This is a genomic window from Pseudomonas sp. Au-Pse12, assembly GCF_021341665.1.
Lineage (GTDB): Bacteria > Pseudomonadota > Gammaproteobacteria > Pseudomonadales > Pseudomonadaceae > Aquipseudomonas.
This window is the reverse complement of sequence record NZ_JAJTTH010000003.1, coordinates 57,013-282,735: the sequence shown is the minus strand read 5'-3', so window position 1 is coordinate 282,735 and position 225,723 is coordinate 57,013. Positions and strand designations below refer to the sequence as shown.

The following is a 225,723-nucleotide window of genomic DNA, read 5'->3' as shown; positions in this document are numbered from 1 at the left end:
GGGGCTGGTGGCCGGTCTTACACTCTGGGGCTTCGGCCTGTGGTGGATGCTGATGGCCGTGCTGGTCACTCGTCGTTATCTGCGCGAAGGCATTCCCTTCAACCTCGGCTGGTGGGGTTTCACCTTCCCGCTGGGGGTGTACTCGCTGGCTACCCTGAAACTGGGCAGTACCTTGCACCTGGGGTTCTTCAGTGTGTTTGGCGCCGTGCTGGTGGCGGCGTTGGCGGTGATGTGGCTGATCGTGGCCAAGCGCACGGTGCAGGGCGCCTATAAAGGAGAGTTGTTTGTCTCGCCGTGCATTGCGGGCTTACGGAAATAATCGGCAAAGATAGGTAAGGTTGTGGCCTGGATCGATATTCGACATTCCAATAACAGTATCCACGCCACTCAGGGACATGGACGATGAGTCACCCTTCGCAGTTCACCTTGCTTCGCAAGCGGCGGTTCCTGCCGTTTTTCATCACGCAATCCCTTGGTGCCTTCAACGACAACATTTTCAAGCAGTCGCTGATCCTGGCCATTCTCTACAAGTTGAGCATCGAGGGTGACCGGTCGATCTGGGTCAACCTCTGCGCCCTGTTGTTCATCCTGCCGTTCTTCCTGTTTTCTGCCCTGGCCGGGCAGTTTGGCGAGAAGTTCGCCAAGGATTCGCTGATCCGCCTGATCAAGCTCGGGGAGATCGGGATCATGGTGCTGGGGGCGGTGGGCTTTGCCTTCGATCACCTCTCGCTGATGCTGGTGGCACTGTTTGCCATGGGCACCCACTCGGCGCTGTTCGGCCCGGTGAAGTATTCGATCCTGCCCCAGGCCTTGCGTGAAGAGGAGCTGGTGGGCGGCAACGGCCTGGTGGAAATGGGCACGTTCCTTGCGATCCTGGCAGGCACCATTGGTGCCGGGATCATGATGTCTTCGGCGCATTACGCGCCGATCGTCTCCAGCGCCATGATCGGCGTGGCGGTGCTGGGCTATCTGGCCAGCCGGGCCATTCCGCGAGCGGCCGCTGCGACCCCGGAGATGCGCCTGAATTGGAATATCTTCAGTCAGTCCTGGGCCACCTTGCGCCTGGGCCTGGGGCAGACCCCGGCGGTGTCGCGCTCGATTGTCGGCAACTCCTGGTTCTGGTTCGTCGGCGCCATCTACCTGACGCAGATTCCGGCTTACGCCAAGGAATGGATGCACGGTGACGAGACCGTGGTAACCCTGATCCTCACCGTGTTCTCGGTGGGGATTGCGCTGGGCTCGATGCTCTGCGAGAAGCTTTCGGGGCGCAAAGTGGAGATCGGCCTGGTGCCGTTCGGCTCTTTTGGCCTGACGGTGTTCGGTCTGCTGCTGTGGTGGCATTCCGGCAGTATCCCGGAAAGTGCCACGGGGCATGGCTGGCTTGAGGTGCTGGGCTTTGCCCATGCCTGGTGGGTGCTGTTCGACGTTCTGGGCCTGGGGGTCTTTGGCGGCTTCTATATAGTGCCGCTGTATGCCCTGATCCAGTCCCGTACCCCGGAGAACGAGCGGGCCCGGGTAATTGCCGCCAACAACATCCTCAATGCGCTGTTCATGGTGGTGTCGGCGATTGTCTCCATCGTGATGCTGAGCATGGTGCAACTGACCATTCCCCATCTGTTCCTGGTGGTGTCGCTGCTCAACATCGCGGTCAACGTGTACATCTTCAAGGTGGTGCCCGAGTTCAGCATGCGTTTCATGATCTGGCTGCTCAGCCACTCCATGTACCGTGTCGAGCACCGCAACCTGGAGCAGATCCCCGATGAAGGGGCCGCTCTGCTGGTGTGCAACCACGTGTCCTTTGTCGATGCATTGCTGATTGGTGGCGCGGTGCGTCGGCCGATTCGCTTCGTCATGTACTACAAGATCTACAACCTGCCGGTGTTGAACTTCATCTTCCGTACCGCCGGGACCATTCCCATTGCCGGCCGGCATGAAGACCTGCAGATCTATGAAAAAGCTTTCCAGCGCATTGCCCAGTACCTGCGCGACGGAGAACTGGTGTGCATTTTTCCCGAGGGCAAGTTGACGGCTGATGGCGAGATCAATGAGTTCAAGAGCGGGCTGACACGGATTCTTGAGGAGACCCCGGTGCCGGTGATTCCCATGGCCCTGCAAGGCTTGTGGGGCAGTTTCTTCAGTCGCGATCCGAGCAAGGGTTTCTTTCATCGCATCTGGTCGCGAGTGACCCTGGTGGCCGGGCCTGCAGTGGCGGTGGAGGCGGCGGAGCCGGCGTACTTGCAGGCCCGGGTGGCGCAGCTGCGTGGCCCGCGGCGCTAGCATCTGCCAGATGCAAAAACGCCCGCACTGCTGCGGGCGTTTGCATTTCTGCGTGGGGCGGTCAGCTGGCGCTGACTTTCAAACCCACCAGTCCGGCAATGATCAGCGCCACGCTGACCAGGCGCACCAGCGCCATGGATTCGCCAAACAGGATGATGCCGGCAATCACCGTGCCGACGGCACCGACCCCGGTCCAGATGGCGTAGGCCGTGCCCAGGGGCAGTTCCTTCATCGCCAGCCCAAGCAAGCCAAGGCTGATGGCCATGGCGATGATGGTCAGGGCCGTGGGGAGTGGGCGGCTGAAGCCATCGGTGTATTTCAGGCCGACGGCCCAGCCCACTTCGAACAAGCCAGCAAAAAACAGAATGATCCAGGACATGCCTACCTCATCGGTTGATGGGGTCGTCCCCAGAATTGATCGCTCGAATGAGTCGCGAGGTCGTCCTCGCGATGCGCAGTATACTGCCCACTTTGCCGTGGGCGAGTATTTTTTGGCTCAGTCCTGTGCCTGCTGTGTTTCCAGTTTTTGCTCGGCGGGTTCGTCCATTCGCCGGAAGTAGGTCGAGAGCAGGGCTCCGGAAATGTTGTGCCAAACGCTGAACAAGGCGCTAGGCACCGCCGCCAGTGGTGAGAAATGGGCGCTGGCCAGGGCCGCTCCCAGGCCTGAGTTCTGCATGCCGACTTCCAGGGCCAAGGATTTACGTTGCGCCAGCGGCAGTTTGAACAGGCGTCCGGTGAAATAGCCCAAGAGGTAGCCGAAGCTGTTGTGCAGCATGACCACCGCCATGATCAGCAGGCCCGACTCGGCGATTTTCGCCTGGCTGGCGGCTACCACGGCAGTGACGATGATCACGATGCTCACCACTGAAACCAGCGGCAGTACTTCCACCGCATGCTGTACCCGACGTCCCAGCAGGCGCTGGGCAACCACTCCCAGGACGATCGGCAGCAGCACCACTTGCAGGATCGACCAGAACAGTTCCATGAAAGACACCGGCAGCCACGCCGAGGCCAGCAACCAGATCAACGCCGGGGTCAGCAGCGGGGCGAGCAGGGTGGTCACCGCGGCAATCGCTACTGACAGCGCCAGGTCGCCGCGGGCCAGCCAGGTCATGACGTTGGACGAGGTGCCGCTTGGGCAGCAGCCAACGAGAATCACCCCGACGGCGATTTCCGGCGGCAGGTGAAACACCTGGCAGAGTACCCAGGCGACTCCCGGCATGATCACGAAATGCGCCACGACCCCCAGGGCCACGCGCCAGGGGTGACGTGCCACTTCGGCGAAGTCTTCGAGTTTCAGGGTCAGGCCCATGCCGAACATCACCAGCCCCAGCAGCGGCACGATGGCGCCTTTGAGGCCGATGAACCAGCCGGGCTGGAAGAATGCCAGGACGGCGAAGATCAGTACCCAGTAAGCGAAGGTGTTGCCGACAAAGCGGCTGAGTGCAGCCAGTGCGCGCATGACCTGTTCCTTATTATGTGAAAACGCCACCGAAGGCGGTGGCGTCTAGTGCGGAGCGGCTAACCGGGCAAGGCGTCAGATGCCTTGCGGAATTTCCTCGCCGCCCAGGGCTTCGAACAGTGCCGGCAGGAAGTCACCGAAGGTCAGCATCATCAGGGTGAAGCTGGCGTCCTGTTGGCCGAGGGCTTCATCACCGCCGTCCTGTTCCGCCTGGTCCTGCAGCAGGTCTTCGAACTTCAGACGCTTGACCACCATCTTGTCGTCGAGCATGAAGGACAGCTTGTCCTGCCAGGCCAGGGACAGTTGAGTGACCACCTTGCCGGTGCTCAGGTGCAGCTGGATTTCCTCGCCGGTCAGGTCCTGGCGCTTGCAGCGCACAATGCCGCCATCTTCGTGGGTGTCGCGCAGCTCGCATTCGTCGAGCACGAAGAAGTCGTCGGCAGCTTTCTGTGTCTTGACCCAGTCGGTCATGATTGCGCTCGGGGCGATCTTCACGGTCAGCGGACGTACTGGCAGGGTGCCGAGGACTTCGCGCAGGGTGGAGAGCAGGTCTTCGGCGCGCTTCGGGCTGGCCGAGTTGACCAGGATCAGGCCTTGTTTCGGGGCGATAGCGGCGAAAGTTGAAGAGCGACGGATAAAGGCGCGGGGCAGGAAGGCCTGGATGATTTCATCCTTGATCTGGTCGCGTTCCTTCTTATAGACCTTGCGCATCTGTTCGGCTTCGATCTCTTCGACCTTTTCCTTCACGGCGTCGCGCACCACGCTGCCAGGCAGGATGCGTTCTTCCTTGCGCGCGGCCACCAGCATGAAGTCCTGGCTGACGTGAACCAGCGGGGCGTCTTCACCTTTGCCGAAAGGGGCGACGAAACCGTAAGTGGTCAACTCCTGGCTTGCACAGGGGCGCGCCAGTTTGGTCGCCAGTGCAGTTTCCAGCGCCTCAGCATCAAAAGGCAGATCTTGGGTCAGGCGATAGATCAGCAGGTTTTTGAACCACATGGGGTGAATCTCTCCTTTATACAAAGGAGGGCATTATTCTCTTCGCTGCTGCTCAGGCCAACCCTTCGCTAAGCCTTTGGAAGGCCTGAAAAAATTATTATAAAAAGTGCTTGCCAGAGTGCGGGGTGCTCCGTAGAATGCGCGCCACACCGAACGTGAAGGGTGATTAGCTCAGCTGGGAGAGCGTCTGCCTTACAAGCAGAATGTCGGCGGTTCGATCCCGTCATCACCCACCATTCGCATTCAGTGTTACGCGCAGCGGTAGTTCAGTCGGTTAGAATACCGGCCTGTCACGCCGGGGGTCGCGGGTTCGAGTCCCGTCCGCTGCGCCATATTCGGTAACCTGGAACACTGAACGCCAGGTCACCACGGAAAGCCCGCTAACGCGGGCTTTTTGCTGTAAAGAGTTAGCGGGCAGTGCGGCAAATCATGGGAATTCAGATTTTTTTGATAAATTTATCAATTAAATCAACACTTTAAGAATTTCTGTGGCATAATGCGCCCCGCAACGAAGGTAAAGGGTGATTAGCTCAGCTGGGAGAGCGTCTGCCTTACAAGCAGAATGTCGGCGGTTCGATCCCGTCATCACCCACCACTTACTTTCAACGCTACGCGCAGCGGTAGTTCAGTCGGTTAGAATACCGGCCTGTCACGCCGGGGGTCGCGGGTTCGAGTCCCGTCCGCTGCGCCATATTCGGCAACCTGGAACACTGAACGCCAGGTCGCCACGAAAAGCCCGCTCAATGCGGGCTTTTTGCTGTCCAGGGTTTGGCTTTGCTCAACGCCTGTGCATAAAAAAGCGGCCCTTGGGCCGCTTTTTGCGTTTCTGGCTTACTGCTCGGCGTTGCGGCTGTGCCTGTAGTCGCTGACGGCTTCATACACCGCCTTGCGCAAACGGTTGATGCCGCCGATGGGGCGATGGGCTTCCAGGCCGAACCAGGGGTTGAAGGACTGGTTGTCACAGGCCAGATTCTGCGCCGGGGTGTCGAAATCCTGGGCGGGGATGGTCAGGCGAGCCACGGTTTCAAACGGTGCGTCGCTTTCTTTCCATTCGATGCTGGTGTCTTCGATCGGCATGAACCGGCTCGGGTCCTGACGCTGTATCTGCAATACGAAGCACGCCGCGACCCGATCGGTGGAAAGCTGCTGAGTCAAAGCGCTGCGCAGGAAGTTCGGCAGCGCCTGGTTCTGCGCCGGCAGGCTGTAGGCCGGGCAACTGTCGGGGTCCGGCATGACTCGGAACTTGGCGTTGGCATTGCCGAACTTGTAGGGCGAGACCGAAAAATAGGTGGTCTGGGTCGGGCTGGCCGGTGCCGGAGACAAGGTCGCCAGGGCGATGAACAGATGCCGTACCTGCCATGAACGCGGATCCCAGCCCGGGAAGAACGCGGCGACTTTCTTGCCGTCGGCCTGGGCTGCGATGTTCTGTTGATATTCGGCCACGTCGCTGACGAAGAAGTTCGGATGATTGAACATCACGAAATCCTGCTCACGCCGTTGTGCTTCGGAGGGCAGCAGTTGCTGCCCGGGAACCTCCAGCAGCTTGATCGCCATGCCGCGTGCGTCGCGAATACTGTCGAACTGCGGGTAGGCGTTGCCGTTGGACAGGCGCACGATCGCCTGCCAGGTCTGGCCGGGGCTGGCAAACACGCCCTGGCGCAATTCCGTGCTCAAGTCGTTGAGGACCTGGACTTGCGCTTTCACGCAGCCGTGGGCCTTGGCGTGGGCATCGCGCAGGTAGCGGGTGCCCTCGCGGTGCTGGTCGACGATGCGCACTGCGGTCTGGATGATGTCCTGGGTGCGCGCGGCCTCATCGGCGGGCACCTGCTCCTGTACCGCCACGGGGCCCCGATGCTGCCAGGTGAACCAGGCGCTGGACAGCGCCCAGGCCAGCAGCCCGATGACCGCTAGCAGCAACAGCGTCTTGCCCAGCAATGAGCCAAGGCGCAGCCACAGCCTGGCCAGCAGCGACGGTCGTTTTCTTGCGAGATCAAGTTTCATGGCAATTGTGACTCCAGCGGTCCGCCCAGCACTTTCAGGTATTCCAGCAATGCCCAGCGCTCCTCAGGCTGCAGCAACGGGCCGATAACCCCGTTGCCTCGCTGGCCGGCGCGAAATTCGTGACCGCTGTTGTGGTTGCCGCTGATGCGGGTATCGAATTCGAAACCGTTCTTGAAGGCTTCCGGGCGATAGCCCAGGTGCTTGGGGTCGTATTCGAAGGTGCCGCGATAGAAGGTCGTCGAGCGCTCCGATTGCGGAGACAGCAGTTGATACAGATTGGGCACCGAGCCGTTGTGCAGGTAAGGCGGTGTGGCCCAGACCCCAGCCAGCGGCCGGGCCTTGTAGGCGCGCAACTCGCGTACGCCGATCGGCAGGCCGTAGCCGTCCAGTCGTGGGCGCTCCTCGGGGCTGACCTTGGCGTCACGGTAGGCGCGCTCTTCGACAAAGGCGGTGATGTAGGCCAGGCCCTTGGCGGCCGAGAGTTGACGCAGGTCCAGTGGTTCGGTGGGCGTCGGGTGCAGTTCGACATTGGACTTGGCCAGCTCGGCGGTATTCCACTGCAAGGCACTGAGGTCATAGCGCAGGTCGGCGATATTGCCGGCGGAGTTCGGGTCGGTACCGATCACCGCCACCGGAAGCATTTTCAACTGTTGTACGGGACGACCGTTGCTTTCGCTGACCGTGGGCACATGGCAGCCCGCGCAGTGGTTGGCAAACAACTCGCGCCCCTTGGCGGCCAGCGGCTTGTCGACAGTGCCCAGCAGTGCTTCCGGCCAAGTGGGCGGCTTGAGGCGTTGCAGGGTCTCTTCTATATGGTTGAGATCGCGAACGCGCACGCTGGAGGGGTAGCGGGCGTCGCCACTGAGGGGCTGGCCGGCTGCATCGAACAGGTTCAGGGTAGCACCGACCCCCAGGGCTTCGCCGATATTGCGCGCCATGGGCTGCTGCGCCGAGCCGTTCCACTGGACCCAGTCGAAGGTCCAGATATCCCACAGTTGCGGGTAATCCACCGGGGCGTTGGCGATCCTGTAGTTATCCGGGGAGATGGCATCGCCGAAACTGGCGTTGGCGATGCGGCCAAAGGCGTCGGTACGGCCCGGGCCTTCTTCTGTGGGATAGAGGCCGCGATGGGTATCGTTCCAGGCCACCCGCAGGAAGTTGTCCAGCGAGACCTTGAAGTCCTTGCGCAGTTGTTCATGTTTCGCGTCGTAATCCGCGCCCAGCACCTTGCGTGCAAAACGTTCGAATTTCCACGGGTTGTAATAGGTGGAGGCCAGGCTGGCGACCAGGGCCTGGCCGAAACTGCCGCCGCGCAGGGTCGGTACGCTGGATGGCAGGACATGCTGGGCCGAGCCGCCGTCAATACGCAGGGCTTGATGGTTGAAGCGTAGCTCGCCGGTGTGGCAGGCGGCGCAAGTGATGTCCAGGTATTGCTCCGAACTGCCCGGATTCTGATGGCGGGCGAACCCTACAGGCAGATTGCCAGGGTTTTGCGCCGTGGCTTTCTGTCCTGGCTCCACCAGGAAGCCGAAGCGGGCCAAGTACTCGGGGGCGGCAAAAGACTGTTCGGAGAACGGCAGCTCCAGCGCGCTGAACCATTCGTAGCGCAGGCCTTTGACCTGAGTGCCCTGGGGCGTGAAGTAGTAGGTCTGGCGGTCGCTGGCATCCCATTGATCCAGGTAATGCACCTGTTCAACGGGTACATAGTCGGGAAGTTTCGGGTTGGCGATGTAGTACAGGACCACAGCCAGGACAATGCCGATCAACACGGCAATCAATAGCAAAACACGGTAGATGAGGCGCAAGATGTACTTCCTTGTCGAATTTCGTTTCCTTATGCCTGAGCTCATCTGACGCGGCAAGTAGCCATTACTTGCGCTATGGTTATTTGCGCCCGTTCAAGCGCCTTGGCAAGCAGCCTGGGCAGGGCGTACCCCAGTGCATAAAAACGCGTTTAAAGACGTGAACTTATCGGACATTTACTACTCTTACGCCGGTAGCCATTGGTCGTGGTCGCCTGATAAGCTCGCGGCTTTATTCGATTGCCCTTTAGGCGCATGAACAAGGAAATAGCATGAAACAGCATCGGTTGGCGGCGGCGGTGGCCCTGGTTAGCCTGGTACTTGCGGGTTGTGATTCGCAGACCAGCGTAGAGCTGAAAACCCCGGCGCAAAAAGCTTCCTACGGCATCGGCCTGAACATGGGCAAGAGTCTTGCTCAGGAAGGCATGGATGACCTGGATTCCAAAGCGGTAGCCCAGGGCATCGAAGATGCCGTTGGCAAGAAAGAACAGAAGCTGAAGGATGACGAACTGGTTGAGGCCTTTGCCGCGCTGCAAAAGCGTGCCGAAGAGCGCATGGCCAAGATGAGCGAAGAGTCGGCTGCAGCCGGCAAGAAATTCCTCGAAGAGAACGGCAAGAAAGCCGGCGTGACCACCACCGCCTCCGGCCTGCAGTACGAAGTACTGAAAAAGGCTGATGGCCCTCAGCCCAAGCCGACTGATGTGGTGACTGTTCACTACACCGGTACTCTGACCAACGGCACTGTGTTCGACAGCTCGGTCGAGCGCGGCAGCCCGATTGATCTGCCGGTCAGCGGTGTGATTCCGGGTTGGGTCGAAGGCCTGCAATTGATGCACGTAGGTGAGAAGTACAAGCTGTACATCCCTAGCGACCTGGCTTACGGCGCTCAAAGCCCGAGCCCGGCGATTCCAGCCAATTCGGTGCTGGTATTCGAGCTGGAGCTGCTGGGTATCAAGGATCCAGCCAAGCAGGACGCCGCCAAGTAACCTGCCTCTGCGCCTGAAGCCAACGCCCCGTTCTTACGGGGCGTTGTCGTTTCTGTGGGATGGCGCTGGCAAATTATCCGAACCGACGGCAGTGTGGGCGGTCTGAACAGGGTGTCAGCGGTAGGTAGTCGTTGGAGGCTGCCAAGTCAATGAAATTATGGGTTTTTTTATGTGAGTAAAAAACGCCCGATCTGAGCTCAGCCCTTATGAAACGGGGCTTTCAGCCGTGAAAAATGGCTCTGTTCACAAGGTTATCCACAATTTGTGTGGATAACATTTCAGTGGGAGTGATGATGAAAGCACCCTGGAATTTTGCCCGTTTCCTGCCATTGGCGGGGCGCTTGCTGAGCCGTGGTCGTTTACCCACGCTGCTGTTCGCCGTGGCCAGCAAAGGCGCTAGCCAGGGCAGTCGCCTGGGTAAGGTCAAAGAGGACCTGCGGCTGCTGCAGGCACTGTGCCTGGCCTATTGGCGCGGCGAGTACCGGGGTATCAGCCCCAAGGCGCTGCTGTCGGTGGTGGCGGGCCTGATGTACTTCCTCAGCCCGGTGGACGCGATTCCTGATTTCATCCCGGTGTTCGGCATGCTTGACGATATCGCCGTGCTGGCCTGGCTGATGAAGACCCTGGATGACGAGCTCAACGCCTTCCGAGCCTGGCGCAAGCGACAAATGCCGGAAAAACTTGCGGTGGTCGAACGGTTGCCGGACACCCCTGAGCAATTGTTGCTGGAGGGACCACGGAAAAACTGAGGACATTCACCGGCTCCCACAACAATCATGCTCCCCGCGACCGTTGCCGCTGTTAGGATTACACTTCAAGGGAAAAGTCCGACTCGCTAAGTGTCGTTGTCCTACGGGGTAGTAATGGATATTCAGATTATTGAACGCGATGGCGAGCCCGAGTATGCGGTTCTGCCGTGGGCTCAGTATCAAGCTTTATTGTCAGCCGCAGGTCTTACTGAACAACCGCCGCACGCTGCCGCAACGTCTCAGGCAGCAACACCAGCCCAGAGTCTTCCGGGCCTGGATCAATTACGCAATCTGCGCGAAGGGAAGGGCATCGCCATTGAGGCGTTGGCCCGCAAAGTGGGTATCAGTCCGTCTTACCTGGCCCTGATTGAAAGCGGCGAGCGTCAACCCGACGCTGCGATTCGCCGCAGCCTGGCCTGGGAGTTGACGGTGCCGGGGTGGAGGGAGCAATCGTGAGTGTAAGGATCAGTCGTCAGCACTGGGATGGGCTGTTGGGTGAGCTGGATCAGGCCCGTCGTCAGCGGCATCTTTTAACCTATCGAGCATTGTTGGAGCGCTTGCAACTGCCCAGCCCGGCCATGCAGACCCTGACGGCAGCGCTGGAGCATCTGGCGGCCCTGGATGCACGAGCCGAACAGCCGTTGCGCAGTTCCCTGGTGATCAGCCAGGGGGCCAGTCGCTTGCCACGTACCGGGTTCTTTGAATGCGTGGAGCGTCTGGGACGCTTTTCCGGGCCTTCCGATGGCGTTGCCGCGGCTTCATGGCATGCCTCGGAAGTGGTGCGAGTCTTTGAATACGAATACCCCGAATCAGCGGAGGCTTGAATGTTCCTGCGACTCAAGGCGCGACTTGGTTATTGGTTGGCGCGCCGCTTGTTTCATTGGCCGTGGTTTGTCCGTCAGCCGCGTATCTGGCGCTGGATGGAAGGGCAGTTTGCACGCATGGCCAATCTGGGCAACGTCGGTGCGCTGAGTTTCTATGGGCACATTCTGACCTTTCGCGGGCAGGGGCTTGGCGCCCGTGAGGAAGGTCAGCGCCTGTTGCGTCTGGCTGCTTTGGCGGGTGACGGCAAGGCGGCCTATCAGCTTGGCGTGATCAGCCTGGCCGGTTCGCCCAGCAGGGCTCCCGATGCCGTCGAGGCAGCTCGGTGGTGGAGGCTCTCGGCGCAGGCCGGTCATCCTCTTGCGGAGCTCAAACTGACGCAGCTCGATCAGTCGGCTGATCCCGCAGCGGCTCATTGAGGGGATGCGCTCCCAGGCTGGCAGCGGCTTCCAGGCTGTCAATCACGTGGATGCTGTAGCCCTGGACGTTCTTGGCGTGATGCTTGGCCTGGGAGGCCAGCTCCGCCAGTTGGCTGGAGTCCAGTTGTCCACAAGCCTCGGCATACAGGTGCACCACGCCGATCGACAGCGATAACAGGGGAAACTCCTGGCGGATACCCTGCCGGTTGGGGGCAACAAAGCAGCCGGCCTCCAGGTGTTCGCTGCGGTAGAAACGGCGGCATTGGCTGTGAAAGTCATCCAGCAACTGGTTCAGGCGTCGGCGCCAGTCTTCAGGTCCCAGCACCAGCAGGAAATCATCGCCGCCGATGTGCCCGACGAAGTCGCGGCTCGGGTCGACCCGGTCATTCAGGCATTGGGCCAGGCACAGCAGCACTTCATCGCCACGGCCATAACCGTAGATATCGTTGAAGGGTTTGAAGCTGTCGATGTCCACGTAGCAGATCACTGATTCTCGAGCTTGCTGCAGCAGGCGGCTAAGGCACTGCTGGATTGGCACATTGCCAGGCAGCAGGGTCAGTGGGTTGGCGTACCGCGCTTGCTGGATCTTCAGCTCGGTAATCAGTTTGAGCACATCGATCACCCGTCCCAGCCCCAGGTAATGCCCGTTCAAGGTGATGATGAAGTCTTCTTCGATGCGCTGGCGCGCGCGGCTGGTGATCAGGCGGCTGACCTGCTGCAGCGACTGGCTGAGTTCGACGGCGAGGAAGTCGTCGTTCATCAGTCGGCTGATGGGCTTGCGGGCGAACAGATCGGTGGCAAACGGCTTGAGCAAGGCGTCGGAGAGGGAGTGCCGGTGGACGATTCCGCACGGCTGGCCCCGTTCGTCGAGCACTGCCAGGGAGTTCAGATTGGCTTGTCGGCGAAAGGCTTCCAGGACATCTGCGGTGGGGGTGTTGCGTGCCACTGCCGGCTGCTCGTTGAGCAGTGCGCTGAGGTCACTGCCTTCATCGTTTAGGGCCACGCTGGTGTTGTCATGTTTGGGCATCATTGCCCGAGCGTCCCGTGGCGGCTGTTCCTGGGGGCGACACAGCAGGTAGCCCTGGACCAGATCGACACCCATTTCCGTCAGCACCGCCAGCTCTTCGGTCAATTCGATCCCTTCGGCGATCACCTGGGCCCGGGAGGCTTTGGCGATTTGCAGGATCGAGCCGACAAACTCGCGCTTGAGCGCATCCTGATGGATGCCGTCGATAAAGTGCCGGTCGATTTTTACGTAGTCCGGGCGCAACTCCGACCACAGGCGCAAGCTGGAGTAGCCGGCCCCAAGGTCGTCCAGGGCAATCGAGAAGCCCATGTCGCGGTAATGGTGCAGGGCATTTTGCAGCAACTGGAAATCATCGATTGGCGTCTGCTCGGTGAGTTCGATCACCACCTGGCTGGGAGGAATTCCAAAGTCCTCAAGCAGTTGCAGCGTGCGCCCGGGTTGGTGAGCGGCTTCCAGCAGGGATTCCGGCGAGACGTTGAGGAACAGTTTCCCCGGCAAGTGCTGTTCACTGAAGCGTTTGCAGGCGCTGTGCCGGCAGGCAATCTCCAGCTCGCTGAGGCGTCCGGCCTGACGCGCCACCGCAAACAGGGCGACCGGGGAGTGCAGGGGACTGTTGGAGGGGCCGCGACTCAGGGCCTCGTACCCCAGGATGCGCCGTTCGGACAGGCTGATGATCGGTTGGAACAGGCTGTGCAAACCGCTTTGAGCCAGGATAGAACTCAATGCACTCAGCTGTTCGGTCGTGGTCATGGTGATCTCTGTCGATAAAAAAAGGACCGGGCGCGGCTCTGGTTGGAGAGCGGCGCCCGGTCCTTTATTTCACGACAGAATGATGACTGTTTAATGACGATCCGGGGAGCGATCGAATTAAATTGCCATCATCTTCAGTGCTTGGCCACCGAGGTGTTGAGCTTCAGATAGTCCAACAAAATGCGCCCGGTTTCACTCAGGTAGGCGTCATCTTCCGGCTTGGTCTTGTCCGGCTCGGCGGCAGCCAGCGCGTCCTCGTCTTCTTTCTTCAGCTCTTTCAGTGGCTCTTCGCCCTTGGCTTTGCGTCGGGCGTTTTCCAGGGCCAGTTGCTTGGCTTCGATATCAGCATGTTGTGCGCGACGGTCGCCTTCATTGAGGCTGACGGTTTTTTCCGCCATCAGCTTCTGTGCCAGGGCCAGCTTGTCGCGGATGAACACGAACTCCGGGTCTTTCGCCGAGCGGCTTTCATGCTCGGCCTTGAGCTGGGCCAGGAACGGCTTGAACGGATCCACGGCGGGCTTGATGGCCGGGCGGATGGTGTCCCATGGCATGGCTTCAGGCAGGGCGCTTTCGCCGATTTCCTTGGTGTCGATGATCGACGGGTAGCCGATGTCCGGCAGCACGCCCTGATGCTGGGTGCTCTGTCCGGAAACCCGGTAGAACTTGGCCAGGGTCAGTTTCAGTTCGCCGTGGTTCAGCGGCTGAATGGTCTGCACCGTGCCTTTACCGAAAGTCTGGCCACCAATGATCAGTGCGCGGTGGTAGTCCTGCATGGCACCGGCGAAAATTTCCGACGCCGAAGCCGAGAGGCGGTTGACCAGCAGCGCCATCGGGCCTTTGTAGAAGGCGCCGGGGTTTTCGTCTTCCAGCACATCCACACGGCCGTCGGCGTTGCGTACCAGGACGGTCGGGCCTTTGTCGATGAACAGGCTGGTCAGTTCGGTGGCTTCCTGGAGAGAGCCGCCGCCGTTGTTGCGCAGGTCGATGACGACACCGTCGACCTTGTCTTTCTGCAACTCGGTCAGCAGTTTCTTCACGTCACGGGTGGTGCTCTTGTAGTCCGGATCGCCAGCTCGGAACGCCTTGAAGTCCAGGTAGAAGGCCGGGATCTCGATGACCCCGAGCTTGTAGTCCTTGCCATCCTGCTTGAGGTTGAGGATCGACTTCTTCACCGCCTGGTCTTCGAGCTTCACCGCTTCACGGGTGATAGGCACGATCTTGCTGGTCTGGTCGTTTGGCGCGTTGCTCGCCGGAATCACTTCCAGGCGGACCAAGGTGCCTTTCGGACCACGGATCAACTTGACGACTTCGTCCAGGCGCCAGCCCACCACGTCGACCATTTCCTTGTCACCCTGGGCAACACCGATGATCTTGTCCGCGGGGGCTACTTGCTTGGTCTTGTCCGCCGGGCCAGCCGGCACCAGGCGCACGACCTTGACCTGGTCGTTGTCGCTCTGCAACACGGCGCCGATGCCTTCCAGCGACAGGCTCATGTTGATGTCGAAGTTTTCCGCGTTATCTGGCGACAGATAGTTGGTGTGCGGGTCGTAGGACATGGCGAAGGTGTTGATGTAGGCCTGGAAGATATCTTCGGCCCGGGTCTGATCCAGGCGCGCCAGTTGGTTCTTGTAGCGCTTGGTCAGGGTTTCCTGGATCTGCTTGGGATCCTTGCCGGCGATTCTCATCCGCAGCACTTCGTCCTTGACGCGTTTGCGCCACAGGTCGTCGAGTTCGGCAGTGGTCTTGAGCCAAGGGGCGTCCTTGCGATCGATCAGCAAGGTTTCCTTGGTGGTGAAATCCATCTTGTCGACGCCCTTGGCGAGCTCGGCCAGGGCGAAGTCCAGGCGGGATTTGACCCGGTCCAGATAACGTTTGTAGATGGTGAACCCGGCGTTCAGGTCGCCGCTCTTGAGGAAGTCGTCAAACTGGGTTTTCCATTTGTCGAATTCCGCAATGTCGCTGGCCATGAAGTAGCTGCGCGAGGGGTCCAGCAGTTTCAAGTAGCTGTCGTAGATGATTACCGAGCGCGCATCATCCAGCGGCGGTTTGCTGTAATGGTGGCGTTTGAGCAGTTCAACAACATTGAGGCTGGCAATTACCTCATCGCGATCGGGCTGAAGATTGTCCCAGCTATTGGCTGCGAACGTATTGGTCGACATCGGCAGCAGGCCGAAACCAATGAAAAGAGCGAGGGCGGTGCTGGGGAACAAATGCTTCATGCTGATTCGACGCGGGGGCAATTGATAACGCATATTAGGCCGTCTTTGAAGTCGCCGGTTCCATAAGGACCGGTCGCATAATGCAAAAAGCCCGGTGCTACCGCTCCGGGCTCAGTCCAGACTCACTATGGAGGCACTGTGAAAGCATTGCAAGGCGTTGAAGGTCATGTGGAGTGGGTTGAAGAGCCAAGTCCTGTCTGTGATGTAGGGCAAGTTCGCATTCAGGTGGCGGCAGCGGGCCTCAATCGAGCTGACTTGTTGCAACGTGCCGGGCTCTATCCGCCACCTCCCGGGGCCAGCAAGGCTCTGGGCCTGGAGTGCTCCGGGGTGATCAGTGAAGTGGGCCCGGGTTCGTCCTGGCAGGTGGGCGATCGGGTTTGTGCGCTGCTGGCAGGCGGCGGCATGGCCGAAGAAGTGGTGGTGGATGCCCGGCATGTGCTGCCAGTGCCCGAGGGCTTGTCCCTGGCCGAGGCCGCTGCGCTGCCTGAGGTCTACAGCACGGCCTGGCTGAATCTGTTCCAGCTGGCAGCGCTCAAGCCCGGCGAGAAGGTGCTGTTGCACGCTGGCGCCAGTGGCGTCGGCTCGGCGGCCATTCAGCTGTGCAAGGCGTTTGGCAACCCGTGCTGGGTCAGTGTCGGCTCTGCCGATCGCCTGGCTTACTGCGAAAGCCTGGGTGCCCAGGGCGGAGTGGTGCGCACCGATGGCCTGGAGGCACTGCGGGATTTTGGCCCGTTCAATGTCGTCCTTGATCCGGTGGGGGCCAATTACGCGGCCAACAACCTCAAGTTGCTGGCCGTGGACGGGCGTTGGGTGTTGATTGGCTTGATGGGGGGGCGCGAAGCGCAACTGGACCTGGCCCAGGTTCTGGCCAAGCGCATCCAGTTGCTGGGTTCGACGTTGCGCAGCCGTGACGAGCAGTTCAAGGCCGACCTGTTGAGCGACCTTGGGCAGAATGTCTGGCCGCTGTTCAGCGAAGGCCGCCTGAGCCCGCAGTTGGCCAGGACTTTCCCGATCCAGGACGCTGAAGCCGCCTTTGCCGAACTGGCGACCAATCAGGTCTCGGGCAAGCTGGTGCTGGTGATCGACCCCAGCCTGACCTGAGCCCCTGCACACGCCAGCTCCGATGGGAGCTGGCTCTCAGGGCGCCTCGGTGGATGACTACTTCCAGTGGTGGATCAGCCAGCCGGCTTTCTCTGCGTGCTCACGCAATACCGGGTCCGGGTTCACCACTTGCGGGTGATCCACTCGCAGCAGCAACGGCAGGTCGTTGCGCGAGTCGGAGTAAAAGGTCGCGCCTTCCAGGTTCTCTTCCTCGGCATCCAGCCATTCCAGCAGGCGGGTGATCTTGCCTTCGCGGTAAGTCAGGGTGCCCACGGTGCGGCCGCTGTAGGTGCCATGCTGCACCTCCAGTTCGATGCCCAGCACTTCATCGATGCCCAGGCGGGCCGCGATCGGTTTCACCAGGTGGGTGCCCGAGGCCGAGATCACCAGGATCCGGTCGCCGGCCTGGCGATGGGCGGCGATCGCCTTGCAGGCATCACTGAAGATGATCGGTTCGATCACCTCTTCGACCCAGGGCTCGACCAAGTGCGCGACTTCTTCCGGAGTGCGCCCGGTGATGGGCTCCAGGCTGAAATCCATGAACTCCTCCATGGCCAGCTTGCCGTGGCTGTAGGCGTCCATCAGTTCATGGTTGCGGCGCATGAAGGACTCGCGGTCGACCCAGCCCAGGCGGCCCATCTGCTCGCTCCAGAGGGTGGCGCAGTCGCCGTGAATCAGGGTTTCGTCCAGATCAAAAATTGCCAAGGCCATCAGTGCCGTTCTCTCTTCAGGATCAATTGCGTGAATGCCATCAGGCTACCTCACACAGGGCTGCCGGATCGATGGTCAATGCCAGACGCTGGCCGTCTGCATGAAGGTCATCGGCCGAACGATTGAGTACATCCACCACCAGTTCAACGCCGTGGGCTTCCACCCGATAGCGGATCACGTTGCCCAGCAGGCTGTGGCTGCGCACCAGGGCATCCAGTTGGCCTTCCTTGCGCAGTTCGATGGCTTCCGGGCGAATGGCGATGCGCCCGTTGACCGGCCGCTGCAGCAACTTGCTGGCGCTTTCGGCGTCCAGCAGGTTGTAGTTGCCGATAAAACCTGCGGCGAAGGCATCCACCGGCGCGGTGTAGAGGGTTTCGGCGTCGCCGCTCTGGACGATCCTGCCCTGGTTCATCAGGAAGATTCGGTCGGACATGGTCAGGGCTTCTTCCTGGTCGTGGGTGACGAAGATGGTTGTCAGGCCCAGTTCCCGCTGGATGTTGCGGATCTGTTCGCGCAGGTGCTTGCGGATCCGTGCATCCAGGGCCGACAGCGGCTCATCCAGCAACAGCAGGCGCGGGCGGGTCACCAGGGAGCGGGCCAGGGCCACGCGCTGGCACTGGCCGCCGGACAGTTGATGCGGGTAGCGGCTGGCGTAGTCGTTGAGCTCCACCAGTTGCAGGGCCTCCTGCACGCGCTTGTGGCTGTCGTCGGCATTGACCTTCTGCATGCGCAGGCCAAAGGCCACGTTCTGTTCCACCGTCATGTTGGGGAACAGCGCGTAGCTCTGGAACACCATGCCGATCCCGCGTTTCTGCGGGCTCAGGGGCACGATGTCCTGGCCGTCGAGGAGGATCTTGCCGCCGTCCACCGGGGTCAGCCCGGCGATGCAGCGCAGCAGGGTCGACTTGCCGCAGCCGGAAGGGCCGAGCAGGGTGACGAACTCGCCCTTGCGGATTTCGCAATTGATGTCGCTGAACACCGTGGTGCCGGCGTAGTTCTTTTGCAGGTGTTGGACGCTGACGAAGCTCATTGGCTTTTGTCCTTGTTCAAGATGTTGGCGGCCCAGGTCAGAACCAGCACAAAGAAGAAGTAGGAAATCACCAGGGCGCTGGTGAAGTGGCCGCTGCTGTTGCGCATGTTGTTCAGGTAGACCTGCAGGGTTTCATAGCGGGTGCCCACCAGGATGTTGGCGAACACGAATTCGCCGAACAGGAACGAGAACGACAGCAGCAGCGCCACCATCAAGCCCTTGCGCAGGTTCGGCAGGACCACCAGGAAGGCCGCCTGCCAGGTGCTGGCACCGAGCAGTTGGGCGGCGTCCATCAGGTCCCGCAGGTTGATCGCTTGCAGATTGTTGGTGATGGCCCGGTACATGAACGGCAGCGCCACGGTGAAGTAGCAGCCGATCAGGATCCAGGGCGTGCCGACCATGGCGAAGGGCCCCGAACCATAGAGCTGCAGCAGGCCCACCGAGGACACCACCGGCGGTACCGCGAAGGGCAGCAGGATCAGGATGTTCATCAGCGCATCAAGCTTGGGGAAGTGGTAATGCACCACGAACAGCAGCGGCAGGATCAGCACCACCGACAGCACCAGCGCACCGACGCAGACCAGCAGCGACTGGCCGAAGGCATTGAGAAAGCGTGGGTCGCTCCACAGCTGCAGGTACCACTTGAAGGTGAAACCGCTGGGCAGGATGGTCGCCGACCAACTACTGGCGATGGAGTAGACAAAGGTCCCCAGCAGCGGCAGCAGCAGGATGGCGAACAGCAAGTAGACCACTACGCGGTGGTAGAGCGCGGCGGAGCCGGGTTCAGCGCGAGACATGGTAGCTCCTCTTCAACAGCAGCTGATGGACGATGGTCACTAGGGTCATCAGTGCCACCAGCACGACGGCCAGGGCGCTGGCCATGTTCGGATCCAGGGAGATGTCCCCGGAAACCATGGCGGCGATACGGATCGGCAGCACGTTGAAGTTGCCGGTGGTCAGGGCGTAGACCGTGGCGTAGGCGCCCAGGGCGTTGGCCAGCAAGATGACGAAGGTGCCGAGCAGCGCCGGGGTCAGCACCGGCAGGCCGATATGCCGCCAGAACTGCCAGCCGCTGGCGCCCAGCAGCGCGGCGGATTCGCGCCAGTCTTCAAGCAGGGCGTCGAAGGCCGGGTAGAGCAGCAGCACCCCCAGGGGAATCTGGAAGTAGGTGTAGAGAATGATCAGCCCGGTCTTGGAGTACAGGTTGAAGTCCTGAATGATCCCCGACTGCTTGAGCATGATGGTGATGGTGCCGTTGAAACCCAGGAGGATGATGAAGGCAAAGGCCAGGGGCACGCCGGCGAAGTTGCTGGTCATGTTGGCGAAGGCGTTGACGAAGTTGCGCAGCTTGGAGTCCACCCGCCGCAGCGAGTAGCTGCCCAGCACGGCGATGATGATGCCGAACACGCTGGACCAGAAACTGATCTCCAGGCTGTACTGGATGGCCTGCAGGTAGAACTTCGAACTGAAGATCTTGTTGAAGTTGGCCAGGCCCCAGCCGAATTCTTCCGACTGCAGGCTGTTGATCAGCACCCACACCAGCGGGGCGATCTGGAACACGATGAAGAACAGGGCAAAGGGCACCAGGCACAGGGCCGCCAGCCATTTGCCACGGGTGACTGAATTCACTGCAACAGCTCCCGGCAGAAAGGTTTGTCATGGGCCACGCCCAGCAGTTGGCAGACAGTGCCGCAGAGCTCGGTCTGTTTCGGCGCGGCCCCTGGGTCGAGACTGAAGGCGTCGCCGAGCACGAACAGCGGGACTTCCCGTTCCTCGGCCAGCAGGCCGTTGTGCGAACGGTCGTTGTTCATGCCGTGGTCGGCCGTCACCAGCACCTGGTAACCGGCGTCGAGCCAGCCTTGCAGGTAGTCGGCGAGGATGATGTCCACCGAGCGGGCGCTGTTGCGGTACTGCGCGCTGTCCAGGCCGTGCTTGTGCCCGGCATCGTCGATGTTCATCGGGTGCACCAGGAGCAGGTTTGGTTGATGGCGCAGGCGCAGGTTCTCCGCATCGGCGAACAGGTGGGAATCGGGGTAGTGGTCGTTCCAGTAGAAGTGGCCGTACTGGATCGGCAGTTCCGGGTTGGCGGTATGGCGGTCGCGCGGGGCGTTGAACGGTGAGCGGTTGTACAGCTCGCTTATCCAGTGATAGGCCGCGGCGGCGGTGATCAGGCCGGCATCGCGGGCGTAGTGGAACAGGCTGCGCTGGGTGGACAGGCGCGAGACCTGGTTGTGCACGATGCCGCTGTCGATCGGTGCCACGCCCGTGAGGATGCATTCATACAGCGGACGAGACAGGGCAGGTAGTTCGCAGTGCAGCTTGTACAGGGCGGCGCGTCCGGCGCCGGCATAGGCCTGCAAGTGTCCCAGGGCGTGCTGGGCCACCGTGTAGTTGAGGCCGTCGAGCACCACAAGGATGACGTTGTGCTTCATGAGCGGGAGGACTCCGGGATCGGGCATGGCGTGGAACCTGTGGCAGCCGGCCGGGTGGCGTTACGTTTGCCGGCGAACGTCTCGGCGCGCCTTGTTGTGCGGCGCCGTACAGCCATTCGCCGGCAAGCCGGCTCCCACAGGGGGGGCAGCCTTACTGCATGTTGATGATCACTTCTTCCTGCCACTTCTGCGGCAGGGCCTTGGAGGTTTTCTCCCAGGCATCGGCGTCCTTGATCGGCGTTACGTGCTTGTACTGCTCGTTGGGCAGCAGGTTGGCCTGCACGTCCGCTGGCAGGGTCAGGTGCTCGGCACGGATCGGCCGGGCATTGCCGCGAGCCAGGTTGATCTGGCCAGCATCGCTGAAGATGTATTCGCGGGTCAGCTTGGCGGCGTTGGGGTGCTTGGCGTACTTGTTGATGATGGTGGTGTAGCCGGAGATCACCGAGCCGTCGGACGGGATCAGCACTTCGTAGTCATCCTTGTTGACCATCTTGTTGCGATAGCTCAGGCCGTTGAAGTCCCAGACCACGCCGACTTCCACTTCACCCTTTTCCATGGTGGCGATGGTCGGGTTGGCCAGGGACAGCCGACCCTGCTTGGCGATTTCGGCGAACATCAGCAGCGCCGGCTGGATGTTCTTCTCGTTACCGCCCTTGGCAATGGCGGCGGCCAACACGCCGTTGGCGGCCTGGGCGGCGGTGCTCACGTCCCCGATGGAAACCTTGTACTTGCCCTTTTCCAGGTCGGCCCAGCTCTTGGGGGCGTCAGAGCCGTGCAGCAGCTTCTTGTTGATGATGAAGGCGATGGTGCCGGTGTAGGCCAGCGCCCAGTTGCCGTCCTTGTCCTTGGCCCAATCCGGGACCTGGGCCCAGGTGCTTGGCTTGTAAGGCTGGGCCACGCCCTGTTTGACCGCGATCGGGCCGAAGGCGGCACCAACGTCGCCGATATCAGCGCTGGCGTTGTCTTTCTCGGCGGCGAACTTGGCGATCTCCTGGGCCGAGCTCATGTCGGTGTCGATGTGCTTGAGGCCGTAGGTTTTCGCCAGGTCCTCCCAGGTACCTTTCCAGTTGGCCCAGTCATCGGGCATGCCGACGCTGTTGACCGCGCCTTCTGCTTTCGCAGCGGCTTCCAGGGTTTTCAAATCGTTATCAGCAGCCATGGCGGCGGTGCACAGGGCAATGGTCGAGCCTAACAGTGATGCCAGGAAAAGCTGTTTCATCCGAAGCTCCTTTGGGCGTGTTCAACGCTGCGTTTTTATCGACGGTCTTGCGGTGGGTTGGTCTAGGTCAGCAATACCTGAGCCAATTTAGGCGTGTTGGATGACACTTTGATGTCGGTGCCAACGGTCGACGCATGGATTCGGGCGCAGGTCTGGCGCTGCGAAATAAGCGTAGACCATGCCAAAACACCCGTTCTGCAAGGTTCTGGCGGGTAATTTGCAGGTTCGCCAGGGGCCCGCTCAGCGGCTTTGTCATCTCTCAGTCATATGCATTGCCTAGGCTTTGGGCACCGATGCAGAGCGCTGCGCCGGCCACCGCGCTGCCCTGAAACAGTGCTGGTCTAGTCCAGATAGGTAACGTTGATGCGTATTGATGCAACCAAAGCGGTGACAGCCATCGGCCAGGTCCTGCAGGAGCAGATCGCCCACGGTCTGTTGGCGCCGGGCAGCAAGCTGCCGGCCGAGCGCAAGCTCAGCGAACTGTTCGCCACCACCCGCATCACCGTGCGCGAGGCCTTGCTGCAACTGGAGGCCCAGGGGCAGATCTACCGTGAGGAGCGCCGTGGCTGGTTTGTGTCGCCGCCGCGCCTGGCCTACAACCTGATGCAGCGCAGCCACTTCCACGCCATGGTCAGTGCCCAGGGGCGAGTGCCTTCCACCGAGGTGATCTCGGCGCGCCTGCAACCGGCTTCGGCGGCGGTCTGCGCCTGGCTGCAACTACCGGCGCTGTCCAGCGTGATCCAGATCTGCCGGGCGCGGCGCATCGACGACCGGTTGGTGCTGTACGTCGAGCACTACCTGAACCCCAAGTACTTTCCGAAGATTCTCGAGCTGGACCTGAACCAGTCGATCACCGAGCTCTATGCCCGGCATTACGACCTGCATTACGGGCGGGTGCGCTTCGAGATCGTGCCCACTTCATTACAGCCGGAAGCGGCGGCGGTCTTGAAGGTCTCGGTGGGCAGCCCTGGACTGCGCATCGCCCGGGTCAACTATGACCAGCACGAGCGGCTGATCGATTGTGATCTGGAGTTCTGGCGGCATGACGCGATTCATGTCGGCGTTGACGTGCTTTAGAGGCCGGTGCCGTTCGCCGGCAGCCGGCTCCTACAGGGTCATTGTTTTTCCGGGGTACTTCCGGGGGTGATCACCTGAATGCTCATGCGCGGGGTGGCCAGGTCCAGCCCGGCTTCGTCGAGGTGACGCTTGAGGGACAGGTTGAAGGCCCGGGACACCTCCCATTGCTTGATCGGCGCAGTCTTGAAACGGGCTCGGAGGATGGCGCTGCCGGACTCGAAGCTTTCCACGCCCTGAATCTCCAGCGGTGACCAGATATTGCGCCGCTGCAACGGGTCGGTGCGCATCTTCTGGCCGACATCGCGCATCAGCTTGATCGCGTCGTCGATCTCCATGTTGTAGGGAATCGCCACGCGGAAGATCGCGTAGCCGAACTCCCGGGAGTAGTTCTTGATGCTCTTGATCTCGCTGAACGGGATGGTGTGCACGATGCCGTCGATGTCCCGCAGGCGCACGGTACGGATGGTCAGGCCCTCGACGGTGCCGAGGTGGCCGCCGACATCCACGTAGTCGTCGATGGCCAGGGAGTCCTCGATGATGATGAACAGGCCGGTGATCAGGTCCGCCACCAGGGACTGGGCGCCGAAACCGATGGCCAGGCCGATGACACCGGCACCGGCCAGCAGTGGCGTGACGTTCATGCCCATGTTGGCCAGGGCGACGATGGTGGCGATGATGAAGATCGCCACGAACAGCACGTTGCGGATCAGCGGCATCATGGTTTGCGCGCGGGCATTGGCCAGGCCTTTGCGCGAGCGGGTCAGAGCGTGATGCACCGCGGTGTCGCTGAGAATCCAGATCAGCCAGGCGAAGATCAGGGTGCCGCCGAGGCTGAACAGCTTGACGCTGACTTCATGGCCGTCGCCTTCGGTGAAGCGGATCAGCGACATGCCCCAGACCCGCAGGCCCAGTTCGATGAACGCCAGCCACACCGCCAGGTGGGCCAGGGTATAGAAGAAGCTTTTCAGCCTTTCGGAGTACAGCGCGTGGCGTTTGTGCCCACGCTGGGGCTTGAGCGCGTGGCGCCGCACCAGGCCGTTGATCACCATGCACAGCACCAGCAGCACGGTACACAGCAGGGACTGGCGCAGGGCGGTGCTGGTGTCGCCGGCGGAAACGAAGGTGGCGAACAGCGAAATGCCCACCAGCACCAGCGCCGGCAGGTACCAGAAGGTGCCGATGATTTCGATGGTGTCGCTCAGGGCCCGGCGGGTCAGGCGCCGGGACAGCGGCTGGTTGCGGATCAGGTGGGCGATTGGCCGGCGGAAACGCAGGATGAACACCCCGGTGGACAGCGCCGCCATCACATTGGCGAAGGTCGCCGCGGTGTGGGCCAAGTGCTGGCCGAGGCTGGCGACCATGCGCGGGTCGCTCAGGGCTTCGCCAAAGGCGGCGAAACTGCCGATCCACCACAGCGGGCGGAAGGCCTGGCGGCGCAGGATGTACAGCGCGCGATGGCGGTGCGGGCCATCGAGCACGGAGAACGCCACCACGCAGATCGCCGAGAAGCAGGTGCCGACCACCAGCGCATAGGCCAGGACCATGGCCAGGTCCTTGCCCAGGGAAGAGGGCAGGGAATAGGTCATGTAGACGGTGATCAGCAGGGCGATCAGCCAGGGGCCGAGCTTGCGCAGGGCAAAGCGCAGCAGGTCCCAGGTCTTGGGGTGCTGGGGCAGGTCTTCGGTCAGGCCGAAGCGCAGGCGCACCCGATGGCTGAGCCAGATCAGCGCGGCGGCCAGCAGGCTCCAGACCATGAGGATCAGGGCAAAGGCAAAGATGATCGGCAGCCACTGGCTGGCGGGCAGCATCAGCGCCGAGAGTTCGTCCTTGGCCTGATCGAACTCGTCGGACCAGCGGGTAACCGGGCTGTCGGCGCCGGAGAATTGTTTTTCCAGGTTCGACAGGGTGCCGCCAATCAGGCCGAGCACGCCTTCTTCGGGAGTGGGCTGGGCTTTTTTCGTGGCGTCTCGCAGCTTCTTCAGGTCCGCCAGCAGCTTGGCGCGTTGCTGGTCGTTTTCCAGGGACTTGATCACCTCATCCAGGGATTGCCCCAGGGGTTCCTCGGCCTGGGGCTGCGCCTTGGTCTGGTTGCCCAGCAGGCCGGGCAGGCCCACTGCCTGAGCGCTGCCCAGCGGTAGCAGGGTCAGCAGGCAGACAAGTACATAGCAGGGCAGGGCGAAAAGACGAGCGAACACTGGGCGGTCAACCTCGGGGAAAAACGGATCGACCGAGTGTACGAGGCCACCAAAATCAATGCGAGGGTAGGTGCTGCATTTATTCCGCGAGCTTGGCCAGGATCTTGTAGACCACGGTGCCGAGAATCAGCAGCATGCCGACCCACATGCTGAACACACCGAGGTTCTTGTCCCGGAAGTTGAAACCGATGGCCAACAGGATCATGCCCGTGAGAATCGGGATGAGCATGGAGTGAAATGAAGACATCGAGATCATGACGACGGCCTTGTCAGGAGGAGTACGTATAAGTCTAGGTCGCTTTGGCGCGACCCGGGTTGATGTGCATCAGAAACCGGCGGGCGCCCGAACAGGCGCCCGCCATCTGCCTCAAGGCAGTTCGCGGCTGGCGTAGAAGGCGCTCAGCACTTTCACCAGGTGGGCCAGGTCATGGCTGCCGCAAAGCTCGCGGATCGAGTGCATGGCGAAGGTCGGCAGGCCGATATCCACCGTGCGTACCCCCAGGTGGCTGGCGGTGATCGGGCCGATGGTCGAGCCGCAGCCCATGTCGCTGCGCACCACGAAGCTTTGGACCGGAACCTCTTCGGCCATGCACAGGTGGCGGAAGAACCCGGCGGTTTCGCTGTTGGTGGCGTAGCGCTGGTTACTGTTGACCTTGATCACCGGGCCGGCGTTGAGTTTCGGACCGTGGTTGGCGTCGTGCTTGTCGGCGTAGTTGGGGTGCACGCCGTGGGCGTTGTCCGCAGAGATCAGCAGCGACTTCTGGATGGTGCGGACGAACTCATCACCCTCCGGCAGCAGGCGGCGCAGGGTCTGTTCGAGCATCGGGCCGTCGGCGCCGCAGGCCGAGCAAGAGCCGACTTCTTCATGGTCGTTGCACACCAGCACGCAGGTTTCGTCGCTGTCGGCCGTCAACAGGGCTTGCAACCCGGCGTAGCAGGACAGCAGGTTGTCCAGGCGCGCACCGGCAATGAAGTCACCGTGCAGGCCGATCACCGCAGCGCTCTGGGTGTCGTAGAAGCTCAACTCGTAGTCCAGCACCACGTCGGCGTTCAAACCATGCTCGCGGGCCAGTTGATCCGTCAGCACGGCACGGAAATCCACCCGTTCGTCGCCGGCGAACTGCGCCAGGATCGGCGGCAGCTCGTTCTGTGCATTGATCGCCCAGCCCTGGTTGGCTTCACGGTTGAGGTGAATGGCCAGGTTGGGAATGATCGCGATCGGTGCCTTGAAATCGATCAGTTGGCTTTCCACCTTGCCATCGCGGCGGAAGGTCACGCGGCCGGCCAGGGACAGGTCACGGTCGAACCAGGGCGCCAGCAGTGCGCCACCGTAGACTTCCACGCCCAGTTGCCAGAAGCCCTGGCGCTGCAGTTCCGGCTGCGGCTTGACCCGCAGGCACGGGCTGTCGGTGTGCGCGCCCACCAGGCGAATACCGCCTTGCAAAGGCGAGTGACGGCCCAGCTTGAAGGCGACGATGGAGGAGTCGTTACGGGTGACGTAGTAGCGACCGTTGGCCTCGGTGGTCCACGGCTCGCGCTCGTCGAGGCGCTGGTAACCCGCCGCTTCCAGGCGTTGAACAAGGCTGGCAGTGGCATGGAAAGGGGTAGGGGAGGCCTTGAGGAAGTCGATCAGGCCTTGGTTCAACTCTTCGCGCATAAGTAGCTCCAGACAGCAGTGGCGCGAGTTTAACGTATAGGCGTGCCTTGTAGGAGCCGGCTTGCCGGCGAGAAGGGCGCCGGAGCCCTGTCGCGGGCGAGCCGGCTCCTGCGGCAAGCGGTATCAGAACGGCGCAGGACAGTCGAAGCGCAGGCGTTCGCCGGTCTGGGGGTGGGTGAAGCTGAGCATGCTGGCGTGCAGGCACAGGCGTGGCCAGGCAGCCAGGGCTTGTGGGTGGGCATAGAGGCCGTCGCCCAGCAGCGGATGGCCGATGGACAACATGTGCACTCGCAGTTGATGAGAGCGTCCGGTGATCGGCGTCAGTTCGACCCGGCACCAGTCGCCGCAGCGTTCCAGTACGCGCCAGAAGGTCAGGGCGTTTTTGCCGAATTCGTGATCCACCACGTGCCGCGGCTTGGTCGGTGGGTCATACCGCAGGGGCAGGTCGATGCTGCCGCTGTCCAGTTCCGGCTGGCCCCAGCACAGGGCGGTGTAGGCTTTTTCGGTTTCACGGTCATGAAACTGCCGGGACAGTTCGCGATGAGTGTCCGGGTCCCGAGCCAGGAGAATGATGCCCGAGGTTTCCCAATCCAGCCGGTGGACGATCCGGGCTTCGGGGTAACCGTTTTCCTGCAGGCGGGTGATCAGGCAGTCCTTGTTGTCGTCGGCGCGACCGGGGACTGAAAGCAGCAGGGTGGGTTTGTTCACCACCAGGACGGCGGCGTCCTGATGCAGGATATGGATATTCGACAACGGCATTAAAACAGCCTCGTAACAAACGCCAACGGCGGCTCGCCGACCTCGATGCAGTGCATCAGGCCAGCGAGCCGCCGTGGCTCCCGTCGGATCAATCAGCGATCAGGCAGGGTGATATTGAGTTCCAGGATCGAGCAGCTGCCCTGGTTTTCCAGTGCGACGTGCACGTCGTCGGACCCGATATTGACGTACTTGCGGATCACTTCCACCAGTTCCTTCTGCAAGGCGGGCAAGTAATCAGGGGTGCTGCGCTGGCCGCGTTCATGCGCCACGATGATCTGTAGACGCTCTTTCGCTACCGACGCGGTGCTGACCTTTTTGCTGGCACGAAAGAAGTCAAAAAGATTCATTATCTACCTCCAAACAGGCGCTCGAAGAATCCCTTCTTCTCGACATCAAGGAACCGGTGTTCCACGGTTTTGCCCAGCAGGCGATCAACCGCGTCGCTGTAGGCCTGGCCCGCATCGCTCTGGTCGTCGAGAATCACCGGCACGCCCTGGTTGGAAGCCTTGAGCACTGCCTGGGATTCCGGAATGACGCCCAGCAGGGTTACTGCGAGAATTTCTTTGACGTCTTCAACGCCGAGCATTTCGCCGTTGCTGACGCGCTCCGGGTTGTAACGGGTCAGCAGCAGGTGCTCCTTGATCGCGTCTTCGCCCTTTTCGGCACGGCGGGACTTGCTGGCCAGCAGGCCGAGCATACGGTCGGAGTCACGGACCGAAGACACTTCAGGGTTGGTCACGACAATCGCTTCGTCGGCGAAGTACATCGCCAGGTGCGCGCCTTTCTCGATACCGGCAGGGGAGTCGCAGACCACGAACTCGAAGGTTTCCTTGAGTTCCATCAGGACTTTTTCCACGCCTTCCAGGGTCAGCGCGTCTTTGTCGCGGGTCTGGCTGGCGGCCAGTACGTAGAGGTTTTCCAGGCGCTTGTCTTTGATCAGGGCTTGCTGCAGGTTGGCTTCGCCATTGACCACATTGACGAAGTCATACACCACGCGACGCTCGCAGCCCATGATCAGGTCGAGGTTACGCAGGCCGACGTCGAAGTCGACGATCACTGTTTTGTGGCCGCGCAGAGCGAGGCCGGTACCGATAGCGGCGCTGGTGGTGGTTTTACCCACACCACCCTTGCCGGATGTAACCACGAGAATCTTGGCCAAGGTGTTTCACCCCTAAGGAAAAAGGACTTTTAGCCCCTGAAAAACATCTCTTGAAAACTACTGCAGTCGGACAGCCTTGGCTGGAGCTCGGTCAGCGGCAGGATTTATCGTCGATAAACACTGCTGATTGCCAATTTCCTACTTCGTTTGAGCCGTTTTCGCTACGTTTTAGAGATGCTTGGAAAATGCGGCAGTATCCGTTAAAGACGTGTGATGTTCAACACGTCACCCGACAGGCTGACCTGGACTCCAGAGCCCCACAACGGGTCGCGTCGCAGGTCCTCGGAAACCTTGTACTGGCCAGCGATGGAGATCAGTTCAGCGCTCAATTGCTGACAGAAAATCCGCGCCTTGGTGTCGCCCTTGACGCCAGCCAGGGCCCGGCCGCGCATCGGGCCGTATACATGGATATTGCCATCGGCGAGAAGTTCCGCGCCGGGACTGACCGAGGACACCACCACCAGATCGCCACCCTGGGCATAGATCTGCTGTCCGCCGCGTACTGGCGAAGTGATGATGCGGGTCGGCTTGACGGTCGGTTCAGGCGGTTTTTCCGGCACTTTCTTGACTTCGTTTTCCGGCGGGTCAAGCGGGCGCTCCCGGGCGCCGGAAGGCGGCAGCACGGGCAGATCGACGGCAATTGCCGCGGCAATGTCTTCAATGCGGCTGGCGCGGATTGCCAGGGTGCGCAGGCCGTGCTGCCGGCAGACGCGCATCAGCCCGGGCAAATCCACCGAGCCCTCGGCGGCAGGCAGCTTGTCCAGCGCCAGCACCAACGGGGCATTGCTGAAGAAATTCGGTGCCTGGGCGACCTTCGCGGCCAGCTGGCGATCAAGGCCCTCAAGGTCGTTGCGGGCCAGCTCCAGCACCGTGATGGCGAGCATGCTGCCCTTTAACTGGAACACAGGATCTTGGTCTAGCGATTCGGTTTGGCTCATGGTCTGCAGAAGGCGGCTTGTCACTAAAAGTGCCGAGACTTATAACGAGATCGCCCGCGCCCCGCAAGCCAGGTCGAACCGATGTAGAATGCGCGGCCTTGTTGTCTGTCCCGGAATCTGTAATGGATCGCCCGCGTTTTCGAGCTGCATTCTTGTTTCCACGTTTCTGGCCGCTGTGGCTGGGGCTTGGTGTGTTATGGCTGATCGTCCAGCTGCCCTATCCCGTGCTCCTGAAAATCGGTCGCGCCCTGGGGGCGTTGATGTACCGGGTGGCCGGCGACCGACGGGCGATCGCCCAACGCAACCTGGAATTGTGCTTCCCGGAAAAAACCGCCGCAGAGCGCAAGCACCTGCTCAAGGAGAACTTCGCCTCCACCGGGATCGCTTTCTTTGAAATGGCCATGAGCTGGTGGTGGTCCAAGCCGCGCCTGGCGCGCCTGGCCCATGTCGAAGGGCTGGAATACCTCAAGCAGGCCCAGCGCGACGGTCATGGGGTGATTCTCATGGCCCTGCACTTCACGACGCTGGAAATTGGCGCGGCGCTGCTGGGCCAGCAGCACACCATCGACGGCATGTACCGCGAGCACAAGAATCCGCTGTTCGACTTTATCCAGCGCCGCGGGCGTGAGCGGCACAACCTCGATTCCCTGGCGGTGGAACGCGATGACGTGCGCGGCATGCTCAAGCTGCTGCGTTCCGGACGGGCGATCTGGTATGCGCCGGACCAGGACTATGGCGTCAAGCAGAGTATTTTTGTGCCCTTGTTCGGCATCCAGGCGGCGACGGTCACCGCCACCAGCAAGTTTGCCCGCCTGGGCAAGGCGCTGGTGGTGCCGTTCACCCAGGAGCGGCTGGCCGATGGCAGTGGCTACCGCCTGGTGATCCATGCCCCCCTGACGGATTTCCCAGGCGCTACCGAAGAGGCGGATTGCCTGCGGATCAATCAATGGGTGGAAACGGCGCTGCGTGCCTGCCCCGAGCAATACCTCTGGGCCCACCGCCGCTTCAAGAGCCGCCCGCCGGGTGAGCCAAGGCTCTACAAGAAGCGCGGCTGATTCCCTGGCATTGACGAGCGGCCCTTGGGCGCCATGGATGGAGTGATGCAATGAGTGCGGGACCGGTTACAGGTTTGATTCTTTCCGGCGGTGGCGCCCGGGCGGCCTATCAGGTCGGCGTGCTGGCAGCGATTGCCGAGCTGCTGGGCCCGGGGGGGCGCAATCCGTTTCCGGTGATCGTTGGCACTTCCGCAGGGGCGATCAATGCCGTCAGCCTGGCCAGTGGCGCTGCGGATTTTTCCGCTGCGATCCAGCGTCTCACGGAATTCTGGCGCAACTTTCGCAGTGGCCAGGTGATGCGCAGCGACTGGCCCGGGGTGATTCGTCAGGCCAGCCGCTTTGTCGGTCACAGCCTGTTGGGCCTGGGGGGGCAGGTGCCGGTGGCGTTGATCAACAACTCACCGCTGCGGGAACTGCTCAACCAGCACATGCATCTGTCGGGTATCAACGAAGCCATTTCCCAGGGGCAACTGCACGCCGTGGCGTTGACCGCGTTCGGCTATGAATCCGGCCAGGCGGTGACGTTCTACCAAGGGGGCGGAGTCATCGAGCCCTGGCTGCGGCACCGGCGGATCGGCATTCCCACTCACCTGACGGTGGACCACCTGCTGGCCAGCGCGGCAATCCCCCTGCTGTTCGCTCCGGTCAAGCTGGGTCAGGAGTATTTCGGCGACGGTGCAGTGCGTCAGTCGGCGCCCATCAGTCCGGCGTTGCACCTGGGCGCCAATCGGGTGCTGGTGGTGGGGGTCAGCGGCAATCCGCGAGGCAATGACCCGGACGCTTCCCTGCAGCGGTCTTACACCGGGCAGCAGCCGACCCTGGCGCAGATCGGTGGCCACCTGCTCAACAGCACCTTCATTGACAGCCTGGAAAGCGACATCGAGCTGTTGGAACGGCTCAATCATTTCAGCCGGCTGTTACCCGGCAGTGCCGCCGATCAACGCCTGGGTATCGCCCCGGTGGAAGTGCTGGTGATTGCGCCGAGCCAGCCCATCGACGAGATCGCCGCGCGTCATCGGCATGAGTTGCCGGCAGCGCTGCGGGTCTTCCTGCGTGGGCCGGGGGCGACCCGCACCAGTGGTGCCGGGGTCCTGAGCTACCTGCTGTTCGAGGCAGCCTACTGCAATGAACTGATCGAACTGGGGCGCAGCGATGCCCTGGCGAAGCGCGAAGAGCTGTCGCGCTTTCTTGGGCTGCCGGCAATACCACTGGCCTGAAGCAACTCAGGGCCGTGCCCGCCTGGCCCTCCCTTCATATCCATAGGTGCGTGCGCCTCTATAGACGCATGCGCCATGCGCGGGGCGCCCTTGCTCCTTCTGCCACCGCTTGCCGATAACCGGGGCGGGGCTTTTTGAGAGCAATCTCATTACAAAGGTTTCGCACCGCTTGGATGATGCCGCTGATCAATGTCGATCAGCGTCGCGATTTTCCCAGCGTCCCGCGGTCATCCTTTGCCCATTGCGGACGGTCTTGAGGGAACGGCGACGGCAATGTGGCAGGGAGTCTCATGCAACGCTTGGTTCGCCCGACGCTGTCGGGTTTGTTAACGATGTATTTCATGGCCGTGTCGATCCGAGGGTGGGCCGCTGATTACGGGCAGATCGATCTTTCCGATCCGCTGGGCGGCGAATCGATCAGCCTGCGGCCGGGCGACTCGGTGATCTACGACGGCCCTGGCGCGGCAGTCAACGTCGCGGCCCAGGGCAACAGCCTGAGCGCGCAAGGGGTCGACATCCAGGCCGGTACAGCGACGGGCAGTTTCACCGTCGGGGTCAGCGCCAGCGGCGGCGGGCGTGTGACCCTGGCCGATAGCCAGGTCTTGAGCCACCGTGCTTATGCATTGCAGGCCAGTGGCGCTGGCAGTGAGATCATTGCTACCGGCACCTCGCTGACTGCCCGGGAGTCATTTGGCGCCTACGCGCAAGACGGCGGCCGAGTCGTGCTCGAGGGCGGCAGCATTACCACCAGCGGCACGCATGGCTATGGGGTTGTTGCCTTGGGCGCGGGAACCACCCTGGACGCGCGCGACCTGACGATCTCTACCAGCAATAGCCATGGCCATGGCGCCGAGGTCACCCAGCGTGCTGGCATGACGCTGGACGCGGTCACGATCAACACGACAGGGGCGCAGGCTACGGTTTTGCTCGTGCGCGGGGCCGGTTCGACGCTGGCCTTTGTCAACAGCCATGGCAGCTCTGCCAGCTATTCTGGCGCGAGGGTTTACGGCGGCACGTTCTCGATGCTGGGCGGCAGCCTCAGCAGCCACGAGGATGCGGTGTTTCTGGGGTATGACAACGACGATGTCGGCTCGTCGGCCGATATTCGCGATGCGACGCTGAGCTCCAGCACCGGCTATGGGCTCAACCTCAATGCCGACCGGGCCAACGCGAGCTTGAACAATGTCGGCATCACCACCTTCGGCACGCAAGCCGGCGGCATATGGATGTTCATGCCCGAGACAAGGCTGAGCGCCGATCGCTTCTCTGTCGAAACCCATGGCGCCGAGTATGCCTACGGGCTGGATAACCGTGCCGGCCAGGCGACGCTGAGCAATGGCAGCATCACCACTCATGGCGTGAATTCGCATGGCGTGTACCTGTACAACCAGTTCGACAGCGATGCCAGCGTGCAGGCGAGCCATCTCCGGATTGAGACGTTCGGTGCCGGTGCTGTTGGCGCCTTGGCTCAAGCCACCGGGGCCGAGCTGCGCCTGGAGCAGTCGCAGGTTGTCACGCATGGGCAAGCGGCCCATGGCTTGTTGGTACGTTCGGCCGATGCACAGCTGACGGCCAATGGAACCGAGGTGAGCACCTCCGGTAACAACGCCTCGGGGCTGGTGTTGGGCAATGGCGCAGTCGCTACGCTGGAAGGCTCCCGGCTGGCTACGACCGGGGACCTGGCTTCTGGCGTCTGGAGTTACGCCGCCAGCGGGGCGGCCAGCAACAGCCTGGCGCTGACCGATAGCCGCATCAGCACGCAGAACGGCGCCGGCCTGTGGGTAACCGGCGGCGATCACCGGTTCATCCTGAAGGATTCACAGGTCATCGCGCGCACTGATGGGCAAGAGGCGCAGGGCGTCTTCCTGCAGACAGGGCAAAGGCTGGTCAACCCGCTTCCGGTCGATACCGGCCAGGTCAGCGTGGAGGCCAGCGGTTCGATAATGACGGGGGATGTCTTTGTCCAGAGCGGCAGCGTGGACCTGAGCCTCAAGGACGGTTCGTTGCTGACAGGGGCGCTGTATGGCGATGGCGGTGGGCGGATCAACAGCCTGCTGATCGATGACACCAGCCGCTGGAGTCTGCGCGACAACTCGGCGCTGGGCACCTTGACCAACAACGGTACGCTCATGTTTGGCGCTGGCGGTTTCCAGACCCTGACAGTCAACAACTACGTCGGTAATGGCACGCTGGTGTTCAGCACCTGGCTGGGCGACGACGACTCGCCCACCGACCGACTGATCATTGACGGTGGTACCGCGACTGGCAGAACCGCCGTGCGAGTGCTCAACGCCGGCGGTGCGGGCGGGGTGACGGAAGAAGGCATTCGCCTGGTGCAGGCGATCAACGGTGGCAGCATTGGCGCCGATGCCTTCTACCTCGACGTGGCATCCAACGGTTATCGCAGGAGCGCCGACAGCCTCTCGATCAATGGCTATGAGTACAGCCTGGTGCAAGGTGGCCACTCTGGCACGACTCAGGATTGGTATTTGACCTCTCTGTACAGTGGCCCGCAGGTTCCCGAGGCGCCGCCGCCAGGGCTGCGTCAGGTCGCCCCGGAAAGTGGCGCTTATGTCGGTGCTCAGCAGGCCACCAGGAGCCTGTTCGACCATAGCCTGCAAGACCGCGCCAGCACGCGCAGCCTGGCGGTAGGCAGCCCGGATTCCGGGCTCTGGCTGCGAGCCCGGGGGCGGCATGACAACAACCTGCGCATGGCGCAGGGCAAGGTCGATATCGACACCAGCAGCGACATGCTGCAGCTGGGAGGGGCCGTGCTGCGCCGGCCTCTGGGCAGCGAAGGGGCGTTCTATGCCGGGCTCATGGCCGGGTATGGCGATGCGCGTATCGACTCGGCCTCGACGTTGATGCGTCGCGAGACCGACACTGCCGTTCGCGCCCGGGCCCAGGGCAAGGTCTCGGGTTATTCGGCGGGGGTGTATGGCACGTTCTACGCGGACGACGTCAATCGGTTGGGCGCGTATGTCGACAGCTGGTTGCAGTACGGTCGCTACAGCAACCGGATCAGCAGTGAACTGGGCCACGCCGATTACGCTTCGAGCCTGTGGTCGGCCTCGCTGGAGTCGGGTTATGCGCTGCTGCCGTTTGCCCGGGACTCGGCGCTGCGGGAGTGGGTGGTCGAGCCCCGTGGGCAGTTGATCTATAGCCGCTACAGCGCCAATGACGCGCATCTGCAAGGTACGCGCCTGCGCAGCGCAGAGGCTGATGCCTGGCGTTCGAGTGTCGGTGTGCGCTTCTATTCACTGGCTGGGCAAGCGGCTGATGGCGCGGCGATCCGGCCCTTTGCCGAAACCAATTGGCTGCATACCGAGGCCGTACCGTCGGTACACATGGGCAGCAACCGCTTCGACGCTCGGCCATCGCGGGATGCACTGGAGTTGAAGGTGGGAGCCCAGGTGCGCATGGCGCGGGATGTCGAGGTGTCGAGCCACCTTTTCGGTCAAGTCGGCAGTACCCGCCAGTACGGTTATGGCGGGCAACTGAACCTGACCTACAGCTGGTAGTTTTCCGTCACCCGGTTGCCGATGGCCTCCCGTTCAGGGAGGCCGGTCTGGCGCATTCAGCGGTTCAAGGGTGCCGATAGTCGCGGATGAACTGGCGGATCACGCTGGCAAAGTCGGCATCTGCGGTGAAGCCCAGTTGCGTTGCATAAGGCGCACTGAATGCGCCTGGCCAGGAGCCGACGATGCGTTCGATGGCGGCATCCGGTTGCAGTTGAACATGCTGGGCAACAGCGTCGCCCGCCACTTCCCGCAGCGCATCGAGCATCTGTTCCACTGTCTGTGACAGGCCGGGCATGTTGATCACCCGGCCCTGGTTCAAGCTCGCGGCGGCCAGTTCATGGCCGTGAATCAGGTTGGCGATGGCCTGCGCCGGGGACATCAGCCATAGCCGAGTGCTCAATGGGACCGGACAGACACTGGGCTGGCCGTTGAGCGGCTCACGGATGATCCCGCTGGCAAAGCTCGATGCCGCCAGGTTCGGCTTGCCCGGGCGCACCACGATGGTGGGCATGCGCAGGCTGCGACCGTCGACGAAGCCGCGCCGGCTGTAGTCGGCGAGCAGCAGGTCGTTCATGGCTTTCTGGGTGCCGTAGGAACTCTGTGGGGCCCAGACCTGATCGTCGCCGACGGTGCCTGGCAACTGCCCGCCGAAGACCGCCACCGAACTGGTCATCACCCATTTGGGGCAGGTGCCCAGTTGCCGCGCTCGCTCCAGCAGGCTTTGGGTCGCGCTGAAATTGACCCGCATGCCCAGTGCGAAATCGCTTTCCGCCTGGCTGGAGACCACGGCGGCCAGGTGAAAGATGCTCTCGGTGTCGGCCTCGAGCAGGTGCGCCAGGACCTGGGGATCGGCGATGTCTCCGTTCTTGACTTGGACCCGTGGGTCATCGAGGCCTTGCACGGGTTCCCGGTCGAATGCGGTTATCCGCGTGATGGGGCGCAGTTGGCCGTGACGGTCGGTGAGTGAGCCGCGTTCGAGCAGGGCATCGATCAGGCGGCGTCCGAGAAAGCCGGCAGCGCCGGTGACAAGAATATTCATGAGTGACTCCAACTATCAGCGATTGACCAGTTTTGCGGGGATCTTGAAGACCAGCAGGGCACCGACGAACAGGGCACTGGCCATCACGTACATGCCGATCGTGGTGCTCTGGGTCAGGTCCTTGAGAAAACCCATCAGGTAGGGCGAAACGAAACCGGCGAGGTTGCCCCAGGAGTTGATCAGGGCAATCCCGGCCGCCGCCGCAGTACCGCCGAGAAAGGCGGTGGGTAGGCTCCAGAACAGCGGCAGGGTGCTGAAGGCACCCATGGCGCCCAGGGTCAGGCCGATCATCGATACCGTGAAGTGGTCGCTCCAGGTGGCAGAAATCATCAGCCCGACCCCGCCCAGAACGGCGGTCAGCGCCAGGTGCCAGCGGCGTTCGCGCAACCGATCGGCGCTACGGGAGATCAGCACCATGGTCAGCGCCGCCGCGGCGTAGGGAATTGCGGTGAGCAGGCCGACCTGGAACACGTCGTTGACCCCGGCCTGGCGAATCAGCGAGGGCAGCCAGAAACCGACGGTGTAGAAGCCGGCGATCATGCAGAAATAGATGGCGGTCAGCAGCCAGATCCGCGGCTGGCCGAATACCTGTCGGACGCTGTGAACCTGGTGGCCATCGGTCTCGGCTTCGATCCTCGCCTGCAGCAGGCTCTTCTGTTCGCGGGTCAGCCAGCCGGCGTCGGCGATCCGGTCGCTGAGGCAGTAGATCACCAGGCCGCCCACCAGAATCGAAGGCAAACCTTCGAGAAAGAACATCCATTGCCAGCCGGCAAAACCCTGATGGCCATTGAGGGCGCTCATGATCCAGCCGGACAGCGGCGCGCCAATCAAGCCCGACAACGGTACGGCGGTGGCGAACAGCGCGTACATCTTGCCGCGACGGTTGGAGGGGAACCAGTACGACAGGTAGAGGATGACCCCGGGATAGAACCCGGCCTCGGCGATGCCCAGCAAAAAACGCATGACATAGAAGGAGGTGGGGGTGCTGACGAAGGCCATGCACGAGGAAATGATGCCCCAGCTGATCATGATGCGCGCGATCCACAGGCGCGCACCGACCCGATGCAGGATCAGGTTGCTGGGAATTTCCACCAGGAAATAGGCAATGAAGAAGATCCCGGCGCCCAGGCCATAGACCGCTTCGGAAAACTGCAGGTCTTCGGACATCTGCAACTTGGCGAAGCCGACGTTGACCCGGTCCAGATAGGCCACCAGGTAGCACAGCAACAGCAGCGGCAGGATGCGCCAGGCGACTTTGCGGTAGGCCAGGTCCTCGAATGAGGCGGTGGCAGGGGGAGCGGCGGTTTGTGACAGTGATTCAGGCATGTCTTTACCCATCCTTGTTTCTTGTATTGGGGGTGATGTTGTTTTTATCGGACTTGCTGACAGGGCTTAGATAACATAATACATCATACGAATTCAACGACTGGGCGCCGGGCAGGACGGCGTGCCTGAAATGCAGTACCGTTAGCCCATTTGATTATCGAGATGCTCATGTCCATGCCTGATTATTCTTCCCCTGCCGTCGATTCCCTGGCGACGCTCAAGGATTCGGCCAAGGGCACGCTGGCGGATCAGGTCACCGCAGCACTCAAGGCGCATATCGCCAATGGTGAGGTTCTGCCGGGAGCGCGCCTGCCCACCGAACCCGTCCTTTGCGAGCGCTTTGGTGTTAGCCGCACGGTCATCCGCGAGGCGATTTCGCGCTTGAAGTCAGCGGGGCTGGTAGAGGTGCGTCAGGGCAGCGGCACCGTGGTGTGCGAGGGCGCGCATATCAAGGCATTCACCATCGATCTGGATGTGCGTGGCTCGATCGAGGCGGTGCTCAGGGTCACCGAATTGCGCCGCGGCATCGAAGGCGAGGCGGCGGCGCTGGCGGCGCAACGTCATACCCCCCAGCAGTTGCAGGCGATCCACCAGGCGTTGCTGGCCATCGATAGCGCCGAGCTGGCGGGGCAGGACGGTGTCGAACAGGACCTGGCGTTTCATCTGTCGATTTCCCAGGCCACCGGCAATCCGCTGTATCCCTCCCTGCATGAATTCATTGCGCAATTCATCAAGGAAGCGATCCGTATTACCCGTTCCAATGAGGAACGGCGCAAGGATCTGGCGGGGTCGGTGCGTGCCGAGCATCTGGCGGTCTACGCGGCGATTGCGGCGCGGGATATCGAAGGGGCGCGGCAAGCGGCGCTGAGCCACATTCACAACGCGGTGGAGCGGCTCAAGAGTGCCGATCCGGCATTCTGGCGCGATTCCGGTTCGCGCGTTGGCTGAGGGCGAATGCCGCCAGTGCCCCGTCAAGGAGGGGCGCTGGCGGCATCAGGCAACCATCAGAAGTGGTACTTGACCAGCAGGCTGGCGGTGTCCTGGTTGGTCTCGAAGTTGCGCGAATCCTCGATACCGTACTTGTTCTTCCAGTAGTCGTACTCGAAACCGACGTACAACTGCTTGGCGCCCCAGTTCAGGGCCTTGCCCAGGTCGTACTTGATCTGCGGGTTGAAGTGCAGGTTGGCGTGGTAGGTGCCTTTGGCGTTCTGGTCGTTGTCCACCACCCAGTCCATGTAACCGTCGATCAGGATGTCCGAGCGGCCCACGGGAAGGGTGTAGGACCACACCGGGGTGATTTGCCAGACGTTGTCGCCCGGGCGGCTGCCCTCGGTGTGGCGCTGGTAGAAGTTCAGCTGGAAGTAGTCGAAGCCGGGCACTGCCAGGTCGAAGCCCGGGCCGATCAGGTAGGACTCGTTGTCGCCTTCGCCGAACTCGTAGGTGAATGCCAGGAGCACGTCCTTGATTGGGCCGAATTCAAGTTTCTGGTCGAAGATCTTGCCGAACGACAAGCGTGGCGTGAACTCGCCGTAATAGGTGTCCGGGCCGACGTTGCCGTCTTCCTTGCCGTTATAGAAGATGCGGTCGATGAAGAAGAAGTTATCCCCGTACTTCCAGGCGTCGGCATGTTCGAAAGTGACGGTCTGCTGAATCTGCGGATTGACTTCGAAGTTCTTGCCATACAAGTAAGTCAGGCTGTTGTTCTGCCACTGCAACAGGTCGCCAGCCACGGCCTGCCCCCCGGCCAGCAAACTGGCGGCCAACATCAGGCTCTTGCACATCGGTTTCATTCGGTTGCTCCCAAAGTAGGTGATTCCACGTTTTTTTTGGCTTGGCGCTCTGGTGTGGCGCCTTTTTTCCTGGCTGTAAAAAACCATCCGATCGGTCAGCTTTGTTGCTGATAGCAAGAGCTGAGCCAAGGCCGAAAAAAAGCAAAAAAACTCCCGTCCGGCGGTATCGATGCCGCCAGGCGAGAGTGTTTTTCGCGATGTTTTCGAGCGCTTTGTTACCTGGTCAGGCCGGGATAAATTGGCCCTCGGGTCAGGTTTTTCATCCGGGCTTTTTTTTAGGCCCGATGTGCGCGGCCGCGGAGAATACTGGCTCTCACGGCAGGGCTCAAGTGCTCCGCTACGGCGCACTTGCAACCACTTTGGGGCGTACAAGCCGGCCATCTCAGGCAGGCGTCCGCAATGAGGGGCAACGCAGGGGGATCGACTGGCGGCAGTCAGCGGGATTGCGTGGCGCCAATGGCCGTCGAGCGGCCACCGCCAGGAGTACCTGGGCAGGCTGCATGGGGGTGCTCCCTGTTTGTTGTTATTTTCAAGGCGCAGCGTCTAGCGGGGCAGCGCTCGGTCCTTGGCGGACGAGGGTTGCGCTCAAGCGTGTACGGTGGAACAAGACCAGGGCGCCGAACCGGCGCCCCGGGGATGGCTCAGTGTTGATGAGCGTGGTGTGCGTTGCTGGCCGCGCGCTCGCTGCCACCTAGGATGTTGAACAGCAGGTTCAACACCAGCGCACTCAGGGTCGCCATGGCGATGCCACTGTGGGTAATGGGGCTCATCCACAGCGGCAGGTGGGCGAAGAATTCCGGGCGCACCACGGGAATCAGGCCCATGCCGATACTCACCGCCACCAGCAACTGATTGCGGCGGTCGGCGATGTCGGCTTCCTGGAGGATCTTGATCCCGGTGGCAGCCACCATGCCGAACATGGCGATGGCCGCGCCACCCAATACCGCTGGCGGAATCGAGGCCACCAGGAACGCCGCCTTGGGCAGCAGGCTGAGGACGATCAGCAGGCCGCCGGCGACGATGGTCACGGAACGGCAACGCACCCCGGTCATCTGCACCAGGCCGATGTTCTGGGCGAAGGAGGAGTGCGTGAAGGTATTGAGGAAACCGGCGAAGAACGATGCCCCGGCATCACACAGCAGGCCGCGCCGCAGCATGCGCGGGGTGACTTCCTGGCCGGTGATCTTGCCCAGGGCGAGGAACATCCCGGTGGACTCGACGAAGATGATCACCACCACCAGGCACATGGACAGGATCGGAGCCAGGTGGAACTGCGGCATGCCGAAGTGCAGCGGCGTGACCACTTGCAGCCAGGGCGCCTGGGCCATGCCGCTGAGGTCGACCATGCCGATCAGGCCGCAGAGTAGGTAGCCCAGCCCCATGCCGATCAGCACCGAGATGTTTACCCAGAAACCGCGCATGAAGCGGTGGATCAACAGGATGGTGCCCAGCACCAGGGCGGCGATGGTCAGGTAGATCGGCGAGCCGAACTGAGCCGCCGTGCTGCCGCCGCCAGCCCAGTTCACCGCCACGGGAAACAGCGAGAGACCGATCGAGGTGATGACTGTGCCGGTGACCAGGGGCGGGAAGAAGCGCACCACCTTGGACATGAACGGCGCAATCAGCATGCCGAAGAAACCGGCGGCGATGGTGGCGCCGAAAATCCCCTGCATGCCGATGCCGGGCATGCCGGCCATGGCCACCATGCTGCCCACGGCGGCGAAGCTGGCCCCCATCATCACGGGCATGCGAATGCCCATGGGGCCGATGCCCATTGACTGGACGATGGTGGCGATCCCGGCAACCAGCAGGTCGGCATTGATCAGGAAGGCGATTTCTTCACGACTCAGGCCAGCAGCCTGTCCGATGATCAGCGGTACCGCAATTGCACCGCCGTACATCAGCAGAACGTGTTGCAGGCCGACCAGGATCAGTTGCAAGAAGGGCAAGCGTGCAATGGCGGGTGCATCGGGGACGCGCTGTTCGGATGAATCGGACATGCAACACCTCGGATCTTTTTATTCTTGTGATTTAACCGCTGCGTCTTTACGCGCAACGTGTCTGCAACAGGTAAATCTTCTGGCTGAGGGCAAGAAAGCCCGCCCCTACAGTTGAATCCGGTTCTGTAGGAGCGAGCTTGCTCGCGAAGCAGCCTGGTAACGGCGCTGATCAGTGGGTCTGGGCTCCCTGGGCAATCCAGGCACCGATCAGTTCACGTTCCTGCTGGGTCATCTGGGTGATGTTGCCCAGCGGCATGATCTGGCTGGCGACAGCCTGGGCCTGGATCCGCGCGGCTTGCAGGCGGATCTGTTCAGGGGTATCGAACATCACTCCGGCCGGTGCAGCACTGAACAGGGGGCTGGTGGGCTTGGCCGAGTGGCAAACCGCGCAACGCTCCTGGATCACGTTGTGCACCTTGTCGAAGGACGGGCCAGCGTTCGAAGCCTGTGCCGGAGCGCTGGCCGCAGCGGCTGGCGTGGCCGGAGCTTCTGCCGAGGACGCGGCTGCCGGTTTGCCACCCTGGGCGGTTTCCGGCAATGGCTGGAACTGGCTCTGGGCAGGGGCCTTGGCCACTTCCGGGGCGCTGGGTGCTGGCGTCGGGCCGGTCACGTAGGCCAGGCAGATCATGCCCAGCGCCGCGACGGGCAGGGTCCAGGCGAACTTGTGGCTGTCATGACGGGTGTTGAAGTAGTGGCGCACCAGCACTGCCAGGACCGCGATCCCGGCCAGGATCAACCAGTTGTACTGGCTGCCGTAGGTGCTCGGGAAGTGGTTGCTGATCATGATGAACAGCACGGGCAGGGTGAAGTAGTTGTTGTGACGCGAACGCAGCAGGCCCTTGGCCGGCAGGGTCGGGTCCGGGGTGCGGTTTTCCGCGATCGCCGCTACCAGCGCACGCTGGGCCGGCATGATGATGCGGAACACGTTGCCCACCATGATGGTGCCGATGATGGCGCCCACGTGCAGGTACGCGCCACGGCCGCTGAACACCTTGCTGAAGCCGTAGGCAGCGCCGATCAGCAGGAGGAACAGGATGAAGCCGAGCAGGGCGGGTTTCTTGCCCAGTGGCGAATCGCAGAGGAAGTCATAGATGAACCAGCCGGCGATCAACGCACCAATCCCTATGGCTACGCCTTCAGGGCCGGTCAGGCCGCTGCCGGGGGCAACCAGGTAGAGCATCGGGTTGAGGTAGAACACCAGGCACAGCAGGGCTATCCCCGACATCCAGGTGAAATAGGCTTCCCATTTGAACCAGTGCAGGTTCTCCGGCATCGAGGGCGGTGCCAGTTTGTATTTTTCCAGGTGATAGATACCACCACCGTGAATCGCCCAGAGGTCGCCGGACAGGCCGTCCTTGGGGTTGACGCGGTTAAGGTTGTTCTCCAGCCAGACGAAATAGAACGATGCGCCGATCCAGGCCACACCAGTGATCATATGTACCCAACGCACGCTCAGGTTGAGCCATTCCAACAGATGTGCTTCCACAGTCTTTACCTCTTGCCTGTCACCCTTGTTGTCGGGTGATCAGACCTTCTCTTATTGGTGGGGGGCGAGGACCAAACGCTCATCCTCTTTGAAGAAATGCTCATCGCAGTTATTGCCAGTACCACTGCGATCAACCACCAGGAAGTCATCCCGCTTTTCGATCGTCAGCACCGGGTGGTGCCAGACGCCGCGATGGTAATTAATGCCCTGCCTGCCATTACTGACAAAGGCACGGACCAAGCCCGATACAGGTTCATCGCCAAGTGGCGCGACCACGATCAGAAAGGGGTTGCCGAGCAGCGGGATGAAAGCTTGGCTGCCCAGCGGATGGCGTTCCAGCATGCGGATCGTCAGCGGCATTTCCAGCGCGTCGGCGCGGAAGATGCTGATGATTGCCTGATCTTCCGGCTGGGCGGTCTCGACCGTTGCCAGGCGGTGGAAGCGCATGGTCGAACCGTTGTTGATCATGAAGTGATCGCTGCCGTCGGTCTCGATTACGTCACCGAAAGGGGCGAAGGCTTCTTTGCTCAGGGGTTCAATCACTAGTGTGCGCATGCTGTTCTTCTTATCTCGAGTTCGTTGTTGTCTGGTCTGTTGATGCGGTGGGCAAGTTGGCCGCCCGCACCTTGCATGACCCTTTATTTTTTGACCTTGCCCAGCAATCGCAGGCGGCTGACGCCACCGTCCGGGAACACATTCAGGCGCACGTGGGTAATAGCCCCCAGGGCCCTGATCTGTTCGGCGAAGGTATGTTCAGTGTGCATTTCCAGCTTCTGGCTCGGCAGCAATTCACGCCAGAACAGGCTCTGGGTCTCGATCTGGCTGTCGGTGCCACCCTTGACGAAGGCGCCCTGGATCGAGCAGCTGTCCGGGTAGTTGCCCTTGAAGTGCAGGGTGTCGACGATGATTTTCTCGATTTCGCCGGCATGGCCCAGGGCGATGATCACCCAATCATTGCCGGGAGTACGGCGCCGGGCGGTTTCCCAGCCATCGCCCATGTTGATGCCGCGGCCTGGATTGAGGAGGTTGCCCATGCGCCCGAAGTGTTCATCGGAACAGGCCAGGGCGCGACCGCCATTGAGGGCGGCAGCCAGGTCGACTTGTTCATCGTCACCGATGGCCGACCAGTCGCGGTACGGAATACCATAGACCCGCAGCCGTGCTACGCCGCCATCCGGGTAGATGTTGAAGCGCAGATGGCTGAACGGCTGGTCGTGGTGGATCTCGTGGAAGTGGTGGCTGTTGCCTTGCAGTTCCACCGCCGACAGCACTTCGCTCCACTGGGTGTTTTCATCGGGTTCGCCTGCGGCCAGGAAGCAGGCTTCCAGGGAGGCCGAGGGCGGGAAGTTGCCGGTGAAGAATGAGGTGTCGATGTCCACGCCCTTGATCGAGCCGGCCACGCCTAGACGGATCACCGCACTGTCGTAGCCTTCGAAGCGCTTGCGGCGTGACTCCCAGCCGTCCATCCACTTGCCGTTGTCATCGAATACGCCTTCTTTCCACACCGCCGGAGTCGGCTGGAACAGGCGGTTGGCGTCAGCGAACCAGTCATCGGTGACCGAGATGATCTTGGTTCCCAGCCGGGCATCGGCCAGGTTGACGAACTTCTCGAAAGCTGCGGCGTGGTTTTTCATTCTTCTTGTCTGCCTTGAAGTCGGTGGCTGAGGATGCTCGCAGGGCCCTGGGAAATGCATGCAGATGCTGTCTCGGGCCAAGCGCGCAATCGCTACAGGGTCAGCAAGCGGAACAGGGCGATCTTGTTGATTTCCGCCAGCGCGCATTTGAACTCGGTGTCCACCGAGTTGTGGATGCGAGTTTCGAACGCGGCGAGGATCTGGTGCCGGTTGCTGCCCTTCACCGCCATGATGAAGGGAAACTTGAACTTGGCCTTGTAGGCATCGTTCAACTCGGTGAAGCGCTGGAATTCTTCAGCTGTGCATTGGTGAATACCGGCACCGGCCTGTTCGTTGGTGCTGGCTTCGGTCAGCTGGCCCTGGACGGCGGCCTTGCCTGCCAGGTCCGGGTGAGCGTTGATCAGTGCCAGCTGGCTGGCGTGGTCGGCGCTCAAGAGGATGTCGCTCATGCGCTGATGCAAGGTTTCGATCTGGTCGACGGAGGCGTCGAGCCCCAGGTCATAGGCCTTTTCGGCCACCCATGGCGAGTGTTCGTAGATATCGGCGAAGGCCTTGACGAAGTCTTCGCGGCTCAGGGTCGAGGGCTTGAGGCTCTGGAAGGCAGTCATTTGGCTGCTCCCTGGTAAGGGTGGGTCTGTTGCCAGTGACGGGCAATGTCGACCCGGCGGCTGAACCATACCTGCTCATGGCCCTTTACGTACTCGAGGAAGCGCTTGAGCGACGCCAGGCGCGCCGGGCGGCCGATCAGGCGGCAATGCAAGCCGATGGAAAGCATTTTCGGCGCTTCCGCACCTTCGGCGTAGAGCACGTCGAAGGCGTCCTTCAGGTACTGGAAGAAGTCATCGCCCTTGTTGAAGCCCTGAACCTGGGTAAAGCGCATGTCGTTGGTGTCCAGGGTGTAAGGGATCACCAGGTGCGGTTTGCCGGTCGGGTTGTTGGGTTCCCAGTAGGGCAGGTCGTCGTCATAGGTGTCGCAGTCATAGAGGAAGCCGCCTTCCTCCATCACCAGGCGCCGGGTGTTCGGGCCGGTGCGGCCGGTGTACCAGCCCAGTGGGCGTTCGCCGGTGATTTCGGTGAGGATGCGGATCGCCTCGAGCATGTGCTCGCGTTCCTCGGCCTCGTCCATGTACTGATAGTCGATCCAGCGGTAGCCGTGGCTGCAGATCTCGTGGCCGGCCTGGACCATGGCGCGGATCACGTCCGGATGGCGCTGGGCGGCCATGGCCACGGCGAAGATGGTCAGCGGGATGTCGAATTCCTTGAACAGCTTGAGGATCCTCCAGACGCCGGCACGACTGCCATACTCGTACAGCGATTCCATGCTCATGTTGCGCTCGCCCTGCAGCGGTTGCGCCGAAACCATTTCCGACAGAAAGGCTTCGGATTCCTTGTCGCCGTGAAGGATGTTGCGCTCGCCACCTTCTTCGTAATTGAGCACGAAGGACAGGGCGACGCGGGCATTGCCCGGCCAGTGAGGATGAGGAGGGTTGGGGCCGTAACCGATCAGGTCGCGAGGGTAGTCAGCGCTCACTGCAGTCTTCCTTCTTGTTCGTGATAACGGTGGCGTGGCGTGACCTGAAGCCGGAAAGCCAGGTGGGCGTCACTGCGATGGGGTGATTGTATACAAGTTTGTCTTCACTTTGTAAGCCTGATTTTTTGCATTTTTGCGCTTTCATCACTATGGCTGCCACCTGCAAAAAACTTGCCTGGATGGTCAGCTAATGAATGACAAGTCTTCTGCCGCTGTGGTGTTCGGGCAAATTCACCGAAGCTCAAGGGAGGCCGAATGCTCGGCAATATCTGCGATTATTATTGTGTACAATTTTTTTGGAAAATGTCTTAATCTTGCTCTCGCCGCAGCTTTTGATTGGTCGGAACGCTGCGGTCTCCTTCAATTACTGACTCCGGGAGGCGCGAGGCCTGCACGCTGGAAGGCGCCAGGCACGCAGAATCAATGGGACGTTTGACTACACACGTTTTGGATGCCGCACATGGCTGCCCTGGCAGCGCTATCAAGGTCGAGCTGTATCGGGTGGAAGGGGCGCAGCTGGAATGGGTCGCCAGCACCCTGACCAACAGCGATGGTCGTTGCGATGCGCCGCTGCTGCAGGGCGATGACTACCGTTCCGGGGTGTATCAGCTGCACTTTCATGCCGGTGACTACTACCGCGCCCGCGGTGTGCAACTGCCGCAGCCGGCGTTCCTCGACGTGGTGGTGCTGCGGTTCGGCATCAGCGCCGAGCAGGACCACTATCACGTACCGCTACTGATCTCGCCTTACAGTTATTCGACCTACAGAGGAAGCTAGGACTTTCCCCCAAGAATCCTGCGCAAATAGCTTCTTTGGTCCTTGCCCGCTCACACTGCGGGCTTTTTTTCGCCTGGCCTGCAGGGGAGGCCCTATGGCGGCCCAGGGCCTGCAGCCGCTGCCGATCATCGGCAACGAAAAAGCCCCATTCAACGGAATGGGGCTCGTGTTTAGAGCAGACCCGCCTAGAGGAAAATGAACTTGGCAATGAAGATCGCGCACAGCACGTACAGGCTGATGGAGATTTCCTTGTACTTGCCGGTACCGGCCTTGAGCACCACGTAGGTGATGAAGCCCAGGGCGATACCATCGGCGACGGAAAAAGTCAGAGGCATCATGATCGCGGTGACGATCGCCGGAATGCTGTCGGTGGCTTCTTCCCAGTTGATGTGGGCCATGCCGCCCATCATCAGCATCGCCACATAGATCAAGGCGCCAGCGGTGGCGTACGCCGGAATCATGCCGGCCAGCGGGGCAAAGAACATTGCCGCAATGAACAGCACGCCCACGGTGACCGCGGTCAGCCCGGTGCGACCACCGGCGGCGACTCCGGCAGCACTTTCCACATAGCTGGTGACCGGCGGTACGCCGACCACGGCGCCAAACACGCTGGAGGCGCTGTCCGCCTTGAGTGCGCGTGAAAGATTCTCGATCTTGCCGTCGGCGTTCACCAGCCCGGCGCGCTGCGCCACGCCCATCAGGGTGCCGGCGGTGTCGAACATGTGCACGAAGAGGAAGGCCAGGACCACGCTGATCATGCTGACGTTGAACACTCCGGCGATATCCATGGCCATCCAGGTCGGTGCCAGGCTCGGCGGGGTGGACATGATCCCGTTGTAGTGCACCAGATCCAGGCCCCAGCCGGCCAGGGTCACGGCGATGATGCTGATGAGGATCGCGCCGAATACCCGGTGGTAGCTGAGCACCGCGATCATCAGAAAGCAGATGGCCGCCAGCAACGGGGCGGGGGTACGCAGGTTGCCGAGCTTGATCAGGGTGGCCGGGCTGTCGACGATGATGCCGGCGGTCTTCAGGCCGATCAGGCCGAGAAACAGCCCGACCCCGGCGCCCATGGCAAACCGCAAGCTCACCGGAATGCTGTTGAGCAGCCATTCACGGACCCGCGACAGGGTCAGGATCATGAACAGCACACCGGAGATGAACACCGCACCCAGGGCGGTTTCCCAGTTGTAGCCCATGGTGCCGACCACGGTGTAGGTGAAGAAGGCATTGAGCCCCATGCCCGGTGCCAGGCCCACCGGCCAGTTGGCATACAGGCCCATCAACAGGCAGCCCAGGGCCGCGGCGATGCAGGTGGCGACGAAGGCGGCGCCGTGATCGATGCCGGCGTCGGCCATGATGTTGGGGTTGACGAAGATGATGTAGGCCATGGTGATGAAGGTTGTCAGACCGGCAATCAGCTCGGTCTTCACTGTGGTGCCATGCAACCTGAGTTTGAAGATGCGCTCCAGCCAGCCGCTGTTCAGCGCGGGCGAGAGGTCGAGCGTAGAGGCTTCGGATTTGCGGCTTTCCACAGCGAGTACTCCTCAAGAGTTTTATTGTTATTTCCAGAGCCGGGCACGCAGGGTGGGCGGCGGCTCTTTGAGGCAGGTAAGGCGCGCGGGTTTTGTTGACCTTTGGGTCAAGAACTCGTCGGGCGAATTATGCTTTTGTATACAAAGAAAGCAAATAATGTTTTTGAGGTTGTGTGCGAAGAATTCGCGAACATGGCTATATCGCCGCCGGGTTCTGCCTGGGTGTGCAAGGGCGTGGGGCGGCGGGGCAGCAGGTGCACCAATGAGTGGCGCCCGAGAGGGGGGAATCAGTCTTCGTTGTGTTTGCCGGCCAGCGCCTGGTTCACCGCCAGCCAGCCGTTGACCGCGCTTTCGCCGGCGTCGGCGAAGGCGCGTTGCAGCAGCTTGACCTGTTCGCGGCGCAGGGACTGCTCGAAGCGCGCGCCATCGGCGGTCAACTGCAGCAGGCGCTTACGTTTGTCGCTGTCCGGGGCCACGCTGTCCACCAGGTGCATTTCCATCAATTGACGCAACGGCGTGTTCAACGCCTGCTTGCTCACTCCCAGCAGGTTGAGCAGCTCCTTGACGCTGAGCCCGGGATAGCGGGCGATGAAAAATACGATGCGCTGATGCACCCGGCTCAGGCCCCGGCGTTCGAGCATTTCGTCGGCCTTGGCGGTAAAGGCCTGATAGCCGAAGAAGAAGGCTTCCATGGCGGCTTGTTGCGAAGTCTGGTTTTTAAGGTCAAGCATATTGACGTATCCGCAAGGGGCAGCGTAATTTCGGTCAAGCAGTTTGACGTATTTCCTTCAGCCTTCGCTAGCGGTGATCTCCATGGCCTTCTCCGAACGTGTATCGCGTCTCAAAAGCTCCCTGATCCGTGAAATCCTTGCTGCGGCCCAGCGCCCGGAAGTGATGTCGTTCGCTGGAGGGCTGCCGGCCGAAGTGATGCTGCCCAAGGTGCAATGGCAGGACATGCCGCTGACCATGGGCCAATACGGCATGAGCGAAGGCGAACCGCAACTGCGTGAAGCCTTGGCGTTGGAGGCGCGCAAGCTAGGCGTGCCCTGTGACGCGAGCCAGGTGCTGGTGGTCAGTGGTTCCCAGCAGACCCTCGATCTGGCGGCCAAGCTGTACATCGACAAGGGCACCGAGATCATGCTGGAAGCGCCGACCTACCTGGCTGCCCTGCAGATTTTCCAGCTGTTCGGTGCCGACTGCCTGACCGTGCCGCTGGAGGCCGATGGCCCGGATCTGGCGCAGCTGCGCACCCGCCTGGAGCGGCATCGCCCGGCGTTCATCTACCTGATTCCGACCTTCCAGAACCCTTCGGCGGTGCGCTATAGCGAAGCCAAGCGTGATGCGGTGGCGGCTCTGCTGGACGAGTTCGACGTGACCCTGATCGAGGATGAGCCCTATCGCGAGCTGACGTTCGACGGCGGCAGCGCCACGCCTATTGTCAGCCGCTTGAAAAAAGCCAGCTGGATCTACACCGGCACGGTGTCGAAAACCTTGCTGCCGGGCCTGCGGGTTGGCTATCTGATTGCCAGTCCGGATCTGTTCCCGCACTTGTTGCGGCTCAAGCAGTCGGCTGACCTGCACACCAACCGGGTGGGGCAGTGGCAGGCCATGCAGTGGATTGGCAGTGACAAGTTTCAACAGCATCTGGATCAATTGCGCGACTTCTATCGCCAGCGTCGGGATGGCTTCCAGGCCGCCCTGCTCAGCCATTTCGCCGATCTGGCGGATTGGCAGGTGCCCGAGGGCGGATTGTTTTTCTGGTTGAGCTTGAAACAGCCCCTGGATACCCGCACTTTGCTCAAGTCGGCGTTGGAGCACGACGTGACATTCATGCCCGGTGAGCCGTTCTTTGCCGATCCGGACAGCAATCATGGACATCTGCGGTTGAATTTCAGCCATATCGATCCGGCGCGTCTGGACGAGGGCCTCAAGCGGCTGGCCACCGTAATACGTCAAGCACAGGCTGCACAGGCAGCCTAAGGGGAGGGCCATGTACAAGGTTTATGGCGATTACCGTTCAGGCAACTGCTACAAGATCAAGCTGATGCTCCATTTGCTGGGCCAGCCCTACGAATGGCAGGCGGTGGATATTCTCGGGGGCGACACTCAGACCGAAGCCTTCCTGGCGAAGAACCCCAACGGCAAGATCCCGGTCCTGGAGCTGGAAGACGGCACTTGCCTGTGGGAGTCCAACGCGATTCTCAACTTTCTCGCCGACGGCAGCGAGTTCCTGCCCAGCGAACCGCGCCTGCGCACCCAGGTTCTGCAATGGCAATTCTTCGAGCAGTACAGCCACGAGCCCTACATTGCCGTGGCGCGTTTCATCCAGCTCTACGAAGGGCTGCCGGAGGAGCGCCGCGAGGAATACCTGAAGCTGCACAAGCGTGGCTACAAGGCGTTGGACGTGATGGAGAAACAATTGAGCCGCACGCCTTATCTGGTGGGCGAGCATTATTCGATCGCCGACATCGCGCTCTATGCCTACACCCATGTGGCCGATGAAGGCGGATTCGACCTGAGCCGCTACCCGGGCATCCAGGCCTGGATGCAGCGCGTGCAAAGCCATCCGCGGCATGTGGCGATGCTCGACTGAGCGGGTGCTTCGACCCCCACTGAACCGGCCTTGTGCCGGTTCAGTGCGTTATGGAGCCGGCTAATTGCGTTCGCTGGCCAGGCGCTGGTGCAGTAACTCATAGCAGCGCTGCGCCGCCGGGCTCAATTGCTGGCCACTTCGGCGGATCAGGCCAATCTCGCGGCTGGCCCCCGGGTGCTTGAGGGCAATCCGACGCAGCCCCTCGCGGCCGTCATCGGCGGATTCCGGCAGCAGGGTAATCCCCAGGCCCTGGCGCACCAGCGCCAGCACCGTGCTCATGTAGTTGGCTTCCATGGCCGACAGCAGGCTCAGGCGGCTGTCATCGAACAGCGCTTCGACCTGCTCGCGCACGCTGCTGTCGCGGCCGGTGAGAATGATCGGCTGTTGCGCCAGATCTTTCAGGGTCACCGACTGGCGCTTGGCCAGGGGATGATCGGCCGCCACGAACACACACAGGCGATCTTCCAGCAGGGGCTGGAAGTCCAGGCCATGGCTGAGCCGAGCTCGCCCGCCGATACCGAAATCCACCTCGCCGGCACGGACCTGAGCATGAATGCGGTGGGCCACCAGGTCCTGGAGGCGTACTTCGATCCCGGCACATTGCTCGCGAAACTGGCGCAAGGCCGGTGGCAGTACCCCGGCGCAGACTGAAGGCAGCGCGGCAATGGTTACCACGCCGCGGCGCAGAGCGGCCAGGTCCCGGGAGCCGCTGACGATGTTGTCCAGGTCCAGTAGCAGTTTCTCCATCGGCCCGCGGGCTTCCTGGCCGGCCGCAGTGAGGCTGACATGGCGCGGGCTGCGGTCGAGCAGGGCGACCCCCAGCCATTCCTCCAGTTGCTGGACCTGTACGGTAAGTGCCGATGGCGACAGGTGCAGCTCGGTCGCGGCCTTGCTGAAGTTGCCGCTGCGAGACACGGCGAGGAAGGCCTGGATGTGCTGGATCGAGTTCTTCATTTTGTTTTTCCGAATACAAGGCGCCGAATATTCCAATTTACAAAGACTAGCGCGATTTCAATACTCCAGAAAAACAATAACCGTCCGCCTTCCGGCCCTGGCTTGAAGAGGCGGCACACTGGAGTTCCTCCATGCTCGCCACCCTGGGTGTCATCACCATCCTCTGTCTGCTCGTGTCCGTCATGAGCAAGCGCCTGTCGCCCCTGGTGGCGCTGATCGCGCTGCCGATCATCGCCGCGCTGGTCGGTGGTTTCGGCCTGCAGACCAGCGCCTTTATCGTCACCGGCATCAAGAACGTCGCCCCCGTGGTGGGCATGTTCGTGTTCGCCATTCTGTTCTTCGGCATCATGACCGACGCCGGCATGCTCGACCCGATCATCGACCGCATCCTGCGTAGCGTTGGCACCCGGCCTACGCGGATCGTGGTGGGTACGGCGCTGCTGGCGCTGTTGGTGCACCTGGACGGCTCCGGCGCGGTGACCTTCCTGGTGACGGTGCCGGCGATGCTGCCGCTCTACACCCGGCTGGGCATCGACCGGCGGATCCTGGCCTGTGTCGCGGCGATGGCGGCCGGGGTCAATTTCCTGCCCTGGACCGGCCCGGTGCTGCGTTCTTCGGCGGCCCTGCATGTGCCGGTGGCGGATTTGTTCCAGCCGCTGATCCCGGTGCAGATCGTCGGCCTGTTGTTTGTCTTCGCCAGCGCCTGGTGGCTCGGTCGCCGGGAGGAGCGCCGCCTCGGGCTGGGGCCCGGCGGCGCCGCTGGCACGGGTATTCCGAGCCGGGTGCTGAGCGACGCCGAAGAGGCGCTGCGCCGCCCCGGACGCTTCTGGATCAACCTGCTGCTCACCGTACTGGTGATGCTGGTGATGATTGCCGGCTGGGTCGACCCGGTGGTGATGTTCATGGTCGGCACGGTGCTGGCGCTGTGCATCAACTACCCGGACGTCGAGGCCCAGCGCGCGCGTATCGATGCGCATGCCAAGACCGCCCTGACCATGGCCAGCATTCTCCTGGCGGCCGGGGTATTCACCGGCATCATGCAGGGCAGCGGCATGCTCAAGGCGATTGCCGAAGTGGCGGTGGCGCAGATTCCTGCCGGTCACGGCAAGCTGATTCCGACCGTGGTGGGGCTTATGTCCATGCCGCTGAGCATGTTGTTTGACCCGGACTCCTATTACTTCGGGGTGATGCCGGTGATTGCCGAAGTGGGCAAGGCCCTGGGTGTCGACCCGCTGCAAGTGGCTCAGGCGTCATTGCTCGGGGTGCACACCACCGGCTTCCCGGTGAGCCCGCTGACCCCGGCGACCTTCCTGCTGGTGGGCCTGTGCAAGATCGAATTGGCCGACCATCAGCGTTTCACCATCCCCTTTCTATTCGCCGCGTCGGTGTTGATGACCCTGACCGCGCTGCTGCTGGGAGTTCTTTAACATGAAAAGCCTACGTATCGGCTCTGGCGCCGGTTATTCCGGCGATCGTATCGAGCCGGCCATCGAGTTGGCGCAACACGGCGATCTGGATTACTTGGTTTTCGAATGCCTGGCCGAGCGCACCATTGCCCTGGCGCAACAGGCGCGCATGGCCGACCCGCGCAGTGGCTACGACCCGTTGCTGGGGGCGCGGATGCGCGGGGTGCTGCCCTTTGTCGGCGCCTCGGCCACCGGCCGGCGCTTGCGCATCATCAGCAACATGGGCGCTGCCAATCCGTTGGCGGCAGTGGCCGAGGTGCAACGGATCGCCGCCGAGCTGGGCTTGCCCGGCCTCAAGGTGATCGCGGTATTGGGCGACGATGTACTGGAGATTCTGCGTGCCCGGCCGCAGCAGGTGCTGGATAACGGCCTGAGCTTGGGCGCGCTGGGCCAGCGGTTGATTTCCGCCAATGCCTACCTCGGCGCCCAGGGCCTGGTCGAGGCGCTGCGGGCCGATGCCGATGTGGTGATCACCGGGCGGGTGGCCGACCCGTCATTGTTCCTGGCGCCACAGATCTTCGAGTTTGGCTGGGCCGAGGACGACTGGCTGCGTCTGGGGCGCGGGACTCTGGTGGGGCACCTGCTGGAATGCGCGGGGCAGGTCAGCGGCGGCTATTTTGCCGACCCGGGCATCAAGGATGTTGCCGGTCTGGCACGCCTGGGGTTTCCCCTGGCCGAAGTGGATGAGCAGGGCGCGGCCGTGATCACCAAGGTCGAGGGTTCAGGCGGGCTGGTCAGCAGTGCCACCTGCACCGAACAGTTGATCTATGAGGTGCATGACCCGGCGGCGTACTTGACGCCGGACGTCTGTGCCGATTTTTCCGCGGTGGGTTTTATCGAAGAAGGGCGCGATCGCGTGCGTCTGGAAGGGGCGGCCGGCAGCAAGCGGCCGGACCAGCTCAAGGTCAGTGTCGGTTACCTGGATGGCTGGATCGGCGAAGGGCAGATTTCCTACGGCGGACCGGGCGCCGTGGCGCGGGCGCGGCTGGCCCGGGAGATCGTTCTTGAACGCCTGGCCCTGACCGGCGTACAGATGCAGGAAGTGCGCGCGGAGCTGATCGGCATCGATGCTTTGCACGGCGCCGAGCTGGGCCAGCGTGGGGGCGTCGAGCCCTGGGAGGTGCGCCTGCGGGTGGCGGCGCGCTGCACCGACCAGGCCGAAGCCGTACGGCTCGGCAATGAAGTGGAGACGCTCTATACCAATGGTCCTGCTGGCGGTGGCGGGGCCAGCAAAAGCGTGCGGCAGGTGGTCGCCGTGGCGTCCCTGTTGCTGCCGCGTACGGCTGTCAGGGTGCAACTTCATCAGGAGGCACAGGCATGAATGGGCTCACATTGCGTGATCTGGCGCACTCGCGTACCGGAGACAAGGGCGACACTTCGAACATTTCGGTCATTGCCTACCGCGCCGAGGATTTTGCCTTTCTCTGCGAGCAGCTCACCGCCGAGCGGGTAGCGGCGTATTTCGCAGGCTTGCTGGGGAGCGATGGGGCGCCGGTACGGCGTTACGTCCTGGAGAATGTGCAGGCCTTGAACTTCGTCCTGCCGGGCATCCTGCGCGGTGGCGTGACCCGCTCGCTGGCGCTGGATGCCCATGGCAAGTGCCTGGGGGCGGCCTTGCTCGATTTGTCGCTGAGCCGGGACTGAGCAGCCCCGGAGGAAGGTCTCAGGCGGCCGAGAAGCGCTGGTTCAGGTAGTCGATGATCACCTTGGATTCATACATCCAGGTGGTCTGGCCGTTCTCTTCGATCCGCAGGCACGGCACCTTGATCTTGCCGCCCTGTTCCAGCAGGGCCTGGCGATCCTGTTCGTTGTTCTTGGCGTCGCGCAGGGCCACCGGCACGTTCAGGCGGTGCAGGGTGCGGCGGGTCTTGACGCAGAACGGGCAGGCGTGGAACTGATACAGGGTCAGGCCCTTGGCGGCTTCCGCGACTTGCGCTTGAGCTGCAGCAGCGCGCTTCTGCTTGCGCGGGCGGGTAATGAAGTCGATGAAAATGATGAGTTGGCCCAGGCCGACTCGCAGCGCTTTGACGATCACGGTATTGCCTCTTGCCCATGAATGAAGGGGCGGCAGCTTACCTGATTTTGCCAGACGAAAAAAAACCGGCGATCAACGCCGGTTTTTCTGCTCGGGGCCTGTTACTTGATCAGGCTGAGGAACTCGCTGCGGGTCGCGGCATTTTCGCGGAACTCACCCAGCATCACCGAAGTGATCATCGATGAATTCTGTTTTTCCACACCGCGCATCATCATGCACATGTGCTTGGCCTCGATCACCACGGCAACCCCCAGGGCGCCCGTCACTTGCTGGACGGCATCGGCGATCTGCCGGCTGAGGTTTTCCTGGATCTGCAGGCGGCGGGCATACATATCGACGATGCGCGCGACTTTCGACAGTCCCAGCACCTTGCCGCTGGGAATGTAGGCTACGTGGGCCTTGCCGATGAACGGCAGCAGGTGGTGTTCGCACAACGAGTAGAGCTCGATGTCCTTGACCAGCACCATTTCGCTGTTATCGGAGCTGAACAAGGCACCGTTGGTGACCTCTTCCAGGGTTTGGGCATAACCGCGGCAGAGGTACTGCATGGCTTTGGCGGCACGCTTGGGCGTGTCGAGCAGGCCCTCGCGGGAGACGTCTTCGCCCAGTTGGCCGAGGATCGCGGTGTAATTCTGTTCCAGGGACATGAAACTACCTGTGGGATTTTACGCAAAGGGCAAGGGTACGGTGGCGGACACGACGCTGCAAGCGTGATGCAGCGGCTTTATTCGTCACGGCCTTCCATCATGGTGCGCTTGAGCATCACGTACAGTGCCCCGGTGCCACCGTGTTTGGCCTGGCAGGAAGTGAAGCCCAGCACCTGTGGATGCTGGCGCAACCAGGTGTTGACGTGGCTCTTGATCATGGGGCGCTTGCCATCCAGGCGCACGGCCTTGCCATGGGTGACGCGCACGCAGCGGATTTCGAACTGGGTGGCCTCGGCGAGAAATGCCCAGAGGGTTTCCCGGGCCTTTTCCACGGTCATGCCGTGCAGATCGAGGCTGCCTTCAAAGGGGATCTGACCGATTTTCAGCTTGCGCATCTGACTTTCCTGGACCCCATCGCGGGCCCACATCAGCTCGTCTTCCGGCCCTACATCGATGACGAACTGGTCGGAAAGGCCGTCCACCGTAGTGGTTTCGCTGCGCACGGTGGCTGCCTGGCGCAGCTTGGCGATCTGCGCCCGGTCGCTCTTGGGCTTGCCGGTATCGGCACGATCGTGCTTGATCGGCTTGACGCCGCGGATCTCGTTTTTGAACAGGGAAAAATCGTCGTCTTGCATGTCAGCCTCCGCGAAGGGCGGCTAGTTTACCCAACTCGGAACACCTTAAGGCGCGCAAATCGCGCCACAGGAATGTCAGTCGTGTTTTTTCATCAGGTGCGGCGCCATGTTCAGCGCCAGGGGCTGACGCATGCGCCGCCGGCAACGGCGCCACAAGCGCACACCGACATACAGCAGCAACAGGCCAACCGCCAGGATCACCGCCGAGCCCGCCGGGCTGGCGTTGATCTCTCCCAGCGCCGGTGCCCGGCCGAGCAGGCTGGCAACCCCCGCCATTGCCAGGAGCACGCCGAACGTGGCCAGCAGTGCGGAGAATCCCGCCCCCAGGCGCAATCGCCAGTTTCGCGGGCTTTTGGGCCGCAATCGGCGTGCGTCAAAACCATCGGATATCTTCATTCCGACCTTCCTCAATGGGTATCGGCCCTTCGACCGGGAGTTGTCCGGGTGGTTCCTGAGGCTAAGGCAAATGCTGCAAATGCGAGGCGTTTATGGATGAGCGGCCCGCCAGCCGCTCACCAGGGCTGATCAGATCAGGCTTGCGGTCTGGGCGAGGGTGGCGAAGTTGTCGGCCATGATCGCCATTTCGGTTTGCTGAACGTGCTCGGCGCTGAGGATACCGCCTTTGTACGGCAGGTCGCGGGTGGCACAGGCGTCTTCTACCAAAGTGCAGCGGAAACCCAGGTTCTTCGCTGCGCGGACCGTGGTGCTGACGCTGGAGTGGCTCATGAAGCCGGCAACGATCAGGTCCAGGGAGCCAAGGTCCTGCAGGCGTTTTTCCAGTTCAGTGCCGTGGAAGGCGCTGGGCAGCAGTTTGCCGATGATGGTTTCGTCGCCTTGGGGTTCAAGGCCGGGAATGAATTCGCCGCGCTCGCCCTGAGGGTCGAACAGACCGCCCACGGTGCCGAGGTGGCGAACATGCACGACAGGGCGACCGGCAGCCCGGGCCGCGGCCAGCAGTTGACGGATATTGGCCACTGCCGCATCCATGCCGGACAGGGCCAGTGGGCCGCTGAGGTACTCTTTCTGGGCGTCGATGATCACAAGGGTCGCGTGGCTCAAATTGGCCGCTGCATAACCACGACCGCTGAGTTGAAACATCGTCTTTGGAACGGACATTCTGGGGCTCCTGTGAGTGGGGCTTTTGCGACATTGTCCTCTGGCGGAGCGCTTCTGTGAATCGCTACTAACGTAAGGTGCGCCGTTGTTGGCCTGCAGCCTTGTCAAGAGGGGCAAGGTATAAAGCCTTCCCGGGTAAAAACGGCACCAGGACGATTGCACCGCGGGGGCTTTTCATTCGTCGTCGGCAGGCGTTTAGGCTGTTAGAATCGCCGGTCGTTTTGTCAGGAGTCTGTCCCGTGATCACTTCCCGCCTGCGCACCTTGCGCGACCATATCCGCTGGGCTGTCAGCCGCTTTCATGGGGAGGATCTGTTCTTCGGCCATGGTACCGACAACGCCTGGGACGAGGCCCGCCAACTGGTGCTTGGGGCTTTGCACCTGCCTTGGGAGATTGCCGACAGCTACCTGGACTGCGCGTTGGAAGACGACGAACTGGTCCATGTGCAGCATTTGCTCAAGCGCCGCATCGAAGAGCGTGTGCCCACCGCTTACCTGCTGGGCGAAGCCTGGTTCTGCGGCATGTCGTTCATGGTCGATGAGCGCGTGCTGATTCCCCGTTCGCCGATTGGCGAGTTGATCGAAAAACGTTTCGAACCCTGGCTGGGCAACGAGCCCGCGCGGATTCTCGACCTGTGCACCGGCTCTGGCTGCATCGGCATTGCCTGCGCTTATGAGTTCCGCGATGCCGAAGTGGTGCTGGCGGACCTGTCCTTCGAGGCCCTCGAAGTGGCCAACCAGAACATCGAGCGTCATGGCGTGGAGGAGCGGGTGTTTACCGTCCAGGGCGATGGTTTCGATGGCCTGCCCGGGCAGCGCTTCGACTTGATCGTGTCCAACCCGCCTTATGTCGATGCCGAAGATTTTGCCGACATGCCGGACGAGTACCAGCACGAGCCCGAGCTGGGCCTGGCCTGTGGCGAAGATGGCCTGAACCTGGTACGGCGGATGCTCGCCGAAGCCGCGGACCACCTGACCGAGAAGGGCTTGCTGATTGTCGAAGTGGGCAACAGCCAGGTGCATGTCGAGTCGCTGTACCCCGAAGTCGACTTCGCCTGGCTGGATTTCGAACGCGGCGGCCACGGAGTCTTCATGCTGACTGCCGAGCAGTGCCGCGAACATCAGGCGTTGTTCGCGTCCCGGGTCTGAATCGATTGCCGGCCCGCGCAACGCGGGCCTTGAGCATCCAGTGGTTGCGGCTCAGCGATGAGTCGCAATCCAGATCAGCAGCCCCGCCTGGAACACGGCGAAGGCGACCAGGCAGGTGATGGTGAAGCGCAGGCCGGTGTCTTCACGCTTGTACTTGGTGACTTTCTCTTCCTGCTTGCGCAGTTTCACTTCCAGTTCTTCAAGGTTCTGTTCGGCCTGCTGGAGCATCTGCGCCGCTTCCAGGATTTCCACGAACTGCAGTTTTTCGCTGTTCCACTGGCTCAGCAGTTCGCCGACCTGAACATCCTTGACGCTGCCCTTGAGGTGCTGGGCGTCGGCATACACCACATCGAAACCCTGAGTGCGCAGCACGTGGTCGCGACGCAGGCGTGTGTCTTCGTTGAGGGCGTCCTTGTTGGCCAGGTCGAAGCCGTCGACCCGGTAGTGTGGCCACTTCTTTTGCGCCCACTGCGCCGCCTGGGCCAGCAGGAAACGGCCGATGCCGCGGTTCAGCGGTTCGATCTGCAGGCCGCCTTCAGGCTCGAAGTGCACCCGGCGGGTGTCGTGCTCGACCCACACATCCAGGTGATTCTGCTCCTTGCGCACCCGCTGGCCAGGCAAGCTGATGGTCATGCGCAGCAGGCTGTGTTCCTTGTTGTTGCGTTCGGCGTAACCGAACTCGACAAAGCGCAAGGGCCGCCCGCCGGTAGCGCGATCGGTCTGCAAGGGCGCCAGGCGCAGCATCTTGTGATGTTCAGCCTGCACATCCGCCCATGGCAGCGGCGGCGCTTCCGGGGCGACGGCTTCCTGCTCGGTGGCGGGTGAATTCGGGGTATCAGTCATAACGGCGAGATCCTGTCCAATCGCTGCGCGCCGACAGCAATTGAACGGCCGGCAAAGGCTTATCGGCCGTTTTTTTCAGGACTGGAGGGTGAAAACAGCCTAACGGGTGTGAAGTCCGTCAATAAAACCGATGATCGCGCTGCCCAGTTCGGCCGCCAACGGCAATTGCGGGTCCTTGTAGGACGCCAGCTGGCGCTTGAGATCGTTGGGCACGATGCGCATCACATGGTTCATGCCTTCAATCAGCGCCAGTTGTGCATCCGGTTTGGCGGCCTTGAGAACCTTGGCGTCATCGACGCTGACCTGGATATCGTTGCTGCCCTGGATGATCAGCGCCGGCATTTTCAGGCGCGCGAAGGCCGCCGCCGGGTCCTCGCGGAACAGGGTGATCAGGTAAGGCTGCACGCTGGGGCGGAAAATCACCTGCAGCGCCGGCGGCACATCAGGGTCGACCTTGCCGGCCTTGAGGCTGTCCAGTAGTTCATTGCTGCGTAGCATCAGCGCCGGAGGCAGGCGGTAGCTCAGCTGTTGACGCAGGATCTGGTCCACCGGGCGGGCGGTGCCGGAGATGGAGATGACCCCGGCCGCATCCAGCTGCGGCGCCGCCAGTGTGGCGATCAGCGCACCTTCGCTATGGCCCAGAACGATCAGTTGGCCCAGGCGTGGGTCGGCCTTGAGCTTTTGCCCCCAGGCCACGGCATCGGCGACATAGGCATCGAGGGTCAGGTTGCGTTCGTCCGGGGTGGCCGCGAGGCTGGCGGCCACCCCGCGTTTGTCATAACGCACGCTGGCGATGTTGTGCTTGGCCAGTACCCAGGCCAGGCGCTTGAGGCTGTCGTTGCGCCCGCCATCGGGGTTGTTGCCGTCGCGGTCGGTAGGGCCGGAGCCGGAAATGATCAGCACCACCGGCACCGGCTGCTCGGACTTGGGCAGCAGCAGCGAGCCATACAGCTCGCCGTGCCCGGTATCCAGGCTCACAGGACGTTGCAGGACGGCCGCTTGGACCAGGCCGGTGAACAGGGAAAGGCTCAAGAGAAGGACTCGCAGCATCATCGCGCCATCATGGATAAGGTGCCGGTTTGACTCGGCAACAGGCAGAAGGTTCGAGGATGAACTAGTTGGGTAGCCTGCGTATACTGGCGCCCTCAGTAATCCTGATTGAGTTATTTCGGCTGATTTCACGGAGCTCCCTGCATGTCCGGCAATACCTACGGCAAGCTGTTCACTGTCACCACCGCGGGCGAAAGCCATGGTCCGGCGTTGGTCGCCATTGTCGACGGCTGCCCGCCGGGCCTCGAGCTGTCGCTGCAAGACCTGCAGCGTGACCTGGACCGGCGCAAGCCCGGCACCAGCCGCCACACCACCCAGCGCCAGGAGCCCGATGAGGTCGAAATCCTCTCCGGGGTATTTGAAGGCAAGACCACCGGTTGCTCCATCGGCCTGCTGATCCGCAATACCGACCAGAAGTCCAAGGACTACTCGGCGATCAAGGATCTGTTCCGCCCGGCCCACGCTGACTACACCTACCATCACAAGTACGGCATCCGCGACTATCGTGGCGGTGGTCGCAGCTCGGCCCGGGAAACCGCCATGCGCGTGGCCGCCGGCGCCATTGCCAAGAAATACCTGGCCAGCCAGGGCATCGTGATTCGCGGCTACATGAGCCAGTTGGGCCCGATCGAGATTCCCTTCAAGACCTGGGATTCGGTAGAGGACAACGCTTTCTTCTGCCCCGACCCGGACAAGGTTCCGGAGCTGGAAGCCTACATGGACCAACTGCGTCGGGATCAGGATTCGGTCGGAGCCAAGATCACCGTGGTTGCCGAAGGCGTGATGCCGGGCCTGGGCGAGCCGATCTTCGATCGCCTGGACGCCGAGCTGGCCCATGCGCTGATGAGCATCAACGCGGTCAAGGGCGTAGAAATCGGCGCCGGTTTCGCCTGCGTCGCCCAGCGCGGCACCGAGCACCGGGATGAACTGATCCCGCAAGGTTTCCTCAGCAACAACGCCGGCGGCATTCTCGGCGGCATTTCCTCGGGCCAGCCGATCGTCGCTCACCTGGCGCTCAAGCCGACTTCGAGCATCACCACCCCCGGGCGTTCGATCGATGTCGATGGCAACCCGGTGGACGTGATCACCAAGGGCCGCCACGACCCATGCGTGGGCATTCGCGCGACGCCGATCGCCGAGGCGATGATGGCCATCGTGTTGATGGATCACCTGCTGCGCCATCGTGGCCAGAATTCCGACGTGCGCGTCAGCACGCCGGTGCTGGGCCAGCTGTAATGTTGGTTCTGCCAGTCGCCACGGTCTGAAGGCCGTGGCGGCACTTCCTTACTGGCGGCTTTCCAGTTTTTACCTGTTCTACTTCGCGCTGCTGGGGTCGACCGCGCCATTCCTGGCGCTGTATTTCGATCACCTGGGGTTTTCCAGCGCCCGCATCGGTGAACTGGTGGCCATCCCCATGCTCATGCGCTGCGTGGCGCCGAACCTGTGGGGCTGGCTGGGGGATTACACGGGGTGCCGCTTGGCGATCGTGCGTTTTGGCGCGATCTGCACCCTGATCTGCTTCTCCCTGATCTTCGTCGACAAGAGCTATGCCTGGCTGGCCATGGTCATGGCCCTGCACGCTTTTTTCTGGCACGCCGTGCTGCCGCAGTTCGAAGTGATCACCCTGGCCCACCTGCAGGGCCAGGCCTCGCGCTACAGCCAGATCCGTCTCTGGGGTTCCATCGGCTTTATTCTCACCGTGGTGGCCCTGGGGCGGCTGTTCGAATGGCTGAGCCTGGACATCTATCCGCTGGCGTTGGTGGTGATCATGGGCGGTATCGTGCTCAGCAGCCTGTGGGTGCCCAACGCCCAGCCTGCGGTCCAGGGGCCGCGGCTGGCCGGGGAGGGCTTTCTCGGGCAACTGCGCAGCCCCGGCGTGCTGGCGTTTTACCTGTGCGTGGCGTTGATGCAGATGAGTCATGGCCCGTATTACACCTTCCTGACCCTGCACCTGGAGCGCCTTGGATACACCCGTGGGGTGATTGGCATGCTCTGGGCGCTGGGTGTGGTGGCCGAGGTGCTGATGTTCCTGGCGATGAGCCGGATCCTGGCGCGGTTTTCCGTGCGCCGTGTGCTGTTGGCCAGCTTTCTGTTGGCTAGCCTGCGCTGGTTGCTGCTGGGCAGCCTGGCGGAACACCTGTGGGTGCTGTTGCTGGCGCAGGTGCTGCACGCGGCGACCTTCGGCAGTTTCCATGCCGCGGCCATTCACTTTGTGCAGCGCAGCTTTGGCGCCCGCCAGCAAGGCCAGGGCCAGGCGCTGTACGCCGCCCTGGCGGGAACCGGGGGCGCTCTGGGCGCCTTGTATTCGGGCTATAGCTGGAATGCCCTGGGGCCCACATTGACCTTTAGTATTGCCAGCGTCGCAGCCCTGGCCGCAGCCGTTATCATTGCCACCCGCATGCAAGAGGAGTTGCCGTAATGAGCAGCCTGTCCGTCTACCACGTATCCAGTCCGGATCTGCCGAACAAGGTCCTGACCCACTTCGACGATATCGCTGCAACCCTCGCCGAACAGGGGATTCGCTTCGACCGCTGGCAAGCCGCGACGCGAATCGCTCCGGGCGCCAGCCAGGAAGAAGTGATCAGTGCCTATCAGGAGCAGATTGATCGGCTGATGACCGAGCGTGGCTATCTCACCGTGGATGTGCTCAGCCTTAATCACGAGCATCCGCAAAAGGCCGAGTTGCGCGCCAGTTTTCTCGATGAGCACCGTCACGATGAAGACGAAGTGCGTTTCTTCGTCGCTGGTCGGGGCCTGTTCAACCTGCACATCGATGACTATGTGTACGCCGTGCTGTGCGAGAGGAACGACCTGATCTCGGTGCCGGCGGGCACTGCCCACTGGTTCGACATGGGGGAGCAGCCGAACCTGGTGGCGATCCGCATGTTCAACAACCCCCAGGGTTGGAAAGCCAGCTTGACCGGCGACACGATTGCCAGCCGGTTTCCGCGCCTGGACGATTGAGCGACAAAGCAACGTCAATGGGCCGGACCCACGCAAGGTGGGCCGGCCCGGACAGTTGAACGGTGATCGGCTTACGCGCTGTGGTAAGTCGGCAGCGCAAAGCGGTTCTGGCTTTGCAGCATGGAAATCTGTGGCAACTCACTGGCCTGTTCGGCCAAGTCCCGACGAATCGCACTGATGACCCACGACAGTTGGTCGGCGGCGTGCAACTGTGCGTAGGAGATGGAGCGCTTGAACTGTTTGCCTTCGCTGTTGCGCAGGGTCAGCAGGATGCCGCCGTCAGGGCGTGGTTGGGTGGTGACTTCGAAGTTGGAGAACAGGGAGGAAAATTTTTCTTGGATCAGGCTCATGTCTATCAGCTCCGTTAGCTCTTGAAGGGCAAGCGTGAAGTGATAGGTGCAGTGATTGTGCCAGTACTGTGATTTTAAAATTTCCTTTAAAAACAATGACTTGAAAAAATAGACCAATCCATGATTCGTGCAAATTGCATGAATGGCCATCGTGCATCGTGCATCGTGCATCGTGCATCGTGCATCGTGCATCCTGCATTTTGCAGGTTGGCGACGGTTCTTGACTGGTGCTTTCGCGGTGCACCATGGGTCGCGGCGGAAAATTCAATCATTGCGCAGGGGCCTGCCCGCTGTGCCGAGAGATACAAAAGTTTGCAAAAACCCCGTGTACAGGCTCGCAACGGCTGACGTATTTTTCAGCCAGTCACGTCGTTTCAACCCGGCTTCGGCAACTTCGCCAACGCACGTTGAAGGGCGTTTCTGCGACATGGAATGTGTTGCGGCGCGATCCAGTGATCCCGCCCAACCAATAATAAGAACATAGGACGCTCTCCATGAACCTTCCCTGCGCACTGTCGCCGGTGCTTTTTGCAGCGCCGCGCTTGTCCTGCCTCTATCCCTCGTCGGGCGATATCCACTGCGTCCGTCTGCCGGTCTCCGTACCTTGGCGTGCCACCCCAGGTTGAGCCTTGTGCCGCTGCTGCCAACGCCCGGCCTGGACCGGGAACAGACCTTTGCTGTCGAACCGGAGCAACCATGAACAAGCACAAGAGCGACATGATCACCTGGGGCATGATGCTGCGTAAGGTGCCGTCCATTGCCAGGGCGTTGCCACGGGTGGTGCGCGGCATGAGGGCGGGCAACATCGAGAAACCGGACCAGCCCTGTGGCCTGGGCTGGAGTTTCGAGCAGGCGACCCTGCGCAATCCCGAGGGCCCGGCCCTGCTGTACGGCGATCGGGTGCTCAGCTACGCCCAGGCCAACCAGTGGGCCAACCGTATCGCCGCCTACCTGCAGGAGCAGGGCATTAGCAAGGGCGATGTGCTGGCGATCTTTATCGAAAATCGCCCGGAATTGCTGGTCACGGTGCTGGCGGTAGCCAAGCTCGGAGGGATTTGCGCGATGCTCAACACCGCGCAGACCCAGGGGGTGCTGGTGCACAGCCTGGCGTTGGTGAAGCCGGCGGCGATCATCCTTGGTGGTGAACTGCAGGCCGCTTACTCGGCGATCCGCGAGCAGGTGGGCATCGATCCGCAGCGCACCTGGTTCGTCGCCGACCAGGACGCTTTTGTCGATCCCGGCCCGACCCCGGAGGGGATGCGCAACCTGATGGCCGAGAGCGCCAGCTACCCATCGGACAACCTGGCGCAGACCCAGCGCATCTTCCTCAATGATCCGTGCTTCTACATCTATACCTCCGGCACCACGGGGTTGCCCAAGGCCGGCATCTTCAAGCACGGGCGCTGGATGCGCACTTCTGCCGGCTTCGGCACCATCGCCCTGAACATGCAACCTGGCGACGTGGTGTATTGCACCTTGCCGCTGTATCACGCCACAGGGTTGTGCGTGTGCTGGGGTTCGGCAATTACCGGGGCCTCGGGCTTTGCCATCCGCCGCAAGTTCAGCGCCAGTCAGTTCTGGGATGACGTGCGCCGGTTCAAGGCGACGACCGTGGGCTATGTCGGTGAGTTGTGCCGCTACCTGATCGACCAGCCGGCGTCCGGGCGGGATGCCGAGCATGGGGTCTCGAAGATGATCGGTAACGGCCTGCGTCCGGGTGTCTGGAGCGAGTTCAAGCAACGTTTCGGTGTTGGCCATATCTGTGAGCTGTATGCCGCCAGCGATGGCAACATCGGCTTCAGCAATATCCTCAACTTCGACAACACCGTGGGTTTTTCCCTGATCCCCTGGGCGCTGGTGGAATACGCCCACGACACCGGCGCGCCGCTGCGCAACAGTCAGGGTTTCATGCAGAAGGTGGCGAAGGGCGGCCAGGGCCTGTTGCTGGCGAAGATCGACGACAAGGCGCCGCTGGATGGCTACACCGACCCGGAAAAGAACCTCAAGGTGATTCTCAAGGACGTGTTCGAGAAGGGTGACTGCTATTTCAATACCGGCGATCTGTTACGCGACATCGGTTTTGGCCATGTGCAGTTCGTCGACCGCCTGGGGGATACCTATCGCTGGAAGGGCGAGAACGTCTCCACCACCGAGGTGGAGAACATCCTCCTCGGCCACCCGCAGATTGCCGAGGTGGTGGCTTATGGGGTTGAGATCCACAACACCAACGGCCGGGCCGGGATGGTCGCGATCACTCCAGCGGAGTCCCTGGCGACCCTGGATTTCAGCGAGTTGCTGCAGTTTGCCCGGCAGCAGTTGCCGGCTTATGCGGTGCCGCTGTTTCTGCGCATCAAGCTGAAGATGGACACCACCGGTACCTTCAAGTACCAGAAGAGCCGCCTCAAGGAGCAGGCGTTCGATCTTCAGCAAATCGGCGACGATCCGGTGTACGCCTGGCTGCCAGGATCGGATACCTACGTGCGGCTGACCCCGCAGATTCTCGCCGAGATACAGGGTGGGCGCCTGCGTTATTGATTCTGCCTATGGCGGCTCTTGGGAAAAAAGGGATGACAGGCCAGCGCCGGCTTGGGGAAACTAGCGCCTTTCCGAATTGCCGAACCTGGAGTTTCCGATGACCGACAAAAGCCGCCAGATGACCGAAGAAGAGGCCGCCCAGTTTGTCGAGCAGGTGTTCAACGTGGCCCGCCAGGGCGATGCGCAGATGCTCGACAAGCTGGCCGCCAGTGGCCTGCCGGTCAACCTGCGCAACCACAAGGGCGACACGCTGCTGATGCTGGCCGCCTATCACGGGCATGTGGATGCGGTGCAAGTGCTGCTCAAGCACCAGGCCGACCCCGAGATCCGCAACGACAATGGCCAGAGCCCGATTGCCGGTGCTGCCTTCAAGGGCGACCTGGCGGTGGTCAAGGTGCTGGTGGAGGGGGGCGCGCAAGTGGAGGGCTCGTCCTTTGATGGACGTACCGCCTTGATGATGGCGGCGATGTTCAACCGCACGGAAATCGTCAGCTACCTGATCAGCCAGGGCGCCGATCCCAAGGCTCGTGACAGCAATGGCGTCAGTGCCCTGGAAGCGGCCAAGACCATGGGTGCCCTGGAGACCACCGCGCAGCTGGAAAAACTCCTGGCCTGAGCCTGGCCTGATCGAGGAGCGAAGGCGCCCGGCACTCCCAGGTGTGATAGCTCGGGCACTTTAGGCTATCCTTCGCGCCCTCGAAATTTCCTCGCCTCCAGGATGTGCCCATGAAAACCGCCCTTATCGAACTCATCAGCAAAATCAGCTCCGGGTGCATGGGCGAAGCCGAGATCCAGCAGATCGCCGAGGAGGCGACTCAGGCCTACGCCGACCCTCAGGGGTTCCTCGCCGCCAACCCGGATATCAACTACGACGACAGTTTTCCCATTCCGCTGGGGGAATGGGTGGTGGTCGGCAGCTTGCCGGAAACCGTGCTGTTTCAGGCCGATGGCTACGTTGACCTGTTTGCCCAGATCGTTGCCTCTTTTGGCAAGGACGTGCCTTTCAACATCAAGCCCAAGCAACTGGCCAAGATCGAGGCGCTGACCGCCTTGAATCGCATCCAGATCCAGATGGGCAGCATGAACCCGGAAAACGGCGGTTATGTGCTGATGAATTTCAGCCAGCTACTGGATGACGAACTGCAGATGGTGCTGGTCTACGGCAACGACGTACCGCGAGTGCTGGAATTGTGCGCCGAAGTCGGGATTGCCGCGGCGCCGGCTCTGGAAGCGTTGAAAGTCGCTGTACACGTCTGAAACCGCCCGGCCCGGAATAAAACGGAACCCTGATTCAGCGCAGCTATCCTAAAGAGGCACGCCATCATTTGGGAGCGACACCATGGGTTCCACCTTCAATGGCCTGGTTGGCCTGATCATTTTGGCTCTGGACATCTGGGCCATCATCAACGTAATCAAGAGCGGCGCTGAAACCGGAATGAAGATCCTCTGGGTGCTGTTGATCATCTTCCTGCCGGTGCTGGGGCTGATCATCTGGGCCATCGCCGGCCCGCGAGGCGATGTGCGGCTCTGAGTCTGGAACCGCCGGTTACACAGCGAAAAAGGGCCTTCAGGCCCTTTTTTGTGTGACTAAACATGCGTTGAACGAAATTTTCACAAACGCTCGAAGACAATTCGCCGGCGCTTTTTCCTCGGTTAACCCTCTGCAATCTCTTGTCCCAGAGCCGCTGACAGTGGGATTGGTGGTGCTGTCCACTAATCAATGGCAATGCCATGAGTGATCGTGCAACATTTGCGCACCGCGAATTCCCCCGTCGCCCTGGCGGCACCAAGAGGGCAGAACGCAGCTGTATCTTTGCAACTTAAACTTCCAATGGGTCCTAAAACCACATGGCAAACTCGGATGCCCTGAGTCAGCAGCGATCCTCGAATCGCCTGCTGCAACCGACCGTTAAATCCCATCTGGCCTTCACGCTGTTATGTGCACTGGTCATGATGGTGATGTTCTCCTTGTTGCGCGCCGCGCTGCTGATCTACAACCGCGAGATGATTCTCGACACTCCGGCCTCGACGTTCTTCGAAGCGTTTGCCAACGGGCTGCGCTTTGACCTGCGGCTGGTGGTCTATATCAGTGTGCCGCTGCTGCTGGCACTGTTCAGCGCCCGGGCCATGGCGGCTCGCGGGGTGCTGCGTTTCTGGCTGACCCTCACCTCCAGCGTTGCGCTGTTCCTCGGCCTGATGGAGATGGACTTCTATCGCGAGTTCCACCAGCGCCTCAACGGCCTGGTCTTCCAGTATGTGAAGGAAGACCCGAAGACCGTGATGAGCATGCTCTGGTACGGTTTCCCGGTGGTCCGCTACCTGCTGGCCTGGGCCGTGGGCACCTGGATCCTGAGCCTGGCGTTCAAGGGCGCCGACCGCGCCACCCGGCCACGCGGCCCGTTCAGTGGCGGTAATGTCGGCACCCGGCAGGTTGCGCCCTGGTATGCGCGTATCGCGGTGTTCGTCGTGTGCCTGCTGGTTTGTGTGGTGGCCGCCCGCGGTACCCTGCGCCAGGGCCCGCCGATGCGTTGGGGTGACGTCTACACCACCGAGTCGAACTTCGCCAACCAGCTGGGCCTCAACGGCACGCTGCAACTGGCTGCGGCGGCCAAGGATCGTCTCTCCGAGGACCGCACCAATATCTGGAAGGCCACCTTGCCTCAGCCGCAGGCTCAGCAGACCGTGCGCGACATGCTGCTGGTGCCGAGCGACAAACTGGTGGACGGGGACATCGCCGCGGTGCGCCGCACCTACACGCCGGATGGGGAAAAGACCCTGCCGATCAAGAACGTCGTCGTGATCCTGATGGAAAGCTTTGCCGGGCACTCGGTGGGCGCCCTGGGCCGTCCGGGCGAGATCACTCCGTACTTCGACAAGCTGTCCAAGGAAGGTCTGCTGTTCGACCGTTTCTTCTCCAACGGCACCCATACCCACCAGGGGATGTTTGCCACCATGGCGTGCTTCCCCAACCTGCCGGGCTTCGAATACCTGATGCAGACGCCGGAAGGCAGCCACAAGCTGTCCGGCCTGCCGCAACTGCTCAGTGCTCGCAAGTACGATGACGTGTATGTCTACAACGGCGATTTCGCCTGGGACAACCAGTCGGGGTTCTTCGGCAACCAGGGCATGACCAACTTCGTCGGGCGCAATGACTTCGTCAACCCGGTGTTCTCCGACCCGACCTGGGGCGTGTCCGACCAGGACATGTTCAACCGTGGCCTGGAGGAGTTGAAAGCGAGGGAAGGCAAGGGGCCGTTCTACGCCCTGCTGCAAACGCTGTCCAACCACACCCCGTATGCGCTGCCGACGCCATTGCCGGTGGACAAGGTCACCGATCGTGGCAGCCTCAACGAACACCTGACCGCCATGCGCTACTCTGACTGGGCCCTGGGCCAGTTCTTCGAGAAGGCACGCAAGGAGCCTTACTTCAAGGAAACCCTGTTCGTGGTGGTGGGTGACCATGGTTTCGGCAACGAGCAGCAGATCACCGAAATGGATCTGGGGCGCTTCAACGTGCCCATGCTGATGATTGCGCCAGGCATTCAGGAAAAGTTCGGCCAGCGTGACCACACCGTGGGCACTCAGATCGATATCGTGCCGACCATCATGGGCCGTCTTGGCGGCGACGTACTGCACCAGTGCTGGGGCCGCGACCTGCTCAACTTGCCGGAAGGCGACAAGGGCTTCGGCGTGATCAAGCCTTCGGGCAGCGATCAGACCGTAGCGCTGTTGACTGCAGATCGGGTGCTGGTACTGCCCAAGGAAATGCCGCCAAGGCTGTACAAGTACGAGCTGGGTTCCGCACCAGGTGGCGAACTGATTCCCGACTCCACGGATGAGGCGCAGCTCAAAGAGAAGCTGGAGTCCTTCCTGCAGACCGCGACCAAGAGCCTGCTCGACAACACCGCCGGGGTGGTCAACGGCAAGCCGGATTGACCGTTGGGCGTGTTGCTCCCTGTGGAGCAATGGCGAGACGTGAACTGTAAAGAAAACACCCCTGATGGGGTGTTTTTTTTTGCCTGTCGACAGAGAAGGCCATTCAGTTGTCTTGAGGTATTTCCTGCTTTTCTTGGGAAATTTTTCTCGGGAAGTCGTCGATTTCTCGCGTTCAAATGGGAAACGTCTTGGATTTTAGGAATCATCTGATGTTAGCCAATACAACAGACTGTAATGATCGCATCCGCTTCGGCCCGGACGGATACGTATAGCACTCCAGAACTGGCACGCAGCATTGAAGATGAATGGCGTGGCCGGTAGTGCGCCACGATGATGGAGAAATGGAGAGTTAAATGAAAAAGCTTTGTTTGGTTGCGGGTGCTGTATCTAGCTTTCTTCTGGCCGCTAACAGTGCCTTCGCGCATGACGTTGTTCTCGACTTTACCGGGAAAGTTACCCAGGCAACATGCAAGATCGAAGGTGCTGGTGCCGAAGGCAAACTTTCAAAGTTGGTGGCGTTGAGTGAGGTCAGTACCAACGCATTGAGTAAAACCGGTGACGTAGCGGGTCTTCAGCCGGTAATGATCCAACTGAGCGAGTGTTCGGGTACCAAGGTTAAGGCTAACTTCAACCACCGTGTTGAAAGCGTTGATATGAGTACTGGTGCACTGGTAAATAGCTTGGGTAGCTCAGAAAACGGCGCAGATGTACAAGTACAACTGCTTGATACAAGTTACCAGCCGATAAAACTCGGAATGGAAAATGCACCTCTTTCTGTGGCTCAGGCTGGCGAGAATGTCACTGTTGGGTTTTACGCTCAATATCTAGCTGCATATGCTCCTGCTACTGCGGGTGATTTCAAATCTCAAATCATGTTGGACTTTTCTTACGAATAAGTTTCAGGCCCGGAAGCCACAACTTCTGGGCCTTATTTGCTGAGTGATTGATTTCATGCCACGTAGTTCCTGTTTTCAACAGGTGTGCGCTTGCGTATGCCTTTTGTTGTCAATGTCTGCCTCAGCCAGTGTGGTGGTTGACACCACACGGCTGATTTATCCGGCCCTTGAGCGTGAGATCTCGCTTCGGTTGAGTAATTCGGGGCCGCAGCCGGCACTGGTCCAGGCCTGGATCGATGACGGTAGTGTCGATGCCAAGCCCGATGAGGTGGATGTGCCTTTTGTGGTGATGCCGCCCATTGCACGTATCAACCCGGACAAGGGGCAATCTCTGCGGATTGCCTACACCCCGATCGCGGGGTTGCCCAAGGACCGTGAGTCGGTGTTCTGGCTCAATGTACTGGACGTGCCGCCACTGCCCTCCGGGCAGGCCAGCAACCATATGCAGATGGCTTTTCGCACCCGCCTGAAGTTGTTTTTCCGTCCGGCGGATCTGCCGGGCAGCGCGGTCGAGAGCGCAGAGAAGCTGCGCTGGAGCCTGGCCAGGTCCGCAGCAGGAGCCGTTCTGCAGGTACGCAATGAGGGGGCCTTTCATGTGTCCTTCAGCTCGGTTGAGGTGGAACTCAAGGGCGGCAGTCGTTTCAAGGCCCAGAGTCACATGCTCGCGCCGAAATCTTCTGCCGACTTCGCATTTGAGCAACCGCTGATTCCTGCGGGGGCAGAGGGCCGTGTGATTTACGAATGGATCAACGATCACGGATCCACTGTACGTGGCGAAACAAGACTGCAGTTTTAGATCCAGTCAGGCCGGTCGTTGCTGGTATCAGCATCCGTTCTCCCCTCGTGTAACAGCGAGCGCGTTAGCCCTTTAGTTGTTGACCCTCGCACTGACTGTCTGAGGGCAGGTTAGATGAACGCTTTGTCAAATCCCCTGTTTATACCTTCAGCTCGCGCACTGGCTGCGTTGTGTCGGTGCCTTTTCGAGCGTCGCGGATTGATCTCGGGAGGCACGACCCTGCTGCTGTCGTGGATGGTCAGCGCTGCCAGTGAGGCTGAGGAGCTGATCCGTTTCAATCCCGCATTTTTTGGCAACAGCCGCGGGCAGTCGGTGGACCTGTCCAAGTTTGAGCGGGGTAATCCCTTGACTCCCGGCGTCTATCGTCTTGACCTGTACCTCAACCAGAATCGGATGGGGGCTCAAGAAGTCCTGCTCAGGGCTACGGCGGATGGATCAAGGGTCGAGCCTTGCCTGCCGCCGGCTGTGTTGGAGCAGCTCGGTGTCGACTTCACCCGGTTGCCTGTCGACCAGGCTGCTCAGGCCTTGTCTGCGCAATGTCTGGGGCCTGATCAGCTGGTGCCCCAAAGTCGTTTTGAAGTGGATATGGCGGAGTTGCGTGCCGATCTTTCCATCCCCCAGATCTACCTGCTTCAGGTCCCGCGAGGCCAGGCGTCTCCCAAAGAGTGGGATGCGGGGGTCAATGCAGGCTTTCTGGGGTACAGCAACAACCTGTCCGACAACCGCTCCAGAGGGCAGGGCAGTCGGCAGTTTTATAGTGGGCTCAATGGCGGGCTCAACCTGGGGGATTGGCGTCTTAGGCACAATGGTACCTATAGCTACAACGACCAATCGGGTACTCGCCAGCGCAGTCAGTACAACGCACTCAGCAGCTATGTGCAGCGTGATGTCACGGCACTTCAAGCGCAATTGACCTTGGGGGAGTTCTACACCCCCGGCAATGTGTTCGACAGCATGCCCTATACCGGCGTGCAATTGAGCAGTGACGAACGGATGTTGCCGGATTCCATGCGCGGGTTTGCCCCCGTGGTTCGCGGTATTGCCGACACCACGGCCAAAGTCAGCGTGCGTCAGGGGCAGAGCCTGTTGTATGAAACCACGGTGCCCCCGGGGCCATTTGCCATTGAGGATTTGAACAGCGCCGGTTATGCCGGTGATCTCAGCGTGACCATTACCGAGGCCGATGGGCGCACCAAGAGCTTTTTGGTGCCCTATGCCTCGATGGTGCAATTACTGCGTCCGGGCAGTTCGCGCTTCAGTTTCAGCGCCGGACGCTATCGTGATGACAGCCTTGATGCCCCGCCAGGTTTTCTCCAGGCGACCTATCAGCGTGGTTTGTCCAACCTGCTGACGGGGTACGGTGGCAGCATCCTGGCGCAGGATTACCGTGCCCTGCAGGGCGGGTTGGCGTTGAGTACCTCACTGGGCGCGGTGGCTGTCGACCTGACTCATTCCCAGGCATCAGGATTGAACGATGTGGATGCAGGGACCCCGGCGAGGCTGAGCGGCCGCAGCTTGAGGCTGTCCTACAGCAAGCTGATCGAGACCACGTCCACCCAATTCACCGCTGCGGCCTATCGGTTCTCCAGCGAGGGCTACCTGAGCTTCGATGAATATGCCCGCCTGCACGACAGTGAATCGTTGACGTCATTGTTCAAGCAACGTAGCCGCTTGCAATTGAGCCTCAGCCAACCGTTGGGCGAGCGTTATGGTCGCCTGAACTTCTCCGGTATGGCGCAGGACTATTGGGCACGCGGTCAGGGGCGTGACCTGAGTTATCAACTGGGCTACTCCAACGGCTTTGGCTGGGGCAGCTTCAGCCTCAGTGCCAGTCGTATTCAAAGCGGCAATGGGGGCCTGGAGAATCAGTACTTGCTGAGTGTCAGTCTGCCCCTGGGGCGCACTCGGAATTCGCCGTATCTGACGTCATCCATGAGTTACGACGGCAAGCGCAGCTACCAGTCCACTGCCTCTCTGAGTGGCGTGGTTGGCGCGCAAGGTCAGCTCGGCTACAGCTTGTATGGCTCGCGTAACAGCAATGAGGGGCGCAATAACAATGACTACGGGGGCAACCTGCGTTACGACACGGCCCACGCCAGTTACAACCTGGGGGCCAGCCGCGGAGAAGACTACCAGCAAGCCAACTTCGGCATGCAGGGCACGTTGGTGGCGCATCCGGGTGGAATCAACGCTACAGCAGGCCAGGGCGAAACCATGGCGGTGCTCGAAGCCATCGGCGCTGAAGGGGCGCAGGTGCTTAGTAACTCGGGGGCGCGAATCGCCGACAACGGGTACGCGGTGGTGACGGGGCTGACACCCTATCGCCGCAACGATATGGCGCTGGACCCTAAAGGCACTTCTCGGGATGTGGAGCTGGAAATGACGTCACAGCAAATAGCTCCCCGTGCGGGCGCGGTGGTGATGCTGCGCTATCCGACCGTGGTGGGGCGGCCCATCCTGCTGAAACTGGTGCGTGACGATCGCGAGAGCATTCCCTTGGGCGCGCAAGTGGTCGGCGCCGCAGGGGAGGCACTGACGCAGGTCGGGCAGAGCGGCCGGGCCTTTGTCCGCGGGCTGGAGGGGGCGGGGCAATTGCTGGTCCGTTGGGGGCAGGGCAAGGGCCAGAGTTGTTACGCGCCTTACCACATCGAGGCCGATCCCCCCGCCGCGGAGCACTACTACCAGCAGCTGGAGCTGGCTTGTCTGGTGTCGGATCAACAGTTCAAGCAGGTGGAGCCGCGCAAAACAGGTGCATGAAAAGAGGCGGCATCGCGGCAAGGCCCGTTTCAGCGGTACTGGTAGCAGGGATCTTGGGCTGTGCGACGGCGGCTTCACAGATCGCCCTGATCTATTGGTCAATCCAGAGTGGTGTCTTGGCGCCACCTATCACCCAGATGACCCCGTGCACACCATGGGGCAGAGAGGCAGTTCATGACACGCATGAGAGCAGCAGCGTTTTTACCCACGGCGTTGTTGTGTGCCTGTTCCCTATGGCAAGGGGCGGCCTGGGCGGCCATTTGCAGCGGCAAAGCTCAGAGCACCCACTACGTTGCAACCGAGCGCTCGTTACCTCGTGATGCTCCGGTAGGTACCCTTATTTTCAAACATGAGATCAACGACGGTACGGCCCGCGTCACTTGCTCGGACTTTGCTACTTACAACATGAGCTTGGAGCTTATGGGCGCAGGGGAGGACCGTGGCAATCATATTTTTGAAACGGGTATTCCTGGCGTGGGTATTCGAGTGCTTTGGCATAACCCCAAGGAGGCCGGGCCTCTGGGAGGTATCTATATCGGCAGAAGAAAAATCGTGCCGCTTAATTGGGGGTTGAAAGGGTATGACGTACCACACAGGTTTACGGTGGAGCTATTAAAGACGGGACCTATTGTTACGGGTTCTTCCCCTAACTTGAAGATGGAAATCTGGTACTCCGATTTCAAAAGCAACTTTCTCGATTTCAGTCATTTCACCCTTACACAAAAGAACGCGGGCTGCCGCCCCGACAGGCCAGTCGACAATATTCTTCTGCCCGAGGCCAGGCATCAGGCGTTCACCCACGTTGGCAGCACCACGGGGGCCAAGGCCTTCTCGATTGACCTCAAGTGCGACAAGGGCGTCAAAGTCGCCTATCTCATCGATGGTGTACACAGGCAGTCGGATACTCTGCTTAACAGTACAGGCACCGAGATGGCTGCCGGTGTCGGAGTCCAATTGTTCAAGGGCGATACCGGCAGCAGCGTCTTGCAGCCGCTTGGGGTACGGACCAACCTCACTACGGTTCCCACCAGCCAGGACGAAGAACGGCTCGCCATCCCTCTGACCGCTCGCTATGTGCAGACGGAGCCGGCGGTAAAGGCGGGTGAGGTCAAAACCAGTGCCACCGTGACCTTGATTTATGAATAGCGCGGTGGGCCAGTGCTACTGACCCAGGCCTGTATGAATTGAAGCTGCCTTTGTCAGTAGCCCGTGTCAGCCATTCAGATCCTGCCCAACAGCAGCAATACCAAGAGCACCACCAGCACGACGCCGATGATCCCCGAAGGGCCATAACCCCAACTTCTTGAGTGCGGGAAAACAGGCAGGCCGCCAATCAGCAGCAAAATCAGAATGATGATCAGAATGGTGCCCATGGTGGTTTCCTTATTTGAATAGAGTTGAACAACGCAGTTGTTCAACGACAACTTGGCCTTATGGATAACGCCAAGCGCTTAATAAGTCCGACTCTGTGCCTGTGGTGAAAATTCCAAGTTTTTTTAAAGTGTTCCGCTTCCTGGGTTATTTCCTTTCGGCCGGGCAAAGGGCGTTCTTCGTTGACGCGCCAGTGTTGACCCAGGCAGAGGTTTGCCTGGGGCATTCAGCACTCTGATGGTGCGTGGGTGGCGCAGGGCCCTTCGCTACACTGCGGCTCATCTTCCCCGGAACAACAAGGCAACTCTTATGCAAAATCGCATGATGATCACTGGCGCCGGCTCTGGCCTGGGGCGCGAAATCGCTTTGCGCTGGGCTCGCGAAGGCTGGCGGCTGGCCCTGTCCGATGTCAGCGAGGCGGGCCTGCAGGAAACCCTGAAGCAGGTACGCGCCGCCGGTGGTGACGGTTTCGTGCAGCGTTGCGATGTGCGTGACTACAGCCAGTTGACGGCTTTCGCTCAGGCTTGCGAAGTGAAGTTCGGTGGCATCGACATTATCGTCAACAACGCCGGTGTGGCTTCGGGCGGGTTCTTCAGCGAGCTGTCCCTGGAGGACTGGGACTGGCAGATCGCGATCAACCTGATGGGCGTGGTCAAGGGCTGCAAGGCCTTCCTGCCGCTGCTGGAGCAGAGCAAGGGCAAGATCATCAATATCGCCTCCATGGCCGCCCTGATGCAGGGGCCGGCGATGAGCAACTACAACGTGGCCAAGGCCGGGGTGGTAGCGCTTTCCGAGAGCCTGTTGATCGAGCTGGCGCAACAGGAAATCGGCGTGCATGTGGTCTGCCCGTCGTTCTTCCAGACCAACCTGCTGGACTCCTTCCGTGGCCCGACCCCGGCCATGAAGGCCCAGGTAGGCAAGTTGCTGGAAAGCTCGCCGATCAGCGCTGCCGAGATCGCCGACTACATCCATGCCCAGGTCGATGCCGGCCAATTCATGATCCTGCCCCACGAGCAGGGACGCATGGCCTGGGCCCTGAAGCAGAAGAATCCCCAGGCGTTGTACGACGAAATGACCCTGATGGCCGACAAGATGCGCGCCAAGGCCAAGCAAAGCGCCAGTTGAGCTTGCCCAACCCCCGGGGCGTCGTTAGGGTTGCCGGCATCCGACAATCCTGACGAGTCCTTGCATGCTCAATTACCTGTGGTTCTTCCTCGCCGCGCTGTTTGAAATCGCCGGCTGCTACGCCTTCTGGATGTGGCTGCGCCAGGGCAAGAGCGCCCTCTGGGTCGTCCCCGCGCTGATCAGCCTGACCCTGTTTGCACTGTTGCTGACCAAGGTGGAAGCCACTTACGCCGGGCGCGCCTATGCCGCCTATGGGGGCATCTATATCGTTGCGTCGATTGCTTGGCTGGCGGTGGTGGAGCGCGTGCGGCCCCTGGGTTCGGATTGGCTGGGGCTGGCGCTGTGCGTGATCGGGGCCAGTGTGATTCTGTTCGGCCCGCGCTTTTCCAACGGTTGAGTACCCGGCCCAAGGGCTTGGGCCGGTTGACGGATCAGTCGAACAGCTCCTTGGGCACATCGTGCTTGAGCATCAACTGGCACTGTTCGCTGTCCGGATCGAAAACGATCACCGCCTGGCCTTTGCTCAGGGCCTGGCGCACCCGCAGCACGCGGGTTTCCAGGGGTGTTTCATCACCGTTGTCGGTGCCCTCGCGGGTCACGAAGTCCTCGATCAGGCGGGTCAGGGTGTCGACTTCAAGTTGGTCGTGGGGAATCAGCATGGGGGCCTCCGGCAAACAATCTCGGATGCTACTGCGCCCAGGGCCGTGCCGCCAGCCACGGCATGCACAAACCCTGGGCAGGCTTCAGGATTTCTGGCCGATCAGGCTGTCCACCGAGGGCACCCGGGTATCGCTTTCCATCTGTGCATCGTGTTCCAGTTGATGGCTGAAGCTGTCCAGTGAGCCCTGGGCCGGCTGCGCGTCGCTGGCGAACACCGGCGGGCTGAGGATGTAGGCGCCCAACAGGCGGCTGAGTGCCGCCAGGCTGTCGATGTGGGTGCGCTCATAGCCGTGGGTGGCGTCGCAACCGAAGGCCAGCAGGGCGGTGCGGATGTCGTGGCCGGCCGTGACCGCCGAGTGGGCGTCGCTGAAGTAGTAGCGAAACAGGTCGCGGCGCACCGGCAACTCGTGCTCGCCGGCCAGGCGCAGCAGATGGCGGGACAGGTGATAGTCGTAAGGTCCGGCAGAGTCCTGCATGGCCACGCTCACGGCGTGCTCGCTGGAGTGCTGGCCTGGGGCGACCGGGGCAATGTCGATGCCGACGAACTCACTGACGTCCCAGGGCAGGGCCGCCGCCGCGCCACTACCGGTTTCCTCGGTGATGGTGAACAACGGATGGCAATCGATCATCAGCGTTTCGCCGCTGTCGACAATCGCCTTGAGCGCCGCCAGCAGGGCCGCGACGCCGGCCTTGTCGTCCAGGTGCCGGGCGCTGATATGGCCGCTTTCGGTGAACTCCGGCAACGGGTCGAAGGCAACAAAGTCGCCTACGCCTATCCCCAGGGATTCGCAGTCGGCGCGGGTGGTGCAATAGGCGTCCAGGCGCAGTTCGACGTGGTCCCAACTGATCGGCAGCTCATCCACGGCGGTATTGAAGGCGTGCCCGGAAGCCATCAGGGGCAGGACGCTGCCGCGCAATACGCCGTTGTCGGTGAACAGGCTGACCCGGCTGCCTTCGGCAAAGCGGCTGGACCAGCAGCCCACCGGGGCCAGGGTCAGGCGGCCGTTGTCCTTCATCGCGCGCACGCTGGCGCCGATGGTGTCCAAGTGGGCCGAGACGGCTCGATCCGGGCTGTTTTTCTGGCCTTTGAGCGTGGCGCGGATGGTCCCGCGCCGGGTCAGCTCGAAGGGAATGCCCAGTTCTTCCAGGCGTTCGGCAACGTAACGCACGATGGTGTCGGTAAAGCCGGTGGGGCTGGGAATGGCGAGCATTTCCAGGAGGACTTTCTGCAGGTAGGCGAGGTCGGGTTGGGGAATCTTGCGGGTCATGGAAACTCCTGATGAGAAACGGCCATCGATGGTTTCGATGAGGGAGCCAGAGGCCTGGAGAGGGCTTTCGCTGGCCAGCCAGCTCCTACGAATGAGGGTAGGAGCCGGCTGGCTGGCGAAGGATCAAGGCGCGGGCTGGCTGTGGGGAAACAGCAGGTCGATGAAGCGTTCGGCGGTGGGTTGCGGTTCATGGTTGGCCAGCCCGGCGCGCTCGTTGGCTTCGATGAACACGTACTCGGGCTGATCCGCCGCCGGCACCATCAGGTCCAGGCCCACCACAGGAATGTCCAGGGCCCGGGCGGCGCGTATCGCCGCGTCGGCCAGGGTCGGGTGGAGGATACTGGTGACATCTTCCAGGGTGCCGCCGGTGTGCAGGTTGGCGGTGCGTCGCACAAACAGCCGCTCCCCGGCAGCCAGTACGCTGTTGTAGTCGTAGCCGGCGGCGTGCAGGGTGCGCTGGGTTTCCTGGTCCAGGGGGATCTTGCTTTCGCCGCCGGTGGCCGCCTGGCGGCGACGGCTGCGGGCTTCGATCAGCGCCCCAATGGAATGCTGGCCGTCACCGACGATTTCCGCAGGCCGGCGGATGGCCGCAGCCACCACTTCAAAACCGATCACCAGGATGCGCAGGTCCAGGCCTTCGTGGAAGCTTTCCAGGAGCACCCGGCTGTCGACGAGGCGAGCGTTGTCGACGGCTTGCTGCACGTCTTCGATCGTGCGCAGGTCCACGGCCACGCCTTGGCCCTGTTCGCCATCCAGCGGTTTGACCACCAGCCGCTGGTGTTCGTCGAGAAAGCCCAGGTTGTCGTCGGCGTTGCCCGCCCGTTGCTGCGCCGGCAGGTTCAGGCCCGCGCCCTTGAGTACCTTGTGGGTCAGGCTCTTGTCCTGGCACAGGCTCATGCTGATGGCGCTGGTCAGGTCGCTCAGCGATTCCCGGCAGCGCACCCGGCGCCCGCCATGGCTGAGGGTGAACAGGCCGGCGTCGGCGTCGTCGACCTGCACGTCGATGCCCCGGCGATGGGCTTCCTCGACAATGATCCGCGCATAAGGGTTGAACTCCGCCTGGGGCCCGGGGCCGAGGAACAGCGGTTGGTTGATGCCGTTCTTGCGCTTGATGGCGAAGGTCGACAGGGTGCGAAACCCCAGCTTGGCGTAGAGGTTCTTGGCCTGGCGATTGTCGTGCAGCACCGACAAGTCGAGGTAGCTCAGGCCGCGGCTCATGAAGTGCTCGATCAGATGGCGTACCAGCACCTCGCCGACACCCGGGCGGCTGCAGTCGGGATCCACCGCCAGGCACCAGAGGCTGCTGCCGTGTTCCGGGTCTTGGTAGGCCTTGTGGTGGTTGAGGCCCATGACGCTGCCGATGACCGCGCCGCTGTCTTCGTCTTCGGCCAGCCAGTACACCGGCCCGCCCTGATGACGCGGAGTCAGCCGCTGCGGGTCGATGGGCAGCATGCTGCGGGCCTGGTACAGCTGGTTGATGGCGTGCCAGTCGGCTTCGCCCTGGGCGCGCCGGATGCGGAAGCCGCGAAACACCCGGGTGGCCTGGCGATAATCGCTGAACCACAGGCGCAGGGTGTCGGAAGGGTCGAGGAACAACTGCGCCGGTTCCAACCCCAGCACCTGCTGCGGTGCGGCGACGTACAGGGCGATGTCGCGCTCACCGGGCTGCTCGTTGAGCAGCTCTTGGGCGAGGCTGCCGGGGTCGGGAAAGGTATGGCCGATCAGCAGTCGGCCCCAGCCGCAGTGCAGCGCAATGGGGGCGTTGCCGGGTTCGCTGCCGTCTTCGGCAAAGCGCGCTTGCAGACGTTCATAGGACGGCGCCTGGCCGCGCAACAGGCGTTGGCTGTAAGCCGTGGCATGAGCTTTCATCGGTCAGATTCCTTGTTCGCTGAGCCACAGATTCAAGGCCGCCAGCTGCCACAGCTTGGAGCCGCGCAGGGGCGTCAGCTGGCCCTGGGGATCGGTCAGCAGGCGGTCGAGCATGGCCGGGTTGAACAGGCCGCGATCCTGGCTCGGGTCCAGCAGCAGTTCACGCACCCAGTTCAGGGTGGCGCCTTGCAAGTGCTTGAGACCCGGTACCGGGAAGTAGCCTTTCTTGCGGTCGATCACTTCGCTGGGGATCACCCGCCGCGCGGCTTCCTTGAGCACCTGCTTGCCACCGCCCGGCAACTTGAAGCGCGCCGGCACCCGGGCCGAAAGCTCCACCAGGCGGTAGTCGAGGAACGGCGTGCGCGCCTCCAGGCCCCAGGCCATGGTCATGTTATCCACACGTTTGACCGGGTCATCCACCAGCATCACCGTGCTGTCCAGGCGCAGGGCCTTATCCACGGGCGCGTCAGCGCCGGGTTGGGCGAAATGCTCGCGGACGAAGTCACCGGCGGCGTCGTGTGTCGTCAGCCACTGGGGTTGCACGGTGGCGGCGTAGTCGTCGTAACTGCGGTCGAAGAAGGCGTCGCGATAGGCCTGATACGGATCGCCGGCGCCATCCACTTGCGGGTACCAGTGATAGCCGGCGAACAGTTCGTCGGCGCCCTGGCCGCTTTGCACCACCTTGCAGTGCTTGGCCACTTCTCGCGACAACAGATAGAAGGCGATGCAATCGTGGCTGACCATCGGCTCGCTCATGGCGCGGAAGGCCGCCGGCAACTGTTCGATGATCTCGCGCTCGTCGATGCGCAACTGGTGATGCCGGGTGCCGTAGTGGCGGGCAATCAGGTCCGAATACTGGAACTCGTCGCCACGTTCACCGCCGGCGTCCTCGAAGCCGATGGAGAAGGTCGACAGGTTGTCCACCCCGACGTCCCGCAGCAGGCCCACCAGCAGGCTGGAGTCGACGCCGCCGGACAGCAGCACACCGACCTCCACCGCCGCCCGTTGACGGATGGCCACCGCCTCGCGGGTGCTATCGAGCACCCGGTCGGTCCAGTCTTCCAGGGTCAGGTGGGCTTCGTCGGCACGCGGGCCGTAGGGCAGGGTCCACCAGGTCTGCTGCTCGGTGCGGCCATCGGCTTCGATGCGCATCCAGGTGGCTGGCGGCAGTTTTTCAATGCCCGCCAGCAAGGTCCGCGGTGCCGGCACCACGGCGTGGAAGTTCAGGTAGTGGTTGAGCGCCACCGGGTCGAGCAGCGGGTTGATGTCGCCGCCCTTGAGCAAGGCCGGCAGGGCCGAGGCGAAGCGCAGGCGCTGGCCGGTGCGCGACAGGTACAAGGGCTTGACCCCGAGGCGGTCGCGGGCGACGAACAGGCGTTGGGCGTCGCGTTCCCAGATGGCAAAGGCAAACATGCCGTTGAGCTTGGGCAGCAGGTCCGCGCCCCAGGCGTGGTAGCCCTTGAGCAGCACTTCGGTGTCGCCACCGGAATGGAAGGCATAGCCCTTGGCTTCCAGTTCGGCGCGCAATTCGGGGAAGTTGTAGATCGCGCCGTTGAAGGCCAGGGACAGGCCCAGGTGGTTGTCGACCATGGGCTGCGCCGAGCCGTCCGACAGGTCCATGATTTTCAGCCGTCGATGGCCGAGGGCAATCGGGCCCTGGCTGTGAAAGCCCCAGGCGTCCGGGCCGCGAGGGGCCAGGTGGTGGGTGATTCGTTCAACCGCTGCCAGGTCGGCAGGTTGATGATCAAAGCGTAATTCGCCAGCTAGTCCGCACATAAGTCCTTACCGGTTTTTCCGTTGGGGAGGGTCAATCCGCAGCCGCCAAAAGGGCGGCTACCTGGAAACTGACCTGTGCATAACTCGGGAGTTTTAGATCGATCGGTTATAAGCGGTTGGGGGCCGCTGGGCTATCGGCTGTAGTCCGGCTGGCTGGCTAGCGGCCATGGGCGGCGCTCGGAAAACAGCGCCGCCGCTCTGGTTCAGGCCTTGCCGCGAATCAGTCGGCGCAGGGCAAAGCGATTTGGATGGCAGGCTTCGGCCACGCTCCTGGGCACTGGCAGCGGTTCGTTTTCCAGCCAGGCGGCCAGCAGCTCGCCGGACAGCGGCGCGGTGATCAGCCCGCGAGAACCATGGCCACTGTTGATGTACAGGCCGTCGAGCCAGGGGCAGGGCAGGTCTGGCACTTGGCGCGCATCCTTGCCCAGGGCGGCGTAGGTGTCGGTAAAGGCGGCCGGGTCCGCCAGCGGGCCGACGATGGGCAGGTAGTCCGGGCTGGTACAGCGAAAGGCTGCCCGGCCTTGCAGGCTTTCCAGTGGCAATTGCTCGGCGTTCAGGCGTTGCAGCAGGTCATTGGACATTTCCCGCAGCATTTCCAGGTTGCCGGCATGTTCGGCGGTGGTTGGCGTCAGGTCCTGGCTGTTGAAGTCGAAACTGGCACCCAGGGTGTGCTCGCCCAGGCGCGGCGGCGCGACGTAGCCTTCGGCACAGACCACCGTGGCCAGGCTCTGGCTTTGCGCGGTCTGGGGCAGGCGGGTGATCTGCCCGCGAATGCGCTTGAGGGGCAGTTCGGCGCTGGCCGGGAAGCGTTTGATGTCGGCGGCTCCGGCAAGGATCACCACCGCCGCACTGGCCAGTAGGTGCTCGCCGTCCCAGGCCTGCCATTGTTCATCGACCTGACGCAGCTGCAATACGTCCTGGTGGGTCAGGACCTGGATCTGCGGATGGCTGGCCTGCCACTGGCACAAGGCCGGAGGATGTACCCAGCCGCCTTCGGGGTAGAACAACCCGCCGTGTTCCAGGCCGATACCGGCCCGGGCCTGTGCTTGCGGCTGATCCAGCAGGTGCAGCAGGTCGGCGGGGAAGGCCGCGGCCAACTGCGCCTGGCGCTCGGCTTCCTTGGCGTTGAAGGCCAGTTGCAGCACGCCGCAGCCATCCCAGTCCTGGCCGCGCTGCAGGTGCTCCAGTTGCCGTCGGGTGTAGCCGAAGCCACTGAGGATCATCTGCGACAGTGCCGTGCCGTGGGCCGAGAGCTTGAGGTAGAGCACCCCCTGCGGGTTGCCCGAGGCTTCCTGGGCCAGTTGTGCGTGGCGCTCCAGCAGTTGCACCTGCCAGCCACGGGCGGCCAGGCTGGCGGCGCTGGCACACCCGGCCAAGCCACCGCCGATCACCAGGGCGGTTTTCTCCCGGGCGGCCGGGCGGGCAAACCAGGGCTTGGTTCTGGCCGGCGGCGGCGTGTCCTGTGGCCAGCCCAGAAATTCTCCCCGCAGCACTTCCCACTTATGGCCGATGCCGGGGGTGCGCTTCATCTTGAAGCCGGCGCTGTTCAACAGCCGGCGTACCCAGCCGGTGCTGGTGAAGGTGCTGAGGGTGGAACCCGGTGCGGCCAGGCGCGCCAGTTCGGCGAACAGTTCGGCGGTCCACATGTCGGGGTTCTTGGCGGGCGCAAAGCCGTCGAGAAACCAGGCATCGACCTGCGCATCCAGCTGCGGCAACTGCTCCAGGGCATCGCCGATCAGCAGGGTCAGGGTGACTCGGCCGCCTTCCAGGACCAGGCGCTGGAAGCCGCCGTGTACCGCCACGTACTGCTGGAGCAAGGGTTGCGTCAGGTCCGCCAGTTCCGGCCACAGGGCCAGCGCCCGTTGCAGGTCGGCGTGGCTCAAGGGGTATTTTTCGACGCTGACGAAATGCAGCCGTGCACTGGCCGGCGCCTGTTGCTGGAACACCTGCCAGGCGCAGAGGAAGTTCAGCCCGGTGCCGAAGCCGGTTTCACCGATGACGAACCTCTCGCCCGCCCGCAGAGCCGCAAAGCGTTCGCGCAGGCGATTCTGCTCGATGAACACATGACGGGTTTCATCCAGGCCCGAGTCGCTGGAGAAGTACACGTCGTCGAAGACCCGCGAGCGCGGGCGTCCTTGGTCGTCCCAGTCGAGCTGGGCGTGGGGCAGTTCAGGTGTCATGTTCGGCTCATGTTGCGCAAGGCGGCCATTCTAGCCGATCGCGCAGGCCGCGCTTGATCCATGGCAAGACGCCGCAGGTTCGGGGATTTGTTTTCCCTGGCCAAGGTCGATCCGCTAGTCTTGGAAAATTCTTGGAAGGGAGCCACCCATGTTCGAATCCGCTGAAATCGGTCACGCCATCGATAAAGAAACCTACGATGCCGAAGTGCCTGCCTTGCGTGAAGCCTTGCTTGAAGCTCAGTTCGAGCTGCGCCAGAAGGCGAACTTTCCGGTCATTGTGCTGATCAACGGCATCGAAGGCGCGGGCAAGGGCGAGACAGTCAAGCTGCTCAACGAATGGATGGACCCACGCTTGATCGAGGTGCGGACTTTCGACCAGCAGACCGACGAGGAGCTGTCGCGGCCACCCGCCTGGCGCTATTGGCGGATGCTCCCGGCCAAGGGCCGCATGGGGGTGTTCTTCGGCAACTGGTACAGCCAGATGCTCCAGGGCCGGGTGCATGGCGAGATCAAGGACCCGCGCCTGGACCAGGCGATCAATGGCGCCGAACGCCTGGAAAAGATGTTCTGTGATGAAGGCGCGCTGATCTTCAAGTTCTGGTTTCACCTGTCCAAGAAACAGATGAAGGACCGCCTCAAGTCCTTGCAGGATGACCCGTTGCACAGCTGGCGCATCAGCCCGCTGGACTGGCAGCAGTCAGAAACCTACGACAAGTTCGTCAAGTACGGCGAACGGGTCTTGCGCCGCACCAGCCGTGACTACGCGCCCTGGCATGTGATCGAGGGTGTCGATCCGCATTACCGCAGCCTCACCGTGGGACGGATCCTGCTGGAGGGCCTGCAGAATGCCTTGAACCGTCAGCCATTGAGGCCGGCCCAGGTCAACGCCGCGCCGTTGCCGACAGCGGTGGATCAGCTCAGTTTGCTGGACAGCCTGGACATGACCCAGCACCTAGACAAGGACGACTACGAGGAGCAGCTGATTACCGAGCAGGCGCGTCTGGCCGGTCTGCTGCGGGACAAGCGCATGCGCAAGCATGCCCTGGTCGCGGTCTTCGAAGGCAACGACGCCGCCGGCAAGGGCGGTGCCATTCGCCGGGTCGCGGCGGCGCTGGACCCGCGCCAATACAGCATCGTGCCGATTGCCGCGCCCACTGAGGAGGAGCGTGCGCAGCCTTATCTCTGGCGTTTCTGGCGGCATATTCCGGCGCGCGGCAAGTTCACCATCTTCGACCGCTCCTGGTATGGCCGGGTGCTGGTGGAGCGGGTCGAGGGCTTCTGCCAGCCGGCTGACTGGCTGCGGGCCTACAGCGAGATCAACGACTTCGAGGAGCAGTTGGCCGATGCCCGGGTGATCGTGGTGAAGTTCTGGCTGGCGATCGACAAGGACACGCAACTGGAGCGTTTCCAGGCGCGGGAGGCCATTCCCTTCAAGCGCTTCAAGATCACCGAGGACGATTGGCGCAACCGCGACAAGTGGGGCGACTACCGTACCGCCGTCGGCGACATGGTCGACCGCACCAGCACTGAAGTGGCGCCCTGGACCCTGGTGGAGGCCAACGACAAGCGCTGGGCCCGGGTCAAGGTCCTGCGCACCATCAACCGCGCCCTGGAGGCTGCGTTCGAGCGTTCCGACAAGCACGATAAGAAAGACAAGAAGGACAAGAAGTAGGCCCATGGTCGCGCATACGCCCAGTGAATGATTGTCGCGGCGGGGGAGCCGAGGGATCTATGCTCGATGCTCTTCCAAGCCGCCAACAACAATGAGGTGCGTCATGCGTGAAGTGGTGATCGTCGACAGCGTACGGACTGGCCTGGCCAAGTCCTTTCGCGGCAAGTTCAATCAGACCCGTCCGGATGACATGGCCGCTCACTGCGTCAATGCGCTGCTCGCCCGCAACGGCATCGACCCGGCCAGTGTCGAGGACTGCATTGTCGGCGCCGGCTCCAATGAGGGCGCCCAGGGTTTCAACATCGGCCGTAACGTCGCGGTGCTCTCGGCCCTGGGCACTGGCACGGCGGGCATGACCCTCAACCGTTTCTGCTCCTCGGGCCTGCAGGCGATCGCCATCGCCGCCAATCAGATCGCCTCCGGCTGCAGCGACATCATCGTCGCCGGCGGTGTCGAATCCATCAGCCTGACCATGAAGAGCGTCAACACCGACAACCTGATCAACCCGCTGCTCAAGGAACAGGTGCCAGGCATCTACTTCCCCATGGGCCAGACCGCCGAGGTGGTGGCCCGGCGCTACAACGTCAGCCGCGAAGCCCAGGACCTGTACTCCCTGCAAAGCCAGCAGCGCACCGCCCAGGCCCAGGCCGCCGGCCTGTTTCGCGACGAGATCGTGCCGATGGCGGTCAAGTACCAAGTCGAGGACAAGCACACCGGGCAGGTGCAGGTGCTCGACGGCGTGGTGGATCGTGACGACTGCAACCGCCCCGACACCACCCTGGAAAACCTTGCGGCCTTGAAGCCGGTGTTTGCCGAGGACGGTTCGGTGACCGCGGGCAACTCTTCGCAGTTGTCCGATGGCGCCTCGATGACCCTGGTGATGAGCCTGGAGCGTGCCCTGGCGCTGGGGCTCAAGCCCAAGGCGTTTTTCCGTGGCTTTACCGTCGCTGGCTGCGAGCCGGACGAGATGGGCATCGGCCCGGTGTTCTCGGTGCCCAAGCTGCTCAAGGCCAAGGGCCTGAGCGTCAAGGACATTGATCTGTGGGAACTCAACGAGGCATTTGCCTCGCAGTGCCTGTATGCCCGCGACCGCCTGGAGATCGACAACGCCAAGTACAACGTCAATGGCGGCTCGATCTCCATCGGCCACCCGTTCGGCATGACCGGCTCGCGCCAGGTCGGGCATCTGGTGCGTGAATTGCAGCGGCGCAACCTGCGTTACGGCATTGTCACCATGTGCGTGGGCGGTGGCATGGGCGCCACGGGGCTGTTCGAAGCCGTGCGCTAGTTTTCGCGGAGTCGGCAAGCCGGCTCCTGCGGGGCCGGTTTGCGACCTGCACAATTCTGTTTGCGCTGGGTCGCCAACTGTCACTGTGTCGAGGGGTGGCGCGGGCCTAGAATGTGCACCTCACTGGCACGGCTTTTTGGGGTTCGCATGCACGTCTCGTCCGGTCGTTGGGTCTACGGTCTGTTCCTGGCCCTGTTGACCGCGCTGTTGTGGGGCATCCTGCCCATCAAGCTCAAGCAAGTGTTGCTGGTGATGGACCCGGTCACCGTGACCTGGTTTCGCCTGACGGTCTCCGGCGGCTGCCTGTTGCTCTATCTGGCGGCGGTCAGGCGCCTGCCAAGCTGGCGCTTGCTCGGCCCGAAAGGGATATGGCTGGTACCGATCTCGGTCTTGGGCCTGGTGGGCAACTACGTGCTCTACCTGATGGGCCTGAACCTGCTAAGCCCGGGCACCGCGCAACTGGTGGTGCAGATGGGACCGATCCTGTTGCTGATTGCCAGTGTGTTTGTGTTCAAGGAGCGGTTCAGCCTGGGGCAGGGCCTGGGGTTGCTGGTGCTGCTGATCGGCTTCGGGCTGTTCTTCAATCAACGGCTGACCGAGCTGCTGACCTCGCTCAGTGACTACACCGCCGGCGTCCTGACCATTCTGGCCGCTTCCGCAGTCTGGACCTTCTATGCCCTGGGCCAGAAGCAGCTGCTGAGCGTGTGGAATTCCTTGCAGGTGATGATGGTGATCTACCTGTTCTGTGCCTTGCTGCTGACGCCCTGGGTGCACCCGCTGGAGGCCCTGGAGCTGACCCCCTTGCAGGGTTGGCTGCTGCTCGCCTGCTGCCTGAATACACTGATTGCCTATGGCGCCTTTGCCGAAGCCCTGGCGCATTGGGAGGCCTCGCGAGTCAGTGCAACACTGGCTATCACACCGCTGGTGACCTTTGTCGCGGTGGCGTGGGCGGCCTGGGTCTGGCCGGAGTATGTGCAGGCCGAACAGATCAACGGCCTGGGTTATGGCGGCGCACTGCTGGTGGTGCTGGGGTCGGCGTTGACGGCGTTGGGGCCGTCGCTGATGGCGGGATTGCGCGCCCGGCGGCAGCGGATCGCTGCGGGGTGAGTTTTGCGGGCCAGCCAGCGCCTACAGAACCCGACTGCAGGCGCTGGCTGGCCAGCGTAAAAGACGCCGCGCTAACCCTGCTTTCCGGCCTCCAGCATGTTCTCCGGGCGGACCCAGGCATCGAACTGCTCATCGGTCAGGTAGCCCAGCTCCAGCGCCGCTTCGCGCAGGGTCAGGTTTTCGGCGTAGGCCTTCTTGGCGATCTCGGCGGCCTTGTCGTAGCCGATGTGGGTGTTCAGCGCGGTCACCAGCATCAACCCGCGTTCCAGGTGCGCGGCCATCTGCTGTGGGTCAGGTTCCAGCCCGGCGATGCAGTGCTGCTGGAAGTTGCTGCAGCCGTCGGCCAGCAGGCGGATCGATTGCAGCAGGTTGTGGATGATCACCGGCTTGAACACGTTCAGTTGCAGGTGGCCCTGGCTGGCGGCAAAGCCGATCGCCACGTCGTTGCCCATCACCTGGCAGGCCAGCATCGACAGGGCTTCGCATTGGGTCGGGTTGACCTTGCCGGGCATGATCGAGCTGCCCGGCTCGTTGGCCGGCAGCTTGACTTCGGCCAGGCCTGCCCTTGGCCCGGAGCCCAGCAGGCGCAGGTCGTTGGCGATCTTCATCAGGCACACGGCGAGGGTTTTCAGGGCGCCGGAAAGGCTGGTCAGCGGCTCATGGCCGGCCAGGGCGGCAAACTTGTTCGGCGCCGTGACGAAGGGCAGGCCCGAGAGCGCTGCCAGCTCGGCGGCGATGGCTTCGCCGAAGCCGTGGGGCGAATTCAGCCCGGTGCCCACCGCGGTGCCACCCTGGGCCAGTTCGCAGACTGCTGGCAAGGCACTGCGGATAGCGCGCTCGGCGTAGCCCAGTTGGGCGATGAAGGCGGAAATTTCCTGGCCGAAGGTGATGGGCGTGGCATCCATCATGTGGGTGCGTCCGGTCTTCACCAGTTTCATGTGGCGCGCCGACAGTTCGGCCAGGCCCCCAGACAGCTCGGTGATCGCCGGCAGCAGTTGGAACTGCACGGCCTGGGCGGTGGCGATGTGCATGGCGGTGGGAAAACAGTCGTTGGAGCTTTGCGAGCGGTTGACGTGGTCGTTGGGGTGCACCGGCGTCTTGCCGCCCCGGGGGTTGCCCGCCAGCTCGTTGGCGCGTCCGGCCAGTACTTCGTTGACGTTCATGTTGCTCTGGGTGCCGCTGCCGGTCTGCCAGACCACCAGCGGGAACTGGTCGTCATGCTCGCCCGCCAGCACTTCGTCGGCGGCCTGTTCGATCAGCCGGGCGATGTCGGCGGGAACGTCGCCGTTGCGATCGTTGACCCGTGCAGCGGCCTTCTTGATCAGGGCCAGGGCATGCAGTACCGCCAGGGGCATGCGTTCGTTGCCGATGGCGAAGTTGACCAGCGAACGTTGGGTCTGTGCGCCCCAATAGGCTTGCTGTGGGACTTCAACCGGGCCCAGGCTGTCGGTTTCGATTCGATTCATCGTGGCAATCCTCCTAGTCTGACAGGCCAGTTTAGGCCTTGATCCGTGGCTCGGGTTCCGTGCCAGGGGTTTTTCCCTGCCGTCACCGGGCAAAACCGGGAGCCGGTCGGCGTGGGGTTGAGGGACGCGGATTAATAGGCGCAGAATGAGCGCCCTTGGGGTTCTACCTCGCCTGCTAGATAAAGGAAACTCGATGACCCGTTTTCGTGCCATCTGTACCGCGGTTGTTCTGGTGTGTGCCAGCGGCCAGGTTCTTGCCGATACCGCCAGCCACAACGCCAGTGCCGAGGCCTTCCTGACCCTGGCCCATGCGGACAAGCTCGGTACCCCGGTGTACATGCAAGTCCAGCAAATGTTCGCCCAGCGTTTTGAACAGACCAAAGCCCCGGAGTCCAAGCGCGCCCTGCTGGAAACCTACCAGGCCAAGGCCAACGCCGCCCTTGACCAGGCCATTGGCTGGAACAAGCTGAAGCCGGACATGGTCAAGCTCTACACCAGCAACTTCAGCGAGTCCGAGCTCAAGGACCTGGTCGCGTTCTACCAGTCGCCACTGGGCAAGAAAGTCCTGGAAAAAATGCCCCAGCTGACCCAGCAATCGGCGCAGATGACCCAGGCCAAGCTGGAAAGCGCGGTACCGGTAGTGAACAAGCTGCTGGCCGACATGACCGCCGAGCTCGAGCCCAAGGCTGCCCCGGCGAAGAAGAAGTAAGCGGAGCCCGCAATGACCATGCAACAACGTATCGAAGCGGCGCTCGGGGCATTGCAGCCCGAGCACCTGCAAGTGCTGGATGAAAGCCACATGCACAGCCGTGGCCTGGAAACCCACTTCAAGGCGGTACTGGTCAGCGAGCAGTTCGCCGGCCTCAACAGCGTCAAGCGCCATCAGAAGGTCTACGCCACCCTGGGTGAGCTGATGGGCCAGTTCCATGCGTTGGCGTTGCACACCTACACGCCCGAGGAGTGGTCGAAGATCGGTGTGGCTCCGGCTTCGCCGACCTGCGCCGGGGGCAGCAAGCATTAATCGCGGTTTTTTTGATAGAATCCGCAACGCGCCGCTCAAGCCGGCGCGTTTTTTTTTGCATCCGGTTCACCCTTTACGAGGGTAGCCACCTGGAGAGATTTCCCATGACACAACCGATTGTCGTGGCGGCACTGTACAAGTTCGTCACCCTCGAAGATTACGTCAACCTGCGCGAGCCCCTGCTGCAAGCGATGCTCGATAACGGCATCAAGGGCACCTTGCTGATCGCCGAAGAAGGCATCAATGGCACGGTTTCCGGCAGCCGCGAAGGCATCGACGGGCTGCTGGCCTGGCTGAAGAACGATCCGCGCATGCTCGATATCGATCACAAAGAATCGTATTGCGACGAGCAGCCGTTCTACCGCACCAAGGTCAAGCTCAAGAAAGAGATCGTCACCCTCGGCGTGCCCGGCGTGGACCCCAACAAGAAAGTTGGGACCTATGTCGAGCCCCAGGACTGGAATGCGCTGATCAGCGATCCCGAAGTGCTGCTGATCGACACCCGTAACGACTACGAAGTGTCCATCGGCACCTTTGAAGGCGCCATCGACCCCAAGACCACCAGCTTCCGTGAGTTCCCGGATTACATCAAAGCCCACTTCGACCCCAGCAAGCACAAGAAAGTGGCGATGTTCTGCACCGGTGGCATCCGTTGCGAGAAGGCTTCGAGCTACATGCTCAGTGAGGGTTTCGACGAGGTGTTCCACCTCAAGGGCGGGATTCTCAAATACCTCGAAGAGGTGCCGCAGCAAGAGAGCAAATGGCAGGGCGACTGCTTCGTGTTCGATAACCGGGTCACCGTGCGCCACGACCTGAGCGAAGGCGACTACGATCAATGTCATGCCTGCCGCACTCCGGTGAGCGTCGAGGATCGCGCCTCCGAGCACTATGTGCCCGGTATCAGTTGCCCGCATTGCTGGGACAAACTGAGCGAGAAAACCCGTCGCAGCGCCATCGATCGGCAGAAGCAGATCGAATTGGCCAAGGCTCGCAACCTGCCGCATCCGATTGGTTACAACTACAAGCAATCACCTTCCGAGGCTTGAACCATGTCTGCCCGCCTGCTCTATGTGATGGACCCGATGTGTTCATGGTGCTGGGGGTTTGCGCCCGTGGCCCAGGCCCTGGCAGAGCAGGCCAAGGCCGCCGGGGTCGAGGTGCACCTGGTGGTGGGAGGCTTGCGCACCGGTAGCGGCGCGGCCCTGGAACCCAACACCCGGCGCTACATCCTCGAGCACTGGCAGGCGGTGCACCAGGCCACCGGCCAGCCGTTCGGCTTCGACGGCGCCTTGCCCGACGGCTTTGTCTACGACACCGAGCCGGCGTGCCGGGCCATCGTCACCGCGCGCGGCCTGGCGGCGGACTGCGCCTGGACCCTGCTGGGCTTGATCCAGCAGGCGTTCTACGTCGAAGGCCGTGATGTCACCCTGGCCAGCGTGCTGGTGGAGTTGGCGGAGCGTGCCGGAGTACCGCGCATCGAGTTCGCCGAAGCCTTTGACCGGGCCGAGCAGCATGCGGCCACCGCGGCGGATTTCACCTGGGTCCAGGACCTGGGGATTGCCGGTTTTCCGACCTTGCTGGCGGAACGCAATGGCCAGTTGGCGTTGCTGACCAACGGCTATCAGCCGCTCAGCGAGCTGTCCCCTCTGCTGGCTCGTTGGCTGGAGCGCGCCGCCTGTGCCTGAGCCGGTCGATTCAAGCGTCAGTGGCAAGCAGATTGATCGCCTGAGCTGGGCGGAAATCCGTCGCCTGGCTCTTCAGCACAAGCAGTCCTTGTGGATCGCCAACGGCGTTGCCGTGCTGGCGACCCTGTGCAGCGTGCCGATTCCCTTGCTCCTGCCTTTGCTGGTGGATGAGGTGCTGCTGGGGCACGGCGATGCCGCGTTGCAGGTCATGAACCGGTTCCTGCCCCAGGGCTGGCAGAGCGCTGCCGGCTACATCGGGCTGATGCTGCTGGTGACCCTGGTCCTGCGCTGTTCGGCGTTGGTGTTCAACGTGGTCCAGGCGCGACTGTTTGCCGGCTTGGCCAAGGACATCGTCTACCGCATTCGGGTGCGCCTGATCGAACGGCTCAAGCGTATTTCCCTGGGCGAGTACGAAAGCCTGGGGGGCGGTACGGTGACCACGCACCTGGTCACCGATCTGGACACCGTGGACAAGTTCGTCGGTGAAACCCTCAGCCGTTTCCTGGTGGCCATGCTGACCCTGGTGGGTACCGCGGGCATTCTGATGTGGATGCACTGGAAGCTGGCCTTGCTGATTCTGTTGTTCAACCCGCTGGTGATCTTTGCCACGGTGCAGTTGGGCAAGCGGGTCAAGCACCTGAAGAAGCTGGAAAACGACAGCACTTCGCGCTTTACCCAGGCCCTGACCGAGACCCTGGAGGCCATCCAGGAAATTCGCGCGAGCAATCGCCAGGGTTACTTTCTCGGGCGCCTGGGGCGGCGCGCGGAGGAAGTGCGGGACTACGCGGTCGCTTCGCAGTGGAAAAGCGATGCGTCGGGCCGCGCCAGTGGGCTGCTGTTCCAGTTCGGCATCGATATCTTCCGCGCGGTGGCGATGCTCACCGTGTTGTTCTCCGACCTGTCCATTGGCCAGATGCTGGCGGTGTTCAGCTACCTGTGGTTCATGATCGGCCCCGTGGAGCAGTTGCTGAACCTGCAGTACGCCTACTACGCCGCAGGTGGCGCGCTGAGCCGGATCAACGAGTTGCTGGCGCGCGCCGACGAGCCGCAATACGGCCCGGGTGTGGATCCGTTCCAGGGGCGCGAGACGGTCGGCATCGAGGTGCGTGGCCTGAGCTTCGGGTATGGGGATGAGCGGGTGCTGGACAACATGAACCTGTCCATCGCTCCCGGCGAGAAGGTGGCCATTGTCGGCGCCAGCGGCGGCGGCAAGAGCACCCTGGTGCAGTTACTGCTGGGGCTGTACACGCCACAGACCGGGGTGATCCGCTTTGGCGGTTCGACCCAGCAGGAAATCGGCCTGGAGACCGTACGGGAAAATGTGGCGGTGGTGTTGCAGCATCCTGCGCTGTTCAACGACACGATTCGCGCCAACCTGGCCATGGGGCGCGAGCGGACTGATGACGCCTGTTGGCAGGCTCTGGAAATTGCTCAGTTGGACGCCACCGTCAGGGCCTTGCCGCAAGGGCTGGACAGTGTGGTGGGGCGCTCCGGCGTGCGTTTGTCCGGCGGTCAGCGTCAGCGCCTGGCCATTGCACGCATGGTTCTGGCCGAACCCAAGGTGGTGATTCTCGATGAGGCCACGTCCGCCCTGGATGCCGCAACCGAATACAACCTGCACCAGGCCTTGACGCGTTTTCTGCGTGGGCGAACTACGCTGATCATTGCTCATCGCTTGTCGGCGGTAAAACAGGCAGATCGGGTTTTGGTGTTCGATGGCGGGCAGATTGCCGAAGATGGCGACCATCAGCAACTGATTGCCGATGGCGGCCTGTACGCCAAGCTGTACGGCCATTTGCAGCAGGTTCGATAGCCTTGAGTTTTGCTCGGCTTTCTGTGCTTAGTGCTTGAATTTACGGGTGGAATAACCGTTTCAGCATCAGAGAACGGCCGTTTCCCCCTGTCAGCCTGCGTCAGTGTTGCCTGGCCCTGCGCCGGTTCTGTGGAAATTGGCCTAATCTGTGCTGTCTGAGGCGAAACTACTGGATGTCTACTTGGCAGTGCGCAAGCAAGGACCCTCATGAAGCAAAAGCGGACTTTCGCAACGCCGCGATTGTTGGGCATTGTCTGGCCCTTCATCGCCGTCGTGTTATTTCAAGCGCTGCTGGGCGGCCTCAGCCTTTACGTACTGTCGGCGGTGCGCGGCTATGTTGCTGGTGAAAGCCTGTGGTCCAAGGGCCAGAAAGACGCCATCTACTACCTCAACCTGTATGCCGACAGCCGCGACGAAGGTGCATTCCTCAAGTATCAGAACGCAATTGCCGTGCCCCAGGGCGGGCATGAGTTGCGGGTCGCCCTGGATCGCCAGCCGCCGGACCTGGAGGCGGCGCGCCAGGGCATCCTCAAGGGGGGCAACCACCCGGACGATGTTTCCAGCCTGATCTGGCTGTACCTCAACTTCCGTCATTTCAGCTACCTGGAAAAGGCCATCGATCTCTGGACCGTGGGCGATGGTTATCTGTTGCAACTCGATACCGTAGCCCGGGAGATGCACCAGCGGATCAGCAGCAGCGCTGTCAGCGAAGCCGATGTGCAGCGCTGGAAGGGGCAGATCTTCGCCATCAACGACGGCGTCACTCCTGCCGCCAAGGCGTTCAGCGATGCGTTGGGCGAGGGATCGCGGGTGATCCTGCGGCTGTTGCTGGTGACCAACCTGGCTACGGCGCTGGTCCTGATTGCCCTGGCGCTGCTGCGCACTCACAAATTGCTGGCTCAGCGCCATGCCTTTGCCGATGCCCTGCAGCTGGAGAAGGAGCGGGCGCAGATTACCCTGCAATCCATCGGCGATGGGGTAATCACCACCGATGTTGAAGGCGCCATCGCCTACATGAACCCCGCGGCGGAGGAACTCACCCGCTGGAAGGCCGAGCAGGCGGTGGGACTGCCCCTGGCGGCCTTGTTCAACCTGCTGGATGACAATGCCCAGGCCGACGGTTTCACCCTGATCGAGCACATTCTCAGTGGTCAGCTCAGCGGCGGCAGCGAGCATTCCAAGTTGATCCAGCGCCTGGATGGCAGCACGGTCTCGGTGACCCTGGTGGGCGCGCCGATCCGCAATGCCGGCAAGGTTAGCGGTACGGTGCTGGTGCTGCACGACATGACCCAGGAGCGGCAGTACATCGCCAATCTGTCCTGGCAGGCGACCCACGATGCGCTGACCGGCCTGGCCAACCGCCGGGAGTTCGAGTTCCGCCTGGAGCAGGCCTTGCACAGCCTGGTCCGCCAGCCGGCCCGGCATGCCCTGATGTTCCTGGATCTGGATCAGTTCAAGCTGGTCAATGACACTTGTGGCCACGCCGCCGGAGACGAGTTGCTGCGGCATATCTGCGCGCTGCTGCAATCGGGGCTGCGCGAAGGCGACACCCTGGCCCGCCTGGGTGGGGACGAGTTCGGCATTCTCCTGGAAAACTGTTCGCCAGAGGCTGCGGAGAAGATTGCCGAAGGGTTGCGCCAGACGGTGCAGAATCTGCATTTCGTCTGGAAGGGGCGGCCATTCGTAACCACGGTGAGCATTGGGCTGGTCCATATCGCTCAGACCCCGACCACCCTTGAAGCTTCGCTGCGGGCCGCGGACATGGCCTGCTACATGGCCAAGGAAAAGGGCCGCAACCGGGTGCAGGTCTACCACGCCGACGATTCGGAGCTGTCGTTGCGCTTCGGCGAGATGGCCTGGGTCCAGCGTTTGCACATGGCCCTGGAGGAAAACCGCTTCTGCCTATATGCCCAGGAAATCACCGCCCTGGGGCATGTCGAGCGCGACGGCGGGCATGTGGAGATTCTCCTGCGTCTGCATGACGAGGCCGGCCGGATGATCCTGCCGGACAGTTTCATCCCGGCGGCGGAGCGTTATGGCTTGATGACGTCCCTGGACCGTTGGGTGGTGCAGAACGTCTTCAAGGTCATCGCCCAGTGCATTGCCGAGGGGCGCGAAGGGCCGATGGCCATGTGCGCGATCAACCTGTCCGGCATCACCATTGGTGATGATGAGTTCCTCGACTTCCTGCGCGAGCAGTTCGTCGCCTATGGCATACCACCGAAACTGATCTGCTTTGAAATTACTGAAACCAGTGCAATTGCCAATTTAGGCAGCGCAATCCGTTTCATCAACGAACTCAAGGGCTTGGGTTGCCATTTTTCCCTGGATGATTTTTGTGCGGGAATGTCGTCGTTCGCTTATCTCAAACATTTGCCTGTAGACTTCCTCAAGATCGATGGAAGTTTCGTAAAGGATATGCTGGACGACCCGATTAACCGCGCCATGGTCGAGGTGATCAACCACATCGGGCATGTCATGGGTAAGCGCACGATTGCCGAGTTTGTTGAAACACCGCAGATCGAGCAGGCCTTGCTTGAGATCGGCGTGGATTATGCTCAAGGCTACATTATTGAACGCCCGCAATTGTTTACCTGTGACAGCCTGCAATGTCGGCCCGTTCGACCGCAGCCACTGTTGTTCAAGGCGCCCGGTACGTTCCGTTGAAACCTCTTTTGGATCCGTACATCACAATCAAAAGGAGCCCGACAGTGATCGACACATTCAGCCGAACCGGCCCGCTCATGGAAGCTGCCAGTTACCCCGCCTGGACCCAGCAATTGATCCAGGACTGCAGCGAGAGCAAGCGCCGCGTTGTGGAGCATGAGCTGTACCAACGCATGCGCGATAACAAACTCAGTGCCAAAGTCATGCGTCAGTACCTGATTGGTGGCTGGCCGGTGGTTGAACAGTTTGCCCTCTACATGGCGCAGAACCTGACCAAGACTCGCTTTGCCCGCCATCCCGGCGAGGACATGGCACGTCGTTGGCTGATGCGCAATATTCGGGTCGAACTCAATCATGCCGATTACTGGGTGCACTGGAGTCGGGCCCATGGCGTGACCCTGGAAGACCTGCAGGCACAGCAAGTGCCGCCTGAATTGCATGCCCTGAGTCACTGGTGCTGGCATACCAGTTCTGCGGATTCGCTGATCGTGGCCATCGCCGCCACCAACTACGCCATCGAAGGGGCCACCGGGGAATGGTCGGCGCTGGTGTGTTCCAGCGGTATCTACGCCGCGGCTTTCCCGGAAGAGGATCGCAAGCGCGCCATGAAGTGGCTGAAGATGCACGCCCAGTACGATGACGCCCATCCGTGGGAAGCGCTGGAGATCATCGTCACCCTGGCGGGATTGAACCCGAGCAAGGCCCTGCAGGTCGAGCTGCGTCAGGCTATCTGCAAGAGTTATGACTATATGTACCTGTTCCTGGAGCGCTGCATGCAACAGGAAAAGACCATGGTGACCCGCGAGCGTCTCGCACTGGCTGAGGGCTGAGTCAGGGGATCGCGGGCGCTTCGATTGCTACGCACGCTTGGCGTGTGTGGCGATGGGGTTGCCCGTGAATCAACGGGGCAGGGCGCAACCTAGTGCTCAGCCCGCCATTGCCAGGCGGTTACGTCCTTCGCGCTTGGCCACGTACAGCGCGCTGTCAGCCCGCCGTAACAGGCTCTCTGCAGATTCTCCCGGTAACAGCGTCGAACAACCCAGGCTTACCGTGAGCTCGATCAACTGGCCATCAGCCCGATAGTCCTGGGCTTGCGCAGCGTGCCGCAGGCGTTCGCCGACCATGGCCGCGGCTTCGCGCCCGGTGTTGGACAGCAGGATCAGGAACTCTTCCCCACCAAAGCGAAACACCATGTCGACGTTACGCAATTGCCCTTTGATTGCAGCGGCAACGGCCTTGAGCACCTCATCGCCAGCGCTGTGACCATGGTTGTCGTTGATGCGCTTGAAGTGATCGATATCCAGCATCAGCAACGACAGGGGCAGCAAGTGGCGACGAGCCATTTCGATTTCTCGCTGCAGGGTTTGATCCATGGCGATGCGGTTGCCGGTATCGGTCAGCGGATCTCTCAGGGCGCTGCGGGTGGCGGCGCGATACAACAGAGCGTTGCGCATCGGATACAGCAGGGTCGACAGCAACGACTCCAGGGAGCCTTGTTCTGTTTCGCTGAAGCGTTGGTTGCGGCGAAAGACCAGTTCACCCATCGGTTCGCCTTCGTGGCTCAGGCTGTAGCTGATGGAGTGGTGGCCGCGCTGGCCGAACTCCAGGCGCAGGTCGCTTGGGGCGTGCTGGTAATGCAGGGCATCAAGGGGAACCAGGCGCTGCACTTCACGAAAGAACAGGCCAAGGATGCGTTGCGGCTCAAGGCTGGTCTGCAATTGCAGGCCCAGCTGTTGGCGCAACTGCGCGAGGCTGACGGGCTGTTTGATCAGTGGCGACTGCTGGCCAAAGCCCAGGCGCTGCAATTTGGCGCTGTCGAAGTCAATTGCGTTGGTCTGGGTCGGTGTTTTCATCTGAGCTTGAGCCCCCTGAGCGCTGTGTACGGTCTTACTGCCTGGGTGAGAGCGGCTCAGAGCTGCGCGTCATACTGTTCCATCAGTCCCGTAGGACAATCGCGCATATTTTAGGCCGCTTCGCATTTGGCTATAAAGCCCTCAGCGCAAACCGTTTTCCACAGCGTCAATGCACTGTGTCTTGAGTTCCCTTAGAGCGAAACTCGTGCCATTCAGTTCAGGCTAGGTAAAACTTGTTTGAATTCAGTCGCTTGGATTTCCGCTTGAAGAGGCTCGCAGGGCAACTGACATTTGTTTGGCTTGAAACCCATGGGGAGCGGGCTGTGCCGAGGCGCCGCGACGGTATTCCGTCGCGACGAACGGGAGGGGTTTACTGCGCGTTGAAGGCCTGGCCGCTGATTCCGGTGCTGTCCGGTCCCATCAGGTACAGGTAGACCGGCATGATTTCTTCCGGGGTTGGGTTGTTGCTCGGGTTTTCACCCGGGTAGGCCTGGGCCCGCATGCTGGTGCGGGTGGCGCCTGGGTTGATGCTGTTGGCGCGTACCGGAGCCACGGTATCCAGTTCGTCGGCCAGGGTTTGCATCAGGCCTTCGGTGGCGAACTTCGATACGCCGTAGGCGCCCCAATAGGCCCGGCCCTTGCGGCCGACGCTGCTGGAGGTGAAGACCACCGACGCGTCCTGGGACAGCTTGAGCAGGGGCAGCAAGGTGCTGGTGAGCATGAACATGGCGTTGACGTTGACTTGCATCACGCGCATGAAGTTTTCCCCGGAGAGCTGTTCCAGCGGCGTGCGTGGACCAATGATCGAGGCGTTGTGCAGCAGGCCGTCGAGGTGGCCGAACTCGGTTTCGATCATTGCCGCCAGTTCGTCGTACTGGTGCGGCAGGGCGGTTTCCAGGTTGAACGGAATCACCGCAGGTTGCGGATGGCCGGCAGCCTCGATGGCGTCGTAGACCTCGGTCAGGTTGGCTTCGGTCTTGCCCAGCAGCAGCACCGTGGCGCCATGGGCGGCAAAGGTCTTGGCGGCGGCGGCGCCGATACCGCGACCGGCTCCGGTGACCAGGATGACTCGGTCCTTGAGCAGTTCTGGGCGAGCGGAATAATCAAACATAAAAGGCCTCAACAGAAATTGGAGCGTCCCCGGTGCTTAGCCGGGCGTGCCGCTGCTCAGCAACTGCACAACGCGTTGTCCAGAACCTGGCGCAGTTCCAGTGGGTGATTGACCACCACGTCGGCGCCCCAGTGCCGGGGATTGTCGTCCGGGTGGATATAGCCGTAAGTCACGGCGGCGGTCCTGGTGCCGGCATCGCGGCCGGACTCGATATCGCGCAGGTCGTCGCCGACGAAGAGCACAGTGGACGGGTCCAGGTCGAGCATCTTGCACGCCAGGATTAACGGCTCGGGATCGGGCTTGCTGTTTTTGACGTGATCGGGGCAGATCAGTAGCGCCGAGCGCTCGGCCAGCCCCAGTTGCTGCATGATCGGTTCGGCGAAGCGCAGAGGCTTGTTGGTGACCACGCCCCAGATCAGATTGGCCTTTTCGATGTCTGCCAGCAGTTCGCCCATGCCGTCGAAGAGTTTGCTGTGCACGGCGCAGTGCTTGAGGTAGCGCTCGAGAAACTCCAGGCGCAACTCCTCGAACCCCGGGGACTCCGGATCCATGGCGAACGTCACCGCCACCATGGCCTTGGCGCCGCCGGAGACTTCGTCGCGAATGTGCTGGTCGGCGATGGGCGACAGGCCGCGATCACGGCGCATGCCCTGGCAGACCGCGATGAAGTCCGGGGCGGTGTCGAGCAGGGTGCCATCCATGTCGAAAAGAACGGCTCTGATAGCCATGTCTTACTCCTCTCGCAGGGTCTGGATCATGTAGTTGACGTCCACGTCCGCGGCCAGCTTGTAGTGTTTGGTCAGCGGGTTGTAGGTCAGGCCGATGATGTCCTTGACGGTCAGGCCAGCGGAGCGGCTCCAGGCGCCAAGTTCCGAGGGGCGGATGAATTTCTTGAAGTCGTGGGTGCCGCGCGGCAGCAGCTTCATGATGTATTCCGCGCCGATGATGGCGAACAGATAGGCCTTGGGGTTGCGGTTGATGGTGGAGAAGAACACCTGGCCGCCAGGCTTGACCATGCGGAAGCAGGCGCGGATCACTGACGAAGGGTCGGGCACGTGCTCGAGCATTTCCAGGCAGGTGACGACGTCGAACTGCTCGGGCATTTCCTCGGCCAGGGCTTCGGCGGTGATCTGCCGGTATTCGACGTTGACGCCGGATTCCAGCTGGTGCAGTTGCGCCACCGCCAGCGGCGCTTCGCCCATGTCGATGCCGGTAACGCTGGCGCCGCGCTGGGCCATGGCCTCGCTGAGGATGCCGCCGCCGCAACCGACGTCGAGGACTTTCTTGCCTGCCAGGCCGACACGTTCGTCGATCCAGTTGACTCGCAGCGGATTGATGTCGTGCAGGGGCTTGAATTCGCTTTCACGGTCCCACCAGCGATGGGCCAGGGCTTCGAATTTGGCGATTTCAGCGTGGTCGACGTTGCTCATGGGTAATGCTCCAAAGCTAGAAAAATCTCTGTTGGGCCTCAAGCCTGCGCTCAAGGCCCGGGTTATTGGTTGTGGCCGCTGATGCGCCGGGCCCAGCTGCGGGCGGTATCGCCCAGCGCTTGCTCGTCCAGGCGTGTCAGGCGCCGGTCATCCAGCAACGGCTTGCCGGCGACCCATACGTGTTTCACGCAGTCCCGGCCGGTGGCGTAGATCAATTGCGACACCGGGTCGTAGATCGGCTGCTGGGCCAGGCCGGACAGGTCGAAGGCCACCAGGTCCGCGGCCTTGCCGATTTCCAGGGAGCCGACTTCGCTTTCCAGGCCCATGGCTCTGGCGCCGTTGAGGGTGGCCATGCGAAGTGCGCGATGGGCATCCAGGGCTGTCGCCGAACCGGCCACCGCCTTGGCCAGCAGGGCGGCGGTACGGGTTTCTCCCAGCAGGTCCAGATCGTTGTTGCTGGCTGCGCCATCGGTGCCCACGGCGACGTTGACGCCGGCCTGCCAGAGGCGCTCCACCGGGCAGAAGCCGCTGGCCAGTTTCAGGTTGGATTCCGGGCAATGAATGACGCTGGTGTTGGTTTCTACCAGTAAAGCCAGGTCGTCATCGCTGATTTGGGTCATATGAACGGCCTGGAAGCGCGGGCCCAGGAGGCCCAGCCGGGCCAGGCGGGCCAGCGGCCGCTCACCGTGCCGCTCCAGCGATTGCTGCACTTCGTGGGCGGTTTCATGCACATGCATGTGGATCGAAGCGTCGAGTTCTTCGGCAATGACCCGGATTTTTTCCAGGTTCTCGTCGCCAACGGTGTAGGGTGCATGAGGCCCGAAGGTGATGTTGATCCGCGGATGATGCTTGAGGTCACCGAACAGCTCCACGCCCTGGCGTATGGCCTCGTCAGCGTTGTGGGCGCCGGGAATCGGGAAGTCGAGGACCGGTATGGCGATCTGTGCCCGCATGCCGCTGTTGTGCACCCTTTCGCTGGCAACTTTCGGAAAGAAGTACATGTCCGAGAAGCAGGTGATGCCGCCCTTGAGCTGTTCGGCGATGGCCAGGTCGGTGCCGTCACGGACGAAGGCTTCATCCACCCACCGGGCTTCGGCGGGCCAGATATGCTTTTCCAGCCAGGTCATCAGCGGCAGGTCGTCGGCCAGGCCGCGAAACAGGGTCATGGCCGCGTGCCCGTGGGCGTTGATCAGGCCGGGGCAGAGCAGCGTGTCGGGCAGTTCGCGGGTTTCGCTGGCCTGGTACTTCAAGGCCTCGGCGCGCGGACCGATGAATACGATGCGGCCGTCGCGAATGCCCAGGGCATGTTCCCTGAGGACGACACCGGCGGGCTCTACCGGCACCAACCAGGTCGGTAACAGCAACAAGTCGAGCGCAACGTTGCGGTTCGGCATCGAATATCGGTCCAGGACGTATATAAAAGGATGGCGAAGTATACCCGAGCGTCCAGGCAGGGGGATCGCTATAATCGGCGGCTTTTGTTCATGAGTGCGGGGTGAGGGATGCGCGATCGTCTGTTGGCTGCGGAGAAGGTCAAGGCCATTGAATGGCGGGATAGCACTCTGTATCTGCTCGATCAGCGAGCCCTGCCCTTCGAGGAGTCCTGGATCGCCTATGACAGTGCCGCGGCAGTGGCCGAGGCGATCCGCTCGATGGTGGTGTGCGGAGCGCCGGCCGTCGGTATTTGCGCGGCTTATGGAGTGGTCCTGGCTGCCCGGGCACGTCTTGCCGCAGGGGGGGATTGGTTCGTCGCGCTGGAAGAGGATTTCACCTTGCTGGCCGGCTCCTCTCCCGTCGCGGTGAATCTGTCCTGGGCTCTGGGCCGCATGCGCGAGCGCCTGGCGCGGGTCAAGGAGCAGGCAGACCCGTTGGCGGCGCTTGAGGCCGAGGCCCAGGCCATTCACGAGAGCGATCGCGAAGCCAACTTGAATATGGCTCAGTTGGGGGTGGACCTGATCCGCCGGCATCAGGGCAACCCACAGGCCTTGCTGACTCACGGCAATACTGGCGCTCTGGCCACTGGCGGTTTCGGCACGGCCCTGGGGGTGATTCGCGCCGCCTGGCTGGAGGGCATGGTGGAGCAGGTCTATGTCGATGAAACCCGTCCCCGGTTACAGGGTTCGCGCCTGACGGCCTGGGAGCTGGCCGGAGAGGGGATTCCGGTGACTGTGAATGTGGATGCGGCCGCTGCACACCTCATGAAGACCAAGGGGGTGACCTGGGTCGTGGTGGGTGCGGAGCGAATCAGTGCCAACGGCGATGTGGCAAACCGGATCGGCACTTATCAGTTGGCGGTCAATGCCATGCACCACGGTGTTCGCTTCATGGTTGTAGCGCCCAGTTCGAGCATCGACATGAGCCTTGCCAGTGGTGAGGACATTCCTTGCGAGGAGTGTGCGGGCGAGGAGTTGCTGGAGATTGCGGGTCGGCGCATGGGTGAGGGGATAGCGGGCTGCAATCCGCTGTTTGATGTCACGCCGGCGGACCTGATCGATGCCATCGTCACCGAGAAGGGGGTTGTCGAGCGCCCGGACGCGGCCAAGATGGCGCAATTGATGTGCCGCAAGCGGTTGCATTGACGGGCGTGCGGGCGAGCTGTCGTCGATGGCTTCCCGCGAAAGCTGCCAAGTCAGTAAAAAACACTTAATTGTGTGCGAATTTTGCCTCTGAGCTTCTCTCGTCTCTTATCAGCCTGTCACCGGTCAACTAACTATGCTCCATGCGCGTCAGGGGGATAGGTGCGTGGCGGCGATTGTGATAACATCCGGCGGTTTCCAAGGCGGTCCGATGCGGCTGCCTTCACTGCGCAAATCCATGGCATAACTTGTTGATTTGTCGTAAGTCGGTGCATGGCACTAGGCCTGCAGCGGCGAGCTTCGTTCGTCCCATATGGATGTGACGAAGTTTCACCAGAAAAAGGAATCAGGCTTCTCATGGGCGAACTGGCCAAAGAAATCCTCCCGGTCAATATCGAAGACGAGCTGAAACAGTCCTACCTCGACTACGCGATGAGCGTAATCGTCGGGCGGGCACTGCCTGATGCGCGCGATGGCTTGAAGCCCGTGCACCGGCGTGTGCTGTACGCGATGAGCGAGCTCGGTAACGACTGGAACAAGCCGTACAAGAAATCTGCCCGTGTTGTCGGTGACGTGATCGGTAAGTATCACCCGCACGGTGATACCGCGGTGTACGACACCATCGTTCGTATGGCCCAGCCATTCTCCCTGCGCTACCTGCTGGTAGACGGCCAGGGTAACTTCGGTTCGGTCGACGGCGACAACGCGGCGGCCATGCGATACACCGAAGTGCGCATGACCAAGCTGGCGCACGAGCTGCTGGCCGACCTGCACAAGGAAACCGTGGATTGGGTGCCGAACTACGACGGCACCGAAATGATCCCGGCGGTCATGCCGACCAAGATCCCTAACCTGCTGGTCAACGGTTCCAGCGGTATCGCCGTGGGCATGGCGACCAACATTCCGCCGCACAACCTCGGTGAAGTCATCGACGGTTGCCTGGCGCTGATCGACAACCCCGAGCTGACTGTCGACGAGCTGATGCAATATATCCCGGGGCCGGACTTTCCGACCGCGGCGATCATCAACGGTCGCGAAGGCATCATCGAGGCCTATCGCACCGGCCGTGGCCGCATCTACATGCGCGCCCGCTCGATCATCGAAGACATCGACAAGGTCGGTGGCCGCCAGCAGATCGTCATCACCGAGCTGCCTTACCAGCTGAACAAGGCCCGTCTGATCGAGAAGATCGCCGAGCTGGTGAAAGAGAAGAAGCTCGAAGGCATCACTGAGCTGCGCGATGAGTCCGACAAGGACGGTATGCGCGTAGTGATCGAGCTGCGTCGTGGCGAAGTACCTGAGGTGATCCTCAACAACCTCTACGCCCAGACCCAGCTGCAAGCGGTGTTCGGTATCAACATCGTGGCGCTGATCGACGGCCGTCCGCGGATCCTCAACCTCAAGGATCTGCTGGAAGCCTTCGTTCGTCACCGTCGCGAAGTAGTGACCCGGCGTACCGTGTTCGAACTGCGCAAGGCTCGTGAGCGCGGCCACATCCTTGAAGGCCAGGCTGTTGCCCTGTCCAACATCGACCCGGTCATCGCCCTGATCAAGGCCTCGCCAACGCCGTCGGAAGCCAAGGAAGCGCTGATCAGCACTCCGTGGGAATCCAGCGCGGTCATGACCATGGTCGAGCGCGCCGGTGCCGATTCCTGCCGCCCGGAAAACCTCGATCCGCAATACGGTCTGCGTGACGGCAAGTACTTCCTGTCCCCGGAGCAGGCGCAAGCCATCCTGGAATTGCGTCTGCACCGCCTGACCGGTCTCGAGCACGAAAAACTGCTGGCCGAGTACCAGGAGATTCTCAACCAGATCGGCGAGCTGATCCGCATCCTCAACAGCGCCACGCGCCTGATGGAAGTGATCCGCGAAGAGCTGGAAGTGATTCGTGCCGAGTACGGCGACGTGCGCCGCACCGAGATTCTCGATGCCCGTCTCGACCTGACCCTGGGTGACATGATCCCGGAAGAAGAGCGCGTGGTGACCATTTCCCACGGCGGCTACGCCAAGACTCAGCCGCTGGCGGCCTATCAGGCCCAGCGTCGTGGCGGTAAAGGCAAGTCGGCCACTGGCGTCAAGGATGAGGACTATATCGCTCACCTGCTGGTTGCCAACAGCCACACCACGCTGCTGCTGTTCTCCAGCAAGGGCAAGGTGTACTGGCTGAAGACCTACGAAATTCCCGAGGCGTCCCGTGCTGCTCGCGGTCGTCCGCTGGTCAACCTGCTGCCGCTGGACGATGGTGAGTACATCACCACCATGCTGCCGGTCGAGGAGTACACCGAAGGTCACTACATCTTCATGGCCACCGCCAACGGCACCGTGAAGAAGACCCCGCTGGAGTCCTTCAGCCGTCAGCGCAGTGTTGGTCTGATCGCTCTGGAACTGGATGAAGGCGACGTGCTGATCAGTGCCGCCATTACCGACGGCGAGCGTGAAGTCATGCTGTTCTCCGACGGTGGCAAGGTCACTCGCTTCAAGGAATCCGACGTGCGTGCCATGGGGCGTACCGCTCGCGGTGTGCGCGGCATGCGTCTGGCCGAAGGTCAGAAGCTGATTTCCATGCTGATTCCAGAAGAAGGCAGCCAGATCCTCACTGCTTCCGAGCGTGGTTTCGGCAAGCGCACCGCCATCGGCGAGTTCCCGGAGTACAAGCGTGGCGGCCAGGGCGTTATCGCCATGGTCAGCAACGAGCGTAACGGTCGCCTGGTAGGTGCAGTTCAGGTGCTGGACGGTGAGGAAATCATGCTGATTTCCGATCAGGGCACCCTGGTGCGTACCCGTGTCGACGAAGTGTCGAGCCTGGGTCGTAACACTCAGGGCGTGACCCTGATCAAGCTGGCCAGCGATGAAACCCTGGTAGGCCTGGAGCGGGTGCAGGAGCCATCGGAAATCGAAGGCGAAGAGTTCGAAGGTGAAGAGGGGGCGGAGTTCGAAGGTGCTGCGGCAACCGATACGGATGACGCAACCGACGGCCAACAGGCTGACGCCGCAGGCGAAGAAGAGTCGCAAGACTAAATAAATCGTAGCAGGGCAGAGTGTTTGCTCTGTCCGCTACCGTGAATGCATAGCGAGAGTGGATGTGAGCAAACGAGCCTATAACTTCTGCGCAGGTCCCGCTGCGCTACCTGAAGCTGTCCTGTTGCGTGCCCAAGCCGAATTGCTGGATTGGCATGGCAAGGGCCTGTCGGTCATGGAGATGAGTCATCGCAGTGATGAGTTTGTCTCCATTGCCACCAAGGCCGAGCAGGATCTGCGTGACCTGCTGAATATCCCCTCGAACTATAAAGTGCTGTTTCTGCAAGGCGGCGCTAGCCAGCAATTTGCCCAGATTCCGCTGAACCTGCTGCCTGAAGGCGGCAAGGCCGACTATATCGACACCGGTATCTGGTCGCAGAAAGCCATCGAAGAGGCTTCCCGCTACGGCCAGGTGAATGTTGCGGCCACTGCCAAGCCCTACGATTACTTTGCGATTCCCGGCCAGAACGAGTGGCAGTTGTCGAAAGACGCCGCCTACGTGCACTACGCGCCGAACGAAACCATTGGCGGCCTGGAGTTCAATTGGATCCCGCAAACCGGTGATGTTCCCCTGGTGGCCGACATGTCTTCCGACATCCTCTCGCGCCCTGTGGATATCTCCCGTTTCGGCATGATCTACGCCGGCGCGCAGAAAAACATCGGTCCTAGCGGCATCCTGGTGAACATCATTCGCGAAGACCTGCTGGGGCGTGCCCGTTCGCTGTGCCCGACCATGCTCGACTACAAGGTCGCGGCGGATAACGGCTCGATGTACAACACGCCGCCGACCCTGGCCTGGTACTTGTCCGGCCTGGTCTTTGAATGGCTCAAGGAGCAAGGCGGGGTGGAAGCCATCGCCAAGCTCAATGAGGTCAAGCAGCGCACGCTGTATGAGTTCATCGACGCCAGCGGTTTGTACAGCAACCCGATCAACAAGTCCGACCGCTCGTGGATGAACGTGCCGTTCCGTCTGGCTGACGATCGTCTGGACAAGCCGTTCCTGGCCGGTGCCGAAGCTCGCGGCCTGCTCAACCTCAAGGGCCACCGCTCGGTGGGCGGCATGCGCGCGTCGATCTATAACGCCGTGGACATCAACGCCGTCAACGCGTTGGTGGCTTACATGGCAGAGTTCGAGAAGGAACACGGCTGATGTCTGAGCAAGAACTCAAGGCCCTGCGCCTGCGCATTGATGCTCTGGACGAGAAGGTCCTGGAGTTGATCAGTGAGCGTGCGCGCTGTGCTCAGGAAGTCGCCCGGGTGAAGATGGCTTCCCTGGCCGAAGGAGAAGTGCCGGTGTTCTATCGTCCCGAGCGTGAGGCTCAGGTGCTCAAGCGTGTCATGGAGCGCAACCAGGGGCCGCTGGGCAACGAAGAGATGGCGCGTTTGTTTCGCGAAATCATGTCTTCGTGCCTGGCCTTGGAGCAGCCGCTGAAAGTGGCTTACCTCGGCCCTGAAGGCACCTTCACCCAGGCTGCGGCCATGAAGCACTTCGGTCACGCCGTGATCAGCAAGCCGATGGCGGCGATCGACGAGGTGTTCCGCGAAGTGGCGGCCGGTGCGGTGAACTTCGGTGTGGTACCCGTGGAAAACTCCACCGAGGGTGCGGTCAACCACACCCTCGACAGCTTCCTCGAGCACGACATGGTGATCTGCGGCGAAGTCGAGCTGCGTATCCACCATCATTTGCTGGTGGGTGAGAACACCAAGACCGACAGCATCAGTCGTATCTACTCCCATGCCCAGTCGCTGGCCCAGTGCCGCAAGTGGCTGGATGCCCATTACCCGAATGTCGAGCGCGTCGCGGTGTCCAGCAACGCCGAGGCGGCCAAGCGGGTCAAGGGCGAGTGGAATTCGGCGGCCATCGCCGGTGATATGGCGGCGGGCCTGTATGGCCTGACGCGCCTGGCCGAGAAGATCGAGGACCGTCCGGACAACTCCACGCGCTTCCTGATGATCGGTAACCAGGAAGTGCCGCCGACCGGCGACGACAAGACTTCGATCATTGTCTCCATGAGCAACAAGCCCGGTGCATTGCACGAGCTGCTGGTGCCGTTCCATGACAATGGCATCGACCTGACGCGCATCGAGACCCGGCCTTCACGCAGTGGCAAGTGGACCTATGTGTTCTTCATCGACTTTGTCGGCCACCACCGTGATCCGTTGGTCAAGGGTGTGCTGGAAAAGATCAGTCAGGAAGCAGTAGCACTCAAGGTGCTGGGTTCCTACCCGAAAGCGGTTCTCTGAGGCTTTAACAATGAGTGGCGACTTCCTCGCACTGGCACAACCAGGCGTGCAACAACTTTCGCCTTACGTTCCGGGCAAGCCCGTGGACGAACTGGCCCGTGAGCTGGACATCGATCCGGCCACCATCGTCAAGCTGGCGAGCAATGAAAATCCGCTGGGCGCAAGCCCCAAGGCCCTGGCGGCGATCCGCGACGAGCTGGCCGAGCTGACCCGTTATCCGGATGGCAACGGTTTTGCGCTCAAGTCCCTGCTGGCCGAGCGTTGTGGCGTGGCAATCGACCAAGTGACTCTGGGCAATGGTTCCAACGATATCTTGGAACTGGTGGCTCGGGCTTATCTGGCGCCTGGCTTGAATGCGGTGTTCAGTGAGCATGCATTTGCTGTCTATCCCATCGTTACCCAGGCTGTTGGTGCTCAGGCTCGCGTGGTTCCGGCCAGGAACTGGGGGCACGACCTGCCGGCCATGCTCAAGGCGATCGACGGGCAGACTCGGGTGGTGTTCATCGCCAACCCGAACAACCCGACCGGAACCTGGTTCGGTGCCGAGGAGCTGGACGAGTTTCTGCAGGATATACCGGCCCACGTGTTGGTCGTGCTGGACGAGGCCTATATCGAGTACGCCGAAGGCAGCGACCTGCCGGATGGCCTGGACTTCCTGGCGGCCTATCCGAACCTGCTGGTCTCGCGGACCTTCTCCAAGGCCTATGGCTTGGCGGCGCTGCGAGTCGGCTACGGCCTTTCTACCCCGGTAGTGGCGGACGTACTGAACCGCGTGCGCCAGCCTTTCAATGTCAACAGCCTGGCCTTGGCTGCGGCCTGCGCCGCGCTGCAGGATGTGGACTACCTGGCTGAAAGCCGTCGTTTGAACGAGGCCGGCATGCAGCAGTTGGAAGCAGGTTTCCGTGATCTGGGGCTGAGCTGGATTCCATCAAAGGGCAACTTCGTCGCTGTGGATCTGGGGCGTGAGGCTGCGCCGGTGTTCCAGGGCTTGTTGCGCGAAGGGGTGATCGTGCGTCCGGTAGCCAACTACGGCATGCCGAATCATCTGCGCATCACTATTGGCCTGCCGGCGGAAAATACTCGTTTCCTTGAGGCTTTGGCCAAGGTTCTGGCTCGTGGTTGATGTCATTCCAATGCAATCTGCTGTGCCTATGATCGGTCGCCTGGTGGTGGTCGGCCTGGGATTGATTGGCGGTTCCTTTGCCAAGGGCTTGCGTGAAAGTGGCGTATGCCGCGAAGTGGTCGGCGTCGATCTGGACCCGCAATCCCGGCAATTGGCGGTCGAACTGGGGGTGGTGGATCGCTGTGAAGAGGATCTGCTCCTGGCTTGCCAGGGGGCGGATGTGATCCAGCTGGCGGTGCCGATCCTGGCCATGGAAAAACTGCTGGCCCTGCTGGCCGGCATGGATCTTGGGCAGGCGGTACTGACCGATGTCGGCAGCGCCAAGGGCAATGTGGTGCGGGCTGCGCGAGAGGCTTTTGGCGGGATGCCTGCGCGCTTTGTTCCGGGGCATCCCATCGCTGGTTCCGAGCAGAGCGGTGTGGAGGCATCCAATGCGCAGCTGTTTCGTCGACACAAAGTGATCCTCACGCCTCTGGAGCAGACTGACGCCGCGGCACTGGACCTGGTCGACAGGCTCTGGCGTGAGCTGGGGGCGGATGTCGAGCACATGCAGGTCGAGCGTCACGATGAAGTCCTCGCCGCGACCAGCCACTTGCCACACCTGCTGGCGTTCGGTCTGGTCGATTCGCTGGCCAAGCGCAGTGAAAATCTCGATATCTTCCGTTACGCTGCGGGCGGGTTCCGCGATTTCACGAGAATCGCCGGCAGCGACCCGGTCATGTGGCACGACATCTTCCTTGCCAATCGCGAGGCGGTGCTGCGCACACTCGATACATTTCGCAACGACCTCGACGCCTTGCGCGACGCAGTCGATGCAGGGGACGGGCATCAGTTGTTGGGCGTATTCACTCGCGCCCGGGTTGCCCGCGAGCATTTCGGTAAAATCCTGGCCCGCCGGGCCTATGTGGACGCTATGAACTCCAACGATCTGATTTTCCTGGCAAATCCTGGTGGCCGCCTGTCTGGGCGGATTCGTGTACCGGGTGACAAGTCGATTTCCCACCGTTCGATCATGCTCGGCTCGCTGGCTGAGGGCACCACTGAGGTGGAAGGTTTCCTCGAGGGTGAAGATGCCCTGGCGACCTTGCAGGCCTTCCGCGACATGGGGGTGGTCATCGAGGGGCCGCATCATGGTCGCGTAACCATCCACGGTGTCGGTTTGCATGGTTTGAAACCGGCTCCGGGTCCGATCTACCTGGGCAACTCCGGTACTTCGATGCGTCTGCTTTCCGGTCTGCTGGCTGCGCAGAGCTTTGACAGTACTCTGACTGGCGATCCATCGCTGTCCAAGCGTCCGATGAACCGTGTGGCCAATCCGTTGCGTGAAATGGGCGCGGTCATCGAGACGGCGCCCGAAGGTCGTCCGCCGATGGTGATTCGCGGTGGTCACAGGCTCAAAGGGTTGACTTATACCTTGCCGATGGCCAGTGCCCAGGTGAAGTCCTGCTTGTTACTGGCTGGCTTGTACGCTGAAGGGAAAACCACGGTCACTGAGCCAGCTCCGACCCGTGACCACACTGAGCGCATGCTGCGTGGTTTCGGCTACTTGGTGAATGTTGACGGCGCAACCGCCTCGGTTGAATCGGGCGGCAAGCTGAAGGCGACTCATATTGAAGTTCCGGCAGACATTTCTTCTGCAGCGTTTTTCCTGGTGGCTGCTTCCATCGCTGAAGGTTCGGAGTTGGTACTGGAGCATGTCGGGATCAACCCGACCCGTACTGGCGTGATTGATATCCTGCGCCTGATGGGGGCTGATATTCGTCTGGAAAACCAGCGTGAAGTCGGCGGTGAGCCGGTTGCCGATCTGCACGTACGTGCCGCCAAGCTCAAGGGGATCGAGATTCCTGAAGAGTTGGTGCCATTGGCAATCGACGAATTTCCTGTGTTGTTCGTGGCTGCTGCCTGTGCCGAAGGGCGTACCGTGCTGCGTGGCGCGGAAGAGCTGCGGGTCAAGGAGTCTGATCGGATCCAGGTCATGGCTGACGGCTTGCTGACGTTGGGCGTCAAGTGCGAACCGACTCCGGACGGCATCATCATTGATGGTGGCCAGATTGGGGGGGGGGAAGTTCATGGTCACGGTGATCACCGTATTGCCATGGCATTCAGTGTTGCCTCGTTGCGCGCCAATGCGCCGATTCGCATTCATGATTGCGCCAACGTTGCTACTTCGTTCCCGAACTTCCTGGCGCTGTGCGCGCAGGTGGGGATTCGTGTTTCGCAAGAGGCTCAGTCGTGAATATCAAGGCGCCTGTGATCACCATCGATGGGCCTAGTGGTTCGGGCAAGGGCACCATCGCTGGCAAGCTCGCCAAGCATCTGGGCTGGTGTCTGCTGGATTCCGGGGCGCTTTACCGGTTGCTGGCGTTTGCTGCGCGCAATCATGGTGTCGATCTGACCAACGAGGAGTCGCTGAAGTTGTTGGCGGCTCATTTGGATGTGCAGTTCCTTGGTGCAACCGAGAATCATCCTCAGCGAATTATTCTTGAAGGTGATGACGTAACGGATGATCTGCGCAATGAGCAAGTCGGGGCCTGGGCGTCTCAGGTTGCTGCATTGCCCGCTGTACGTGATGCGTTGTTGCAGCGTCAGCGTGCTTTTCAAGAGCCACCGGGACTGGTTGCCGATGGCCGTGACATGGGAACCGTGGTGTTCCCCGATGCGCCATTGAAGATATTCCTGACTGCCAGTGCCGAGGAGCGTGCTCGTCGCCGTTACTTGCAGTTGAAGGGAAAAGTCGATGGTGTTAGTCTGTCGAGTCTGCTAGATGAGATCCGTGCGCGTGATGAGCGCGATACCCAGCGAGCGGTGGCTCCGCTCAAGCCGGCGGCTGACGCCATACAGCTGGATTCAACGGAGTTGTCCATCGATCAGGTGTTGCAACGCATCTTGAGCGAGATCGCCATTCGCGATATCGCGGGATGAACAAGAACGATTGCAGGGGACCAGTCATAGTCCTGCGATCGTTCTTTTATATGAACGTAACCCACATTGTCTGGGATGTGGCAGATGGGCGTATTCTTCGCCCTTATCAACAGGAATTAAAATGAGCGAAAGCTTTGCGGAACTCTTTGAAGAAAGCCTAAAAACCCTGAACCTTCAGGCAGGCTCCATCATCACCGGTGTTATCGTTGACATCGACTACCAAGCGCGTTGGGTAACCGTTCACGCTGGTCTGAAGTCTGAAGCACTGATCCCGCTTGAGCAGTTCTACAACGATGCTGGCGAACTGTCCATCAATGTTGGTGATGAAGTTCACGTTGCTCTGGACTCGGTTGAAGACGGCTTCGGTGAAACCAAGCTCTCCCGTGAAAAAGCCAAGCGCGCTGAATGCTGGATCGTTCTGGAAGCAGCCTTCGCAGCCGAAGAAGTGGTCAAGGGCGTTATCAACGGTAAGGTTAAAGGCGGCTTCACTGTCGACGTTAACGGCATCCGTGCGTTCCTGCCAGGTTCTCTGGTTGACGTCCGTCCTGTGCGCGATACCACGCACCTGGAAGGCAAAGAGCTCGAGTTTAAAGTCATCAAACTCGATCAGAAACGCAACAACGTTGTCGTTTCCCGTCGTAGCGTCCTCGAAGCCGAGAACTCCGCTGAGCGTGAAGCTCTGCTGGAATCCCTGCAGGAAGGTCAGCAAGTCAAGGGTATCGTCAAGAACCTCACTGACTACGGCGCATTCGTTGATCTGGGCGGCGTCGATGGCCTGCTGCACATCACCGACATGGCTTGGAAGCGCATCAAGCATCCTTCCGAAATCGTCAATGTTGGCGACGAGATCGATGTCAAGGTTCTGAAGTACGATCGCGAACGCAATCGTGTTTCCTTGGGTCTGAAGCAGCTGGGCGAAGACCCATGGGTTGCTATCAAGGCTCGTTACCCAGAAAGCACTCGCGTTACCGCTCGTGTAACCAACCTGACTGACTACGGCTGCTTCGCTGAGCTGGAAGAAGGCGTTGAAGGTCTGGTGCACGTTTCGGAAATGGACTGGACTAACAAGAACATCCACCCTTCGAAAGTCGTACAAGTCGGCGACGAAGTGGAAGTTATGGTTCTGGACATCGACGAAGAGCGTCGTCGTATCTCCCTCGGCATCAAGCAGTGCAAGTCCAACCCATGGGAAGACTTCTCTGGCCAGTTCAATAAGGGCGATAAGATCTCCGGCACCATCAAGTCGATCACCGATTTCGGTATCTTCATTGGTCTGGACGGCGGCATCGACGGTCTGGTTCACCTGTCCGACATCTCCTGGAACGAAGTAGGCGAAGAAGCTGTACGTCGCTTCAAGAAGGGCGACGAGCTGGACACCGTTATCCTGTCTGTTGATCCAGAGCGTGAGCGTATCTCCCTGGGTATCAAGCAACTGGAAAGCGATCCGTTCTCCGAGTACGTACAAGAGAACGACAAAGGCGCAATCGTTAAGGGTGTTGTAAAAGAAGTTGACGCTAAAGGCGCCATCATCACCCTGGCCAACGATATCGAAGCTACTTTGAAAGCCTCCGAAATCAGCCGTGATCGCATCGAAGATGCTCGTAACGTTCTGAAAGAAGGTGAAGAAGTTGAAGCCAAGATCATCAGCGTTGACCGTAAGAGCCGCGTAATCCAGCTCTCGATCAAGTCGAAAGACGTTGAAGACGAGAAAGAAGCTATCCAAAGCCTGCGCGACAAGCCAGCTGCTTCGGATATCGCTGCTGGTCCTACCACTCTGGGTGACCTGTTGCGTGCACAGATGGAAAAGCAGAACTAAGTTCTGTTTGACCATGAAAAGGGCGACTTTGGTCGCCCTTTTTTGTGAGCGGAATTTGAGGGGGTGGGTAGGGAAACCAATGTGTGTAATGAGGTGTCTCTTTCTTAGCGGGGCTGGCTGCTTATTGGGTCTAGGCTTTATTCAATTGGCATGTTACTCGAGCAGCGCAAGCTGCCATAAGGAAGAGCATGAGCAGGCTAAGTGTCGTTATTTTGATTTTTCTCTTGGTGGGATGTACAACCAATGTAAAGACCCATGCGATTCGTGGTGTTAGCGGTATAGAGATCGATTGTTCGGGGCTGGGTGGGGGCTGGGACAGGTGCTACGAGCGTGCTGCGCGTGAGTGTAAGGTCGATGGCTACAAGGTCATCACCAAGTCCAGTGATGCCAAGGATGAGGAGAGGGATTATCCTTTTGGTTGGAACCCGGCAGGTTATCTGACACGAACGATGCTCATCATGTGTCGATGAGCTACTTGGCGTTTTGTCGCTCCGTCTTGTGGAGGGGCTTGTATCGACGTTGCGTGTGGGCTGTTCAAAATCCTCAGAGCATGCTAAAACCTTCTGAGCACTGACCTAGCTGCTTGAAAAAGAAGGGAAAAATATGACGAAGTCGGAGTTGATCGAACGAATTGTCACCCATCAAGGGCTGCTCTCATCCAAGGATGTCGAGTTGGCCATCAAGACGATGCTTGAGCAAATGTCGCAGTGTTTGGCTACCGGTGATCGAATTGAGATTCGAGGATTTGGTAGTTTTTCACTTCATTATCGAGCCCCTCGGGTAGGTCGGAATCCAAAAACAGGCCAGTCAGTTAGCTTGGATGGGAAGTTCGTTCCCCATTTTAAACCGGGTAAAGAGCTTCGTGATCGAGTTAATGAGGACGAAATAGATGTTCGCTGAGGCTGAGCTAAAAAACTTAGATAAGTAATCTGTTGGTATTGCTTTTGGGGTGTCAACTAAATAAAGAGTGTGAGTTGGCTTTGGTAAAGGCTTTTGGTGTAAGTGAGTTTGCCCTTAATTTACTTTCAAGTGGCGCTATTCTTACCATATTTTGTACCTTCATATAGTTTGGTTCGGCTGTACCTATATTTTCTGAATGGGCTTTGGTGTTTCTTAATATTGAGGGTGGGAATGATCTGATTCTTTCGCGATGGTCTTGATTTGTATCTGATTATTTCGGCGTAAAGGCGCTGAAATTTATAGTCTCTCAAAGGGAGGCTTTGTTTAAAATCTTGAAATTACAAAGAATTCTTTCCAGGTGATGTAGTGATTGTGCGATGAGAGCTGACTTTTTGAGGTTGTGGGTGATTGTAATGGGTTGGTAGAGGCTGTTGTCACCGGTTTTTAATGTTCGCCAACAGTTGGTTAAGTATCTTTAGTCGGTGATGGACGGCTTTGAAGTAGTCGGATATTTAAAATAAGCAGCTATGGTGCTGGTAGGGTTTATTTTTTAGATGTTTCTTGTGTGAAGTAGTAAACTGCTGTTTGTTAATTATTGGAATGGCTTGGGCTTTATGTTGCTGAGAATTTAAGGCGTTGTGTTGGATTTTTGTGACTGATGTGGGTGGGTGCTTGGTTTGTGGTGGCTTTTTAGGGGGGGAGAGCTTTTATTTATTTGTGCTGCATTGGATATTTTTTTAGCTGGGTAAGCGTTGCTGAAAGTCTTTTTTATAAATTTATGGATTAGAGTAAGTATGGCGATTTTTTTATTGATGCTAGTGATTGCAGGAGTTTCGCTACTGCTAACTTGGGTTTTGCGACGCTACGCTTTAGCTAGCAGTTTAATGGATGTTCCCAATAGTCGTAGTTCTCATTCGGTGCCTACCCCGAGAGGAGGTGGGGTTGCTATTGTTTTGAGTTTTCTTGCATTTACTCCTCTTATGATTTTTGTAGCGGAGGTTCCTTTGCTTTCCGTAGTAGCTTTATGGGGGGCTGGAGCGCTGATAGCTATAGTCGGCTTTTTGGATGATCATGGGCATATAGCGGCACGTTGGCGACTACTCGCTCATTTTACCGCCGCAATATGGGCGTTGAGTTGGCTGGGTGGTTTGCCTCCGCTTAATATTTTTGGCTTTGATCTCAATCTTTCATGGTTTGGGCATATCTGTGCAGTTTTCTACTTGGTCTGGATGCTCAATCTATACAACTTTATGGATGGTATTGATGGTATTGCTAGTGTTCAGGCAGTGAGTACATGTCTTGGTGTCTGTGTGATTTACTGGTTTGCTGATGCCCCATCATTGATTTGGTTGCCATTATTGCTATCAATGGCAGTCTTGGGTTTCCTTTATTGGAACTTCCCTCCTGCACGTATTTTTATGGGTGACGCAGGCAGTGGTTTTCTGGGACTTGTTCTAGGCGTTCTTTCCGTGCAAGGGGCTTGGGCTTCTTCTCGGTTTCTTTGGGTATGGTTGATTCTTCTTGGTGTATTCATTGTTGATGCGACCTTTACTCTGATCCGTCGATTGTTGCGCGGGGACAAGGTCTATGAGGCGCATCGCAGCCATGCTTATCAGTTTGCATCCCGCCAGTTTGGGCGGCATTTACCAGTGACCCTTGCTGTTTTGGGAATCAATATTCTTTGGCTGCTGCCGATAGCAGTGTGCGTGGGACTGCTTGGGTTGGATGGTATTATCGGTCTAATTCTGGCCTATGCGCCGCTGGTCTTTCTTGCTTTTAGGTTTCACGCGGGTGAGCTGGAGAAAACCAGCTGATATTGCTTGGTCTTCGGAGCGGCTGAGCGCAGGGCGTTTTCAATCATTTTGCAAAATAGATCTAGGCTGAGGGCCGAGGTTCGAAAAAGGGATTATGGATAAAATACGAACACTGTTGTTGAGGCTCCCGCGGCGGCAAAAGCGCGTGCTGCAGGTGATCACCGACATTTTGCTGGTCTGGATCGCTCTATGGATGGCATTTGTTGTCAGGCTTGGTTTTGACGATCTCAACAACCCTTTTATTGTGCATTTTTGGTTGTTCGCCAGTGCTCCAGCGGTGGCTATCCCTTTGTTCATTAAGTTCGGGATGTATCGCGCGGTCATGCGTTATTTCGGTAACGATGCCCTTATTACCATCGTTAAGGCTGTAACCTTGTCAGCCCTGACCCTTGCTCTTGTAGTCTATTTATATAGTAATCACCAGACTGTGGTGCCGCGCTCAATCGTATTCAACTATTGGTGGTTGAGCATGGTAATGATTGGCGGACTTAGGCTGGTTATGCGTCAATATTTCCTTGGCGACTGGTTTACCACTGCGCAGCATGTACCCTTTACTAATCGTGATGATGGTCTGCCTAAGGTGGCTATCTACGGTGCTGGAGCTGCAGGAAATCAACTAGTGGCGGCGTTGCGATTGGGGCGCCTGATGCGTCCTGTAGCCTTTATAGATGATGATAGCAGTATTGCAGATCGGATGATCGCCGGACTGCAGGTATACAAGCCCAAGCATTTGCAGCAAATGATTGATGATACAGGGGCGCAAGAGGTTCTCTTGGCAATCCCTTCGTCCAGTCGTAGTCGTCGAAGAGAGATCTTGGGGTTTCTGGAGGGGTTTCCGCTACATGTTCGAAGCGTTCCAGGCTTCATGGATCTGGCTAGCGGCCGAGTGAAGGTCGATGATATTCAAGAAGTAGACATTGCTGACTTGCTTGGACGTGACTCAGTTCCAGCCCAAAGCGACTTGTTGGCGCATTGTATCAAGGGTGAAGTAGTTCTGGTAACGGGCGCTGGAGGGTCTATAGGCTCCGAGCTTTGCCGTCAGATTTTGCTCCAGGAACCCAGTACACTGATATTGCTAGATCATAGTGAGTTCAATCTTTACAGTATTCTTTCTGAGCTTGAACAACGTGTATCCAGAAGCTCTTTGGGTGTAAAGCTTTTGCCTATTCTTGGCTCTGTGCGCAACTACGAAAAGTTGCTATCTGTCATGAAGACTTGGAGTGTCAATACTGTATATCACGCTGCTGCATATAAGCATGTACCGATGGTGGAGCATAATATTGCAGAGGGTGTACTTAACAATGTAATGGGTACGCTCAATACCGCACAGGCCGCACTGCAGTCCGGAGTAGCCAACTTTGTATTGATCTCCACTGACAAAGCAGTCCGCCCAACGAATGTGATGGGTAGTACCAAGCGACTGGCGGAACTGACACTGCAGGCGCTGAGCAAGGAGCAGGCTCCGGTGCTGTTCAATGACTTGTCGAATGTATCACGGGTCAATAAAACACGTTTCACCATGGTTCGTTTCGGTAATGTATTGGGCTCTTCAGGTTCGGTCATTCCTTTGTTCCATAAGCAGATCAAAGCTGGTGGTCCATTGACGGTTACTCATCCCAAAATCACCCGTTATTTCATGACCATTCCGGAAGCTGCTCAGTTGGTTATTCAGGCGGGTTCGATGGGGCAGGGCGGTGATGTTTTTGTGCTGGATATGGGCGAGCCAGTAAAAATCGCCGAGCTGGCAGAAAAAATGATTCACCTTTCCGGTCTGAGTGTTCGATCGGAAAAAAGTCCTCATGGCGATATCGCTATTGAATTCACCGGCCTTCGCCCGGGTGAAAAGCTTTACGAAGAGTTGCTGATTGGAGATAACGTCGCCGCCACTCGGCATCCGATGATCATGAGTGCCAACGAAGACTATCTGCCTTGGGAGACGCTCAAGACCAAGCTCACGGAGCTCCTCGAGGCCCTTGAGGTTGATGATTATTCAAGAGTTCGCCAACTGCTCCGCGAGACCGTAAGCGGCTACGCACCGGATGGTGAAATAGTCGACTGGGTTTACCAGCAGCGCCGTCTCAAGCCTTGAATATACACACGCAGTAACCCTCCTGCTTTTGACTTGCTCCCCGCATCACCTAGGTTTGGAAGGCAGCTTCGGAAAAGCTGCTTTCCTTACTCGATGTCATGGAGCGTCACTATGCGTAACTCATATTTCTCCTCGTTGATCTTTGCTCTTCTTGCCAGCTTGTCGCTTGCCACTCAAGCAGCACCGGCTCTCAAGACCCAGGCCATTTCTCCCGAAGTGGCTGAGCAGGTCACGACCAAAGCAAGCAAGGTCAATCTCAATACTGCAGATGAGGCAGTTTTGCAGCGCGAACTCTTTGGCGTGGGGGCTGCCAAAGCCAAGGCGATTGTCGCTTACCGGGAAGAAAACGGGCCCTTTGCATCGGTGGATGAGCTGCTGGAGGTCAAGGGGATTGGCAAGACCATTCTCGAACGTAATCGCGACAAGCTCGACGTCAATTGAGTTAGGCGCATAAGTTGAAGGCCGGTCTATGACCGGCCTTTTGTATTTCGTGAGCTTGGTGGCTGAGGGAGAAGCTGTGATGAGAGAATCGACGCAGCATTGAGTGGGCTCGATCAGGGTGAGCTGATCACACAACCTTCGCTACCCGATCCGGCGAATTGGCAGGCCCTGGTGGCAGCGTGCCTGGCTTGGGATCTTACCTGTCCCGCCGCAGTGCGGCGGCGCAGGGCTGAGCGAGTTGTGTTAGCGTCGCTCCTGCTCTTTAAGGCCCTCACGGACTACTTTTAGTATCTGCGCTCCCAGTTCCGGGTTTTCCACACTGCGAGAGAGCATCAGCGCCCCCACCAGGGCGGACATGATCATCAGGCTGCGTTCGGTTTTATGTTCGCCCTCCAGGGTCGCTTCTACTTGTTCAAGCCTGGCTTTGAGAACCGCATCAGTCGTCGGGCTGGGCTGGCCGCGCTGACCAAGCTCTGAGCTCATGGTCGGAAGTGGGCATCCTTGATGGGGGGACTGCTGGTGCCATTCGGAAAGATAGTTGTCGATAAAGGCCGGTAGAGGGTGCTCTTGTGCGAACAGGGTAGCGCAATGGGCATCCAGCTCTTCGGCAGAGGCGAGCAGCGCTTCTTCTACCAGTTGATCCTTGGATTCGAAGTGCGAGTAGAAGCCGCCATGGGTCAAACCCAGGGCTTTCATCAGGGGTTGCAGGCCTGTTGCACCTATGCCGTCGCGTCGAAAACGTTCTGAAGCTTCTTTGATAATGCGTTTATGGGTCTGGGCTTTATGGTCTGGCGAATAACGCATTTGAGAAATCTCCGCAACTAGACCGCTATTTTAACCAAGGTTCGTCAAATCATGCGCCAACTTCTCAACAGGGATTGCAGGCATTGACAGCTTCCTGACAGTTTTTCGCGAGGTGAAAAAGACTGTCTGGAGTTGGCACGATAAGTGTTTACCTGTAACTCATGAATTGTTGAACAATCTCGAGGCGTTTCATGAGCGACGGTTTATCCCTGGCGGATCTCATTACCGTAGAGCTGCGGGCGGACATCATTGGCGGCCGCTTGATGCCCGGCATGGCGCTGGTGGAAAGCGAGCTGGTCAGTGCCTATAACGCCTCACGCAACACTATCCGTGAGGCCCTGCATCGTCTTGGGCAGGAGGGGTTGACCTTGTATGTGCGGCACAAGGGCGTGATGGTCCGTCGCCTTGATGCTGACGATGTGCGCGATCTGTTCCGGGTACGGCGTACCTTGGAGTTGCAGGCCATCGCCCATGCCCGGCCGCTACGCGAGTACCAAGCCGATCGCATGCTCGATGCCATCGAAGCGGCGGAACTGGCGCGCGAGCGTGAGGACTGGCGTGCGGTCGGAACCCATGGCCTGCGTTTTCACCAGCATGTAGTGGGGTTGCTGGATTCGCCGCTGTTCGATGAGTTCTTTACCAATGTGGTGGCGCAACTGCGCCTGGTGTTTTGTGCGGCGCCTGATGAAGCACGGTTCCAGGCGCCCTGGCTGAGCCGCGACCGGCAGATCCATGAGTGGCTTGTGGAGGGCGACAAAGTTTCCGCCACAGAGGCCATGGAGTTGTATCTGGACGACTCGGAACGCCTGCTGTTGGACATGCTCGACCAATCCTTGCGTCACTGAACGAGGGCGATACCCATGTACAAAGACTATCCAGCGGCTTATCAGGTCAGCAAAGGCTCGGCGCTCCAGGTGGACACGGCCTTCTACGAGCGTATTCGCGATACCCCGGCACAGCGCACGCTGATTGAGCAGTTCGAGGTGCCGATCCGTACCGGGCGGGCCTGGAAAGTGCCCGCAGGCCACGTGTTTCGCGTCACCACGCCGGTTGGTCCGCAAGTGGGCGATTTCAACGTCTGGAACGCCAATGATCCACGCGAACGCTTGTGGGCGGCGCGTACCCGGCAGTTGCAGGGCGCTCACGTCAGTACCCATGACCGGCTCTGGTCGAACCTGCCTTTCCTGCGTCCCCTGGTCACCATCACTGATGACAGCCTGGCGAGTTACGGCATCGATGAGCACGGCGGTCGCCTCCACGACCTGTTGGGCACCCGCTGCGACCCCTATGTAAACCGCATGCTCACCGGGGAGGACTTCCACCACCACTGTCACTCCAACCTGACCCGGGCGGTGCTGCCGCATGGCCTTACCGAGTTCGATGTGCACGATGTGCTGAACATCTTCCAGTGCACCGGCCTGAATCATGACGACATGTACTTCATGAAGGCCTGTCCGGCACAGAAGGGCGACTACCTGGAGTTCTTTGCCGAGATCGACCTGCTGTGTGCGCTGTCGACCTGTCCGGGAGGGGATCTGTCGCTACCGATGTGGGGCCCCGACGCCCAGGATCCGTTGTGCGTATGCCGGCCGTTGGGAGTCGAGGTATATCGTCTCGACGAGGCCCTGCTCGAAGGTTGGAGCCAGCCGCAACGTGCGGCCTACCAGGGGCTGCACGGTCTGCATATCGCCAAGGCCGAATGGGAAAAGTAGGGCATGAAATAGCCCCTTCATCCGAGGGTGAAGGGGCTGGGGATTACCGATCACGCGCTTCCTTGGCGTCCATTTCCGCGTTGCGCTCGGCTACGCGCTTACGTTGCTCATCGGTCAGTTCCACCTTGTTGGCGGTGTCGCGCAGCATCATCAAGCCGCCGACGATCGAACCGATAGCAACCACCAGAATCAACCAGGCATACCAGGGCATAGGGCTCTCCTTAATGGGCAGTTGCCCGAGGGCGAAGGTTCGCGCTCGGGCCGGCCTGTAACGCTTTGAGTTAAAGCGTTTCGCAGTGGTTCCATTGTATGCCTGATATGCGCGGGGCGAGCAGGGTGCGGCTCAGCGTCCGGTCAGCATGGCATCCACCGGGGCATCGGCTCGCAGTTGCCCGGTGAGCCGGAAGTAGATGAAACCCAGCACCATGAAGGCAAGGAAGATCAGGCCGATCAGGGCGTTGAACCAGGCCATGGCCACCAGGCAGACCGCGGCCAGCGCCAGCGCGATGGCAGGTACCAGTGGGTAGCCTGGTGCACGGAAGCTGCGCGGCAGGTTCGGTTCTGCCCTGCGCAGCTTGAACAGGCTGAGCATGCTCATGATGTACATCACGATGGCGCCGAACACCGCCATGGTGATCATGGCGGCGGTCAGGGTCATGCCGCCGAGGTTGATCAGGCCATCGCTATAGATCGCAGCAATGCCGATCAGGCCACCCGCGATGATCGCCCGATGCGGCGTTTGGAAGCGCGACAGCTTGGCCAGGGAGGCGGGCAGGTAACCGGCCCGGGCCAGGGCGAAGAATTGCCGAGAGTAGCCGAGGATGATGCCGTGGAAACTCGCCACCAGGCCGAACAGGCCGATCCACACCAGCATGTGCAGCCAGCCGGAGCTGTCGCCCACCACCGCTTTCATTGCCTGGGGCAGCGGGTCGTTGATGTTCGACAGGCTGCGCCAGTCACCCACGCCACCGGCGAAGAACATTACCCCCATGGCCAGCAGCACCAGGGTCAGGATGCCGCTGATATAGGCCTTGGGAATGGTGCGCTTGGGGTCCTTGGCTTCTTCGGCGGCCATGGCCGCGCCTTCGATGGCAAGGAAGAACCAGATGGCGAAGGGGATCGCGGCAAACATCCCGGCAATCGCCGGGGCGCCGAAGATGTCGGTGCCGGCCCAGCCATTGAGGGCGAAGTTGCTGAAGCTGAAAGCCGGGGCCACAACGCCCATGAACACCAGCAATTCAGCCACTGCCAGTACGCAGACCACCAGTTCGAAGGTGGCCGCCAGTTTCACTCCGAGAATGTTCAGGCCCATGAAGACCAGGTAGGCACCCACTGCCGCGTGCTTGGAGTCCAGCCCCGGAAACTGCACGTTCAGATAGGCACCGATGGCCAGGGCGATCGCCGGCGGGGCGAAGACGAATTCGATCAGGGTGGCCAACCCGGCGATCAACCCGCCTTTTTCACCAAAGGCACGACGGCTGTAGGCAAACGGGCCGCCGGCATGGGGAATCGCCGTGGTCAGCTCGGTGAAACTGAATATAAAGCAGGTATACATGGTTGCGACCATCAGCGAGGTCACCAGAAACCCCAGGGTTCCGGCCACGCCCCAGCCGTAGCTCCAGCCGAAATACTCCCCGGAAATCACCAGGCCGACCGCGATGCCCCATAAATGCAGCGTGCCCAAGGTGGGCTTGAGTTGTGTGTTCATCGGTTGCTCCCTGAACGATTAGGACGTGCTCGCAAGCGTCCATTGCAGCGCCCATGCCAAACCCGGGATCGCCGTCGTAAAGCACTCAAAGCTGTCGTATCGAGGATGTATCGCCGATTTTAGCGTCAGTGGCCTTCAGAGCATCGGCCGCTGCTGCCTCGCATCGGAGCAGTCGCGCGCCAGAGGGGGGCGCAGGTCTTCGTCGGCTGTTGCGAAGGCCGTGTCAGGTCAGTCTTTACGCTTTCTTTATGCGCGGCCCACCCCGTCGCTCTCGTTCCTTTACAGCCTCCCTGCGGACAATGCCTGCATTCGCGGCAATCGCCGTACCACGGAGACATTCCATGAACATTCTGGACGCGGTGTCGCTGCTGCTGGCAGTGGGCCTGTTCATTTATTTACTGGTTGCGCTGCTGCGCGCGGATCGGAACTAGGAGCTGCGGTTATGCACAGTTATGACTATTGGCTGATCCTCGCCTTCTTCGCTTTGGTGCTGTTGCCGGCGCCATGGCTGGGGCGCTTCTACTACCGGGTCATGGAGGGCCAGCGCACCTGGCTGAGCCCGCTCCTGGGCCCGGTGGAGCGCGTCTGCTATCGGATTTCCGGCGTCGATCCGCAGGACGAGCAGAGCTGGCAGAAATACACCCTGGCCTTGCTGGCCTTCAACCTGGCGGGTTTTGTCCTGCTGTTCGCCATTCTGCTGTTCCAGGATCATCTGCCGCTCAATCCGCAGAATCTTCCGGGGCAGGAATGGACCCTGGCGTTCAACACCGCGGTCAGTTTCATGACCAACACCAACTGGCAGTCCTACAGCGGCGAGGCCTCCCTGAGCTACCTCAGCCAGATGGTCGGCCTCACCGTGCAGAACTTTGTCAGCGCCGCGACCGGGCTGGCGGTGCTGGTGGCCTTGTGCCGTGGCATTGGCCGGCGCTCGGTGCGTACCCTGGGCAACTTTTGGGTCGACATGACCCGCGCCACCCTCTACGGCCTGTTGCCACTGTGCCTGCTGCTGGCGCTGTTCCTGGTCTGGCAGGGCGTGCCCCAGACCTTTGCCCATTACGTGGATGCGCTGACCCTGCAAGGCACTGACCAGGTCATTCCCCTGGGCCCGGCCGCCAGCCAGATCGCCATCAAGCAACTGGGCACCAACGGCGGTGGGTTCTTCGGCGTCAACTCGGCGCACCCGTTCGAGAACCCCACGGCCTGGAGCAACCTGTTCGAGCTGGTGTCGATCATCCTGATTCCGGTGGCTCTGGTGTTCACCTTCGGCCATTACGTCAAGGACCTGCGTCAGAGCCGGGCAATCATCGCCTGCATGTTTGCCCTGTTCGTGATCGGCGGCGCCACCTCGCTGTGGGCGGAGTACCAGCCCAACCCGGCGTTGCAGAACGCCGCGGTAGAACAGACGGCCCCTCTGGAAGGCAAGGAGGCACGCTTCGGCACCACCGCCACCGTGCTCTGGTCGGTGACCACCACTGCCGCGTCCAACGGTTCGGTGAACGGCATGCATGACAGCCTCAACCCGCTCAGTGGCATGGTCGCGCTGATCAACATGATGGTCGGCGAGGTGATCTTCGGCGGCGTCGGTGCCGGCCTCTACGGCATGCTGCTGAACGTGCTGATCGCGGCATTCCTCGCCGGGCTGATGATCGGTCGGACCCCGGAGTACCTGGGCAAGAAGCTCCAGGCCAAGGAGGTGCAACTGCTGGTGGTGACCTTGATGGTCATGCCCATCGGCGTGCTGGTCCTGGGCGCCCTGGCCGCGAGCCTGCCGGGCCCGGCCGGTGCCATCAGCAATCCGGGGCCCCACGGCTTCAGCCAGTTGCTGTACGCCTACACCTCCGCCAGTGCCAACAACGGTTCGGCGTTCGGCGGCTTCAGTGCCAACACCCCGTTCCACAACCTGATGCTGGGCCTGGGCATGCTGATCGGTCGCTTCGGCTACATCCTGCCGGTGCTGGCCCTGGCTGGCAGCCTGGCAATGAAGAAGACCGCGCCCATTGGCCAGAACAGCTTCCCCACCCATGGCCCGCTGTTCGTGGCCCTGCTGACCGTGACCATCTTGCTGGTCGGCGGCCTGACTTTCCTGCCGACCCTGGCGCTGGGCCCGATCGCCGATCACCTGAGCATGGGCTTCTGAGGACCTGATGATGAATATGCATGTTCCTGCCTCGAACAAGGCGGCCGATGCGGTCGCCAAGAACGAGCCGGCCAAGGCCGAAGCGTCGAGCACGGCGATCTCGGCCCTGTGGCGCCCGGCGTTGATCCAAGCGTTCGTCAAGCTCGACCCGCGCCAGTTGCAGCGCTCGCCGGTGATGCTGGTGGTGGAGCTGACAGCGATCCTGACCACCCTCCTGTGCTGGGTGCCGGACACTGCGGTACCGACCTTCGTCGCCGCGCAGATCGCCCTCTGGCTGTGGTTCACCGTGCTTTTTGCCAACTTCGCCGAAGCCCTCGCGGAAGGCCGCGGCAAGGCCCGCGCCGACAGCCTCAAGGCCGGCAGCGAGGGCTTGAGTGCCCGCCGCCGGGTCAGTGACGGTAGCTATCAGCAGGTGCCGGCGACCAGCTTGCGCAAGGGCGATGTGGTGCGGGTTGAGGCCGGCGAGATGATTCCCGGAGATGGCGAGGTCATCGAAGGCATTGCCGCGGTCAACGAAGCGGCGATCACTGGCGAATCGGCACCGGTGATTCGTGAGTCTGGCGGTGACCGCTCAGCGGTGACCGGCAACACGCGGCTGGTCTCCGACTGGCTGCTGGTGCGCATTACCAGCAACCCCGGTGAGTCGACCCTGGACCGCATGATCGCCTTGGTGGAAGGCGCCAAGCGGCAGAAGACCCCCAATGAAGTGGCCCTGGATATCCTGCTGATCGGCTTGACCCTGATCTTTCTGCTGGTGGTGGTGACCCTGCAGCCGTTCGCCCACTTCGCCAATGGCAGCCTGCCGCTGGTGTTCCTGGTGGCGTTGCTGGTGACCCTGATCCCCACCACCATCGGTGGTCTGCTCTCGGCCATCGGGATTGCCGGGATGGACCGTCTGGTGCGCCTGAACGTGATCGCCAAATCCGGCCGTGCGGTGGAGGCGGCGGGAGATGTGCACGTGCTGTTGCTGGACAAGACCGGCACCATCACCTTCGGCAACCGCCGTTGCAGTGCCATCTACCCGGCCCCGGGTGTCAGCGCCCAGGTCCTGGCCGAAGCAGCCCTGATGGCGTCCCTGGCGGACGACACTGCCGAAGGCAAGTCCATCGTCGAGTACCTGCGCGAGCTTTATCCACAGCCCGAGCCGGGCAGCGAGCTGCTGACGGCCGTGCCTTTCAGTGCTGAAACCCGTTTGTCCGGTGTCGACTACCAGGGCCGGGTCTATCGCAAGGGTGCGGTGGATTCGGTGCTGAATTTCGTCGGCCTCAAACGCAGTGACCTGGCGCCGGCCCTGTCCCGGGAAATCGACAAGATTGCCCAGAGCGGCGGCACGCCGTTGCTGGTCTGCGCCGAAGGCCGGATGCTCGGCGCCATTCACCTCAAGGATGTGGTCAAGCCCGGCATTCGCGAACGCTTCGCCGAGTTGCGCAAACTGGGCATCCGCACCGTCATGGTGACCGGCGACAACCCGCTGACCGCCGCGGCCATTGCTGCCGAAGCCGGGGTCGATGATGTGCTGGCTGAGGCCACGCCGGAGAAGAAGCTGGCGCGCATTCGCCTCGAACAGAACGATGGGCGCCTGGTGGCCATGTGCGGTGATGGCGCCAATGACGCGCCGGCGCTGGCTCAGGCCGATGTCGGCATGGCGATGAACGACGGCACCCAGGCGGCCCGCGAGGCGGCCAACATGGTCGACCTGGACAGCGATCCGACCAAGCTGCTGGACGTGGTGCAGATCGGCAAGGAATTGCTGGTGACTCGCGGTGCATTGACCACCTTCTCCATCGCCAACGACGTGGCCAAGTACTTCGCCATTCTGCCGGCGCTGTTCGCGGCGATTTATCCACAGCTGGGGGTGCTCAACGTCATGCAGTTGAGCAGCCCGCAGAGCGCGATCCTTTCGGCGATTGTGTTCAACGCCCTGATCATCGTGGTGCTGATTCCGCTGGCGCTGCGCGGGGTGCGGGTCCAGGCGGCCAGCGCTGCGCATCTGCTGCGGCGCAACCTGCTGATCTACGGCGTGGGCGGAATTGTCGTGCCCTTTGTCGGGATCAAGCTGATCGACATGCTGCTGACCGTGCTGCACCTGGTGTAACGCCCTTTAGAAGCCGGCTTGCCGGCGAAGGTGCCGCAGGGCTTGTGATCCGCCAGCCGCTGCGGCAACTGAATGAATCGAGGAGTGAGAGATGACTAGCGTATTGCGTCCGGCCTTGAGCCTGATTGTGTTGATGACCTTGATCACCGGCGTGGCCTATCCGCTGGCGGTAACCGGCGTGGCTCAACTGGCGTTCCCGCAGCAGGCCAATGGCAGCCTGGTGCGTGATGCCGATGGCAAGGTGCGTGGTTCGGCCCTGATTGCCCAGGATTTCGTCGGTGATGCCTGGTTCCATCCACGCCCTTCGGCGGGAGCCTTTGCCACGGTGTCCAGTTCTGCCAGCAACCTGGCGCCGAGCAACCCGGCGCTGGCTACGCGGGTGATCGAGGACGCCAACAAGCTTATGGTCCCAGGGCAGGGGCCGGTGCCCCTGGCACTCTTGACCACCTCGGGCAGTGGCCTTGATCCGCACTTGCCACCCGAGGCAATTGACTATCAACTGGCGCGGGTCGCGGCGGCCCGCCACTTGCCGCCGGCCAAGCTGCAGGCGTTGGTGGATGCCCATGTCGAGCGGCCTCTGGTGGGGCCGCCGGTAGTCAACGTGCTGGCCCTGAACCTGGCCCTCGAACACCTGTAGCGGCTGCCGAGCCTGCGAGGCTGCAAAAAGCCGCGCAGCGGCTGTCAGCCCCGGGGAGTGCTACCAATCGCAGCTAAAGTGAGCGCAGATTGAACCGAATGTCCTATCGCAGAGAGAAAGCCCATGAGTGATTCCGGTCGCGCCGACGCGTTGCTGGCCGAGCTGCCCCGGGACGGTCGCGGCCGGCTCAAGGTGTTCCTGGGCGCGGCGCCCGGGGTTGGCAAGACTTACGCCATGCTCCAGGCGGCCCATACGCAGCTGCGCCAGGGGGGCAAGGTCCTCGCCGGGGTGGTGGAGACCCACGGCCGCGCCGAGACCGAAGCCTTGCTGAGCGGCTTGCCCCAGCAGCCATTGGTACGTTCGCAATACCGTGGAGTGATGCTGGAGGAAATGGACCTCGACGGTCTGCTCAAGGCCAAGCCCAAGCTGGTGCTGGTGGACGAACTGGCCCACAGCAATGCCCCGGGCAGCCGGCATGCCAAGCGCTGGCAGGATATTCAGGAGTTGCTGGCCGCCGGGATTGACGTGTTCACCACGGTCAATGTCCAGCACCTGGAAAGCCTCAACGACCAGGTACGCGGCATCACTGGGGTCCAGGTTCGCGAGACCTTGCCTGACTGGGTGTTGCAGGAAGCCTATGAATTGCTGCTGGTGGACTTGCCGCCCCGCGAGCTCTTGGAGCGCCTGCGGGACGGCAAGGTCTATGTACCCGAGCAGGCGCGGGCGGCCATCGATGCGTTCTTCACCCAGACCAACCTCACCGCCTTGCGCGAGTTGGCGATGCAGACCGCCGCGGCCCAGGTGGACAACGACCTGGCCCTGGGCTATCGCCAGTTGGGGCAGGCGGCGCCGGCGGTACGCGGGCGGTTGTTGGTGGGCATTGACGGCGATGCCCAGGCCGAGCGCCTGGTGCGCCACGCCAGCCGTGTGGCTCAGCGCCGGCATCTGCCCTGGAGCCTGGTGCATGTGGACAACGGCCGGTTGCGCGACGAGCAGGCACGGCTGCGCTTGCAGGCCGCTCAACAGCTGGCCGAGCGCCTGGGCGGGGAAGTGGTCCTGCTGCGCGCCGGTGAAGTGGCCAAGACCCTGATCCAGCACGCTGCCGAACGTCGTGCCAGTCTGCTGCTGGTGGGGCAGTCCAGCCGCCGCTGGCGTCGACGCTGGTTTGGTGGCGGCTTGGCGGCGCGTCTGCTGCGCAATGCCGACGGCCTGGAAATCAATGTTCTGGACAGCGAGCCGCTGCCCCATCAGCCGGGCTTGCGAACCGTGCATTCGCTGCGCTGGTTCGACTATGGCCTGGCCCTGGTGGCGACCATTCTGGCCAGCGCCCTGGCCTGGGGCGTGGCCAGTGTCCTGCCGCTGCCGAACATCTCGCTGGTGTTTCTCGCTGCGGTGTTGCTGGTGGCAGTACGCAGCAGCCTGGGGCCGGCCCTGGCCTGTGCCGCGTTGTCGTTCCTGGCCTATGACTTCCTGTTTATCCCACCCAGTTTTTCCTTTGCCATCCAGCGTGAAGAGGATGTGCTGACCCTCTTGTTCTTCCTGCTCATGGCGGCGCTCACCGGCAACCTGGCGGCGCGTCAGCGGCGGCAGTTGCAGGCGCTGCGTGATACTCAGGAGGAAACCGGCGAGTTGCTCGACCTGTCGCGCAAGCTGACGGCCGCTACCGATCGGCAAGCGGTGATCAGTGCCGCTGCCCAGCATCTGCATGGTCGTGACTCATTGCGCATCTGCCTGCTCAACCGCGACGGGCAGGGCGGCTGGAAAGTCGAGACAGGCGATGCGCCGTCGTTCTCCGAGGCTGAGCGAGCGGCGGCCGACTGGGCCTGGCAGCATGATCAGCCGGCGGGCTTGGGCACTGGAACATTGCCCTTCGGCCGTTGGTGGTGGTGGCCGCTGTCGGTGGATGACGGGCCCCTGGGCCTGCTCGGCGTTTGTCCGAAAGAGGGCGAGGCGTTCAGTGGCCAGCGTCGGCGTCTGCTCACGGCCCTCAGCCAGCCCCTGGCCCAGGCTCTGGCGCGGGCGCGGTTGGCCGAGGACCTGGAAGCAGCGCGGCTGCACGGCGAAACCGAACAGTTACGCAGCGCCTTGCTGGCTTCGGTGTCCCATGACCTGCGCACGCCCCTGACTTCGATGCGCGGCAGTATCGACAGCCTGCTGGCGCTGGGTGAGGCGATTCCCCTGGAAGATCGGCGGGAGCTGCTGGAGGGCACGCGGGATGAAGCCGAGCGCCTGGACCGTTACATCCAGAACCTGCTGGACATGACCCGGCTTGGCCACGGCGCCTTGAAACTGGCTCGCGACTGGGTGGCCCCGGGGGATATTGTCGGCAGTGCGCTGAACCGCCTGCGGGTGGTGCTGGCGCCGTTGCAGGTCAGTACTGAACTGCCGCCGGACCTGCCTCTGCTTTACGTGCACGCCGCCCTGATCGAGCAGGCCCTGGTCAATGTGCTGGAGAATGCCGCGCGCTTTTCGCCACCCCAGGGCCATTTGCAGCTCAAGGTCAGCGCCGATGAGCAGCAATTGAGCTTTGCCGTCAGCGATGAGGGGCCGGGGATTCCCGAGGACGAGCGGGCGAAGATCTTCGACATGTTCTACACCGCTGCCCGTGGTGATCGAGGCGGGCAAGGCACCGGGCTGGGCTTGGCCATCTGCCAGGGCATGGTCGGCGCCCATGGCGGGCATATCAGCGTTGCAGACGGCATCGGTGGCCACGGTACGTGCATCACCCTGCATCTGCCGTTGCAGGCCCAACCGGCGCTTGAGTCTGACCTGTGAATACCTGTAGAACGCGGTGTACCTTGCCGCGTCGACGCCACACGGATGCGGCATGCCTTGCGCTACGCTTTTGTCTTTTAATTTGTCTTGAACTGAAACCATGAGCCAGACCGCGACCATCCTGGTCATCGACGACGAGCCGCAGATCCGCAAGTTCCTGCGCATCAGCCTGGCGTCCCAGGGATACAAAGTGATTGAAGCCGGAACCGGCACCGAGGGCCTGGCCCAGGCCGCCCTGAACAAGCCCGACCTGCTGGTGCTCGACCTGGGGTTGCCCGACATGGACGGCCAGCAGGTGCTGCGCGAGTTTCGCGAATGGTCGGCGGTGCCAGTGTTGGTGCTCTCGGTGCGCGCCAGCGAGGTGCAGAAAGTCGAAGCCTTGGACGGTGGCGCCAACGACTACGTGACCAAGCCTTTCGGTATCCAGGAGTTCCTGGCGCGAATCCGCGCCCTGTTGCGCCAGGCGCCGACCGGGGAGGTGCAGGAAGCCGCCTTGCAGGTGGGGCCGCTGACGGTCGACCTGGCGTATCGCCGGGTGCTGCTGGAGGGGGCCGAGGTGGCTCTGACTCGCAAGGAGTATGCGGTGCTGGCGCAACTGGCTCGGCACCCGGGACGGGTAATCACCCAGCAGCAGTTGCTCAAGGATATCTGGGGCCCGACCCACACCGAGGACAGTCACTACCTGCGGATCGTGGTTGGGCACCTGCGCCAGAAGTTGGCGGACGATCCGACCCGGCCGCGCTTCATCGTCACCGAAGCGGGGGTCGGCTACCGCCTGCTGGGTAGCGAGCCCTGAACCTTGCGGCCCGTGGCGAGCGGGTCGCTATTGCTCCTGCTCGTAGCGGTCCAGGGTGTCGCTGGCAATCTCACGGCCCAGGGCGATCAGCTCCGGTGCCTTGTAGAACTCGAAGAAGCGGCAGACGCGCTTGGGCACGTTGATCAGGACGTCCGGCGGGTAGCCGGCGATCTTGTACTGGGCCAGGGACGTTTGCATGACCTCGAAGCTCTGGTTCACCAGGTCCAGCAGGGAGGCCGGGCCGACGTTATCAATGACGAACGAGCCGCTGGCGGACTTCGGCGCACCGTCGCTTTCCGGCGCCGCGGCGGGTTGCTGGGCTTCCGGTTCGGCGCCCTCGACCCAGGGGTTGATCTCTGCCGCTTCGCTCTTGAAGGCTTCCTGTTCGAGCAACAGCAGTTGCTCGGCCTGTTTGCGGCGAAACGGCAGGTGCGAGCCCAGGGAATTGATCAGGCTGTCGAAGCGGCTTTTGAACGCCGGTGGGCGCTGGATCACGGGCAACTGGTAATGGCGCTGGTTGGTCGAGTTGAGGTTGACCGCGATGATCAGGTCGCAATGGCTGGAAACCACGGGAACGATCGGCAGCGGGTTGAGCAGGCCGCCGTCCACCAGCATGCGGTTGCCCTGCATCACCGGGGTGAACAGGCTGGGGATCGCGGCGGAGGCACGCATGGCCTGGTGCAGGCAGCCTTCCTGAAACCAGATTTCCTGTTGATTGGTCAGGTCGGTGGCCACGGCCGTGTAGGGAATGCGCAGGTCTTCGATGTTCACTTCACCGACGATCTTGCGAATCTGGCCGAAGACCTTCTCGCCGCGAATCGCCCCCAGGCGAAAGCTCACGTCCACCAGGCGCAGCACGTCGAGGTAATCCAGGCTTTCGATCCACTCCCGGTACTCGGCGAGCTTGCCGGCGGCGTAAATGCCACCGACCACCGCGCCCATCGAGCAGCCGGCGATGCAGGCGATGTCATAACCGCGTTTTTCGATTTCCTCGATGACGCCGATATGGGCGTAACCGCGAGCGCCCCCCGACCCCAGGACCAATGCGACACGTTTATTCATGATTCGTCCCTTCGGCAAACAGGCTGCAACAATGCACCCATAGCGCCCCGCGGTTCAATTGCTGATGCGGCCCGGGGCGTTTGCGGTTTTCTCCTAGAGCGTATCGAGCCGCACGGCTATGCTCCTGCGGCTATATTTTCCCAAGGGTGTGTTTGGCACTTTTCCCCGTAGCCATCGTCTTAACCTGTACGACTGTTTTCCCTATCTTGAGGTGTCTTTGATGAAAGCCTGGATCTGCTTGCCCCTGATTGCGTTGGTATTGACCGGTTGCGCAGGCAAGACTGCCTACCGTGACAGCTGCGGCACTCAGTTGGACGCCGCCTGGCACGAGCTGGACCTGGCCAAGGCCGAAGGTTTCGCCGGCACCGTGAGCTACTCCAAGGCGCTGTCGCTGCTGACCGGTGCCAAGACCCAGCAGCAATTCGAAGCCTTTGAGGGCTGCACCCACAAGGCCGAGAAGGCGCGCTTCTACATTCGTGAATCCCGCGCCGGGCGCTAAGCTGCGACAGCCGCTAAGCTGAACCGGCAATCATCACCGCGAACCTGAATGACCTGGCGCAATGCCGGTCTCAGGTGCGCGGTGCCATTCTTGAATTGAATAAGCCGAAGTCAGGCTTTTGAGTCGCGTTGGGGAAGCCTTGATGTCTGCCTTGGTCGATCGTTTGGTGGCTCAGGTCCTGGGCCTGGAAGTGAGTTTGCTGGCTTGTCAGGCGCGCTTGGCGGCTGCCACGGATGCCGAAGCCCTGCATGATCTGCGTATTAACGTGCGGCGTCTGCGCAGCCTGCTGCGCCCTTTGCGTGGCCTGCCCGGGGTCGAGCAGCTGGAGGCCGCGGCCAGTGAAGTGGGGCGGCTGACAACACCGATTCGTGATCGTGAAGTGCTGGCGGCTTATCTGCATCAGCATGGCCAGCACGCTGCTGCTGACCGTCGCACCGCACAATTGCGCCATGAGCATTCGGCGGTGGCCGCTGGAGCCGAGCTGGCCCAGCTGTTTCTGGTGCTGGATGCTTTTCCCCGATTCTTGCGGGCCTCCCAGCGCCAGGGCCTGCTGCGTGGTCTGCGCGGGCGGATTGAAAAGCGCTTGGGCAAACAGTGGAAAGCCCTGGGCGAAGCCTTGCTGGACCCCACTCACGACCGCCATCGCCTGCGCCTGCTGATCAAGCGGGTGCGCTACGCCGCGGACGCCTATCCCGAACTGGACCGGTTGCCCTCTCAGGCCATGAAACGCCTCAAGGCCGCTCAGAGCGCCCTGGGCGATTGGCATGATTGCTGGCAGTGGCTGGCACAGGCTGAGCAACAACTGGATTTGCTGCCCTGTGTCGCGATCTGGCGCAGGACCATGCTCCAGGCCGAGGCCCGTTCCGATCAGGTGCTGGAGCAACTGCATCGTGATTGCTTCCAGCGCTGAGGACTGTCGGGCGGCTTATCTGTCCGCTGCTTTGGCCGGAATAATGGCTGTGCGGCTCTGCGACGCTGGTTAAGATCCCTCAGTCCTTTTTTTGCCCCCGAGGTTTTCATGCGTTTCTACGATCTACTCGAAGCTGTTCGCAGCCAGCCCCAGGCGTTGACCATTGCGCCGGAGTGGGCTCAGGGGCGCGCCAGTTTCGGTGGCCTGGTGGTGGCCCTGCAGTATGAAGCGATGCGCGCCAAGGTCCCGGCCGAGCGCCCGGTGCGTTCCCTGGCGATTACCTTTGTCGGTCCGGTGGCGCCTGATGTGCCGGTCAGTTTCGAGGTGGATGTACTGCGTGAAGGCAAGGCCGTCAGCCAGGTGTTGGGACGGGTCATGCAGGAAGGTCAGGTGGTGACTCTGGTTCAGGGCAGTTTTGGTGCTTCCCGTGAGTCGTCCGTCAGCGTGGAAGCCGAGCCCGCGCCTGAAATGAAGCATTGGGATGATTGCCAGGAGCTGCCTTACATCAAGGGCGTGACGCCGGAGTTCATGCGTCATCTGGCGATGCGCTGGAGCGTTGGCGGTTTGCCATTTACCGGTAACCGCTCCCGTGAGATGGGCGGCTGGGTACGTTTGCGCGGGGATGTGAAGGAGGAACCCGTCACCGAAGCGCATATCCTCGCGCTGGTGGACGCCTGGCCGCCGGCGCTGTTACCGCATTTGACCAAGCCCGCCGCTGGCAGCACCCTGACCTGGACCATCGAGTTCGTCCAGCCACTGCTGGAGTTGAGCACCCTGGACTGGTGCAAGTACCGGGTCGAAATCGAACATGCGCGCGACGGTTATGGCCACGCCGCGGCGGCCCTGTGGAATGCCGAAGGTCAGTTGATTGCCCTCAGCCGGCAGACCGTGACCATTTTCGCTTGAGCCCTCAGTGCCGGTGGCGCTGCAACCAGGCACGCCACCAGGCACCGCTCAGGACAAAGCGCGGGAAGGTCACGAACTGCTCCACCAGCAGCCGTTGCACGGCATCTTTGCGATCACTGAACGGCTCGGAGGCTTGCGCCTCCAGGCTGTGGCCATGACGTTGCAGGCCCAGGGCCGCGAGGAGGCCGACCACGCCAATGGCCAGGCTCAGGAAACTCAAGGAAAACACTCCCGATACGATCAGCAGGAAGGCGATGATGAACAGCGGCACGGCGATCAGGTGCAACACCAGGTTGGCCGGATGCTGATGGTTCTGCGGGTAGACGCGCCATTGCCAGGCGGGGAGGTTGGGGTGACGTTTGCCCATGATGATCATCCTCAGTTCTTGAAAACTCATGAACCAAGAATAGGGCGCAGGCGGGGTGTCGGCGAATCAAGGCTGGCTATCGGCCTGATAGCCAGCGGTTTTGGCTCGGGGGAAAAGGGGCTCGCGTCGGGTCAGAGTTTCAACTGGCCGATGGCTTTGCTCAGTTCGCCGGCCAGGGTCGCCAGTTCACTGCTGGTAGTGGCGGACGCAACGGTTTGCTGCACGGTGTTTTCCGTGACATCGCGGATGCTGACCACCGCCCGGTTCATTTCTTCCGCTACCTGGCTCTGCTGTTCAGCCGCGACGGCAATCTGCGTATTGCTTTCACGCATCTGCGCCACGGCCCCGGTGATTTCCGCCAATGCGGCTCCGGCTTCTTGAGCCTGCTGCACGCAGTCGTCGGCCTTGAACGAGCTTTCCTGCATGAAATCCACGGCATCGCGCGTGCCGGCCTGCAGGGCCGAGACCATGCTGGTGATCTCGTCGGTGGAGGTCTGCACACGCTTGGCCAGGTTGCGCACTTCGTCCGCGACCACGGCAAAGCCGCGGCCCATTTCGCCAGCCCGGGCGGCTTCGATAGCGGCGTTGAGCGCCAGCAGGTTGGTTTGCTCGGCGATGCTGTGGATAACGTTGACCACGCCGTTGATCTTCTGGCTGTCCTCGGCGAGCTTTTGAATCATCTCGGCGGTTTGTTGCACGCCATTGGAAAGCCCGGCGATGGATTTCTGCACCCGGCCCACCACTTCATGACCGGTGCCGGCCAGGGTGTCGGCGGTTTGCGACAGATCCCGGGTGGCTCCGGCGTGCTGGGCGATGTGGTAGACGGTGGCGGACATTTCGTTGATGGCGGTGGCGGCCTGGTCGGTTTCGCTCTGCTGGCCGAGCATGCCGTGGCGGACATCGTTCATGCTCGAGGCCAGGCGCGCGGCCCCCTGGTCCAATTGCCGGGCGGTGTTGGCCACCGTGTTCACCACTCGCTGGTATCCGGCCTGCATGGCGTTGAAGGCGCTGGCCATCTGGCCGACCTCGTCCTTGCAGGAGAGCGGTACACGGGCCGACAGGTCGCCGGTTTTCTCCACGTGCAGCATGACGTCCTTGAGGGTGTTGAGCTGGCTGAGAAGAAAACGGATCAGCAACTGCGAGGCGCAGAGCATGGCGAACATCAGAATGAACACCGCGACGGCGTAGTTGGTGAAGCGATCACTGAAGACCTGGGCCAGGCTCGGGGCATAGGCAAGCACGGCAACCTGTTGACCGTCGGCGCGCTGGAGGACGTCGGCGCCCAGCAGCGGATTTTCGCCGAACAACGGCATGTGATTGATCTCGACCCAGCCATTGGCGCCGCTCAGCTCGGGCAATGCCTGCTCGTTGAGGCTCGGAGTCTGCCCCTGGGTGAAGTACAGCAGGTGTTCTGCGCTGGGCAGTTTCTGCCCGGCGGGCCAGGCACTGAGCAGGCGTGCCTCGGCCTGAGCCGCTGCGTGCGCGCTCTGGCTGCGAGCCTGTTGCTCCAGCTGCACGGCGTACAACACTAATAACAAGGTGGTGACGAAGGCGACTGCATTGACCGCCCAGAATTTGTATTTCAGCGAGATGTTGCTAAGCCAGGCACCCATAGAAGGTCTTCTCTGATTGAGCGAAACAGTATTGGCAAGGTGCCATTATTGTGCCGCTACGAGCTCAGATAAATCTTGATATGGGTCAAGCAATCTCTGGCAAGTGAAAGAATGCCCGAGAGCAGGCTGTGCTGTGGCTAGCCAGGTCTTCCAGGGTTTCACCGCGGTGCAAGGCTACTTCCCGCAAGACCTCGGTCAGGTAGGCCGGTTCGTTACGGCCATTTTTCGGCTTTGGCCGCAAGCTGCGTGGCAGCAGATAGGGCGCGTCACTTTCCAGCATCAGGCGCCCCCGGGGAATTTCACGCACCAACGGGTGCAGATGCGTGCCCCGGCGTTCGTCGCAGATCCAGCCGGTGATGCCGATGTGCAGGTCCAGGTCGAGGTAGCTGAACAACGCCTTTTGCTCGCCGGTAAAGCAATGCACCACTGCGGCCGGCAAGCGGTCACGGAAGTCGCGCAGGATCTCCAGCAGGCGCTGATTGGCATCGCGTTCGTGGAGAAACACCGGCAGTTGCAGTTCCGCCGCCAGGGCCAGATGTTCCTCCAGGACCTTTTCCTGCTGTGGGCGGGGGGAGAAGTCGCGGTTGAAGTCCAGGCCGCATTCGCCCACGGCACGTACCCGTGGCTCGCCCAGCAAGGTGCGCAAGCGCCGCGAGCTATCGGCATTCCAGTCGCTGGAGCTATGTGGATGCAGGCCGGCGGTAGCGAACAGCCGCTGTCCCTCGGCGTCCAGCTGCTGGCACAACTCCAGGGCCTGCTCACTGCCCTCGACGCTGGTTCCAGTGAGCACCAACTGGCAGACCCCAGCCTCATAAGCCCGATTGAGAACGGCTTGGTGTTTTTCGGCAAAACTGGGATTGGTCAGGTTGACGCCGATATCGATGAGTTGCATGGTGCTATCTCCGCCTGCGGCCGGAAAGCATATCAGAGCTGTAGATTTATAAGAAAAACCAAGAACTACAACGAGTTAAAGCTATCTTTTGCTGTCGGACCAACGTACTGGCCAAGCTTTTCGGCGCCATTGCACAGGTCTTTCGCAGCTTGCCAGCGCTCAAGGCGCTCTGTTTCTGGCAGTCAATTCTTCAAAAAGCGACGAAGGGTTGAACAGTATTCTTTGCGGAGAACGGATGACCCGATCCTCGATATTGCTTGCACTGTGCTTGTCGTTGCTGCTGCCGTTGCCGGCAGCCGCGCGCTTGCCGGGGCCTCCGGAAGTCCATGCTTCGGGAAAGGTGCGCGACCTGGCGGAGATCCGTAGCAGTCGGGTGCTCCGGGTTTTGGTCAACCAGAGTCGCAATAGCTCTGGAGAAGTCCAGGGGCAGGCCATTGGTGCCGAATACCATCGATTGCGCTCGTTCGAGCAGTACCTGAACGGCCATGCCAGGGACGGTCAGGAAATCAGCCTGAAGATCATTCCCAAAGCCAAGGATCAATTGCTGGGCGCCCTGCAGCGTGGCGAGGGCGACCTGGTGGCGCCTGGTGAATTGTTGGAAGCCCAACCCGGACATGCGGTCAGTTCCAGTGAGCCGATCGTCAGCAATGTTCCTCTGCTGCTGGTGGGGATCAAGGGCGAGCGCCGTTATACGCGGATCGAACAGCTTTCCGGCAAGACGCTGACCCTCGCCACCGGCAGCGCGGCGGGGGATGCGGTGAGCCAGATCAATCAGAAGCTGGCCTTGCACAAGCTGGCGCCGATCAAGGTGGAGTGGGTCGATCCCAGCCTGGCGGTGGAGGATGTGCTGGAAATGGTTCAGGGCGGCATTTTCCATCTGACGATTGTCGAGCAGCCGATTGCCGAACGCTGGAGCAAGATCCTGCCCAAGTTGCGCTTCGATAAGCAGTTGAAGATCAGTGAGCCGGGTGAGGAGCATTGGTTTGTCCGGCGCGATGCATCCATGTTGCGGGCGAGCATCGATCGTTTCCTCAAGACCTATAAGGTTCCGGCGGACCAGGACGTGGCGTTCCTGCGTATTTACCGGCGCCAGTATCAGGTGCATTACCCTCTGGCCCAGGCCGACCGTCAACGCCTGGAAAAATTGCGCCCGGTATTGCAGAAACATGCGGGAGAGCAGGGCATGGACTGGCTGAATCTGGCGGCGCTGGCCTTCAAGGAGTCGGCTTTGCAACCCAGTGCCAGAAGTGGCAGCGGCCCTACCGGGCTGATGCAGATCACGCCTTCGGCAGCGCAGCGGGTTGGCGTCAGCAACATCCAGTCCCTGGACAGCAATGTACAGGCCGGGGCCAAGTATCTGGCGATGATCCGGCGCAAATTCTTCGCCAGTCCCAAGCTCAATGAGCGTGAACGCATGGCGTTTGTGCTGGCGGCCTACAACATGGGGCCGGAGCGAGTTCAAGGGATGCGCAGCGAAGCCCGGCGACGAGGGCTCAACCCCAACCAGTGGTTCTTCCAGGTGGAGCGCATCGCCATGGAGCAGGTAGGCATGGGGGCGGTCAGCTATGTTAATAGCGTGAACAAATACTATCTGGCCTTTGATCGTGAACGAGACTCGCTGGAGCCTCGGGAGCGAAAAGTTGCGTCGCGTAAATAATCTAAAAAGTTGATTGTTTTGTCGGGATTTTTCCGCTTTTAACATGATAAAAACTGATTAGTATGGCGACCAACTTCCCTACCTTACACAGGACTACACAGCATGAGCACATTGACCAACAAGCTTCTGGGCACTCGCGCCGGCTACGGCTTGACCGTACTGCGGATTTTTGTCGGCATCATTTTCGCGGCCCATGGTTCGCAGAAACTCTTTGGCTGGTTTGGCGGTGGTGGTTTGGCGGGAACGGCGCAGTGGATGGAAAGCATTGGCCTGGCACCGGGCTACCTGATGGCGCTGCTGGCGGGTGGCACCGAGTTCTTTGCCGGCCTGGCCCTGATCATTGGTCTGTTGGCGCGTCCGGCGGCACTGGGCTTGTCGTTCACTTTGCTGGTGGCGATCTTCTCGGTGCACATCGGTAATGGCTTGTTCATGGCCAACAATGGTTATGAGTTTGCGCTGGCACTGCTGGGCGGCACTGTTGCGGTTCTGTTTGAGGGCGCTGGCAAGTTATCGCTGGATGGGGCGATCGCCAAGTAACCCGATCCTCTGGTGGTGGCTCCAGAGGCTCTGGATCAACGACCGGAAAAGTCATCCGAGGCCTGCGAATGCAGGCCTTTTTCGTTGCCGGCAAATCTTGACACTGACCTGCCGGCTTCTCTAGGATGCTGCTCATGCGCCGATTTAAACAGCTACTTGCGGGGCGCCAGGTGAATCGAAAGATCACCGATAGAAGCTATAGTCAGGCTTCGAAATACCGCTAAAGCGCTGGTTCGGTGTTGCCTCTCACCTGCCCGGCAGAAACTTGAGGCAGAGACACAATACGATGAATGCACCACGCCCCCTTGTACGTCTTGCGCCGATCACGGCGAGCCTTTCCCAGCGCAATCCGAAAATCCTCCTTGGTGGCAAGCACCAGCCCACGCTACTGCGTTATCTCGACGGCTGGCATCGCCGTTCCCCCGGCCCGGCGGCGTTTCTGATCCAATTTGTCGAAGAGGGTGAGTCCCTGGCGCGTTTTGCCAGCGACAGCTTTGATTTGGCGGTCATTCCTTCCCCCAGCGCTGCTGATGCTGCTGAAGTCATCAAGCAACTGACCCGTGTCGCCCGTCAGGGGCTGATCATTCGCCGCCAGTTCAGCAGCTGAGCCGGTGTGACTTACTGCGTGCTGCTGAACTGCGTCATATATCAATCAAGACTTCATTGAACAGGCTTCGACTGAAAAGCTTTCAGTCGTGGCTGTTATCCGTCATTCGGTGGCCAATAGCGGCTGGTTGATCAAACAATGGCATTGCGTTTTGCCAATTCGGCCAATGCGACCAGATTGGAAATATTGAAGCGCTTGAGCAGGCGCACCTTGTAAGTGCTGACGGTCTTGTGGCTGATCAGCAGCGCATCGGCAATCTGCTGGTTGTTGAGGCCGGTAGCCAGTAGTTTCAAGACTGTTATTTCGCGATCGGTCAGGCGCGAAATCAGGACGCTTTCCTGGCTGGCGGCATTGGTGTTCTGCTGCAGAATGTTGATGGTGTCCTCCGGAAAATAGCTGTACCCGGAGATAATGGCCTTTACCGCATTGGCCAGTTCGTGGAGGTTTTCGGTCTTGCACAGAAAACCCGCGGCTCCTGCTTGCAGGCAGCGCAGGGCGAAATTTTTCGAATCACTTGAAGTCAGTACCAGGGTCTTGACGTGCAGCTCGGCGGACTTGATGTGCGCAATGACCGAGAAGCCGTCCAGGTTGGGTATGCCCAGGTCGAGGATCAGCAGGTCCGGCAGGTGCTTGCGTACCAGTTGAACGGCATCTGCACCGTTGTCGGCTTCGGCGACGATGGTGTGATGATGGGGTTCAAGCACCGACCTGATGGCCAGTCGGATCAATGGATGGTCATCGACGATAATGATGTTGCCCATGTGGTACGTTCCCTTTGTTTTTCGAGATGTTGGTAGTTGTTGGCGAGCTCTTTGGGGAATAGGTATCAAGCTGTGTGGCGTGCCGATTGCAAACTTCTGTTGCCGAACCTGTGCCTGAGGCCGTACTACTCGGCTGTTTGGCCCTATGATTGGCTGACCTCTCTGAAATCTAAATCGGACAAATCTGATAGTGATGACCAGAGAGCGGAGGGCGCGCGTCGCTCATAGTCGTACCGGCCTTTTCGGCTCATTCAAATAACGCGTAGCACGTACTAAGGCAGGAGGGTAATTAGCCAATTGAGTACCAAGCTCATCACACAGGATGGTTACGACGCTCTGAAGCAAGAGCTGGACTATCTATGGCGGGAGAAACGCCCGGATATCACGCAAAAGGTCACTTGGGCCGCCTCGCTGGGCGACCGCAGTGAAAATGCCGACTATCAGTACAACAAGAAGCTCCTGCGGGAAATCGATCGTCGGGTGCGCTACATACGCAAGCGCCTCGAGGATATGAAGGTGGTTTCCTACGCGCCGGAGCAGGAGGGGCGGGTGTTTTTTGGGGCCTGGGTCGAGGTCGAAAACGAGGCTGCTGAGATCAAGCGCTTTCGTATCGTCGGTTATGACGAGATCTACCAGCGCAAGGACTACATCTCCATTGATTCCCCCATGGCCAGGGCGTTGCTGAAGAAGGAAGTCGGCGATGAGGCCATCGTCCACACCCCGGCGGGTGAAACCTGCTGGTGGATCAACCAGATCGATTATGTGAAGTAGGCTCGCCGGCTCTGGCCGGCGAGTTTTCGGTCATCAACCTTCGCGTAATACGCTCAACGGGCTGGCGTTCAATGCGCGACGGGTGCCAAAGACCCCAGCGCCTCCCACCAGCAGTGCGCCGATCAAGGGCAGCAGCAACAGCCACGGATGCGGGTGCCAGGGCAGGTCGAAGGCGAATCGGTACAGCACCAGGCTCACCAGTTCGCAGCCCAGCGCTGCCAGCAGGCCGCTGACTGCGCCGAGCAGACCGAACTCGATCCGGCGGGCTTTCACCAGCAGCTGGCGCTCGGCGCCGAGTGCGCGCAACAGCGCTCCTTGGCGGATGCGCTCGTCGAGGGTGGCTTGCAGCCCGGAAAACAGCACCGCCATTCCCGCGGCCAGGACAAACAGCAGCACGTATTCCACCGCCAGGGTGACCTGGGCCAGGATGCTGCGCAGTTGTTCCAGCAGGGCTTCGACTTGAAGGATGGTCACTGCCGGGAACGCCCTGGACAGCTCGACAATCTGCTGATCGTGCCCTGGGCTCAGGTAGAAACTGGTCAAGTAGGTCGCGGGCAGGTCCTTCAAGGTTCCAGGCTGGAAGATCATGAAGAAATTCGGTTGGAAGTTGTCCCAGTTGATACTGCGCAAGCTGGTGACCCGGGCTTCCCGATTGGCCCCGGCAACAGTGAAGGTCAGGTGATCGCCGAGCTTCAGCTTCAGGCTCTGCGCCACTTTGGCCTCGACCGAGACACCGGGTAACGAATCGTCCGGCAGGGCTGACCACCAGTTGCCTTCGGTAATACGGTTGCCGGCGGGCAGCTCTGCCGCCCAGGTCAGGCTCAGGTCACGTTGTACGGCCCGATCACCGCTGGAGTCCTTGCTGACGATCTCCCTCACGGGCTCGCCATTGATGCTTACCAGGCGCCCCGGAACCACGGGGTACAAAGGCGCGGAAGGGGCTGAGAGCTGTACCAGGCGTTCGGTGAAGGGCTGCTTTTCCGCTGGCAGAATGTTCAGAGCAAAGTAGTTGGGGGCATTTTTGGGTAACTGGTTCTGCCAGGTATCCAGCAATTCGCCGCGCAGCAGTGCGATCAGTGCCATGGAGAGCAGAATCAGGCCGAAGGCCAGGGATTGTCCGGCCGCGGCCAAGGGGTGGCGCAGCAACTGGCCCAGGCCCAAGCGCCAGGGCAGCGCGGCACGGGCCAGCAGGCGGCGCAGGCTCTGCAACAGCAGCAACAGCAAACCTCCGAGCACCAGCGCGGCCAGCAGGCCTCCCCCCAACAGGGCGAAGGTCAGGATCAGGTCCAGGCTCAAGCGCCACATGATCAGGCCCAGGGCAAACAGTGCGGCACCATAGATCATCCAGGTGCTGGAGGGGATTGGCAGGAGATCGCGCCGCAGGACCCGCAGCGGTGGCACGCGCCCCAGTGCGGCCAGCGGCGGCAGGGCGAATCCGCCCAGGGCTACCAGGCCGGTGCCGATGCCGGCGATGGCGGGGAGCAATCCCCCGGGTGGTACATCGCTGGGCAACAGGTCATGCAGAAGGTAAAACAGGCCGAGCTGGGCCAGCCATCCCAGCAGCGCTCCGCTGAGACTGGCCAATAGCCCGAGAAGCCCCAACTGCACGCTGAACAGCAGCATGGTTTCCCGGCGCGACAGGCCCAGGCAGCGAAGCAAGGCGCTGGCATCGAAGCGTCGGGCGGCAAAGCGGTTGGCCGACAACGCCACGGCAACTCCCGACAGCAGCACCGCCACCAGGCTCGCCATATTCAGATAACGTTCGGCCTTGCCCAGGGCGCCGCCGATCTGCTGATTGCCGTCACGGGCATCCTGCAGCCGCTGGTTGGCTGCCAGCCCCGGCTTGATTTGTTGCCGATAAGCCTCAAGTGCTGGGGCCGCCCCGCGCCACAGCTCCTTGAAGCTGACCCGGCTGCCCGGCTGGACCACGCCGGTGGCTTGCAGGTCTTGCAGGTTGATCAACACCCGGGGCGTCAGGCTATAGAAGTTGCCGGCCCGATCGGGTTCGTAGGTCAGCACTCGGGTCAGGCGCAGGGTCTTCAGGCCAACGTCGATGCTGTCGCCGACCTTCAGGTCCAGCGCCGTCAGCAGGCGCGGCTCGACCCAGGCCTCTCCGGGCTTCGGGCCACCGCCGGGCTCTTCGATACCGTAGGGCGCCGCGGCACTCTTGAGCTGGCCCCGCAGTGGATAGGCCTCGTCGACGGCCTTGATGCTGGAAAGCTGGATGGCGTTGTCAGTGGCAATGACACTGGAGAACTCGACAATCCTGGCGTGATCAAGCCCTAGTTCACGGCCACTGGCGAGCTGCTCCGGGCGTGCTGGCGAACTGCCTTCCAGCAGCAGGTCGGCCCCGAGGAACTCCGTGGCACGCAAGAGCATGGCGCCGTTCAAGCGCGCGCCGAAATAGCCGATGGCAGTGCTGGCAGCAACCGCCACCAGCAAGGCGAAGAACAATACCCGCAACTCGCCGGCACGGGCATCGCGCAGCAGTTGACGGACGGCGAGGCTGAACAGGCGCAGCAGCGGCAGGCGTGCCATCAAGGCTCCAGAGGGGCGACCAGCAAGCCCGCTTCAAGACGGATCAGGCGCCGGCAGCGATGGGCCAGGCGTTCATCGTGGGTCACCAGCACCAGGGTAGTGCCGCTTTCCTGGTTGAGTTCGAACAGCAGGTCACTGATGCGTTCGCCGGTATGGCTGTCGAGGTTGCCAGTGGGCTCATCGGCGAACAGCACATCGGGTTCAGCGGCAAACGCGCGGGCAATGGCTACCCGTTGCTGCTCGCCGCCGGACAGCTGGCGCGGCGAGTGGCTGAGGCGCTGGCCAAGGCCTACCCGCTGCAGCAGCTCGGTAGCTCGCTCACGGGCATCTCGGCGGCCGTCCAGCTCCAGGGGCAGCATGACGTTTTCCAGGGCGTTGAGGCTGTCGAGCAATTGGAAGGACTGGAAGACAAACCCTACGTGCTCGGCGCGGATGCGGGCCCGTTGATCTTCGTCCAGCTGGCTCAGGGCCTGGCCGGCGAGGGTGACTTCGCCGCTGCTGGGCAGATCGAGCCCTGCCAGCAAGCCGAGCAAGGTCGACTTGCCCGAGCCGGAGGCACCGACGATGGCCAGGCTATCGCCCTGGTTCAGCTCCAGGCTGAGTTCATGCAGGATGGTCAGTTCACCTTCCGCGCTAGGAACCACTTTGCTAAGGTTCCGCGCAGTGAGAATGCTTGCGCCCATGGAGAATCCGATGCGTGTATGGTTTTTGAGTGCCGGCCTGGCCTTGATGTGCATGGCCCAGAACGCAGCGGCGGGTACGGTCCTGATCGTTGGCGATAGTATCAGTGCGGCTTTCGGCCTGGATACCCGCCAGGGGTGGGTCGCCCTGCTGGAAAAGCGGCTCAAGGACCAGGGTTTTACCGATAAGGTGATCAATGCATCGGTCAGCGGCGACACCAGTGCCGGGGGCCAGGCGCGGCTGCCGGCGCTGCTTGCAGAGCATAAGCCCGAGGTGGTGATTCTTGAGTTGGGCGGCAACGATGGTCTGCGCGGCCAGCCGCCTCAGCAATTGCAACAAAATCTTGCGTCGATGATCGACAGTTCCCAGGCCCAGGGCGCCAAGGTGCTGCTCCTGGGCATGCAATTGCCGCCCAATTATGGTGTGCGCTACACCCAGGCTTTCTCCCAGGTCTATAGCCAGTTGGCCAGCCAAAAGAAGGTGGCCCTGGTACCGTTTTTTCTCGAGGGGGTCGGTGGGCATCCCGAGCTGATGCAGGCTGACGGTCTGCACCCTGCGGCAGCGGCCCAGGGCAAGTTGCTGGAAAATGTCTGGCCGACGCTGAAACCGCTGCTTTGACGCTTTTCTAGTGACAGTGTTTCGGCTAATGTGGCGCCCCCGATTTGGAGCCCCCGATGCCGCGTCCCGCCTGGTCCCTGTTTGCCTATCAACTGATCGAGCCTGATGAACAGCTTGACCTGTTCGCCTGCCAGGAAGTTCGGGTGCATCTGGTGACACGCCAACTGGAGTTGGGTGGTTCCGCCGACCGGACCTTGTGTGGCACCTTGTTGCCGGCCCAGCCGCGCTGGTCGAGTGTGGATCGGACGATTTTCCAGGACCAGCGACTCTGCCCGTTGTGCCGGGCGATTCTGGAGTCGCAAAAACGTGGCACGCCGCCGATCTGGCCTGAGCTGCGTTTCGAGCTGTAGACGGTCGCCAGTAGGCCGTTTCGACAGGGATTTCATGTGTCTGCGCTTGTCCCCCGGCTTGGCTCCCGTGGCCAGAAGGCGGGGTGTACAATCGTGTTTCTTTCATTCGTTGTTCATGCGAAGGATTATCCGGATGTTGCCGCGCCTCCCTGTCATCACCCGCTGCCTGACGCTCGCCGCCCTGTGTGTGGCCGGTCCTGTTGCAGCATTGGAATTGCCTCTACCGCCGCCGGGTGAAGACATCGTCGGTCAGGTGCAGGTGATCAAGGCCAAGTACGAAGATACCTTCGCCGACCTGGGCACCGCCTATGACCTGGGTTACCTGGAGATGGTCGCGGCCAACCCTGGGGTCGATCCCTGGCTGCCTGGGGCGGGGACCGAGGTGGTCCTGCCCACGCGTTTCATCCTGCCGCCCGGGCCGCGCGAGGGCATCGTGATCAACCTGGCGGAGTATCGCCTGTACTACTACCCCAAAGGGCGGAACGTGGTGTACACCTTCCCGCTGGGCATTGGCCGTGAGGGTTGGGGGTCGCCGATCGCACACACCAGTATCACCGCCAAGACCCCGAATCCGACCTGGACTCCTCCGGCTTCGATCAAGGCTGAGCATGCTGCCGACGGCGACCCTCTGCCGAACGTGGTGCCGGCCGGGCCGAACAACCCGTTGGGGCCGTTCAAGTTCACCCTTGGCACTCCGGGTTACCTGATTCACGGTTCGAACAAGAAGTTCGGTATCGGCATGCGTACCAGCCATGGCTGTTTCCGTATGCTCAACAATAATGTGCTGGAAATGGCTGGCATGGTTCCGGTGGGAACTTCGGTACGTATCATCAACGATCCGTACAAGTTTGGTATCAGTGGCGGCAAAGTCTATCTGGAGGCGCATACGCCACTGGATGACAAAGGTAATCCTTCGGTGGTCGACAAGCACACCGCTGTGATCAATGCCTTGCTCAAGCGTGAAGACCTGGCCAACAACCTGCGCATGAACTGGGATGTGGTGCGTGATGTGGTGGCGGCTGAAGATGGCTTGCCAGTGGAGATCGCTGTACCGACGGCCGCGCCTGCGACATCAATCTCCAGCGCAATCTACGATCTGCAACAGTAAGCGCGAGAACTGCAACCCGTCGATGCCAGCAGGCATCGGCGGGTTTTTTATTGCCTGCTGGAAAAGCGGGCAATAAAAAAGCCGATCCAAAAAATGGATCGGCTTGATAACAATCCCGAGGGACTATTACTTGCGGCTAGCTTTTTCCAGCATACGCAGAGCGCGCTCGTTAGCTTCGTCAGCAGTCTGTTGTGCTTTTTGAGCAGCAGCCAGAGCTTCATCAGCTTTACGGTAGGCTTCGTCTGCACGAGCCTGAGCACGAGCTGCTGCGTCTTCAGTAGCAGTCAGACGAGCTTCGGTTTCTTTGGATACGCTGCTGCAACCGGTAGCCAGAACTGCGGCCAGAGCCAGAGCAGAGAATTTCAGAACGTTGTTCATCGTGTTCCCCTTCAAGGACTTTCTATTAGTAGCTATCACCTCAGAGTGAGGAAATAGCCGGCGTACATACTACCCATTACTTGTAGTAAGTAAACTGACGTAGCGCAAGAAGCAAAAAAAATTCTAGGCGCTGATTCTTTTTCGAGCAAATTTTTAGCCGGTTGTATAAAAAATATTCAATGGCGAGGCTCTGGGGCCGATTGCTGCTTGCTCGCAAGCATGGTTATCGGACTTTTCCAAGCGTTGTTTCGAAGGCTAGACTAAAGTCGATCTATATTGTGTCGCCGACACTTTTCTTCAGATTCTGTTCAGGCTTGGGCCTATGTTTAACCATCTTTCCGGTGACTTTAAGAAACCGCGCTCGTCTTAAGTTTCAGCATCCGGCGATGTATCGTCTCATGGCATTTCGGTATCGATCCTGATGAGGGTTCGTACACCAGCCGAACATTTTTTGCGCTGATCTGTGATGAGTGTGGCTTGAGCATTTGTGCCAAGGGCGCCTACTATTTTGTAACGTGCTGAGGGTGCAAGGGCGATAGCTTCTACTGGGCGGCCGACAGGCACGAGGTGGCGTAAGTTGTTCCTTCGCCGGAAAAACATCGGTAAGGTAGGGGTCAGCATTCCAGACCCGCAAGGAGTAGTGATGAGCGAGGCGTTGTCCATCCACCATGACCAGGCTGGTCATCAGTTCGAGACCAATGTGGACGGTCATCGTGCCTACCTGACCTATATGGACCTGGGTAAGCAGACCCTGGATATCTACCGTACTTTCGTGCCCAACGCCCTGCGCGGGCGTGGTATTGCTGCGGCACTGACCGAGCAGGCACTGGAGTACGCCGAGCGCATGGGCTACACAGTGATTCCATCCTGCTCTTATGTAGAGCGGTATATGGAGCGTCATCAGCGTCACGCTGCAAAGCTCTGACCGGGGCGACCATGAAAAACGCCGGGCTTGGCCCGGCGTTTTTGTGTCTGCAGGAAAGGATCAGCTGCGATCGCGTTTCGGCAGCACGTCCTTGAGCTTGGCGTGCATGCCGCGCAGGGTCTTCTCGGTGCTCTCCCAGTCGATGCAGGCGTCGGTGATCGACACGCCGTACTGCAGCTCCGACAGGTTCTTCGGAATCGCCTGGCAACCCCAGTTCAAGTGGCTCTCCACCATCAGGCCAATGATCGACTGGTTACCCTCGAGGATCTGGTTGGCCACGTTCTCCATGACCAGAGGTTGCAGGGCCGGGTCCTTGTTGGAGTTGGCATGGCTGCAATCGATCATGATGTTCGGCTTGATCTTGGCCTTGCTCAGGGCCTGTTCGCAGACGGCGACGCTGACCGAGTCATAGTTGGGCTTGCCGTTGCCACCGCGCAGTACCACGTGGCCGTAGGCGTTGCCTTTGGTAGTGACGATCGATACGCCGCCCTGTGGGTTGATCCCCAGGAACCGGTGAGGGCTGGAAACCGACTGCAGGGCGTTGATCGCGACAGTCAGGCCGCCGTCGGTGCCATTCTTGAAGCCCACGGCCGAGGACAGGCCCGAAGCCATTTCGCGGTGGGTCTGGGATTCGGTGGTACGTGCGCCAATGGCCGACCAGCTGATCAGGTCCTGCAAGTATTGCGGGGAGATCGGGTCCAGAGCTTCTGTGGCGGTAGGCAAGCCCATTTCAGCCAGGTCCAGCAGCAACTGGCGACCAATATGCAAGCCGTCCTGGATCTTGAACGAGTCGTCCAGGTACGGATCGTTGATCAGGCCTTTCCAGCCGACGGTGGTCCGTGGTTTCTCGAAGTAGACACGCATCACCAGATACAGGGTGTCGGAAACTTCGGCCGCCAGGGCCTTGAGCCGCTCGGCGTATTCGTGGGCCGCCTTGATGTCGTGGATCGAGCAGGGCCCAATGACGATGAACAGGCGGTGATCAGTGCCGTCGAGGATGTTGCGGATCACTTCGCGACCCTTGGTCACGGTGCGCAAGGCGGTGTCGCTCAGCGGGATGTCTCGTTTGAGTTGATCAGGGGTGATCAGGGTCTCGTTGGAGGCGACGTTAAGGTCGTTGATCGGTAAATCAGCCATCGTGTTACTCGTCAGGTCACGGGTGCCGGCCGCCAGCGATCCCCGCGCGGCGGAGCACAGCGGATTTGAGCGCGTCGGGGAGCGGAACCTTAGCGCGTTAGCCGGTGACTCTACAATGGGCAAGTGGCGGTTTTATTGGGCTATGGCTGCACAAAAGCCTGGTGTACACGGTCTTCGGAAAAGTCTTCTGCGTGTTGTTCGACCCAATCCAGAGCCAGTGCTTCGATGCATTGTTGCTCGCTCTGGGGTTCATGCAGGCGACAGTAGCGGGCGATCTGACAGACCTGTTCGCCCATGCGCGCGCCGAACAGTGTCTGTTCATCGACGAAAGCGATGCCCACCAAGTAGCCACGCTTGCGTTTCAGGCACCAGGCGACATAGCCGTTGTAGCGGGCGTTGTCCCCCAGCGTCGGCATGTGTACCTCCAATGCAGTGCCACGGCGCCAGGCGCGGTGGTAATTGCACGCCATGCCACCGAGGCTGATAGTGTGCAACCGCTGGCGCGAAATGCAGGCGTGCTTGCGCAAGGTCAGTTCAACCGGAACATCATCAGGATGAGGCAGGAAACGTCCCATGACCGCAGACTCCGAGTGTCGTCCATTTGACATTGTTTCCCCCAGTATAGTGGTCGAATTGGAACTGACCGACTTCGATATCGACCAGCAATTGCTGGGCCTGGACGGCATTTCCCTGGTGATTTTCACCAGTGTCGGCTGTTCCAGTTGCCGTTGGGCTCGAGTCCGGTTGCCGGAGTTGAAGTTACCGATCGACCGTCTGTGCTGGGTCGATGCTGGCGACAATGGCGGTGCGGCCGAGCGCTATCAGGTGTTCCACCTGCCGGCCTTGTTCGTGGTCCGTAACGGCGAGTTTCATGGAGCGCTACAGTCGCGCCTGACGCAGCAGGACCTCACCGAGAACCTGCATCAGGCGCTTAATCGAATACCAGAGGAGTTGCCTTGATGGGTGCAGGCCGTAAACCGCGTGTGGGCATTATCGGGACCGGAGCAATCGGAGGTTTTTACGGGGTGATGCTGGCTCGTGCCGGTTTCGACGTGCACTTTCTATTGCGCAGCGAATACCCGGCGGTGCTTGAGCAAGGGCTGCAAGTCAACAGCAGCCAGCACGGGGTGCTGAACCTGAAACCGGTGCAGGCCTATGCCAGTGCCGAACAGATGCCTGCCTGTGACTGGCTGCTGGTGGGTGCCAAGACCACCAGCAACCTTGACCTGGCCCCGGCGATCATCCAGGCGGCCGCCGCCGACGCGAAGGTTCTGGTGCTGCAGAATGGCCTGGATGTTGAAGATGACCTGCGCGCTGTTCTTCCCGATTCGCTGCATCTATTGGGCGGCTTGTGCTTTATCTGTGTGCACCGCGCGGGCCCGGGGCTCATCGAGCACCAGGCTCTTGGCGCGGTGAACCTGGGTTACCACAGTGGCCCGGCCGGCGCCGATGCGGCTCTACGCCAGTCGATAGTCGAGGAGGGCGCGGCACTGTTTCGCGAGGCCGGGCTGGACTCACAGGCCATGAGCAACCTGCACCAGGCGCGTTGGCAGAAGCTGGTGTGGAATGTGTCATATAACGGTCTTTCGGTGCTGCTCAGGGCCAGCACCACGCCACTGATGGCCGACCCTGCCAGCCGTGAGTTGATCCAGGACCTGATGCAGGAAGTGCTGCAGGGCGCGGCGGCTTGTGGGCATGTCATTCCCGCGGGTTATGCGCAGCAGTTGTTCAAGTCCACCGAGCACATGCCCGACTATTGGCCGAGCATGTACCATGATTTCCTGCACCAGCGGCCCCTGGAGTTGGCGGCCATCTATGCCGCTCCTTTGGCGGCAGCGCGGGCCGCAGGCTGCGAACTGCCGAAGATTCAGGCGCTGTATCAGGCCTTGAGTTTCATCGAGCGGCACCACGCCTGAGCTGGGCTCATTACCTTGAGGGGACGGAATATGGCAAAGGGCCTGGATGGCAAGCTGGTGGTGGCGATCTCTTCGCGGGCGTTGTTCGATCTGAGCGCCAGTCACAAGGTCTATCTGGCCCAGGGGGTTGAGGCCTATCGGCAGTACCAGATCGAGCATGAGGAGGAGATCCTCGAACCCGGGGATGCCTTCCCGCTGGTCAAGAAGCTTCTCAGCCTGAATGCCAGCCTGGGGCGGGCCCGGGTCGAAGTGGTGCTGGTTTCGCGCAACAGTGCCGACACCGGCTTGCGGGTGTTCAATTCGATCGAACACTACGGCTTGGCTATTTCCCGGGCGGCGTTTGTCGGTGGGCGCAGCCCTTATCCCTACCTGGCAGCCTTTGGCAGCGACCTGTTTCTCTCGACCCATGCCGACGATGTGCGCAGTGCACTGGAGGCAGGCTTTGCCGCGGCGACCATCCTTTCCGGCGGTGCCCGGCGCGCTGAAAACGGTGAGCTGCGTATCGCTTTTGACGGTGATGCGGTGCTGTTTTCCGATGACTCGGAGCGGATCTATCAAACCGGCGGCCTGGAAGCCTTCCAGGCCAGTGAGCGGCAGTCGGCCCGCGAGCCATTGCCGGGCGGGCCGTTCAAGGGTTTTCTGGCGGCACTCAATCTGTTGCAGGGGGAGTTTTCCGATGAGGCCTGTCCGATTCGCACGGCGTTGGTGACCGCCCGTTCAGCGCCGGCCCATGAGCGGGTGATCCGCACCCTGCGGGAGTGGAATATCCGTCTGGACGAATCGCTGTTTCTGGGTGGGCTGGAAAAAGCCGCCTTTCTCGAAGCCTTCGCCGCCGACGTGTTCTTCGATGACCAGGCCGGCCACTGCGAGCTGGCTCGCGAGGTGGTGGCCACCGGTCACGTGCCGCATGGCATCAGCAACGAAGCCAAGGCTTGAGCCCCCAAATCCGAGGTGTGGCCTCGGACCTCCCACAGTTCCAGGCACTGCTAAGCTGAATCCATCTCCGCCATCTTGGCAGTTGAGGAGGTCATATGATTCGTTCGATGCTGTATGCCACCGACCTCGGTCTGTACGCACCCTTTGTGATGCAACATGCCCTGGAGCTGGCTCGAACGTTCAATGCCGACTTACATGTAGTGCACGCCGTGGAGCCCATGGGCCTGTTCGCCGAATCAGTATTGCAGAGCTACCTGGATGAGCAGTCGCTGAACGAGTTTCACCGCCAGGGCCTGAACACGGTGATGGCCAATATCGAGCAACGGGTACTGGACAGTTTTCGCGAGGAGCTAGGGGAGGGGATGCAGGACCTCACCCTGATCCAGTCAGTGCGGGTGCTTCAAGGGGACCCGTCCCAGGTGATTCTGGACCAGGCCGGGAAACTCTTGGTGGATTTGCTGATCGTAGGAAGTCACAGCCACGGGGTGGGTGCACAAACCCCTTTGGGGCGTACCGCAACGCGGGTTCTGCAACTGGCCAAAGTACCGGTTTACCTGGTGCCGCTGGTGCAGCGTCGACGTCAGGGTGATACCTGAGGACGGAATGGAAAATTCTGAATAAAAGTTCTAGATTTATTCTCCTGACCATTAATATAGTTATATACCGTCGCTGATACCCGTGGCGTCTACCTGCTTTGAGGGATTGATATGAAGCTTCAACAATTGCGCTACATCTGGGAAGTGGCGCACCACGACCTCAACGTTTCCGCTACCGCGCAAAGCCTTTACACCTCGCAACCGGGTATCAGCAAGCAGATCCGTCTGCTCGAGGACGAACTCGGGGTCGAGGTCTTCGCCCGCAGTGGCAAGCATCTGACCCGTGTGACTCCGGCCGGCGAGCGCATTATCACTACTGCTGGCGAGATCCTGCGCAAGGTTGAAAGCATCAAGCAGATCGCCCAGGAATTCTCCAACGAGAAGAAAGGCACCCTGTCCATTGCCACCACCCACACCCAGGCGCGCTACGCCTTGCCACCGGTGATCAGCAGCTTCATCAAGCAATACCCGGATGTGGCGTTGCACATGCACCAGGGCTCGCCGATGCAAATCGCCGAAATGGCCGCTGACGGCACCGTGGATTTCGCCATCGCCACCGAGGCCCTGGAGTTGTTCGGCGACCTGGTGATGATGCCGTGCTATCGCTGGAACCGCTGCGTGGTAGTGCCGCAGGGCCACCCACTGACCAAGTTGCCGAAGCTGACCCTGGAAACCCTGGCCGAGTACCCGATCGTCACTTACGTATTCGGTTTCACCGGCCGTTCCAAGCTCGACGAGGCCTTCAGTCATCGCGGCCTGACGCCCAAGGTGGTGTTCACCGCCGCCGACGCCGACGTGATCAAGACCTATGTGCGCTTGGGGCTGGGTGTGGGCATCGTGGCCAAGATGGCCGTCGACACCAAGCTCGACAGCGACCTGGTGGTGCTGGATGCCAGCGAGCTGTTCGAGTCGAGCATCACCAAGATCGGTTTCCGCCGGGGTACTTTCCTGCGCGGCTTCATGTGTGACTTCATTGAGAAGTTCGCCCCGCACCTGACCCGTGAAGTCATGGCCAAGGCGATTCAATGCCATAACAAGCAAGAGCTGGAAGAGCTGTTCGACGGCGTCGAACTGCCGGTCCACTGATCCTCTCTCTGCCTAGCGGACCTCGGTGACAGTGAACTGTTGCCGGGTGCCCGCCACCACGATCTCCACCTCATCGTCTTCGAGCTTGCCCAGCAGGCTTTTGCCCAGCGGCGAGCGAGGGGTGATGACGGTCACCAACTGACCCACCACATAGACCTTCAGGCCCGCGCCATCCGGGCCGAGAAACAGCCACTGTTCGTGGCCGTTTTCATCTTCCAGCCCCAACAGCGTGCCGACCTGAATCCCCATCTGCGGGTCATAAGGGCGCAGGCTCAGGTTCTGCCAAAGGCTCAGGGCCTGGCGGATTTCCTCAACCCGTCGAGCCTGGCCGGCAGCCAGGTAGGAAGCCTCCAAACCCAGGGTGTCGTACTTGTTCTCGGCGATATTCTCTTCGTGGGTGGCGGTTTCATAAGCGGTTTGTGCCGCTCGCACCGCGACCTCCAGGTCGTCCCGGAGCTGTTGCAGGATCAGTTGGCAGACAGACTGTTTATTCATGGTCAGTTACAGAATTGCAGGACGTTGGCCCGGCTTTTTTCACTCGGGGCCGTCTGGTCCTGTTGCAACCAGAACTGGCATTTGGGGTTGGACAGGTTGCGCAGGTTGTTGCGGGCGTTGTCCAGGGATTGCAGTTCCTCGTTCTTGCGCAGGTTTTCCTGGTACTGCTCGAACATACGGTTCTGCGGCTCGGGCGGCGCGACTACTGGCGGCTTGGTTATCTGCTGCACGGCTTGGGCGACCGGAGCCAGTTGCTGGCTGAAGAGATAATGCGAAGCCAGCCAGCAGGTCAGGGCGATCGCCAGGAAACCCAGCCACAGGCCCAGGGCAATGCTGGCACTGAGTGCCAGGACATTGAAGCTAATGCGCAAGGGGCGACGTGCGGGCGGACGATGGGACATGGTTGCCTCCTGGCGGGCGGTATTGGGCAAGGGCTGATTGTCGCACGAAGATAATCGCGGTTGGCCCTTCTGCGCAGGGGCATTTATGCGGACAATCGGCGCCTTTGCCAATCGGGGAGTGGAATGAAAGCCTCCTGGGATATTTTTTGCAGCGTGGTCGACAACTACGGTGACATCGGGGTGACCTGGCGTCTGGCCCGGCAACTGGTGGCCGAGCATCAATGCGCGGTGCGCTTGTGGGTCGATGACTTGCGCGCCTTTGAAAAGCTCTGCCCGCAGATCGATAGCCAACAGCCCAGCCAGTTCCAGGATGGGGTCCAGGTACGACACTGGCCGACCCAGTGGCCGGATGAAGTGGCGGCCGATGTAGTGATTGCCGCGTTCGCCTGCCAATTGCCCCACGCCTACATGGAGGCCATGGCCGACCGTGAGCGCACGCCGCTGTGGTTGAACCTGGATTACCTGAGTGCCGAGGAGTGGGTCGGCGGATGTCACGGTTTGCCTTCGGTGAAATTTCGCGGTGTGCAGAAGTACTTCTTCTTTCCCGGGTTCCAGGCGAATACCGGCGGGTTGCTGCGAGAGGCCGGGTTGCTGGAGCGGCGCCGGGAATTCCAGGGCAATTCGCGGGCCCGGCTGGATTTTCTTCGCGCACTGGATGTGTCGCCTGCTGCCGGCAGTCGGCTGATCTCGCTGTTTGCCTACGAAAATGCCGGTGTCGCCAGTTGGCTGCAGGCCCTGGCCGACGATGCACAACCGACTCATCTGCTGGTGCCCGAAGGCCGAGTGCTGGGCAATGTGCAGCATTGGCTGGGCGAGGCGCTGGTGCTGGGCCGCCCGCAGGTACGCCAGTCCCTGACCGTCCAGGTCCTGCCTTTCGTGCGTCAGGAAGATTACGACCGACTGCTGTGGTGCTGCGACTTCAATGCGGTGCGTGGGGAAGACTCTTTCGTCCGGGCGCAATGGGCCGGGCGTCCGATGCTCTGGCACATCTATCGCCAGGATGAAGACATCCACCTGGACAAGCTTGAAGCCTTTCTTGCTCTCTACACCCGGGCTCTCTCCCCGGGCGCCAGGGCTGCAGTGCTGGCGTTGTGGCAAGGCTGGAACAGCGAGGCGCAGATGGCCGAACCCTGGAAAAACCTGCTGCAGCACTGGCCGGAAGTCTCTGCGCACGCTGAACAATGGTGTCTGGAACAAGGCTCACAGCCCGATCTTGCTGCGGCGCTGGTGCAGTTTTACCTAAATTGGATATGATACGCGGCCTAGATTTTTGTAAATCCCATCCAAATTCGGATATTCGCAATGAAAACTGGTAAAGAACTCAAACCCGGTACCGTGATCCGTATCGACAACGATCCTTGGCTGGTTCAGAAAGCTGAATTCACCAAGTCCGGTCGTAACAGCGCGATCATGAAGACCAAGCTGAAGAACCTGCTGACCGGTTACAAGACCGAAACCGTTTACGGTGCGGACGACAAGCTGGACGACGTGATCCTGGATCGCAAAGAAGCGACCCTGTCGTTCATCAGCGGTGACACCTACACGTTCATGGACACCACTGACTACACCATGTACGAGCTGAACGCCGAAGACATCGAAGCCGTTCTGCCGTTCATCGAAGAAGGCATGACCGACGTTTGCGAAGCCGTGTTCTTCGAAGACCGTCTGGTTTCCGTTGACCTGCCGACCACCATCGTGCGCCAGGTTGACTACACCGAAGGCTCCGCTCGCGGTGACACTTCGGGCAAGGTGATGAAGCCTGCCAAACTGAAAAACGGTACCGAACTGAGCGTTGCGGACTTCATCGAAATCGGCGACATGATCGAGATCGATACCCGCGAAGGCGGTTCCTACAAAGGCCGCGCCAAGGTTTAAACCTGGCCCGACCCTGTAGACCAGAAAGCCCGACCTTGAGTCGGGCTTTTTTGTGCCTGGAATTTGTCGTTTCAGACGCTGACGTGCAGGCGCACATCCACATTGCCGCGCGTGGCGTTGGAGTAGGGGCAAACCTGATGTGCGGCGTCCACCAGGCTTTGTGCTTCATCCTCGGCCAGGCCGGGCAGGCTCACATGCAGGTCGATATCCAGGCCGAAGCCACCGGGGATCTGGCCGATGCCAACATGGGCTGTGATCGAGGTGTCGTCCGGAATCTTGCGCTTGCTCTGGCTGGCGACGAACTTCAGGGCACCGATGAAGCAAGCCGAGTAGCCGGCGGCAAACAGCTGTTCCGGATTGGTCGCCTGGCCACCGGCACCGCCCAGTTCCTTGGGGGTCGCCAGTTTGACGTCGAGGATCTGGTCGCTGGAAACGGCGCGGCCATCACGGCCACCGGTAGCGGTTGCAACGGCGGTGTAGAGAATGTGCATGGTGGAAGCCTCGTGCTGGGTGGTTTTTGTGCTAATTACTTGCGCGCTAAGTAAGTGCGAAATAAATGTATCGCTCAAATATTTTGTGCGCAATATAATTTTTACGAAAACCGCAGCCTGGCAACCTGTGAATCGATCAACTCATTGATTTTAAAAAAGATATTTTTTATAAGGCCAGGCCGCGCGGTAGGCGCTGGCGCGCCAGTGAAGCCTCAAAGACGGTTCTGCAAATGCCCCCGCAGTACTTGCAAGTCTTCCTGCAGCTGCTGCAACTGCGCCACGCTCCGGCCACTGGCTCCGAGGATGCACTGTGGAATATTCCGGGCTTGCTCGCGCAGCGCCCGGCCCTGTTCCGTCAGTTCGACAATCACCACTCGCTCATCCTCCCGGCTGCGGGTCCGGCTGAGCAGGCCCTCGGCTTCCAGGCGCTTGAGCAACGGCGTCAGCGATCCGGGGTCGGTCAGCAGGCGCTGGCTGATCTCGCCGACCGTCAGCCCGTCCCGTTCCCAGAGCACCAGCATCGCGAGGTACTGCGGGTAGGTCAGGCCGAGTTTTTGCAGCAGCGGTTTGTAGACCTTGGTCAGCATCAGCGACGTCGAGTGCAGGGCAAAACAAACCTGGTTGTCTAGCAGCAGTTGATCGCAAGAGTCCTGGGTGGAGCGTTCGGTGGTCATGTAGGCGGCCTTGATCATTAATGGTCCTGAATCTAGCGGGCGAGTCTTTAATGCGCCAGATAATTTTCTCCGAGGTCAGCCCATCGCACTTTGTAGCGCCAGGTCCCATGGCGGCACTGGGCTGAAGCGGCTTTTCAGGTACTCCAGCAACAGGCGGCTGCGGGCATTGGGATGCTGTTCCATGCGCAAGGCATAGATGCCGGCGGTTTCCGGCTTGGGCAGGCCGCCGTCGCAGAACAGTGGCACCAGCTCGCCGCGCAGCAGGTACTCACTCACCAACCACGTGGGCAGGTGGGCTATGCCCAAGCCGGCCAGGGCTCCGGAAAGCAGGGCTTCGGCGTTGTTGGCGCTGAGGCGGATACGCTGCGGGCGATGGCTCTGCACTTGGCCGTCGAGTTCGAAGCGCCAGGCGAACAGCGGCGCCAGGCCGTCCCAGTCGAGGCCATCGTGCTGGCTGAGTTCGGCGGGGTGGCTCGGGATGCCCCGGCTTTTCAGGTAGGACGGGCTGGCGCAGGCGATACGCACGATGCTGGCCAGTGACGTGGCGACCATCCGCGTATCGACCCGTTGCCCGGCTCGCAGCACCAGGTCGACCTTGCCCAGGTGCGAGCCCTGCATGTCGACGAAGCTGTCGATCAGGTGCAACTGCACGTCCAGCCCCGGGTAGAGCGCCAGGAAATCGGCAATGGCCGGCGCCAGGTGACGGCGACCGAAGGCGGCCGGGGCGTCAATACGGATCAGCCCTTCCGGCGCATGACTCAGGGACACTGCCTCGGCCCGCGCCAGTTGCAGTTCAGCGACAATACGTCGGGCTCGCTCGGCAAAGGCCAGGCCGGCGGCCGTGGCGACCACGGCATGGGTGGTGCGCATGAACAGGGTGGTGCCCACGGCGCTTTCCAGGCTGTCGATGCGCCGGGCCACCGCCGAAGGCGTCAGCGGATGGCGGCGGGCGGCGGCGGAAAAACTGCCGGCCTCCAGCACATCGAGAAACAGCCCGAGTTGTTCAGTGAGGGTATTGGGATTCATGGTCAACTCGCTTGTGCGAAAACGGCAAAGCCATTGTGCGTTGCTGTGCGTTTCCGTGCCAGGGCCGACTGCGTAGCATGCAGCTCTCAGGTGAGGAGAGCGGCTGTGATCGAGTTGATGATGTATCTATTGTTGGGCGCGGCGTTGGGTACCGTGGGTGGTTTGTTTGGCATTGGCGGTGGCCTGATCGCCATTCCGGTGCTCGGTGTGCTGTTCGGCCTGGACCAGCAGATCGCCCAGGGCACGGCGCTGGTGATGGTGGTGCCCAATGTGCTGCTGGCGCTGTGGCGCTATCACCAGCGCAACCGCATCGAATTGCGCCACGCCTTGCCCCTGGCCGTGATGGGTTTCAGTTTCGCCTGGCTCGGTTCGATCTGGGCGGTGGGCATCGATGCACAGAAGATGCGCATCGGTTTTGTTGCCTTCCTTCTGTTTCTGTCTGCCTACAACCTGCTTCGCCTGTTCATGGCCAGTGCCCCGGCCAGCGCCGAAATGCGTTACCCCTGGCCGTGGCTGGGCGTGCTGGGCGCGGCCTCCGGAGCCATGGGCGGGCTTTTTGGTGTCGGCGGCGCGGTGGTCGCAACCCCGGTGCTGACCAGTGTTTTCGGCACTACCCAGGTGGTTGCACAGGGCCTGTCCCTGGCCTTGGCGCTACCCAGTACCGGTGTCACGCTGGTGACCTACGGTTTTCATCATCAGGTGGACTGGATGATCGGCCTGCCTTTGGCGGCCGGCGGCTTGCTGAGCATCAGCTGGGGAGTGAGGGTTGCCCATGCCTTGCCTGAGCGCCTGCTACGTGGCTTGTTCTGCGGCTTCCTGGTGGTGTGCGCGGTGATGCTGGGGCTTAAAGTTTGAAGCCTTCGATAATGTGTTCCGCCAGGCATTCGGTGATGGGCGAGGGCTGATTGAGGTTGCGCAGCAGCATGATGCTGGCTTCGGGCAGTTCGGGCAGCCCTTCGTTTTCGCCAAGGATATGCAGGTCCGGGGTGATCAGGCTTTCCAGCTGCGCGGTCACCGCCAGCCCGGCACTGACCACGGCCATGATCGCCGACAGGCTGGAGCTGTTGTAGGCAATGCGATAGTCGAGACCGGCGGCATCCAGGGCATTGCAGGCCCACAGCCGGCAGAAGCAGTCGCTGTTGAACATCGCCAGCGGCAGTGGCGTCTGCTCGTGAGGCGTGAAGCACTGGGCCACGGCCCAGACGAAACGCTCCTTGCGCAGTAGCTGGCCGATCTCGCTGCCCGGCTCGCGGGTGACGATGGTCAGGTCCAGATCCTGGCGTTGCAGCAGTTGCTTGGACGATTCGCAATGCACCTCGATCTGGATCAGTGGGTAGCTTTGGGCGAAGCGCGACAGAATTCCCGGCAGGAAACGCATCACATAGTCATCCGGTGTACCAATGCGTACCAGCCCCACCATGTGCGGTTCGCGCAGGGTATTGAACACTTCGCTGTGCAGTTTCAGGATGCGCCGGGCATAGCCCAGCAGCACCTGGCCTTCGGCGGTCAGCCTGACCTGGCGTCCGTCGCGCTGGAACAGCTGGCGCTGCAGCACGTCTTCCTCCAGGCGCTTCATCTGCATGCTCACCGCCGACTGGGTGCGATTGACCCGTTCGCCAGCCCGGGTAAAGCCGCCTTCATCGGCGATGGCGACAAAGGTGCGCAGGACTTCGGTGTCGATGCTGGGGAACTGGGACATTGATCAAATCCTGAGATGCATGGAGTGGTAGGCATTCCTGGACTTGATCTTATTCCCCGCCAGGCTGTGGCGTCATCCTTGTCATGAGGGGAGCCGCTGAATGCGTGCCGAGCTGGGGTATTCATCAAATCACAAGATGTATTGTATAAGAAACATTCGTTGGATTGATCATTGTCCCGGGAAGAAACTGTGCTCTATCACCACGGGAGGACGGGACCATGAAAGCGCAAAAAGGTTATCTGCTGATTCACAAACGGCCATTCCAGGGCTTGTCGTTGCGCTCACTGTGGCGCCATGTGTCGCGCTGGCATGCAGTGGCACAGGAGCGCCGGATGCTTGCCAGCCTGAGTGACTCGGCGTTGCATGACCTGGGGCTCAGCCGGGCGGATGTCGAGCGTGAAGTGATACGGCCGTTCTGGGACGACCCGATGCACAAATAAACCGGTGACGACTACACAAGCCGGTCCGGGGTGCGCTAGCGTGCGGGCAGACCAGGAGAAGCCCATGCCCGCACAACATTCTTTTTCGCTCAAGCAGGCACGTCGACTGGCGCTGGCCGCCCAAGGGTTCGGCGGGCGCCAGCTGTCGGCACCGATCAAGGCGACACGGCTCAATCAGCAGATAGAGCGTCTGGGCCTGTTGCAGATCGATTCGGTCAACGCCCTGGTGCGCGCTCATTACCTGCCGCTGTTTTCCCGTCTCGGGAGTTATCCACAGCCGTTGCTCGATCAGGCCGCCTGGAGCCAGGGGCGCCAGCGCACCTTGTTCGAGTACTGGGGGCATGAAGCCTCGTTGTTGCCGATGTCCATGTATCCCTTGCTGCGCTGGCGGATGCAGCGGGCGCGTCAGGGCCAGGGCATCTATGCGCAACTGGCGCGTTTTGGCCTGGAGCAGCAGGCCACCCTGCGCCGGGTGCTGGCGGCCGTGGAGCAGCAGGGGGCGTTGGGGGCCGGCAGCCTTTCCACTCGTGAAGAACGGGCCGGCCCTTGGTGGGACTGGAGCGCTGAAAAGCATGCATTGGAATGGTTGTTCGCCGCCGGCGAGGTGACGGTGTCCGGGCGCCGCGGCTTCGAGCGCCTTTATGACTTGCCGGAGCGGGTGATCCCGGCGGCGATCCTCCAGCAACCGTTGCTGGAGGAAGCCCAGGCCCAGCGCCAGTTGCTGCTGCAGGCCGCCACGGCGTTGGGAGTGGCCACGGAAAAGGACTTGCGGGATTACTTTCGGCTCGACCCCGGTGACAGTCGCGCACGGCTGGCCGAGCTGCTGGAGTCTGGCGAGCTGCTGGCCTGTGAGGTTCATGGCTGGAAACACCGCGCTTACTGCCTGCCCCAGGCCAGGGTGCCGCGCAAGGTCGAGGCCAGCGCGTTGCTGTCACCTTTCGATTCACTGGTCTGGGAACGCAGCCGCACCGAGCGCCTGTTTGATTTCCGCTATCGGCTGGAGATCTACACGCCCCAGCACAAGCGCGTCTATGGCTATTACGTGCTGCCGTTTCTGCACAATGAGCGGATTGTCGCCCGGGTCGACCTGCGCGCGGAGCGGGCCCTGGGGCGTTTGGCGGTGCATGCGGTGCATGAGGAAGAGCCGGGCCTGGACGAGGAGGGAATCCGGGCATTGGCCGTGCAATTGCGACAGATGGCCAGCTGGCTGGGGTTGGAGCAGATTCAGCTCAATTGCCCGCGTGATGGCGCGCGACGTCTGCGTGAGGTGCTGGAGTGAAGCGCTTCGCGGGCAAGCCCGCTCCTACACAGCCCTTGTAGGAGCAGGCTTGCCCGCCAAAGGCAACCTCAGCGCTTGACCTGCTTGAGGGTCTCGGCAATCAGGAAGGCCAGCTCCAGCGACTGGTCGGCGTTCATCCGCGGGTCGCAATGGGTGTGATAGCGGTCCGACAAACCATCCTCGGTAATCGGCCGGGCGCCGCCAATGCATTCAGTGACGTTCTGCCCGGTCATCTCGATATGAATGCCGCCGGCGTAGCTGCCTTCGGCTTGGTGCACCTGGAAGAACTCCTTGACCTCGGTCAGGATCTGCGCGAAATCCCGGGTCTTGTAGCCGCTGCTGGCCTTGATGGTGTTGCCGTGCATCGGGTCCGAGCTCCACAGCACCTGCTTGCCTTCGCGCTCCACGGCGCGAATCAGCTGTGGCAGATGATCGCCGACCTTGTTCGCCCCCATGCGCACGATCAGGTTGAGGCGGCCAGGATCGTTGTCTGGGTTGAGGATATCGATCAGGCGGATCAGTTCTTCAGTGTTCATGCTCGGGCCGACCTTGACCCCGATCGGGTTGTTCACCCCGCGCAGGAACTCGACGTGGGCACCGTCGAGCTGGCGGGTGCGGTCGCCGATCCACAGCATGTGCGCCGAGCAGTCGTAGTAGTCGTTGGTCAGGCTGTCGCGACGCACGAAGGCTTCTTCGTAATTGAGCAGCAGGGCTTCGTGAGCGGTGAAGAAGCTGGTCTCGCGCAGTTGCGGCGAGCTGTCCATGCCACAGGCGCGCATGAAGGCCAGGGTTTCATCGATGCGGTCGGCCAGTTGGCTGTACTTCTCGGCCAGGGCCGAGTTGGCGATGAAGTCCAGGTTCCATTTATGCACCTGGTGCAGGTCGGCAAAGCCGCCCTGGGCGAAGGCCCGCAGCAGGTTCAGGGTGGCGGTGGCCTGGTGGTAGGACTGCAGCAGGCGGTCCGGGTCCGGTACCCGGCTTTTTTCATCGAAGCCGATGCCGTTGACGATATCGCCACGGTAAGCCGGCAAGGTCACGCCGTTGATGGTTTCGTCGTTGGCCGAGCGTGGCTTGGCAAACTGGCCGGCCATGCGTCCGACCTTGACCACCGGGCAGCCGGCGGCAAAGGTCATGACAATGGCCATCTGCAGCAGCACCTTGAAGGTGTCGCGGATCTTCGCCGCGGAGAATTCGGCAAAGCTTTCGGCACAATCGCCGCCCTGCAACAGGAAGGCCCGGCCCTGGGTGACTTCGGCGAACTGACGGCGCAACTCCCGGGCTTCACCGGCAAACACCAGCGGTGGATAACTGGCCAGGCTCTGCTCGACCTGCAGCAGGTGCGCGGCATCGGGGTACTGGGGTTGTTGCTGGATCGGCAAGGCGCGCCAGCTGTCGGGGCTCCAGGGTTGGCTCATCGCGGACTCGAGTGTTTTACGGTGGGAGGGGCATGTTAGCAGCAAATTAGTGCGTGACCTGCTCCTCTCGCTTGGCCGACAATCGCGCCTTTCCCGCTCGCTGCCGAGCGGTTGGTTTATCGCGCCGGCAAGGTTCTGTGCCCGCGCGGCTAGGAGATGACATGACTGAGGAGCGCGTCGAGCGCCTGCTCGCCGAAGTGCACGACGAATTCGGCATGATCCGGGTCCTGGAAGTGGCGGATTACCGTTTTCTCGAGTTTGGCGATGCCATCGAGCAAAGCTGTGTGTTCACCGCCGACCCCAGCTGGCTGGAGTACGACTACACCCGCGCCATGTTGATCGGTGCCCTGTGCCATGCCGCGCCGGAGAGTGCGCTGTTTCTCGGCCTGGGCGCCGGCACCCTGACCCAGGCCTGCCTGAAGTTCCTGCCGCTGGAGGATGTCGAGGCCATCGAGCTGCGCCCGGATGTGCCGCGCCTGGCCATCGAGTACCTGGGGCTGGATGATGATCCGCGTCTCTATATAAGAGTCGGCGATGCCCTGGAGCTGCTGGACAGTGCCGAGTCGGCCGACCTGATCTTCGTCGACCTGTACACCGATGTCGGTCCTGGCGTCGGGCACCTGGCCTGGGGGTTCCTGGAAAACTGCCAGAAGCGCCTCAACCCCGGTGGCTGGCTGGTGATCAACCAATGGGCTACCGATGATGGCAAGCCACTCGGCGCGGCCCTGTTGCGTGGGCTCTATCACCGGCACTACTGGGAGCTGCCGGTGAAGGAGGGCAACGTGATTCTGATCGTGCCGTCCGATCTCGACCAGGAGCTCGATCTGCCAGGCCTGAACGCCCGGGCCGAAGCCCTGGCGCCGCGCCTGGGCTACTCTCTGCAACCGCTGATCAAGGCCATCCGCCCCGCGACTTGAGACACCCGCCAGAGCCGCCTGGCCGGCGACTGATCTGCCGGCCAGGCCGTTCAACAGCCTTTGAACAGCCCCGGCCGTTTCTCGATCATCGCCTGCAGGCCCTCCTTGGCGTCTTCACTGTTCATCAGTTTATGCACCAGCGGCGGCAGCTCCCGGGCGGCCGCCGTTTCCCCCTCAAGCCTGGCCTGACGTGCCGACATCAAGGTCGCTTGCACTCCCAGCGGCGCCTGTCGGGCAATCCGCTGCGCCAGTTCGATGGCCCGGGGCAGCAGGTCCTCGCTGGCCATGACTTCCTGCACCAGGCCCAGGCGCAGGGCTTCATGGGCGTCGAACTCGTCCCCGGTCAGCAGCCAGCGCATGGCGTTGCCCCAGCCGGCCAATTGATGCAGGCGCAGGGTCGCGCCGCCGAAGGGGAAGATCCCGCGCTGCACCTCCATCTGGGCAAAGCGGGTGTTGCTGGCGCACAGGTTGATATCGGAGGCCAGCATCAGCTCGATGCCGATGGTCAGGCAGTAACCCTGCACGGCAACGATGACCGGCTTGCTCACCCGTGGCCCGGCGAATACGCCCCACGGATCACAGCCGCCGGGTGGCGCCTGCCAGCCCTGGGCCAGGGCGGCGCCGACGTTGGCCAGGTCGAGCCCGGCGGTAAAGTGTTCACCGTGGCCGAACACCACCGCGACCCGCGCCTCGCTGCTGGCTTCAAACTCGCCATAGGCCAGGCTCAACTGGTTGAGCAAATCGAGGTCGAAGGCATTGCGCTTGGCCACCCGATCCAGGCCGATAAGGAACAGATGACCACGGAGTTCGCGACTGACACGGCTGGCACTGGGCGGGTTCATGGGGGCAGTCCTGGGAAGAAAGAGGGGAGGTGGGTGTGGGCGGTTTCATGTACAAAGATGAACCGTTTAAGCGCGATGACCAACAGCGCTGGGCCTAAGCAAAATAGCGCGCCATTGAAGCCTGCGCAAAGCCCATGACAATCGGGTGTTCAGCGGATTTTTCCGATAAAAAAAACTCCCTTTTTTGAGTAATTCCGGTATAGTGCGCGCCGGCCTTTAGCCAGGCCACGTTTAGGTGATGCAATTCCCCGAAGTCAGCTTCGGCTGCTTGTCCGCTGCGCGGACTATCCTTGACGATCCATTCATTCAATCGTTTTCGCAAATCCCCGCCGACAAAGCTGCCAGGGTGACTCTTGAGTCTTACACGGCATGCGCAGCTTTGGAGCATGGGTCTTTGCGGATGCACTTAGAGGCAGACCCATGACCCAGGAAATCGGCGGCTTCGCCGCTCTTGAACTTCATCCCAATATTGTCGCTGCAGTAGTCGCTACCGGCTATGAAGAGCCTTCGGCTATTCAGCAGCAGTCGATCCCGATCATCCTTGCCGGGCACGATATGATTGGCCAGGCGCAAACCGGTACCGGTAAAACCGCTGCCTTTGCCCTGCCTATCCTGCACCGCATTGATCCGTCCAAGCGCGAGCCGCAAGCTCTGATCCTGGCCCCAACCCGTGAGTTGGCGCTGCAAGTTGCAACCGCTTTCGAAACCTACGCCAAGCAAATGCCGGGCGTGACTGTTGTGGCCGTCTACGGCGGTGCGCCGATGGGCCCACAACTGAAAGCAATCCGTAATGGCGCACAGATCGTTGTCGCCACGCCGGGCCGTCTGTGCGACCACCTGCGTCGCGACGAAAAAGTATTGGCCACCGTGAACCACCTGGTTCTCGACGAAGCCGACGAAATGCTCAAGCTGGGCTTCATGGATGACCTGGAAGTGATCTTCAAGGCCATGCCGGAAACCCGCCAGACCGTACTGTTCTCGGCCACTCTGCCGCAGTCGATCCGGGCTATCGCCGAGCGTCACCTGAAGGACCCGAAACACGTCAAGATCCAGAGCAAGACCCAGACCGTTACCGCGATCGAACAGGCTCACCTGTTGGTTCACGCTGACCAGAAGACCTCTGCCGTTCTGAGCCTGCTGGAAGTTGAAGATTTCGACGCCCTGATCATGTTCGTGCGCACCAAGCAAGCGACCCTGGACCTGGCCAGTGCCCTGGAAGCCAAAGGCTACAAAGCCGCTGCGCTGAACGGTGACATCGCCCAGAACCAGCGTGAGCGCGTGATCGACTCCCTCAAGGATGGCCGTCTGGACATCGTTGTGGCGACCGACGTAGCCGCCCGTGGCCTGGACGTACCGCGCATCACCCACGTATTCAACGTGGACATGCCGTACGACCCGGAATCCTACGTGCACCGTATCGGCCGTACCGGCCGTGCCGGTCGCGAAGGCCGCGCGCTGCTGCTGGTGACTCCGCGTGAGCGCCGCATGCTGCAAGTGATCGAGCGTGTGACTGGGCAGAAAGTGGCTGAAGTTCGCCTGCCGGACGCCCAGGCCGTTCTTGATGCTCGCATCAAGAAGCTGACCAACAGCCTGTCGCCGCTGGTAGCCGATGCTGAAGCGACCCACGGTGATCTGCTGGATCGCCTGACCGCTGACATCGGTTGCAGCCCGCGTGCCTTGGCCGCGGCCCTGCTGCGCAAGGCCACCAACGGTCAAGCGCTGAACCTGGCAGCCATCGAGAAAGAGCGTCCACTGGTGCCGAACAGCGCGCCACGTGGTGATCGTCCTGAGCGTTCCGGCGATCGTCCTGATCGTGGTGACCGCGAGCGTCGCGCGCCAATGCCACTGGCTGAAGGCCGTGCTCGTTGCCGTACCGCGCTGGGTGCCCGTGACGGTATCGCTGCCAAGAACCTCTTGGGCGCGATCCTCAACGAGGGTGGTCTGGCCCGTGAAGCCATCGGTCGCATCCAGGTGCGCGACAGCTTCAGCCTGGTTGAGCTGCCGGAAGACGGTCTGGACCGTCTGCTGACCAAGCTCAAGGACACTCGCGTTGCCGGCAAGCAGCTGAAGCTGCGTCGCTACCGCGAAGATTGATCCGCCCTCGGGCTGATTGATCAGGCATAAAAAATCCCCGACTGGTTCGGGGATTTTTTTGTCTGGAGTTTGTGTCGGACTTGCCGGTGAAGCATCAGCCAAAGCGGTAGATATCCATGCCCAGGGCGCCCAGGGTGAAGCCTTGGTGGGCCACGCTGAATTCACCCCCGGCACCGCGAGCGAAGTACAGAGGCAGCAAGTGCTCATCGCTGGGATGACTGCGCACGGCATGCGGCGCCTGCCGGCGGTAGTCATGCAGGGCCTCTTGGTCATCGGCGGCCAGCTTGTCGATCATCCAGTCACGGAAGGCCTTGGCCCAGGGTTCGACACTTTCCGGGCCGGCGTGCCAGTCCAGCTCCCGCAGGTTGTGGGTGATGCTGCCGGAGCCGATCAGCAACACGCCCTGTTGTCGCAGGATCGCCAGCGCGTGACCGACGCGAGTCTGCAACGCCGGCCCCTGGCGGCTGGGCAGCGAGAGCTGGACCACCGGCATATCCGCCTGCGGATACATCAGTGACAGCGGCACCCAGGCGCCGTGGTCGAAGGGGCGCTGGCTGTCCAGTTGCGCCGGCAGCCCATCGGCCTGGAGCAGTTCCACCACCTGGGCGGCCAGTTCCGGGCTGCCTGGGGCCGGGTATTGCACAGCGAACAGCGCTGCGGGAAAACCGCCGAAATCGTGCCAGGTTTCCGGGTGCGGGCTGGCGCTGACCCGCAGGTCCTGGCTTTCCCAGTGGGCCGAAACCACCAGGATCGCCTTGGGTCTTGGCAGCTCGGCGGCCAAACGGGCCAGGGCAGGGCCGCTGGCGCCGGGTTCCAGGGCCAGCATGGGAGAGCCATGGGAGATGAACAGGCTGGGAAGCATGAAGGGGCTCCTGAAGGTTAAGATGCGCCATCTTCAATCAGATCAATGATCTAAATCTAATATAAGTTTTAGCGCTTTTTGATCGAATTTTAAGGACTTCTCATGCAAGCGGACTTTTGGCAAAAACGTTGGGAGCGCGATCAGATCGGCTTTCACCTGGCAGAGGTCAACCCTTACCTGCAGCAGTACTGGCCGGCCTTGGGGCTGGCGGCGCAAACCCGCGTGCTGGTGCCGTTGTGCGGCAAGAGCCTGGACCTGATCTGGCTTGCCGACCAAGGGTTCGAGGTGCTGGGCATCGAATTGGCGGAAAAGGCGGTGGAGGATTTCTTTCGTGAGCACCAGTTGCAGCCGCAGATCCGCCAGCACGGGGTGTTTAAGGTCTACGCCCACGGTCCGATCCAGCTCTGGTGCGGCGATTTCTTTGCCTTGACCGCCGAGGACACGGCTGATTGCGCGGCCCTGTATGACCGCGCAGCCATGATTGCCTTGCCCCCGCCGATGCGACAGCGCTATGCCGCCCACCTCAATGGCCTGTTGCCGAATGGCAGCAAGGGGCTGCTGATCACCATGGATTACGCCCAGGAGCAGTTGGACGGCCCGCCATTTGCGGTGCTCGACGATGAGGTCCGGCAACGCCTGGGGGGCGTCTGGCAGCTGCAGGTGGAAACAGAGCGCGACATTCTTGGGGAGAGCTGGAAGTTTCTCCAGGGTGGCGTGACCCGGCTGGTGGAGCGGGTTTATCGCCTGAGCAAACAGGATGCGGCTGGATAGTTTTTAGCGGCCATGCAAAAGGGCGACTTGCGTCGCCCTTTTGGGTATTGCCTTGCAGTGGGTCAGCCGCGACGACGCAGGGCGTCGATACGCTCTTCCAGCGGCGGGTGGCTCATGAACATGCGAGCCAGGCCCTGTTTGATGCCGCCATTGATGCCGAAGGCGTTCAGGGTGTCGGGCATATGCACTGGCAGGCCCTGTTCCGAACGCAGGCGCTGCAGGGCGCCGATCATGGCGTTGGTGCCGGCCAGGCGGGCACCGGCTTCGTCGGCACGGTATTCACGCTTGCGCGAGAACCACATGACGATGGCGCTGGCCAGAAAGCCCAGGACCAGCTCGGCGAAGATGGTCGCCACGTAGTAGGCGATGCCCTGGCCTTCTTCGTTCTTGAAGATCACCTTGTCGACAAAGTTGCCGATGATCCGCGCGAAGAACATTACGAAGGTGTTCACCACGCCCTGAATCAGCGCCAGGGTCACCATGTCGCCGTTGGCAACGTGACCGATCTCGTGGGCCAGCACGGCTTTCACTTCATCGGGCGAGAAGCGCTCCAGCAGGCCTTGGCTGACCGCCACCAGGGCGTCGTTCTTGTTCCAGCCGGTGGCGAAGGCGTTGGCCTCGTAGGCTGGGAAAATACCCACTTCGGGCATCTTGATCCCGGCTTCGCGGGACAGTTGCTCGACAGTCTGCAGCAACCATTGCTCATGGCGGGTGCGCGGTTGGGTGATGATCTGCGTGCTGGTGCTCATCTTCGCCATCCACTTGGAGATGAACAGCGAGAACAGCGAACCGGCAAAACCGAAGACCGCACAGAAAATCAGCAGCTGATTGAGGTTCAGATCAACCCCATTGGCCGCCATGAACCCGTTGAAGCCGAAAAGGCTCAGGGTAATGCTGGCAATCAGCACGACCGCAAGGTTAGTGGCCAAAAACAGCAGGATTCGCATCATGGTTGTAGAAATCTCCTCAAGCTAAAGATGTAGCGTACTGCGGGCTATATAAGGTGCGGCAACCGCCTATTCAATACGGCTTCTATTTCAAACTGTGTCGCACAGGCCGAGTCTAGACGCTTGCATGACAACGCCATGACGGATTGCCAGGGCGGCCTTCACCCGGCTGTGCGTGCAGACATGTGACAGTGGGCAGGACGGAAAGTGCAAGCTTATAGAAGGGGAGTGGAGCAGGGCAGCGAAGATGTGTTGCTGAATTAATCGCAGTGCGATCGGGGAAGGATCGCACTGCGTTTTCGCCGTTATTGGCGGTAGGACTTGAGGAAACTTCCGATCCGACCAATGGCTTGTTCCAGGTCATCCACCCGCGGCAGGGTCACGACGCGGAAGTGATCCGGCCATGGCCAGTTGAAGGCGGTGCCCTGGACCACCAGGAGTTTTTCCGAAAGCAGCAGGTCCAGAACGAACTTTTCGTCGTTATGGATCGGGCAGACTTTCGGATCGATCCGTGGGAAGGCATACAGCGCGCCCATGGGTTTCACGCAGCTGACCCCGGGAATGTCATTGAGCAGTTCCCAGGTGCGGTTGCGCTGTTCCAGCAGGCGGCCCGGCGGCAGCACCAGGTCGTTGATGCTCTGGTAGCCGCCCAGGGCGGTCTGGATCGCGTGCTGGCTGGGCACGTTGGCGCACAGGCGCATGTTGGCCAGCATGTCGATGCCTTCGATATAGCTCAGGGCATGCTGCTTGGGACCGGAAATGGCCACCCAGCCGGAGCGGAAACCGGCCACGCGGTAGGACTTGGACAGGCCGTTGAAGGTCAGGCACAGCAGGTCCGGCGCCAGGGATGCGGTGCAGATATGCACGGCGTCATCGTAGAGGATCTTGTCGTAGATCTCGTCCGAGAACACCACCAGGTTGTGCTGGCGGGCCAGTTCCAGCATGCCCAGCAGCACTTCCTTGGGGTACACGGCACCGGTCGGGTTGTTCGGGTTGATGATCACCAGGGCCTTGGTGTTCGGGGTGATCTTGGCCTTGATGTCGGCCAGGTCCGGCCACCAGTTGGCCTGTTCGTCGCACAGGTAGTGCACCGGGTTGCCACCGGCGAGGCTCACCGCGGCCGTCCACAGTGGATAGTCCGGGGCCGGCACCAGCACTTCGTCGCCGTTGTTGAGCAGGGCCTGCATGGCCATCACGATCAGCTCGGAAACACCGTTGCCCAGGTAGATGTCCTCAATGCCGATGCCTTCCACCTGCTTCTGCTGGTAGTACTGCATCACCGCCTTGCGGGCACTGAACAGGCCCTTGGAGTCGCTGTAGCCCTGGGCGGTGGGCAGGTTGCGGATCACGTCCTGGAGGATTTCGTCCGGCGCTTCGAAACCAAAGGGCGCCGGGTTGCCGATATTCAGCTTGAGGATGCGATGGCCTTCCTCTTCCAGACGTTTGGCGTGCTTGAGCACTGGGCCGCGAATGTCATAACAGACGTTGGCGAGCTTGTTCGATTTGCTGACCTGCATGGCGATGTGTTCCCGAAAATGAACGATCCAGGCGGAGGATGAACTACCGTACTGGGAATCCTGCCGTGTCACACCGGCCTGTAGCCCGCACCGGCTGCGGCAAAATCCGTTTGAATGGGTGTAACGCGGCTGCCAGACTGGTGTCTGACGAGGCGCAATCATACGTGCCGCCCGATCCGTGGAAAAGACACAGATCGGGCTTTTTCCGTTGCAGAGGAAGGACCATGGAAAAGCTGGAAAAAACCCTGGAAGAATGGCGGGCGATGCTCGATCCGGAGCAGTACAACGTCTGCCGGCTCAAGGGCACCGAACGGCCCTTCTCGGGCAAGTACAACGGCACCAGGACCGACGGCGTCTATCACTGCATCTGCTGCAATGAAGCGCTGTTCGACGCCAAGGCCAAATTCGATTCCGGGTGTGGCTGGCCGAGCTTCTTCGAACCCATTGCCGACAGCGCCATGGTCGAGATTCGCGACGTGAGCCACGGCATGATCCGCACCGAAGTGGTCTGCGCCAAATGCGACGCGCACCTGGGCCATGTGTTCCCGGATGGCCCGCCGCCCACCGGCCTGCGCTATTGCATCAACTCGGTGTGCCTGGATCTGGTTCCGCGCTAGGCACCTGGGCGATTCTGTGGAGTCGCCTTTCGCTCAATTAAATTGCACGCTATTTAATTGAGCGCTATTTTTACCGCCTCTTATCTTGAATGGAGTTGCTGCCATGACCGACGCGCTGCTGACTATTCCCTGCACCACCATCAAGGGTGAACAGAAGACCCTGGCGGACTTCGCCGGCAAGGCCGTGCTGGTGGTCAACACCGCCAGCAAGTGTGGCTTCACCCCCCAGTACAAGGGGCTGGAAGAACTATGGCAGACCTACAAGGACCAGGGGCTGGTGGTGCTGGGCTTTCCGTGCAATCAGTTCGGCAAGCAGGAGCCAGGTAATGAAGGGGCGATTTCCGAGTTCTGCGAGCTCAACTACGGCGTGAGTTTCCCGCTGTTCAAGAAGATCGACGTCAATGGCGCCGCGGCCCACCCGTTGTTCGTCCAGCTGAAGAAGCGCGCTCCCGGTGTCCTGGGTTCCCAGGGCATCAAGTGGAACTTCACCAAGTTCCTGATCGGTCGGGACGGCCAACTGGTCAAGCGCTTCGCTCCGGCGACCAAGCCTCAGGACCTGACCCGCGAGATTGAAGCCCTGCTCAAATGAACGACGGTTCCGTGGATGCACTGAAACTCGATTCCCAGCTGTGCTTCAAGCTGTACGCGGCCTCGCGAGCGGTGGTCCGTGGCTACAAGCCGATGCTCGACCGCCTGGGCCTGACCTACCCGCAGTACCTGGTGATGCTGGTGCTGTGGGAGTGGCAGGCAGCGCCTCCCCCCCTGCCGACGGTGAAAGCCCTGGGCGAGCGGCTGGCCCTGGATTCCGGAACCTTGACCCCGCTGCTCAAGCGCCTGGAACAGCTGCAACTGGTGCAGCGCCAGCGTTCCGGGCGCGATGAGCGCGAAGTGCATTTGAGCCTGAGTGACAGCGGCCTGGCCCTGCGCGCGCAAGTACCGCCGTTGAAGGCGGCGCTGCTGTGCGACAGCGGGGTCGACCTCGATAGCCTGGATCAACTGCGCGACGGCCTGGATCGCTTGCTGCAACAGATCAAAGTCTTGTCGTAGTCGGCACCCAGAGGTCCAGCAGGGCGATCAGCTCTTCGCGGCGAAATGGCTTGGCCAGGTAGTCGCTCATGCCAGCGGCGCGGCAGCGTTCGCGTTCCTCGGGCATGGCGTTGGCGGTCAGGGCGATGATCGGCAGGTCTGGCCAGCGCCCGCTGCGCCGGATCTGCCGGCTGGCCTCGTAGCCATCCATGACCGGCATGTTGCAGTCCATCAGCACCAGGTCGAAACGATGCTGTTCCAGCTGGCTGAGGGCTTCGGCGCCATGGGCCGCCACGGTGACCGCGCAACCGAGCTTGCTCAGCATGCCCTTGGCCACCAGCTGGTTCACCGGGTTGTCCTCCACCAGCAGAATGTCCGCTCGACGCAGCGGCGTCGGCATTTCCAGCTGGGCGTCGTTGAGGGTGATGGTTTCCGCCAGCAACGAGCGTCGCAGGGTCTGGTACAGCGCGTTGCGCGCCAGGGGCCGTGCCTGTTGTTGCAGCGGCGCCAGGGCATTGGCCTCTTCGCTGGGCAGGAAACTGCCATAGGCGGTCACCAGCAGGATCGGGGCGCTGATCGCCGGACGCAGGCCGAACAGGCATTCCGGGCAGTCGGTGATCAGCAGGTCGGGATCGAGCCCGACCAGGGAGTCCTCGATATTACAGCGCTGGTAGCTCAGCCCCCAGTGGGGCAGCAGGCTGGCCAGCAGCTCGGCCAGGCCGCTGCCAGCATCGGTGATGGCGATGATGTTGCCGGAAAGTGCCGGCGGTGCTGCGGCTGGGGTGTGGCAAGGCAGCGGCAGATCGGCGCAGAACTGGCTGCCGAAGCCGACTTCAGAACTGATGCTCAGGCGTCCGTTCATGGCCTCGCAGAGGTTGTAAGTCAGGGCCAGGCCCAGGCCGGTGCCGCCGTATTGTCGGGTGATGCCAGCGCCCGCCTGGGTATAGGGCTGGAAGATCCGCACCTGGGCTTCCTGGGCGATGCCGATGCCGGTGTCGCAGATCTCGATGCGTACTCCGTCGCCCAGAGTGCTCAGGCGTACATCGACGCGGCCGAAGCGGGTGAACTTGAGGGCGTTGGACAGCAGGTTGCTGACGATCTGCCGCACCCGCATCGGGTCCCCGAGCACCAGGGCCGGGAAGTCCGGGGCGATCAGGCACGCCAGCTCGACACTCGCCGCGGCGTTTTGCGACAGCAGGTTGGCGGTGTCTTCCACCAGCACCCCAAGGTCGAAGGGAATGCGTTCCAGCTCCAGTTGCCCGGCATCGAACTTGGACATGTCGAGAATATCGTTGAGCAGTTCCACCAGGACCTTGCCGGAGTCGTGGGCTATCGACAGCTGCTGGCGCTGCTCGGGGTTCAGCGGGCTGTCCAGGGACAGCGCGATCATCCCCAGCAGGCCATTGAGCGGGGTGCGGATCTCGTGGCTCATGTTGGCCAGGAACGCCGCTCGGGCCTGGGCCATGTCCAGGGCGGTGCGCCGGGCGACTTCCAGTTCCTCGTTGGACTGGCTGAGGCGGGCGTTGCTGGCCTTGAGTTCAGTGGTGCGGGCCGAGACGATGTTCTCCAGCTGGCCGAGGTATTCGGTCAGGCGGTTCTCGGCGTTGCGCCGCTGCTGGATCTCGGTGGCCATGATCTCGAACTGCTGGTTGGCCACCTTGACCAGTACCCCGACTTCATCGTTCTCGTGGCCATGGGGAAACTCCAGCTTGGCCTGCTTCTGGCTGCGCGGGTCGCGGCTGCTGAGCTCGCGGATCACGCCCACCAGGGGTTTGGTCAGCATCACGTAGAACAGCGCGAGGAGAATCCCGGTCAGGATCAGGCTCCGGGCGAAACCGTTGATCAGGGTGACCTCGGCGCGGCGCAGAAAGCGGCTGCCGAAGGCATAGGTATCGACGTCCAGGTGCAGGGTGCCGAGGGATTCCTCGGGCAGGTGGCTGAGGTAGAGGCGGTCCTCGAACTGGCGGTCGGCGCCGAACAGGAAGTCGCTGATGGCCCGATAGCCGTTCTGTTGCGGCGGACGTTCGACGTTGGCCAGCAGGGTATTGTTGTTGTCGATCAACTGCGCGCGAATGATCGCCGGTGAGCGCAGCAGCCCCAGGGTCAACTCCTGAGCCAGTTCGGCATCGATGTTGTAGGCGATGCGCGAGGCCGGGTTGTGACTGATTTCCAGCAGCGATTGGATTTCACGATTGATGGAGGCGTCTTCGCTGGCATAATCGATGCCGATTTGCAGCAGACTGAGCGCGGTCCCCAGAATGAAACCCACCAGTACGGTGAGCCGAGCCTGTTTATAGGACAGGCGGTTGGTGAACTTGATATCCATGGGGGGTTGAACCACTTTTGTTTCCCTTCGCTGCGCAAGCATAGCTGATCATCTTTGGTTGCCGGCCTGGCCGGGCAGCAGCTGATAAAGCGATAGACCCCTTGATCGGGCTTGCGTTTGTTCTGTGTGCCGCATCATTACCTTGAACGTGCCTGAGGAAAAGTCGTGGATGCCCGATTGAATGCATTTCTTGAACGTGCCGATGCGGTGCTGGCGCGGATTGAACCCTTGTTGCCGGCCCTGCGCCAGCCCATCGACTGGAGTCAGTGCCTGGCTGCCCGCTGGCAACGCGAAGGGCGCAGCGGTTTCCTGCTGCCGCTGGAGGTCAGCCTGGACATGCGCCTGAGCGATCTGATCGGGGTCGACAAGCAACGCGAGCAGTTGGCGCGCAACACCCAGCAGTTCCTTGACGGCCTGCCGGCCAACCATGCCTTGCTGTGGGGTTCCCGCGGCACGGGCAAATCCTCGCTGGTGCGGGCCTTGCTGGCCGAACATGCCAAGGGTGGCCTGCGACTGATCGAGATCGAGCGCGACCACCTGGCGGACTTGCCACGGGTGGTGGAGCAACTGGTCAAGCTGCCGCAGCGTTTCGTGCTGTTCTGCGACGACCTGTCGTTCGAGGCCGGCGAGGGCGATTACCGGGTACTCAAGAGTGTGCTCGACGGTTCCCTGGAGCAGGCGCCGGAGAACGTGCTGCTGTACGCCACTTCGAACCGTCGGCACCTGGTGCCGGAAAAGGAAAGCGACAACGAGAACTGGAAGCGCGTCGACGGCGAGTTGCACCCCAGCGAAGCGGTGGAAGACAAGATCGCCCTGTCGGACCGCTTCGGCCTGTGGCTGTCGTTCTACCCCTTCACCCAGGAACACTTCCTCAATGTGGTGGAGCACTGGATTGGCGAGCTGGCGCGCAAGGCCGGCCTCAGCTGGCAGCGTGACGAAGCGCTGGATATTCTCGCGGTGCGCTGGGCCACAGGCCGCGGCAACCGCAATGGCCGTTGTGCCTATCAATTTGCCCGCTATTGGGTGGGCTTGCAGTTGTTGGAGCAAAAAGCATGATCGATTTGCAAAACGCCGGACAGGGCCTGGACGGTTATGGGCTGCTGTGCGCGCAACTGGAGTCGCTGTTGGCCGATGAGCGCGATTTCATCGCCAACGCCGCGCAGTTCTCGGCTTTTCTCTATAGCCAGCTGGATGACCTGAACTGGGCCGGTTTCTACCTCAACCGCAACCAGGAACTGGTGCTCGGGCCGTTCCAGGGGCAGATTGCCTGCGTGCGGATTGCCTTTGGTCGTGGCGTTTGCGGCACCGCGGCGGCGACCCTGCAAACCCAGCGAGTGGAGGATGTGCATGCCTTTGCCGGGCACATCGCCTGCGACAGTGCCTCCAACAGCGAGTTGGTGGTGCCGCTGGTCAAGGAGGGCCGTCTGATCGGTGTGCTCGACCTGGACAGCCCCAGCCTGGCCCGTTTCAGCGTCGAGGATCAGGCCGGTATCGAGCGTTTGGCCGCGATCTTCCTGCGTCTGAGCGACTGCTGAGGCCTCAGGCGTTCACCCCGGCCTTTTTCAACAGCAAGGCGTGATCCACCGGGTCGATCTGTGCTGGCGCCATGAAGCGCTCGGCGTACTGCTGGTAGATCCGCTGGTCGATGAACAGCTCGAACAGCTCCGGGTCGATATGGGCGTCGCGGCACATCATGGCCATGATGTTCAGGGCCTCGCTCAAGGTCTTGCCCTTCTTGTAAGGGCGGTCCGCGGCGGTCAGGGCTTCGAAGATGTCGGCGATCGCCATCATTCGCGCCGGCAGGCTCATCTGCTCGCGTTTCAACTGCCGGGGATAGCCCGTGCCGTCCATCTTCTCGTGGTGGCCGCCGGCGATCTCCGCGACATTCTGCAAGTGGCTGGGGAAGGGCAGGTGCTCCAGCATGATGATGGTCTGCACGATGTGGTGGTTGATCACATAGCGCTCCTCGGCGGTTAGAGTGCCCCGGGCAATGCTCAGGTTGTACAGCTCGCCACGGTTGTACTTGTAGGCGGGCACCTGGAGCTTGAACTCCCAGGGGTTGTTCGCCGCCATGATTTCCGTGGCGTTGCGCTCCAGCAAGTGCTCGGGCTTGTCCGCCAAAAGCGGCTCCAGCACCGGCAGGCTGGGCGCGGGGGTACGTTGCTGGCGCTGGTTCTCTTCCCAGGAAACCCCCAGGCGATTGTCCAGGGTGCGGCTCCAGGTGCGCTGGGCAATGGCCTGCAAACGCAGCTGGTCGGCTTCGGCCATGAACTCCGCGCCCAGGTTGCAGCGGGCGACAAAGGCAAAATCCTCATCCAGGGCTTGCAGGCGCTCTTCGCGCTCGCGGGCCAGCGGCGGTTCTGCGGCGCCTTCGGCCAGGGCGCGCCAGTAGTCGATCCAGGCATCGCGCTTGAGCACTTCGAAGCGCGTGCGGATCTCGTGGATGCGATCGTTCAGGGTTTCCAGCTTGGTGGCCTTGTCCACCACGTACTCGGGAGTGGTGACCTTGCCGCAGTCATGCAGCCAGGCGGCGATGTGCAAGGCTTCCCATTCGTCTTCGGTGGGCTGGTAGGCGGCGAACCTCGGGTCCTGGCTGGCCGCGGCAGCTTCGGCCAGCATCAGGGTCAGGGCCGGCACGCGCTGGCAGTGACCGCCGGTGTAGGGGCTCTTGGCGTCAATGGCGCCGGCCAGCAACTGGATGAAGGAGTCCAGCAACTGCTTCTGCTTGTTCTGCAGGCGCTGGCTTTCGATGCACAGCGCAGCGGTGGCGGACACCGCCTGGATAAAGGCGATGCGGTCCGGGCTGAGTTTGTCCAGGTCGGCCTGGGCGCCGCTGTCTTCCAGAAACAGCAGGAGCATGCCGACCATTTCGTTGTGCCGATTATGCAAACGGATGCCCAGCAAGTGAGCGCTGGGACTGCCCAGGGCCAGCAGCACGCTTTGCAGGCTGCCGGCCTGTTCGAAGCCCAGGGTGGTGACCACGTTGTCGTTGTCGGTCAGCTGGCGCAGCCAGGGCGGCAGCCTGGGGTCCTCCAGGTCCTTGATGGCGATGTTGAAGCGCGGCAGGTCCTGGTGTTCGCCGCCGATGATCAGCCCGTGGGGCTCCAGGCGCGAGCCCTTGCTTTCGCAGAGGTAGATCAACCCGGCCTGGGCCTGGGCGATTTTCACCGTTTCGAACAGCACCCTTTGCAGCAGCGGGTCGAAGCGGGTTTCTGCCGAAAGGCTGGCGTTGATCTCGAAAAAGCTCGCCAGGGTGTCTTTCATCCGGGCCATGGAAACGCTCAGTTGATCGACCTCCAGCACCGGTGAGCGACGTGACACCGGATAGTCGAAATCGAAACTGCGGATCGCATCGGCTTCCTGCACCAGGGCGCGCAGGGGGCGCACCAGCACCCGCGAGATCAACCAGCCCAGGGGCAGGCAGAGCAGCAGGGTGGTGAGGGTGATCAGGGCGCCTTGCCAGCGCAGCCGATAGGCATCGGCCAGCAGCTCGTCCTCGGGCACCAGCAGGGCCAGTTGCAGGCCGCCGGGGCCGCCCTGGTCGATATGGCTGCTGGCGACGATCCAGTTGCGCCCCTGGACCAGCAGGTGGCCGTCTTGCGCCTGTCCACGCAGCAGCGCGTCCAGCACCGGGCTCAGGGCATTGCCCTTGATCAGGCGCGCGGTGTGTTTCTCGATGATCAGCTTGTCGCTGTCGGGGTAGGCCACGGCGTTGCCCTTGTCATCCAGCAGCACCACTTCGGTGCTGGGGGTGACCCGGTGCTTGGCCAGGGTCGCGGACAGTTGCTCCAGGGTCAGGTCGGTGCCCAGGACCGCCATGTTGCCGCTGCGCCGCGCCAGGGTGGTGCCGACATTGCCGGTGGAATAGAACAGGTAGGGCTCGGTGGTGATCTGCTCGCTGCTGCCCCGGGCGCTGGAAAACCACTCGCGGCTCCTTGGATCGTAGGTCTCGTCCGGGTTGTCCCGGCGGCTGATCAGCGACAACTGCGGATCGAAGAACAGCGACTGCGAGTGGACCTGGCCGGTGCTGGCGTCGCGTTCGATGCTCCAGACCTCGTAGGCGCTGCCCTCAGGGGCCTGGCGGGCGGTTCTGAGGGCTTCGCTGCGCAAGGGGCGGACCATGAAGAAGTCGCCGTTGACGTAACCCAGGTACAGCGAGGCAAGGTCGCTGTTGTCCACCAGCATGTGGCTGAACGGCTTGAGCAGTTCCAGGCGCTGCTGCAGCGACGCGGCCTGGGTCGGTGGAGCGTCGGCCAGGAGGCTGAGCAGATGACCGATCGGTTGGTAGGTGGCGTTGATGTCGCCCTGCACATCCTGCTCGATGCGCTGGAAGAGCTTCTCGCTGCTGCCAAGAATGATCCGGGTGGTCTGCTGGTAATTGAAGATGCCCAGCACCACGCCAGTGAACAGCAACAGCAGGGTAAACATTGCGCTGATATGGATATGTAAGGGAAAGCGACGTTGTACAGGCTGTGGCGTGCTCGGCATTCCCATTCTCTCCAAGGGCGCATGAGGGATGGCTCAGCGTCTAAGCATAGTTAAGGCAGGCATTCCTGCCTTGGCCCTGCCGGGGCGCGATGGCGGCGAGGAGCCCGTTGCGGCGGGCTTCATGGATGTGGCTGACGGCGGCGCAATACTGGCCTTTTGATATTTTCCTGGCAAGAGGCAGACAAGGCCGCCTCGCGGGGCGCTGCGGGCAACGGCTGAGTGACGCGTTCCAGGTGGTGATGCAAGGACTGGGAAAACCGCACCAGCGCCAGGTCCAGGTTGCTGATGGCGGTGTCCAGGGCAGCCACCTCCGCCCGTTTCTCGCAGGCCTGTTCCAGGGCGTCACAGGCGGTCAGCAGGCCGCTGGCCCGAACCATCAGCGCCGAGCCTTTGATCTTGTGGGCCAGCGCTACCAGGGCGGCAACATCGCCGGGGGTGATCATCCGCAGTTGGTGGCGATCGGTGTGGCAGCACTGCAGCAGGTTTTCCAGCATGCGCCGGGCAAACAGCGGTTCGCCACGGGTCAGGGTGCGCAAGGCTGCGATGCTGAAACTGTCGGCCCTGGGCAATGGCTTGAGCGTGGCCAGGTGCAGGTCCAGCAGGTCCAGGCCCAGGGGCTTGCACAGGCAGTCGTGCATGCCGGCGTCGAGCCCGCGCTGGAGCGTCTGCGGATCATGGCTGGCGCTGCAACCGATCAGGGTGACCGCCGGCTGTTGTTCGAACGCTTCGCTTTGACGTATCGCCTTGGCCAGCTGGTAGCCATCCATGGAGGGCATGTTGCAGTCGACGATCAGCAGGTCGAAGTCGCCCTCGCGCCATAGCTGGTAGGCCTGCGCCCCGTCCCAGGCACAGGTGACCCGGTGCCCGAGGTGTTCCAGTTGCCCCTGCAGCAACGACAGGCTGGCCGGGTGATCGTCCGCCAGCAGCACCACCAGTGGCAGTTGGGCGGCCGCTGGAATGGCCTTGGCATGCTCCGCGACGATCGCCTCGCGGCCGGGCAGGGTCAGCCTGACACGGGCCTCGCATCCCGGGCCGCTGCGGCCGTGCAGGCTCAGGCTACCGCCCATTTGCAGGCACAGTTGATGGCTGATGGGCAGGCCCAGGCCACTGCTGTCGCGGGGCGACTGGCTGCTCGGGTCCACCTGGGCGAAGGGCTGCAACAGGCGCTGGCGCTCGTGGGGGGGAATGCCGATGCCGCTATCGAGCACCTGCAACTGCAGGTCGAAGTGCCCGGCATGCGCCGCCGGCAGCAATTGCAACCTGACGTGGATCCTGCCTTGCTGGGTGAATTTCAGGGCATTGCTCAGCAGGTTGGTCAGGACCTGCTTGAAACGCAGGGCATCCACCAGCACCTGCGGCTCGGGAGCCGGCGCGTTGTACTCCAGGCTCAGTTGCAGGTGCTTGTGCCGCGCCAGGGCCTGGAACACGCCGAGCACCGTGTCGATACTGCCGCGCAGGTGGGTCCAGCTCGGGTTCAGTCGCAGTTGTCCCGATTCGATCCGGCTCATGTCCAGCAGGTCGCCGAGCAATTCTTGCAGGTCCGTGGCGGCATCTAGCGCCAGTTTCAGGGACGCGTGGTTGGGGGAGTGGGCTTCGGTGCGTCGCAGCACCAGTTCCAGGAGGCCGATGAAGGCGTGCAGTGGCGTACGGATTTCATGGCCGAGGTGGCCCAGGAACTGGCCTTTCAGGCGGTTGGCCTGTTCGGCCTGCTGCAGGCGGGCGTTCAGGCTTGCCACGCTCTGCTCCAGTGCCTGCAACTGATGCCGCCGTTGGCGCCGTTGCTGGTACAGCCGCAGCAGGCACAGCCCGGCACCGAGCGAGAGGACCAGCCAGGCGACGATAGCGAAAGGTTGCGGGGGCGCGATCATGGCCGGGTTACCCGGCGCGTCGGCGAGTTTGCCGGCATGGGTTTCATATCAATTCATTGCGCTTGGCCATATCCACCAGCTCGTTCATCGAGGTGGTCGCCAGTTTCTGCATGATGCGCTTCTTGTAAGTGCTGACGGTCTTGTTGCTGAGAAACATGCCAGCGGCAATTTCCTTGTTGGTCTGGCCCATGGCGAACAGTTGCAGGACCATCAGTTCCCGGTCGTTCAGCGAGTTGAACTGGGCCAGATCCAGCGTCTGCTCAAGACCGCTCTGCTCGACATGCAGGGCCAGGCTGGGGAAGTAGTTGTAGCCGCTGCAGATCGCCTTGACGGCGCTGAGCAACTCACTCAGGTCCTCCTGCTTGCAGACATAGCCGCTGGCCCCGGCGCGCATGCAGCGATTGGCGAACAGGATCGCCGATTGGGCGGTCAGGACCAGGGTCCGCACGGGGCTTGGCATGTTGCCAAAGCGTTCCAGAAGCTCCAGGCCATCCAGCTTGGGAATACAGATGTCGAGGATGATCAGGTCTGGTTCGCATTCCCTGACCATTTGCAGCGCATCGACGCCGTTATCGGTTTCGCCAACGATCAGATACCCCTCGTGCTCCAGCAAGATACGAATGGCCATGCGAATGACGGGATGGTCATCAATGATGAGTACTGAACCCATAGTGGTCTCCTGCCGGTCAATAGAAAGCCCGAACAGTAGCCCAGCTGGTAAGGGGAAAAAGTTGCGAAAGTGCTGAAAGACGCAATCTAAGACGGGTCTTACAAAGAATAAGGGGAGGGATTACAGGCAGTTGGCATAGAAGGGAAGTTGAAGAGGGCTCGCAGGCCATCGGGCCACGCCAGGCCGCCCTCCACAGAGGAGGGCGGCCATGACCTCATGGCGTTTGTTGATCGATGCCGGCTTGCAGCAGCTGGCTGTCACTGTGGCCGCCGACACGCAGCGGGCCGAGGTTGAACAGCTGGTCCTGGCTGGTCGCCTCGTCCTGTTTGCGGGTCAGTTCGCTACCGGCGCCCAGGGCCAGGTTGACCGGTGACTTGGACAGGTTGAGCCCGGCGTCGACGCGGTAGTCCGAGCCGGCCAGGGCGTTGCTGGTGACCTTGGAACCCCCCAGCTCGACTCGCCCTTCGCTGGCACCGATGCGGGCACCGGTGAGCCGGGTTTCGCCGCTGACCTGCAGGTTCACCCCTTGCCGGCCAGTGATGCCCGAGGCTTGTTGCACGCTGTCCTTGCCGGCGTGGCTGAAGCCCAGGTTCAAGGTCGGGGTGTAGGAGGTGGTGCCGCTCTTGTCGCCGAACAGCACCCCTTCAGCGGTGTTGGCCACCTTGCTGCCGGTGGTGTTCTTCTCGCTGACCGAGTAGCTGTCGCTGGTTTTCGGCCAGAAACGCTCTTTCAGGCTGGAGAAGCGATTGCCCACGGCGTCGGCCTTGTCGGCCAGGTAGTTCTTGGCTTTGTCCACGCCGTTGCCAAAGGCGCCGCGTGGCTCAGGGTTGACGTCGTAGCTGGCGCTGCGGCTGAGTTTTTCCCCCAGGCGCTCCTTGGCGTCGCTGGCCTTGGCGACCAGGCTGTCCTTGGCCGAGCCGAGTTTGTCGGCGCCCTTGTCGACGGCGTTTTCGAGTTTTTCCCGGTGCTTGTCGAAGCCCTTCTCGGCCTTGGCCTTCAGGTCGTCCTTGAGCGGGCCGGCCGGCTTGGCCAGCTTGTCCACCAGCCCCGGCTGGTTCTTCGCCACTTCCAGCTTGGCGTCGATATTGACCTGGGTGCTGCGCAGCCGGTCCTGGCGGCTTTCGACAGTGAGGTCGCCACCTATCGCCCCGTCGAGCCGTTGCGCGTCGATGTTGGCACCGGCCAGGTGCACGTTGCCGGCACTGTCGAGGGTCACCTGGTCAGCCTTGATCAGGCTGTTGTGCTGGGTGCTGCTCTGGCGCTGGTCGACGTCGATCTTGGCCCGGGCATTGATCCCGCGGTCGACTTTCGGCGAGTCGTGTTCACCGGCGTCGGCCAGGGTGGTCTTGCCCATGCTGCCACCGGCGCCCAGGGTCAGGCCCCAGTTGTTGTGGGCCTGGGTGGACTGCGCCGACTCCTGGAAGATGCCGCCCTGGGCCGCCTCCAGCACCACTTTGCCGGCGTCGATTCGCGTGCCCTGCAGGTGAATCGCGCTGTCGTCCGCGGCGGCGCTTTCCAGGCGGACCTGGCCCAGGCTGTAGACCTGGGCGCCGCGCTGGCTCTGGTCGTTTTCAGACACCCGGCCGATGTTGAAGTTGGCGCTGAGGTTGGCGCTCTTGCCGCTGCTTTGCTCGCTGCTGGTCTTGCTGCCACCGGCCGTGAGGCCGCCACCGAGGTTGCTGCCCTGGCTGTGGTGGGTGTCCACCGCGGCTTGCAGGTCGAGCTTGCCGCCGGCGTCCAGCGTGACGTCGCCGGTGGGGCGCGCGGCGTTGCCGATCTGCGTGCCTTGCAACGTCAGGTCGCCGGCGCTCTTGAGGTTGACCGGTCCCTGGCCCAGGATGCTGGCGACTCGCGCCTGGCTGTCCTGCTGTTCGAGGTTCTTGTGATCCAGTTGCAACCCGGCGCCGACGTTGAGGTTGGTGCCGCTGCTACCGGGCGTGGTGCCCAGGGTCAGCGAGGCGTCGCCGCGCAGGCTGGAGTCGCTGCTGCTCTGGCGGTCGTTGGCCTGATTCAGCGCCAGCTGGCCGCCGCTCTTGAGGTCGACGCCGCCCTGGCCGCCATTGAACTGGCTGCCTTCGAAGCGGGCATCGCCACCGACCTTGATGTCCACGCCCTGGCTGGCGGCGTAGCTGCCGACCTGGGCCTTCTCGCTGCTGCGGGAGACATTGCTGTTGCCACCGGCGCCACTGCCGCGGATGTTCAGGTCCTCACCGGTGTTGGTGTAGACCCGCACGCCAACCTTGGCGTCCACCGCCTGTTCGCTGCTGCTGTGGGTATCGCTGGCGGCACTGGCCAGCAGGCTGCCGGCGTCGATCTTCAGCGCGCCGTCGGTGGCGCGGTACTGGGTGCCCTGGTCCTTGAGTTGGCCGTCGGCCTTGACCGTGACCTGGGTGCCGCTCAACTGGCTGACCACGGCGGTGCTGGCGCTTTCGCTGCGCTGGCGGTTCTGGTGGCTGACGTCCACATCGAGCCCGACATTGGGCTGTTCCAGGGCATCGAGCACCCCAGGCTGGTGGAACTTGCGCTGGGCCACGCCCTGAATGGCTTTTTCGATGGGACGGGTGACGCCCTTGTATTCGACGTTGGCGCCCACATCCACCGCCCAGTTGTTCTCCTGGTGGCTGCTGCTTTCGCTGTTGCGCGCGGCCCGGTTGTCGATCTCGCCCGCCTTGACCTGCAGCGCGCCGCCGGCCTTGACCTGGGCACCTTCAGTGGTCAGGCGGTTGCCGGCGTTGATGCTCAGGTTGCCACTGGCGGCGATGTGGCTGGTTTGCGCGGTGCTCTTGTGGCTTGTGTCCTGGCTGCTGGTGTGGGCCACTTCCACGCCGTTGCCGGCGCGGTCCAGGCCGCCGGTGTAGTAGAAGCCGCCCCCTGTGGTGGTGGTGTCGCTGTGCTTGTCGGTGCTGTTGTCCGCCGCCAGCAACTGGACCTGCTTGCCGCTCAGGCTGGCATCGCCGGCCGTGGCCGCAAGCTCGCTGCCTTGCACCTTGAGGTCTTCGCCGGCAGTGACGGCCAGGGTGCCGCCAGTGAGGCTGGAGGCCTGTTGCCGGGTGCTGTCGCTGCTGTCGTTGCGCTGCTCATCCTGGTAGCGCACCCCGGCCCGGTACTGGCCGGTGCCCGGGGCGTTTTCCTTGGCGTAGGCGTCGAAGCCGCGTTTCTGGGTACTGCTGCTGTCGTGCTGGGTGTCTTCGGCTGCGACGACCTTGACCGTGCCCTTGGCGCTGGCGTCCAGCGCTCCCGTAGCGGCGACCTGGGAGCCGCTGATGGTCAGGTCCTCTGCACTTTGCAACTTGAGGTTGCTGTCCGAACGCAGCTGGCTGCCGACGGTGGTGCTGCCTTTGCTCTGCTGACGGCTCTCGTCCTTGGCGATGCCGAAGAACTTGCTGTCCTTGCTGTGATTGTTGCTGTGCGAGGTGTCCTGCACGCCGTCGATGGTCAGCGAGCCCTTGTTGCTGATGACGCTGGCCTCGGTGCGGCCCCGGGCCTGACTGCCGCTGATGCGCACGCTGTCGGCGCTCACGATCAGCTTGCCGTCGGCGTTGACCTTGCTGCCCTGGTTCTCGGTCTTGCCCTGGTCGCCGTCGGCGTTCTTGCCGAAGAAACCACCGCCCACCAGGTCGCCGGAGTAATGCTGGTTGCTCTGGCTCTGCTGGCGGCTGGTGCTGGTGATGTCGACGTCCTTGGCGGTCAGCTGGATATCGCGCCGGCTGTGCAGCTCGGCGCCTTCCAGGCGTAGCTTTTGCTGGCTTTCGAGTTCCAGTTGCTGGCCGCTCTTGAGCTGGCTGGTGACGCTGCGTTGCTGGCTGCTGGCGCTTTCCCAGTTTTCCTTCCACAGGTGCTTGCGGTGCTGGCCCTGGTCGCGTTGGGTCTGGGTTTCGGTGGCGGCGGTCAGTTGCAGGTCGCCGCCACTGTGGGCCTTGAGGTTATTGCCGGCCTCGACGCTGCTGCCGTGGATCTGCGTCGCGGCGCCGGATTTCAACTCGGCGTTGTGCTGGGCCAGCACCTTGCTGCCGTGCTGGCGCGTGTCGCTGTCGGTTTCGGTGCGGTCGTAGGTTTCCCAGGTGATACCGATGGTGCTCTTGTCCCATTGCTGGCGTTTTTCCTGGAGCTTGCGGCTTTCGACGCTGCTCAGGGTCAGGTTGCGTCCGGCATCGAGCTTGACGTTACGGCCGCTGACGTCGGTGGCCGCCAGGGTCAGGTCCTTGGCCCCGTGCAGTTCGATATCGCCCTGGCTGCGCACCCCGGCGCGGACCGCGTCGAGGCTGTTGTCCACGGCCTGGCCACGCAGGTCCAGGTCACCGGCGGAGCTCAGTTTGACCCCGTCGCGGCCGTCCACCTGGACGGCGCCGACGCGCACCCCGGCGCCTTCAGCGGTGCTGACGATATTGATCCGCCCGGCCTGCATGGCACCGAACAGGCTGGCGTCGATGCGCTGCTCCTGGGTGCGGCTCGCCGGGTCGACGTTGCGCACCTGGCCGCTGGGGTAGTCCAGCTGGTTGCGGCCGACGGTGACATTCAACTGGTCCCGGGCGCTGAGGGCGCCCTGGCTGTCGATGCGCGGGGCGATCAGGTTGATCGAACCCTCGGCGTTGCGCAGGCCGCCGCCGTGGACATCCAGCTGGCCCCGGGCATTCTGGGTGTTGAGCCCCTGCAGCTTGCCGTCCTGGAGTTCCGGGCGACCCACCACCAGGCTGGCGTTGGGGGTGTTGATGAAGCTGCCGCCATTGACCGAGATGCCATTGGGGTTGGCCAGCACGAAGTCGGCGGCGCGGCCGAAGATTTCCTGGGCGCCATTGAGTTGCGAGGCGTTGCGGCTGATCACTTCGTTGAGGATCACGCTGGCCGCCTGGCCGTGGAACTGCTGGTTGGCCGCCAGTTGCCCGGCCAGTTGCGACTGCCCGGCCTGCAAGGCGTTGTTCAGCACCACGCCCTGTTGCCCGACGTTGTAGTCGAGGAACTGGTTGTGGGACAGGCCGCCGGCATTGGGCGCGACGATGTTGACGATGGGCACGCCGCCCTGGTTCTGCAGCTGCGGGGTGCCGCCGGGGCCTTCGACCACGGTGATCCCGCCGGCCAGGGCCAGGGGGAGATGGGACGCCAGCAGCAAGCCGGCGATGGTCCAGCGCAAAGTGCCCTGGGGCGAAAGGTGGAACCTGTGAGTGTTGTCAGGCATGAGAACCTCGTTCTGATTGGGTGAGCCGGGCGTTGCTTTCTAAGGGGGCAACGGCGCGTGGTGCTCAGGTTCGTCGGGTGGTTCAGGCTAATTGGCGGTCGGGTCAAATCTGCAGGCTGAGCCTGGCCAGCCAGACTTCCGGTTCCGTTCGGAACCCCTCTGGCCGGTTGAGGCTGCGTTGGTAGTCCAGGTCCAGCTGGAGTGTCTTCCAGCTCAGGTTGAGGCCCACGCTGGCACCGCTCAGGTGCCGGCTCTGGGCCCCGTGCTCGGCCTTGATCCAGCCGTTGTCCAGGCCCAGGCGCGGGGTGAACTTGACCGGCAGCTCGCTGTTGAGCGGCAGGCGCAGGGTGTTGCGCCACACCGCGCCGATGGCGCCGGAGGCACTGTTGAGGCGGTAGCCGCGCACCGCCGAATCGTCGGTGCCCAGCAGTTGTTCGATGGCCGGCAGCGGGTCCGGGCTGTACTGCGCCGAGAGCTGGCTCTGCCACTGCCAGCGCTGCTCGCCCAGCTGGCCGTTGCGCCACTGGCTGAGGCCGGCGCGGTACTTGCGAAACTGCGCCTGGGGCAGGTTGCGCTGCACCTGTTGCGAGTCGCGGTCGGCACCGAACCAGGTCAGGCCCTGGGCGTAATTGACATCCAGGTTCCACACCGCGCTGTCGAGCCAGAACAGGTTGAGCCCGGCCTCGGCCACGGTCAGGGTCGGGCTCTGGATCTGCAGGTGGGCCTTTTGCAGGTAGCTGTCGACGTCCTTGTAGGCCAGTTGCAGGTTGGCGCTGAGCTGGTGGCTCTGGTCGCGCCACAGCACCCGGTCGGCCCGGCCGCTGACCATGTCGGTGCGGCCGCTGTTGTACAGGGTGGTGCGGGCCAGCTTCAGCGGCGCGCGGTATTCGGCGTGGCTGGCGAACAGGCTGTAGGTCCAGTAGCCGTAGGGCACCGAGTAGAACAGGCTGCTGCTGCGGCTGTAGCGCGGGCCGTGGTTGAGGGTGTCGCTGTAGTTCAGGTTCAGCGCGTCGTTGATCTGCAACGGGCTGTCGAGGTTGAGGTTGATCGACTGGCGGTCACGCCCGGTGCCGGCGCTGCCGAGGTTATCCACACCCAGGCCGAGGCCCCAGCGCGCGGCGCTGCTGCGTGAACGCAGGATGATCCGCGAGGCGCCGGGCTGGCTGCCGGGGGCGATGTCGGCGGTCAGGTCCAGGGAGCGCAGGCGGTTCAGTTGATCCAGGCCCTGTTCCAGGTCCCGCAGGTTCAGCGGCTTGCCGAGCATGCCGGGGAAGGCCCCACCCAGGGACACCGGCAGGCTCTGGTCGGCCAGTTCAATGGCTTCGACGTAGCCTTCCTCGACCAGGATATCCAGGCTGTGCCCGGCGGCCGGGGTGCTGGCCAGGTACGGGCGGCTGGCAATGTAGCCGGCCTCGACATAGAGGCGAGTGATGGCCGCGAGCAACTGGTTGATCTGATTGACCCCCATGCACGGCGCTACGTACGGCTTGATGTAGTCGTTGAGCCGGGTTTTGTCGAACAGGCTGACACCGCCGATGCGCGTGCCGCTCAGGGGCCAGCAACGCTCGTCGTTGGCAGGCTGCTGTGGCAGGGCGGGGCTGGCCGGGGTGCTGCTGAAGCTGCCGCGCTGCATCTGCCGCTGGCGCTGTTCCAGTTGCAATTGTTGCAGGTCGCGTTGCTGTTGCTGCTGCAGGCGCAGGGCTTCCTGGCCCGGTTGCAGGTTATCGGCCAGGGCCGGCGTCAGGTACGTCAGGCCCAGCAGCAGCCCCAGGCACCAGCCGCGGGTGTGGGGGAGAAGGGAGCGGTCAGTGCGTAATGAATAGGGCACTTGGCATCCTTACTGTAATAAGACGAAGTGACGGACAATCGGAAAGCCGGGTATCAGGCTCAACTAGTGGCGTCGCTTTTAGTTCTGCTCTGTGAACATTTCGTGCCTTTGATATCTATATCTCAGGCTCAGTGTTCAAGTGCGCGGGGTGACAGTTCCTGAGTCAGTGCTGGAGGGTTCAGTGCAAATTCAGGTATGACAAAAGGGTTGAGTGAGTTGCAGTGAAAACGTTACAGCGCAGCGCAAAATTAATTTTCCGGGGGGGCGGCTAGCGGGGGGATAGCTTGTTGAAATTGAGACTATCCGAAACCAAAAAGTCTATTTGTACGTAAATTGTAAATGCATAGAGGGCTAACGGAATTTGCCTGGCGGCCTTGATTGGCAAGGGGTGTGGCGCAGGCGGTGGATTCTTGAAGGTAGGATGTTTGGTTGAATGGCTAACTGAATGTTTAATTCTGTGAGCACAGGGATATATCTGGAGTTACCAATGACAAGTGTTCAAAGCTAGTTGCTCTTTTTGTTTGAGTACTTGCTCTAGTATTTTGAATGTTTGATTCGGTCGTGATGGCTAAGGGAATTCCTTAGATGTGCCGGTGAAAGAAAAGCCGATTAAGCCTTTGTGTTCGGTGGCAGCGGGAGTGGGATATTTCGAAATAGGGTCTGCTCTACGGCGATGCCCGGCATAGGGGAATCCCTTAGTTGCAGTTTGCATGTTGAGGGTCATATCAAGTGCCTGGCGCAGCGGCCAGGCACTTGCTGGGGAGCGGTTATTGCGGGCTCGAACGCCCGGTCATTTCCCGGGCCATTTCACTGGCGTAGCTGTCGGTCATGCCGGCGATGAAGTCGATCATGCGCAGGAACGAGGTGTGCAGCGGCCAGTTCGGGTCGGGCGCATTGTTGCCCAGCAGATCGAGAATCCGCCGGTTCTTGAACGACGGAGTCTTGCCGCCGTGTTGCTCCAGTGCCGCGCCGCAGAAGGAGTTCAGCAGGATCTCCAGGGTGGTGTAGGCGCCGATCTCGTGCAGGGTCTTGCGCTTGTCCTGGAAGATCTTGCGGCGTGCCACGTCCTTGGCATTCAGTACGCAGCGCTTGGCCGGGCCGTGCATGTGCTCCACCAGATCGCCGTGCAGGGTGCCGGCCAGCAGCGCATCCTGCTGCTCGACAAAAGCCCGGGCGGCGGCGTTGGTCAGGTGCTCGATGGCCTTGCCCCGCAGGATCGCCAGGCGCCGTCGGCGCGAATCGCTGGGGCCCAGCTGGCGATAGGTTTCCGGCAGGTCGTCGCCCACCAGCCCCAACAGCAGGGATTCGACTTCGGCGTACTCCAGCAGGTCCATCTCCAGCCCGTCTTCCAGGTCGATCAGGGCGTAGCAGATGTCGTCCGCGGCTTCCATCAGGTACACCAGCGGATGCCGGGCCCAGCGCTGGTCTTCCAGCTGCGGCAGGCCGAGCTTGTGGGCGATCTGTTCCAGCAGCGGCAGCTCGCTCTGGTAGCAGCCGAACTTGTGTTTCTTGTAGCCCAGGGAATCGGCGTGGCGCGCGGTCCAGGGGTACTTGAGGTAGGTGCCGAGGGTGGCGTAGGTGAGCCGGGTGCCGCCGTCGAACTGGTGATATTCGAGCTGGGTGAGGACCCGGAAACCCTGGGCATTGCCTTCGAAATTGAGGAAGTCCTGGCGTTCGGCCTCGCTCATCGCGTCCAGCCAGCCACGCCCGGCGGCCTGCTGGAACCAGTGGCGGATGGCGTCTTCGCCGGAATGGCCGAAGGGCGGGTTGCCGATGTCGTGGGCCAGGCAGGCCGACTGCACGATCATCCCCAGGTCGCTGGGTTCGCACCAGTCGGGCAGGGCGTCGCGCAGGGTTTCACCGACGCGCATGCCCAGGGAACGACCGACGCAACTGACTTCCAGGGAATGGGTCAGGCGCGTGTGGATATGGTCGTTGCTGGACACCGGGTGCACCTGGGTCTTGCGCCCCAGGCGGCGGAAGGCGCCGGAGAAGATGATGCGGTCATGGTCTTTATGGAAAGGGCTACGGCCGAGTTCTTCCGGGCTGTGCACTGGCTTTCCGAGGCGTTCGCGGTTGAGCAGGGTCTGCCAATCCAAGGCGGGGTCTCTCCGAAAAAAAACTGAAGGGCAGAGCTTCCGGGTTCCCGGGCGCCGCCGCAAGAGGCGCATGGCCTGCGCCCTGCCTTTTGGGGGCCGGGGTTACAGGCCGGCGGCGTCGATGTCGATCAGCAGCAGGCGCTGGCCATTGTCGAAGAATTGCCCGGCGGTCAGGCAGTACTGGTTGCTGGTGGCATCGCGATAGGTGTTGGACAGGGTCAGGCGCCGCTCCTCCCAGCCTTCGGCCAGCAGGTGGTAGAAGTACGGGCGCCACGACCAGTTGTGGCCGACGTAGCTGCTGTCGGCCTGCCACCGGTTGTGCCGCCACTCCAGGTTCGGCGTCAGTTGGGTGCCGTGGCGGTCGCACTGGTAGAAACGCAGCAGCCAGGGGAAGGTGTCGACCCGGGGCAATTGGCTGATGGGCGCCTGGGCCTGGGCCCAGGCTTGCAGCAGGTTCATCAGTTCTGCCAGTTGCAGGCGCATGCCCATCAGGCGGGTGCGCTCGGCCAGTTTGTGCCGCACGTAGCGTTCGCGCAGGCGGGCGAAGGGCTGGACGAAGGCATCGCTGGCGAACAGTTGTTCTTCGGCCCGGGCAAACAGGAAGCCCTGGACGTACCGCGAGCCGCACTCCAGGGCGAAATCCAGCTCGGCTTCGGTTTCCACCCCTTCGGCAATGATCCAGCAGCCGGTCTTTTCCGCCATCTGCGCCAGGGCCTTGACCACGTCGCTGCTGGGGCCGCCACGGGCCGCGGCCTGGAACAGGCGCATGTCGAGCTTGAGGATGTCTGGTTGCAGGGCCAGCACCCGGTCGAGCTGCGAGTAGCCGGCGCCGAAGTCGTCGATGGCGATCCGCGCCCCGGCCTGGCGGTAGCGCGCCACCACTTCGCTGAGGCGCTGGCTGTCGCCTCCCAGCTCGGTGATCTCGAAGACGATGCGCCGCGGGTCGACGCCGTTGCGCTGGATCTGCTTGAGGCTCGGCAGGGGCTGCCCGGGCCGCAGCCGGCTGATCCAGCGCGGGGAAATATTGAGGCTCAGGAACCAGTCCGCCGGGGCCTCGTGCAGGCGCCGCAAGGCGTCGTCGCGGACCTGGCGATCAAGGCGCCGCAACGCGCTGGAGGGCGTACGCGGATCGGCGAACAACGGCCCCACCGACGCCAGCTGGCCATTGCCCTGGCGCAGTCGCCCCAGGGCTTCGACCCCGGCGATGCGTCCTGTGGCGGTATCGATGAATGGCTGGAAGCAGGCGAGCGGTTGCCCGTCGATCACAGGGCCTCCTTATAGGCGTCTGGGTGGAGTGGGGCCGTGGCCGATGGATAGGCGGCCGCGAGCCGGCCCCTGGGTCAGGGGCCGATCCGGGTTGCTTAGCAAGAATGCAGCCAGTTACGGCCGTTCAGGATTTACGCGAAGAGCCTTGCAGCACCAGCTTGATCAGCGGCAGCAGCGTGGTACCCAGGCGCACCAGGCGCGAGAGGCTGCTGGCCCCGCCGTTCTTGGCGCCCTTGCCGGTGATAAAGCCCAGGAGGGTGACCACCGCCACGCCCCAGAGTGGGGCGTGCTTGATGCCCAGGCCTGACTGCCAGCTCTGCCCCAGGCTGCGAACCCGTTGCAGGGGCTGCAACAGTTGCTGGGATTCGTGGCGGATTTCCTGGCGGTGCATTTCCATGCGCAGGCGGATCAGCATCTTGCGCATTTCCCGGCGTGAAGTGTTCTGCGGGACTTCAGGCAGTTTCATGGCAGCAGGCGCTCCCGATCATTGGCCAGCTCTTCGAGGGTGGCGTGGAAGGGCGAGGACTCGTCGTAGATCGCTGCCTTGAGGCGCAAGCCGCAGAACATTGCCGCCAGGGTGTAGAACACGCACAGGCCGATGATCCCGGCCAGGCGATAGCTGTCCCACAACAGGATCAGCACCAGGGCCGACAGCCCCACCAGCAACAGCAGGGCAAATACCAGGGCCAGCCCGGCGAACAGCAGCAGGCTCACGGTGCGTGCTTTCTGCTCCTGCAATTCGATGCCAAACAGCTCGACATGACTGTGCAACAGCCCCAGCACCGCGGCCCCCAGGCGCCGCGAGGACGCGCTCGGGCCGCTGCCGGACGAGGTGGATTCATCCATAGCCATATCAGCGCCGTGTTGCCAGGAGGCCGATCAGGAAACCCACGCCGGCGGCGATCCCGACCGATTGCCAAGGGTTGCTCTGCACATAGTCTTCGGCCGCGGTGACCGCGGCCTGGCCACGTTGGCGCAGGGAGTCCTCGGTCAGCTGCAGGGTTTCCCGGGCCTTGAGCAGGCTGTCGTGGATCTGTTCGCGCAACTCATCGGCCTGGTCGCCGGCCAGGGTTGCGGTGTGTTCCAGCAGACGCTCCGTGTCACTGACCAGTGCCTGAAAATCCGCCATCAGTACTTCTTGAGCCGTCTTTGCCGTTTTGCTGGCCATGGTTCCATCTCCGTTAGTTGCGTGTGTGAGCTATGAGTGTGAGCCCAGGATGAAGGTTCACTGCAATTGTCTGGTACAGCTTTTGCTTTGTCCTGGTGCGCCAGGCCCCCGGCCTGCGCCGAAAACGAGCGAGGGTAGCGCTGTAGCCCGCGTCAACCCTGGCCAAAAAAAACCTAACCCCAGGTCAGTCATTTCCCCGTGGCTTGTCGTGCCGTCCCTGGTGCGCCAAAACGGTTCACCGAATGCGCGCGACGGCACGCTCGGGAGCCAACTTGGTGCAAGGCGTGGACGCATTGCCAGGCAATGACCGACCGATTTCGGATCTGCCTACTCCATGGAAAATCTGCAAAGCGCTGTGGACACCCTGGTCCACGGTTCCAACACCCTGTTCATCCTGATCGGGGCGGTCATGGTCCTGGCCATGCACGCCGGTTTTGCCTTCCTCGAAGTCGGCACGGTCCGACAGAAGAACCAGGTCAATGCGCTGTCGAAAATCCTCAGTGACTTCGCCGTCTCGACCCTGGCCTATTTCTTTATAGGCTATTGGATCTCCTACGGCGTGAGCTTCCTGCAACCGGCAGCGGTGATCAGCGCCGATCACGGCTACGGCCTGGTGAAGTTCTTCTTCCTCCTGACCTTCGCCGCGGCGATCCCGGCGATTATCTCCGGTGGCATCGCCGAGCGCGCGCGTTTTGTTCCGCAATTGTGCGCCACGGTGCTGATCGTGGCCTTCGTCTACCCGTTTTTCGAGGGGCTGGTGTGGAACGGCAACTTCGGGGTGCAAGCCTGGTTGCAGCAGCGCTTTGGTGCCAGCTTCCATGATTTTGCCGGCTCGGTGGTGGTACACGCCATGGGCGGCTGGCTGGCGCTGGCGGCGGTGTTGCTGCTGGGGCCGCGCAACGGCCGCTACCGCGACGGCAAGCTGGTGGCGTTCGCGCCGTCAAGCATTCCGTTTCTGGCCCTGGGTTCGTGGATCCTGATTGTCGGCTGGTTCGGTTTCAACGTGATGAGCGCCCAGACCTTGCAGGGCGTCAGCGGGCTGGTGGCGGTGAACTCGCTGATGGCCATGGTCGGTGGCACGGTCGCGGCGTTGATTGTCGGCCGCAACGACCCGGGCTTCCTGCATAACGGACCGCTGGCGGGGCTGGTGGCGATCTGCGCCGGCTCGGACCTGATGCACCCAGTGGGCGCCCTGGCCACCGGAGCGATTGCCGGTGCGCTGTTCGTCTGGTGCTTTATCGCTGCGCAAAGCCGCTGGAAGATCGACGACGTGCTCGGGGTCTGGCCGCTGCATGGCCTGTGCGGCGTGTGGGGCGGCATCGCCTGCGGGATCTTTGGCCAGAGCGCCCTGGGCGGGTTGGGCGGGGTCAGCCTGGTCAGCCAGTTGGTCGGCACCGGCCTTGGGGTGCTGGTGGCATTGCTGGGCGGTTTTGCCGTGTATGGCCTGATCAAGGCCGCTTGCGGGCTGCGCCTGACCCAGGAGCAGGAGTACTACGGCGCCGACCTGTCGTTGCACAAGATCGGCGCGGTGAGCCAGGACTGAAGCCGCGGTCCCTGCCTGGCAGGCCCTGGGGGTGTGCCGTGCAGGGCGCTGGCGGGGCGTTTTCAACCGGCTTGCAGGTGAGCTTCGCAGGCTTCGATGGCGGCCTGCGGGCCGGATATCAGCACCCGGTCGCCGGCTTGCAGGCACGGGCTCGGGTTCAACGGCAGGTCGTTGCCATTGCGCTGCACCCCACGTACATCGACGCCCAGCGTCTCCAGGTGCAGTTCGTGCAACGGCTGGTTGCAGGCGTGGGCACCGGCGTCGAGTTTCACCACGTGCAGTTGCACGGCGGGGGGCTCGCGGTTGTCCTGAGTCGTGCTTTGAGCGCCGTGGTAGAAGCCGTGCAGCAGCCGATAGCGGCTGTGGCGCACTTCATCGACGGTGCGCTGCACCCGCTGTTCCGGCAGGCCGAGCATGATCAATGCGTGGGAGGCGAGCATCAGGCTCGACTCCAGCAGTTCGGGCACCACTTCGTTGGCGCCGGCGGCCTTGAGTTCCGCCAGCTGGCTGTCGTCACGGGTCCGCACCAGGATCGGCACCGTGCTGTCCAGGCGGCGCGCAGCCTTGAGCACCGTCAGCGCGATATCGGTCTGATCCACCGCAATCACCAGCAACCGTGCCCGTCCCAGGCCTACAGCGGCCAGCAGGTCGCCACGCCGGCAGTCACCGTAATGCACGCAGCTTTCACCCGCGGACGCTTCCTGGACCCGCACCGGGTCATCGTCCAGGGCGATGTAGCGCAGTTGTTCGTGGCGCAGGAAGCGGCCGATGGACTGGCCGACCCGGCCATAACCGCAAATCAGTACATGGCCCTGCAATTGGGCGTTCTGCGCGCTGATTTCCTCCAGCTGCGCGGCCTGGTTGGGCTTGCGGTGCAAGCGCGCGGTGACGAGCGGAGCGGCTCGCAGCAGCAGCGGGGTCACCAGCATCGAACAGAAGGTGGCGGCCAGCAGCAGGCTGCTGATGTCGGGCGGAATCATCTGGCTCAGTTGCATCTGCGCCATCAGCGCGAAGCAGAATTCGCCGCCCTGGGCCAGGGCCAGGCCGCTGCGCCAGGCGGTCTCGCCGTCACTGCCGCGCAGCTTGAGCAAGGCCGCCACCACCGAGCCCTTGATCAGCAGCAGGGCCAGGGTCAGGCCCGTGATCAGCAGTGCGTGGTCGATGAACAGTTGCAGGTCGATCAGCATGCCGATGCTGACGAAGAACAGCCCCAGGAGAATGTCGCGGAACGGGCGGATGTCGGCTTCGATCTGGTGCCGGTAATGGCTTTCCCCCAGCAGCATGCCAGCGAGAAAGGCCCCCAGCGCCGGCGACAGGCCCAGCAAGTGGGTGAGCCAGGCGGTGAGCAGGACGATCACCAGGGCCAGCAGCACGAACAGCTCGGCGGAGTGCGAGGCAGCGACTTCGTGGAACAGCCGGGGCAACAGCCAGCGGCTGGCCAGCAGCAGACCGACGAACAGCACCACGGTCTTGCCCAGGGTCGCCGGCAGGGCCCAGTACCAGGCGTGTTCACTGCTACCGGCGAAGACCGGCACCAGGGTCAGCAACAGCACCGCCACCACGTCCTGGAACAGCAGCACGCCGATGGCGTTCTGCCCGTGGCTGCTGAAGATTTCGCCGAGGCTGGTCAGCTCCTTGCTGACAATCGCGGTGGAGGACAAGGCCAGCCCGGTGCCGAGCATCAGCGCCGCGGTCAGGGGCATGCCGAACAGCGCCAGGAGCACGCCGAGAATCAGCCCGGTGCACAGCACCTGCAGGCTGCCCAGGCCAAACACCACATGGCGCAGGGCGAGCATCTTCGACAGGGAAAACTCCAGCCCCAGGGAGAACAGCAGGAACACCACCCCCAGCTCCGCCAGGTCTGGCAGGTCCTCACTGTCGTTGACCCAGTCCAGCGCGGTGGGGCCGACCATCAGGCCCACCGACAGGTAGCCCAGCACCGGAGGCAGGCTCAGGCGTCGGAACAGCGCGATAACCACCAGTGACGAAGCAAGAATGATCAGCAGATTGGCAAACAACGGACATCTCCGGACAAGGGGCGGGCAGGGCAAAGCCTAGAGGCAAAAAAGGCGCGAGGATTACCCGAGCGGCGGAAAGTGACGCTGATTCAGGTCATTCTTTATCGAGAATGCCTCATATTCATGAGCCTTCGCCCTGTTCAGAAACGGTCGACAAGCCCTGTGCCCGGGCGGCGGGGTTGTCCACGGGACCCTGCCGCCGGGTTCGTTTCATTCTCTGAGTGCAGTTGGTCGACGGCTTTTTCTCTCGGGCCTAGAATAGGCACCTGTTCCTTTTTGGTTGCCCAGTCATGCCCCCTGAATGCCAATTGTTCGGCACCCTTGGTTGCCATCTGTGCGAACTCGCCGAGGCCGAGCTGATGCCCCTGGTGGAACACGGCCTGATGGTCGAGCTGGTGGATATCGCCGACAGCCAGCCACTGTTCGAAAGCTACGGCTTGCGCATTCCGGTGCTGCGCCGGGTGGACACCGGCGCCGAGCTGGGCTGGCCCTTCGATGCCGAGCAAGTGGTGGCTTTCCTGCGTTGAGTCCCGTTCCTCTGCGACGTGGCTTACGCTCGTCGCTTGTCGATTGAATTCATTGGCGAGATCCTTCGATTGGTTTACTGTATGCATATACAGCAATCGAGGAGTCTCGCCATGTCTCTCACTTTCCTGACCGGTACCGAACGCTCGCAGCCGTTGCCAGCTCGTTTTCTGGAGCTGGGCGACAGCGAGCCTGCCTCTATGGCCAATGACCCCAGCGGCAGCGGTTTTTCCCTTGACCGGACTCTGGGGCTGGGCGCGCCACAGATCCACGGCCTCTTGGTGGACGACGACAACCTGCTGGGGTTCGGTATCTATCCCGGTGACCGGCTGATCGTCGATCGTTCGGCCACTCCGGTCGTCGACCAGTACCTGGTGGTACGGCCCCAGGGCGCCAGCGAATACTCGTTGCGCCTGCTGGCGCCCGATCCTCGTGGCGGCTTGCTGCTCAAGGCGGCGCGCCCTTCAATCCCTTCCATCGTTCTGGATGACCTGGGCTCGATCGAGATCTGGGGCGTGGTGCTGTGGGTGGTCAGTTATGTGGGGCGCAAGCAACCCTGATGAGTGTGGTGGACGCTTCAAACCGTTAAAGGAACAGATGATGGTCAATGTCGAACAACTGAAAAACAGCGTGAACAGCATGTCTGCCGATGTGGTGCGTGAAGCGGTGCTTGAATTGCGCCTGGACGGGCTGGTCACCGAGGGCAAGACGCCCTTCAACAAGCTGCACTTCAATACCTGCTTTGCCGAGATCGAAGCCTTGTTCCAGCGTGCGGGCTATCACCGGCAACTGGATGTAGTGGGTTACCAGGGGTTGCTGTACGCACTCTACGATCCGGGCCGCTGGGAGGCGGTGGATGTGCTGCGCTGGCTCAAGGAGTTCACCGAGGCGGCAGCCCTGGCCAAGCAGTCCTGCGCCTGAGGCCTTGGAAACTGTTCCTAGGTTCCTTGCGGCGGCTGTTGGATAATGCCGCCCTGCATTGATCCTTTGAGCTTTTCTGTATGTCCTCCGCCAGTTTTTCCGCTGCACAGCATCAGGCCAGTACCTTGTACCTGCCCCCAGGCTCCTGGCCGACGGTGCTGGATTGCCTGTGTGATCACTTCAAGGCCATCAGCCGCGAGCAGTGGCTCGACCGCATCGCCCGTGGTCGGGTGCTGGACGGGCAGGGCCAACCCATCAGCCAGGAGCTGGCCTATCGCGAAGGCTTGCGGATTCACTATTTTCGCGAGGTGCCGGACGAGAAGGTCATTGCCGTCGAGGAAACCATCCTCTACGCCGATGAGCATCTGGTGGTGGCGGACAAGCCGCACTTTCTGCCGGTGACCCCGGCAGGCGAGTACGTTGAACAGACCTTGCTGCGGCGCTTGATCCGACGCCTGGGCAATCCGCACCTGGTGCCTTTGCATCGCATCGACCGGCATACGGCGGGGCTGGTGCTGTTTTCCGCGAATCCTGACAGCCGTTCGGCCTATCAGGCCCTGTTTCCTACCCGCAAGATTGAAAAGCGCTACGAGGCGATTGCCGGTGCCTTGCCGCACCTGAGCTTTCCGCTGGTGCACAAGAGCCGGCTGGTGGACGGTGAACCCTTCTTCCGCATGCAGGAAGCAGAAGGGCTGAGCAATACCGAGACCGCGATCGACGTGAAGGAAAAGCACGGTGACCTGTGGCGCTACGCCCTGTACCCGGTAACGGGCAAGAAGCATCAGCTGCGGGTACACATGAGTGCCCTGGGGGCGGCGATCTGCAATGACCCGTTCTACCCCGAGGTGCTCAAGGACGCCGAGGACGATTTTGCCAAGCCACTGAAGTTGCTGGCCCAGGGACTGCGTTTCATCGACCCGCTGACCGGGCAGGAGCGCGAGTTCGAAAGCCGCATCAGCCTGTCGTGGTGAAGAACCATGGCGCAGAAAGAATAAAACCCGCATCGGCGGGTTTTATTGCTTTCAGATCGACAACCGTCGGGCTTACAGCTCTTTGACGGTACGCACCTGATCCTTGTTGATGCGAGTCTGCTTGCCGTCCAGCTGTTCAAACTCGTAGAAACCGGAATCCTTGTCGTATTTGGGGGTGTCGACGGCCTGGATTTCGCGACCGTCATTCAAGGTGATCACTGTCGGCGATGCGCAACCGGCGAGAGTGGCCAGGCCCAGTGCGAGCATGAAAGTGGCGAGGGTCCGTTGAGTCATTGTGTGTCTCCGAAATGAGTACTTTTGAGTGCTGGTCTTCAGACGTATACAACGCCTGCAAGTTCCTTGGCCAGGGACATTCTGCCACGTTGCCGGGCGGATCGCAGGCGTTCGGCACGGCAGATTAGCGTGCCGCGCGTCAGTGTCCAGCGGCTGGCCGGGCCGCGGTGATTGCCGGTGGCGCAGCGGCGGCAAAGGAGGGCGCTGTGATATAACACCGGGCTGTTTCTCCTACCTCTGGATCGAGCCTATGAAAGCCAAGGCTGATGTACCTTTTGCTCCGCTGAACATTGCGGTGTTGACCGTCAGTGACACTCGCACCCTGGAAACCGATACCTCCGGGCAGGTCTTTGTCGAACGCCTGGGCGCCGCCGGCCATCGTCTGGCGGCGCGGGTTCTGCTCAAGGACGATCTGTACAAGATCCGCGCCCAGGTCGCGACCTGGATTGCCGACGACGTGGTCCAGGTGGTGCTGATTACCGGCGGCACCGGCTTTACCGGGCGCGATAGCACCCCGGAAGCAGTGGCATGCCTGCTGGACAAGCAGGTCGATGGCTTCGGCGAGTTGTTCCGGCAGATATCGGTCGCTGATATCGGCACTTCCACCGTGCAGTCCCGGGCACTGGCCGGGCTGGCCAATGGCACCCTGGTGTGCTGCCTGCCGGGCTCCACCAATGCGGTGCGTACTGGCTGGGACGGGATTCTTGCCGAACAGCTGGATTCGCGGCATCGCCCCTGCAATTTTGTTCCGCACCTGAAACAGGCGGCGCCCTGTGAATCCCGTGGGTAAGCCGGGCAAGCTCGGCGCCCTGATGCCGGTGGAGGAGGCATTGCAGCGCCTGTTGGCGATGGCCGAGGCGGCCCCGATAGTCGAGCGTGAACGCTTGCCATTGGCCGACACTCAGGGCCGGGTGCTGGCCGAGGAGCTGATCTCCAGCCTGGACCTGCCGCCCTGGCCCAACAGCGCGATGGACGGCTACGCCTTGCGTCTGGAGGACTGGCAGGGGGAGCCCTTGCCAGTCAGCCAGCGGATCTTTGCCGGCCAGGCCCCTGAGCCATTGCAGCCTGGAACCTGCGCGCGGATTTTCACTGGTGCGCCGGTGCCGGCAGGCGCGAATTGCGTCGAAATGCAGGAAAACGCCCAGGTCGAGGACGATCAGCGGGTGCGGTTTGGCGAACCTCTGAAAATCGGCCAGAACATCCGCCCTCAGGGGCAGGAAACCACTGTGGGCGAACAGGTACTGGCGGCCGGTACTCGCCTGGGGCCGATCGAACAGGGCCTGGCCGCCTCACTGGGCTGCGCCGAGCTTGAAGTGCTGCGCCGCGTGCGGGTGGCGGTGCTGTCCACCGGTGACGAACTGGTGGAACCCGGCCAGCCGCTGGGGCCGGGACAGATCTACAACAGCAACCGGGTAGTACTGTGCAGTTGGTTGCAGCGCCTGGGTTGCGAAGTGCTGGATGCCGGAATCCTGCCTGACGACCTGCCCGCGACCCGTCAGCGCCTTGCGGAACTGGGGACCGTCGACCTGATCCTGTCCACTGGCGGTGTCTCGGTGGGCGAGGCGGACTTCCTCGGCATCGCCCTGCGCGAAGAGGGTGAACTGGCCCTGTGGAAATTGGCGATCAAGCCCGGCAAACCCCTGACCTGCGGCCACTTTCGTGGTGTGCCGGTGATCGGCTTGCCTGGCAATCCGGCGTCGACGCTGGTGACCTTCGCCCTGCTGGCGCGTCCTTACCTGTTGCGCCGCCAGGGCGTGCAACAGGTGCAGCCGTTGAGTTTCCCGGTGCCGGCGGGGTTTGACTGGCCTCATCCTGGCAATCGTCGTGAATACCTGCGCGGTCGCCTGGAGAATGGGCGGGCAATCATCTACCGCAACCAGAGTTCAGGCGTCCTGCGCAGTGCCGCCTGGGCCGAAGGCCTGGTGGAGGTACTGGAAGGGCGGACCCTTGCGCAAGGCGATGAGGTCAACTTCATTCCTTTGAGCGAAGTGCTGGATTGATCGAGCGCGGGCCCGGTTCGGTGTCGGGCCCGCACCTCGCGGTTCAGCGCAACAGGAGCAACAGCAACAAGCCGAAACGGCTGTGGAAACCCCAGGTCACCAGCCCCGCCAGTATCGAGGCCGCCAGCGTCAGCCAGCCCACGCGCTTGAGTATCGACAGTAGCCTGGAGTGAGGCGCTTGTGCCTCGCAGGAGAGCGGCAGATCGAACTCCGGTGACGGGTGCCCCGTCAGCCAGGAGCTGTCCTTGATGCGGGTGAGGGGTGAATGCCCTCGTGGATAAAACCCCTTGTCGTTCATGACAATTCACTTCCCTGTATGAGGCGTCAGCGCCTGCCATGCACAGTCACTTATTGGCCCGACAGGGTCAATTCAGGCAATTCTCATTCTGCAGTCAGAAAATTTACTTTAAGTCCTGCACCTTTTTTCAGGTCCTCAGGGCTGTCGCGTCAGGCTCATGGGCTCGACGCTGTTTCAGCGAATGCCGGGGGCGATCGGAGCCCGGCCATACAGGTCGTTGAAGCGCACGATGTCGTCTTCACCCAGGTATTCGCCGCTCTGCACTTCAATCATGACCAGGTCGATGACCCCGGGATTGCTCAATCGATGGGGGCGCCCGGGTTTGATAAAGGTCGATTCATTGGTGTCGAGCAGGAGTTCGTCTTCTCCGTTGGTCACTCGGGCCATGCCGCTGACCACGATCCAGTGTTCGCTGCGATGGTGGTGCATCTGCAGCGATAGCGAGGCGTTGGGCTTGACCACGATGCGCTTGATCTTGAAGCACGGCCCTTCCTCCAGCACGGTGTAGGTGCCCCAGGGCCGGGTCACCGTGCGGTGCAGCTTGTAGGCGTCGTGGCCCAGGCGCTTGAGTTCCTGGGCGATCAGCCTGACGTCCTGGCTGCGGTCGCCGTTGGCCACCAGGAGGGCGTCCGGGGTGTCGATGATGATCAGGTTGTTCAGGCCGACCCCGCCCACCAGGCGTGTGCGCGAGTCGATATAGCAGTTGTTGACGTCATGCAGCACGGTCTCGCCGCTGCACTGGTTGCCCTGTTCGTCTGCCGGCGTCAGTTCGCGGACGGCCTGCCAGGAGCCGATGTCGCTCCAGCCCAGCTGGCAGGGCACCACGGCGACTTTCTGCGAGCGCTCCATCACCGCGTAGTCGATGGAGATGTCCGGGGCCAGGGCGAAGCTGTCACTGTCCAGCTCCACTTGCAGTTCATGCTGGCCGTCCTTGCGGTGGCTCAGCTCCAGGCAGTGTTCCACGGCGCTGACCACGTCGGGCACGAACTCGCGCAGCTCCTTGAGAATCACGTCGGCACGCAGGCAGAACATTCCGCCGTTCCACAGGTGCAGGCCGCCATCGACATAACGCTGCGCCGTGGCGGCGTCGGGTTTTTCGACAAAGCGGCTGACCTGGAAGCTGTGCGGGTCCAGGGGCTGGCCTTTTTCGATATAGCCAAAACCGCTCTCGGCGTGGGTCGGGACCAGGCCGAAGGTCACCAGCCAGCCTTGCGCGGCCAGTTGTCGGGCGCTGTCCACGGCGCTGGCGAAGGCTTGTATGTCGTTGATCAGGTGGTCGGCTGGCAGTACCAGCAGTTGTGCATCGGCGCCATACAGGCGGCTGACGTGCAGGGCGGCCGCGGCGATTGCCGGGGCGGTGTTGCGGCCGCAGGGTTCGAGGATGAAGTCCAGCTCGACCCGGGCCTGGTTCAGCGGGCGATAGTCGTCGAGGGTACGAAAGAACACCTCCCGGTTGGTCACCGTCAGCAGGCGTGCGACGTCCTTGAGCCCGGTGGCGCGCACGAAGGTTTTCTGCAGCAGGCTTTCGCCGTCTGGCAGGCGCATGAAGGGCTTGGGCATCGCCTCGCGGGATATCGGCCACAGGCGGGTGCCGGCGCCGCCAGCAATGATGCAGGGAATGAGGATGCTCATTCAGAAGCCTCGCGAGTCATGATCAAGGACGGGCCGGTGCGTAAAAGAATGTACAGATCGAACCAGGCCGGCCCGTTTTCGATGCATTCCAGGTGCAATTCGACACTTTTTTCGGTTTTTCCAGGGTATCGGTTCCGCCCCGGTAACCGTTGATTCTGTGCCGGCCCGCTGATTCCCGGCTGGGCCCGGTGGCGCGAAGTGTACTCCTGGACCGCGTCGTCGAAGGGAATACCGGCGCGCCGCAAGATGTTCTGCCACTTCAGGCAGCGGGCGGGCGCTGGAAAAAATAAAACCTGACGACAGACTTTTTTTGCAGGCTGCAGGGTCAACATCCTTCATGGAGTTGATCAAGGGAGTCAGGGCTGATGAGTGAGCGCAAGGCAATGTTGATACTGCACGGCAAGCAGGCTCTCAACGACGAGGTGCGTGCGGCCGTCGAGGCCCGGCGCGCCGCCGGCTGGGACTTGCAGGTGCGCCTGACCTGGGAAGCGGGGGATGCCCAGCGCCTGGTGCAGGAAGCGCTGGCAGCCGGACATACCCGGCTGATTGCCGGCGGCGGCGATGGCACCCTGCGTGACATTGCCGAGGCACTGGCCCAGGCGCGGACGTCGGCCAGCCTGGTGCTGCTGCCACTGGGGACGGCCAACGATTTTGCCCGGGCCGCCGGTGTGCCGCTGGAGCCGGCGGCGGCCCTGGACCTGCTGGAGGTGCCGGCCCGGGCGATCGACCTGGGGGAGGTGGATGGGCAAATGTTCCTCAACATGGCCACTGGCGGCTTTGGCAGCCAGGTCACTGCCAACACCTCGGAGGAGTTGAAGAAGGTCCTCGGCGGCGCTGCTTATCTGTTCACCGGCCTGTCACGCTTTGCCGAATTGAGCGCCGCTTATGGGGAGCTGCAGGGGCCGGGTTTCCATTGGCAGGGCGAACTCCTGGCCCTGGGGATCGGCAACGGCCGCCAGGCCGGCGGCGGGCATGAACTGTGCCCGCAGGCCCTGGCCGATGATGGCTTGCTGGATATCAGTATCCTGCCGGCCCCGCAGGAATTGGTGGGCACTCTGAAGAGTCTGCTGGCGGGCGGGCTGGGGATCGACAATCTGTTTGTTCGGGCGCGCTTGCCCTGGGTCGAGATCAAGGCGTCCCGGGGTCTGGACATCAATCTCGACGGTGAGCCGTTGCAGGGCGATACCTTGCGTTTCACCGCCCGTCCCGCTGCGCTGCGGGTGCATTTGCCCGTGGATTCGCCGCTGCTCGGTGGCGCTCGCTGAGTCAGTCGTCGAGGCTGATGATGCGTTCACGCACGGCGAACAGCACCAGCCCGGCGACGTCGAAGATCTGCAGGCGTTTCATGATCTGCGAACGGTGGGTTTCCACGGTCTTGATGCTCAGCCCCAGGCCCAGGGCAATTTCGCGGGTGGATTTGCCACGCACGATCAGCCGCAGGATTTCCAGCTGGCGGGCCGTCAGGTTGTGGTTCTGGGACGGCGGAGGCGGCTGCTTTTGCACCCGGGTCAAGGCCTGGTTGATCACCGTATGGGCAATGGCCGGGCTCAGGTAGCGTTCGTTGTTGCGCAGGGCTTCCAGGGCATGTTCGAGCTCGGTGGCGGTGGTGTCCTTGAGCAAGTAACCATGGGCGCCGCCTTCCAGGGCCTGCATGATCAGGCTCGGGTCGGTGTGCATCGACAGGATCAGCACCTTGCTCTGCGGGTGAATCGCCTTGAGCCGGCGCAGGGCGTCGAGGCCGCCGGTGTGTTTCATCGACAGGTCCAGCAGGACGATATCCGGACGCAGCTTCTCGACCATTTCCAGCAGCAAGGAACCGTCATCGGCCTCACCGATCACGGCGTATCCGGGAATGTCCATGACCAGGGCACGCACGCCAGCCCTGATGAGCGAGTGGTCATCCACCAAGAGTAAATTACAGGTCAATGTAAAACCTTATTCGTGCTGGCCCGCTCCAGAGTGCGAGGGGCCCAGGGAAAGAGTGCTTCGATCTGGGTGCCCTGGCCGGCTTCGCTGGTGACCTTCAACAGGCCGCCCAACTGGCTGATCCGCTCCTGCATCCCGGCCATGCCACGTTGGCCCAGGGCGCCTGGGTCGGTCGCCGGCGAAAAGCCCAGGCCATCGTCGCTGATGAACAGCGAAAGGCCTTCGGGCAAGCGTTGCAGGCGCACCAGGAGGTTGTTCGCTTGGGCGTGGCGCAGGATGTTGGTCACCGCTTCCTGGGTGATGCGAAAAGCCGCGACGGCCATTTCCTCGGGAATTCCCGCCAGGCGCTGGTGGCATTCCAGGCTCCAGTGCACCGAGGTGTTTTCCAGGGTCTTGAGCAGGTGGGCGCGCAGGCTGGCCTCCAGCCCGAGGCTGTTCAACTGCCGAGGGTTGAGAATGGCAGAGACGTCGCGGACCTTGGCCAAGGTCTCTTCCAGGGTCGTGCCAAGGACTGCGCAGTGTTCTTGCAGCTCTTGTGGCAGGCGGCGCTTGAGCCAGTCGGTCTGCAGCTTGGCCGCGGTCAGCAGTTGGCCGATGTCATCGTGCAGTTCACGGCTGAGGCGGTGGCGTTCGTTTTCCTTGACCTCCAGCAGGCGCTCGGCGAGCTCCTGAGGCTGGAAACGGATGGAATGTCGTGAATAACCGTATTGCACCCAGATGCACGCCAGTGCCGCGATGTTGAGCATCATCAGTGCCATGGGCAGGGGCCAGCCCAGCCAATAGACCAGCACGCTGCCCAGGGTCGAGCACGAGCACAGCAACAGGCTGAGCCAGCGCAGATGATCACGGGAGGGGGGCCAAGAGAAGAGTGACTTGAGGCTGGCGTACATAGCGGATGGAGCCAATGGATGTTCGCTGCTAAGAGACCGGTCAAGTGGACATGACAGGGCTTGTTTGAGAAACGGTGCTATTTGAATACCCGGTTTCAATCAACGCTGTCTGTTCGTGTTGTTCAGGCCGAGTCGTAATTGCCGACATTGGAATCAATGTGCCATTAACTGTGTTGATTTATGCGCCGCATAATACCACCGAAGATACCGCTGGTCGCGTTTATACGTTCGGCTATATAGCGGTTCAGGGGCAACAAATGGGGGCGCTCAGGCACGTCAGTGCCATTAGCGGCAGGTATTTCCGAACAGGGCAGGAAATGCGCTTGGAGGCGGGTGTTAGCCTTTTGCACCGCTATTGGAACAGCCCATGACGTTCATGCTGCTAGTTGGAACTGTTGAGTGCTTGATGTCGCTTTTAGGTATGAGTTAATCAATAACGACCGTGCGCTTGACAGTTGGCCCGATATTTTATCGATATCGCGTAGTACAGGCGCTGGTTGGCGGGATTCTTATCGGCTATTGCGCCGGATAAATACAACTTCAACGGCTGCAAGATGGATGGGCGCAGCTACAGTTCTGTCCCACTTGGTCTGTCAGCTCTTCGATCAGCATGAGCTGTTCGCTGTCGTCCAGATTGAGCTGGCCATTGTTTGGGTCGATCAGTTCCAGTTGCCAGGCCATCAGCGTCAGGCAGCTCTTCAACGCATTGAGGATCGGGTCGTTGAGGTCCAGCGGACGGGGTGTCTGCTGGAGTACACCATGAATATGCCGGGAGAATTCGGCCAGCGGGCTGACAGCATGGCGAGCCGCGGCGCTGGCCAGGTTCTGCAGGCTGGCGAGGAGGCAATTGATCGCCTCTTCATCGTTTCTGATCAGCAGCAGGTGGCTCAGGCAGTCTTCCGATTTGGCCAGCAGAGCATGGGCTTCAAGCAGAAACTCGGGCAGCGGTGTAGCGCATTCATGGCCGTCCTTTAGCATGCTTATCTCCATGACTGCTTGTCTGATGGCTTGAAAGGGCGTTGGCTGAACGGTTTAAAAGCAGGACGCGATAGTTGCAACTGCATAGACGTTGCAACGAAAGACTTTTTTGCGGTCGCAGCCCTCTGAGCGAGTCGAGTGGCATCGATCCCGGTCCGTGCCCGTGTGCCTGTCTCAGCAAGGCGGCGCAAGCGTGCTGGGGCTGGGTGGGCGAGGGGCGTGGGGCTTGAAAGGAGGGCAAACCACCTTTCTGCGATCAAAAACAAAAGCCTGACTCCGTTCATGCAATGAGAATGGCGTCACATTAATGGCTATTGGATATTGCGAATATCAGGCTGGTCCTGATTGTTGATAGGGGAATCCCCTAGGCGCAGGAACCTTGCGCCGAAATAGAGGTCTCGCCGGCGCAGAGGGGTAGTACTGAATTGACCGTGCCAGTAAAGCATGATGTTAATGTGACATCAACGGCTTTGTGTGGCAATTTGCATACGGGTCAAGATACGGCGAATCTGGCCGATATCTGTCTTTAGTGAATTCATCAGAACAAGCCCAGGAGTCATTAATGGCCGGCATTCTCGACACGGTAGATCAACGCACGCAACTGGTGGGTGAGAATCGCCTGGAAATCCTCATGTTCCGCCTGGCCGGTCGACAGCTGTTCGCGATCAACGTATTCAAGGTCCAGGAAGTGCTGCAGCTGCCGAAGCTGACCCTGATGCCCCAGCGCCATCCATTCGTCTGCGGCGTGGTCAACCTGCGCGGCCAGACCCTTCCGGTCATCGACCTGTCCCAAGCCATCGGCATGCGTCCCCTGGTTCCGGGCCCCAACAGCACCATCATCGTCACCGAGTACAACCGCTCGGTGCAGGCGTTCCTGGTCGGTGGCGTGGACCGCATCGTCAACATGAACTGGGAAGCCATCATGCCGCCGCCCACCAGCGCCGGCCGCCAGCATTACCTGACCGCCATCAGCAAGGTGGATGACCAGCTGGTGGAAATCATCGACGTGGAGAAGGTCCTGGCGGAAATCGTGCCTTACAACGCCAAGGTTTCCCGGGACAAGCTGGAAGATCCGGTGCTGGAGCGTGCTCGTGGCCGCGAAGTGCTGCTGGTGGACGACTCCAACGTGGCGCTCTCGCAGTTGCGCGACACCCTGGGCCAGCTGGGGGTGAAGATGCATATCGCCAGCGACGGCCTCAAGGCCCTGAACATGCTCAAGGCCTGGGCCGATACCGGCGCGGTGATGACCGACAAGCTGCTGATGGTGTTCACCGACGCGGAAATGCCGGAAATGGACGGTTACCGCCTGACCACCGAGATCCGCAACGATCCGCGCCTGCGTGGGCTTTATGTGGTGCTGCATACCTCCCTGTCCGGCAGCTTCAACGAATCCATGGTGAAGAAGGTCGGTTGCGACAACTTCCTCTCCAAGTTCCAGCCGGACAAACTGGTGGACGTGGTTCGTCAGCGGCTGATGCTCGATGAAGTCAACGCCTGATAGCCTGCCCCGCTGACTCGATGCCAGTGCCTTTGCTTCGCCGGGGCGCTGGTATAGGGTGAGCGTTTTTCCCCTGCTGGGAGCTGGACATGCGTCTTAGCGCGCTTTATCGATACCCGTTGAAATCCGCCAGGGGCGAAACCCTGCAACAGATCGGCCTGGACAAGCTCGGGCTGCAAGGGGATCGCCGCTGGATGCTGGTGGATGAGGCCAGCGGGCGTTTCCTCACTCAGCGCGCCGTGGCGCGGATGAGCCAACTGTCGGCATTGTGCAATGACCAGGGCGGCCTGACCTTGAGCGCCCCCGGCTACGCCACCCTGCAAGTGCCGCTGCCGGCCGCCGATGCGCCTTTGCGTGGCGTGACTATTTGGCAGGACAGCCTGCGGGTTCCCGATGCCGGGGACGAAGCCGCTGACTGGGTCAGCCAATTCATCGGCAAGCCTACCCGCCTGGTGCAGGTGCCCGCGGAGCGGGCGCGAACCACCGCCGCCGGTTACGGCAGGGACGATGACCAAGTGGCGTTTGCCGATGGCTTTCCGCTGCTGCTGATTGGCCAGGCGTCGCTTGAGGACTTGTCCGCTCGGGTCGGACGGCCTCTGGAGATGCTGCGTTTTCGCCCCAATCTGGTGATCGAGGGCAGCGCGGCCTTTGCCGAGGACCAGTGGCGACGCATACGGATTGGCGATGTCGAGTTTCGTGTGGTCAAGCCGTGCTCGCGTTGCATCCTCACCACCATCGATCCACAGACCGGCGAGCGCAGCGCCGACCGCGAACCCCTGGCCACCTTGCAGCAGTACCGTGCCCAGGCCGACGGGGCGATGTTCGGGCAGAACCTGGTCAACGATGGCAACGGCCGCTTGCAGGTAGGGATGCCGGTGACGGTTCTCGAATAACCGCAGCCACCATGAAAAATGCCCGTCTCCTGGGAGACGGGCATTTTTTATTCCTGCGATAACGCGGCGGGGTCGATCAGCCGCGGTATTCGCACAGATAAGCCGTGTCCACCGCGACTTTCAGCTGGAACTTGCTGTTGGCCGGGACGTTGAACTGGCTGCCGGCAGGGAAGGTTTCCCAGTCGGCGCTGTCCGGCAGGCGCACGGTCAGGGCGCCGGAGACCACGTGCATGATTTCCCGTTGTGCGGTGCCGAACTCGTATTCGCCCGGGGCCATGACGCCAATGGTGGCTGGGCCTTCGGCCGTGCCGAAGGCAATCGACTTGACGGTGCCGTCGAAGTACTCGTTGACTTTAAACATGGGCGATTCCTCAAGAAAGGGTCAAAAAGGTCGGCCAGTATGCACAAGGCCTCAAAGGCCGTCACCTGCCGCCATCAAGGAAGAATCAGTGGCAATAAGCGCGCTGTATTGCGGGCATCTTCCAGGGCTCGATGCTGCTGGCCACTGAACTGCATGCCGGCCAGTTGCAGGGCCGCGTTCAGGCCCAGGGGCCGCTCCAGGCGCCGAGCCTTGGCGAAGCGCTGCTTGAGGTTCATGTGCGGCACATCATTGAGCAGGCTGTGCAACTGTTGGTTGTGCCACTCCAGCTGCAATTGCTTGCGGTCGTAGTCGCCCCAGCTGGCCCAGCCCTCCAGGCGCGGTTGATGCTGGCCAAGCCAGCGTTCGAACAGCCCCCAGACTTCACTCAGGGGCGCGGCGCTGTCGATATTGGCCTGGGTGATGTGGGTCAGTTCGCGGCAGAACGGCGTCAGCCTCGGGCGCCGGAGCGGGCGGACGAAACGCTGGAAGTGGTCCTGTTCCCGGCCCTGGCGGTTGACGAGGGTGGCGCCGATCTCAATGATTTCCATCTCGCTCACCGGCCAGCCCCCTTCATCCGTCGTGGCTTCCAGATCTATTACCAGCCAGTGGGGCATCACAAATTCCAGCCTTGAAACATCCTGAAGAGGCTTGAGCGTAGCCAAAGCCGAGGCATCCGCCTAGGGGCAGTGCTGCGCCAGTGCATCGAGCGGCGTCGCGCGCGCTCGATGCCGGGGTCTGGCGCCGGTTGGCCGGGTTATTCCACCTCCACCAGCACCTGGCGGTTTTTCACCTGGTCCCCCAGGCTCACCTGGACCCGGGTGATCACGCCGTCGATCCCGGCCTTGAGCGGGTGCTCCATCTTCATCGCTTCCAGCACCAGCAGCAGTTGGCCCTTGCTGACGCTCATGCCCTCACTGACCAGCACATCGACGATTGCCCCATCCATGGGGGCCTTGAGGGTGCCGCTGTGGGCGCCGAGCGGGCCCTGCGCCGGGGCATGGGTGCGGTCCTGCAAGTGCAGGCTGCCGTGGGCGTTGCTCAGCCACAGCTCCCCGCCCCGCAGCCGATAGGCGCACTGCCGGCGAATGCCGTCGATCTCCAGGCTGGCCCGCCGGCCATCGGCACTGCGCACCTTGAGTTGCAACGGCCCAGTGTCCTGGCGTATTTGCAGCGCTCCCGAGGGGCCCGCGCTCAGTTGCAGCGACCATTGGCGCTCCTGCACGCCGAGACGGTAATCCAGGGGCCCCCCGGCATTGTTGCTCCAGGCGTTCAGGGCCGGGCCATGGGCGCTGGCGCTGTGGTGATGGAACAGCGCGGCGGCGATGGCCAGTTCCTCGGCAGTGGGCTCCTGGGGTTGCAGGCTCGGGTCCTGGGCAAAATGCTCGGCAATGAACGCGGTGCTGAAGTGGCCGCTGGCGAACACCGGGTGGCGTAGCAGGTTGGCCAGCAACCGGCGGTTGCTTTCCAGCCCCAGCAGCACGCAATCCTCGACCCCGCGCAGCAGCTTGCGCCGCGCCTCTTCGCGGGTCGCGCCGTGGGCGATCAGCTTGCCCAGCATCGGGTCGTAGAACGGGCTGACCCATTGGCCTTCCTGCAAGCCATGGTCGGTGCGGACCCCAGGCGCCGGCTCCCAGCCCAGGATCTGGCCGGTCTGCGGCAGGAAGTCTTGCGCGGGGTCCTCGGCATACAGCCGCACTTCGATGGCGTGGCCGTCGAGTCGCACCTGCTCCTGGCTCAGGGGCAGCGGCTCGCCGGCCGCCACGTGCAGTTGCAGGGCCACCAGGTCGAGGCCGGTCACCAGCTCGGTCACCGGGTGCTCCACCTGCAGGCGGGTATTCATTTCCAGGAAATAGAACTGCCCGCTGGCATCCAGCAGGAATTCCACGGTGCCAGCGCCGACATAGTTCACCGCCCGCCCGGCCTTGAGCGCGGCCTCGCCCATGGCCTGGCGCAGCTCGGCGGTCATGACCGGGCAGGGCGCCTCTTCGATAACCTTCTGATGACGGCGCTGAATCGAGCAATCACGCTCACCCAAATGGATCAGCTGGCCATGCTGGTCGCCGAACACCTGCACCTCGACGTGCCGTGGTTCGAGCAGCGCCTGTTCGAGAATCAGCTCGTCGCTGCCAAAGGCATGCAGGGCTTCGGAGCGCGCAGTGCGGATCTGCTCCAGCAACTGCTCGGCTTGTTGCACCAGGCGCATGCCGCGCCCGCCACCGCCGGCGCTGGCCTTGATCATCAGCGGGTAGCCGATGCGCTGGGCTTCGCGCTGTAAGGTGGCGTCGTCCTGTTCCGCTCCCTGATAACCCTGGATGCAGGGTACGCCGGCTTCGAGCATGGCGAGCTTTGAGCGACGCTTGCTGCCCATCAGCTCGATGGCCGCGGCGCTGGGCCCGATAAACACCAGCCCGGCGCTTTCACAGGCGGCGGCGAACTCGGCATTTTCCGAAAGAAAGCCATAGCCGGGGTGGATGGCATCGGCGCCGGTACGCCGGGCGGCCTCCAGCAGCGCGGCGCCGTCGAGGTAGGACTGCTGCACCGCGGACGGGCCGATGTGCACGGCTTCGTCGGCCATTTGCACGTGCAGGGCCTCGGCGTCGGCATCGCTGAACACGGCCACGGTGCGATAGCCCAGAGCCTGGGCGGTGCGCTGGATGCGGCAGGCGATTTCGCCGCGATTGGCGATCAGGATCTTGCTGAAATTGGGCATACAGGCTCCCGGGAATCGGTGGGGGGCGTTGGCCGGCGAGCCGGCTCCTAGAATCGGTCAGCTGGCCCAGGCCGGTTTGCGTTTCTGCACGAAGGCCAGGGTGCCCTCGACACCTTCCTCGCCCAGGACCGCGTTGGCGAAGTCGCTGGCGGCCTGATCCAGCAACGGCCCCAGGGGGTGCTCGACACTCGCCAGGAGCAAGGCCTTGGTTGCCGCGTTGGCGCCCGGGGCGCAGCGCAGGACCTGTGCCAGCTGCTGTTCAAGGCGCTCCTCCAGCGCCTGCGCTCCGCTCTCGACAAAGTGCACCAGGCCCAGGCGCTGGGCCTCGGTGCCGTCGAAGCGGGCGGCGGTCAGGGTCAGGCGCCGGGCCTGGGTCAGGCCGATGCGCTGCACCACGAACGGAGCAATCTGTGCCGGCAGCAGGCCCAGGCTGGTTTCCGGCATGCCGAACTGCGCCGATTGCTCGGCAATGGCGATGTCGCTGACACAGGCCAGGCCGAAGCCACCGCCGAGCACCGCGCCTTGCAGCACGCAGAGCAGAACCTGCGGCAGGTTCTGGGCTTCTTCCAGCAGGGCGCCGAAGGCCCGGTTCAATTCGCGGTAGGCGCTGCTGCCATGGGCTCGGGCACCAGCCATGTCCTTGAGGTCGCCACCGGCGCAGAAGTGCTCGCCGCTACCCCGCAGGACCAGGGCGCGGATGCTCCGCCGGTCACGGACCGCGGCCATCACCGTGCGCAGTTCGGCGACCATTTGCAGGCTCATGGCGTTGCGGCTTTCGGGGCGGTTGAGGCGGATGAACAGCACGCCGTTGCGCGATTCCAGCAGCAGGGTCTGGCAGGCAGGAAGCGGGCTCATTTCTTTTTCCCCGGCAGGATGCCCATGAGCTTGCAGATGATCCCCAGCATGATCTCGTCGGCACCGCCGCCGATGGACACCAGGCGCACGTCGCGATAGGCCCGGGCCACCGGGTTGTCCCACATGAAGCCCATGCCGCCCCAGTACTGCAGGCAGCTGTCGCTGACCTCGCGGCCCAGGCGCCCGGCCTTGAGCTTGGCCATGGACGCCAGGCGGGTCACGTCCTGGCCGCGCACGTACTGCTCGGTGGCCTGGTAGACCAGGGCCCGCAGGCACTCGATCTCGGTGGACAGCTCGGCCAGGCGGAAGTGGATCACCTGATTGTCGATCAGCGGGCTGCCGAAGGTCTTGCGCTCCTTGCAGTACTCGATGGTGCTGTCGACGCAGTACTCCAGGCCCTTGATCATGTTCGCCGCGCCGAACAGCCGTTCCTCCTGGAACTGCAGCATCTGCATCATGAACCCGGCGCCTTCATGGCCAATGCGGTTGCGCTGGGGCACTCGCACATTGTCGAAGAACACCTGGGCGGTTTCCGAGCTGCGCATGCCGAGCTTGTCCAGGTGCGAACTGAGGCTGATGCCCGGGGTGTTCATCGGCACCATGATCAGCGACTTGTTGATGTGGGGCTTGTCGTCCGAGGTGTTGGCCAGCAGGCAGATGAAGTCGGCGCTGGGGGAGTTGGTGATCCACATCTTGCTGCCGTTGATCACATAGTCGTCGCCGTCCTTGCGCGCGTGGGTCTTGAGCCCGGCCACGTCCGAGCCGGCGCCGACTTCGGAGACGCCGATGCAGCCCACCTGTTCGCCGCTGATGGCCGGGCGCAGGAATTCATCGCGCAGTTCGTCGGAGCCGAAGCGCGCCAGGGCCGGGGTGCACATGTCGGTCTGCACGCCGATGGACATGGGAATGCCGCCGCAATGGATGGTGCCGAATTCCTCGGCGGCCACGATCGAGTAGCTGTAGTCCAGGCCCATGCCGCCGAATTTTTCAGGCTTGGAGATGCCCAGCAGCCCCAGTTCGCCAGCCTTGCGGAAAATCTCGTGGATGGGAAAGCGCCCGGCCTTCTCCCATTCCTCGACATGGGGGTTGATCTCGCGGTCGACAAAGTGGCGCACCGTGCGCCGCAGTTCTTCGTGTTCCTGGGTGAAGATCATTGTTGTTCTCCTCAAGTGGGGTCAGACCGCGAAATGTCCTATCAAAACCGTGCCACGCCAAAGCTGTTGGGCGCCAGCTCGCGCACCTGTGCCTCATGGCAGATATCCAGCAGGTAGCCCAGCAGGGTACGGGTGTCCCGCGGGTCGATCAGCCCGTCGTCCCACAGGTTGGCGCTGCCGTACAAGGCCGTGGATTGGCTGTCGAGCTTCTGCGCGGTGACCTGTTCCAGCATGTCGAGCATCTTCGGGTCGGCTTCCTGGCCGTTCTTCGCCTGCTTGGCCTCGGTGACGATGCGCAGCACCTTGCCGGCCTGGGCGCCGCCCATCACCGCGGTGCGGCTGTTGGGCCAGGCGAAGATGAAGCGCGGGTCCAGGCCGCGGCCGCACATGGCGTAGTTGCCGGCGCCGTAGGAACCGCCGACGACGATGGTCAGCTTCGGCACCCGGGCATTGGCCACCGCCTGGATCATCTTCGCCCCGTGCTTGATCACCCCTTGCTGCTCGGACTCGGTGCCCACCATGAACCCGGTGGTGTTGTGGAAGAACAGCAGCGGCGTGCGGCTCTGGTCGCACAGTTGGATGAACTGCGCGGCCTTGCTCGCGCCCTGGGGCGTGATCGGGCCGTTGTTGCCGATAAAGCCGCAGGCCCGGCCCTGGATCTGCAAATGGCCGCAGAGGGTCTGTGAGTCGAACTCGCCCTTGAACTCCAGGAACTGCGAGCCGTCGGCCAGGCGAGCGACTATTTCCCGGGCGTCGTAGGGCTTTTTCGGGTCAGAGGGAATCAGCCCCAGCAATTCGTCGATGGGGTAAAGCGGCTCGCTCCAGGTCCGCGCCGGCTGCACCGGCAATTGGGCATTCCACGGCAGCAGGCTGACGATCTCGCGGACGATGCGGATGCCATCGGCATCGTTCTGCGCCAGGTACTCGGCGGTGCCGGCGACCTGGGCGTGCATCTCGGCGCCCCCCAGTTCTTCATCGGTGGCCACTTCACCGGTGGCGGCCTTGAGCAGCGGTGGCCCGGCGAGAAACAGCTTGGCCTTGCCGCGCACCACCACCACGTAATCCGAGAGCCCGGGCTGGTAGGCGCCGCCGGCGGTGGCCGAGCCGTGGACCACGGTGATCTGCGGCAGGCCCATGGCCGACATCCGCGCCTGATTGGCGAAGCTGCGCGCGCCCTCGACGAAGATTTCCGCGGCGTAGTTGAGGTTGGCGCCACCGCTTTCCGCCAGGGTCACCACCGGCAGCTTGTTCTCCATGGCGATCTGTTGCAGGCGCAGGGACTTTTTCAGGCCGCTGGGGGAAATGGTGCCGCCCCTGATCGCACTGTTGTTGGCCACCACCAGCATGCGCACCCCGCACACATAGCCGATGCCGGCGATCAAGCCCCCGCCGGCCTGGCTGCCGTCCTTGTCGTCGTGCAGCTTGTAGCCCGCCAGGCTGGCCAGTTCGAGAAACGGCGCGCCCGGGTCCAGCAGCAGGTTGAGGCGTTCGCGGGGCAGCAACTGGCCGCGCTGGTCGAACTTGGCCTTGGCTTCGGCCGCCTTGGCCAGCAGGTTCTGCTGCAGTTCCTGCAGCTGTTGCAGGCCCGCGAGCATGGCCTCGCGGTTCTGCGCGAACGACGGGGCATGAGGGTCGAGTTGGGATTGAATCACTGGCATGGCTTACTCCTCGCCCTTGAGCACATCGGGCAGGTAGGCGCGGTGGAAACCGTTGTACGACGCGCTGTTGCGTGCCTTGCTCAACGGCCAGGCGCGGCTGCCGAGGCTGGCGGCGCCGTCGATGCGCAGGGTGCTGCCGCTGATAAAGGCCGCGCCGGGGCTGAGCAGAAAGACGATGGCAGCGCTGACTTCCGATTCCGTGCCAATGCGCTTGAGCGGTACGTGCTCGCGCAGGGTGGGGATCACCGCCTTGAACGCGCCTTCGTAGGTGTCCATGCCGCTGGAGGCGATCCATCCCGGCGCCACGGCGTTGACCCGAACCCCGGCATGGCCCCATTCGTAGGCGGCGGTCTTGGTGAAGTTGTCCATCCCCGAGCGTGCCGCGCCGGAGTGGCCCATGCCGGGCATGCCGCCCCACATGTCGGCGAGCATGTTGACGATGCTCCCGCCGTGCTGGCTCATGGACTGGTTGAACACTTCCCGGGCCATGAGGAAACCGCCCACCAGGTTGGTGCGCAACACGGTCTCGAAGCCTTTCTGGTTGATCGAGGCCAGCGGCGCCGGGTACTGGCCGCCGGCATTGTTCACCAGGCCGTGGATCGGGCCAAAGCGTTCGATCAGCTGCGCCACCAGGGCCTTGACCGCGTCTTCGTCGCGAATGTCGCAGGCGCGCCAGTCGGCCAGGCCGCCGTCCTCGGCAATTTCCCCGGCAACCTGCTGCAGTTTTTCCGCCTTGCGCCCCACCAGCAGCACCCGGGCTCCCAGGGCTGCCAGCTCATGGGCGGTGCAGCGGCCGATACCGCTGCCGCCGCCGGTGACGATGATGGTCTGGCCGGCAAACAGTCGGGCTTTGAAAATCGAGTCGTACACCACGGCCACTCCTTTAATTGACGGCGTCGGCAATGCTCTGCGGCACCGGGATCTGGATTTCCAGCAACTGCTGGGCGAAGGCCTTGCCTTGCGGGTCGATGCGCAGGCTGGCGACACCGCCGCCGCCGAGGGCGTTTTCCAGCAGGAAGTTGAGGCTATGGGTGCCAGGCAAGTACCAGCGCTGGACCCGGCCATGGACCGGGTCCAGTACATGCCCCATCCAGTCCACCAGCACCTCCGGGGTCAGGGCTTCGGCGATCCAGGGCAGGTAGTCGGGGTGGCGCGCCAGGACCCCGATGTTGCTGTGGTTGCCCTTGTCGCCGGAGCGCGCCACCGCCAGTTTCACCAGTGGCACGCTGGCGTCGGCGCGCCCCCGGGGCGCGGGCAGCGGGTGTGGCGCGGGCAGGGCCGTTGGGTCCAGGCGGTCGGTGTGCGGCAGGGCGCAGGGATGGCGCTGGCCGGCAACGTCGACCTCCAGCTGGCAGGCATCCTTGTCCAGCAGGAAGGAGAACAAACGGATGACCGGGTACACCGTCGGTCGTCCGCCGACGATTCCGGTCAGCCCCGGGGCCATGCCGGTGGCGGCCTGGGCGATCTCCCGGGAAAACAGCACCAGCGCCGCCTTGTTCGGGTGGCGCACCGCCAGTTTGATCACCACCTCGCGGCTGTCCTGGCGGCGGCCGTGGGGGCCGTAGGTGGCCTCGCTGCCCAGCAGTTCGATGTTCACTTCGCTGTAGTCGGCCCAGCCGCGCTGGCTGAACATTTCGCGGGTCTTGTCGATGATCGCCTGGCTGACCCGGCGTGCCTTGGCCACTGCGTCGATCCCGGCCATCAGGCAACTGGCGGTGCAGCGAAAACCGTCCGGGTAGGTGGCGCTGACCTTGTACTGATGGCTGGGGGGCAAGCCCTTGGCCCCCTGCACCCGGACTTCGTTCGCGGCCTGCTGCTGCAACTGCACCTGGGAGAAATCGCACACAACATCCGGAAGCAGGTAAGCCCGTGGATTGCCAATTTCGTACAGCAGCTGTTCACCGACCGTCAGCGGACTGATCAGCCCACCGCTGCCCGGCGCCTTGCTGACCACGAACTGGCCGTCGGCGCCGACTTCCACGATGGGGAAGCCGATGTGTTCGTAGTCGGGTACATCGCGCCAATCGGTGAAGTTGCCGCCGGTGCATTGGGCGCCGCATTCGATGATGTGCCCGGCCAGGGCGGCCTGGGCCAGGTGGTCGTAGTCCTGCCAGGACCAGTTGAATTCATGCACCAGGGCGGCGCTGACCACCGCGCTGTCGACCCCGCGGCCGGTGATCACGATGTCCGCTCCCAGGCGCAGCGCCTCGACAATGCCAGGAGCGCCGAGGTAGGCGTTGGTGGACACGCACAGGGGCGGCAGGGGGGCGCCGCTGAACATCTCGACGATCCCCGCCGTGCTCAGTTGCTTGAACTGCGGTTGCAGGTCGTCCCCCAGCAGCACGGCGATCTTCAAGGCCACCCCGGCCTGTTCGCAAGCCGCCTGCAAGGCGCTGGCACAGGCGTGCGGGTTGACCCCACCGGCGTTGCTGATGACCCGGATGCGCTGTTCGCGGATCGAGCCCAGCAAGGGCTTGAGCACCTCGACGAAATCCGTGGCATAGCCCGCGCTCGGGTCCTTCATGCGCGCCCCGGCCATGATCGACAGGGTGATCTCCGCCAGGTAGTCGAACACCAGGTAGTCCAGGCGCCCACCTTGCACCAGTTGCGCCGCGGCGCTGCTGGTGTCGCCCCAGAAGGCGCTGGCGCAGCCGATTCTTACGGTCTTGGTCATGACAGGGCTCTCGAATTAAGAACTGCAGGGAGGCTACCAAGCAAGCGCTTGGTTTGTAAATACGTTGATCCATTCTTCGGCCAAGCGCTTGCTTGGTAGCGGGCAGAGGCTTAAATTGCGCGCGCCACGGCCGGTTTTGCCGGGTTACGCTGAGTTATTGATGACGTGAAGGTAGGAGAACACCGGTGGACGAGCAAAAAGCCCTGCAGGTCGTACGCGAGCTGATCGCCAGCGGACAAGTGACCGATCCCGAGAGCGCCCGGGGCAAGCTGCTGCAGACCGCTGCGCACCTGTTTCGCAACAAGGGCTACGAGCGCACCACCGTGCGTGACCTGGCCAGCGCCGTGGGCATTCAGTCGGGCAGCATCTTTCATCACTTCAAGAGCAAGGACGACATCCTGCGCGCGGTGATGCAGGAAACCATCCACTACAACACCGCCTTGATGCGCGCCGAGCTGGCCGAAGCCGGCAGCGTGCGCGAGCGGGTCCTGGCGCTGATCCGCTGCGAACTGCAATCGATCATGGGCGGCAGTGGCGAAGCGATGGCGGTGTTGGTCTACGAGTGGCGTTCGCTGTCCGCGGAAGGCCAGGCGGCCGTGCTGGCGCTGCGCGACATCTACGAACAGATCTGGTTGCAGGTGCTGGGCGAGGCCAAGGACGCCGGGTTCATCAAGGGTGATGTGTTCATCACCCGGCGCTTTCTGACCGGCGCGCTGTCCTGGACCACCACCTGGTTCCGGGCCGAAGGCAGCATGACCCTCGAACAGTTGGCCCAGGAGGCTCTGCTGCTGGTGCTCAAGGATCATTGAGCGGCGCACTAATTGTGTGCCGCAACATTGTCGAAGTGGCTGAAAACGCCTAGCTTTAGCCCATCCATTTTCCTTTGTTTGAGGTGTGTTGCCTTGATGTCCTTGCCGCTGCGGTCAGCCTTGCGAATGCTCTTGCTGACACTGGCAACACTTTGGGTCTGCCCGGCCTCCTCGGCGCAGTTGGTGCGGGTCGCGGCGGCGCATTTCCCGCCTTATACCGTTCGCCCTGAAACCGGTGCCGACACCGGTTTGCTGCCGCAATTGGTGGAAGCCCTCAACCAGTCCCAGAGCGACTACCAGTTCGTTCTGGTGCCCACCTCGATTCCCCGGCGTTTCCGTGATTTCGAACAGGGCCGGGTCGACCTGGCGATCTTCGAGAACCCCGCCTGGGGCTGGCAGGACATTGCCCATACCAGCGTCGACATGGGCCTGGAGGACGCGGAGGTTTTCGTCGCCCAACAGCAGGACGGGCGCCAACAGGCCTATTTCGCCAACCTGGCGGGCAAGCGCCTGGCGTTGTTCAGCGGTTACCACTATGCCTTTGCCCAGTTCAACGCGGACCCCAAGTACCTGGCCGATACCTTCAACGCCACGCTGACCTATTCCCATGACAGCAACCTGCTGATGGTCCTGCGGGGCAGGGCGGACGTGGCCCTGGTGACCCGTTCCTACCTCAGTGACTTCCTTGCCCGCAATACCCAGGACACCGCCCAGCTGCTGGTTTCCGAGCGTATCGACCAGGTCTACCACCACTACGCCCTGATCCGACCCACGGCGCCGATCAGCGCCAAGGACTTTGCCGGGCTCCTGCAAAAACTGCGGGACAACGGCCAGATGCACAAGATCTTCGATCCCTACCGCATTGTCGTCATGAGCGTGCCCCGCGCCTGACGCCACATGTCGACCGGCCCGGCAGGGCTCGGGCTAAATTTCCCGCCTCGGCCCACGTCACTTGGTTGAATCCCCAAGCGACGGTGAGCCGTGCCATGCCCCTTGTAAATCCGTTGAGCGTTGTGGCCGTGCCCGCCGGCAGGTTGTCGGGAGTCGATGAGATTGCTGCCCGCCAGGGGCTGTTCGAGTCATTGCGGGGCAGGGGGCAGGCGCCTTCGCCGGTGGATGCCGAGGCGGCGCGGCAGGACCGGCTGGCCTTCTGGCTGTCGGCCCAGGTGCACGCGCTGTACCTGGGCTCGCCGGACGCGCAGCGTTGTGCGGCAGAGGCCCACCCGCCGGCCTGTGCGGCACCAGAGCGTTGTCGGTACTGCCAGCAGGAGTTCGATCTGTTGCACAAACGCGCAGCGTTGCTGGTGCTGGGTCGCAGTGGCCTGCTTGAGGTGTGAGCAGTGTTCAAACCGGCTGCTGGCGGACGCCGTCCGGCGCCGTTCAGCGACGAGCGAAGGTGTCGGGGCGGTTGCCCGAGACTTTGCGGCAATGCACCAGGGCATCGCGAATCATGAAGTTGACCAGGGTCGGCGAGACCCCGAGCTCCTTGGCGATGTCCTTTTGCGGGACACCGTGCAGGCGGTACATCTCGAAGGCGTAGCGCGTGCGGCTGGGCAGTTCGGTCAGGGCTTCGGCGATGTGTTCCAGGGTGGAAAAGTTCA

At 61.9% G+C, this 225,723-nt stretch carries 211 protein-coding genes, 4 tRNA genes and 2 pseudogenes (2 of these 217 cut by a window edge); 112 read left to right on the top strand and 105 right to left on the bottom strand.

Features of this window, described 5'->3' with window-relative positions; translation table 11 throughout:
* A protein-coding gene (locus tag LXM55_RS09630; protein ID WP_233320175.1) for a TDT family transporter crosses the window boundary here: on the top strand, positions 1-319 show its end. The gene continues 833 nt to the left of window position 1, outside the view; the window shows 319 of its 1,152 coding nt (coding positions 834-1,152); the start codon falls outside the window, past its left edge; it ends in the stop codon at positions 317-319.
* An 83-nt stretch (positions 320-402) separates the two neighbouring features.
* Positions 403-2,277, top strand: a complete 1,875-nt coding sequence (locus tag LXM55_RS09625) for an MFS transporter (protein WP_233320174.1) — start codon at positions 403-405, stop codon at positions 2,275-2,277.
* 61 nt (positions 2,278-2,338) lie between these two features.
* Here the strand turns inward: LXM55_RS09625 and sugE are convergent, their stop codons facing one another.
* The 3 genes from sugE to rdgC form a co-directional block, all read right to left on the bottom strand.
* Entirely contained in the window at positions 2,339-2,656 is a 318-nt protein-coding gene (sugE, locus tag LXM55_RS09620) for a quaternary ammonium compound efflux SMR transporter SugE (protein WP_011062672.1), read from the bottom strand.
* 117 nt (positions 2,657-2,773) lie between these two features.
* Positions 2,774-3,739 (bottom strand): bile acid:sodium symporter family protein, encoded by a 966-nt coding sequence (locus tag LXM55_RS09615; protein WP_233320173.1) that lies wholly within the window; start codon positions 3,737-3,739, stop codon positions 2,774-2,776.
* Between the two features lie 75 nt (positions 3,740-3,814).
* Positions 3,815-4,735, bottom strand: a complete 921-nt coding sequence (gene rdgC, locus LXM55_RS09610) for a recombination-associated protein RdgC (RefSeq protein ID WP_016967448.1) — start codon at positions 4,733-4,735, stop codon at positions 3,815-3,817.
* A gap of 160 nt (positions 4,736-4,895) precedes the next feature.
* Here rdgC and LXM55_RS09605 point away from each other — a divergent pair.
* The 4 genes from LXM55_RS09605 to LXM55_RS09590 all read left to right on the top strand — a co-directional run bounded on the left by LXM55_RS09605 (position 4,896) and on the right by LXM55_RS09590 (position 5,426).
* A tRNA-Val gene (locus tag LXM55_RS09605) sits at positions 4,896-4,971 on the top strand.
* Between the two features lie 19 nt (positions 4,972-4,990).
* A tRNA-Asp gene (locus LXM55_RS09600) sits at positions 4,991-5,067 on the top strand.
* Between the two features lie 187 nt (positions 5,068-5,254).
* Positions 5,255-5,330 (top strand) — tRNA-Val (locus LXM55_RS09595).
* Positions 5,331-5,349: 19 nt separating this feature from the next.
* A tRNA-Asp gene (locus LXM55_RS09590) sits at positions 5,350-5,426 on the top strand.
* A gap of 140 nt (positions 5,427-5,566) precedes the next feature.
* Here LXM55_RS09590 and LXM55_RS09585 read toward each other — a convergent pair.
* Together LXM55_RS09585 and LXM55_RS09580 are read right to left on the bottom strand one after the other, a co-directional pair.
* Positions 5,567-6,736: a catalase family protein gene (locus LXM55_RS09585; RefSeq protein WP_233320172.1), complete on the bottom strand. Its 1,170-nt coding sequence runs from the start codon at positions 6,734-6,736 to the stop codon at positions 5,567-5,569.
* Positions 6,733-8,541 carry a di-heme-cytochrome C peroxidase gene (locus LXM55_RS09580; protein ID WP_233320171.1) on the bottom strand — a complete coding sequence of 603 codons (1,809 nt, stop codon included), beginning with the start codon at positions 8,539-8,541 and terminating at the stop codon, positions 6,733-6,735. Before LXM55_RS09580 ends, LXM55_RS09585 begins: the two co-directional genes overlap by 4 nt.
* A gap of 269 nt (positions 8,542-8,810) precedes the next feature.
* Between LXM55_RS09580 and LXM55_RS09575 the strand changes: the two genes are divergently transcribed.
* From LXM55_RS09575 to LXM55_RS09555, 5 genes are all read left to right on the top strand, one after another.
* Positions 8,811-9,524 (top strand): FKBP-type peptidyl-prolyl cis-trans isomerase, encoded by a 714-nt coding sequence (locus LXM55_RS09575; RefSeq protein ID WP_233320170.1) that lies wholly within the window; start codon positions 8,811-8,813, stop codon positions 9,522-9,524.
* Positions 9,525-9,817: 293 nt separating this feature from the next.
* Positions 9,818-10,273: a YkvA family protein gene (locus tag LXM55_RS09570; protein WP_233320169.1), complete on the top strand. Its 456-nt coding sequence runs from the start codon at positions 9,818-9,820 to the stop codon at positions 10,271-10,273.
* A gap of 114 nt (positions 10,274-10,387) precedes the next feature.
* Positions 10,388-10,729, top strand: a complete 342-nt coding sequence (locus tag LXM55_RS09565; RefSeq protein WP_233320168.1) for a helix-turn-helix domain-containing protein — start codon at positions 10,388-10,390, stop codon at positions 10,727-10,729.
* Positions 10,726-11,097, top strand: coding sequence for a hypothetical protein (locus tag LXM55_RS09560; protein WP_003179080.1), 372 nt, complete (start codon positions 10,726-10,728; stop codon positions 11,095-11,097). The genes LXM55_RS09565 and LXM55_RS09560 overlap by 4 nt, the downstream gene beginning before the upstream one ends.
* On the top strand, positions 11,098-11,514 hold the full coding sequence (locus tag LXM55_RS09555) for a sel1 repeat family protein (protein WP_233320167.1): 417 nt from the start codon (positions 11,098-11,100) through the stop codon (positions 11,512-11,514).
* Here the strand turns inward: LXM55_RS09555 and LXM55_RS09550 are convergent.
* A complete protein-coding gene (locus LXM55_RS09550; RefSeq protein WP_233320166.1) occupies positions 11,465-13,291 on the bottom strand; it encodes a bifunctional diguanylate cyclase/phosphodiesterase in 1,827 nt (608 codons plus the stop codon). The two genes, LXM55_RS09555 and LXM55_RS09550, sit on opposite strands and share 50 nt — an antisense overlap.
* Before the next feature lie 134 nt (positions 13,292-13,425).
* Entirely contained in the window at positions 13,426-15,510 is a 2,085-nt protein-coding gene (locus LXM55_RS09545; RefSeq protein ID WP_233320165.1) for a carboxy terminal-processing peptidase, read from the bottom strand.
* A 138-nt stretch (positions 15,511-15,648) separates the two neighbouring features.
* Between LXM55_RS09545 and LXM55_RS09540 the strand changes: the two genes are divergently transcribed.
* Positions 15,649-16,611: a zinc-binding dehydrogenase gene (locus LXM55_RS09540; RefSeq protein ID WP_233320164.1), complete on the top strand. Its 963-nt coding sequence runs from the start codon at positions 15,649-15,651 to the stop codon at positions 16,609-16,611.
* A 57-nt stretch (positions 16,612-16,668) separates the two neighbouring features.
* Here the strand turns inward: LXM55_RS09540 and LXM55_RS09535 are convergent, their stop codons facing one another.
* From LXM55_RS09535 to LXM55_RS09510, 6 genes are all read right to left on the bottom strand, one after another.
* A complete protein-coding gene (locus LXM55_RS09535) occupies positions 16,669-17,322 on the bottom strand; it encodes an HAD family hydrolase (protein ID WP_233320163.1) in 654 nt (217 codons plus the stop codon).
* Between the two features lie 40 nt (positions 17,323-17,362).
* A complete protein-coding gene (locus tag LXM55_RS09530; protein ID WP_233320162.1) occupies positions 17,363-18,352 on the bottom strand; it encodes an ABC transporter ATP-binding protein in 990 nt (329 codons plus the stop codon).
* Positions 18,349-19,149, bottom strand: coding sequence for an ABC transporter permease (locus LXM55_RS09525; protein ID WP_233320161.1), 801 nt, complete (start codon positions 19,147-19,149; stop codon positions 18,349-18,351). Before LXM55_RS09525 ends, LXM55_RS09530 begins: the two co-directional genes overlap by 4 nt.
* Positions 19,136-19,981 (bottom strand): ABC transporter permease, encoded by an 846-nt coding sequence (locus LXM55_RS09520; protein WP_233320160.1) that lies wholly within the window; start codon positions 19,979-19,981, stop codon positions 19,136-19,138. Before LXM55_RS09520 ends, LXM55_RS09525 begins: the two co-directional genes overlap by 14 nt.
* On the bottom strand, positions 19,978-20,784 hold the full coding sequence (locus LXM55_RS09515) for an alkaline phosphatase family protein (RefSeq protein ID WP_233320159.1): 807 nt from the start codon (positions 20,782-20,784) through the stop codon (positions 19,978-19,980). The genes LXM55_RS09520 and LXM55_RS09515 overlap by 4 nt, the downstream gene beginning before the upstream one ends.
* Positions 20,785-20,935: 151 nt before the next feature.
* Positions 20,936-22,003, bottom strand: coding sequence for an ABC transporter substrate-binding protein (locus LXM55_RS09510; protein WP_233320158.1), 1,068 nt, complete (start codon positions 22,001-22,003; stop codon positions 20,936-20,938).
* Between the two features lie 363 nt (positions 22,004-22,366).
* On the opposite strand from LXM55_RS09510, the gene LXM55_RS09505 reads away from it, so the two are divergent.
* The gene (locus tag LXM55_RS09505; RefSeq protein WP_233320157.1) at positions 22,367-23,080 is read left to right on the top strand and encodes a UTRA domain-containing protein; all 714 of its coding nucleotides are present in this window, start codon (positions 22,367-22,369) and stop codon (positions 23,078-23,080) included.
* Between the two features lie 38 nt (positions 23,081-23,118).
* Here the strand turns inward: LXM55_RS09505 and LXM55_RS09500 are convergent, their stop codons facing one another.
* The 7 genes from LXM55_RS09500 to minC all read right to left on the bottom strand — a co-directional run bounded on the left by LXM55_RS09500 (position 23,119) and on the right by minC (position 29,788).
* Complete coding sequence (locus tag LXM55_RS09500; RefSeq protein ID WP_233320156.1) at positions 23,119-25,275, bottom strand: mechanosensitive ion channel family protein; 2,157 nt, start codon at positions 25,273-25,275, stop codon at positions 23,119-23,121.
* 79 nt (positions 25,276-25,354) lie between these two features.
* Complete coding sequence (locus tag LXM55_RS09495; protein WP_233320524.1) at positions 25,355-25,522, bottom strand: hypothetical protein; 168 nt, start codon at positions 25,520-25,522, stop codon at positions 25,355-25,357.
* 120 nt (positions 25,523-25,642) lie between these two features.
* Positions 25,643-26,932, bottom strand: a complete 1,290-nt coding sequence (locus LXM55_RS09490) for a M18 family aminopeptidase (RefSeq protein ID WP_233320155.1) — start codon at positions 26,930-26,932, stop codon at positions 25,643-25,645.
* A 123-nt stretch (positions 26,933-27,055) separates the two neighbouring features.
* Positions 27,056-27,691, bottom strand: coding sequence for an RluA family pseudouridine synthase (locus LXM55_RS09485; protein ID WP_233320154.1), 636 nt, complete (start codon positions 27,689-27,691; stop codon positions 27,056-27,058).
* A 92-nt stretch (positions 27,692-27,783) separates the two neighbouring features.
* A complete protein-coding gene (gene minE / locus LXM55_RS09480; protein ID WP_007898843.1) occupies positions 27,784-28,038 on the bottom strand; it encodes a cell division topological specificity factor MinE in 255 nt (84 codons plus the stop codon).
* Positions 28,038-28,850: a septum site-determining protein MinD gene (minD, locus tag LXM55_RS09475; RefSeq protein ID WP_011062650.1), complete on the bottom strand. Its 813-nt coding sequence runs from the start codon at positions 28,848-28,850 to the stop codon at positions 28,038-28,040. Before minD ends, minE begins: the two co-directional genes overlap by 1 nt.
* Before the next feature lie 200 nt (positions 28,851-29,050).
* Positions 29,051-29,788, bottom strand: coding sequence for a septum site-determining protein MinC (gene minC, locus LXM55_RS09470; protein WP_233320153.1), 738 nt, complete (start codon positions 29,786-29,788; stop codon positions 29,051-29,053).
* Between the two features lie 122 nt (positions 29,789-29,910).
* On the opposite strand from minC, the gene LXM55_RS09465 reads away from it, so the two are divergent.
* The 3 genes from LXM55_RS09465 to LXM55_RS09455 all read left to right on the top strand — a co-directional run bounded on the left by LXM55_RS09465 (position 29,911) and on the right by LXM55_RS09455 (position 35,581).
* The gene (locus tag LXM55_RS09465; protein WP_233320152.1) at positions 29,911-30,843 is read left to right on the top strand and encodes a lipid A biosynthesis lauroyl acyltransferase; all 933 of its coding nucleotides are present in this window, start codon (positions 29,911-29,913) and stop codon (positions 30,841-30,843) included.
* Positions 30,844-30,893: 50 nt separating this feature from the next.
* The gene (locus LXM55_RS09460; protein ID WP_233320151.1) at positions 30,894-32,060 is read left to right on the top strand and encodes a patatin-like phospholipase family protein; all 1,167 of its coding nucleotides are present in this window, start codon (positions 30,894-30,896) and stop codon (positions 32,058-32,060) included.
* Between the two features lie 341 nt (positions 32,061-32,401).
* Positions 32,402-35,581 (top strand): autotransporter family protein, encoded by a 3,180-nt coding sequence (locus tag LXM55_RS09455; RefSeq protein WP_233320150.1) that lies wholly within the window; start codon positions 32,402-32,404, stop codon positions 35,579-35,581.
* A 64-nt stretch (positions 35,582-35,645) separates the two neighbouring features.
* Here the strand turns inward: LXM55_RS09455 and denD are convergent, their stop codons facing one another.
* Positions 35,646-36,620: a D-erythronate dehydrogenase gene (gene denD, locus LXM55_RS09450; RefSeq protein ID WP_233320149.1), complete on the bottom strand. Its 975-nt coding sequence runs from the start codon at positions 36,618-36,620 to the stop codon at positions 35,646-35,648.
* Between the two features lie 15 nt (positions 36,621-36,635).
* Complete coding sequence (locus LXM55_RS09445) at positions 36,636-37,946, bottom strand: MFS transporter (RefSeq protein ID WP_233320148.1); 1,311 nt, start codon at positions 37,944-37,946, stop codon at positions 36,636-36,638.
* Between the two features lie 162 nt (positions 37,947-38,108).
* Between LXM55_RS09445 and LXM55_RS09440 the strand changes: the two genes are divergently transcribed.
* Positions 38,109-38,894, top strand: coding sequence for a FadR/GntR family transcriptional regulator (locus LXM55_RS09440; RefSeq protein WP_325169894.1), 786 nt, complete (start codon positions 38,109-38,111; stop codon positions 38,892-38,894).
* Positions 38,895-38,950: 56 nt separating this feature from the next.
* On the opposite strand, the gene LXM55_RS09435 is transcribed toward LXM55_RS09440, so the two are convergent.
* From LXM55_RS09435 to puuE, 7 genes are all read right to left on the bottom strand, one after another.
* Positions 38,951-39,736 carry an outer membrane protein OmpK gene (locus LXM55_RS09435; RefSeq protein ID WP_233320146.1) on the bottom strand — a complete coding sequence of 262 codons (786 nt, stop codon included), beginning with the start codon at positions 39,734-39,736 and terminating at the stop codon, positions 38,951-38,953.
* 641 nt (positions 39,737-40,377) lie between these two features.
* Complete coding sequence (locus LXM55_RS09430; protein WP_233320145.1) at positions 40,378-41,736, bottom strand: nucleobase:cation symporter-2 family protein; 1,359 nt, start codon at positions 41,734-41,736, stop codon at positions 40,378-40,380.
* 169 nt (positions 41,737-41,905) lie between these two features.
* On the bottom strand, positions 41,906-43,222 hold the full coding sequence (locus LXM55_RS09425; RefSeq protein ID WP_233320144.1) for a urate hydroxylase PuuD: 1,317 nt from the start codon (positions 43,220-43,222) through the stop codon (positions 41,906-41,908).
* Positions 43,223-43,273: 51 nt separating this feature from the next.
* Positions 43,274-43,777: an ureidoglycolate lyase gene (locus tag LXM55_RS09420; protein WP_233320143.1), complete on the bottom strand. Its 504-nt coding sequence runs from the start codon at positions 43,775-43,777 to the stop codon at positions 43,274-43,276.
* An 83-nt stretch (positions 43,778-43,860) separates the two neighbouring features.
* Positions 43,861-44,856, bottom strand: coding sequence for an allantoicase (alc, locus tag LXM55_RS09415; RefSeq protein WP_233320142.1), 996 nt, complete (start codon positions 44,854-44,856; stop codon positions 43,861-43,863).
* 92 nt (positions 44,857-44,948) lie between these two features.
* Positions 44,949-45,464, bottom strand: a complete 516-nt coding sequence (gene uraD / locus LXM55_RS09410) for a 2-oxo-4-hydroxy-4-carboxy-5-ureidoimidazoline decarboxylase (protein WP_233320141.1) — start codon at positions 45,462-45,464, stop codon at positions 44,949-44,951.
* Positions 45,461-46,387 (bottom strand): allantoinase PuuE, encoded by a 927-nt coding sequence (gene puuE, locus LXM55_RS09405; protein ID WP_233320140.1) that lies wholly within the window; start codon positions 46,385-46,387, stop codon positions 45,461-45,463. Before puuE ends, uraD begins: the two co-directional genes overlap by 4 nt.
* 423 nt (positions 46,388-46,810) lie before the next feature.
* On the opposite strand from puuE, the gene uraH reads away from it, so the two are divergent.
* The gene (gene uraH / locus LXM55_RS09400; RefSeq protein WP_233320139.1) at positions 46,811-47,164 is read left to right on the top strand and encodes a hydroxyisourate hydrolase; all 354 of its coding nucleotides are present in this window, start codon (positions 46,811-46,813) and stop codon (positions 47,162-47,164) included.
* Between the two features lie 185 nt (positions 47,165-47,349).
* Here the strand turns inward: uraH and LXM55_RS09395 are convergent, their stop codons facing one another.
* Both LXM55_RS09395 and LXM55_RS09390 read right to left on the bottom strand, forming a co-directional pair.
* Positions 47,350-48,699: an NCS2 family permease gene (locus LXM55_RS09395; RefSeq protein ID WP_233320138.1), complete on the bottom strand. Its 1,350-nt coding sequence runs from the start codon at positions 48,697-48,699 to the stop codon at positions 47,350-47,352.
* A gap of 287 nt (positions 48,700-48,986) precedes the next feature.
* Complete coding sequence (locus LXM55_RS09390; RefSeq protein ID WP_233320137.1) at positions 48,987-49,430, bottom strand: MarR family transcriptional regulator; 444 nt, start codon at positions 49,428-49,430, stop codon at positions 48,987-48,989.
* An 82-nt stretch (positions 49,431-49,512) separates the two neighbouring features.
* Here LXM55_RS09390 and LXM55_RS09385 point away from each other — a divergent pair, with 82 nt between their 5' ends.
* Positions 49,513-50,679: an aminotransferase-like domain-containing protein gene (locus LXM55_RS09385; protein ID WP_233320136.1), complete on the top strand. Its 1,167-nt coding sequence runs from the start codon at positions 49,513-49,515 to the stop codon at positions 50,677-50,679.
* Positions 50,680-50,689: 10 nt separating this feature from the next.
* Entirely contained in the window at positions 50,690-51,292 is a 603-nt protein-coding gene (locus LXM55_RS09380; RefSeq protein ID WP_233320135.1) for a glutathione S-transferase family protein, read from the top strand.
* Between the two features lie 60 nt (positions 51,293-51,352).
* On the opposite strand, the gene LXM55_RS09375 is transcribed toward LXM55_RS09380, so the two are convergent.
* Positions 51,353-52,246: a LysR family transcriptional regulator gene (locus LXM55_RS09375; RefSeq protein WP_233320134.1), complete on the bottom strand. Its 894-nt coding sequence runs from the start codon at positions 52,244-52,246 to the stop codon at positions 51,353-51,355.
* 131 nt (positions 52,247-52,377) lie between these two features.
* Between LXM55_RS09375 and LXM55_RS09370 the strand changes: the two genes are divergently transcribed.
* The 3 genes from LXM55_RS09370 to LXM55_RS09360 are packed head-to-tail and all read left to right on the top strand — an operon-like array spanning position 52,378 to position 55,356.
* Positions 52,378-53,673: a CitMHS family transporter gene (locus tag LXM55_RS09370; protein WP_233320133.1), complete on the top strand. Its 1,296-nt coding sequence runs from the start codon at positions 52,378-52,380 to the stop codon at positions 53,671-53,673.
* Position 53,674: 1 nt separating this feature from the next.
* Positions 53,675-55,033, top strand: a complete 1,359-nt coding sequence (locus tag LXM55_RS09365; RefSeq protein ID WP_233320132.1) for an acyclic terpene utilization AtuA family protein — start codon at positions 53,675-53,677, stop codon at positions 55,031-55,033.
* On the top strand, positions 55,030-55,356 hold the full coding sequence (locus LXM55_RS09360; RefSeq protein ID WP_233320131.1) for an AtuA-related protein: 327 nt from the start codon (positions 55,030-55,032) through the stop codon (positions 55,354-55,356). Before LXM55_RS09365 ends, LXM55_RS09360 begins: the two co-directional genes overlap by 4 nt.
* Positions 55,357-55,375: 19 nt before the next feature.
* Here LXM55_RS09360 and LXM55_RS09355 read toward each other — a convergent pair whose 3' ends face one another.
* The 5 genes from LXM55_RS09355 to LXM55_RS09335 all read right to left on the bottom strand — a co-directional run bounded on the left by LXM55_RS09355 (position 55,376) and on the right by LXM55_RS09335 (position 58,145).
* Positions 55,376-55,747 (bottom strand): glutathione S-transferase N-terminal domain-containing protein, encoded by a 372-nt coding sequence (locus LXM55_RS09355; RefSeq protein ID WP_233320130.1) that lies wholly within the window; start codon positions 55,745-55,747, stop codon positions 55,376-55,378.
* A 101-nt stretch (positions 55,748-55,848) separates the two neighbouring features.
* A complete protein-coding gene (gene folE / locus LXM55_RS09350; protein WP_011062625.1) occupies positions 55,849-56,394 on the bottom strand; it encodes a GTP cyclohydrolase I FolE in 546 nt (181 codons plus the stop codon).
* A gap of 77 nt (positions 56,395-56,471) precedes the next feature.
* Positions 56,472-57,029, bottom strand: a complete 558-nt coding sequence (locus LXM55_RS09345) for a Smr/MutS family protein (protein ID WP_233320129.1) — start codon at positions 57,027-57,029, stop codon at positions 56,472-56,474.
* Between the two features lie 75 nt (positions 57,030-57,104).
* The gene (locus LXM55_RS09340; protein WP_233320128.1) at positions 57,105-57,425 is read right to left on the bottom strand and encodes a hypothetical protein; all 321 of its coding nucleotides are present in this window, start codon (positions 57,423-57,425) and stop codon (positions 57,105-57,107) included.
* Positions 57,426-57,554: 129 nt separating this feature from the next.
* Positions 57,555-58,145: a cysteine hydrolase family protein gene (locus tag LXM55_RS09335; protein WP_011062622.1), complete on the bottom strand. Its 591-nt coding sequence runs from the start codon at positions 58,143-58,145 to the stop codon at positions 57,555-57,557.
* 239 nt (positions 58,146-58,384) lie between these two features.
* Between LXM55_RS09335 and prmB the strand changes: the two genes are divergently transcribed.
* Positions 58,385-59,293, top strand: a complete 909-nt coding sequence (gene prmB, locus LXM55_RS09330) for a 50S ribosomal protein L3 N(5)-glutamine methyltransferase (RefSeq protein ID WP_233320127.1) — start codon at positions 58,385-58,387, stop codon at positions 59,291-59,293.
* Between the two features lie 51 nt (positions 59,294-59,344).
* On the opposite strand, the gene LXM55_RS09325 is transcribed toward prmB, so the two are convergent.
* Together LXM55_RS09325 and LXM55_RS09320 are read right to left on the bottom strand one after the other, a co-directional pair.
* On the bottom strand, positions 59,345-60,136 hold the full coding sequence (locus LXM55_RS09325) for a hypothetical protein (RefSeq protein WP_233320126.1): 792 nt from the start codon (positions 60,134-60,136) through the stop codon (positions 59,345-59,347).
* Positions 60,137-60,235: 99 nt separating this feature from the next.
* The gene (locus LXM55_RS09320) at positions 60,236-61,189 is read right to left on the bottom strand and encodes an alpha/beta hydrolase (RefSeq protein ID WP_233320125.1); all 954 of its coding nucleotides are present in this window, start codon (positions 61,187-61,189) and stop codon (positions 60,236-60,238) included.
* A 141-nt stretch (positions 61,190-61,330) separates the two neighbouring features.
* Here LXM55_RS09320 and aroC point away from each other — a divergent pair, with 141 nt between their 5' ends.
* Genes aroC through LXM55_RS09305 form a run of 3 tightly spaced genes read left to right on the top strand, consistent with a single transcriptional unit; the run spans position 61,331 to position 64,150 of the window.
* Positions 61,331-62,422, top strand: a complete 1,092-nt coding sequence (gene aroC, locus LXM55_RS09315) for a chorismate synthase (RefSeq protein ID WP_233320124.1) — start codon at positions 61,331-61,333, stop codon at positions 62,420-62,422.
* A gap of 34 nt (positions 62,423-62,456) precedes the next feature.
* Positions 62,457-63,605, top strand: coding sequence for an MFS transporter (locus tag LXM55_RS09310; protein WP_233320123.1), 1,149 nt, complete (start codon positions 62,457-62,459; stop codon positions 63,603-63,605).
* Positions 63,605-64,150, top strand: a complete 546-nt coding sequence (locus tag LXM55_RS09305; protein ID WP_233320122.1) for a 1,2-dihydroxy-3-keto-5-methylthiopentene dioxygenase — start codon at positions 63,605-63,607, stop codon at positions 64,148-64,150. Before LXM55_RS09310 ends, LXM55_RS09305 begins: the two co-directional genes overlap by 1 nt.
* 71 nt (positions 64,151-64,221) lie before the next feature.
* On the opposite strand, the gene LXM55_RS09300 is transcribed toward LXM55_RS09305, so the two are convergent.
* Positions 64,222-64,500 carry a DUF3509 domain-containing protein gene (locus LXM55_RS09300; RefSeq protein WP_019093389.1) on the bottom strand — a complete coding sequence of 93 codons (279 nt, stop codon included), beginning with the start codon at positions 64,498-64,500 and terminating at the stop codon, positions 64,222-64,224.
* Positions 64,501-65,196: 696 nt separating this feature from the next.
* Here LXM55_RS09300 and LXM55_RS09295 point away from each other — a divergent pair.
* The 9 genes from LXM55_RS09295 (at position 65,197) to LXM55_RS09255 (ending at position 76,566) form a co-directional block, all read left to right on the top strand.
* A complete protein-coding gene (locus LXM55_RS09295; protein ID WP_233320121.1) occupies positions 65,197-67,035 on the top strand; it encodes a long-chain-acyl-CoA synthetase in 1,839 nt (612 codons plus the stop codon).
* 97 nt (positions 67,036-67,132) lie between these two features.
* Complete coding sequence (locus tag LXM55_RS09290) at positions 67,133-67,651, top strand: ankyrin repeat domain-containing protein (protein ID WP_233320120.1); 519 nt, start codon at positions 67,133-67,135, stop codon at positions 67,649-67,651.
* A gap of 110 nt (positions 67,652-67,761) precedes the next feature.
* Positions 67,762-68,292, top strand: a complete 531-nt coding sequence (locus tag LXM55_RS09285) for a hypothetical protein (RefSeq protein WP_233320119.1) — start codon at positions 67,762-67,764, stop codon at positions 68,290-68,292.
* An 82-nt stretch (positions 68,293-68,374) separates the two neighbouring features.
* Complete coding sequence (locus LXM55_RS09280; RefSeq protein WP_233320118.1) at positions 68,375-68,566, top strand: PLDc N-terminal domain-containing protein; 192 nt, start codon at positions 68,375-68,377, stop codon at positions 68,564-68,566.
* Positions 68,567-68,883: 317 nt separating this feature from the next.
* A complete protein-coding gene (locus LXM55_RS09275) occupies positions 68,884-70,971 on the top strand; it encodes an LTA synthase family protein (RefSeq protein WP_233320117.1) in 2,088 nt (695 codons plus the stop codon).
* A gap of 353 nt (positions 70,972-71,324) precedes the next feature.
* A complete protein-coding gene (locus LXM55_RS09270) occupies positions 71,325-71,867 on the top strand; it encodes a fimbrial protein (protein ID WP_233320116.1) in 543 nt (180 codons plus the stop codon).
* Between the two features lie 55 nt (positions 71,868-71,922).
* On the top strand, positions 71,923-72,663 hold the full coding sequence (locus LXM55_RS09265) for a fimbria/pilus periplasmic chaperone (RefSeq protein WP_233320115.1): 741 nt from the start codon (positions 71,923-71,925) through the stop codon (positions 72,661-72,663).
* A 234-nt stretch (positions 72,664-72,897) separates the two neighbouring features.
* The gene (locus LXM55_RS09260) at positions 72,898-75,420 is read left to right on the top strand and encodes a fimbria/pilus outer membrane usher protein (RefSeq protein ID WP_233320114.1); all 2,523 of its coding nucleotides are present in this window, start codon (positions 72,898-72,900) and stop codon (positions 75,418-75,420) included.
* A gap of 174 nt (positions 75,421-75,594) precedes the next feature.
* A complete protein-coding gene (locus LXM55_RS09255) occupies positions 75,595-76,566 on the top strand; it encodes a fimbrial protein (RefSeq protein ID WP_233320113.1) in 972 nt (323 codons plus the stop codon).
* Positions 76,567-76,640: 74 nt separating this feature from the next.
* Here the strand turns inward: LXM55_RS09255 and LXM55_RS09250 are convergent, their stop codons facing one another.
* Entirely contained in the window at positions 76,641-76,793 is a 153-nt protein-coding gene (locus LXM55_RS09250; RefSeq protein WP_003226960.1) for a DUF3309 family protein, read from the bottom strand.
* Positions 76,794-77,100: 307 nt separating this feature from the next.
* Here LXM55_RS09250 and LXM55_RS09245 point away from each other — a divergent pair, with 307 nt between their 5' ends.
* On the top strand, positions 77,101-77,916 hold the full coding sequence (locus tag LXM55_RS09245) for an SDR family oxidoreductase (protein ID WP_233320112.1): 816 nt from the start codon (positions 77,101-77,103) through the stop codon (positions 77,914-77,916).
* Positions 77,917-77,980: 64 nt separating this feature from the next.
* On the top strand, positions 77,981-78,313 hold the full coding sequence (locus LXM55_RS09240; RefSeq protein WP_233320111.1) for a YnfA family protein: 333 nt from the start codon (positions 77,981-77,983) through the stop codon (positions 78,311-78,313).
* Between the two features lie 34 nt (positions 78,314-78,347).
* On the opposite strand, the gene LXM55_RS09235 is transcribed toward LXM55_RS09240, so the two are convergent.
* From LXM55_RS09235 to mnmC, 5 genes are all read right to left on the bottom strand, one after another.
* Entirely contained in the window at positions 78,348-78,575 is a 228-nt protein-coding gene (locus LXM55_RS09235) for a YheU family protein (protein WP_025127101.1), read from the bottom strand.
* A gap of 84 nt (positions 78,576-78,659) precedes the next feature.
* Positions 78,660-79,844 (bottom strand): osmoprotectant NAGGN system M42 family peptidase, encoded by a 1,185-nt coding sequence (locus LXM55_RS09230; protein WP_233320110.1) that lies wholly within the window; start codon positions 79,842-79,844, stop codon positions 78,660-78,662.
* Positions 79,845-79,967: 123 nt separating this feature from the next.
* Positions 79,968-81,713, bottom strand: a complete 1,746-nt coding sequence (gene ngg, locus LXM55_RS09225; protein WP_233320109.1) for an N-acetylglutaminylglutamine synthetase — start codon at positions 81,711-81,713, stop codon at positions 79,968-79,970.
* A gap of 3 nt (positions 81,714-81,716) precedes the next feature.
* Positions 81,717-83,489 carry an N-acetylglutaminylglutamine amidotransferase gene (locus LXM55_RS09220; protein ID WP_233320108.1) on the bottom strand — a complete coding sequence of 591 codons (1,773 nt, stop codon included), beginning with the start codon at positions 83,487-83,489 and terminating at the stop codon, positions 81,717-81,719.
* A gap of 203 nt (positions 83,490-83,692) precedes the next feature.
* Positions 83,693-85,669, bottom strand: coding sequence for a bifunctional tRNA (5-methylaminomethyl-2-thiouridine)(34)-methyltransferase MnmD/FAD-dependent 5-carboxymethylaminomethyl-2-thiouridine(34) oxidoreductase MnmC (gene mnmC, locus LXM55_RS09215; RefSeq protein ID WP_233320107.1), 1,977 nt, complete (start codon positions 85,667-85,669; stop codon positions 83,693-83,695).
* A gap of 148 nt (positions 85,670-85,817) precedes the next feature.
* Between mnmC and pap the strand changes: the two genes are divergently transcribed.
* From pap to LXM55_RS09200, 3 genes are all read left to right on the top strand, one after another.
* Positions 85,818-87,341 (top strand): polyphosphate:AMP phosphotransferase, encoded by a 1,524-nt coding sequence (pap, locus tag LXM55_RS09210; protein ID WP_233320106.1) that lies wholly within the window; start codon positions 85,818-85,820, stop codon positions 87,339-87,341.
* Between the two features lie 103 nt (positions 87,342-87,444).
* Positions 87,445-88,629 (top strand): thiolase family protein, encoded by a 1,185-nt coding sequence (locus tag LXM55_RS09205; protein ID WP_233320105.1) that lies wholly within the window; start codon positions 87,445-87,447, stop codon positions 88,627-88,629.
* A 147-nt stretch (positions 88,630-88,776) separates the two neighbouring features.
* Positions 88,777-89,736 (top strand): DMT family transporter, encoded by a 960-nt coding sequence (locus LXM55_RS09200; protein WP_233320104.1) that lies wholly within the window; start codon positions 88,777-88,779, stop codon positions 89,734-89,736.
* Positions 89,737-89,807: 71 nt separating this feature from the next.
* On the opposite strand, the gene LXM55_RS09195 is transcribed toward LXM55_RS09200, so the two are convergent.
* Complete coding sequence (locus LXM55_RS09195; protein ID WP_233320103.1) at positions 89,808-91,202, bottom strand: class II fumarate hydratase; 1,395 nt, start codon at positions 91,200-91,202, stop codon at positions 89,808-89,810.
* Between the two features lie 193 nt (positions 91,203-91,395).
* On the opposite strand from LXM55_RS09195, the gene LXM55_RS09190 reads away from it, so the two are divergent.
* The 7 genes from LXM55_RS09190 to LXM55_RS09160 all read left to right on the top strand — a co-directional run bounded on the left by LXM55_RS09190 (position 91,396) and on the right by LXM55_RS09160 (position 99,218).
* Positions 91,396-91,911 carry a DUF2059 domain-containing protein gene (locus tag LXM55_RS09190; protein WP_042940787.1) on the top strand — a complete coding sequence of 172 codons (516 nt, stop codon included), beginning with the start codon at positions 91,396-91,398 and terminating at the stop codon, positions 91,909-91,911.
* Between the two features lie 12 nt (positions 91,912-91,923).
* Positions 91,924-92,223, top strand: a complete 300-nt coding sequence (locus LXM55_RS09185) for a BolA family protein (protein WP_047305565.1) — start codon at positions 91,924-91,926, stop codon at positions 92,221-92,223.
* A 104-nt stretch (positions 92,224-92,327) separates the two neighbouring features.
* Positions 92,328-93,269 carry an oxygen-dependent tRNA uridine(34) hydroxylase TrhO gene (gene trhO / locus LXM55_RS09180; RefSeq protein ID WP_233320102.1) on the top strand — a complete coding sequence of 314 codons (942 nt, stop codon included), beginning with the start codon at positions 92,328-92,330 and terminating at the stop codon, positions 93,267-93,269.
* Positions 93,270-93,305: 36 nt separating this feature from the next.
* On the top strand, positions 93,306-93,908 hold the full coding sequence (locus tag LXM55_RS09175; RefSeq protein WP_233320507.1) for a DsbA family protein: 603 nt from the start codon (positions 93,306-93,308) through the stop codon (positions 93,906-93,908).
* Positions 93,909-93,939: 31 nt separating this feature from the next.
* Complete coding sequence (locus LXM55_RS09170; RefSeq protein WP_442799752.1) at positions 93,940-95,721, top strand: ABC transporter ATP-binding protein; 1,782 nt, start codon at positions 93,940-93,942, stop codon at positions 95,719-95,721.
* A gap of 207 nt (positions 95,722-95,928) precedes the next feature.
* On the top strand, positions 95,929-98,388 hold the full coding sequence (locus LXM55_RS09165; protein WP_233320100.1) for an EAL domain-containing protein: 2,460 nt from the start codon (positions 95,929-95,931) through the stop codon (positions 98,386-98,388).
* A gap of 77 nt (positions 98,389-98,465) precedes the next feature.
* Positions 98,466-99,218 (top strand): iron-containing redox enzyme family protein, encoded by a 753-nt coding sequence (locus tag LXM55_RS09160; RefSeq protein ID WP_267924291.1) that lies wholly within the window; start codon positions 98,466-98,468, stop codon positions 99,216-99,218.
* Between the two features lie 96 nt (positions 99,219-99,314).
* Here the strand turns inward: LXM55_RS09160 and LXM55_RS09155 are convergent, their stop codons facing one another.
* From LXM55_RS09155 to LXM55_RS09135, 5 genes are all read right to left on the bottom strand, one after another.
* Positions 99,315-100,241 carry a GGDEF domain-containing protein gene (locus tag LXM55_RS09155; protein ID WP_233320098.1) on the bottom strand — a complete coding sequence of 309 codons (927 nt, stop codon included), beginning with the start codon at positions 100,239-100,241 and terminating at the stop codon, positions 99,315-99,317.
* 370 nt (positions 100,242-100,611) lie between these two features.
* Positions 100,612-101,352: a YciK family oxidoreductase gene (locus tag LXM55_RS09150; protein ID WP_233320097.1), complete on the bottom strand. Its 741-nt coding sequence runs from the start codon at positions 101,350-101,352 to the stop codon at positions 100,612-100,614.
* Positions 101,353-101,408: 56 nt separating this feature from the next.
* On the bottom strand, positions 101,409-102,080 hold the full coding sequence (gene mupP, locus LXM55_RS09145) for an N-acetylmuramic acid 6-phosphate phosphatase MupP (protein ID WP_233320096.1): 672 nt from the start codon (positions 102,078-102,080) through the stop codon (positions 101,409-101,411).
* 3 nt (positions 102,081-102,083) lie between these two features.
* Positions 102,084-102,782, bottom strand: a complete 699-nt coding sequence (gene ubiG, locus LXM55_RS09140; RefSeq protein ID WP_233320095.1) for a bifunctional 2-polyprenyl-6-hydroxyphenol methylase/3-demethylubiquinol 3-O-methyltransferase UbiG — start codon at positions 102,780-102,782, stop codon at positions 102,084-102,086.
* 62 nt (positions 102,783-102,844) lie between these two features.
* On the bottom strand, positions 102,845-104,176 hold the full coding sequence (locus LXM55_RS09135) for a TRZ/ATZ family hydrolase (protein ID WP_233320094.1): 1,332 nt from the start codon (positions 104,174-104,176) through the stop codon (positions 102,845-102,847).
* Between the two features lie 108 nt (positions 104,177-104,284).
* On the opposite strand from LXM55_RS09135, the gene mtnA reads away from it, so the two are divergent.
* The 14 genes and pseudogenes from mtnA to LXM55_RS32635 form a co-directional block, all read left to right on the top strand.
* Positions 104,285-105,361 carry an S-methyl-5-thioribose-1-phosphate isomerase gene (gene mtnA / locus LXM55_RS09130; protein ID WP_233320093.1) on the top strand — a complete coding sequence of 359 codons (1,077 nt, stop codon included), beginning with the start codon at positions 104,285-104,287 and terminating at the stop codon, positions 105,359-105,361.
* 354 nt (positions 105,362-105,715) lie between these two features.
* The gene (gene gyrA, locus LXM55_RS09125; protein ID WP_233320092.1) at positions 105,716-108,376 is read left to right on the top strand and encodes a DNA gyrase subunit A; all 2,661 of its coding nucleotides are present in this window, start codon (positions 105,716-105,718) and stop codon (positions 108,374-108,376) included.
* A 64-nt stretch (positions 108,377-108,440) separates the two neighbouring features.
* Positions 108,441-109,526 carry a 3-phosphoserine/phosphohydroxythreonine transaminase gene (gene serC, locus LXM55_RS09120; RefSeq protein ID WP_233320091.1) on the top strand — a complete coding sequence of 362 codons (1,086 nt, stop codon included), beginning with the start codon at positions 108,441-108,443 and terminating at the stop codon, positions 109,524-109,526.
* Positions 109,526-110,620 (top strand): prephenate dehydratase, encoded by a 1,095-nt coding sequence (gene pheA / locus LXM55_RS09115; protein ID WP_007939916.1) that lies wholly within the window; start codon positions 109,526-109,528, stop codon positions 110,618-110,620. Before serC ends, pheA begins: the two co-directional genes overlap by 1 nt.
* 10 nt (positions 110,621-110,630) lie before the next feature.
* On the top strand, positions 110,631-111,743 hold the full coding sequence (hisC, locus tag LXM55_RS09110) for a histidinol-phosphate transaminase (protein ID WP_233320090.1): 1,113 nt from the start codon (positions 110,631-110,633) through the stop codon (positions 111,741-111,743).
* Positions 111,744-111,771: 28 nt separating this feature from the next.
* Positions 111,772-113,979 carry a bifunctional prephenate dehydrogenase/3-phosphoshikimate 1-carboxyvinyltransferase gene (locus LXM55_RS09105; protein WP_233320506.1) on the top strand — a complete coding sequence of 736 codons (2,208 nt, stop codon included), beginning with the start codon at positions 111,772-111,774 and terminating at the stop codon, positions 113,977-113,979.
* Complete coding sequence (gene cmk, locus LXM55_RS09100) at positions 113,976-114,665, top strand: (d)CMP kinase (protein ID WP_011062580.1); 690 nt, start codon at positions 113,976-113,978, stop codon at positions 114,663-114,665. Before LXM55_RS09105 ends, cmk begins: the two co-directional genes overlap by 4 nt.
* Positions 114,666-114,786: 121 nt before the next feature.
* Entirely contained in the window at positions 114,787-116,481 is a 1,695-nt protein-coding gene (gene rpsA / locus LXM55_RS09095; protein WP_007931318.1) for a 30S ribosomal protein S1, read from the top strand.
* 188 nt (positions 116,482-116,669) lie between these two features.
* Positions 116,670-116,951: a hypothetical protein gene (locus LXM55_RS09090; RefSeq protein WP_233320089.1), complete on the top strand. Its 282-nt coding sequence runs from the start codon at positions 116,670-116,672 to the stop codon at positions 116,949-116,951.
* A 133-nt stretch (positions 116,952-117,084) separates the two neighbouring features.
* On the top strand, positions 117,085-117,381 hold the full coding sequence (ihfB, locus tag LXM55_RS09085) for an integration host factor subunit beta (RefSeq protein ID WP_233320088.1): 297 nt from the start codon (positions 117,085-117,087) through the stop codon (positions 117,379-117,381).
* A 794-nt stretch (positions 117,382-118,175) separates the two neighbouring features.
* A complete protein-coding gene (locus LXM55_RS09080) occupies positions 118,176-119,195 on the top strand; it encodes an MraY family glycosyltransferase (RefSeq protein ID WP_233320087.1) in 1,020 nt (339 codons plus the stop codon).
* A 94-nt stretch (positions 119,196-119,289) separates the two neighbouring features.
* Positions 119,290-121,284: a nucleoside-diphosphate sugar epimerase/dehydratase gene (locus tag LXM55_RS09075; protein ID WP_267924186.1), complete on the top strand. Its 1,995-nt coding sequence runs from the start codon at positions 119,290-119,292 to the stop codon at positions 121,282-121,284.
* 111 nt (positions 121,285-121,395) lie between these two features.
* The gene (locus tag LXM55_RS09070) at positions 121,396-121,725 is read left to right on the top strand and encodes a ComEA family DNA-binding protein (RefSeq protein ID WP_233320086.1); all 330 of its coding nucleotides are present in this window, start codon (positions 121,396-121,398) and stop codon (positions 121,723-121,725) included.
* An 81-nt stretch (positions 121,726-121,806) separates the two neighbouring features.
* A pseudogene (locus LXM55_RS32635) lies at positions 121,807-121,958 on the top strand (SDR family NAD(P)-dependent oxidoreductase); the annotation flags it as partial.
* A gap of 10 nt (positions 121,959-121,968) precedes the next feature.
* Here the strand turns inward: LXM55_RS32635 and LXM55_RS09065 are convergent.
* Positions 121,969-122,529 carry a TetR/AcrR family transcriptional regulator gene (locus LXM55_RS09065; protein ID WP_233320085.1) on the bottom strand — a complete coding sequence of 187 codons (561 nt, stop codon included), beginning with the start codon at positions 122,527-122,529 and terminating at the stop codon, positions 121,969-121,971.
* A gap of 191 nt (positions 122,530-122,720) precedes the next feature.
* Here LXM55_RS09065 and LXM55_RS09060 point away from each other — a divergent pair, with 191 nt between their 5' ends.
* Together LXM55_RS09060 and LXM55_RS09055 are read left to right on the top strand one after the other, a co-directional pair.
* The gene (locus LXM55_RS09060) at positions 122,721-123,374 is read left to right on the top strand and encodes a GntR family transcriptional regulator (RefSeq protein ID WP_233320084.1); all 654 of its coding nucleotides are present in this window, start codon (positions 122,721-122,723) and stop codon (positions 123,372-123,374) included.
* Positions 123,375-123,389: 15 nt separating this feature from the next.
* The gene (locus LXM55_RS09055) at positions 123,390-124,241 is read left to right on the top strand and encodes an urea carboxylase-associated family protein (RefSeq protein ID WP_233320083.1); all 852 of its coding nucleotides are present in this window, start codon (positions 123,390-123,392) and stop codon (positions 124,239-124,241) included.
* A 43-nt stretch (positions 124,242-124,284) separates the two neighbouring features.
* Here the strand turns inward: LXM55_RS09055 and LXM55_RS09050 are convergent, their stop codons facing one another.
* On the bottom strand, positions 124,285-124,452 hold the full coding sequence (locus tag LXM55_RS09050) for a DUF2897 family protein (protein ID WP_016964082.1): 168 nt from the start codon (positions 124,450-124,452) through the stop codon (positions 124,285-124,287).
* Between the two features lie 132 nt (positions 124,453-124,584).
* Positions 124,585-125,949 (bottom strand): ethanolamine permease, encoded by a 1,365-nt coding sequence (gene eat, locus LXM55_RS09045; protein WP_233320082.1) that lies wholly within the window; start codon positions 125,947-125,949, stop codon positions 124,585-124,587.
* Positions 125,950-126,290: 341 nt separating this feature from the next.
* Between eat and kdpF the strand changes: the two genes are divergently transcribed.
* The 6 genes from kdpF (at position 126,291) to LXM55_RS09015 (ending at position 134,389) form a co-directional block, all read left to right on the top strand.
* Positions 126,291-126,380, top strand: coding sequence for a K(+)-transporting ATPase subunit F (kdpF, locus tag LXM55_RS09040; RefSeq protein ID WP_019092894.1), 90 nt, complete (start codon positions 126,291-126,293; stop codon positions 126,378-126,380).
* 11 nt (positions 126,381-126,391) lie between these two features.
* Positions 126,392-128,086, top strand: a complete 1,695-nt coding sequence (gene kdpA / locus LXM55_RS09035; protein WP_233320081.1) for a potassium-transporting ATPase subunit KdpA — start codon at positions 126,392-126,394, stop codon at positions 128,084-128,086.
* A 10-nt stretch (positions 128,087-128,096) separates the two neighbouring features.
* Positions 128,097-130,181: a potassium-transporting ATPase subunit KdpB gene (gene kdpB / locus LXM55_RS09030; protein WP_442799748.1), complete on the top strand. Its 2,085-nt coding sequence runs from the start codon at positions 128,097-128,099 to the stop codon at positions 130,179-130,181.
* 91 nt (positions 130,182-130,272) lie between these two features.
* Complete coding sequence (gene kdpC / locus LXM55_RS09025; protein ID WP_233320080.1) at positions 130,273-130,818, top strand: potassium-transporting ATPase subunit KdpC; 546 nt, start codon at positions 130,273-130,275, stop codon at positions 130,816-130,818.
* 123 nt (positions 130,819-130,941) lie between these two features.
* Positions 130,942-133,593: a sensor histidine kinase gene (locus LXM55_RS09020; RefSeq protein WP_233320079.1), complete on the top strand. Its 2,652-nt coding sequence runs from the start codon at positions 130,942-130,944 to the stop codon at positions 133,591-133,593.
* 100 nt (positions 133,594-133,693) lie between these two features.
* Entirely contained in the window at positions 133,694-134,389 is a 696-nt protein-coding gene (locus tag LXM55_RS09015) for a response regulator (protein WP_233320078.1), read from the top strand.
* 27 nt (positions 134,390-134,416) lie between these two features.
* Here LXM55_RS09015 and LXM55_RS09010 read toward each other — a convergent pair whose 3' ends face one another.
* Positions 134,417-135,451 (bottom strand): patatin-like phospholipase family protein, encoded by a 1,035-nt coding sequence (locus tag LXM55_RS09010; protein ID WP_233320077.1) that lies wholly within the window; start codon positions 135,449-135,451, stop codon positions 134,417-134,419.
* Positions 135,452-135,671: 220 nt separating this feature from the next.
* On the opposite strand from LXM55_RS09010, the gene LXM55_RS09005 reads away from it, so the two are divergent.
* The 3 genes from LXM55_RS09005 (at position 135,672) to LXM55_RS08995 (ending at position 137,766) form a co-directional block, all read left to right on the top strand.
* Positions 135,672-135,950 carry a hypothetical protein gene (locus LXM55_RS09005; RefSeq protein ID WP_233320076.1) on the top strand — a complete coding sequence of 93 codons (279 nt, stop codon included), beginning with the start codon at positions 135,672-135,674 and terminating at the stop codon, positions 135,948-135,950.
* 142 nt (positions 135,951-136,092) lie between these two features.
* Positions 136,093-136,860, top strand: coding sequence for a CHAD domain-containing protein (locus LXM55_RS09000; RefSeq protein WP_233320075.1), 768 nt, complete (start codon positions 136,093-136,095; stop codon positions 136,858-136,860).
* Positions 136,861-136,968: 108 nt separating this feature from the next.
* Positions 136,969-137,766 (top strand): acyl-CoA thioesterase, encoded by a 798-nt coding sequence (locus LXM55_RS08995; protein WP_233320074.1) that lies wholly within the window; start codon positions 136,969-136,971, stop codon positions 137,764-137,766.
* Positions 137,767-137,770: 4 nt separating this feature from the next.
* Here the strand turns inward: LXM55_RS08995 and LXM55_RS08990 are convergent, their stop codons facing one another.
* From LXM55_RS08990 to LXM55_RS08980, 3 genes are all read right to left on the bottom strand, one after another.
* Positions 137,771-138,133, bottom strand: coding sequence for an Mpo1-like protein (locus tag LXM55_RS08990; RefSeq protein ID WP_233320073.1), 363 nt, complete (start codon positions 138,131-138,133; stop codon positions 137,771-137,773).
* 131 nt (positions 138,134-138,264) lie between these two features.
* On the bottom strand, positions 138,265-139,746 hold the full coding sequence (locus tag LXM55_RS08985) for a methyl-accepting chemotaxis protein (protein WP_233320072.1): 1,482 nt from the start codon (positions 139,744-139,746) through the stop codon (positions 138,265-138,267).
* An 85-nt stretch (positions 139,747-139,831) separates the two neighbouring features.
* A complete protein-coding gene (locus tag LXM55_RS08980) occupies positions 139,832-140,638 on the bottom strand; it encodes a TatD family hydrolase (RefSeq protein WP_233320071.1) in 807 nt (268 codons plus the stop codon).
* 235 nt (positions 140,639-140,873) lie between these two features.
* Here LXM55_RS08980 and LXM55_RS08975 point away from each other — a divergent pair, with 235 nt between their 5' ends.
* The 3 genes from LXM55_RS08975 (at position 140,874) to LXM55_RS08965 (ending at position 143,439) form a co-directional block, all read left to right on the top strand.
* Entirely contained in the window at positions 140,874-142,295 is a 1,422-nt protein-coding gene (locus tag LXM55_RS08975; RefSeq protein ID WP_233320070.1) for a transglycosylase SLT domain-containing protein, read from the top strand.
* Between the two features lie 102 nt (positions 142,296-142,397).
* Entirely contained in the window at positions 142,398-142,832 is a 435-nt protein-coding gene (locus tag LXM55_RS08970) for a DoxX family protein (protein ID WP_233320069.1), read from the top strand.
* Positions 142,833-143,118: 286 nt separating this feature from the next.
* Positions 143,119-143,439 (top strand): class I SAM-dependent methyltransferase, encoded by a 321-nt coding sequence (locus LXM55_RS08965; RefSeq protein WP_233320068.1) that lies wholly within the window; start codon positions 143,119-143,121, stop codon positions 143,437-143,439.
* A gap of 131 nt (positions 143,440-143,570) precedes the next feature.
* Here LXM55_RS08965 and LXM55_RS08960 read toward each other — a convergent pair whose 3' ends face one another.
* Complete coding sequence (locus LXM55_RS08960) at positions 143,571-144,200, bottom strand: response regulator transcription factor (RefSeq protein WP_233320067.1); 630 nt, start codon at positions 144,198-144,200, stop codon at positions 143,571-143,573.
* A 297-nt stretch (positions 144,201-144,497) separates the two neighbouring features.
* Here LXM55_RS08960 and greB point away from each other — a divergent pair, with 297 nt between their 5' ends.
* The gene (gene greB, locus LXM55_RS08955; RefSeq protein WP_233320066.1) at positions 144,498-144,971 is read left to right on the top strand and encodes a transcription elongation factor GreB; all 474 of its coding nucleotides are present in this window, start codon (positions 144,498-144,500) and stop codon (positions 144,969-144,971) included.
* 33 nt (positions 144,972-145,004) lie between these two features.
* Here the strand turns inward: greB and LXM55_RS08950 are convergent, their stop codons facing one another.
* Both LXM55_RS08950 and LXM55_RS08945 read right to left on the bottom strand, forming a co-directional pair.
* Positions 145,005-147,509 carry an ABC transporter permease gene (locus tag LXM55_RS08950; RefSeq protein ID WP_233320065.1) on the bottom strand — a complete coding sequence of 835 codons (2,505 nt, stop codon included), beginning with the start codon at positions 147,507-147,509 and terminating at the stop codon, positions 145,005-145,007.
* On the bottom strand, positions 147,509-148,192 hold the full coding sequence (locus LXM55_RS08945) for an ABC transporter ATP-binding protein (RefSeq protein WP_233320064.1): 684 nt from the start codon (positions 148,190-148,192) through the stop codon (positions 147,509-147,511). Before LXM55_RS08945 ends, LXM55_RS08950 begins: the two co-directional genes overlap by 1 nt.
* Before the next feature lie 10 nt (positions 148,193-148,202).
* Here LXM55_RS08945 and LXM55_RS08940 point away from each other — a divergent pair, with 10 nt between their 5' ends.
* The 3 genes from LXM55_RS08940 to LXM55_RS08930 all read left to right on the top strand — a co-directional run bounded on the left by LXM55_RS08940 (position 148,203) and on the right by LXM55_RS08930 (position 150,266).
* Positions 148,203-148,808: an arylesterase gene (locus LXM55_RS08940; protein WP_233320063.1), complete on the top strand. Its 606-nt coding sequence runs from the start codon at positions 148,203-148,205 to the stop codon at positions 148,806-148,808.
* A 56-nt stretch (positions 148,809-148,864) separates the two neighbouring features.
* Complete coding sequence (locus LXM55_RS08935) at positions 148,865-149,158, top strand: hypothetical protein (RefSeq protein ID WP_007931378.1); 294 nt, start codon at positions 148,865-148,867, stop codon at positions 149,156-149,158.
* Between the two features lie 133 nt (positions 149,159-149,291).
* Entirely contained in the window at positions 149,292-150,266 is a 975-nt protein-coding gene (locus tag LXM55_RS08930) for a L,D-transpeptidase family protein (protein WP_233320062.1), read from the top strand.
* 126 nt (positions 150,267-150,392) lie between these two features.
* On the opposite strand, the gene oprI is transcribed toward LXM55_RS08930, so the two are convergent.
* Positions 150,393-150,644, bottom strand: coding sequence for an outer membrane lipoprotei OprI (gene oprI / locus LXM55_RS08925; protein WP_003448337.1), 252 nt, complete (start codon positions 150,642-150,644; stop codon positions 150,393-150,395).
* 643 nt (positions 150,645-151,287) lie between these two features.
* On the opposite strand from oprI, the gene LXM55_RS08920 reads away from it, so the two are divergent.
* Complete coding sequence (locus tag LXM55_RS08920; RefSeq protein ID WP_011062548.1) at positions 151,288-151,569, top strand: GNAT family N-acetyltransferase; 282 nt, start codon at positions 151,288-151,290, stop codon at positions 151,567-151,569.
* Between the two features lie 60 nt (positions 151,570-151,629).
* On the opposite strand, the gene LXM55_RS08915 is transcribed toward LXM55_RS08920, so the two are convergent.
* Entirely contained in the window at positions 151,630-152,706 is a 1,077-nt protein-coding gene (locus LXM55_RS08915) for a 3-deoxy-7-phosphoheptulonate synthase (RefSeq protein WP_011062547.1), read from the bottom strand.
* Positions 152,707-152,846: 140 nt separating this feature from the next.
* The gene (locus tag LXM55_RS08910; protein ID WP_233320061.1) at positions 152,847-153,281 is read right to left on the bottom strand and encodes a PilZ domain-containing protein; all 435 of its coding nucleotides are present in this window, start codon (positions 153,279-153,281) and stop codon (positions 152,847-152,849) included.
* Between LXM55_RS08910 and LXM55_RS08905 the strand changes: the two genes are divergently transcribed.
* The 5 genes from LXM55_RS08905 (at position 153,280) to cysB (ending at position 157,240) form a co-directional block, all read left to right on the top strand.
* Positions 153,280-153,666 (top strand): thioredoxin family protein, encoded by a 387-nt coding sequence (locus LXM55_RS08905; RefSeq protein WP_233320060.1) that lies wholly within the window; start codon positions 153,280-153,282, stop codon positions 153,664-153,666. The two genes, LXM55_RS08910 and LXM55_RS08905, sit on opposite strands and share 2 nt — an antisense overlap.
* On the top strand, positions 153,666-154,622 hold the full coding sequence (locus LXM55_RS08900; protein WP_233320059.1) for a putative 2-dehydropantoate 2-reductase: 957 nt from the start codon (positions 153,666-153,668) through the stop codon (positions 154,620-154,622). Before LXM55_RS08905 ends, LXM55_RS08900 begins: the two co-directional genes overlap by 1 nt.
* Before the next feature lie 30 nt (positions 154,623-154,652).
* The gene (locus tag LXM55_RS08895) at positions 154,653-155,558 is read left to right on the top strand and encodes a 5'-nucleotidase (RefSeq protein ID WP_233320058.1); all 906 of its coding nucleotides are present in this window, start codon (positions 154,653-154,655) and stop codon (positions 155,556-155,558) included.
* A 95-nt stretch (positions 155,559-155,653) separates the two neighbouring features.
* Complete coding sequence (locus LXM55_RS08890; RefSeq protein WP_233320057.1) at positions 155,654-156,154, top strand: universal stress protein; 501 nt, start codon at positions 155,654-155,656, stop codon at positions 156,152-156,154.
* A 111-nt stretch (positions 156,155-156,265) separates the two neighbouring features.
* A complete protein-coding gene (cysB, locus tag LXM55_RS08885) occupies positions 156,266-157,240 on the top strand; it encodes an HTH-type transcriptional regulator CysB (RefSeq protein WP_007931387.1) in 975 nt (324 codons plus the stop codon).
* 12 nt (positions 157,241-157,252) lie between these two features.
* On the opposite strand, the gene LXM55_RS08880 is transcribed toward cysB, so the two are convergent.
* Both LXM55_RS08880 and LXM55_RS08875 read right to left on the bottom strand, forming a co-directional pair.
* Positions 157,253-157,735 carry a GreA/GreB family elongation factor gene (locus LXM55_RS08880; protein ID WP_233320056.1) on the bottom strand — a complete coding sequence of 161 codons (483 nt, stop codon included), beginning with the start codon at positions 157,733-157,735 and terminating at the stop codon, positions 157,253-157,255.
* Between the two features lie 2 nt (positions 157,736-157,737).
* A complete protein-coding gene (locus LXM55_RS08875) occupies positions 157,738-158,136 on the bottom strand; it encodes a hypothetical protein (RefSeq protein ID WP_233320055.1) in 399 nt (132 codons plus the stop codon).
* A gap of 123 nt (positions 158,137-158,259) precedes the next feature.
* Between LXM55_RS08875 and earP the strand changes: the two genes are divergently transcribed.
* Both earP and LXM55_RS08865 read left to right on the top strand, forming a co-directional pair.
* A complete protein-coding gene (earP, locus tag LXM55_RS08870) occupies positions 158,260-159,390 on the top strand; it encodes an elongation factor P maturation arginine rhamnosyltransferase EarP (RefSeq protein ID WP_233320054.1) in 1,131 nt (376 codons plus the stop codon).
* Between the two features lie 48 nt (positions 159,391-159,438).
* The gene (locus tag LXM55_RS08865; protein WP_007931398.1) at positions 159,439-160,011 is read left to right on the top strand and encodes an elongation factor P; all 573 of its coding nucleotides are present in this window, start codon (positions 159,439-159,441) and stop codon (positions 160,009-160,011) included.
* A 71-nt stretch (positions 160,012-160,082) separates the two neighbouring features.
* Here the strand turns inward: LXM55_RS08865 and LXM55_RS08860 are convergent, their stop codons facing one another.
* The 3 genes from LXM55_RS08860 to LXM55_RS08850 form a co-directional block, all read right to left on the bottom strand.
* Positions 160,083-160,502, bottom strand: a complete 420-nt coding sequence (locus LXM55_RS08860; RefSeq protein ID WP_233320053.1) for an organic hydroperoxide resistance protein — start codon at positions 160,500-160,502, stop codon at positions 160,083-160,085.
* A 212-nt stretch (positions 160,503-160,714) separates the two neighbouring features.
* The gene (locus LXM55_RS08855) at positions 160,715-161,176 is read right to left on the bottom strand and encodes a MarR family winged helix-turn-helix transcriptional regulator (RefSeq protein WP_233320503.1); all 462 of its coding nucleotides are present in this window, start codon (positions 161,174-161,176) and stop codon (positions 160,715-160,717) included.
* Positions 161,177-161,251: 75 nt separating this feature from the next.
* Positions 161,252-162,202, bottom strand: a complete 951-nt coding sequence (locus LXM55_RS08850; RefSeq protein ID WP_233320052.1) for a LysR family transcriptional regulator — start codon at positions 162,200-162,202, stop codon at positions 161,252-161,254.
* A gap of 105 nt (positions 162,203-162,307) precedes the next feature.
* Between LXM55_RS08850 and LXM55_RS08845 the strand changes: the two genes are divergently transcribed.
* Entirely contained in the window at positions 162,308-163,057 is a 750-nt protein-coding gene (locus tag LXM55_RS08845; RefSeq protein ID WP_233320051.1) for a sulfite exporter TauE/SafE family protein, read from the top strand.
* Here the strand turns inward: LXM55_RS08845 and LXM55_RS08840 are convergent.
* Complete coding sequence (locus tag LXM55_RS08840; protein ID WP_233320050.1) at positions 163,047-163,901, bottom strand: LysR substrate-binding domain-containing protein; 855 nt, start codon at positions 163,899-163,901, stop codon at positions 163,047-163,049. The two genes, LXM55_RS08845 and LXM55_RS08840, sit on opposite strands and share 11 nt — an antisense overlap.
* Before the next feature lie 218 nt (positions 163,902-164,119).
* On the opposite strand from LXM55_RS08840, the gene LXM55_RS08835 reads away from it, so the two are divergent.
* Both LXM55_RS08835 and LXM55_RS08830 read left to right on the top strand, forming a co-directional pair.
* Entirely contained in the window at positions 164,120-164,341 is a 222-nt protein-coding gene (locus tag LXM55_RS08835) for a DUF1127 domain-containing protein (protein WP_233320049.1), read from the top strand.
* 64 nt (positions 164,342-164,405) lie between these two features.
* Complete coding sequence (locus LXM55_RS08830) at positions 164,406-165,620, top strand: winged helix-turn-helix domain-containing protein (protein WP_233320048.1); 1,215 nt, start codon at positions 164,406-164,408, stop codon at positions 165,618-165,620.
* 68 nt (positions 165,621-165,688) lie between these two features.
* Here LXM55_RS08830 and LXM55_RS08825 read toward each other — a convergent pair whose 3' ends face one another.
* A complete protein-coding gene (locus LXM55_RS08825; protein ID WP_233320047.1) occupies positions 165,689-167,035 on the bottom strand; it encodes a class II 3-deoxy-7-phosphoheptulonate synthase in 1,347 nt (448 codons plus the stop codon).
* Positions 167,036-167,196: 161 nt separating this feature from the next.
* Here LXM55_RS08825 and LXM55_RS08820 point away from each other — a divergent pair, with 161 nt between their 5' ends.
* Positions 167,197-167,952 carry a spermidine synthase gene (locus LXM55_RS08820; protein ID WP_233320046.1) on the top strand — a complete coding sequence of 252 codons (756 nt, stop codon included), beginning with the start codon at positions 167,197-167,199 and terminating at the stop codon, positions 167,950-167,952.
* Between the two features lie 50 nt (positions 167,953-168,002).
* Here the strand turns inward: LXM55_RS08820 and LXM55_RS08815 are convergent, their stop codons facing one another.
* Positions 168,003-168,794, bottom strand: coding sequence for a crotonase/enoyl-CoA hydratase family protein (locus tag LXM55_RS08815; protein ID WP_233320045.1), 792 nt, complete (start codon positions 168,792-168,794; stop codon positions 168,003-168,005).
* A gap of 94 nt (positions 168,795-168,888) precedes the next feature.
* Positions 168,889-169,104 carry a hypothetical protein gene (locus LXM55_RS08810; protein ID WP_233320044.1) on the bottom strand — a complete coding sequence of 72 codons (216 nt, stop codon included), beginning with the start codon at positions 169,102-169,104 and terminating at the stop codon, positions 168,889-168,891.
* Positions 169,105-169,180: 76 nt separating this feature from the next.
* Here LXM55_RS08810 and LXM55_RS08805 point away from each other — a divergent pair.
* Positions 169,181-170,888: pseudogene (locus LXM55_RS08805) on the top strand (DEAD/DEAH box helicase).
* Between the two features lie 94 nt (positions 170,889-170,982).
* Here the strand turns inward: LXM55_RS08805 and LXM55_RS08800 are convergent.
* Entirely contained in the window at positions 170,983-171,750 is a 768-nt protein-coding gene (locus tag LXM55_RS08800; protein ID WP_233320043.1) for a DODA-type extradiol aromatic ring-opening family dioxygenase, read from the bottom strand.
* Positions 171,751-171,852: 102 nt separating this feature from the next.
* Here LXM55_RS08800 and LXM55_RS08795 point away from each other — a divergent pair, with 102 nt between their 5' ends.
* Complete coding sequence (locus LXM55_RS08795) at positions 171,853-172,521, top strand: thiopurine S-methyltransferase (RefSeq protein WP_233320042.1); 669 nt, start codon at positions 171,853-171,855, stop codon at positions 172,519-172,521.
* A 62-nt stretch (positions 172,522-172,583) separates the two neighbouring features.
* Here the strand turns inward: LXM55_RS08795 and htpX are convergent, their stop codons facing one another.
* On the bottom strand, positions 172,584-173,471 hold the full coding sequence (gene htpX, locus LXM55_RS08790; RefSeq protein WP_016965069.1) for a protease HtpX: 888 nt from the start codon (positions 173,469-173,471) through the stop codon (positions 172,584-172,586).
* A gap of 302 nt (positions 173,472-173,773) precedes the next feature.
* Positions 173,774-174,985, bottom strand: a complete 1,212-nt coding sequence (locus LXM55_RS08785) for a pyridoxal phosphate-dependent aminotransferase (protein ID WP_016965070.1) — start codon at positions 174,983-174,985, stop codon at positions 173,774-173,776.
* A 224-nt stretch (positions 174,986-175,209) separates the two neighbouring features.
* Here LXM55_RS08785 and msrB point away from each other — a divergent pair, with 224 nt between their 5' ends.
* From msrB to LXM55_RS08770, 3 genes are all read left to right on the top strand, one after another.
* A complete protein-coding gene (gene msrB, locus LXM55_RS08780; protein WP_233320041.1) occupies positions 175,210-175,602 on the top strand; it encodes a peptide-methionine (R)-S-oxide reductase MsrB in 393 nt (130 codons plus the stop codon).
* 103 nt (positions 175,603-175,705) lie between these two features.
* Complete coding sequence (locus LXM55_RS08775) at positions 175,706-176,191, top strand: glutathione peroxidase (protein WP_233320040.1); 486 nt, start codon at positions 175,706-175,708, stop codon at positions 176,189-176,191.
* On the top strand, positions 176,188-176,649 hold the full coding sequence (locus tag LXM55_RS08770) for a MarR family winged helix-turn-helix transcriptional regulator (protein WP_233320039.1): 462 nt from the start codon (positions 176,188-176,190) through the stop codon (positions 176,647-176,649). The genes LXM55_RS08775 and LXM55_RS08770 overlap by 4 nt, the downstream gene beginning before the upstream one ends.
* On the opposite strand, the gene LXM55_RS08765 is transcribed toward LXM55_RS08770, so the two are convergent.
* A complete protein-coding gene (locus LXM55_RS08765) occupies positions 176,633-178,954 on the bottom strand; it encodes a hybrid sensor histidine kinase/response regulator (RefSeq protein WP_233320038.1) in 2,322 nt (773 codons plus the stop codon). The genes LXM55_RS08770 and LXM55_RS08765 overlap by 17 nt on opposite strands.
* 165 nt (positions 178,955-179,119) lie before the next feature.
* On the opposite strand from LXM55_RS08765, the gene LXM55_RS08760 reads away from it, so the two are divergent.
* Both LXM55_RS08760 and LXM55_RS08755 read left to right on the top strand, forming a co-directional pair.
* Complete coding sequence (locus tag LXM55_RS08760) at positions 179,120-180,010, top strand: ATP-binding protein (protein ID WP_233320037.1); 891 nt, start codon at positions 179,120-179,122, stop codon at positions 180,008-180,010.
* Positions 180,007-180,489 (top strand): GAF domain-containing protein, encoded by a 483-nt coding sequence (locus tag LXM55_RS08755; protein WP_233320036.1) that lies wholly within the window; start codon positions 180,007-180,009, stop codon positions 180,487-180,489. The genes LXM55_RS08760 and LXM55_RS08755 overlap by 4 nt, the downstream gene beginning before the upstream one ends.
* Positions 180,490-180,493: 4 nt before the next feature.
* Here the strand turns inward: LXM55_RS08755 and LXM55_RS08750 are convergent, their stop codons facing one another.
* From LXM55_RS08750 to LXM55_RS08705, 10 genes are all read right to left on the bottom strand, one after another.
* Positions 180,494-183,442, bottom strand: a complete 2,949-nt coding sequence (locus LXM55_RS08750) for an HD domain-containing phosphohydrolase (RefSeq protein ID WP_233320035.1) — start codon at positions 183,440-183,442, stop codon at positions 180,494-180,496.
* Between the two features lie 119 nt (positions 183,443-183,561).
* Positions 183,562-185,310 carry an ATP-binding response regulator gene (locus tag LXM55_RS08745; RefSeq protein WP_233320034.1) on the bottom strand — a complete coding sequence of 583 codons (1,749 nt, stop codon included), beginning with the start codon at positions 185,308-185,310 and terminating at the stop codon, positions 183,562-183,564.
* Positions 185,311-185,353: 43 nt separating this feature from the next.
* Positions 185,354-185,980 (bottom strand): response regulator transcription factor, encoded by a 627-nt coding sequence (locus LXM55_RS08740; RefSeq protein WP_233320033.1) that lies wholly within the window; start codon positions 185,978-185,980, stop codon positions 185,354-185,356.
* 214 nt (positions 185,981-186,194) lie between these two features.
* Positions 186,195-191,153, bottom strand: coding sequence for a hemagglutinin repeat-containing protein (locus LXM55_RS08735; RefSeq protein ID WP_233320032.1), 4,959 nt, complete (start codon positions 191,151-191,153; stop codon positions 186,195-186,197).
* A gap of 103 nt (positions 191,154-191,256) precedes the next feature.
* Positions 191,257-192,981: a ShlB/FhaC/HecB family hemolysin secretion/activation protein gene (locus LXM55_RS08730; protein ID WP_442799747.1), complete on the bottom strand. Its 1,725-nt coding sequence runs from the start codon at positions 192,979-192,981 to the stop codon at positions 191,257-191,259.
* A 767-nt stretch (positions 192,982-193,748) separates the two neighbouring features.
* Positions 193,749-195,080: a deoxyguanosinetriphosphate triphosphohydrolase gene (locus LXM55_RS08725; protein ID WP_233320031.1), complete on the bottom strand. Its 1,332-nt coding sequence runs from the start codon at positions 195,078-195,080 to the stop codon at positions 193,749-193,751.
* A 102-nt stretch (positions 195,081-195,182) separates the two neighbouring features.
* The gene (locus tag LXM55_RS08720; protein ID WP_233320030.1) at positions 195,183-196,346 is read right to left on the bottom strand and encodes an EAL domain-containing protein; all 1,164 of its coding nucleotides are present in this window, start codon (positions 196,344-196,346) and stop codon (positions 195,183-195,185) included.
* Positions 196,347-196,470: 124 nt separating this feature from the next.
* Positions 196,471-196,812, bottom strand: coding sequence for a hypothetical protein (locus LXM55_RS08715; protein ID WP_233320029.1), 342 nt, complete (start codon positions 196,810-196,812; stop codon positions 196,471-196,473).
* Complete coding sequence (locus LXM55_RS08710; RefSeq protein WP_233320028.1) at positions 196,809-197,198, bottom strand: phage holin family protein; 390 nt, start codon at positions 197,196-197,198, stop codon at positions 196,809-196,811. Before LXM55_RS08710 ends, LXM55_RS08715 begins: the two co-directional genes overlap by 4 nt.
* 1 nt (position 197,199) lies before the next feature.
* A complete protein-coding gene (locus tag LXM55_RS08705) occupies positions 197,200-197,514 on the bottom strand; it encodes a DUF883 family protein (RefSeq protein ID WP_011062506.1) in 315 nt (104 codons plus the stop codon).
* Positions 197,515-197,848: 334 nt separating this feature from the next.
* Between LXM55_RS08705 and LXM55_RS08700 the strand changes: the two genes are divergently transcribed.
* Entirely contained in the window at positions 197,849-199,057 is a 1,209-nt protein-coding gene (locus tag LXM55_RS08700; protein WP_233320027.1) for an ammonium transporter, read from the top strand.
* Between the two features lie 62 nt (positions 199,058-199,119).
* On the opposite strand, the gene LXM55_RS08695 is transcribed toward LXM55_RS08700, so the two are convergent.
* A complete protein-coding gene (locus LXM55_RS08695; protein ID WP_233320026.1) occupies positions 199,120-201,075 on the bottom strand; it encodes a monovalent cation:proton antiporter family protein in 1,956 nt (651 codons plus the stop codon).
* 290 nt (positions 201,076-201,365) lie between these two features.
* On the opposite strand from LXM55_RS08695, the gene LXM55_RS08690 reads away from it, so the two are divergent.
* From LXM55_RS08690 to LXM55_RS08675, 4 genes are all read left to right on the top strand, one after another.
* Positions 201,366-201,602 (top strand): glutaredoxin family protein, encoded by a 237-nt coding sequence (locus LXM55_RS08690; RefSeq protein WP_233320025.1) that lies wholly within the window; start codon positions 201,366-201,368, stop codon positions 201,600-201,602.
* 111 nt (positions 201,603-201,713) lie between these two features.
* A complete protein-coding gene (locus LXM55_RS08685) occupies positions 201,714-202,160 on the top strand; it encodes a S24 family peptidase (RefSeq protein WP_233320024.1) in 447 nt (148 codons plus the stop codon).
* 40 nt (positions 202,161-202,200) lie between these two features.
* Complete coding sequence (locus LXM55_RS08680; protein ID WP_233320023.1) at positions 202,201-202,521, top strand: transcriptional regulator; 321 nt, start codon at positions 202,201-202,203, stop codon at positions 202,519-202,521.
* An 80-nt stretch (positions 202,522-202,601) separates the two neighbouring features.
* Complete coding sequence (locus tag LXM55_RS08675) at positions 202,602-203,492, top strand: pseudouridine synthase (protein ID WP_233320022.1); 891 nt, start codon at positions 202,602-202,604, stop codon at positions 203,490-203,492.
* A 72-nt stretch (positions 203,493-203,564) separates the two neighbouring features.
* Here LXM55_RS08675 and LXM55_RS08670 read toward each other — a convergent pair whose 3' ends face one another.
* On the bottom strand, positions 203,565-203,786 hold the full coding sequence (locus tag LXM55_RS08670; protein WP_233320021.1) for a YgdI/YgdR family lipoprotein: 222 nt from the start codon (positions 203,784-203,786) through the stop codon (positions 203,565-203,567).
* Positions 203,787-204,036: 250 nt separating this feature from the next.
* Between LXM55_RS08670 and moaB the strand changes: the two genes are divergently transcribed.
* Positions 204,037-204,576: a molybdenum cofactor biosynthesis protein B gene (gene moaB / locus LXM55_RS08665; protein WP_015636514.1), complete on the top strand. Its 540-nt coding sequence runs from the start codon at positions 204,037-204,039 to the stop codon at positions 204,574-204,576.
* Positions 204,560-205,786: a molybdopterin molybdotransferase MoeA gene (locus LXM55_RS08660; protein WP_233320020.1), complete on the top strand. Its 1,227-nt coding sequence runs from the start codon at positions 204,560-204,562 to the stop codon at positions 205,784-205,786. The genes moaB and LXM55_RS08660 overlap by 17 nt, the downstream gene beginning before the upstream one ends.
* A 43-nt stretch (positions 205,787-205,829) precedes the next feature.
* On the opposite strand, the gene LXM55_RS08655 is transcribed toward LXM55_RS08660, so the two are convergent.
* The 3 genes from LXM55_RS08655 to LXM55_RS08645 all read right to left on the bottom strand — a co-directional run bounded on the left by LXM55_RS08655 (position 205,830) and on the right by LXM55_RS08645 (position 208,045).
* Positions 205,830-206,084 carry a hypothetical protein gene (locus tag LXM55_RS08655; RefSeq protein WP_233320019.1) on the bottom strand — a complete coding sequence of 85 codons (255 nt, stop codon included), beginning with the start codon at positions 206,082-206,084 and terminating at the stop codon, positions 205,830-205,832.
* Between the two features lie 174 nt (positions 206,085-206,258).
* Complete coding sequence (locus tag LXM55_RS08650) at positions 206,259-207,716, bottom strand: mannose-1-phosphate guanylyltransferase/mannose-6-phosphate isomerase (RefSeq protein WP_233320018.1); 1,458 nt, start codon at positions 207,714-207,716, stop codon at positions 206,259-206,261.
* Positions 207,713-208,045 carry a sugar transferase gene (locus tag LXM55_RS08645; RefSeq protein WP_233320017.1) on the bottom strand — a complete coding sequence of 111 codons (333 nt, stop codon included), beginning with the start codon at positions 208,043-208,045 and terminating at the stop codon, positions 207,713-207,715. The genes LXM55_RS08650 and LXM55_RS08645 overlap by 4 nt, the downstream gene beginning before the upstream one ends.
* A 36-nt stretch (positions 208,046-208,081) precedes the next feature.
* Between LXM55_RS08645 and yegS the strand changes: the two genes are divergently transcribed.
* Positions 208,082-208,981 carry a lipid kinase YegS gene (yegS, locus tag LXM55_RS08640; protein ID WP_233320016.1) on the top strand — a complete coding sequence of 300 codons (900 nt, stop codon included), beginning with the start codon at positions 208,082-208,084 and terminating at the stop codon, positions 208,979-208,981.
* A gap of 1 nt (position 208,982) precedes the next feature.
* Here the strand turns inward: yegS and LXM55_RS08635 are convergent, their stop codons facing one another.
* The 3 genes from LXM55_RS08635 to LXM55_RS08625 form a co-directional block, all read right to left on the bottom strand.
* Positions 208,983-209,642, bottom strand: coding sequence for a response regulator (locus LXM55_RS08635; RefSeq protein ID WP_233320015.1), 660 nt, complete (start codon positions 209,640-209,642; stop codon positions 208,983-208,985).
* Positions 209,639-210,532 (bottom strand): sensor histidine kinase, encoded by an 894-nt coding sequence (locus LXM55_RS08630; protein WP_233320501.1) that lies wholly within the window; start codon positions 210,530-210,532, stop codon positions 209,639-209,641. Before LXM55_RS08630 ends, LXM55_RS08635 begins: the two co-directional genes overlap by 4 nt.
* Positions 210,533-211,072: 540 nt before the next feature.
* A complete protein-coding gene (locus LXM55_RS08625) occupies positions 211,073-211,510 on the bottom strand; it encodes a hypothetical protein (RefSeq protein WP_233320014.1) in 438 nt (145 codons plus the stop codon).
* A gap of 562 nt (positions 211,511-212,072) precedes the next feature.
* Between LXM55_RS08625 and LXM55_RS08620 the strand changes: the two genes are divergently transcribed.
* Positions 212,073-213,008: a chemotaxis protein CheV gene (locus tag LXM55_RS08620; protein WP_233320013.1), complete on the top strand. Its 936-nt coding sequence runs from the start codon at positions 212,073-212,075 to the stop codon at positions 213,006-213,008.
* 89 nt (positions 213,009-213,097) lie between these two features.
* Complete coding sequence (locus LXM55_RS08615) at positions 213,098-213,901, top strand: MOSC domain-containing protein (protein ID WP_233320012.1); 804 nt, start codon at positions 213,098-213,100, stop codon at positions 213,899-213,901.
* A gap of 76 nt (positions 213,902-213,977) precedes the next feature.
* Here LXM55_RS08615 and ppnP read toward each other — a convergent pair whose 3' ends face one another.
* The 8 genes from ppnP to LXM55_RS08575 form a co-directional block, all read right to left on the bottom strand.
* Positions 213,978-214,262 (bottom strand): pyrimidine/purine nucleoside phosphorylase, encoded by a 285-nt coding sequence (ppnP, locus tag LXM55_RS08610; protein WP_011062476.1) that lies wholly within the window; start codon positions 214,260-214,262, stop codon positions 213,978-213,980.
* A gap of 74 nt (positions 214,263-214,336) precedes the next feature.
* Complete coding sequence (locus LXM55_RS08605; protein ID WP_233320011.1) at positions 214,337-214,876, bottom strand: exonuclease domain-containing protein; 540 nt, start codon at positions 214,874-214,876, stop codon at positions 214,337-214,339.
* Positions 214,877-215,016: 140 nt separating this feature from the next.
* Positions 215,017-216,972, bottom strand: a complete 1,956-nt coding sequence (locus LXM55_RS08600) for an acetyl/propionyl/methylcrotonyl-CoA carboxylase subunit alpha (RefSeq protein WP_233320010.1) — start codon at positions 216,970-216,972, stop codon at positions 215,017-215,019.
* Between the two features lie 57 nt (positions 216,973-217,029).
* The gene (locus tag LXM55_RS08595; RefSeq protein WP_233320009.1) at positions 217,030-217,827 is read right to left on the bottom strand and encodes an enoyl-CoA hydratase/isomerase family protein; all 798 of its coding nucleotides are present in this window, start codon (positions 217,825-217,827) and stop codon (positions 217,030-217,032) included.
* Entirely contained in the window at positions 217,824-218,981 is a 1,158-nt protein-coding gene (atuD, locus tag LXM55_RS08590; RefSeq protein WP_233320008.1) for a citronellyl-CoA dehydrogenase, read from the bottom strand. The genes LXM55_RS08595 and atuD overlap by 4 nt, the downstream gene beginning before the upstream one ends.
* Before the next feature lie 41 nt (positions 218,982-219,022).
* Positions 219,023-220,639 carry an acyl-CoA carboxylase subunit beta gene (gene atuC / locus LXM55_RS08585; RefSeq protein ID WP_233320007.1) on the bottom strand — a complete coding sequence of 539 codons (1,617 nt, stop codon included), beginning with the start codon at positions 220,637-220,639 and terminating at the stop codon, positions 219,023-219,025.
* A 3-nt stretch (positions 220,640-220,642) separates the two neighbouring features.
* Positions 220,643-221,512, bottom strand: coding sequence for an SDR family oxidoreductase (locus LXM55_RS08580; protein WP_233320006.1), 870 nt, complete (start codon positions 221,510-221,512; stop codon positions 220,643-220,645).
* 10 nt (positions 221,513-221,522) lie between these two features.
* Positions 221,523-223,313: an acyclic terpene utilization AtuA family protein gene (locus tag LXM55_RS08575; protein WP_233320005.1), complete on the bottom strand. Its 1,791-nt coding sequence runs from the start codon at positions 223,311-223,313 to the stop codon at positions 221,523-221,525.
* A gap of 185 nt (positions 223,314-223,498) precedes the next feature.
* Here LXM55_RS08575 and LXM55_RS08570 point away from each other — a divergent pair, with 185 nt between their 5' ends.
* The 3 genes from LXM55_RS08570 (at position 223,499) to LXM55_RS08560 (ending at position 225,459) form a co-directional block, all read left to right on the top strand.
* A complete protein-coding gene (locus LXM55_RS08570) occupies positions 223,499-224,122 on the top strand; it encodes a TetR/AcrR family transcriptional regulator (protein WP_233320004.1) in 624 nt (207 codons plus the stop codon).
* Between the two features lie 96 nt (positions 224,123-224,218).
* On the top strand, positions 224,219-225,013 hold the full coding sequence (locus LXM55_RS08565; protein ID WP_233320003.1) for a substrate-binding periplasmic protein: 795 nt from the start codon (positions 224,219-224,221) through the stop codon (positions 225,011-225,013).
* A gap of 95 nt (positions 225,014-225,108) precedes the next feature.
* Positions 225,109-225,459, top strand: a complete 351-nt coding sequence (locus LXM55_RS08560) for a hypothetical protein (protein WP_233320002.1) — start codon at positions 225,109-225,111, stop codon at positions 225,457-225,459.
* Positions 225,460-225,502: 43 nt separating this feature from the next.
* Here LXM55_RS08560 and LXM55_RS08555 read toward each other — a convergent pair whose 3' ends face one another.
* Positions 225,503-225,723, bottom strand: partial view of an RNA polymerase factor sigma-70 gene (locus LXM55_RS08555; RefSeq protein ID WP_233320001.1) — the final stretch only. It continues 328 nt past the right edge of the window; 221 of the gene's 549 nt are visible here — the last part of the coding sequence; its start codon lies beyond the right edge, outside the window; the stop codon is at positions 225,503-225,505.

Bases quoted from the DNA above. Each gene is read 5' to 3' on its own strand.
- LXM55_RS09625 (WP_233320174.1), top strand. From the start codon at position 403: ATGAGTCACCCTTCGCAGTTCACCTTGCTTCGCAAGCGGCGGTTCCTG.
- sugE (WP_011062672.1), bottom strand. From the start codon at position 2,656: ATGTCCTGGATCATTCTGTTTTTTGCTGGCTTGTTCGAAGTGGGCTGG.
- LXM55_RS09615 (WP_233320173.1), bottom strand. From the start codon at position 3,739: ATGCGCGCACTGGCTGCACTCAGCCGCTTTGTCGGCAACACCTTCGCT.
- rdgC (WP_016967448.1), bottom strand. From the start codon at position 4,735: ATGTGGTTCAAAAACCTGCTGATCTATCGCCTGACCCAAGATCTGCCT.
- LXM55_RS09585 (WP_233320172.1), bottom strand. From the start codon at position 6,736: ATGAAACTTGATCTCGCAAGAAAACGACCGTCGCTGCTGGCCAGGCTG.
- LXM55_RS09575 (WP_233320170.1), top strand. From the start codon at position 8,811: ATGAAACAGCATCGGTTGGCGGCGGCGGTGGCCCTGGTTAGCCTGGTA.
- LXM55_RS09570 (WP_233320169.1), top strand. From the start codon at position 9,818: ATGAAAGCACCCTGGAATTTTGCCCGTTTCCTGCCATTGGCGGGGCGC.
- LXM55_RS09565 (WP_233320168.1), top strand. From the start codon at position 10,388: ATGGATATTCAGATTATTGAACGCGATGGCGAGCCCGAGTATGCGGTT.
- LXM55_RS09555 (WP_233320167.1), top strand. From the start codon at position 11,098: ATGTTCCTGCGACTCAAGGCGCGACTTGGTTATTGGTTGGCGCGCCGC.
- LXM55_RS09550 (WP_233320166.1), bottom strand. From the start codon at position 13,291: ATGACCACGACCGAACAGCTGAGTGCATTGAGTTCTATCCTGGCTCAA.
- LXM55_RS09545 (WP_233320165.1), bottom strand. From the start codon at position 15,510: ATGAAGCATTTGTTCCCCAGCACCGCCCTCGCTCTTTTCATTGGTTTC.
- LXM55_RS09535 (WP_233320163.1), bottom strand. From the start codon at position 17,322: ATGGCCTTGGCAATTTTTGATCTGGACGAAACCCTGATTCACGGCGAC.
- LXM55_RS09530 (WP_233320162.1), bottom strand. From the start codon at position 18,352: ATGAGCTTCGTCAGCGTCCAACACCTGCAAAAGAACTACGCCGGCACC.
- LXM55_RS09525 (WP_233320161.1), bottom strand. From the start codon at position 19,149: ATGTCTCGCGCTGAACCCGGCTCCGCCGCGCTCTACCACCGCGTAGTG.
- LXM55_RS09515 (WP_233320159.1), bottom strand. From the start codon at position 20,784: ATGAAGCACAACGTCATCCTTGTGGTGCTCGACGGCCTCAACTACACG.
- LXM55_RS09510 (WP_233320158.1), bottom strand. From the start codon at position 22,003: ATGAAACAGCTTTTCCTGGCATCACTGTTAGGCTCGACCATTGCCCTG.
- LXM55_RS09505 (WP_233320157.1), top strand. From the start codon at position 22,367: ATGCGTATTGATGCAACCAAAGCGGTGACAGCCATCGGCCAGGTCCTG.
- LXM55_RS09495 (WP_233320524.1), bottom strand. From the start codon at position 25,522: ATGTCTTCATTTCACTCCATGCTCATCCCGATTCTCACGGGCATGATC.
- LXM55_RS09490 (WP_233320155.1), bottom strand. From the start codon at position 26,932: ATGCGCGAAGAGTTGAACCAAGGCCTGATCGACTTCCTCAAGGCCTCC.
- LXM55_RS09485 (WP_233320154.1), bottom strand. From the start codon at position 27,691: ATGCCGTTGTCGAATATCCATATCCTGCATCAGGACGCCGCCGTCCTG.
- minE (WP_007898843.1), bottom strand. From the start codon at position 28,038: ATGAATCTTTTTGACTTCTTTCGTGCCAGCAAAAAGGTCAGCACCGCG.
- minC (WP_233320153.1), bottom strand. From the start codon at position 29,788: ATGAGCCAAACCGAATCGCTAGACCAAGATCCTGTGTTCCAGTTAAAG.
- LXM55_RS09465 (WP_233320152.1), top strand. From the start codon at position 29,911: ATGGATCGCCCGCGTTTTCGAGCTGCATTCTTGTTTCCACGTTTCTGG.
- LXM55_RS09460 (WP_233320151.1), top strand. From the start codon at position 30,894: ATGAGTGCGGGACCGGTTACAGGTTTGATTCTTTCCGGCGGTGGCGCC.
- LXM55_RS09455 (WP_233320150.1), top strand. From the start codon at position 32,402: ATGGCCGTGTCGATCCGAGGGTGGGCCGCTGATTACGGGCAGATCGAT.
- denD (WP_233320149.1), bottom strand. From the start codon at position 36,620: ATGAATATTCTTGTCACCGGCGCTGCCGGCTTTCTCGGACGCCGCCTG.
- LXM55_RS09445 (WP_233320148.1), bottom strand. From the start codon at position 37,946: ATGCCTGAATCACTGTCACAAACCGCCGCTCCCCCTGCCACCGCCTCA.
- LXM55_RS09440 (WP_325169894.1), top strand. From the start codon at position 38,109: ATGCTCATGTCCATGCCTGATTATTCTTCCCCTGCCGTCGATTCCCTG.
- LXM55_RS09435 (WP_233320146.1), bottom strand. From the start codon at position 39,736: ATGAAACCGATGTGCAAGAGCCTGATGTTGGCCGCCAGTTTGCTGGCC.
- LXM55_RS09430 (WP_233320145.1), bottom strand. From the start codon at position 41,736: ATGTCCGATTCATCCGAACAGCGCGTCCCCGATGCACCCGCCATTGCA.
- LXM55_RS09420 (WP_233320143.1), bottom strand. From the start codon at position 43,777: ATGCGCACACTAGTGATTGAACCCCTGAGCAAAGAAGCCTTCGCCCCT.
- alc (WP_233320142.1), bottom strand. From the start codon at position 44,856: ATGAAAAACCACGCCGCAGCTTTCGAGAAGTTCGTCAACCTGGCCGAT.
- uraD (WP_233320141.1), bottom strand. From the start codon at position 45,464: ATGACTGCCTTCCAGAGCCTCAAGCCCTCGACCCTGAGCCGCGAAGAC.
- uraH (WP_233320139.1), top strand. From the start codon at position 46,811: ATGGGACGTTTGACTACACACGTTTTGGATGCCGCACATGGCTGCCCT.
- LXM55_RS09390 (WP_233320137.1), bottom strand. From the start codon at position 49,430: ATGCTTGACCTTAAAAACCAGACTTCGCAACAAGCCGCCATGGAAGCC.
- LXM55_RS09385 (WP_233320136.1), top strand. From the start codon at position 49,513: ATGGCCTTCTCCGAACGTGTATCGCGTCTCAAAAGCTCCCTGATCCGT.
- LXM55_RS09380 (WP_233320135.1), top strand. From the start codon at position 50,690: ATGTACAAGGTTTATGGCGATTACCGTTCAGGCAACTGCTACAAGATC.
- LXM55_RS09375 (WP_233320134.1), bottom strand. From the start codon at position 52,246: ATGAAGAACTCGATCCAGCACATCCAGGCCTTCCTCGCCGTGTCTCGC.
- LXM55_RS09370 (WP_233320133.1), top strand. From the start codon at position 52,378: ATGCTCGCCACCCTGGGTGTCATCACCATCCTCTGTCTGCTCGTGTCC.
- LXM55_RS09365 (WP_233320132.1), top strand. From the start codon at position 53,675: ATGAAAAGCCTACGTATCGGCTCTGGCGCCGGTTATTCCGGCGATCGT.
- LXM55_RS09360 (WP_233320131.1), top strand. From the start codon at position 55,030: ATGAATGGGCTCACATTGCGTGATCTGGCGCACTCGCGTACCGGAGAC.
- folE (WP_011062625.1), bottom strand. From the start codon at position 56,394: ATGTCCCTGGAACAGAATTACACCGCGATCCTCGGCCAACTGGGCGAA.
- LXM55_RS09345 (WP_233320129.1), bottom strand. From the start codon at position 57,029: ATGCAAGACGACGATTTTTCCCTGTTCAAAAACGAGATCCGCGGCGTC.
- LXM55_RS09340 (WP_233320128.1), bottom strand. From the start codon at position 57,425: ATGAAGATATCCGATGGTTTTGACGCACGCCGATTGCGGCCCAAAAGC.
- LXM55_RS09335 (WP_011062622.1), bottom strand. From the start codon at position 58,145: ATGTCCGTTCCAAAGACGATGTTTCAACTCAGCGGTCGTGGTTATGCA.
- LXM55_RS09325 (WP_233320126.1), bottom strand. From the start codon at position 60,136: ATGACTGATACCCCGAATTCACCCGCCACCGAGCAGGAAGCCGTCGCC.
- LXM55_RS09320 (WP_233320125.1), bottom strand. From the start codon at position 61,189: ATGATGCTGCGAGTCCTTCTCTTGAGCCTTTCCCTGTTCACCGGCCTG.
- aroC (WP_233320124.1), top strand. From the start codon at position 61,331: ATGTCCGGCAATACCTACGGCAAGCTGTTCACTGTCACCACCGCGGGC.
- LXM55_RS09305 (WP_233320122.1), top strand. From the start codon at position 63,605: ATGAGCAGCCTGTCCGTCTACCACGTATCCAGTCCGGATCTGCCGAAC.
- LXM55_RS09300 (WP_019093389.1), bottom strand. From the start codon at position 64,500: ATGAGCCTGATCCAAGAAAAATTTTCCTCCCTGTTCTCCAACTTCGAA.
- LXM55_RS09295 (WP_233320121.1), top strand. From the start codon at position 65,197: ATGAACAAGCACAAGAGCGACATGATCACCTGGGGCATGATGCTGCGT.
- LXM55_RS09290 (WP_233320120.1), top strand. From the start codon at position 67,133: ATGACCGACAAAAGCCGCCAGATGACCGAAGAAGAGGCCGCCCAGTTT.
- LXM55_RS09285 (WP_233320119.1), top strand. From the start codon at position 67,762: ATGAAAACCGCCCTTATCGAACTCATCAGCAAAATCAGCTCCGGGTGC.
- LXM55_RS09280 (WP_233320118.1), top strand. From the start codon at position 68,375: ATGGGTTCCACCTTCAATGGCCTGGTTGGCCTGATCATTTTGGCTCTG.
- LXM55_RS09275 (WP_233320117.1), top strand. From the start codon at position 68,884: ATGGCAAACTCGGATGCCCTGAGTCAGCAGCGATCCTCGAATCGCCTG.
- LXM55_RS09270 (WP_233320116.1), top strand. From the start codon at position 71,325: ATGAAAAAGCTTTGTTTGGTTGCGGGTGCTGTATCTAGCTTTCTTCTG.
- LXM55_RS09265 (WP_233320115.1), top strand. From the start codon at position 71,923: ATGCCACGTAGTTCCTGTTTTCAACAGGTGTGCGCTTGCGTATGCCTT.
- LXM55_RS09260 (WP_233320114.1), top strand. From the start codon at position 72,898: ATGGTCAGCGCTGCCAGTGAGGCTGAGGAGCTGATCCGTTTCAATCCC.
- LXM55_RS09255 (WP_233320113.1), top strand. From the start codon at position 75,595: ATGACACGCATGAGAGCAGCAGCGTTTTTACCCACGGCGTTGTTGTGT.
- LXM55_RS09250 (WP_003226960.1), bottom strand. From the start codon at position 76,793: ATGGGCACCATTCTGATCATCATTCTGATTTTGCTGCTGATTGGCGGC.
- LXM55_RS09245 (WP_233320112.1), top strand. From the start codon at position 77,101: ATGCAAAATCGCATGATGATCACTGGCGCCGGCTCTGGCCTGGGGCGC.
- LXM55_RS09240 (WP_233320111.1), top strand. From the start codon at position 77,981: ATGCTCAATTACCTGTGGTTCTTCCTCGCCGCGCTGTTTGAAATCGCC.
- LXM55_RS09235 (WP_025127101.1), bottom strand. From the start codon at position 78,575: ATGCTGATTCCCCACGACCAACTTGAAGTCGACACCCTGACCCGCCTG.
- LXM55_RS09230 (WP_233320110.1), bottom strand. From the start codon at position 79,844: ATGACCCGCAAGATTCCCCAACCCGACCTCGCCTACCTGCAGAAAGTC.
- ngg (WP_233320109.1), bottom strand. From the start codon at position 81,713: ATGAAAGCTCATGCCACGGCTTACAGCCAACGCCTGTTGCGCGGCCAG.
- LXM55_RS09220 (WP_233320108.1), bottom strand. From the start codon at position 83,489: ATGTGCGGACTAGCTGGCGAATTACGCTTTGATCATCAACCTGCCGAC.
- mnmC (WP_233320107.1), bottom strand. From the start codon at position 85,669: ATGACACCTGAACTGCCCCACGCCCAGCTCGACTGGGACGACCAAGGA.
- pap (WP_233320106.1), top strand. From the start codon at position 85,818: ATGTTCGAATCCGCTGAAATCGGTCACGCCATCGATAAAGAAACCTAC.
- LXM55_RS09205 (WP_233320105.1), top strand. From the start codon at position 87,445: ATGCGTGAAGTGGTGATCGTCGACAGCGTACGGACTGGCCTGGCCAAG.
- LXM55_RS09200 (WP_233320104.1), top strand. From the start codon at position 88,777: ATGCACGTCTCGTCCGGTCGTTGGGTCTACGGTCTGTTCCTGGCCCTG.
- LXM55_RS09195 (WP_233320103.1), bottom strand. From the start codon at position 91,202: ATGAATCGAATCGAAACCGACAGCCTGGGCCCGGTTGAAGTCCCACAG.
- LXM55_RS09190 (WP_042940787.1), top strand. From the start codon at position 91,396: ATGACCCGTTTTCGTGCCATCTGTACCGCGGTTGTTCTGGTGTGTGCC.
- LXM55_RS09185 (WP_047305565.1), top strand. From the start codon at position 91,924: ATGACCATGCAACAACGTATCGAAGCGGCGCTCGGGGCATTGCAGCCC.
- trhO (WP_233320102.1), top strand. From the start codon at position 92,328: ATGACACAACCGATTGTCGTGGCGGCACTGTACAAGTTCGTCACCCTC.
- LXM55_RS09175 (WP_233320507.1), top strand. From the start codon at position 93,306: ATGTGTTCATGGTGCTGGGGGTTTGCGCCCGTGGCCCAGGCCCTGGCA.
- LXM55_RS09165 (WP_233320100.1), top strand. From the start codon at position 95,929: ATGAAGCAAAAGCGGACTTTCGCAACGCCGCGATTGTTGGGCATTGTC.
- LXM55_RS09160 (WP_267924291.1), top strand. From the start codon at position 98,466: ATGGAAGCTGCCAGTTACCCCGCCTGGACCCAGCAATTGATCCAGGAC.
- LXM55_RS09155 (WP_233320098.1), bottom strand. From the start codon at position 100,241: ATGAAAACACCGACCCAGACCAACGCAATTGACTTCGACAGCGCCAAA.
- LXM55_RS09150 (WP_233320097.1), bottom strand. From the start codon at position 101,352: ATGTTTGATTATTCCGCTCGCCCAGAACTGCTCAAGGACCGAGTCATC.
- mupP (WP_233320096.1), bottom strand. From the start codon at position 102,080: ATGGCTATCAGAGCCGTTCTTTTCGACATGGATGGCACCCTGCTCGAC.
- ubiG (WP_233320095.1), bottom strand. From the start codon at position 102,782: ATGAGCAACGTCGACCACGCTGAAATCGCCAAATTCGAAGCCCTGGCC.
- LXM55_RS09135 (WP_233320094.1), bottom strand. From the start codon at position 104,176: ATGCCGAACCGCAACGTTGCGCTCGACTTGTTGCTGTTACCGACCTGG.
- mtnA (WP_233320093.1), top strand. From the start codon at position 104,285: ATGCGCGATCGTCTGTTGGCTGCGGAGAAGGTCAAGGCCATTGAATGG.
- gyrA (WP_233320092.1), top strand. From the start codon at position 105,716: ATGGGCGAACTGGCCAAAGAAATCCTCCCGGTCAATATCGAAGACGAG.
- pheA (WP_007939916.1), top strand. From the start codon at position 109,526: ATGTCTGAGCAAGAACTCAAGGCCCTGCGCCTGCGCATTGATGCTCTG.
- hisC (WP_233320090.1), top strand. From the start codon at position 110,631: ATGAGTGGCGACTTCCTCGCACTGGCACAACCAGGCGTGCAACAACTT.
- LXM55_RS09105 (WP_233320506.1), top strand. From the start codon at position 111,772: ATGATCGGTCGCCTGGTGGTGGTCGGCCTGGGATTGATTGGCGGTTCC.
- rpsA (WP_007931318.1), top strand. From the start codon at position 114,787: ATGAGCGAAAGCTTTGCGGAACTCTTTGAAGAAAGCCTAAAAACCCTG.
- LXM55_RS09090 (WP_233320089.1), top strand. From the start codon at position 116,670: ATGAGCAGGCTAAGTGTCGTTATTTTGATTTTTCTCTTGGTGGGATGT.
- ihfB (WP_233320088.1), top strand. From the start codon at position 117,085: ATGACGAAGTCGGAGTTGATCGAACGAATTGTCACCCATCAAGGGCTG.
- LXM55_RS09080 (WP_233320087.1), top strand. From the start codon at position 118,176: ATGGCGATTTTTTTATTGATGCTAGTGATTGCAGGAGTTTCGCTACTG.
- LXM55_RS09075 (WP_267924186.1), top strand. From the start codon at position 119,290: ATGGATAAAATACGAACACTGTTGTTGAGGCTCCCGCGGCGGCAAAAG.
- LXM55_RS09070 (WP_233320086.1), top strand. From the start codon at position 121,396: ATGCGTAACTCATATTTCTCCTCGTTGATCTTTGCTCTTCTTGCCAGC.
- LXM55_RS09065 (WP_233320085.1), bottom strand. From the start codon at position 122,529: ATGCGTTATTCGCCAGACCATAAAGCCCAGACCCATAAACGCATTATC.
- LXM55_RS09060 (WP_233320084.1), top strand. From the start codon at position 122,721: ATGAGCGACGGTTTATCCCTGGCGGATCTCATTACCGTAGAGCTGCGG.
- LXM55_RS09055 (WP_233320083.1), top strand. From the start codon at position 123,390: ATGTACAAAGACTATCCAGCGGCTTATCAGGTCAGCAAAGGCTCGGCG.
- LXM55_RS09050 (WP_016964082.1), bottom strand. From the start codon at position 124,452: ATGCCCTGGTATGCCTGGTTGATTCTGGTGGTTGCTATCGGTTCGATC.
- eat (WP_233320082.1), bottom strand. From the start codon at position 125,949: ATGAACACACAACTCAAGCCCACCTTGGGCACGCTGCATTTATGGGGC.
- kdpF (WP_019092894.1), top strand. From the start codon at position 126,291: ATGAACATTCTGGACGCGGTGTCGCTGCTGCTGGCAGTGGGCCTGTTC.
- kdpA (WP_233320081.1), top strand. From the start codon at position 126,392: ATGCACAGTTATGACTATTGGCTGATCCTCGCCTTCTTCGCTTTGGTG.
- kdpB (WP_442799748.1), top strand. From the start codon at position 128,097: ATGAATATGCATGTTCCTGCCTCGAACAAGGCGGCCGATGCGGTCGCC.
- kdpC (WP_233320080.1), top strand. From the start codon at position 130,273: ATGACTAGCGTATTGCGTCCGGCCTTGAGCCTGATTGTGTTGATGACC.
- LXM55_RS09020 (WP_233320079.1), top strand. From the start codon at position 130,942: ATGAGTGATTCCGGTCGCGCCGACGCGTTGCTGGCCGAGCTGCCCCGG.
- LXM55_RS09015 (WP_233320078.1), top strand. From the start codon at position 133,694: ATGAGCCAGACCGCGACCATCCTGGTCATCGACGACGAGCCGCAGATC.
- LXM55_RS09010 (WP_233320077.1), bottom strand. From the start codon at position 135,451: ATGAATAAACGTGTCGCATTGGTCCTGGGGTCGGGGGGCGCTCGCGGT.
- LXM55_RS09005 (WP_233320076.1), top strand. From the start codon at position 135,672: ATGAAAGCCTGGATCTGCTTGCCCCTGATTGCGTTGGTATTGACCGGT.
- LXM55_RS09000 (WP_233320075.1), top strand. From the start codon at position 136,093: ATGTCTGCCTTGGTCGATCGTTTGGTGGCTCAGGTCCTGGGCCTGGAA.
- LXM55_RS08995 (WP_233320074.1), top strand. From the start codon at position 136,969: ATGCGTTTCTACGATCTACTCGAAGCTGTTCGCAGCCAGCCCCAGGCG.
- LXM55_RS08990 (WP_233320073.1), bottom strand. From the start codon at position 138,133: ATGGGCAAACGTCACCCCAACCTCCCCGCCTGGCAATGGCGCGTCTAC.
- LXM55_RS08985 (WP_233320072.1), bottom strand. From the start codon at position 139,746: ATGGGTGCCTGGCTTAGCAACATCTCGCTGAAATACAAATTCTGGGCG.
- LXM55_RS08980 (WP_233320071.1), bottom strand. From the start codon at position 140,638: ATGCAACTCATCGATATCGGCGTCAACCTGACCAATCCCAGTTTTGCC.
- LXM55_RS08975 (WP_233320070.1), top strand. From the start codon at position 140,874: ATGACCCGATCCTCGATATTGCTTGCACTGTGCTTGTCGTTGCTGCTG.
- LXM55_RS08970 (WP_233320069.1), top strand. From the start codon at position 142,398: ATGAGCACATTGACCAACAAGCTTCTGGGCACTCGCGCCGGCTACGGC.
- LXM55_RS08965 (WP_233320068.1), top strand. From the start codon at position 143,119: ATGAATGCACCACGCCCCCTTGTACGTCTTGCGCCGATCACGGCGAGC.
- LXM55_RS08960 (WP_233320067.1), bottom strand. From the start codon at position 144,200: ATGGGCAACATCATTATCGTCGATGACCATCCATTGATCCGACTGGCC.
- LXM55_RS08950 (WP_233320065.1), bottom strand. From the start codon at position 147,509: ATGGCACGCCTGCCGCTGCTGCGCCTGTTCAGCCTCGCCGTCCGTCAA.
- LXM55_RS08945 (WP_233320064.1), bottom strand. From the start codon at position 148,192: ATGGGCGCAAGCATTCTCACTGCGCGGAACCTTAGCAAAGTGGTTCCT.
- LXM55_RS08940 (WP_233320063.1), top strand. From the start codon at position 148,203: ATGCGTGTATGGTTTTTGAGTGCCGGCCTGGCCTTGATGTGCATGGCC.
- LXM55_RS08935 (WP_007931378.1), top strand. From the start codon at position 148,865: ATGCCGCGTCCCGCCTGGTCCCTGTTTGCCTATCAACTGATCGAGCCT.
- LXM55_RS08930 (WP_233320062.1), top strand. From the start codon at position 149,292: ATGTTGCCGCGCCTCCCTGTCATCACCCGCTGCCTGACGCTCGCCGCC.
- oprI (WP_003448337.1), bottom strand. From the start codon at position 150,644: ATGAACAACGTTCTGAAATTCTCTGCTCTGGCTCTGGCCGCAGTTCTG.
- LXM55_RS08920 (WP_011062548.1), top strand. From the start codon at position 151,288: ATGAGCGAGGCGTTGTCCATCCACCATGACCAGGCTGGTCATCAGTTC.
- LXM55_RS08915 (WP_011062547.1), bottom strand. From the start codon at position 152,706: ATGGCTGATTTACCGATCAACGACCTTAACGTCGCCTCCAACGAGACC.
- LXM55_RS08905 (WP_233320060.1), top strand. From the start codon at position 153,280: ATGACCGCAGACTCCGAGTGTCGTCCATTTGACATTGTTTCCCCCAGT.
- LXM55_RS08910 (WP_233320061.1), bottom strand. From the start codon at position 153,281: ATGGGACGTTTCCTGCCTCATCCTGATGATGTTCCGGTTGAACTGACC.
- LXM55_RS08900 (WP_233320059.1), top strand. From the start codon at position 153,666: ATGGGTGCAGGCCGTAAACCGCGTGTGGGCATTATCGGGACCGGAGCA.
- LXM55_RS08895 (WP_233320058.1), top strand. From the start codon at position 154,653: ATGGCAAAGGGCCTGGATGGCAAGCTGGTGGTGGCGATCTCTTCGCGG.
- LXM55_RS08890 (WP_233320057.1), top strand. From the start codon at position 155,654: ATGATTCGTTCGATGCTGTATGCCACCGACCTCGGTCTGTACGCACCC.
- cysB (WP_007931387.1), top strand. From the start codon at position 156,266: ATGAAGCTTCAACAATTGCGCTACATCTGGGAAGTGGCGCACCACGAC.
- LXM55_RS08880 (WP_233320056.1), bottom strand. From the start codon at position 157,735: ATGAATAAACAGTCTGTCTGCCAACTGATCCTGCAACAGCTCCGGGAC.
- LXM55_RS08875 (WP_233320055.1), bottom strand. From the start codon at position 158,136: ATGTCCCATCGTCCGCCCGCACGTCGCCCCTTGCGCATTAGCTTCAAT.
- earP (WP_233320054.1), top strand. From the start codon at position 158,260: ATGAAAGCCTCCTGGGATATTTTTTGCAGCGTGGTCGACAACTACGGT.
- LXM55_RS08865 (WP_007931398.1), top strand. From the start codon at position 159,439: ATGAAAACTGGTAAAGAACTCAAACCCGGTACCGTGATCCGTATCGAC.
- LXM55_RS08860 (WP_233320053.1), bottom strand. From the start codon at position 160,502: ATGCACATTCTCTACACCGCCGTTGCAACCGCTACCGGTGGCCGTGAT.
- LXM55_RS08855 (WP_233320503.1), bottom strand. From the start codon at position 161,176: ATGACCACCGAACGCTCCACCCAGGACTCTTGCGATCAACTGCTGCTA.
- LXM55_RS08850 (WP_233320052.1), bottom strand. From the start codon at position 162,202: ATGAATCCCAATACCCTCACTGAACAACTCGGGCTGTTTCTCGATGTG.
- LXM55_RS08840 (WP_233320050.1), bottom strand. From the start codon at position 163,901: ATGTCCCAGTTCCCCAGCATCGACACCGAAGTCCTGCGCACCTTTGTC.
- LXM55_RS08835 (WP_233320049.1), top strand. From the start codon at position 164,120: ATGAAAGCGCAAAAAGGTTATCTGCTGATTCACAAACGGCCATTCCAG.
- LXM55_RS08830 (WP_233320048.1), top strand. From the start codon at position 164,406: ATGCCCGCACAACATTCTTTTTCGCTCAAGCAGGCACGTCGACTGGCG.
- LXM55_RS08825 (WP_233320047.1), bottom strand. From the start codon at position 167,035: ATGAGCCAACCCTGGAGCCCCGACAGCTGGCGCGCCTTGCCGATCCAG.
- LXM55_RS08820 (WP_233320046.1), top strand. From the start codon at position 167,197: ATGACTGAGGAGCGCGTCGAGCGCCTGCTCGCCGAAGTGCACGACGAA.
- LXM55_RS08815 (WP_233320045.1), bottom strand. From the start codon at position 168,794: ATGAACCCGCCCAGTGCCAGCCGTGTCAGTCGCGAACTCCGTGGTCAT.
- LXM55_RS08800 (WP_233320043.1), bottom strand. From the start codon at position 171,750: ATGCTTCCCAGCCTGTTCATCTCCCATGGCTCTCCCATGCTGGCCCTG.
- LXM55_RS08795 (WP_233320042.1), top strand. From the start codon at position 171,853: ATGCAAGCGGACTTTTGGCAAAAACGTTGGGAGCGCGATCAGATCGGC.
- htpX (WP_016965069.1), bottom strand. From the start codon at position 173,471: ATGATGCGAATCCTGCTGTTTTTGGCCACTAACCTTGCGGTCGTGCTG.
- LXM55_RS08785 (WP_016965070.1), bottom strand. From the start codon at position 174,985: ATGCAGGTCAGCAAATCGAACAAGCTCGCCAACGTCTGTTATGACATT.
- msrB (WP_233320041.1), top strand. From the start codon at position 175,210: ATGGAAAAGCTGGAAAAAACCCTGGAAGAATGGCGGGCGATGCTCGAT.
- LXM55_RS08775 (WP_233320040.1), top strand. From the start codon at position 175,706: ATGACCGACGCGCTGCTGACTATTCCCTGCACCACCATCAAGGGTGAA.
- LXM55_RS08770 (WP_233320039.1), top strand. From the start codon at position 176,188: ATGAACGACGGTTCCGTGGATGCACTGAAACTCGATTCCCAGCTGTGC.
- LXM55_RS08765 (WP_233320038.1), bottom strand. From the start codon at position 178,954: ATGGATATCAAGTTCACCAACCGCCTGTCCTATAAACAGGCTCGGCTC.
- LXM55_RS08755 (WP_233320036.1), top strand. From the start codon at position 180,007: ATGATCGATTTGCAAAACGCCGGACAGGGCCTGGACGGTTATGGGCTG.
- LXM55_RS08750 (WP_233320035.1), bottom strand. From the start codon at position 183,442: ATGCCGAGCACGCCACAGCCTGTACAACGTCGCTTTCCCTTACATATC.
- LXM55_RS08745 (WP_233320034.1), bottom strand. From the start codon at position 185,310: ATGATCGCGCCCCCGCAACCTTTCGCTATCGTCGCCTGGCTGGTCCTC.
- LXM55_RS08740 (WP_233320033.1), bottom strand. From the start codon at position 185,980: ATGGGTTCAGTACTCATCATTGATGACCATCCCGTCATTCGCATGGCC.
- LXM55_RS08735 (WP_233320032.1), bottom strand. From the start codon at position 191,153: ATGCCTGACAACACTCACAGGTTCCACCTTTCGCCCCAGGGCACTTTG.
- LXM55_RS08715 (WP_233320029.1), bottom strand. From the start codon at position 196,812: ATGAAACTGCCTGAAGTCCCGCAGAACACTTCACGCCGGGAAATGCGC.
- LXM55_RS08710 (WP_233320028.1), bottom strand. From the start codon at position 197,198: ATGGCTATGGATGAATCCACCTCGTCCGGCAGCGGCCCGAGCGCGTCC.
- LXM55_RS08705 (WP_011062506.1), bottom strand. From the start codon at position 197,514: ATGGCCAGCAAAACGGCAAAGACGGCTCAAGAAGTACTGATGGCGGAT.
- LXM55_RS08700 (WP_233320027.1), top strand. From the start codon at position 197,849: ATGGAAAATCTGCAAAGCGCTGTGGACACCCTGGTCCACGGTTCCAAC.
- LXM55_RS08690 (WP_233320025.1), top strand. From the start codon at position 201,366: ATGCCCCCTGAATGCCAATTGTTCGGCACCCTTGGTTGCCATCTGTGC.
- LXM55_RS08685 (WP_233320024.1), top strand. From the start codon at position 201,714: ATGTCTCTCACTTTCCTGACCGGTACCGAACGCTCGCAGCCGTTGCCA.
- LXM55_RS08680 (WP_233320023.1), top strand. From the start codon at position 202,201: ATGGTCAATGTCGAACAACTGAAAAACAGCGTGAACAGCATGTCTGCC.
- LXM55_RS08675 (WP_233320022.1), top strand. From the start codon at position 202,602: ATGTCCTCCGCCAGTTTTTCCGCTGCACAGCATCAGGCCAGTACCTTG.
- LXM55_RS08670 (WP_233320021.1), bottom strand. From the start codon at position 203,786: ATGACTCAACGGACCCTCGCCACTTTCATGCTCGCACTGGGCCTGGCC.
- moaB (WP_015636514.1), top strand. From the start codon at position 204,037: ATGAAAGCCAAGGCTGATGTACCTTTTGCTCCGCTGAACATTGCGGTG.
- LXM55_RS08655 (WP_233320019.1), bottom strand. From the start codon at position 206,084: ATGAACGACAAGGGGTTTTATCCACGAGGGCATTCACCCCTCACCCGC.
- LXM55_RS08650 (WP_233320018.1), bottom strand. From the start codon at position 207,716: ATGAGCATCCTCATTCCCTGCATCATTGCTGGCGGCGCCGGCACCCGC.
- yegS (WP_233320016.1), top strand. From the start codon at position 208,082: ATGAGTGAGCGCAAGGCAATGTTGATACTGCACGGCAAGCAGGCTCTC.
- LXM55_RS08630 (WP_233320501.1), bottom strand. From the start codon at position 210,532: ATGTACGCCAGCCTCAAGTCACTCTTCTCTTGGCCCCCCTCCCGTGAT.
- LXM55_RS08625 (WP_233320014.1), bottom strand. From the start codon at position 211,510: ATGCTAAAGGACGGCCATGAATGCGCTACACCGCTGCCCGAGTTTCTG.
- LXM55_RS08620 (WP_233320013.1), top strand. From the start codon at position 212,073: ATGGCCGGCATTCTCGACACGGTAGATCAACGCACGCAACTGGTGGGT.
- LXM55_RS08615 (WP_233320012.1), top strand. From the start codon at position 213,098: ATGCGTCTTAGCGCGCTTTATCGATACCCGTTGAAATCCGCCAGGGGC.
- ppnP (WP_011062476.1), bottom strand. From the start codon at position 214,262: ATGTTTAAAGTCAACGAGTACTTCGACGGCACCGTCAAGTCGATTGCC.
- LXM55_RS08605 (WP_233320011.1), bottom strand. From the start codon at position 214,876: ATGCCCCACTGGCTGGTAATAGATCTGGAAGCCACGACGGATGAAGGG.
- LXM55_RS08600 (WP_233320010.1), bottom strand. From the start codon at position 216,972: ATGCCCAATTTCAGCAAGATCCTGATCGCCAATCGCGGCGAAATCGCC.
- LXM55_RS08595 (WP_233320009.1), bottom strand. From the start codon at position 217,827: ATGAGCCCGCTTCCTGCCTGCCAGACCCTGCTGCTGGAATCGCGCAAC.
- atuD (WP_233320008.1), bottom strand. From the start codon at position 218,981: ATGATCTTCACCCAGGAACACGAAGAACTGCGGCGCACGGTGCGCCAC.
- atuC (WP_233320007.1), bottom strand. From the start codon at position 220,639: ATGCCAGTGATTCAATCCCAACTCGACCCTCATGCCCCGTCGTTCGCG.
- LXM55_RS08575 (WP_233320005.1), bottom strand. From the start codon at position 223,313: ATGACCAAGACCGTAAGAATCGGCTGCGCCAGCGCCTTCTGGGGCGAC.
- LXM55_RS08565 (WP_233320003.1), top strand. From the start codon at position 224,219: ATGTCCTTGCCGCTGCGGTCAGCCTTGCGAATGCTCTTGCTGACACTG.
- LXM55_RS08560 (WP_233320002.1), top strand. From the start codon at position 225,109: ATGCCCCTTGTAAATCCGTTGAGCGTTGTGGCCGTGCCCGCCGGCAGG.